The sequence below is a fragment of the Halovulum sp. GXIMD14794 genome (assembly GCF_054457455.1).
Window position 1 is genome coordinate 54,994 of record NZ_JBTLNF010000007.1, and the last position, 228,281, is coordinate 283,274.

Consider the following 228,281-nt stretch of genomic DNA (forward strand, 5'->3'; position numbering starts at 1 on the left):
ACTGGCGGAGAGCGGTCGGAACTGGGCGGCACCTGGTTCAAGCCGACGGTCCTGTCGGGCGTGACGCAGGAGATGAAGGTCGCACACGAGGAGACCTTCGCCCCGCTCGCCCCGGTGATCCCGTTCCGCGAGGAAGCCGACGCGATCGCCATGGCCAACGACACCGAGTTCGGCCTGGCGGCGTATTTCTACACGAAGGACCTGGCCCGCACCTTCCGCGTGGCCGAGGCGCTGGAGTCGGGCATGGTCGGCATCAACACCGGCCTGATCGCCTCGGAGGTCGCGCCCTTCGGCGGAGTGAAGCAGTCCGGCCTGGGCCGGGAAGGCTCCAAGTACGGCATCGACGAGTATGTCGAGGTCAAGTACCTGGCCGTCGCCGGTATGTGAACCGAACACCAAAGTATGGACTGGGCCGCGCCTTTGGGGCGCGGCCCATTTCGTTTAGATTATGAACTCCACCTTGCGGGACGAAGCAGACCGCCACTTCGTTAAGGTTTGGGTGATCTATGAGGTGCCTCCCCGAATTGACCGCTCAACCGGGCAGTCCATCAATCCTTTCGAGGGAGGCGAGATCATTGTCCCAATGCGCGCGACTCGAGAAGCAAATATGCGCTTGGGGCAGTATGCGGGTCGGACTATCGAGTGAACCTGCTGGCACGACAAGCACACCATCTTTCGCTTGCAAAAATGGCAGCGCGGACCCGCAGTTGGTGCAAAAACACTTCACGTGTCGTGTACCGGAAAGCCGAAATTCCTTGATATTATCCTCGCCTGACAACCAGGTAAGCTTCGCCGTCGAGGAAAACAGGTTGGCCGAATGGGCTGAGCCACTATCCTTGCGGCAGCGCCCGCAATGACAAAGGAAGAAGCACTCGAATTTTCCCGATATGCGGAACTTCACAGCACCGCACAGGCACTGTCCGGTCTTCATATTGTTCATTTACAGTCTCTTAAGATGCGACCACCAAGACGCCATTCAAATGTAGATTTCTCAGCGATCCATATCGCCGTGTAAGTTCAAGGTCAGAAAGGGCTCAAAAAGGCCAAACGCAATACTTTTCCCCCACCACATAGCATTCTAAGACAACGATACCGCGTAGACCTGATCCTCCGTTACGCAGTGCGAGCGACGTAGTTCCACGCAGCGGTCCAGAACGTCGATAGCCTGGCGCTCGACGCGGAGGACCGGGGCGCCGGCGGCGATCTCCAGTGCCTTGGCGACCGGGGCATTCGCCAGCGTGGCGCGGAGCGACTCTTCGGCGCGGGTGATGATGATGTGATAGGCCTGCTGGTAGAGCACGTAGAGCGTGTTTGGAAGCGGCGCGCGCTCGTAGAGGCCGGGGAACATCCGGGCCGGGACCACCGAGATCTCGTGCGCGACGCGCTGGCCGTTCAGGCTGCGAACGCGCTCGACCTCCACCACCTCGTCGGGCTCTCCGAACAGAGCGGCGGTCTCTTCGGGGGTGGCGGAACGGCGGGCGACGTGTTCCTCGACCAGTTCGGGACGGACCTGGGTACCGTCGGGGTTTCGCAGCCGAAAGAAGTTGAACAGCGAGGTCTCGGGCGTGCGCACGGTCACGAAGGTGCCGCGGCCTTGGATGCGCTGAACAAGCTGGCGATTTTCCAACTCGATCAACGCTTTGCGCGCGGTGCCCTGGCTGACGCCAAGTTCGGCGCCGAGCTGCGTTTCGCTGGGCAGCATCGCGCCCGGCGGCAGTTCTCCGGTGGCGATTCGGTCGACGATCGTGTCGATCACGACGCGGTAGAGTGGCCGTTCCATCGGCGCTCCCTCTGTTTTTCAAGCCTTTAGCACGCGGAAAGCCTGCCCGACAAGTCTTATATAAAACCACTTGTATAAGACTTGGGTTGCATGATAGCCAGTCGCCAACCATCGCACGAAACGGAGGAGACCGCCTTGGGCATTCCACAACTTCTGGTCCATGACCACGAGGACAACGTGGGCGTTGTCGTCGTCGAAGATCTGAAAGCCGGCACCGAGATGCTGTGCGTCGTCACCCACGACAACTCGGACTTCAAACTGACCGCGAAAGCCGACATCCCGATCGGCCACAAGGTCGCGCTGAAGGACCTGGCCGAGGGCGATACCGTCATCAAGTACGGCGAGGACATCGGTCGCATGATCGGTTCCGCCGAGAAGGGCGGACACGTGCACACTCACAATTGCAAAACGAAGCGGTGGTAAGAACGATGGCTCTTGATTTCAGCACTGCGACTGTCAACGCCTGGCGCCGCGAGAACGGCCGCGTCGGCGTCCGCAACCACGTCCTGATCCTGCCTGTGGACGACATCTCGAACGCCGCCTGCGAGGCGGTGTCGAACAACGTAAAGGGCACCATGGCGATCCCTCACGCCTATGGCCGCCTCCAGTTCGGCGAGGACCTGGATCTGCACTTCCGCACCATCATCGGCACCGGCGCGAACCCGAACGTCGCCGCCGTGGTCGTGATCGGCATCGAGCCGGAGTGGACCCAGATCATCGTCGACGGCATCGCCAAGACCGGCAAGCCGGTCGAGGGTTTCTCGATCGAGCAGAAGGGCGATTTCGAGACGATCCGCCAGGCCAGCTGGAAGGCGAAGGAATTCGTCCACTGGGCGACCGAGCTGCAGAAGGAAGAGTGCCCGGTGTCGGACCTGTGGGTCTCGACCAAGTGCGGCGAGAGCGACACGACCACCGGTCTCAGCTCGTGCCCGACCGTCGGCAACATGTACGACAAGCTGCTGCCCCACGGCATCTACGGCTGCTTCGGCGAGACCTCGGAGATCACCGGGGCCGAGCACATCTGCGAGAAGCGCGCCGCCACCCCCGAGGCTGCCGCCAAGTTCAAGAAGATCTGGCAGGCCTACACCGATGACGTGATCGAGGCGCACAAGACCAACGATCTGTCCGACAGCCAGCCCACCAAGGGCAACATCCTTGGCGGTCTGACCACGATCGAGGAAAAGGCGCTGGGCAACCTCGAGAAGATCGGCAAGACCTCGACCTACATCGACGCGATGGGTCCGGCCGAGGCGCCCGAGAAGGGCCCGGGCCTGTACTTCATGGACACTTCGTCGGCGGCTGCCGAGTGCGTCACGCTGATGGCGGCGGCAGGCTATGTCATCCACACCTTCCCCACCGGGCAGGGCAACGTGGTCGGCAACCCGATCGTTCCGGTCATCAAGATCTCGGGCAACCCGCGCACCCTGCGCACCATGTCCGAGCACATCGACGTGGACGTGACCGGCGTTCTGACCCGCGAGATGACCATCGACCAGGCCGGCGACGCCCTGATCGAGTCGATCGTCCGCACCGCCAACGGTCGCTACACCTGCGCTGAGGCGCTGGGCCATCGCGAGTTCTCGATGACGAAGCTGTATCGCTCTGCCTGATCGATGAAGATCGTCATCTCTGAATTCATGGACGAAACGGCGCTGGAAGCTTTCGGCGCCGGGGACCGGGTGCAGTACGCACCCGGTCTTGTCGATGATCGCCCCGCCCTTCTGGACGCGATCGCCGACGCGGATGCGCTGATCGTGCGCAACCGGACCCAGGTGAACAAGGAATTGCTGGAGGCCGCCCCCGGCCTGCGCGTCGTCGGTCGTCTGGGCGTAGGCCTCGACAATATCGACCTCGACGCCTGCAAGGGGCGCGGCATCGCGGTTTGTCCGGCAACCGGAGCGAACACGCTGTCGGTGGCCGAATACGTCATTTCCGTCACTCTTTCCCTGCTACGCGGGGCCTACGCCTCGAACGCGGCGATGATCGCGGGCGAGTGGCCGCGCAATGCGCTGATCGGTGGTGAGGCGTCGAGCAAGTGCATGGGCCTATGGGGTTACGGCGGGATTGCCCGTGCCGTGGCCGAGCGCGCCCGCGCAATGGGCATGAGCATCGCGGCGATGGACCCCTACCTGCCCGCCGACGATCCGGCGTGGCAGGGGATCGAGCGGTGCGAGAGTGCAGCCGAACTGTTGGCCCGTGCCGACGTGCTGTCGCTGCACGTGCCGCTGACCGACGAGACCCGGAACATGATCGACGCGGGTGCCATCGCGCAGATGCGGCCCGGCGCAATTCTGGTCAACACAGCGCGCGGCGGGATCGTGGACGAATCCGCGCTGGTCTCGGCGCTCAAATCGGGACAGCTTGGCGGTGCGGCGTTGGATGTCTTCGCCACAGAGCCGCTGACCGCCGAGGCGGGCAAGCTTTTCGAGGGCGCGCCGAACCTGATCCTGACGCCGCACATCGCGGGCGTGACGAACGAGGGGAACGTGCGCGTTTCGTCGGTCACGGTCGAGAACGTCAAACGGGAGCTTGCAGATGCCTGAGGCGTCACGCCTGCCCATCGCCGACGCGGAAGTGCTTGTCGCCCGCGCGCTGCTTGCGAACAATGTCTCCGACGCCAATGCCGAGACCGTGGCCCGCGCGCTGGTTGCGGCCGAAGTCGACGGCCAGGGCGGCCACGGCTTCAGCCGGGTGGCCTCCTATTCTGCGCAGGCCCGTGCTGGCAAGGTGGACGGCCGCGCGACTCCGGTCGTCGAGCGCGCCGCGGCAGCCCTGTTGACGGTGGACGCCTGCAACGGTTTCGCCTTCCCCGCCATTGATGCGGCGATCGAGGAACTGGTGCGCCTGACGCCCGAGACCGGCATCGCCGGAGCCACGATCCGGCGCTCGCACCATTGCGGGCAGTTGGGCGCGCATGTCGAGCGGCTGGCCGAAAAGGGCCTTGCCGCGCTGATGGTCGGCAATGCCCCCAAGGCCATGGCGCCCTGGGGCGGCTCGGCGCCGCTGTTCGGCACCAACCCCATCGCCTTCGCCGCCCCGCGCGGTGCGGGCGAGGCACCGCTGGTGATCGACCTGTCCCTGTCCAAGGTAGCGCGTGGCAAGGTCATGGCCGCCACCAAGGCCGGAAAACCGATCCCCGAGGGCTGGGCTTTGGACGTGGATGGGAACCCGACGACCGATCCGCAGGCGGCGCTGAAGGGCACGATGATCCCAGCGGGCGATGCCAAGGGCGCCGCTTTGGCGCTGGTGGTCGAGATCCTGTCGGCGACGCTAACCGGCGCGAACCACTCGTACGAGGCCAGCTCTTTCTTTGACGCCGAGGGTGATCCGCCGGGCGTCGGCCAGTTCATCATCGCCTTCGATGTCGCACGGGCCAGCGGCGGAACCTTCGCCGCCCGGATCGAGCAGCTTCTGGGCGAGATCACCGCGCAGGACGGCGCACGCATCCCCGGCACCCGCCGGCTGGCCGCGCGCGAGGACTGCCGCCAGAACGGCGTCATCGTGCCACCGCATCTCGTCGACGAGATTAACGCTCTCGCCGACGCCTGAGACCCAAACCCGCCCCGTTCGGCAGGACGAGGGCGGGTTCACATCAAGAACCTGCCGGCAACAATATTCTAGTGGAGGACACCATGCTCAGATCGACATTCGCAGCGCTGGCCATCGCCGTTTCAGCCGTTGCCGCACAGGCTCAGGACTTCCCCTCAGGGGCGGTCGACTATGTGATCCCGTTCGGCCCGGGTGGCGAGTCGGACATCACCGCGCGCTTCCAGCAGCCCTTCTTCAAGGACAAGTTCGGTCAGGACCTGGTCGTGTCCTACAAGCCCGGCGGCGGCGGCGCGGTCGGCTGGTCGCAGCTGAACGCGATGCCCGGTGACGGCTCCGCGATCATGGGCGTGAACCTGCCGCACATCATCGTCAAGCCGAAGCAGGGCAATGTCGGCTTCGAGACCGAGGACATCGTCACCGTCCACATGTTCCACTACACGCCCGACGCCATCGTGGTGAAGGCGGACAGCCCGTACCAGACGCTGGACGACCTGATCGCGGACGCCAAGGCGAACCCGCGTGCGGTGACCATGTCGGGCTCGGGCAAGGGCACGGCAAACCATCTGGCACAGGTGATCTTCGACGGGATGGCCGGGATCGAGACGACCTATGTTTCGTTCCAGGGCACGGGCGCCTCGACCACCGCGAACCTGGGCGGCCAGGTCAAGGCGCAGTGGGGCTATACCACCGTCGGCGCGGCGCAGGGCGACAAGGTCCGGATGCTGGCCGTCGCCATGGAAGAGCGTCACCCCGCCTTCCCCGACGTGCCGACCTTCCGCGAGCTGGGTTACGACATGGTTTCGGGCGCCTATCGCGGCGTTGCCGTGCCGAAGTCGACCCCCGAAGAACTCCGCCAGCAGGTCGCGAACTCCATCGCCGAGATCAACGCCGATCCCGAGTTCCAGAAGAAGATGCTCGACGGCGGTTTCGCCCTTGTGAACCTGCCCTACGGGCCGGAACTGGACGCATTCATGGCCGAGAAGGCCGAGGAATACCTGTCGGCGGCCGAGTCTGCCGGCGTGCTGAACTGATCACGGGCCTGGGGCCGGCGCCTTGCGGCGCCGGTCCTTTTTTGTGCCCGGACGCAACACCGGGCCTGACCGATTGAGGCAAGGAATTTCGGGATGCTCGAGTATCTGATTTCGGCGTTCTCGCCGCTCAACATCGTACTGGCGCTGCTGGGGGTGGCGGCAGGTACCATCATCGGCTCGATCCCCGGCCTGACGGCAACGATGGCCGTCGCGGTTCTGGTGCCGATCACGTTTTCCATGGCGCCCGAAAGCGCGCTGATCCTGCTGGGCGCGATCTATACCGGTGCGATCTACGGCGGCGCCTATGCTGCGATCCTTTTGAATACGCCGGGAACGCCCTCGGCCATCGGCACGACCTTCGACGGCTATCCCATGGCCAAGCGGGGCGACGGAGACCTGGCCGTGTCCGTCGCCTGCCTGTCCTCGGTTGCGGGCGGCCTCGTCGGCGCACTCGCGCTGCTGCTGCTGGCCCCGCCCCTCGCCGAGGCCGCGCTGGCTTTCGGGCCGGTAGAATACTTCTGGCTAGCCATCTTCGGCCTTTCATTGATCGCGGCCCTCTCCACGGGCGACTTCCTGAAGGGCATGATCGGCGCCGCCTTCGGCCTGCTACTGGCGACCATCGGCATCTCGGAAACAAGCGCCGAGGTCCGCTTCACCTTCGGGTCGAACACGCTTCTGGGCGGGATCGAGATCGTTTCGGCGCTGATCGGCCTTTACTGCGTGCCGGTGCTGATCAACCTTGTCGCGACGCCAGACCGGCATCTCGACGCCCCGGCCGAGACCAAGGGCTTCCGCCTGCCAGAGGCGTTCGGCGCGGTGGTCCGAAACAAGTTCAATCTGCTCCGCAGCTCGGTGATCGGCACGCTGGTCGGCGCGCTGCCCGGCGCGGGCGGCTCCATCGCCGGGCTGGTCGCCTATTCCGAGGCACGTAGGACGGGCCGAGACGAGCCTCCCTACGGCGAGGGCAACCCGGGCGGGATCGTTGCTACCGAGTCGGCCAACAACGCGACGGTCGGCGGCGGCTTCATCCCGACGCTGGTGCTCGGCATTCCAGGCACGCCGCCCGACGCGGTGATCCTGGGCGCGCTGTTGGTGCAGGGCGTCCGCACGGGCCCGGCGCTCTTTTCGGACGGCTCGAACATCGTCTACACGTTCATCTTCGGCCTGTTCCTGGCGACGATCCTGATGCTGCCAGTGGGCCTGCTGATTGGGCGCTTCGCCTACGGCGCGATCTCGCGTGCGCCCAAGGCCGCGCTGGTACCTGTCGTGGCTTTCATGACGGTGATCGGCGCCTTCGCGATCCGCAACTCGCTGGCGGACGTGGGCATCATGATCGTGCTGGGCGTGATCGGCTGGCTGGCGACGCGCCGGGGTTTCTCGGTCTCGCCCATCGTGCTGGGGCTGATCCTGGGTCGCATCGCCGAACAGGGCTTCGTGCAGAGCTGGACCATCGGCTCGGCCATCGGCAACGTCTGGGCGCAGTTCTTCGGGCGGCCGCTGTCGATGGTGATCATCGCGCTGACGCTGCTGAGCTTCCTCTACCCGTTCGCGCCGCAGCTGAAGGCTTATCTTGCGCGCCGAAACGGCTCGGCACCCGCAAAAGAGGCCGCGCCTCGCGCCTCCGCCCACGCCATCGGGCTGGAGATGGTCTCGCTGGCGATCTTTGCCGGAATAGCGCTGCTGGTGATCGTCCAGTCCGCCGCGCTGAACCCCGAGGCCGCCGTTTTCCCGCGCACCGTCGCGATCGGTATGCTGGCTCTCTGCGTTCTGGCCATTGGTTTGACGCTGAAAACCGGACATGCGACGCCGCCGGGAGGCATGCAGGGCATGGTCCGGCGCGCCGCCGTGCCGTTGGCCATGCTGGGCGCGGTCGCGCTGATCCCGGTGCTGGGCTTCATGACCGGCGGCCTGCTGATGGCCGCCGTGCTGACGCTCGCGGCACAGCACGAACGCATATCCGCCGCCGGCTGGGCGGCGCTGGCCGCAGGCGTCGGCCTGACGGTGGCGCTTTTCACCATCGGCTTCCGCTCCGCCCTCAGCGTCCCGCTCCCGACCGGAGCCCTGTTCTGACCCAAGGAAAGACCCGATGACGACCCCGAAAACCGCCGCAGCCGCCAGCACGATCTCGCGGCTGTGGCCCGGCCTGCTGGTCTGCGGGCTGATCGCCCTGGCCGCGCAATTCCTGTCGGATCACTACGGCGCCCCGGCGATGCTGATGGCGCTGCTGCTGGGCCTGTCGATGCACTTCCTTGTCGAGGACGGCCAGCGCAGCGCGCCGGGCGTCACCTTCGCCTCGAAAACGGTGCTGAGGTTAGGCGTCGCCTTGCTGGGCGCCCGGATCAGCTTCGAGGTCTTCGCGGAACTGGGCTGGGGCGTCATCGCGCTTGTCGTCGGTGCGCTGATGGCAACCGTGGTAGTCGGGTTCATCGGCGCGCGCTCGCTGGGCCGTGGATGGCGGCTGGCGGTCCTGACCAGCGGCTCGGTGGCGATCTGCGGCGCCTCGGCGGCCATGGCCATCGCCGCCGTGCTGCCGCGCAACGAGTTCTCCGAGCGCAACCTCAGCTTCACGGTCTTCGGTGTCACGCTGCTGTCCACCGTGGCAATGGTCGCCTACCCGATCGTCGCGCAGGCACTGGGCTTGTCGGATATCGCGGCGGGGGTCTTCCTGGGCGGCACGATCCACGACGTGGCGCAGGTGGTCGGCGCAGGCTTCTCGGTCTCGGACACTGTGGGCGAGACCTCGACCACGGTAAAGCTGATCCGCGTCTCGATGCTGGCGCCCTTCGTGCTGATCCTGACGCTGGTCATGCGCCGCGCCGGGCTGGCCGAGGCGGCTGGGGGCAAGGCCCCGCCCATCGTGCCGGGCTTCGTTCTGGCCTTCCTGGTACTGGCAGTTGCGAACTCGGTCGGGCTGGTGCCCACTTCCGTTCAGGCCGTTCTGTGGTCGCTGTCGAAATGGGCGATGCTTACCGCCATCGCCGCCGTCGGCGTGAAGACGGAACTGAGACGCATTGTCGAGATCCCGCCCCAGTCGGTGATCCTGATCTTTGCCGAGACGCTGTTCATTGCCGGTTTCGTCCTGCTGGGCGCGCTCTGGCTGTTCTGAGCCAGCCGCACATCCCTGAACGACAAAGGCGCCCTGCGGGGCGCCTTCTGCGTAATGGTCGGAGTGAGAGGATTCGAACCTCCGGCCCCTGCCTCCCGAAGACAGTGCTCTACCAGGCTGAGCTACACTCCGACCGTGGCAGGTCGATTATACGTCCGGCGGGCGGTTTGCAAGAGGAGACTCGTTCGACCTGCGGCGACGCAAGATGACCCCGATCCGCGGCAGGGTTCCGGTGTCCAGCCTGACGTGCAGTGTCCGCGAAACCGGCCGCGTGGGCGATGCCTGCGCCCGGCGTTCCCGCCACAGGATATAGATCCCGCTGAGGATGATAATCGCCGCGCCCACGACCACGTTCAACTGGGGTTGTTCGTCGAAAAACATCGCGCCATAGGCGGTGGCCCACAGGATCTGACTGTACTGCATCGGGGCGACGACACCTGCCTCGCTGCGGCGGTAGGCCTGTATAATCAGCATGGTCGCGCACGCGCCCATGGTGGCGATGGCGGCAACCATACCGAGATGAAGGATCGGCATCGGCTTGTAGACGAACGGCAGCGCGGCCCCCATGACGACGAAGTTGGCCGCCATCGGGTAGAGCAGCAGAACGATGCCGCGCTCTCCGCTGCCAAGCTTGCGTACGATGATCGATGCTATCGCGCTGCCCGTCGCCGCCGCAAGCGCCGCCAGATGGCCCAGGGACAAGGGATTGGCGCCCGGCTGAAGCACCACCATAACGCCGATGAACCCAAAAATGACCGCAACGATGCGGCGCAGGCGGATTGTCTCGCCCAGGATCGGGACCGCCAGGATCGTGATGATGAGCGGGGTCGCGAACAGGATCGCGTAGGTCTGCGCCAGCGGCAGTACCGAGAATGCATAGAACGCGCAGAGGCCAGTGATAACCGTCGCAACGGTCCGCAGGATGGTCCAGCCCGGATGCCGGGGCCGCAGGTTGCCGTCCGTGCGATCCCCCAGCAGCGCCATCGTGACGACCGGAAAGCCGAACAGCACCGAGAAGAAGATGATCTGAATCGGCGAATAGGTCGCGCCCAGCGTCTTTACCAGCACGTCGTGCGTGGCAAAGACACCGAACGCGGCAAGGGCGAAAACCGCGCCGAAGTGGCCGCCGCCCATACCGGTCAATCAGCCATTCAGGGCGGCGATGATCGCGTCGCCCATTTCCGAGGTCGAGACCGGGGCGCGGCCTTCCTCGCCGATCAGATCGGCGGTCCGCAGGCCTTGTGCCAGTACGGTGTTGATCGCGGATTCCAGCTTGTCGGCCTCGGCCCCCATGTCGAAGGAATATCGCAGCGCCATCGCGAAGCTCAGGATGCAGGCGATCGGGTTCGCCTTGCCCTGACCGGCGATGTCCGGCGCCGAACCGTGTACCGGCTCGTAGAGCGCCTTGGGCCGGCCGTTCGCCATCGGTGCGCCGAGGCTGGCCGAGGGCAACATGCCCAGGCTGCCGGTCAGCATCGCGGCAAGGTCGGACAGCAGGTCGCCGAACAGGTTGTCGGTCACGATCACGTCGAACTGCTTCGGCCAGCGCGTCAGCTGCATGGCACCGGCGTCGGCGTACATGTGGCTCAGCTCGACATCCGGGTACTCGGTATCGCCGATCTTCTGCACCACTTCGCGCCACAGGACGCCGGATTCCATGACGTTGGCCTTTTCCATCGAGCAGAGCTTGTTGTTCCGCTTGCGGGCCATTTCGAAGCCGGAGCGCGCGACGCGCTCGATCTCGCTTTCGGTGTAGCGCTGGGTGTTGATGCCCACACGCTCGTTGCCTTCCTGGATGATGCCGCGCGGCTCGCCAAAATAGACGCCCGAGGTCAGCTCTCGGATGATCATGATGTCGAGGCCCGACACCACGTCCTTCTTCAGAGACGAGAAATCGGCCAGCGCGTCGAAGCACTGGGCCGGGCGCAGGTTGGCATAAAGGTCCATTTCCTTGCGCAGACGCAGCAGGCCGCGCTCGGGCTTCACGCTGAAGTCGAGAGTGTCGTATTTCGGGCCGCCCACCGCGCCCAGAAGGACCGCGTCGACGTCCTGCGCCTTGGCCATCGTCTCGTCGGTCAGCGGGGTGCCGTGCTTGTCGTAGGCGCAGCCGCCCACGAGATCCTCGGACACTTCGAAATCCTGGCCCTGGGCGTTGAACCAGTCGATCACCTTGCGAACCTCGGTCATCACCTCGGGGCCGATGCCGTCGCCGGGCAGGATGAGAAGGGTCTTGGACATGAAGGGGCTCCAGCTGAGTAAGGTCAGCTTCGCCTAGCCATTTGCGGAGGTGTGGTCAAGGAAGCGCCCCTACGTCAACCTTTCTTGCAAAGCGGTGTGATATCCCGCTCCAACCGGGACCAGACGAAACGCACGCGCGGCGTGTCGCGCAACGCCGCCGGAACCGTCAGCCAGACCGGCAACCGCGGCAGGGGAATGTCCGGAAGAATCCGCACCGGTTCGGGGAACTGCGCGGCGATGCTGTCCTGAATGATGCCGGCGCCGGACCCAACTCGCACCAAGTGGACATAGACCGCCTGGTCGTCGCAGCGCAGCGGGAAATCGTCACGCCGAACGTCCATGCCCATCTCGCGCATGCCGCGCAACAGCAGTTCGGATCGGTCGTAGCCGATCATCTCGACCTGGCCGAAGTTTTCGGGCCCGTCCGGAAGGCCGATCCGCGCGAGGTAATTCCGCGCCGCGTAAATCCCCAACGTGACATCGCCCAGATGCCGCGTCACCACGTCGAGCTGCGTTGGGCGGTACATGCGCAGGGCGATATCGGCCTCGCGAAACAGCAGGTTCTCGCTGCTGTCGCTGGGCACCAGTTCGATCTGGATTTGCGGCGCATCCACGCGCAACCCCGCGAGAATGGGCGGCATATGGAAATGCGCGAAGGCAACGCTGGTGGTCAGGCGGACTGTACCGGCCAGCCGGTCGGTCTGTCCGGCTGCGGCAAGCGCGACACGGGCGGCCGCCTGGTCCATGTCCTGCGCTGCGGGAAGCAGTGCGCGCCCGGCGTCGGTTAACGCCAGGCCAGAGCGGTGCCGGGTGAAAGCCGGCGTTCCCAGACGATCCTCGAGCCGTCGGATGTGGCGCCCGAGCGTCGGCTGGCTGATGCCTGTTTTCCTGGCTGCCGCCGACAGCGAGCCCGCCTCGGCCACCGCAGCGAAGGCTTCCAGCAAGGTCCAGTCGAGACGGTCCATGGTATTCACTTTTGAATGCCCAATCCGAAATCTTCGCGAATATCCATTCATAGAAAGATATCCGATTGTCGGTGCAGTCAACAGACCTCAGACCGGAAAGGACAAGACAATGACCGGGACTGCCCTGATCCTAGGCGCGAACGGCAGGTTCGGCCGCAACGCTGGCAAAGCCTTCGAAACCGCCGGCTGGACGGTACGCCGCTTCGACCGAAAGACCGACAGCCTGCCCGAAGCCGCCCTTGGCGCGGACGTGATCGTGAACGGCTGGAACCCGCCGGGGTACCGTGACTGGAAGACCGAGGTGCCGCGCATCACCGCACAGGCGGTGGCGGCAGCCGAGGCAAGCGGCGCGACCCTGATCGTGCCCGGCAGTGTCTACAATTTCGGCAAGGCCCCTGCGCCCTGGTCGCATACGACCCCGCAGCGGCCCATCACCGGCAAGGGCCGGATCCGCGCCGAGATGGAGCAGACCTATCGCGCCGCCGCCGAGGCCGGTCGAATACGCGTTATCCTGCTGCGGGCAGGGGATTTCATCGACCCTGACCCGGCGGGCACCTGGCCCGAACAGATCCTGAAGCCCCTGGCCAAGGGGCGGATGACCTACCCCGGCAAGCGCGACATCCCGCACGCATGGGCCTGGCTGCCGGACCTTGGACGCGCCGCCGTGGCGCTGGCCGAGCTCCGGGACCATCTGCCTCCCTATGCCGACATCCCATACGAGGGCTACACGCTCTCGGGCCGCACGCTTGCGCGGATGATCGGCGGGCTGGCTGGCATGGACCTGCGGATCACGCGAATGCCGTGGTGGGCGCTGGTCCCGCTGGCGCCGTTCTCGCCGATGTTCCGGGGATTACTGGAAATGAGCTATCTCTGGGATACGCCGCACAGCCTCGATGGCAGGCGCTTTCGGGCGCTGGTTCCAGGCTTCCGTACGACGCCGCCCGAGGACGCCTTGGGCTATCTGGTTGCGAAAAGGATGGATAGTCAGGGCAGGCTGATATCGACCCAGACCAGCCGGTGGTCCGAGGCCAGCGCCGCCGGTTCGTGACCCGGCGCGCCCGGTTCGGGCCAGTGGACCCCCGCGCCCTCTACCGTCAGCGAGGCGGCAGGCAAGACGTAGTCCACCCGCAGGTTGCCCGGCCCGCCCTCGTCCCGCCAGTCGGCGGTGTCGAGGGCGGCGCGGCCTGCGTGGAGGGCATTGTCGCCCCCCTGCAAGGCACCTGCAGCCTCGGCCCCGCGGCTTTCCGGTACCGGGTCTTGTACCGCCGGGTGCGCCAGCAGTCGCGCCACGACGTCTTTCAGGCCGTCCCCATCCGCTGGATCGGCGTTGAGATCCCCCAGCAGCACGAAGGGTGCATTGGCAATGTGAGCCGCGCGGTCTTGGTCATCCGTCGGTGCCCAACCGTCCAGGTAGTCGATCCAGAACCGGATTTCGTCATGGTTCCGGCGTCCATTGTGATCCTCGGGCCCATCGAATACCGGAGGCGTCGGATGCGAGGCGAGCAGGTGCAGCGCACCATCCGGCGCCTCGATCGCCACATCCCAGTGGGACTTGGAAGAGAGCCGCATCGCTTCGTGCGCGGCCTCGGACGGAAAAGGCTCGCCGTCAGCACCTACCGGCAGCAGCGCGCCTTCCAGATCCGCCCACCGGAAGGTCCGGAAGGTCCGCGTCGCCGCGACATCGATCGGGTAGCGCGAAAGAACGGCCATGCCGTACTGCCCCGGAAAATTCCCATATCCCCAGGCGTCGCCCGGACCGGTCGCCTTGCCGTCGCCGTCGAGGTCCAACCCGCTCGGCTCCCCGGTATTCGACGGCGCGGCGAAGATGTGCGGGTAGTCCACCCCCGCCCCGCCGTCGCGCAGCAGGTCGCGCAGGGCGGTCAGTGCCATCAGGCCGCCGTCATAGTCGATCTCGTTGAGCAGAAGGGTGTCGGGGCGCACGGTGCGTATCACCTCGACAACAGCGGCGATTTGCGGGTCACCTCCAGCGCGGAGGTCCTTCAGCAGCACGCCCGGCCCCGCACGGTTGAGAGAGGCGTTGTAGGTGGCCACCCGCAAGGTCTCGGCGCTAACCGAAGATGCCAGCAGGAGCAGGATCGCAGCGAGCAGCCTCATGCAGCGCGGGTGCGGCGCACGAGGTAGGCAACCTTGAGAACAGCGGCGCCGCGGATCACGAGGGATCCCGCACCAAACGCCCAGAAGGTCAAACCCCAGACCATCGGCTGGTAGTTCGACAGCACCGACGGGTTGAACCAGCCACCGGCACGCGACAGCGCCACCGGGAGGAGGTAGAGGAACGCGAGGCCAATGAGGACGTTGATCATGCCGTCGCGGTGCAGGCGACGCTCCACATCCCGGCCGTAGCCGGGCTCGAACGTGGGCAGGTTGATCCACAGGTTGAAATCGCGTCGACCCACCGGCCAGTGGAACAGCCACAGAAGCGCCGCGAAGAACAGCATCGACGTGAAGGTGACGAGGAAACTCACGGCCGCCCCGCGGGTTATCATCAACTCGAATTCCGGCCCTTCGCCCGCGGCAATCGTGCTGCGCGCCATGCGGACCGGACTCAGGGGGAAATCGAGCGCCACGACGGCGCGGTCGGCCAGTTCCAGTACAGCCGGCGAGAAACTGTCCTGCCCCTCCATCGCGCGGGCGAGGAAGACCAGCGAGAGGACCGTAGCAGAGAACGTGATATACCGGATGCGGTTATAGGGCGGAGCAAAGCGGAAATCGACAAGCCCGGGGTGCGTCGAGGCATACTCGAATACGGTGAACGCCGCGGCGAGGCCCGCGACGATCAACGAAATTTCCTGGCTTGCCACGCTGACGCCCGGCAGAAGGAACGCGGGCGCCGCAATGATGAGAACCAGAAGCGCCGCGCGGATGCTGGCGCCAAGTAGGCGCCCTAGCATCCTGCCGCCCCTTCAAATGCGAGGGCCGGTGTGCGGATAGCGTCAGGCCCAGGGCCGCTCCGCCGAATAAGTGTCCTCGAACCGACCAATGGCAGTCTCGTTCTTCAGTGTCAGCCCGATGTCGTCGAGACCGTTGAGCAGACATTCCTTCTTGAAGGCGTCCACCTCGAACGGGATCTTTCCGCCATCGGGGCCGGAAATGGTTTGATTTTCAAGATCCACAGTAAGAACCGCATTGGCCCCACGTTGCGCATCGTCCATCAACTTGTCCACGTCTTCTTGTGGCAGAGTGATGGGAAGAATGCCGTTCTTGAAACAGTTGTTGTAAAAAATGTCGGCGAATGAGGGCGCTATGACACAGCGGATGCCGAAGTCGAGCAGCGCCCAGGGGGCATGCTCGCGGCTGGAGCCGCAGCCGAAGTTGTCGCCGGTGACCAGGATCTGCGCGTCGCGATAGGCCGGCTTGTTCAGCACGAAGTCCGGATTTTCCTCGCCGTTGTCGTCGTAGCGCATCTCGTCGAAGAGGTTCACGCCAAGGCCGGTGCGCTTGATCGTCTTCAGGAACTGCTTGGGAATGATCATGTCGGTGTCGACGTTGACCATTGGCAGGGGCGCCGCGACGCCGGTGAGGGTGGTGAACTTGTCCATCTCGCGTTCCGTCCTTCGATCGGGGGCCCTCGGGTCAGGGTGCATCACCTGCGAATGCCGGATCGTGGAGACCGGGCCGGGCAGGTGCGCGCGGGCCAACTCGGGCGGTTCTAAACGCCGCGTGCGCCGCGCGCAAGGCGGCTACTCGGCCGCGCGGCCAAGTGCCCGGGGCGCGCCAGTGGCGAACGCCGTCTCCGCCGAGGTCAGCAGACGTTCGATCACCTCCGATTCACGGGCGCGATAGCGGGCCTCGGCCTCGGCGATGTAATCGCGGGTGATCGGTACAGCGTCGCGGCTGCGGCCCAGCTGCATCTGGTAGACGAGGTTTCGCCCATGCGAGAACGTATACTGACAGGCGGTCAGGTAGAAATCCCACATCCGAACGAAGCGTTCGCCGTATTCCTGCGCAACCTCGTCGCGGACAAGGTCGAAGTTCTGCGCCCAGGCCTCCAGCGTCTTGGCGTAGTGAATCCGCAGCAATTCCGTATCCAGCGGCCACAGGCCCGACTTCTCGACCGCCGCCGCCGAGTCGGATATCGCCGGGATACTGCCGCCCGGAAAGATGTACTTCCGCAGAAACGGCGAGGTCGTACGCGGCGCGAACCGGGCCGAGATCGAATGGATCAGCGCCGCCCCGTCCGGCGCCAGCCGGTCATGCACCACCTGATAGTAGCGGTCCAGCGAGCCGGGGCCGACGTGCTCCAACATGCCGACCGACACGACGCGGTCGAAGGTCTCCTTCACATCCCGGTAGTCCCGAAGCTCGAAGCGCACGCGATCTGACAGCCCCGCCGCCTGCGCTCGGGCCTGCGCGATGGCGAGTTGCTCCTCTGCCAGGGTAATTCCCGTGACCTCGACATCGCAGACAGCCGCAAGGTAAAGCGCCATTCCGCCCCAGCCGCAGCCGATGTCCAGCACCCGCTGCCCCGGTTTCAGGTTCAGCTTGGCCGCGATATGGCGCTTCTTGGCGGTCTGTGCCTCTTCCAGCGTGGCGGTGTCGCTTTCGAAATAGGCGCAAGAGTACTGCATGTCCCGGTCCAGCCAGCGCCGGTAGAAGGCGTTGCCCAGATCGTAATGGCGCGATGCGTTCTGCTTCGCCTGCCAGGGCGCATTGACCTCCATCATCTTGCGCATACCCCACAGGGCGCGCCGAGCGATGGGACCCGGCCGTTTCTCGAAGACATCCTGGTTGGCATGGTAGACTTCGAAAAGGTCCGGGAGCGTGCCCTCCTCAAGCTGGAGGCTGCCATCCATATAGGCCTCGGCAACCGCAAGCTCGGGGTTGCGGGCCATCTTCCGGTCGAAGGATCTGTCGGAGATTCGGATGGTGATCGAAGGGCCCGGGCTGGCCCCTTCGAAGGTCTCGGCCCCGCCATCAGGGCCTATCAGTCTCACGGTGCCGACGGTCACCGCCCTGCGCAGCAGGATCGCGAAGAATCCCATGGGCTACTCATTCAGGTACTCTGACAAACACCCGAGTGTAGCAATTTTGCTGGAAATTTGAAGCCCCGGAAGGGGTTACCCGACCGGGGCTTCAAATCAACCGATCAGCCGAACTCGCGCACGTCGGTCAGACGGCCGGTGATCGCGGCGGCAGCGGCCATCGCGGGGCTCAGCAGGTGGGTGCGCCCGCCGCGGCCTTGACGGCCTTCGAAGTTCCGGTTCGAGGTCGAGGCGCAGCGCTCGCCCGGGGACAGTTGGTCCGGGTTCATGCCCAGGCACATCGAGCAGCCAGCCATGCGCCATTCGAAGCCCGCTTCGATCAGCTTCTGGGCGATGCCCTCTTCCTCGGCCTGAGCGCGCACGAGGCCCGAGCCCGGCACGATCATCGCGCGCAGGCCGTCCTTGACCCTGTGGCCTTCCATGATCCGAGCGACCTCGCGCAGATCCTCGATCCGGCCGTTGGTGCACGAGCCGATGAAGACGGTGTCGATGGTCACGTCCTGCAGGCGTTGACCCGGCTCGAGCCCCATGTACTCCAGCGAGCGCTTGGCCGCCTGGACCTTGCCGCCCTGGAAATCCTCGGGGCTCGGCACGACGCCGGTGATCGGCAGCACGTCCTCGGGGCTGGTGCCCCAGGTGACGACGGGCGCGATCTCGTTCGCGTCGATGATGACTTCCTTGTCCCAGTGCGCGCCGGGATCGGACTTCAGCGTCTTCCAGTACTCGACGGCCATTTCCCACTGGCCGCCCTTCGGCGCGTGGGTCCGGCCCTTCACATACTCGAAGGTCTTCTCGTCCGGGGCGATCAGACCGGCGCGGGCGCCGCCCTCGATGGCCATGTTGCAGACGGTCATGCGGCCTTCCATGGACAGGTCGCGAATCGCGTCGCCCATGTACTCGATCACGTGGCCATTGCCGCCGGCGGTACCGGTCTTGCCGATGACGGTCAGGGTGATGTCCTTGGCGGTCACGCCCGGAGGCAGGCTGCCGCGGACCTCGACCTTCATGTTCTTGGACTTCTTCTGGATCAGTGTCTGGGTTGCCAGCACGTGCTCGACCTCGGAGGTGCCGATCCCGTGCGCCAGCGCACCGAAAGCGCCGTGCGTCGCGGTGTGGCTGTCACCGCAGACGATGGTGAAACCCGGCTGGGTCCAGCCCTGCTCGGGGCCGACGATGTGCACGATGCCCTGACGAACGTCGTCGACATCGTACATCTCGACGCCGAAGTCCTTGGCGTTCTTGCGCAGCGCCTCGACCTGAATCCGGCTCTGCTCGTCACGGATGCCCTGGATCCGGGTCGGATCGGTCGGAACGTTGTGGTCGGGAACGGCGATGGTCTTTTCCGGGTGGCGGACACCGCGACCGGCCATGCGCAGACCCTCGAAGGCCTGCGGGCTGGTCACTTCGTGGACCAGGTGCCGGTCGATATAGAGCAGGCCAGTGCCGTCGGCCTCCTCGTGGACCAGGTGGGCGTCCCAGATCTTGTCGTAAAGGGTCTTCGGCTCGGTCATGGCTTATCTCGCTGAGTGGGTTCGGCTGGAAACGGGAACGGGTTCGGGGACCGGCGAACGCCGGCGCGGTCAGCGCGCGCGAAGCGGCCTGACGGTGAGCCCGTGAAACCGCCACGGAAGGCGGGCCCGGTCATCCATGTCGAAATACCGATGCATCAGCGACCACATACTCCCCGCGCGTCGGCGGGGCAAGGCCGCAACACGGGCCTGTCTTTGACTTCCCCCTGCTTGGGGGCTAGCTCTCCGCCGCAACTGCCCCTCGTTACCGGAGATCGCATGATCCGCCTTCTCGCACTGCTCGCCACGCTTGCGTTCCTTTTCCCCGCGCTGGTGCTGGCCCAGGTTCCCGGCCTCTCCCAGGCAACGGGAACGGGCAGTGCAGAGGGCGAGGCAGCCGCGGACGCCTCCGGCGAGGCAGACCCTGCGGCATCGACTCAGGCGCTGATCGACCTTCTGCGCGACGACGCCGCCCGAGAGGCGCTGATCCAGCAGCTCGAGAACGCCGCCGCAGCCACAGGTGACGAAGCGGCACCAGCCGAGGAAGAGCCGGTCCAGCCGCTTGCCACCTCGTTCGGCCGCCAGATCGCCGAAATCACACAGCGGGGCCTGGCCCGCGCCACCGAAGTGACATCGGATCTTGCGGTGGAACTGAGCGATCTACCGGACAAACTGACAAGCCTGAGCGAGGCCATCGACCCTTCGGTGACGATACAGGCGCTCCAGGATCTTGCGGTGGTCATCGCCATCACCGTCGCGGCCTTCATCTTTCTCCGCCTGCTGGCCCGCCGTCCGATGCGGGCGCTGGCGACCCGGGCCCAAGGGGCGGGATGGTTCGAGACCGCCACCTACCAGATCGGCTTCAGCCTGTTGGGCGCCGGGGTGGTGATACTGGCCTGGGCCTCGGGCTATGCGCTGACTGCCACACTTTTCGAGGGGTTCGGAAGCATCCAGTTCCGGCAGTCGCTCTATCTCAACGCCTTCCTGACTGTCGGCATCGCCAAGGTGGTCGGCAAGGCGCTGCTGTCACCGCGCTACAGTTCGCTTCGCCTGATCTCGCTGCCTGACGCGGCGGCGGACTCGATCTGGCGCTGGCTGAACTCCGTGATCATGCTGCTGGGCTACGGCATCTTGCTGGCGGTTCCCATAGCCTCCACGTCGGCGGGCTTCTTCGCAGGCGCGGCGCTCGAAATGGCGATCGGGACGATTGCCGTTGTCTACACGCTTCTGAGGGTCTGGCGTGCGCGGCGCCCGGTCGCCGAATGGCTGCACAAGGGTGCGCAGGTCGAAACGGCAGAGGGCGCCGAGCCAGCGGATGCCTCGCATCGGCCCGCGCTCGCGCGCCTTGCTGCATTGTGGCACTGGCCGGTGACGCTTTACTTGCTGGTGCTGCTGGTGCTGGTGCTCGCCCGTCCCGGCAACGTACTCGTGCCTGTCCTGATGTCGTCGGGCAAGGTGCTCGGAACGGTCGTTCTGGGGATGATGGCGATCGACCTGATGACCAAGTCGGCCCGTCGCGGCGTGCGGCTGTCTCCGGCGTTGAAACACCGCCTTCCACTGCTCGAGAACCGCCTCAACGGACTGCTGCCCACGGTTCTTCTGGTGCTACGCTTCGCAGTTGCCGCGATCGTCACCGGGACCTCGCTGGAACTGATCGGCGTGCTGGATGTTTCGGGCTCGCTCACCGGGCAGCGAGGCGTGGCCCTGGTGTCCACCATCATCTCGGTCGTGCTGATCCTTGCCGTAGCGTCGATCTTGTGGCTGGCGCTGGCATCGTGGGTCGAGTACCGGCTGAACCCGCTGGTCGGCCGCGTGCCTTCGGCGCGCGAGACGACACTGCTGACACTGCTGCGGAACGCTTCGGCGATCGCGCTCCTGATCCTAACGCTGATGATCACCCTCAGCCAGATCGGCATCAACATTGCCCCGCTGCTGGCCTCCGCCGGTGTCCTGGGTCTGGCCATCGGTTTCGGCGCACAGCGGATGGTTCAGGACATCATTACAGGCGTCTTCATCCAGTTCGAGAACGCTATGAACGTGGGCGACGTGGTCAGCGTCGGCGGCACCATCGGCACGGTCGAGAAGCTGACCGTGCGCTCGGTCAGCCTGCGTGATGTGAACGGCGTGTTCCACATCATTCCTTTCTCGTCCGTCGACGCCGTGTCGAACTACATGAAGGACTTCTCCTACTTCGTTGCGGACATGGGCATCGCCTATCGAGAGGACATCGAGGAAGCCAAGCAGGCCATGCTGGACGCCTTCGAGGAACTCCGCGCGGACGAGGATCATCGCCTGAACATCCTCGGCGATCTGGAGTGGTTCGGGCTGAACTCCTTCGGCGACAGCGCGATCGTGCTGCGGGCACGGATAAAGACCCTGCCCGGCAAACAGTGGGAGATCGGCCGCGCCTACAACGGGATCATCAAGCGCATCTTCGACGATCGCGGGATCGAGATCCCGTTCCCGCACCAGACGATCTATTTCGGCGAAGACCGACAAGGCAACGCGCCGCCGCTCCACATCAAGACCGAAGCGGCGAACCCGCCGAAACTTCCGGAACCCGAACCAGAGGCGGGCTCAGCCGCGACCTACGAAGGCGAGCCGGCCAAGCCAACGCAGGACGAGCCGCCCAACAGCTGATCAGTAGAGGTGATCGGCGGCCCTCAGATGGCCGGTCAGCAGCTTCCGGCGGTTGTACTGCGGCGCGTTGGCGGAAGCCTGAATCGCCGGATGCTCCTGCGGCAGCACGCCCCGGCGGACCAGCAGGGCGGCTATGGCAGCAGCCGCTGCCCGATCGGCCCCGTCTGAGATCTTCAGCACGATGCCCAACCGCTGCTGCGGCAACATAGCCGCATAAACACCCTCGGCACCGTTCTTGATCGCGGCGGCGCCGGACGCGGCTGCCGTGATCTCGGTCGCCGGTTCTCCGTGCCCGGCCAACATCTCGGGGTGCGCGGACATCGCCGCGACCAGCCGCTCGGCCGCCCCGCGGCGCGTCCCCTCCAGTCGATGCGGCGCCGCCAGCCGCGCGATCGCCCGGCCGAAGCCATGCAGCGTGCAGGCGAAGTTCGGGGCCGAGCAGCCGTCGATGCCGAAACCGGGACTATCCTCGCCGGTCATGTCCTCGAACGCCGCACGCGCGGCGCGCTGCACCGGGTGATCCGGATCAATATACTCCGTGCCACCGCCCAATTCGCGCCCGAGGGTCAGGAATCCCGCATGCTTGCCGGAACAGTTGTTGTGCAGCTGGCAAGGCCGCTCCCCCGCCGCGCGCAAGCCGTGACGCTCGTCCCGGTCGCGCGGGGTCTGCGGACCGCAGCGCAAGTCAGCCTCCGACAGACCGAGATCGTCCAGCCACTTGCCGACCCGCCCCGCGTGCATCGCCGCCCCCGCGTGCGAGGCGCAGGCCAGCGCCAATGCCTCGGGGCCCAGCGACGCGCGGTCGGCGGCGCCGCTTTCCACCAGTGGCAGCGCCTGCAAAGGTTTCGCGGAGGAACGGGGATAGATCACCTGCTCCGGATCGCCCCAGGCCTCGACGATCTCGCCTGCCTCGTCAACGATGACGGCATGGCCGAGATGGATGCTTTCCAGGATCTCGCCTCGCCAGAGCTCGGCCAGCACGGCTGGTTGTGTCACGTCGGGACCTTCTTCGGCTGATTGAAACCGCGTCAGCGATAACAGGGCGACCCGGTGCGGCCAAGATGCGCGGCGGATTGCCCCGAAATGCCGCAAATCCGCTTACAGGGGCTGGAAACGCGAGGCGAGTTGCGGATAATACCCGGTCACAGGCAAACAGGATGTCCGGCCGGCAGGCAGCTGCCGGGCCGAAGCACAAGGAGGCACCGGCAGATGATCCGAACGCTCGTACTGTCCGCAGCGCTGTTCGCGGCAGCCATCGCCGCCCCCGTCGCGGCTCAGGAAAACGAGAGCGTCGCCGCTTTCCGCGACTGGAGCGTGTTCAACCCCTCCAACCCGCGAGAATGCTACATCGTGACCCCGCCCACGGCCACCGAGGCCCGGCGCGGCGGCGAAGTCGTTTCGGTCCGCCGGGGCGACATCCTGCTGTTCGTCACGATCCGCCCCGAGGCCGGCGTGAACAAGGAAATCAGCTTCACCGGCGGTTATCCGTTCCGCGAGGGCTCGACCGTCGAAGTCGAGATCGGTGGCCAGAAGTTCGCGATGGCCCCCGGTTCGGGCGACAGCGCCGAATGGGCCTGGCCGCCCTCCCCCGAGCGCGACGCCGAGCTGATCGCGGCAATGGCCGGCGGCACCACCGCCAAGATCACCGCGGTCTCGTCGCGTGGCACCACGACCATCGACAGCTTCTCGCTGCTGGGCTTCACCGCCGCGCTGGAAGAGGCCGAGAAGCGCTGCCAGTAAGCCTCTCGTGAAGGGCGCCGACGACGACATGTACGTCAGCCCGGCGCCCTATCTGCCGTTCACAGATCCCCATAGGTCCCGGCCGCCGGGACTGTTCCCGCTTGCGCCGGGCGACTGGACCGAGCAGGACGATGCCTTCGCCGCCCAGATGACCCGGCGCGACCGGCTGATCGCCGAGTGCCCTTCGCTGGTCGCGCTTACGCTGGCCGAAGCCGGAGACGCATTGGCCGAGTTCGCGGCGCTGCTGATCGCCCATCTCTCGACGCGCCCCGGATACCGGCGCGAGGGCGATGCGATGCGCCGCCCCGACGGCGAAACGGTGCCGCTGGCGCCGAAACCCGAAGTACTCGGACGACTCGCGCAGGAGGACTGGCTGCTCCTTCAGGCCCCTGCACCGGACGACGAGGCCGTGCTGGTCGCCGGCTGCCTCTGCTTCCCTGCTCACTGGAACCTGCCCGACAAGATCGGCAAGCCGCTGACCCGCGTGCACGACCCGGTGCCCGGCTATGCCGAGACGCTCGCGCCGAGGGTGAACCGGATCTTCGCGGCCCTGCACGCCGACCGCGCGCTGCAACGGCTGAACTGGTCGCTGGCGACCGAGGCGCGGCTGCACTGCCCTACCCCGCACGAGCGGCGCGTGGACGACACACCGCGCTTCCTGCGCGTCGAGCGTCAGACGCTCCGCCGCCTGCCAAAAACCGGAGCCATCGTGTTCGGCGTGAAGACCTACCTTACACCGCTGGCAGATCTGCCATCAGACGCCCGCGCGGCGTTGGCCGAACGCATCGCCGCCCTGCCCGCGGACATGGCGAACTACAAGGGCGGCGCGGATTACCTGTCTCAGGTCGGCTAGACGCCGGGCGCAGGTCCGATCACATGGGCGAACGACCCGCTGACGTTGCCGGACACAAGGCCCATCGCCGGGAGCGCCGCCCCGTCGGCATCGGTCGCCTCGAACAGACGCGCCGGGGCCTCTGGCTCCTCGAAGATCGTCGCGTAGTGGAACTCATGCCCCACCAGAAAGCCTGACCACGGCGCACCCGCCTGAGGTCGGAGCACGCGGTAGCCCAATGTCAGCTTACGCCGCCCGAAGCTGGTCGCATGCGGCAAAAGACCAAGCATTTCATGGCGCTTGCCCTCTGCATCCACCAGCCCGCCTCCGAGCACCATGTAGCCACCGCACTCACCATAGATCCGCGCGCCGCGATCCCCCGCTGCGATCATGCCCGCGCGGAAACGCTCGGCCCGTGCCAGCACCGCGGCATGCAACTCAGGGTATCCGCCGGGCAGGTAGACGGCATCGGCACCCATCGCTGGAGCCTCATCGGCGAGGGGTGAGAACGGCAGCACCTCTGCCCCCGCCGCTTGCCAATCCGCCAGCAGGTGGGGATAGGCGAACGCGAACGCCACGTCGCGGGCGATGGCGATACGCTGCCCCGGTGGCGGCAATGTCGGTGCAGGTTCCGTCGCAGGGGCAAGTGGCCGCGCGGCTTCAATCAAAGCGTCCAGGTCGATCCCCGCTGTCACCGCATCGGCAGCCGCATCGATCAGCGCTTCGAGCTCCGGATGCTCTCCCGCCTGCACGAGGCCCAGATGCCGCTCTGGCAACGCCAGCCCCGCATCCCTGCGCAGGTGCCCGATGGCAGGCACCCCTGCCCGCTCCAGCCCCCCGATGGCGAGCCGCGCATGCCGATCCGAGCCGACACGGTTCAGGATCACCCCCGCCAGCGGAACGTCGGGCCGCAAGGTGCGGAAACCGGCCGGGACCAGCGCCACCGAAGCCCCGGCCCGACCCGCATCCAGCACCAGCACCATCGGCAGGCCCAGCGTGGCGGCCAGATCCGCCGCCGATCCGCGCGCCGCCTGCCCGGCGCCATCGAGCGCGCCGACCGCGCCCTCGACCAGAAGCAGTTCGGCATCGCACCTCGCGCGGGCGCGCAAGGCCACCGGGCCCATCGCCCAGGCATCGAGGTTCATCGAGTCCCGCCCGCAGGCCGCCTTGTGAAATGCCGGATCGATGTAGTCGGGTCCGCTCTTGGCCCCCGCAACGGCCACCCCGCGCCGCGCCAGCGCGCGCAGCAACCCAAGTGTCACGGTGGTCTTGCCCGCGCCCGAGCCCGGTGCGGCGATCACCAATCCGCGAACCGCCATCAGGCGCTGTCCGCGTCCTGCCCGCGCACCCCGAGCGGATCCAGATCGCGCGGCGGCACGCCCTGAAGCTGCGCCGCCCAGTCCAGGCATTGCCGCATCAGCGCGACCCGCCCGATCACCACGACCGCCGGGGGCTCCAGCCCTTCCGCAGCGACATCCTCGGCGGCATGGCCAAGCGTGGTCTCAAGCACGCGCTGGTCTGGAAGCGTGGCGCTTGTAATGACAGCCACCGGCTCCTCCGCAGCGCGCCCGCCGTCGATCAGCTGGGCCGTGATATGGCCGAGATGCTTGATCGCCATGTAGAGCACCATCACCTGCGCGCCCTTCGCCAGCGCCGCCCAGTCCAGCGCCGAGGGCGCCAACCCGGACCGGTCATGCCCGGTGATGAACGTGACGGACTGGTTCACGTCCCGATGCGTCGCCGGAATACCGGCGTAGGCCAGACCGCCGATCCCGGCGGTGATGCCCGGCGTCACCCGGAACGGGATACCCGCCTCGGCCAGCGTCTGTGCCTCTTCGCCGCCACGCCCGAAGACGAACGGATCGCCGCCCTTCAGCCGCAAGACCCGCTTGCCCTCACGCGCCAGTTCGATCAGCCGAAGCGAGATCGCCCGCTGCTGTGGCGAGGGCTTGCCGCCGCGCTTGCCGGCATACTCGATAACCGCATCCGGGCGGCGCCAATCCAGAATCCTTGGCTCGACCAGTGCGTCGTAAATGATGACGTCCGCCTGCCGGATTGCGTTCAGCCCATGAAGCGTCATCAACCCGGGATCGCCCGGACCGGCGCCGACCATCCAGACGAGGCCCGGCGCGAACTCGGGCCAGGCGGTATCGGACGGCAGCGGAGGCAGGTCGTAGGTCATGCCCTCTTCTAGACCGGCCCGCCCGCATGTGCGAGCGCCCTTTGCGCCGCTTCAGGCGATCTGTACGACGCGGGCGCGCTCAAGCAGCGGGTATTCGGCGACGAAACCGGCTATCGCGTCGCGCATGCCTGCGAAACTTTCGCCGTAGAAATAGATCGCCGTCTCGCGCGAGCCCTCCCAGTGGCCGCGCTTGGCGCCGACGCCACCCATCAACCGCTCGCACTCGGCGATGACATGATTGATGTCGCTGCTCGCATAGACCTCTGCCGGAAGATCGGTGCCATTGACGAACAGGCCCAACCCCTCCTGCCGGCCAAAACTGACGTCCTCCTGTCCCTCGGCCATCAGGCGCGAACCCTTGGGCACGCCGATACCGTCCAGGATCTGCGCGATCTGTTCGAGGGTCGAGGGGGTGTCATCCACGGCCAGGATCTCGACGTCGCAGAAGGCGATGCCGTCGGGCTCGTCCGCAAGCTGGGTGCCGCCGCCGGTCACCTGCCCCAGGCCGCGCTGGCGCAGTTCGACATCCAGCGGGTCCTCGTAGAAATCGCCCCGGTCCAGCGGCTGTACCCGGGCATTGAGCCGGGCGACGACCATCACCCCCTGACCGGGCTCGCGTTCCGGCTCCTGGCCGGTGCCGAACAATCCGAACATCGTGTTCCCCCAAATCAAGCGTCCCGTCGTTTCGGTTCTAGCATGGCAGGCGCGAATCCGCATGGCCTCCCCGAACATCCCGCCCTAGTCTGCGGCCATGAACCGCCCGCCCGCCTCCGACCTGCGCACCGGTTTCACCACCGGGGCCTGCGCCACCGCCGCCGCCAAGGCCGCGGCGACTGCGCTTTTGGGCGGCGGCTTTCCCAATCCGGTGCAGATCACCCTGCCCCGCGGCCAGACCCCGGCCTTCGAACTGGTCGAGGCCGAACAAGCCGCGGGGTGGGCCAGCGCCGCGGTGCGCAAGGACGCGGGCGACGATCCGGACGTGACCCACGGCGCGCTGATCCGCGCGACGGTGCGCCCCGGTCCGCCGGGCGTCAGCTTCCGCGCCGGCCCGGGCGTCGGGATGGTGACACGCCCCGGTCTGCCGATCCCGCCCGGCGAGCCCGCGATCAACCCGGTGCCGCGACAGATGATGCGGGAGACGCTGGCCGAGGTCGCGGCGTCCCACGGCGCCGCTCTGGCCTTCGAGGTCGAAATCTCGGTTCCTGGCGGTGAGTCGCTGGCGCTGAAGACCTGGAACCCAAGGCTGGGGATCGAGGGCGGGATTTCGATCCTGGGGACTACGGGCATCGTGCGACCCTTCTCCTGCGCCGCCTGGATTGCCTCGATCCACCGAGGCATCGACGTGGCCCGCGCCGCCGGGCTGGAACATGCGGTCGGCGCGACCGGGGCCACATCCGAGAAGGTGGCGCAGGCACACTTCGGCCTGCCGGACCACGCGATGCTCGACATGGGCGATTTCGCGGGTGGGATGCTGAAATACCTCGCCCGCCACCCGCTGCCACGCATCACCATCGCCGGGGGCTTCGGCAAGCTGACCAAGCTGGCGCAGGGCGCGCTGGACCTGCACTCGGGCCGAAGCCAGGTGGATTTCGTCCGCCTCGCGCAGACCGCCTCGCAGATCGGAGCGGATGCCGAGGCGATCGCCGCCGCGAACACCGCGCAGCAGGCGCTGGAGATTGCCGGCCCGGCGCTGGCCGAGGCCATCGCTGGCAACGCTCAAGCCCGGGCGCGGGAAGCACTGCGCGGCGCCGACACCCGCCTCGGCGTGCTGATCGTCGACCGGCACGGCCGGATCGTCGCAGAGGTCCCTGCGTGAGCCATGTCCTGCTGCTGGGCGGCACCGCCGAGGCGCGGACTCTGTCGCATCTTCTGGACGCGCGCACCGGCCTGCGGCTGACCTGCTCGCTGGCGGGGGTGACCCGCACGCCCGAGCGCTACGGTGGCACGCTACGCACCGGCGGTTTCGGTGGTGCCGAAGGTCTGGCAAGCTACCTGCAGGACAACGACGTGCAGGCGCTGATCGACGCGACGCACCCCTTCGCCGCCACCATGCACGCCAACGCGGCCCACGCGGCGCACTTGACCCATGTTCCGCTGCTGCGGCTCGAACGACCCGAATGGCCGCTGGAGCCCGGCTGGATTGATACACCGGACTTACCCCGTGCCATCGCCGCGCTGCCAACCGGCGCAACAGCGTTCCTCGCCACGGGACGCTTCTCGGCCACCGAACTGCCCGAGCGGCGCGACGTGCGGCTGATTCTCCGCGCACTGGAGCCGCCCGAGACCCTGCCTGAAGGCGTCGAACTGATCCTCGGTCCCCCCGCTCGCGACGCGGACACCGAGGCCGCGCTGTTCCGCCAGCACGGGATCACGCACCTCGTCACCAAGAACTCCGGTGGCGGCCGGGCCAAGCTGGACGCCGCAGGGGCGTTGAACGTCAGCGTCGTGATGATACGACGCCCCTCCCCTCCCTCGGGCGCCCCGACCGTGGCCGATCCGCACGCGGCACTGCGCTGGCTGGACCGGCTGCTCGGCAGCGCTTGACACCCGCAGGCCCCCGGCGGAAACTGCTGGCCGAGGTTCCCGACGCGTCCGCCCAAGCGTACCTAGGGATCAAAAGGGAATGCCGACCGGACCGACCCACCCAGGGGGCCCGGGAACGCAGCCGCCCCCGCGACTGTCAGCGGAGAGCGGGCATCCACCAAAGCCACTGGCCCAAGGGCCGGGAAGGCGGATGCCGGCAAAGACCCGCGAGCCAGGAGACCTGCCTCGGAGACGCAACGACTGACCGTCGGTGGGACGGTGAAGGAGCAAAGACATGACGACCCAGACCAGCGCCGCCGCGCGCCCGCTTTCCCAGGTACTTCCGATCGTGGCCATCATTGCACTCGGCTTCGGACTGCTGTTCGTTGCAGGCCACGCGCAGTCGACCGTGCTGCACGATGCGGCTCACGACATGCGCCACGCCAACGGCTTTCCCTGCCACTAAGCCATGTTCCAGAAATTGCTGACCAGCGGCCTGTTCGCTGGGTTTGCGGCGGGCCTGATTTCGGGCGCGCTGCAATTCGTGTTCGTGCAGCCGGTTCTGTTGCACGCGGAACTGTATGAATCGGGGCAGCTGACCCATTTCGGGGCCAGCGCGCAGGCCGAGGCGCTGCTGCCGACGGTGGAATGGACGCGCAACCTGCTGACGGTGCTGTTCACAGCGCTGATTTTCAGCGCCTACGGGCTGCTGTTGGTCGCGGCCTTCGCGCTGGCAGAAGGGCGCGGCGCGCAGATAGACGCTTCGACAGGCGCGCTCTGGGGTCTGGCGGGCTTCGCCGCGTTCCAGTTCGCCCCCGCAGTCGGCCTGCCTCCCGAACTGCCGGGCATGGCCGCCGCCGATCTTCAGGCTCGGCAGATATGGTGGCTGTCCTGCGTGGTGGCGACCGGTGCCGGCCTCTGGCTGCTGGCGGTCGAGCGGGGCCTGGCAGCCTCGGTCGCGGGCATCATCTTGCTGGCCGCGCCGCATGTCATCGGCGCACCGCACCCGCAGGAGTTCACCGGCCCGACCCCGCCCGAGCTTGCCAGCCTGTTTGCCGGGCGCACGCTGGGCGTCGGCTTGGCCTCCTGGGCTCTGCTTGGCCTGCTGGCCGGGTATTTCTGGGTCCGCGAGGGCGAGGCCGAGGCGACGGCACACGCCTGAGCCGATGCCGCGGGCGCAACCCGTCCCCGGCGCATCGAGGGAGCACTCCACATGCCCAAAGCCCTGATCATGCTGGTCATCGGCCTGTTCTTCGGCACTGGCCTCGGCTTCGTTCTGTCCGCCAGCACCGGGGCCGAGATCTCCGGCCACGACCACGGCGCGGGCGACCCGGCGGGCCATGACCACGCGTCCCACGGTGACGAGGCTCACGACCACAGCGAGCTATACGACAGCCCCGAGGGCGTGCCCGCACCGACGGTCAGCGCCACGCTCGAGCCCGATCCCGTATCGGGCTGGAACCTGCACCTCACGACGACGAATTTCGCCTATGCGCCACAGGCCGCCGGGGCGGAAGCGGTGCCCGGAGAAGGCCACGCACACGTCTATTCCGCCGGCATCAAGCTGGCGCGCGTCTACGGCAACTGGTTTCACATCGACCGCCTCCCCGAAGGCGCCGACAGCGTGACCGTCACGCTCAATGCAAACGATCACCGGCAGTACGCGGTGGAGGGCAATCCGCTTTCCGTCACCGTGCCCCTGCCTACACAGGACAACTGACATGCCCGCAAAGATCCCAGCCACCGTCATCACGGGCTTCCTCGGCGCCGGAAAGACCACGCTGATTCGCCACATGCTGTCCAACGCGGGCGGCCGGCGCATCGCGCTCATCATCAACGAGTTCGGCGATCTGGGCGTCGACGGCGGCATCCTGAAGGGCTGCGGCATCGAAAGCTGTTCGGACGACGACGTCGTAGAACTGTCGAACGGCTGCATCTGCTGCACCGTAGCCGAGGATTTCGTGCCAACGCTGCAATCCCTTCTGGCCCGCGACGAGCCGCCCGAGCATATCGTGATCGAAACCTCCGGCCTTGCCCTGCCGCAACCGCTGGTCCGCGCCTTTGGCTGGCCCGAGATCCGCACCCGCGTCACTGTCGACGGCGTGGTGACGGTCGTCGACGGCCCCGCCGTGGCCGAGGGCCGGTTCGCCGCCGACACGCAGGCCGTGGACCGTCAGCGCGCGTCGGATGACAACATCGACCACGAAACGCCGCTGTCGGAACTGTTCGAGGATCAGATCGCCTGCGCCGACATGATCCTGGTGAACAAGTCCGACCTGCTGGGCGAGGACGCCGCGCAGGCGTTGGCCGACAGGCTGGCGGCCGAGGCGCGCGGCGGCGTCCGCGTCCTGCGCGCGGCTCACGGCGCGATCGACCCCGCAATCCTGTTGGGCCTCGGCATCGGTGCCGAGAACGATCTGGAGGCCCGCGTGGAAGTACATCACCACCATCACCACGACGATGATGACGAACACGATCACGACCATCACCACCATCATGACCACGACGATTTCGAAAGCTTCGTGGTCGAACTTCCCGAGTTGACCGACCCGGCGGCGTTTTCGACCCTGGTCTCGAAGGTGATCGCGCACCATGACATCCTGCGCCTCAAGGGCTTTGCCGCCGTGCAGGGCAAGCCCATGCGGCAGGTGATCCAGGCGGTCGGCCCGCGCATCGACATGCATTTCGACCGGCCCTTCGCCACGGGAGAGCCCCGCGTCACTCGACTTGTGGTGATCGGCGAGGCCGGTCTTGATCGCGATGCCATCACCAAGGCGCTTGCCGCCGCGCCCGCACCGGCGGCCTGATGCATCTGCTCGCCGCCCAGCCCGGCGCGATCTCGGACGGGTCCGAGCCGGTCGATCCGGGTCAGACCCCGGCGGACGTGCTGTTCATCTCGGCCGCCGACACCGAGCTTGCGGCGCTGTCCGAGGCTCGCGCCCTGCTGGGTGACGAGGCCCCGAGCCTGCGGCTGACGCAGCTGGGCTGGCTGGCGCATCCCTTCTCGGTAGATCTGTACCTGGACCAGACGGCGACCAAGTCGCGGCTGGTGGTCGCCCGCATCCTGGGTGGCGCGGCCTACTGGCAATACGGCGTCGAGCAGTTCGCCATCCGGCTTGCCGAGGCGGGGGTGCAGTTCGCCGCCCTGCCCGGCGACGACAAGCCGGACGAAGAGCTCTTCTCGCTCTCCACCGTCTCGCGCGCCGATTGGGAGGCGCTGCTGGCCTATTGCGTCGAGGGCGGCCCGCCCAACGCCGCGAACCTGCTGCGCCTGACCCGGCACATGCTGGACGGCACTGAGCGCCCGCCCGAGGCCGCGCCGCTGCTGCGCGCCGGGCTCTACTGGCCGGGTGAGACGATGGCGAGCCTCGAGACGATCCGCGCACACTGGACCGACGGCGCGCCGGTCGCCGCGATCACCTTCTACCGCGCGCTGCTTCAGGGCGCGGGGCTGCACCCGATCAACCGGCTGGTGCAGGCGCTGCTGCGGCGCGGACTGAACCCGCTGCCGGTCTTTGTCGCCTCGCTCAAGGACCCGGTGTCGGCGGCGACGCTCGAGAACCTGTTCGAACAGGCCCCGCCCGACGTGGTGCTGAACGCGACCAGCTTTGCCGTCGGCAGCCCCGACGGCGCGCGCGCGCCAACGCCGCTGGACAAGCCGGGCCGCCCGGTGATTCAGACGGTGCTCTCGGCCAGCGCCGAGGAAGCGTGGGAGGACTCCGTCCGCGGCCTGAACGCCCGCGACATCGCGATGAACGTCGCCCTGCCCGAGGTCGACGGCCGGATTCTGTCGCGCGCGATCAGCTTTAAGGCGCAAGCCTACCGCGACGAGGCCACCGAATGCGCCATCGCCAGCTACCGCGCGCGGGGCGACCGGGTAGCCTTTGTCGCGGACCTCGCCGCGAACTGGGCTGCGCTAGGCCGCACCGCCCCAGCCCAGCGCAAGGTGGCGCTTGTGCTGGCGAACTACCCGAACAAGGACGGGCGGCTGGCGAACGGTGTCGGCCTCGACACCCCCGCCGCGACGGTCGAGGCCCTGACGGCGCTGGCGCGGGAGGGCTATGACGTGCAGGGCGCCCCCACGGACCCGCAGGCGCTGATGCAGGCGATCCTCGCCGGACCGACGAACTGGCTGACCGACCGCGCCGCACGCGGCGGTGGCATGCGACTGCCACTGGCCGACTACCGCGCCTTCTACGATCGCCTGCCGTGGGAGTTGCGCCAGACGATCGAGGATCGCTGGGGCGCGCCCGAGGCCGATCCGTTCCTCGACAACCACAGCTTCGCGCTGTCGATCCTGACCTTCGGCAATGCCGTCGTCTGCGTGCAGCCCGCGCGCGGCTATAATATCGACCCGGAGGAGACGTACCACTCCCCCGACCTGCCGCCGCCGCACAACTACCTGGCCTTCTATGCCTGGCTGCGGCAGACGTTCGGCGCCCACGCGATCGTGCACATGGGCAAGCACGGCAACCTGGAATGGCTGCCCGGCAAGGCGGTGGCCCTGTCCGAGGAATGCTTCCCCGAGGCGGTGCTGGGCCCGATGCCGCACATCTATCCGTTCATCGTCAATGATCCGGGCGAAGGCACGCAGGCCAAGCGTCGCGCGCAGGCGGTGATCGTGGACCACCTGACGCCACCGCTGACCCGCGCCGAAAGCTATGGCCCGCTGCGGGATCTCGAGGCGCTGGTGGACGAATATTACGAGGCTTCAGGCGTCGATCCACGGCGCATCGGTCACCTGCGCGACCAGATCCTCGACCTGATGGCGGCGACGGGTCTGGACGCAGACGCCGGGGTGCGCGAGGGCGACGATTCCGACAGCCGCTTGCAGAAGCTGGACGCCTATCTGTGCGAGTTGAAGGAAAGCCAGATCCGCGACGGTCTGCACATCTTTGGCCGCGCGCCCGAGGGCCGGTTGGCCCGCGATCTGATCGTGGCGCTGACCCGCATCCCGCGCGGCGATGGCAAGGGCGGCGACGCCTCGCTGCCCCGCGCGCTGGTGGCGGACCTGGGCCTGGGCAAGTTCGACCCGCTGGACTGCGACCTCGGGGCGCCGTGGACCGGCCCCCGCCCCGAGGTGCTGGCGGGGCTGACGGACGAGCCCTGGCGCAGCAACGGCGATACCGTCGAGCGGCTGGAACTGCTGGCCTCGGCACTGGTCGAGGGCAGCAAGGCCCCCGGCCCTGCCTCAGAAGCCGTGCTGGAGCAGATCGAGACCACCATCCGCCCCGCCGTGACCGGTTCCGGTGCCGCCGAGATGGGCGGCCTGCTGACCGCTCTCGATGGCCGCTTCCTGCCGCCCGGCCCTTCGGGCGCGCCGACGCGCGGGCGGCTGGACGTGCTGCCAACAGGGCGCAACTTCTATAGCGTCGATAGCCGCGCGGTTCCGACCCGCGCCGCCTGGGCGCTGGGCTGGAAATCCGCCAGCATGCTGATCGACCGGCACCTGCAGGAACACGGTGACTGGCCGCGCGCCATGGCCCTGACTGCCTGGGGCACGTCGAACATGCGGAGCGGCGGCGACGACATCGCGCAAGCGCTGGCGCTGATGGGCGTGAAGCCGCAGTGGTACGACGCCAGCCGCCGGGTGACGGGGTTCGAGATCCTGCCGCTCTCGGTCCTTGGCCGCCCCCGCGTGGACGTGACGCTGCGCGTCTCGGGCTTCTTCCGCGACGCCTTCCCGGCGCAGGTGGATCTGGTCGCCAGCGCGGCCAAGGCGGTGCTGGAACTGGACGAGCCCGAGGCAGAGAATCCCGGCGCCGCCCGTTTCCGCGCCGAGGGCGCGACGGATCAGGCAGCCTTCCGCGTCTTCGGCTCGAAACCCGGTGCCTATGGCGCGGGGCTTCAGGCGATGATCGACGAACGGCTGTGGGCGAACCGGGGCGATCTGGCGGACGCCTACCTGACCTGGGGCAGCTATGCCTATGGCGCGGGCACCGACGGCGCGCCCGCGCGGCCCGCGCTGGAAACCCGCCTGACGCAGGCAGAGGCGGTGGTGCAGAACCAGGACAACCGCGAGCACGACCTGCTGGACAGCGACGACTATTATCAGTTCGAGGGCGGGCTGGCCGCCACGGTCGAGACCCTGCGCGGTCAGGCCCCGACGGTCTATCACAACGACCACTCCCGCCCCGAACGCCCGGTGATCCGCACACTGGACGAGGAAATCGGGCGGGTGGTGCGCTCCCGCGCAGCCAATCCCAAGTGGATCGAGGGGGTCAAGCGCCACGGCTACAAGGGCGCGTTCGAGATCGCCGCGACGGTGGATTACCTGTTCGCCTTCTCGGCCACGACCGGGGCAGTGAAGAACCACCATTTCGACCTGGTCTATGACGCCTACCTGGAAGACGAACCGACGCGGGACTTCCTGGCCGAGGCCAACGCCCCCGCCCTGCGCGAGATCGCCGAGCGCTTCCAGGAGGCCATCGATCGCGGCCTCTGGACCCCCCGCTCGAACTCCGCCCGCGCCCTGATCGGCGGATTGCTGTGAAACGGCGGGTTCACATCCTCGGTGGCAGCGGGTCGGGGACCACCACGCTCGGCGCACATCTCGCGCTAGCGCTGGATGTGCCGCACCACGATACCGACGACTACTACTGGCTGCCGACCTCGCCCCCCTACCGCGAGAAACGGCCCGCCGAAGCGCGACTCGCGTTGATGCAGCAGATGTTTCTCGACCGCGACGGCTGGGTGCTCTCCGGCAGCCTGATAAGCTGGGGCAACCCGCTGATACCCCGTTTCGACTTCGTCGTATTGCTGACCTTGCCGCCGGACGTCCGCATGGCGAGGTTGCGGAAGCGCGAAGCCGGGGCCTATGGGACAAGGATCGAGGCCGGTGGAGACATGGCCGAAACACACGCGGCATTCATGACCTGGGCCGAAGGATACGACGACCCGGACTTCGAAAGCAGAAGCCTTCGTGGCCACCGCGCCTGGTGTGCGGCGCTGCCCTGCAGGCATATGGAGCTGGACAGCCGCGCACCGGTAGGAACCCTGGTGGAGCGGCTCTGCAAGGAACTGTCCGGGTGACCGTGACACCGGTACACACGCACCTGAAAGACGCGCTCGCCACGACCGAGAGGAGGAGCAGAACATGACCGACGACACCGACCGCCACGCTGCCAAGATGGCCAAGAAAAAGGCCGCCCGCGACAAGATCATGGCCACCAAAACCGAAGAGAAAGGCCTGATCATCGTTCACACCGGCAAGGGCAAGGGGAAGTCCTCGGCCGCGTTCGGGATGATCTTCCGCTGCATCGCCCACCAGATGCCCTGCGCCGTAGTGCAGTTCATCAAGGGTGGAATGAGCACGGGCGAGCGGGACCTGATCCTGACGCGTTTCTCCGACGCGTGCCAGTTCCACACGATGGGCGAGGGATTCACCTGGGAAACGCAGGACAAGTCCCGCGACATGGAAATGGCCGCGGCCGCGTGGGAGAAGGCGAAGGAGCTGATCCGCGACCCCGAGATCCGCATGGTCCTGCTGGACGAGATCAACATCGCCTTGCGGTACGACTATCTGGACGTCGACGAGGTGGTCGCGTTCCTGCGGGCCGAAAAGCCGGAAATGACCCACGTCGTGCTGACCGGCCGCAACGCCAAGGAACCGCTGATCGAGGCGGCGGACCTGGTAACCGAGATGGAACTGGTCAAGCACCCATTCCGATCGGGCGTGAAGGCCCAGAAAGGCGTGGAATTCTGACCATGCCTTTGCGTTGCAGGGCAATCCAAGGCGCTCCGAGGGTGCGCGTGCGCACCCTCGCCTCTGGCCCCGCCGGGCCAGAGGGGCCGGGCCTGCCCGGCCGAGCGCGGCTGCGTCCGGTGGGGCAGTCGTGACAAAGGCCCTGATGTTGCACGGTGCCGGCTCGAATGTCGGCAAGTCATTGCTGGTCGCAGGATTGTGCCGCGCGGCACGCAACCGTGGGCTTTCGGTACGGCCATTCAAGCCGCAGAACATGTCGAACAATGCCGCCGTAACCTCGGATGGGGGCGAGATCGGGCGAGCGCAGGCGCTTCAGGCTCTGGCCTGCGGGGTCGAGTTGCATACCGACATGAACCCGGTCCTGCTCAAGCCCGAAACCGACACAGGCGCCCAGGTTGTCGTGAACGGCAAACGGCTGACCACGGTTCGGGCGCGGGACTATGCCGCGCTAAAGCCGCGGCTTTTGCAGGCCGTGACGGACAGCTTCACGCGCCTGCAAGCCGGGGCCGACCTCGTGGTCATCGAAGGCGCCGGCAGTCCGGCCGAGGTGAACCTGCGCAAAGGTGACATCGCCAACATGGGCTTTGCCCGCGCCACGGGAACGCCGGTCGTCCTTGTCGGTGATATCGACCGGGGCGGCGTAATCGCTCAGATCGTCGGCACACAGGCGGTTCTCGACCCCGAGGATGCCGCCATGATCCACGGCTTCGCGATCAACAAGTTCCGCGGCGATCCAGCGCTGTTCACGGATGGCTATGACTTCATCGCCTCGCGCACCGGCTGGCCCGGCTACGGGGTCGTTCCGTGGTTTCCGCAGGCGCACCTGCTGCCCGCCGAAGATGCGCTGGACGTTTCTGGCGGCGGCTCGGGCGCGCTGAAGGTCGCTTGCCCGCTCCTGTCGCGTATCGCCAATTTCGACGACCTCGACCCGCTGAAGCAGGAGCCCGGCGTCACCCTCGTCATGGTCCGCCCCGGCGAGCCGATTCCCGGCGATGCGGATGTCGTCATCCTGCCCGGCACCAAGTCGACGCGCGGGGACCTTGCGATGCTTCGGGCCGAGGGGTGGGACGTGGACCTGATCGCACACCGCCGGCGCGGCGGGCGGATCCTCGGGCTGTGCGGCGGCTACCAGATGCTCGGCCGCCGGATCGCAGACCCCGAGGGGATCGAGGGCCCGGCGGGCGAGACCGAGGGCCTCGGCCTTCTGGATGTCGAGACCGTGATGACCGGCGACAAGCGGCTGACCCGCGCCGAGGCGCACCATGCAGCCAGCGGGCTCGCGGTCTCGGGCTACGAGATCCACATCGGGCGCACGGACGGCCCGGACCGGTCGCGGCCGTTCGCCTTTCTGGATGGAGCTCCCGAGGGGGCAATTTCCGGTGATGGACGCGTGACCGGCACCTACCTGCACGGCCTGTTCTCCGAAGACGCCTTCCGTGCGGCCTGGCTGAGCGATCTTGGCGCCGAACCATCGGGTCAGTCCTATACCGCTTCGGTGGACCGGACGTTGGACAAGCTGGCCGCCCACCTCGAAGAACACATGGACGTGGACAGCCTTCTGGCGCTCGCCGCGCGTTAGCGCAATGCGGCCTCAAGCCGGTCCCACTCGCCAGGTTCACCGGGGAGCCCCAGCCGCAGCCATGTCGGGTGTGCCTCAAACGCCCGGCTCCAGATCCGGTGCGTGGCGAGCCTGCGCCGCGCCGCGATCCCGCCACCGGTCTCGTAGAGCCGGAACTGGGTGGTGCCGCCGATCACCTGCCAGCCCGCGCCGGTTGCCAGTGCGTCGAGCCGCGCGGCTCCTTCGGACAAGCGCCGGACAGCCTGCTGGCGCCAGCCAACATCCCGCAACGCGAGCGCTCCAAGATGCAATGCCGGGCCGCTGACCGCCCAAGGGCCAGCCAGTGTGCGGATCGTCGCGATATCCGTTCGGGAACCGAATGCGAAGCCCAGCCTCAGGCCCGCGAGCCCGTAGAACTTCCCGAATGACCTCATGACCAGCACACCCGCGGCAGGCATGTGTGGCAATAGCGACAGCTCCGGTTCGGGGTCAGCGAAGCTTTCGTCCACAACCAGAAGGTCGACGCGGTCCGCCAGAGCCAGCAAGTCCTCGGTTCGATGCCGTTGACCATCCGGATTGTTGGGGTTCACCACCACGGCCACGTCGGCACCCGCCAGATCAGCGAGCCGCTCCGGTTCTTCGACCGTCCAGCCTGCCGCCCGCAACGCGCCGGCGTGCTCGTTGTAGGTTGGCGACAGCACACGGGCCAAGCCGCGCGGCCTGAGCCAGGGCACCATCTGGATCGCCGCCTGCGCGCCCGCCAGCGCAAGGCCCGGAGCGGCCGTCGAATATGCCGCGCGCGCCGCGGTCATCGCGTCTTCGACCAGCGCCGACGTCGGCAAGGCCCGCACCACAGCGTCCGGCAACTCGGGCATCGGCCAGGGCACACGGTTGATCCCGGTCGATAGGTCGATCCAGTCACCCGGCGCGCCGCCGTACTCCCTGATCGCCGCGTCCAGATCGCCGCCGTGTTCGCGCATGTGGCCTCCTGTTTCGGGCGCAGCATAAAGCGTTGCGCAGCGGGCGCGAGCCTCAGATGAGCGCCATCAGCGCAAGACCGGCCGCCGCGACGCCAAGCATCCGCGTGTACAACCGCAACCCCTGCCGGATCGCCGCCGCATCCGGGTCAGGCGCAGCGGCGTTCACCCAGGGCTGGTCCTCCATCCCTGTGCTGTAGGCGCGCGGCCCCGACAGCCGGCAGCCGATGCCATGTGCCAGCGCCGCTTCGGGCCAGCCTGCGTTGGGCGAGCGGTGCAGCGGCGCGTCGGGCCTTGCGCCGCGCAGTACCTGCACGGGACGCCCCGAGGCCAGCGCGAACAGCAGCGCCGTCAACCGCGCAGGCACCCAGTTCACGGCATCGTCCAGCCGCGCCGCGACCCGCCCGAACGCTTGGTGCCGAGGCGTGCGGTAGCCGATCATGCTGTCGAGCGTATTAATCGCCTTGTAGCCGGCGATCCCCGGCAGTCCGAACAGCGCGCCCCAGAACAGCGGTGCGATCACCCCGTCCGAGGCATTCTCGCCCAGGCTCTCAAGCGCGGCGCGGGCGACGCCAGCCTCGTCCAGCCGCTCGGGATCGCGACCGACAATCTTCGCGACCGCCTGCCGGGCGCCGGGCAAATCGCCTTGTTCCAGCGGGCGCGCGACGTCGGCGACGTGGTCATGCAGGCTACGCGCGGCGACGAGAGGTGCGGCCAGCAGACCGGTCAGGACGATGCCAAGCCAGCCCCCGGGCAAGAGGCGCGCGACCAGAACGGCAGGAAGGACGGCCGCCGCCAGCACCACGGCCACGGCAAGAGCGCCCATCGCTATACGCCGCGCCTCGGTCGCGGTGTCGTCGTTCCACGCAAGATCCAGCCGTCGGATCAGCGCCCCGAGCCACGTCACCGGATGGCCGATACGGCGGAACAGCCAGTCCGGCCAGCCGACCAGCCCGTCGACGCCCAGCGCCAGCAGCATCGCAAGCGCGCTCATAGGGGCCCCGGTGTGCGGAAGGTGACGATGCCGCGCACTCCGGCTTCCGCCATCAGGCGGGCCGCACGTCTGCGGTCACCCTCCCCCGGCGCGAACAGCAGGCCGCGAGCCGAGCCCGTATGCGCCGCCGCCAGTCCCAGCGCGCCGCAATCGCGCGCTATTGCCATCAGGGGGGCAATATCCTTGCCGCCGCGCAGCGCTTGATTGCGGCGGGCGGACTCGGTCGCGAGTTCGGCCAGCCGAGCGCGATCCGGGCCCGCCGCCCGCCAGTCCGTCACGAGATCGGAAATACCGGCGAAACGCTCATCCCCGGCCCGCGTCTGGCACGGCGCTCCGTGGAACCCGCCCAAAACATCGAAAGAGGGCACCGGGTCCAGCCGCTCCCTGACTTCAGCCCTGCGCGACGCCCAAAGGACCTGCCCCGGCGCGGGCAACATCAGGGGATCGGTCGCCCCCTCCAACCCAAGGCAGAGCGGCGCCAGCCGTTCATCCAAGGACAATCCCACCGCACCAGCTACCGCCAGCAGCGCGGCGGTCGAGACCCCGGCCCCGCCACCGGGCGGCATGTCAGCGCTCAGGCGCAACGCACCACGCAGGGGGCGGCCGGCAGCAGAGAACAATGCACGCAAGGCAGGCCGGGTCAGCAGCCCGCCCGTCACCCGCAGCGGCTCTGGCCCAGCGCGCCAGCGCGCGGTGACCCCGAGGATCGGCGCGGGCAATGTGACGAGAACGACCTCGCCGTCCACGCGCCCCTGCAGGAACTCGCCCAAGTGCCCGGCCACGCGGGCCGTGCGCCAGCCGCGTGGCCCGAGCGCCACCTCAGGTCCCGCTGCTGACGCCCGCATCCTCGAAACTGGCCATGTCGTTGAGCATTGCCGCCGCCGCCTGCACCAGAGGCCAGGCCAGCAGCGCCCCGGTTCCCTCGCCAAGGCGCAGGCCAAGATCCAGCAGCGGACGCGCCTGCAGGTGATCCATCACCATCCGGTGCCCACCCTCCGCCGAGGCGTGGGCAAAGACCATCGCCCGGCGCAACTCTGGCGCTTCGGTCAACACCACCAGCGCGGCCGCCGAGGCGATGAAGCCGTCGACGATAACCAGCCGCCCGGCACGGGCCGCACCTTCCATCGCGCCAGTCATCATCGCAATCTCGAACCCGCCGTATTCCGCCAGCGCCTCGCCGGGGGTCAGCGCGCCGGTACGCGCGGCGGCCCGCTCCAGAACCTCTGTCTTGTGGCGCAGCCCTGCATCATCCAGCCCGGTGCCGCGCCCGGTCAACTCGGCCACCGATTTGCCGGTGATCTTGTGTGCGATCAGCGTCGCGGCGGTGGTGTTCGCGATCCCCATCTCACCGAAACAGACCGCATCGGCCTGCCCGTCAGCCCCAAGCACAGCGCCCTCAGCCCACGCCTTGGCGCATTGCTCGGCGGTCATAGCAGGCGCAACGGCGCTGTTCGCCGTCCCCGGCCCGATACGGCGTGAGATCAGATCGGGGTGCTCGATTGCCTCGACGACACCGGCGTCGACCACGCGCAGAGCCACGCCGGTCGTCCGCGCGAACACGTTCGCCGCCGCGCCGCCGCTCAGGAAGTTGAGCACCATTTGCGCCGTCACCGCCTGCGGAAAGGCCGAGACGCCTTCGGCCGCGATGCCGTGGTCGCCCGCGAAGATCGTCAGCTGCGCCCGCTCCATCCGCGGTGTCACCGTGCCCTGCAAAAGGGCGATCTGCTCGGCCAGATCCTCGATCCGGCCCAGCGAGCCTGGCGGCTTGGTCTTGGTATCGATGGCATGGCGGATGCGGGCGGGCAGGTCGTTGGTCTGGGTCATTCGCGCTCGCTGAATTATCGGGTGCCCCTGCCTAGCCGCTGGCATAGGTTGGGCGCAAGACACGTTGAAGGCAGGAGGCGACGGGTGCTGACACTGGTTCTGGGCGGGGCGCGCTCCGGCAAAACAGGCTTCGCCGAGCGGTTGACCGAAGAGGCCGCGCCGTCCCGTGTCTATATCGCAACCGGGCAGGCCTTCGACGCCGAGATGGTAGAGCGGATCGCGCTTCACAAGGCTGCACGCGGCGAGGGCTGGCGGACGGTCGAAACCCCACTCGACCCCACCGGGGCGCTGGATCAGGCCACGGGTAATGAGGCCGTCCTTCTCGACTGCCTGACGCTGTGGCTGTCGAACCTGATGCACCACGAGCGAGACATCGAGACCGAGACCGAACGGCTGCTGGATGCGGCGTCGCGCTGCTCCGCGCCTGTCGCCATGGTCTCGAACGAGGTCGGGCTTGGGCTGGTCCCCGAAACGCCCCTGGGTCGCACATTCCGGGACGCGCAGGGGCGCCTGAACCAGCAGGTCGCGGCGCGGGCCGACCGGGTCGCCTTCGTCGCCGCCGGCCTGCCGGTCTGGCTGAAGGATTAAAGCGCCGGCGGCATCGCGATCGGCGGAACGCGAGCGGTGAAATGGCCCTTCACGCCCTGCGGCCATTGGCGAAACGGGACCACGCCGCTCGGGCTTTCGGCATGTTGGGCGGCATAGTCCACCAGCGCCTCGGCGGCCTCGGCGCCGGGTGCGAAACGGCCCAGCACATAGGTCATCTTGCCCTCGGCCGAGATCGCGACATTGCAGCCGTGCTCGCACCCCATAAGGCAGGCGGTCCCCCGGACACTGACGCCCGTGACGCCCTCGGCAGCCTTCTGCACCTCGGCCAACATCGCCTCGCCACAGGGGGTGAGGGTCTTGTCCTCGCGCAGCGCGGGCTGGCGGCAAGTGGTGCAGACGGTGATCGTGGTCATCGGGGCCTCCGGGTTTCGGCCCCAACCCCTAACGCGGGCGGCACCGGGATGCCAGCACCGCACGGCCCTTTGCGATCACGAAAAAAGGCGCCGAGGAAACCCCGGCGCCCAGTTGTGCCGTATGGCACTGGCGGTCGTTTCGGACGTGTCAGCCGTTCATCTCGGCCCGGATCTGCTGGCGCAGCACGTCAATGGGAATGGCCTGGCCGTCGCGCTTGAACGACCAATAGGTCCAGCCATTGCACGAGGGCAGGCCCTCGAGCGCAGCGGCGACCTGGTGGATCGAGCCCTTGGTCTCGGCCGAGACCAGCGAGCCGTCGGCGCGGACCTTCGCGGTGCGTCGGCCGTTCATCGAGACCAGCACGTCGCCCGGCGCAAGCATGCCGCGCTCGACCAACTGGCCAAACGGCACGCGGGGCTCGGCCCGGCGGCTGGCGGTGGTGGTCAAAGACTCGGCGTCGGACTTCGGTACGGCGGCGATGCGTTTGCGGGCAAGACGGGCGTATTCCTCGTCCCGCTCGAGCCCGATCCAGCGGCGGCCGAGACGGCGCGCCACGGCGCCGGTGGTGCCGGTGCCGAAGAACGGGTCGAGCACGATGTCGCCCGGCTTGCTGGTCGAGACCAGCACGCGGTGCAGCAGCGCCTCGGGTTTCTGGGTCGGGTGTGCCTTCTCGCCCTTCTCGTTCTTCAGGCGCTCGCCGCCGTTGCAGATGGGCAACAGCCAGTCCGAGCGCATCTGAACGCCGTCGTTCAGCTGTTTCAGGGCTTCGTAGTTGAACGTGTACTTCGCGCTGTCGCTTTTCCCGGCCCAGATGAGAGTCTCGTGGGCGTTGGTCAGGCGCTTGCCGCGGAAGTTCGGCATCGGGTTGGTCTTGCGCCACACGACGTCATTCAGGATCCAGAACCCCGTGTCCTGGAGCGCAGATCCGACGCGAAAAATGTTGTGATATGAACCAATTACCCAGATCGCGCCGTCCGGCTTCAAGACCCGGCGAGCGGCCTTGAGCCACGCCTTGGTAAACTGGTCATAGGTCTCGAACGACGCGAAACGGTCCCAATCGTTGTCCACGCCATCGACACGCGAGTTGTCGGGCCGGTGCAGGTCGCCCTTGAGCTGCAGGTTATAGGGCGGGTCGGCGAACACCAGATCGACCGAGCCTTCGGGAAGGCTGTTCATCAGGTCGATGCAGTCGCCCGTCAGGACGGAATCGAGGGGAAGATCGGCTTGGGCCGTTTTGGTTTTCTGGGGCATATCGGTGATCCGGCTTGCGGCTGTCTTGTTGCACCCAAGATGGCCTCAATCGCGAATCACGTCAATTTTCAAATTGAATCAATGACTTACAAAATGATCTTGGCACAAGATGTTGTGGACCGGTTTGAACGAACGCCTATGGTGTGGGGTTACCCCTAGACGGTGCAGTGCCTCGGAATGCATTTTGACTCCGTATCCGGCGTTCGTCTCCCAGCCGTAGCCGGGGTACTGTTGCGAAAGCGCAACCATGATCCGATCCCTTGTGACCTTTGCGACAATAGACGCCGCCGAGATCGCCGGTTCGCTGCCGTCGCCGCCGACAATCGCCTCTCCGGGGCAGGGCAGATCGCGAGGCATCCCCTTGCCGTCGATCAGCGCATGCCCCGGCGCGACGGGCAGCGCGGCGACGGCTCGGCGCATCGCGAGGTACGAGGCCTGGAGAATGTTGATCCGGTCGATCTCGCGCACCGAGGCGGCGCCGATCCCGATCACCGCGCACTCCTTCAACTCGGCGAAGATCGCCGCGCGGCGTTTGGCTGAAAGCTTCTTTGAATCGTCGACGCCGACGGGCACCTTCTCCGGGTCCAGGATCACCGCGGCGGCAACGACAGGACCGGCCCACGGGCCCCGCCCGGCCTCGTCAATTCCGCAGATCGGGGCGCGCCTGAACAGGGTCACCGAGCCGAAACCTCAAAAAAGCCATGAATTCCGTGCAGGATTGCACCAAACTTGTTCGCGTTAAAGAGTAGTACGGGGGATGACGCCCCCGGAGGTTTCATCGAGTACGCCATGATACGGTTCCTGATTTCGTCTCTTCCCGCAGCGCTTCTGCTGCTTCTTCCTGCCGGTCCCGCTGCACCCTTCACCTTTGCCGAGCGCGATGCCGGCGCCGACGCGCATCCGGCGGTCCTGACCCGTCATGGCGGGGCGTACTACTTCCCCGCGCTGTCGGAGTATGTCAATCAGGTCGGCGCACGACTGGCCGCGCAGACCGAGGAGCCAGCCGAGAACTGGACCTTCACCATCCTCGACACCCCGACGCTGACCGCCTTCGCGCAGCCGGGTGGCTATGTCTATGTCAGCCGGGGCCTGCTGGCGCTGCTGAACTCCGAGGCGGAACTCGCCGCCGTGTTGGCGCACCAGATGGCGCATGTACTTGCGGACCATGTGCCACTGCAGCCACCGGCCCCTGCCACGCCGCATCGCGGATTGTCCGAGGGCGCGCTGCTCGACGGCCTGATCGGCGGACGGCCGGAAGGCGATGCGCCGAACCCTTTCTCGGGCCGCAACACCGGCGCTGCGCCGGACTTCGATTTGTCGATGGAACTCGCGGCAGCCCGGCCGGGCGTGGAGATGCTTGCGGCGGCCGGGTATCCGCCTAACTCCGCCATCGAACTGCTTCGCAGGTTGCAGACCCATGCGGGCCTCGCGAACAATCTCGACGGCGCGGGAACCGTCGCGCTTCTGGGGAGCACCGGCCCCGAGCGTGAGGAGATCGCGACCGCCATCCGCCTCGCCGCCGACGCGGTTCAGACAGGGTCGGGCCCGATCGACGACGGTCGCCGGGATTTCCTGCTTGCCTTGCAGGGGCTGCTCTACGGGGACAGCCCGGATCACGGCCTGATCCGCGACGGCAGCTTCATCCACCCGAACCTGCATTTCGCCTTCGATCTCCCCGAGGGCTATGTCGCCGAGATCACCGCCGCCGAGGTCATCGCCCGCGGCCCCGGCGGGGCGGTCATGGTTCTGGACACCACCGACCGGGCAGGCAGCCGGTTGCAGAGCTATCTTCGCGACAGCTGGGCGCCGAGCCTGACGCGCAACGTGTCCTCCGGATACCTTTATGACCTGCAGGCGCGCGAGATCGGCGGCTTCGACGCGGCCAGCGCCTTTCAGCCTTATGACGACGAAACCGGTCCGAAAGTCGCGCAACTGGTCGTGATCCGCACCGACGAGCGCATCTACCGGTTCCGCAACGTGGCCCCGGCCGAAGACATCGCCGCGAGCCTTGAGATGGAGGCGGCAGTGGACACGTTCCGCCAGCTGCCGCTGACCGCATCGACCCGCTACAATCCTTATTGGCTGCAAATCCACGAGGTGCGGCGCGGCGACAGCATGAACCTCTTCGCCGCCGCAATGCCGCTCCGCGACGGCGCCGAAAGCCGGTTCCGGGTGCTGAACGGCTATGACGGCGCGCAAGTGCCGGTGATCGGCGACCTGGTCAAACTGGTGATGGAAGAGTAGCGCCGGTCGCGCTCAGATCAGCTCGACCAGCGCCACGAGGCCCAGCGCACCCGCAGCGCCCGTCATCAGCCAGCCCCACCACGGCAACCCGCGCTCGTCCTTCGGCTGGGGCGGGTTGTTGGCATAGACCAGCGCACGCTCGGCCATGCCGGGCAGCAGCGGCCCGAAGCGGCTCAGCACCTTAACCGTATTCGCCAGATCGTTGAGCACCGCGCGCGGCCCGAGGTTGTCCCGGATATAGTCCTCGACCACGGGCTTTGCGGCCTCCCACATGTTCATCGCCGGATCCAGCGAACGCGCGACGCCTTCGACCACAACCATCGTCCGTTGCAGCAGGATCAGCTCGGTCCGGGTCTCCATCCCGAAACGCTCTGTCACGTCGAACAGGTGTGCCAGCAGGCGTGCCATCGAGATATGCGTGGCGTCCTGCCCGAAGATCGGCTCGCCGACCGAGCGCAGCGCCTGCGCGAACGCCTCGACATCCTGCGTGCGCGGGACGTAGCCGGCCTCGAAATGCACCTCGGCCACGCGGCGATAGTCGCGGCGCAGGAACCCGATGAGAATCTCGGCATAGACCCGGCGGGTGTAGGCGTCGATCCGGCCCATGATCCCGAAATCAAGTGCGACGATCTCGCCGTTGGGCGCCAGCTTGAGGTTCCCCTGGTGCATGTCACCGTGGAAGAACCCGTCGCGCAGCGCGACCTTGAGGAAGGTCTGGATCACCCGCCGCGACAGCTCCGTCAGGTCCGCGCCGCGCGCAGCCAGCGCAGGAACGTCGCCGAACTTGGTGCCCTCCACCCACTCCAGGGTCAGGACGCGGCGTCCGGAATGCGCCCAGATCACCTCGGGGACCGAGAACCCCTCGTCCTTCATGGTGTTCGCCCGAAACTCGTCGGCGGCCGAGGCTTCCATCCGCAAGTCCAACTCGCCCAACACGACGGACTGGAAATGCTCGATCACATCGGTGGGCTTGAGGCGGCGGGCCTTGGGCGCCAGCAGCTCGATCATCCTCGCCGCAAGATAGAAGGCGTCGACGTCGCGCATGAAGGCGCGCTCGATCCCGGGGCGCAGCACTTTCACCGCCACTTGCCGGCCATTGCTGCGCAGCCGCGCCCGATGCACCTGCGCCAGCGAGGCGGCAGCGACCGGGCCGGAGAAATCGTCGAACAGCTCATCCACCCGGAAGCCCAGCTCGCGCTCGACCGAGGCGCGGGCGACCTCGACCGGAAAGGCCGGCAGATCGTCCTGCAACTGCTTCAACTCGGCAGCGAGATCATCGCCGACCACGTCGGGGCGGGTCGACATCAGCTGCCCGAACTTGATGTAGGCCGGACCCAGCGCCGTCAGCGCGCGGCTGATCGGCGGCAGCGAGGCATCGCCCCTGTGGCCGAGCCAGGCAAAGGGCCAGCCCAGAACGCGCGCGGCGATCCGCAGATGGCGCGGCGCATCCAGCGCCTCCAGCGCTTCGCGCATCGCGCCGGTCCGCTCAAAGGTCGCGCCGGTCCGGATCAGGCGCCAGAGATTGTGAGGCCCGCGCACCTTACAGCTTCCATCCCGAGTGCAGCGCCGCGATGCCCAGCGAGAGGTTGCGCCAGCGCACCTGCCCGAACCCGGCGTCACGGATCATGTCGGCGAACGGCTCCTGCGCGGGGAACTTGCGGATCGACTCGACAAGGTACTGATAGCTGTCCCGGTCATTGGCGATCATCTGCCCCATCGGCGGGATCACGTTGAACGAGTAGCGGTCGTAGAGCCACTGCATCCCCGGATTGGGAAGCTGGCTGAACTCCAGCACCATCAGTCGCCCGCCGGGGCGCAGCACGCGGAACGCCTCTGACAGCGCGTCCTCGATCCGGGTCACGTTCCGGATCCCGAAGCTGATCGTATAGTAATCGAAGCTGTTGTCCGGCAGCGGCAGAGCCATCGCATCGCCGACCACCCAGTCCACATGGTCGGACAGCTGCTCCGCCTCGGCGCGCTGGCGGCCCGCGACCAGCATGCCCTCGGTCATGTCGAGCACCGTCGCATGGCCCGTGCCGTGCGTCCGGTCGAGATACCGGAACGAGATGTCGCCGGTACCGCCCGCCACGTCCAGCAGCCGCGTGTTCTTCCGCGGCGCCAGCCAGTCGAGCATGGCGTCCTTCCACACTCGGTGGATGCCCAGGCTCATCACGTCGTTCATCACGTCATAGCGCGATGCGACCGAGGTGAAGACGCCGTGCACGCGGCCGGCCTTCTCTTCCTCGGGGATGTCCTGGAACCCGAAATGCGTCGTCTTCTCGCCCATGCCCATATCCCGCGCCATTCGCGCGCCAGTTAATACGTCAGGGGCAGGTAGTACAATTCCGGCACTCTGTCGCGCCCTCGGAGGCAGATTGACAGCCTCGCCGCGCGGGCCTATCGCCGCAGCCAACGTCCGAAGCCCTGCCAAAGGAAGGCCAAATGCCCGAACTGCCCGAGGTAGAGACGGTCCGCCGCGGGCTGGAGCCGGCCATGAGCGGCGCGCGGATCCTGAAAGCCGACGTCCGCCGCCCGGATCTGCGCTGGCCCCTGCCCGAGCGCATGGCCGACCGGCTGACCGGCGCGCGAGTGCTGCGGCTGGGGCGGCGCTCCAAGTACATTCTGGCGGATCTCGACACGGGCGAGACGCTGATCGTCCACCTGGGCATGTCCGGCCGGATGCTGATCGAGGAGGCGGCGGCCGGCAGCTTCCACCATGACCGCGCGACGCCCGGCAAGCACGACCATGTCATCCTCGATATGGAGAACGGCAGCCGGATCACGTTCAACGATGCCCGCCGCTTTGGCGCGATGGACCTAACACCCACGGATAAGGTCGAGGCGCACTGGCTGATCGCCCCGCTCGGCCCCGAGCCCTTGGGCAACGCCTTCACCCCCGACTACCTGGCCGAACGGCTCAAGGGGCGGCGCACGCCGATGAAGGCCGCCCTTCTGGACCAGCGGATCGTCGCGGGACTGGGCAATATATATGTCTCGGAAGCGCTCTGGCAGGCCGGGATCCACCCGCGCCGATTGGCGGGCAAGGTGTCGCTCGCGCGGCTGAACGTGCTGGTCCCCGCGATCCGCGCCGTGCTGACCGCCGCGATCGAGGCGGGGGGCAGTTCGCTCCGCGACTATCGGCAAGCGGACGGGGAACTGGGCTACTTCCAGCACAGCTTCGCTGTCTACGACCGCGCGGACCAACCCTGCCGCCGTGAAGGCTGCACCGGCGCGATTCGCCGGATCGTCCAGTCGGGCCGGTCCACCTACTACTGCAACAGCTGCCAGAGATAGGGTTGCGCCGGACAGACTTCGTGGTACCTCTGGCGGGGTTGTCCGGGCGAAGGAGCCACCAATGGGATACGAGACCATCAAGGTCGAGGTCGAGGACCACGTCGGCGTCATCCGCCTGGATCGACCCGATGCAATGAACGCGCTCAACAGCCAGTTGCTCGGGGAACTCGGCAAGGCGCTGCAGTCGCTGGACGGGAACGACAGCGTGCGCGCGATCGTTCTGACCGGGTCCGAAAAGGCCTTCGCCGCGGGCGCGGACGTCAAGGAAATGGCCGAGAAGAGCTTCGTCGACATGTTCGGCGAGGATTTCTTCACCCCCGAAGCGGCCCGGATCCTACAAATCCGCAAGCCGATCATCGCCGCCGTCGCGGGCTACGCGCTGGGCGGCGGGTGTGAGCTGGCGATGATGTGCGACTTCATCATCTGCGCCGACAACGCCAAGTTCGGCCAGCCCGAGATCAACCTCGGGATCATCGCGGGAATCGGCGGCACCCAGCGCCTGACCCGCTCGGTCGGCAAGTCCAAGGCGATGGAGATGCACCTGACCGGGCGCATGATGGACGCGGCCGAGGCGGAACGCTCGGGCCTTGTCAGCCGCGTCGTGCCCGCCAAGGAGTTGATGGCCGAGGCTCTGAAAGCCGCCGCAAAGATCGCCGAAAAGTCGCCGCTGACCGTGATGGCAGTGAAAGAGGCGGTGAATCGGTCCTACGAGACCACCCTCTCGGAAGGCGTCCTGTTCGAGCGCCGTCTGTTCCACGCGCTCTTCGCCACCGAGGACCAGAAGGAAGGCATGGCCGCCTTCGCCGAGAAGCGCACGCCTCAGTTCCGGGGAAAGTAACTCCCGGTTGGGCGTTGACAGCCGGGGCGCATGTGGATATGTCCGCGCCCTGACCTACGAAACGTGAAATGTTGGAACCGATTCATGGCTAACTCGCCTGGAGCAAAAAAGCGCGTCCGCCAGCTGGCTCGGCGGACCATGATCAACAAGTCCCGCCGCTCGCGGATGCGGACGTTCATTCGTCGTGTCGAGGAAGCCATCGCTTCCGGCGACAGCGAAAAGGCGCGTGACGCGCTGAAGAACGCACAGCCCGAAATCATGCGCTCCGTGACCAAGGGCATCCTGCACAAGAACACCGCATCGCGGAAGATCAGCCGCCTGTCGGCCCGCGTGAAGGCCATCAGCGCCTGATATCAGCGACATTCTGATTCAACGCCCGCGTACCTCCGGTGCGCGGGCGTTTTTCATGAAATATTCACGTTTCGAAAACTGTCACGTCGACGTCATGTTCAGGTTTTGGTCCTGTTGCCCGAATCTGAGCCGCTGCCTAACTTGGCCCTGCACTCGGTGGCCCAACACTGAGCTTCAACGATAGTTCGTAATGATCGCGGAACCGGAAAGTATTCCGGCGCTGCGGTGTTGCGTTTTACTTGTTGAGCATAGTGTTGCATCGAATCTGTAGTGATCCGCCCAAAGCAACGTCAATGGATTTGTCGTGTTGAAAGGTGAACTGGGGCGCGTCTAGTGTCGCGCCACTATCAGCAGGGGACAAAAGACTTCATGAGCGATTCTCCGACCATCGCCGTCGACAACCTGAGCCCGGACGAAGTCTGGGCCGCGCTTGAAGCGGACAGCACTGCCCAGCTTGTCGATGTACGGACCCGGCCGGAGTGGAGCTTCGTCGGCGTTCCGGATCTGAGCGCGCTCGACCGCCAGGTGGTTCTGGCCGAGTGGCGCCGCTATCCGGACATGCAGGTGTCCCCGGATTTCGCCGAGCAGGTGCTGAGCGCCTTCGGCGAATCCACCCCGCGGCAGATCTTCTTCATCTGCCGCTCCGGCGCGCGCTCCCTCGAGGCGGCGCGTGAAGTCTCGGGCCTTTGCGCATCGCGGGGCCTCGAGGTGCGCTGCGTGAACGTGGCCGAGGGATTCGAGGGCGACCTCGATTCGGCCCGGCATCGCGGCGCCATGAACGGCTGGAAAGCGCGCGGCCTCGCCTGGCAGCAGAGCTGAGGACGTAGAATCGGCGGCCCCTGTCCGGGGGCGGTCATTTGCGGCGTGGGGGCGCCGTCGGGGACGAACGGAAAACGACGGGACGGCATGGAACAGGATATTTGGGGCCGCGTTCGCAACGGGCTTAACGACTCACTCGGTGAATCCGCCTTCACCACTTGGATCGAGCCGCTGGAATTCCAGGGCTGCAACAATGGCGTCGCCTATCTGACGGCCCCCACCAGCTTCATCGGAAACTGGGTCTCGCAGCACTACGGCGAGCGGATCCAGCGCCTGATTGCGGATACAGGCACGTCGGTGTCTCGCCTCGACTTCTCGGTTGCGAACCGTCCCGCTCGCACGCCGGAACCCGTCGGCGCCGAAGCCGCGAACGGCCAGTTGAGCGGTCACGCCAACGGCGCGGATGCCGCCCCGCAGCCTGCTGCCCGCCCAGCAGAACCCGTTCGCCCGGCGGATCACGGCGCCGAACTGCCCGGCTCGCCCCTTGACGCCCGCTATCGGTTCGACACTTTCGTCGTCGGCAAACCGAACGAGCTGGCCCATGCCGCCGCGCGCCGTGTCGCCGAGGGCGGAGCCGTGACCTTCAACCCGCTGTTCCTCTACGGCGGCGTTGGCCTCGGTAAGACGCACCTCATGCACGCCATCGCTTGGGAGCTGCAGAACCGGACCCCCGCCCCGCGCGTGCTCTACCTGTCGGCCGAGCAGTTCATGTACCGCTTCGTGCAGGCGCTGCGCTTCAAGGACACCTATTCCTTCAAGGAACTGTTCCGCTCGGTCGACGTGCTGATGGTGGACGACGTCCAGTTCATCGCTGGCAAGGAATCGACGCAGGAAGAGTTCTTCCACACGTTCAACGCGCTGGTGGACCAGAACAAGCAGATCGTGATCTCTGGCGACACTGCGCCGGGCGAGATCTCGGGCCTCGAGGACCGGATCAAGTCGCGCCTGCAGTGCGGCCTTGTCGTCGACCTGCACCCGACCGACTACGAACTGCGCCTTGGCATTCTCCAGACCAAGGCCGAGATCCAGTCCGAGCTTCACCCCGGCATCACCGTCGATCCGCGCGTGCTGGAGTTCCTGGCCCACCGCATCAGCTCGAACGTCCGCGTGCTGGAAGGCGCGCTGACCCGGCTCTACGCCTTCGCCTCGCTGGTCGGTCGGCCGATCGACATGGACATGGCGCAGGAATGCCTCGCAGACGTGCTGCGCGCATCCGAGCGCAAGGTCACTGTCGAAGAGATCATCCGAAAAGTCGCCGACCACTACAACGTGCGTATGGCCGACCTTCTGGGCCCGCGCCGCGCTCGCGCGGTGTCTCGGCCGCGCCAGGTGGCGATGTTCCTGTCGAAGCAGCTGACGACGAAATCGCTGCCCGAGATCGGCCGCCGATTCGGCGGACGCGACCACACCACGGTCATTCATGCGGTGAAAAAGATCGAGGAACTCAAGTCGGTCGACAGCCAGATCAGCGACGAGGTCGAGCTGCTCCGCCGCATGCTGGAGGCCTGACCGGCCTTGGAAACCGAGTCTTTTCGGCAACCTTTCGGCACAAAGTGAACGATTCGCGGCCCCGAATTGCCGCGATTTCGCCACTAAACTTGGGTTGTATGCTAGCTGAGCATGCGCCAAATCCCGTTGGCTGGTTTACCGAGTCTGGGTAACCTTGGGGCAGGGTTTGGCAAAAGCGTATAGGTGGAGCACGGTCTCCAGGGTGTGTGCAATGATCTCGGAACTGTTTGCAGAAGCTAGAAAGGTTTTTCGTCAGCGCTTGAGCGAGCTCAAGCAGGACGAGGACGGCGGTACGAACACCATCGAGTTCGTGCTGTGGCTTCCCATTTTCATCCTGATTCTCAGCATCGTCGTTGACGTCTGCTTCATGTTCCTGGCGCAGGCTGTGATGTACGACGTTGCCTCCGACACGGCGCGCCGCTTGGCGGTAAGCAGCGGCAGCCAAGCCGACATCATTGCTGACGCAAAAAGGAATGCAACTTTCGGGGGTGTCGAACCTGCAGTGGTGCCGACAATGAACCTTGATGGCACGGGGGTCATTCGGGTCGTCGTGACCCACAAGGTGCAGGACGTCGATGTTGTCGGCGTTTTCGGCAGCGTCGCAAGCACGTTTGCCTCTGATGAAATCAACGCCACGGTCTATCAGGTGAAAGAGCGTGAGGGCGTTTCGGCCAGCAACTAAGCCGGCACCGCAGAAGGCGCTGCCGGGGTTTGCGGCGCCTTGGATAACTCAAGGTTCGGTGTGGGTACCGCCGAACATCCTCTGCCGAGTACGGGCATAACCCTGAGAGGGGTTCTGTGATGTACAAGTCGATCGGCATGTACGCCGCATTCAAGAAAGACGCCGAAGGTGCATCGACCGCTTGGTCGATCTTCTGGATGATCTGCTTCCTGCTCCTCTCCGGGCTTATCATCGACACCGCCAACGCCTACAAATATCGGCAGGTGCTGACCGCCACGGCCGAGTCGGCATCGCTGGCGGCTATCATGAATTACCGTGAGGTGGAGTACTACGGGCTCTACGACCAGAAGAACGCGACATACTACACCGAAGACGGCAACGCCCCGCCGACAGGGTACTCCCGCGCGCGAAATGTTGCGACCAGCATCGCCAGCCAGATGATGAACACCAGCGGCAACGGCGAGGTGATCACAGATCAGGATGTCGAACTGGGCAACTGGAACGGTTCTACCTTCACGGTATGGGACGGAACGTCGAACCCGACTTTCACGATCAACGCCGCGCGCGCCACGGCCTACCGGTCCAGCCGCCGCGCGGATCCGGACGATGCAAACCCGCTCGATACGCTGCTGCTCGGCGCATTCGGCGGCATGCCCTGGTGGGACGTCGCCTCTGTTTCGATTGCCGAAGCCTTCATTCCGGCCTGCTATACCGATGGCTTGCTCGCTCAGGGCAAGGTGGACATGAGTTCGAACAACTCGTTCTACGGCGAGATCTGCGTCCACGGCGAAGGTCATGAAAACGATGGCAACAAGAATCCTCCAGTGGGAATCAGTCTTCAGCAGGGGAACTATTTCGACCCTGAAGTGATCGTATCGGCTCCGGGTTCGTTTGATACCATGGTCGACGGCTCAGGCGCGGGGTACGACGATCCGGTCTATGACGTCTACCGCCAAGAGCAACTCGACATCTTCGGCGTTACCATGTTCAACGAACTGCGCGACATGTTCTTCGATCCGACGCAGGTCACAGCCACGACCCTGTCCGATCACATGCCTGACTACATCCTAGACAACGTGAAAGATGCCAGCGGGAACTACATTGTCGGCGATGGGGATCTATCGACCCCCCTTAACAAGGACGATTTCTCGCAGACAGATATCAACGCCCTGGGAGACGACACCAACGACTGGCCGATTGTCACCACGACCCCGTCGGGCGATCCGCTCACCGGTGCCGCACTCGAGAGCCTGCTGGCAACTGCGACCGCAAACGACACGGTCGAGGAAACTTTCGCCGGCAAGATCTACAAGGTCACCTGCACCGGTGGGAACGGAAAGACCGTCGCGCTTAATCAAGCCGTTCTGATGGACAGGGTCGCCGTCGTCTCGCCGAACTGCGAATTCAACCTTTCATCCGATATCACCATCAGCGACGCATACCTGCTCACGGATGCGGTCAACCAGAACGGCAATGCTGTCATCCATGGCAGCAATGGTGTCACCATCGGTAACGGAAACTGCGAGACCGGCACGGGATCGCGTGTGATGGCGCGTGGTACGATCGACTTCGCGTCGGACATGAACATGATCCGCTCGCAGATCATCTCGGCCGAGCAGGACGTGTACTACGCCGCCAAGGCCGACGGCCTTGAGGGGACCTCTGTCCATGCCGGCGGCAACATCTGGCTGCGCTCACAGGCCCAGGCGGAACTCTGCCCGGACGCGATCGGCGACTTTACTGACCCGCCCCGCGATTACTATCGGCTGGTGCAGTAAGCTCTTTCGCGATTTCATTCACCGCGGGGCGGGGCGCAGCGGCGTCTCCGCCCCGTGACATTTCATACACATAAGTTTATGTGAATACATCCAGCACTATTTCCGTTTAGAATCATTAAGTTAAAAGTTCCAGCTTTCATTGTGCCCCAGTAGAAAGTTTGCTATTTAATTAATGATGTTCAAAATCCGGCTCAGGTTTGTCGGATTCGTGGGTTCCAGGTGGGGTGGCGTGATGAAAATGCCTACAGGCGCGATTTCGCGTTTTCACAACGACGTCGAAGGTGCATCGACCGCCTGGTCGATCTTCTGGACGCTGATCTTCCTTATCATGTCGGGTTTCGTGATCGACACGGCGAATGCCTACAAGTACCGGCAGGTGCTGACGGCGACAGCCGAATCCGCATCGCTTGCGGCGTTGATGAATTACAACGAACTTCAGTACTACGGTCTCTACGACCAAAAGGACGAAGAGTACTATGTCGACGGCGGTGCCACGCCTCCGACGGGCTACACCCGTGCGCGGACCGTGGCCAAGGACCTTGCGACCAAGATGATGAACACCGCCAACAACGGCAATGTCATCACGGATGCCGATGTCGAACTGGGCAACTGGAACGGCACCACGTTTACGGCTTGGGACGGGACGGGCACGCCCGCCTACAGCATCAACGCGGCGCGCGCTACTGCATATCGCTCCAGCCGTCGTGCCGATCCGAACGATGCGAACCCGCTCGACACGCTGCTGCTGGGCGCGTTTGGCGGACTGGAGTTCTGGGATGTCGCCGGCCAGTCGGTTGCGGCGATGTTCGTTCCCTGCCCATATGCTTACGGTCTGATTGCGACGGGTAAGGTGGACATGAGCTCGAACAACACTTTCTCGGGTCAGCTTTGCATCCACGGTCAGGGTGAAGAGAACAAGGGTAACAAGAACCCTGCTGTCGGTATCGATCTGCAGCAAAACAACAGCTTCGACGACACCGTCCACGTGTCTTCGAACGGAGAGTTCGAGACACAGGTCGCGGGCTCGGGCGCGGATGACGCGGATAGCAACCTGGAGAACCGGTATAACCCGGCCAGCCTGCAACCTACCGGGGTCACGGAATTCCCGAACATCCAAGCAATGCTGGAGACGCCGGAAGACGTCGATCTGCAAAAGATCAAGGATTACATGCCGGATTATATCATTGAGACGGCCGAGATTTCGTCGGTACCGATCGGTGATAACCTCATGGACACTCCGTTGACAGCGGCCGATATTGCCGAATTGGAAGCTGGTCATAACCCGAATAACTATACGGTAGATTGGCCAATCGTGAGCGAGGTCGAGACATCGCCGGGTGTCACCGAACCGCTGACAGCAACCAGGTTCGAGAATCTACTGGCCGACATCGCCGCCGGAACGATCTCCAGTTCGGATTTCGCCGGCAAGATCTACCACATCGACTGCTCGGGCGGTGGCGCCGACAAGACTGTCGACTTCAATCAGGAGATCACGCTCACCAATATCGCTGTGGTGTCGAACGAGTGCCGCTACTCGCTGTCGTCGAACATCACCATCGCGAGTTCGATCCTTCTGACCGACCACAACGGCCCGAACGCTTCGATCCAGGGCAGCAATGGCGTGACCATCGGCAGCGGCGCATGCGAAGACAGCGCCGGCTCCAAGATCATGGCCCGCGGCACGATCGATTTCGCCTCCGACATGACAATGATCAGCTCGCTGATCGTGTCGGAAGAGGAAGACGTCTACTATGCCGCCAAGGCGGATGGAATGGACGGGTCCTCGGTGCACGCTGGCGGCAACATCTACCTGCGCTCGCAGGCCGAGTTCCAGGACTGCCCCGGCGCGGTTCCGACGAAGAACTTCACGACTCAGTCTTGGTATCGCCTGGTCAACTGAGGACTGAACTTTCCGATCGAAGGGGCGCGGGAGACCGCGCCCCTTTTTCATTCCTGCCACACCTTCCGCCGCTTTCCCCTTTTTCCGTTTGAACAATCCGGCGATTTCGCTACCGTCGGCTTCCCGAATGCGAGCGAGACGAGGAACGGTTTCTATGAAGGTGAGCATCGAGCGATCCGCGCTGCTGAAAGCGATGAGCCGGGCGCAGTCGGTCGTGGAGCGGCGGAACACGATTCCGATCCTCGCCAATGTGCTCATCGAGGCCGACGGCGACACGCTGGCCTTCCGCGCGACCGACCTCGACATCGAGGTTCTGGACCGCGCCCCGGCGATGGTCCTGAGCGCGGGCGCCACCACCGTCGGCGCCCACACCCTGCACGAGATCGTGCGCAAGCTGCCCGACGGCGCAATGGTCGAGCTTGAGGCTGACAGCGCTGCCGGCCGCCTGTCGGTCCGCGCCGGACGCTCGAACTTCCAGCTGGCCACCCTGCCCCGCGAAGACTTCCCGGTGATGGCCAACGCCGAGTATGACTGCAACTTCGCCTGCGATGCGCCCATCCTGCGGCGCCTGTTCGACAAGGCGAAGTTCGCAATCTCGACCGAGGAAACCCGCTATTACCTGAACGGCGTTTACATGCACGCCGCCGACGGGCTGGACGGCCGCGTTCTTCGCTGCGTCGCCACCGACGGCCACCGGCTGGCGCGGATCGACGCGCCTCTGCCGCAGGGCGCCGACAACCTGCCCGGCGTGATCGTCCCCCGCAAGACCGTGGGCGAGCTGCGCAAGCTGCTCGACGATGATGAAACACAGATCGCCGTATCGGTCTCGGAAACCAAGATCCGCTTTGCCACCCCCGAGGTTACGCTGACCTCGAAGGTCATCGACGGCTCGTTCCCCGACTATTCCCGTGTGATCCCGACTGGCAACACCAAGCGGCTCGAAGTCGACGCGACCGAGTTCAGCAAGGCCGTCGACCGCGTCGCCACCGTGTCCTCCGAGCGCTCCCGCGCGGTCAAGCTGACGCTGGACGAGGATCGGCTGGTGCTGTCGGTCAACGCACCCGACAGCGGCAACGCCGAGGAAGAGCTGGCCGTGGCCTATGGCGACGACTCGCTGGAGATCGGTTTCAACGCGAAATACCTGCAGGAGATCGCCGACCAGGTGGACCGCGAGAATGCCGTCTTCCTGTTCAACGGCTCCGGCGACCCCACCCTGATGCGCGAGGGCGATGACGAGACGGCCGTCTACGTCGTGATGCCCATGCGCGTCTAGGCGGGGGCTCTCCGCCCCTGATGTCCCGCCTGGCCGTCACGGCCCTGGCGCTGTCGCACCTTCGCTCGCACCGCGCCGCCCGGATCGAGGGCGACGGACGCCCCGTCGCGATCTTCGGTCCCAACGGCGCGGGCAAGACCAATATTCTCGAGGCGCTCTCGCTGCTGTCGCCCGGCCGCGGCCTGCGCCGCTCGGCAACGGCGGACCTGTCGCGCAGCCCGGAGAACCTTGGCTGGAAGGTCCGCGCGACGCTCGATACCCCACACCACCTGCACGAGGTCGAGACCTGGGCCGAGCCCGGCCAGGGCTCGCGCCAGGTGACGATCGACGGCAAGGCGGCCTCGCAGACCGCGCTGGGCCGGATCGCCCGCGTGCTGTGGCTGGTGCCCTCGATGGACCGGCTGTGGATGGACGCCGCCGGGGAACGCCGCCGTTTCCTCGACCGGGTGACGATGAGCCTTGAACCGGGCCATGCCGACGTGGCGCTGGCCTATGAGAAGGCAATGCGCGAGCGGAACCGCCTGCTGAAGGACCAGATCCGTGACGAAGCCTGGTATGCTGGTCTCGAGGCCCAGATGGCCCGCCACGGCACAGCGCTGTCGACGAACCGCGCGATGGCGCTCGACCGGTTGAACGACGCCCAGCAGGGCGCCCAGACGGCCTTTCCGCAAGCCGATCTGAGCCTCGCCCCGCCCGAGGATGGCGCCGAAACGCCCCGCGACGAAACCGAGTTGCGCACCGCTCTGGCGCAGGGCCGCCGCCGGGATCTTGCCGCCGGACGCACGCTGACCGGGCCTCACCGGGACGATCTGCGCGCGATCTATACCGCCAAGCAGATGGAGGCGCGGCTCTGCTCGACCGGCGAACAGAAGGCGCTGCTGGTGTCGCTAATCCTTGCCAACGCCCGCGCGCTGGCGCAGGACATCGGCGCCGCCCCGATCCTACTGCTGGACGAAGTCGCAGCGCATCTGGACGCGGACCGCCGGGGCTCGCTATACGATGAGATCTGCACCCTGGGCGCCCAGGCGTGGATGACCGGAACCGATGCCGACCTGTTCGCCGCGATGGGCGAGCGCGCGCAATGGGTCGAGGTCACGGACGAGGGCGGCCAATCCCACGTGACCCAGTTGACGGACCCCGCCACATGACGCTGACACCTGCGCAGCTCGGCCTTTACGCCGGCGCGCTGTTCATCCTCTTCCTCACCCCGGGCCCGGTGTGGGTCGCGTTGATCGCCCGTGCATTGGCCTCGGGCTTTCACGGCGCCTGGCCGCTGGCTCTCGGCGTCGTGGTGGGCGATGTGCTCTGGCCGCTGCTGGCGGTGTTCGGCGTCAGCTTCATCGTCTCGGTCTACGGCGACGCGCTGAGCCTGCTGCGCATCGCAGGCGCCGTGGTTTTCGTCGTGATGGGTGCCCAGCTAATCCGCAAGCGACACAAGAATATCGGAGAAAACAGCGCCCTGACCGCGCCGGGCATGTGGGCCGGATTCACCGCCGGACTGCTGGTCATCCTCGGGAATCCGAAGGCGATCCTGTTCTACATGGGCGTGCTGCCGGGGTTCTTCGACCTCTCGGCGATCACCGGCTGGGACATCGCGGTGATCTGCCTGATCTCGGCCCTCGTGCCCTTCACGGGCAACCTTTTGCTGGCGGTTTTCCTCGACCGGGTACGAGCGATCCTGTCCTCTCCGGCGGCGCGCGCCCGGCTCAATCTGGGGGCTGGCGTCACCCTGATCCTTGTCGGTTTCGCGATCGCGCTGCTGTGATCTACAACACCCCGATTCGCATCTCATAACCAACTGTAATCGCTCATTTTTATCCGGCGAAAATCGGCCTGCGCGGCGTGACATTCCCGGCGCGAACCTATAGAATCAAGAAAAATCCGAATGGACAGGTGGCATGGCGGACAACGACAACGATCAGGCAGCCAATGACGAGTATGGCGCAGGCTCCATCAAGGTTCTCAAGGGCCTCGAGGCAGTGCGCAAACGTCCGGGCATGTACATCGGCGATACCGACGACGGTTCGGGCCTGCATCACATGGTCTACGAGGTCGTCGACAACGGCATCGACGAGGCGCTGGCGGGTCATGCCGACACGGTCTACGTGACGATCCACGCCGATGATTCCGTCTCGGTGCGCGACAACGGACGCGGCATCCCGGTCGACATCCACGAGGAGGAAGGCGTCTCGGCGGCCGAGGTCATCATGACCCAGCTGCACGCGGGCGGGAAGTTCGACAGCAACTCCTATAAGGTCTCCGGCGGTCTGCACGGCGTGGGCGTCTCGGTTGTGAACGCGCTGTCCGAATGGCTGGAGCTGCGGATCTGGCGCGACGGCAAGGAGCATGTCGCCCGGTTCGAGGGCGGCAACACCGTCGAGCATCTGAAGGTCGTGGGCGACGCAGACGGCAAGCGCGGCACCGAGGTCCGCTTCCTCGCCTCGGTCGAGACGTTCTCGAACCGCGATTTCAGCTTCAAGACGCTGGAGCACCGGCTGCGCGAGCTTGCCTTCCTGAACTCGGGCGTGCGGATCACCTTGCGCGATGAAAGACCGGCCGAGCCGCTGGAAGAGGTGATGATCTACGAGGGCGGGGTGAAGGAATTCGTCCGCTATCTCGATCGCTCCAAGCATCCGCTGATCGAAGAGCCGATCTTCATCACCGGCGAGCGTGACGACATCGGGATCGAGGTCGCGATGTGGTGGAACGACAGCTACCACGAAACGGTGCTGCCCTTCACCAACAACATCCCCCAGCGCGACGGCGGCACCCACCTGGCCGGGTTCCGCGGCGCGCTGACCCGGACGATCAACAACTACGTGGCGACTTCGGGGCTGGCGCGGAAGGAAAAGGTCTCGCTGTCCGGCGACGACGCGCGCGAGGGTCTGACCTGCGTGCTGTCGGTCAAGGTGCCTGATCCAAAGTTCAGCTCGCAGACCAAGGACAAGTTGGTCAGTTCGGAGGTGCGTCCAGCGGTCGAAGGCCTGATGAACGAGAAGCTGGCCGAGTGGTTCGAGGAAAACCCGAACGAGGCACGGCAGATCGTCGGCAAGATCGTCGAGGCCGCGCTGGCCCGCGAGGCGGCCCGCAAGGCGCGCGAGATGACCCGCAAGTCGGCGATGACCGTCGCCTCGCTGCCCGGCAAGCTGGCCGACTGCCAGGAGAAGGACCCGGCGAAGTCCGAGATCTTCCTGGTCGAGGGTGACTCGGCGGGCGGGTCCGCCAAGCAGGGCCGTAGCCGCGCCAACCAGGCCGTGCTGCCCTTGCGCGGCAAGATCCTGAACGTCGAGCGGGCGCGCTTCGACCGGATGCTGTCCAGCCAGGAGATCGGTACGTTGATCACCGCGCTCGGCACCGGGATCGGGCGGGACGAGTTCGACATCAACAAGCTGCGCTACCACAAGATCGTCATCATGACGGACGCCGACGTGGACGGCGCGCATATCCGGACGCTGCTGCTGACCTTCTTCTTCCGGCAGATGCCCGAGCTGATCGAGGGCGGGTACCTCTATATCGCGCAGCCGCCGCTCTATAAGGTGTCGCGCGGCAAGTCCGAGGTCTACCTGAAGGACCAGGGCGCGCTGGAGGACTACCTGATCCAGCAGGGCCTCGTGGATACCTCGCTGAAGCTGGGCGACGGCTCGGTGATCGCCGGGCCCGATCTGGAACGCGTTCTGACCGAGGCGCGGCAGGTCCGTACCATCCTGAACGCCTTCCCGACGCATTACCCGCGCCCGATCCTCGAACAGGCGACGATTGCCGGAGCGCTGGTTCCGGGCGCGCTGGACGACAACATCCAGTCGGTGGCCGACGCGGTGGCGGAGCGGCTCGACCTGATCGCCGTGGAATACGAGCGCGGCTGGCAGGGGCGTCCGACCCAGGATCACGGCCTGCGGCTGTTCCGCGTCCTCCGCGGCGTCGAGGAGGTTCGGGTGCTGGATGGCAACGTGCTCCGCTCGGGCGAGGCGCGGAAGCTGGGCGGCTTCACCAAGGGGCTGCAGGAAATCTATCGCCAGCCCGCCGTGCTGGAGCGTCGCGACAAGCGGATCAGCATCTACGGCCCGCTGGACCTGCTGGACGCGGTGATGAAGGAAGGCGAGCGGGGCCTGTCGATGCAGCGCTACAAGGGTCTGGGCGAGATGAACCCCGACCAGTTGTGGGAAACCACGCTGGACCCCGAGGCGCGCACCCTGCTTCAGGTCCGCGTCAACGAGGTGACCGAGGCCGACGAGGTCTTCACCCGCCTGATGGGCGACGTGGTCGAACCGCGCCGCGAGTTCATCCAGCAAAACGCCCTGAGCGTCGAGAACCTGGATTTCTGATCGCCGACCGGCGGCACGTTCGCGTGCCGCCGGGCCGGATCGGGACCAGGGGTTTCACCATGAAATCCGGGGATTTCATCGTGAAAACCCCCTTAAGCCCTTGATACTAAAAGCATGTTATTCATGAAAACTTCGTAAACGCCGTTTCGGGCACCTTTTCGGGCGTCCGCCCGAGGTCTGTAGGTGCGGCCTCGTATCCGCTGCGGTCAGAGGCATCCTCCAGCAGCAGACCCAGGATATCCGAGCGGGTCAGTACCCCGGCAAGCCGCCCTTGCCGCGTGACCGGAACCGTCTGGACGCCCTGCCGGGCGAGGCGGTTGAGAAGTTCTCCGACCGGCATGTCATGTGGCACCGCGTCGGCAGGCGGCTGCATGATATGGCGGGCGGTCAGCCGGCGGGGACGCGGCTTTGCGCCTTGGGGCAGAAGCGCCTCGACAAGGTCGGATTGCAGGATCAGGCCCCGGAAACGGCCACTGGCCGAGACCACGGGCAGGCTCTTGATCGGGTGGGCGCGAAACAAGGCAGCGACGCGGTCCAGCGGCATGTCGGGCGTGGCGGTGATCAGGTCCGTCGTCATCACGTCGCCGCAGGTCACGCCGCGAAACCGGTGGCGGGCGGCCTCGGCCTCGGCGGCGGCGAGCAGGCGGCCAAGGTCCGCGACACCGATGTTCGCACCCTGGTTGAAGCGCTCGATCAGCGCGGCAAGTTCACCGGTGCCAAGCCCGAGGCGTGGCTGTTCGGGGGCGGTGCCCGGCTGCCGGAAGGGATAGACCCGGCCGGTGGCGCGGTTGAACAGCGTCCCGGCAAGCACCAGCGCGGCGGTCGGCAGGCTGACCGCCAGCAGCGCGGCCGCCGGTCCCGAAGCACTGAGCGAAGGGTCGAGCGCGAGCAGCAGCGCGACCGCCCCGCCCGGAGGATGCAGCGCGCGGGCCAGCATCATCACCAGGATCGCCGCGCCGATCGCCAGCATCGGCGCAAGCGCTGGCGGCGCGACAGCGACGACAGCGAGCGCCGCGCCCGCCGCGACGGTATTGCCGACGATGGCCGACCAGGGCTGCGCCAGGGGCGCGTTCGGCACCGCGAAGATCAGGAAGGCGGTGGCTCCCAGCGGCGCGACCAGCTTCACGGGCAGTGCCAGCGCCAGAAGCGCGCAGACTCCGATGCCCAGCGCGGCGCCGAGCGGCGCGCGCAGGAACTCGGCTCGCGCGGGCGCCGGCATGGCGGGACCGAGGTGGTGCAGGTGGCGGGCAAATGGGTGGGTCATCGCAATACGTCCTGAAATTTCCCGCTGCATGCCATGCGGCACGGGGGCGGAAAAGACCGGACGGCAGGGCCCGCCGGACGACCGACGAAACACCGTTCCGGCAGGCGGTTATAGGGGGAAACACCGTTTGCCCTGCCATCCCGCGAACGGGACGGCGGTCGCGCCTTCGGACGCACGGGCCTGCGGATGTTCTTGTTTCGAAAAGCGGTTTCTGACCCGCGATGGGCACGGCAAAGCCCCGCAACGGAAACGTCACACAAGCTGTAAACGACTGTCATGAAGGACGGATAACCCCGCTCCACCGACATAACGGCGTAACCAACTTGGAGTACGGCACCATGATCCGTGGAGTCCTGACCAGCACCCTGGTGCTTGGCACCCTTTCCGCCCCCGCCTTCGCCCAGACCGAAATCACCTGGTGGCACGCCATGGGCGGCCAGCTGGGCGAGACCGTCAACGAGATCTCGAAGCGCTTCAACGAAGCCCAGTCCGACTATGTGCTGACCCCGGTCTACAAGGGCGGCTACGAGGACACGCTGACCGCGACCATCGCCGCCTTCCGCGCCGGTGAGCAGCCGAACATCGTGCAGGTCTTCGACGCCGGCGCCGCCACCATCATCGGTGCCCCGGGCGCCGTGATCCCCGCCGAGGACCTGATCCAGGAAGCCGGTATCGAGTTCGACGCCAACGACTACATCGACGGCGTGCGCTACTTCTACGCCGATGCCGCGGGCAAGATGGTCGGCATGCCGTTCAACTCGTCGACGCCGATCCTCTACTACAACACCGCCGCGCTGGAAGAGGCCGGTGTCGAGCCGCCGAAGACCTGGGAAGAGTTCGAGACGCTCGCCCCGAAGCTGGTCGAAGCGGGCTACATCCCGATGGCCCAGTCGCACACGCCGTGGATCTTCACCGAGAACTTCTTCTCGCGCCACAACCTGCCCTTCGCCACCAACGCGAACGGGTTTGAAGGCTCGGACGGAACGCAGATCCTAGTGAACTCGGACGAGATCAAGATGCACTTCACCAAGCTGAAAGAGTGGCTTGATGAAGGGTACTACGCCTATTACGGCGCGGGCTGGAACGACAACCAGGCGGCGTTCGAGAACGGCGAAGTGGCCATGTGGCTGGGCTCGTCGGGCTCGTTCGGCGGTCTGAAGAACTCGGCCGATTTCGAGTTCTCGGCCACCTACCTGCCCTACTGGGAAGCCATCACCACCGAGCCGACCGCGACCTTCATCGGCGGCGCCGCGCTGTTCGCCATGTCGGGCCAGCCGGAAGAGGAGAACAAGGGCGCTGCCGAGTTCTTCAAGTTCCTGTCGAGCCCCGAGATCCAGTACTTCTGGCACAAGGAAACCGGGTACGTTCCGATCACCAAGGCCGCCTACGAGATGGCCCAGGAAGACGGCTATTACGCCGAGACCCCTCAGGCCGAGGTTGGCATCCAGCAGCTGTCGCTGCCGCAGGGCGAGTGGTCGAAGGGCTACCGCATGGGCTTCTACGTGCAGATCCGCGACGTGATGAACCGCGAGTACGGCCGCATCTTCGCCGGCGAGACCACCGTGGACGGGGCCTTCGCCACGATCGAGGAAGAGGCCAACAAGCTGTTGTCGCGCTTCGGCAAGACCGCCGGCTGATCCAGTTCTGACCGAAACCGGCGGGGGCGCTTGCGTGGCGCCCCCGCCCGCGTTCGAGAGGCTTCTCCGTGAACAAGGCCCAATTCGGCAATCCCTGGATGCCCTACCTGCTGCTGGCGCCGCAGATGGTCATCATCGCGATCTTCTTCCTGTGGCCCGCGGCCGAGGCGATCCGGTCGTCCTTCTACCTCGAGGATCCGTTCTTCGGGAACGCGACCTTCGTGGGGCTGGACAACTATCGCGACGCGTTGAGCGGGTCCGACTATCGCCGCACCGCCATTTTCACCGCGATCTTCACCGTGCTGGTGGCGCTGCTGTCGCTGGCGATCGGCCTGTGGCTGGCAGTCTCGGCCGACCGGGTGCTCAAGGGCCAGGGCGCGTACAAGACGCTGCTGATGTGGGTCTATGCCATCGCGCCGCCCGTCGCCGGTCTGATCGGCGTGATGCTGTTCGACCAGCACATCGGCCCGCTGGTGGATTTCGCCGCCCTGTTCGGCTGGGACCTGCAGATCGGCGTCGACTACTGGGACACCGGGTTCGCGATGATCGTCGTGTCGACCTGGAAGCAGATCCCCTACTGTTTCATCTTCTTCCTGTCGGGCCTGCAGGCGATCCCGTCGAGCGTGAAGGAAGCGGCCTCGATCGATTGCCGCTCGGAAACGCGGCGGTTCTGGACCGTCACCTTCCCGCTGCTGGCGCCGACGACCTTCTTCCTGCTGATCCTCAACATCACCTACGCGATGTTCGAGACCTTCGGCACCATCGACCTGATCGTGAAGGACCAGCCGGGGAACAGCCCCGTGACGCTGGTCTACAAGGTCTATCGGGACGGCTTCCGGGGGAACGACCTGGGCGGCTCGTCCGCGCAGTCGGTGATCCTGATGATCCTGGTTCTGCTGCTGACCGTGGCGCAGTTCCGGCTGATCGAACGCCGCGTGCACTACAGCTGAGGAGCGGAGCATGGCGATAACCGAAACGACACCTGCCGCCGTATCGCCCAAGGCCCGCGTGGCCTCGGGTGGGCTGGGCAAGGCGCGGATCTATGACCACGTCGTGCTGCTGATCGGTGTGCTGGTGATGATGGGGCCGCTGGTGGTGGCCTTCACCACCTCGACCTATGACAACGTGACCATCCACCGCGAGGGGATGCAGCTGGGCTGGGGCGGAAATTTCATCGACACCTATTCGACGGTTCTGACCCGGCAGGGCGGCTTCACCGGCGATGTCACCGGCTGGCTGATGACGACGAACAGCCTGATCCTGGGGATCGGCTTTGCCGTGGGCAAGATCGTGGTGTCGATGCTGGCGGCCTATGCCATCGTCTATTTCCGCTTCCCGCTGGGCACGTTCTTCTTCTGGATCATCTTCCTGACGCTGCTGCTACCGCTGGAGGTGCGGATCCTGCCCTCGTACGAGGTGGTGCAGCAACTGGGGCTGCTGAACACCTATACCGGGCTGATCCTGCCGCTGATCGCCTCGGCCACGGGGACGTTCTTTTTCCGGCAGTTCTTCAAGTCGATCCCGAACGAGCTGCTGGAGGCCGCGCGCATCGACGGCGCCGGGCCGGTGCGGTTCTTCTTCGACATTCTGGTGCCGCTGAGCCGGACGATGATGGCCGCGATCTTCATCATCATGTTCGTGGTCGGCTGGAACCAGTACCTGTGGCCGACGCTGATGACGACCGAAGAGACCTATTTCACGCTGGTCCGCGGCATCAAACAGGTCATGCAGATCATGATCGGGGCAGACATCCCCGCCTACAACGAGGGGCTGGCCATGGCGATCCTCGCCATGCTGCCGCCCGCGCTGGTGATCCTCATTTTCCAGCGCATGTTCATCAAGGGACTGGTGGAGCAGGAAAAATGAACACACTCAGCATCCGCGACGTCTTCAAGCGCTATCCGAACGGGGCCGAGGCCGTCAAAGGCGTCTCGGTCGAAGTGGGAACCGGCGAATTGGTCGTCTTCGTCGGGCCCTCGGGCTGCGGCAAGTCCACGCTTCTGCGCATGGTGGCGGGCCTCGAAAGCGTCACAGCAGGCGAGATCGAGCTGGCCGGCCGCGTCGTGAACGACCTGGAGCCCGCCGACCGCAATATCGCGATGGTCTTCCAGAACTACGCGCTCTACCCGCACATGAGCGTGCGCAAGAACCTGGCCTACGGGCTGAAGAACCGGGGCGCCGCCAAGGACGAGATCGACCGCAAGGTCTCGGACGCGGCCGAACTGTTGCAGATCACGGATTTCCTGGATCGCAAGCCAAGCCAGCTTTCAGGGGGCCAGCGGCAGCGTGTGGCGATGGGCCGGGCCATCGTGCGCGATCCGGCGATCTTCCTGTTCGACGAGCCGCTGTCGAACCTCGACGCGAAGCTGCGCAATCACATGCGGCTTGAGATCCGCAAGCTGCAACGGCGGCTGGGCACGGCGGCGATCTATGTCACCCACGACCAGGTCGAGGCGATGACGTTGGCCGACCGGATCGTCGTTCTGAACGGCGGCAAGGTCGAGCAGATCGGCACGCCCTCCGAGATCTATCACCGTCCTGCTTCTACCTTCGTGGCCAGCTTCATGGGCGCGCCGCCGATGAACCTGCTCGAAGGGCGCTATTCGGGCAATGGCTCGGTTGAACTGGCGGGCGGCATCGGCCTACCGGTCGAGACCCGCGCCGCGGCGGGCGGCCCTGTCACCGTGGGCGTGCGCCCCGAGGATGTCGAGGTCACCGCCGGACCAGACGGCGTACCCTTCGATCTGGGGATCGTGGAAGAGCTGGGCGCGACCCGGTTGCTGCATGGCCGGATCGGGGTACAGGACTTCACTGTCTCGATCCCGAAGGGGGACGACAGCCTGCCGCAAAGCCTGCGGCTTGCAGTCCCGCGCCACGCGGTGCATCTGTTCGGGGGACAGGAGGGAACCCGAATTTGACGACAACGACATCCGCCCTGCCCCCGGTTACCGAGGCGCAGAAAGCCGAGATCCTGAACGCCCCGCGCACCACCGAGGCGCACAGGGCCTTGATGGAGGCGGTTCCGGCGATGTCGATGTTGCAGGTGGGCGGTCCGGGCGGCAACGCCCCCCTGCCTACCGGGTTCACCGTGGCGGCCTGGAACCTCGAGCGCTGCATCGACCCCGAGGCCAGCGCCGCGTTGCTGAAGGCGCAGGGCGTTAGCGTTGTGCTGCTGTCCGAAATGGACAACGGCATGGCCCGCACGGCGCAGCGCGACACCACCGCCGCGATGGCAGAGGCGCTGGGGATGCACTATGCCTTCGGCGTCGAGTTCTTCGAGATGGGCCTTGGCGGCGAGACCGAGCGGCCCTTCTGTACGGACGATTTCAACCGGCTTGGCTGGCATGGCAACGCGGTCCTGTGCTCGGCGCCGTTCCGGGCGCTGAAGCTGATCCGGCTGGACGATCACGGACATTGGTTCATCGGCGGCAGCGACAGCGATCCGGGTCAGCCGCGGATCGGCGGGCGCATGGCCATCGCCTGTGTGGTCGAGGCGGATTTCGGCCCGCTCTGCCTTGTCTCGACGCATCTGGAGAGCAATTCCGGTATCGGGATGCGGCACGCGCAATTCCAGGTGCTGCTCGATGCAGTCGAGGATTTCGCGCCCGGGATGCCGGTGCTGATCGGCGGCGATCTGAATACCGGCAACAAGCTGGCCCCGGACTGGGACTGGCGCAAGGAAACCCTGTTCGAGATGGCACGCGAGCGCGGCTATGACTGGTCGATGACGCCCGAGGGCATCACGACACGGTCGAGCCGGCTGACCCCGCATCGGACGCGGAAGATGAAACTGGACTGGTTCTGCACCCGTGGCCTGAGCGGCCAAGGGCGACTGCTGACCGCCGAAACGCCCGAAGGCGTTCCGCTGTCAGATCATGAGTGCATTGTTGCCGAGAGGGTCAGCCTCTCCGGCTGACCGGAACGCCTTGGATCAGGCGTGCGCCTCGTTACGGATCTTCTTGGCCTTGTTCTTGACCAGTAGGATCAGGAAGGCTGCGGGCCAGCTGAGCATGGCCAGTGGCATCACCTGGGCGAAGGTTGCCCCCTGCGCGCCGAGATACATCGTGATCAGAAGCGTCAGTCCCATCCCCCACAGATAGAACGCTGCGACCTGCCGAAACATCGGTTCGTCCTCCTTATCGCCTACCACCGTCATCGTAGTCCCCAACGGTTAATGTAAGCGAAAGGTTGCCGCATTTAAGCCATAATTCCGCCACTTCGGTGACAAAATGGTGATTTGCCTGCGGCCGGGCGCGAGACAGGACGACAACGCATAGCTGCCCTGCGGGGTTGCAACGACCCTGTATCGCATTGATTTCAAAGGAAAGGTGCATAAAGAAAAGGGCCGCCCTACGGCGGCCCTGGTGTCTTCCGGTCGTGTCCGGCGATCAGCCGTTGATCACGTCCTTCAGTGCCTTGGCGATGGTCACCTTGACCACCTTGTCGGCGTCCTTGTGCATCTGCTCGCCCGTGGCGGGGTTGCGGACCATGCGCGCGGGACGCTCGCGGCACGAGAACTTGCCCAGACCCGGCAGAGTGACCGCGCCGCCGTTGGCGACTTCGCTGGTAACGATTTCGGTCAGCGCTTCGAGCGTGCGGTTGGCGCTTGCCTTGTCGCTGTCGGTCTTCTCGGCCAGTGCAGCGACCAGCTGCGTCTTGGTCATGGGCTTCTGAGTCATCGTTGATGCTCCCCGATCCGTTTGTTGTGGGTGTCGCAAGTGAAGTGTCGGTCGAGATAAGCCAATCCCGGACCAAAAAACAATGGGGGATTCGCCACGAATCCCCTTTTTTGCTTGGTTCCGCGCATCGCAGTCACAAACGCTTTGCCGGTCAAAGGAAGGCCGTCTCCTCGAAGCTGCGCAGCTTGCGCGAGTGCAGACGCTCGAGCGGCATCTCGCGCAGGGACTCGACGGCGCGCAGCCCGATCAGCAGGTGCTGGGCGACCTGCTTCTTGTAGAAGGCGGTCGCCATGCCGGGCAATTTAAGCTCTCCGTGCAAGGGCTTATCGCTCACGCAGAGCAGGGTGCCGTAAGGGACGCGGAAGCGGAACCCGTTGGCCGCGATCGTGGCGCTTTCCATGTCGAGCGCGATGGCGCGGGACTGGGACAGGCGCTGCACCGGGCCGGACTGGTCCCGCAATTCCCAGTTGCGGTTGTCGATCGTCGCGACGGTGCCCGTGCGCATGATCTTTTTCAGCTCGTACCCCTCGAACTCCGTCACCTCGGCCACTGCCTGCTCCAGCGCGACCTGCACCTCGGCCAGCGCCGGGATCGGCACCCAGGTCGGCAGGTCGTCGTCCAGCACGTGATCCTCGCGCACATAGGCGTGCGCCAGCACGTAGTCGCCCAGGTTCTGCGAATTCCGCAGGCCGGCGCAGTGGCCCAGCATCAACCAGACATGTGGGCGCAGCACTGCGATGTGGTCGGTGATCGTCTTGGCGTTCGACGGGCCGACGCCGATGTTGACCATGGTGATGCCCGAGGTGTTCTCGCGCACGAGGTGATAGGTCGGCATCTGCGGCAGCTTGGCGGGTGAAACCCCGGTGGTGCCGTCTGCGGTGGTGATCACGTTGCCCGGCTCGACCAGCGCGGTGTAGCCGCTGGCGGGATCGGCGATCTGCGCCCGGGCCCAGGCGACGAACTCGTCGATGTAGAACTGGTAGTTGGTGAACAGGACGTGGTTCTGGAAATGCTCGGGTTCGGTCGCGGTGTAATGCGCGAGCCGTGCCAGCGAGTAGTCCACCCGCTGCGCCGTGAAGGGTGCCAGCGCCCGGCTGCCACCGGGGCCCATGCCATCGCCGTTCACGATGCTGTCGTCGGTCGTGTTCAGGTCCGGCACGTCGAACAGATCGCGAAGCGGGTGCGATGTGCGGTCCTCGATGCTGCCCTCGACATGGGCGCCGGGGCCCATCGCGAAATGCAGGGGGATCGGCGTCCGCGACGATCCCACGGTCACCGGCACACCGTGATTTTCGATCAGCAGACCGACCTGCTGGGTCAGGTAACCACGGAACAGGTCGGGCCGGGTGATGTTGGTCGAGTAGTGACCCGGCTCGGCGACATGGCCGAAGGACAGACGGCTGTCGACCTTGGCAAAGCTGGTCGTGGTGATCGACAGCTCGGGATAGTAGGCCCGATAGCGGCCCTCGATCGGCTTGCCGGCCATGACCTCCGAGAAGCGCTCGCGCAGGAAACGGGTCGCCTGCTCATAGAGCGCGATCAGCGCCTCCACGGCTTCGGCGGCATCGGTATAGCTGTGCGGCACGCCCGGCTCGGGCGAGAGGATGGGAAGTTCCGAGGTGGCGGGATTCAGTTCCACGAGGCGGCCCTTTCACGCGACGAAGAGATCGGTCTTCTCGAACCGTGTCACGTCTATGAGCCCGAGGTCCGAGATGCGCAAGGCCGGGATCACAACCAGCGCCAGCAGCGAATGCTGCATGTAGGCGTTGTTGAGCGCGCAGCCGCTGTCGGCCATCGCCTGCACCATCCGCGCGGCGGCATCCGCCACCTCGCGGGCGGGCGCGTCGGACATCAGCCCGGCGATAGGCAGCTCGACGAGGGCGAGCTCCTTCCCGTCCTTGAAGACGGTGACGCCGCCGCCGACCTCGGCCAGTCGGTTCGCAGCCAGCGCCATGTCGGCCTTCGAGGTGCCGACGACAATCATGTGATGGCTGTCATGCGCGACGGTCGAGGCGACGGCGCAATCGACGTCGTACCCGAAGCCCGAGACGAAACCGTTGGTGACACCGCCGGTGCCCCGGTGACGCTCGACCAGCGCGATCTGGCACACATCGTTCGGGCGGTCCATCGCGACCAGGCCGTTCTCGACGGGCAGTTCCGCCTCGAGCGCGCGGGTCGGGGCCTGGTTCTCGACCACGCCGATCACGCGGGCGTTGACGCGGGCGGCGCCTTCGGGCGCGGGAATGTCGAAATCGGCCGCTTGAAGCTGCTTGCCCATCTTCACCGTCTGCCGCGCATGCGCGGGCCATTCGAAGGCCGGTTCGGCGGCGAGAAGCGCACCGTTCTCGGCCACGACCTGACCGCGCGCGATCACGGTCTCGATCGGCAGGGTCTTGAGGTCCGAGGTCAGGATCGCATCGGCGCGGCGGCCGGGGGCGATCGAGCCAAGCTCACGCTCCAGTCCGAAATGGGTCGCGGTGTTGATCGTCGCCATCTGAAGCGCGATCAGCGGATCGAGCCCGCAGTCGATGGCGTGGCGCACGGCGCGGTCCATGTGGCCGTCGTGAACCAGCGTTCCGGAATGGCAGTCGTCGGTGCACAGGATGAAGCCGCGCGGGTCGAGGCCCTTTTCGGTCACCGCCGTGATCTGGCTTTCGACATCGTACCAAGCCGAGCCCAGCCGCAGCATCGCGCGCATCCCCTGACGGACGCGCATGATGGCGTCTTCCTCGCGGGTGCCTTCGTGATCGTCCGCCGGACCGCCTGCGGCATAGGCATGGAACCCGGAGAGGTCGGGACTGGCATAGTGCCCGCCCACGGTCTTGCCGGCAGCCTGTGTCGCCGCGATCTCGGCAAGCATCTTGGGGTCGGCGTTGATCACGCCGGGGAAGTTCATCATCTCGCCCAGGCCGATGATGTTCGGCCAGGCCATCGCCTCGGCCACGTCCTCGGGGGTGATCTCCTGCCCGGTGGTTTCCAGACCGGGGGCCGAGGGCGCGCAGGACGGCATCTGCACGAAGACGTTGATCGGCTGTTCCAGCGCCTCGTCATGCATCAGGCGCACGCCTTCGAGGCCGAGGACGTTGGCAACCTCGTGCGGGTCGATGAACATGGACGTGGTGCCGTGCGGCATGACCGCGCGCGAGAACTGGGTGACGGTCAGCATGCCGGATTCGACGTGCATGTGCGCATCGCACAGGCCCGGAATAAGATAGCGGCCATCGGCCTCGATCACCTGCGTGTCGGGGCCGATCATCGCCGAGGCATCGGGTCCGCAATAGGCGAAGCGGCCATCGGCGATGGCGATATCGCTGCCGGGGATGACCTCGCGGCTGTGGACATTCACCCAGGACGCGCCCCGGATCACCATGTCGGCGGGGGCGTCACCACGGGCGACGGCGATCAGGCGGGGGGCGCTTTCGGCCCATGTGTTCACGGAAACCATGCGCGGACGGTGCCACGCGGTTTCGGGCGGGGCAAGCGCGGTTGCGTGCATTCCGTGGCGCCGCGCGCGGTGCAGCCACCGGACGCCTCCGGCGGGAGTATTTGGCGGGATGAAGAAGGTGGGGGCTGCGCCCTAAAGGTGGCCGAACAGCTCGGCCATCAAGCCTTCGAGAAAGACGGCATCCGCCGGGGTGAACGCGTCGGGGCGGTCACTGTCGATGTCGAGCACGGCGATCACCTGGTCCGCCTTGTCGAAGACCGGAACGACGATTTCGGACCGGGTGGACGAGGCGCAGGCGATATGGCCGGGGAAGGCGTCGACGTCGGGCACCAGCTGGGTCTCGCGGGTGCGGGCGGCGGCACCGCAGACGCCGCGCGAGAACGGGATGCGCAGGCAGCCGTGGCCGCCCTGGTAGGGACCGATGGCCAGCATCTCGGGCGCGACGACGCGGTAGAAGCCGACCCAGTCGAACCGCTCGTCCGAGTGGAACAGCTCGCAGGCGGTGGTGGCCATGAGCGCGATCTCGTCAGTCTCGCCCTCTGCGAGGGACAGGATGCGGTCGCGGGTGGCGGAGAGGTGCTCTTCGGTCATGCGCGCCTTCTACGGCGTGGACGGGGAAGCTGCAAAAAGAAAAGCCGGGCCGCAATCGGGCCCGGCAGGTTCCCGGGCCTGGTGCGGCCCGGGTCTGGGGAGATCCCTCAGTTCGTGAACTCGGGGTAGGCCTCGATGCCCATCTCGGTCATGTCCAGGCCGTTCTCTTCGGCCTCGGCATCGACGCGGATGCCGCCGAACATGTTGAGCAGGGTCCAGATCACGAAGGAGACGACGAAGACGAACACGCCGACGATCACGATCGGGCCGAGCTGACCCATGAAGGTCGCGTCCGAGTTGGTCAGCAGCACGGCGAGCGTGCCCCAGATACCGGCGAACAGGTGCACCGGGATCGCGCCGACCACGTCGTCGATCTTCAGCTTGTCGAGGAACGGCACGCCGAAGACCACGATCACGCCGCCGATGCCGCCGATGATGGTCGCCATGCCCAGGCTCGGGGTCAGCGGCTCGGCGGTGATCGAGACCAGTCCCGCCAGGGCGCCGTTCAGGATCATCGTGAGGTCCGGCTTGCCGTACATCAGCTGGGTCAGGATCAGCGCGACCACCGCGCCGCCCGCGGCGGCGGTGTTGGTGTTGGCAAAGATCCGGCTGACGTCGGCCGCGTCACCGACGCTGCCCATTGCCAGCTGCGAACCGCCGTTGAAGCCGAACCAGCCCAGCCACAGGATGAACGTGCCCAGCGTCGCCAGCGGCATGTTCGAGCCGACGATCGGATGCACCACGCCGTCCTTGTACTTGCCGGTGCGCGCGCCGAGGATGATGGCGCCCGCCAGCGCGGCCCAGCCGCCGACCGAGTGCACGACCGTCGAGCCGGCGAAGTCCAGGAAGCCCCACTGGCTGTCCAGGAAGCCGCCGCCCCATTTCCACGACGCCTGGATCGGGTAGATCAGGCCGGTCAGGATGACGGTGAAGATCAGGAACGGCCACAGCTTGATGCGCTCGGCCAGGGTGCCCGAGACGATCGACGCGGTGGTGGCGCAGAACATCAGCTGGAAGAAGAAGTCCGATCCGGTCGAGGCGTAGGACAGATCGTCCGCATCGCCCGCGCCGATGCCCACGGCTTCGAGGACCGCGACGCCAAAGGCGCCCAGGTAGCCGCCGGTCTCGTCAGACCCGATCGACCAGTTTCCAAGCGGATACATGATGTTGTAGCCGATCAGGTAGTACATGATCGCCGCGATCGAGAACAACGAGATGTTCTTGGTCAGCTGCATGGTGACGTTCTTCGAGCGCACCAGCCCGGCCTCGAGCATGGCGAAGCCGGCGGCCATCCACATGACCAAGAAACCGCCGATCAGGAACAGCAGGGTGTTGAGGATGAAGACGGTGTGCTCGGCCGCCTCGCCGCCAGCCGCCGCCTCGGGGGCCGCGTCCTGGGCCAGCAGCGGGGCGGCCGCCAGCAGAGGCGCCCCCGCAAGAGCCGTGATTTTAAGAAGTTGCTTCATGGATACTCTCGTTCCGTTCGTTTGTGCTGGGGGTCAGAGCGCGTCGTCGCCGGCTTCGCCGGTGCGCACGCGCAGGGCCTGCTCGACGTCGAGCACGAACACCTTGCCGTCACCGATCTTTCCGGTCTTGGCGGTGTTGGCGAGCGTCTCGACGGTCTGCGCGACCAGGTCGTCGGCGACCACCAGCTCGAGCTTGATCTTGGGCACGAAGTTCACGACGTATTCGGCGCCGCGGTAGATCTCGGTATGGCCGGCCTGGCGGCCATAGCCCTTGACCTCGGAAACCATCAGACCCTGTACGCCCAGGCCGGTGAGGGCCTCGCGGACCTCCTCCAGCTTGAAGGGTTTGATGACGGCTATGATCAGTTTCATTGCTTCCCCTTGCTTTCGCTTGCAGGACCGCGGGCGGAGGGACCGCGGGATAACCCGGTGGGCTGAGCGGAGATGACGCGCAAAGGGGGAAGCATTTCCAGCGCGAGGCGCTTTCGCGCGGGCAGGAAAGAGGCAGATTTTCCCGATCAGGATCGATTCAATGCACGGAAATTGATCTCTGTCTAAAATTTGTGCATCACATTAATGCGGTTCCGCACTCCACAAATCACTTGGAGACGGGTAGTTTGAGTGCGGGCGAACGGACCCGAGGCAACGAACAAGGCCAGGCGACATGGCCAAGACAGGCAAGAAGACCCCGCGCAAGTCGGCACAGACCAAAACGGCGCGGAGCAGGAAGACGACTGGCACGACCAGGCGCACCCGCGCGCGCAGCACCGAGAAGCTCGGGCTGATCGAGCGGCTGTTGCGCTGGGTGCTGTTCGGCGTGCTGCGAACGGTGTGGTGGATCGGCATCCGCGTGGCGGTCGTCGTGGGCGTCATCGTGGGCGGCACCACCTGGTACTATTACGAGACCCTCCCCCCGATGGAGGAGCTGCTCGATGGGCGCGATCAGGGCTCGGTGACGCTGCTCGACCGCAACGACCGGGTCTTCGCCTGGCGCGGCGCGCAGTACCAGACTCTGCACGCGGACGACGCCAGCCCGCACCTTGTGAACGCGGTGCTCGCGACCGAGGACAAGCGGTTCTACGACCATTTCGGCCTCGATCCGCGCGGCATCTCGCGCGCGATTGTGGCGAACGCCCGCGCCGGGCGCGTCGTGCAGGGCGGCTCGACGATCACCCAGCAGGTCGCCAAGCTGCTGTTCTTCGAAAACACCCGCAGCCTGGAACGGCACATCAAGCAGGTGCCGATCGTCCTGGCGATGGAGCTGAAATACTCCAAGGACGACATTCTCTCGATCTATCTGAACCGGGCCTATCTCGGCGCCGGTGCGCAGGGGTTCGAGGCCGCCGCGAGACGCTATTTCAACAAGTCCGCGCGCAGTGTGACGCCTGCCGAGGCCGCGATGCTGGCCGGTCTGCTGAAGGCGCCCTCGCGCTATGCACCGACCAGCGACATCGAGGCGGCGCAGGGCCGCGCCGAGGTGATCGTCGGCCTGATGGAAGAGCAGGGCTACCTGACGCGGGTGGAGGCCGACCTTGCGCGCGCCCTGCCCGCGCAGCTGTCCTCGGCCGCCGCCGGGCGCAACGGCAGCGCCTTCGCCGACTGGGTGATGAGCGCCGGGCCCGACTTCCTGACCCGCGCCACGACCGAGGACGTGGTGATGTCCACGACCTTCGATCCGCAAACGCAGCGGGCGGCGGTGGCGGCGCTCGAGGATGTGTTCAAGACCAAGGTGCGCGAGGGTTCCAAGGCGCAGGCGGCGATCGTGGTGCTGTCCCCGGACGGGGCGGTGCGGGCGATGGTCGGCGGGCGCAGCATCGGCAAGGCGGGCCAGTTCAACCGGGCGACGCAGGCGCTGCGCCAGCCGGGCTCGGCCTTCAAGCCGATGGTCTACGCCGCCGGGCTGGAAGCGGGGCTCGATCCCTACACGATCATCCCCGACACGCCGGTGACGATCGACGTGCCCGGCTCGGGACCGTGGAGCCCGAAGAACTACACGCGCGAGTACCGGGGCGACATCCCGATGGTCGAGGCGTTCCGCGAGTCCATCAATACGGTGGCGGTGCGGGTCTCGGAATATGCGGGTCGCGGCAAGGTCCGGCAGATCGCCCGCGACCTGGGCATCCGCCAGGACCTTGCACAAGGCCCGGCGCTGGCGCTCGGCGTCTCCGAGGTTACGCTGCTGGAGCTGACCGGCGCTTATGCCGCGATCCTGAACGGCGGCCGCCGCTCGGAACCCTACGGGCTGCTGGACCTGCGGCTGAAACAGGACAACCAGCTTCTGATGGGAACCGACCGGGTGCCGCCGGTGCCGGTGGTGACGGAGCAGACCGCAGGCCAGCTGGTCTACATGATGGCCGAGGTGGTGGCGAACGGCACCGGGCGGCGCGCACAGCTGCCGGACCGACCCGCCGCGGGGAAGTCCGGGACAACGCAGGCCGCGCGCGACGCCTGGTTCATCGGTTTCACGGGCGACTACGTCACAGGAGTCTGGATGGGCTATGACGACAACACACCGCTGACCGGCGTGACCGGCGGCGGCCTGCCCGCCGATATCTGGCGCGAGGTGAACATCCGCATCCACGAGGGCCTGCCGCCCAGCCCGCTGCCGATGCTGGTCCCCGAGCCGCCGCGCTACGTCGCCTCGAACGACGCGCCGCAGCAGCAGGACCAGGTCGCCAACAGCATCCTGCACTCGGTGCTCGACTCGATATTCGGCCTCAGCAACTAGGCGCGCGCCCCGTCAACGGCGCCCGCCTTCCACTTTCCCCCAAATATCCCCGCCGGAGGCTCCGGCGCCGGAAACAAAAGGGGCGCCCGGAAAACCGGGCGCCCCTTCTGAATTCCGTAATCGTACCTCTCAGCCGCGGCGGCTGAGATCCTGGATCGTCGCGTCCATGTTCGAGCGGTTCGCCTCGTAGATCGCCCGGACCTCGCTACGCTCGGTGGTCAGCATCGAGACGCCCTCGATGATCAGGTTGATCAGCTTGGTGCTGCCGCCCCGGTCGCTGACCTGCCAGTCGACGATGAAGGGCTGCTGGCCCGGAAGCTTGACCTGGCTGCGCACCAGCACGCCGGCGTTGCCCTGGTCGCTGGCGCCGGTGACGGTCATGGTCGCGCCACGATACTCGCGGAACTCCTTGCCGTACTTGCGCGCAAGGTAGCCCTGGAACGCGCGCACGAACTGCTGCTGCTGGGCCGCGCTGGCGGTCCGCCACGGCGGGCCGAGCACGGCACGGGCCACCACGGGCATGTCACCGTAGCGGGCCAGGATCTGCTCGAACTGCGCGATCGCCTGTCCGGTCGAGGCGCCCGAGTTCACGATGGCCATGGTCTGGTCGACCACCTGCTGGATATAGGCAGTGGCCTGAGAAGTGCTCAGCGCGTGGGCGCCGCCCGCGACCAGCAGGGCGCCCGTGGCGGCGCCGCCGGCCAGCAGGGTGCGGCGGGTGATGTCACTCGGTTGCATAGGGATCCTCCAGATCGAATGCATAGGGGTCCTCCAGATCGCCGGGCGCGGGGGTTGCCCCGTCGCTGCCGTCGCTGCCGCCGATGGTTGCGGCCCGGTTCTGCAGGTAGGCGATCCGCGCAGCATTGTAGCTGTCCGCGCTTTCATAGAGCAGCGCCTCGATCAGGCGCGAGTATTCGTTCCGCTGTTGCAGCGCATCGGCGGCCTCCAGCGCAATGAACCAGCCGGTGTAGTCCCGCAGCAGGGTCAGGGCATAGGGGTCGGCCACGAAGTCCACCACAAGGCCTGTGGTGTCGCGCACGGTGCTGGGACCGAAGAAGGGCAGCTCGACATAGGGGCCGCTGTCGACGCCCCAGACCGCCAGCGTCTCGCCGAAGTCGGTCGGGCGGTCGTAGAGGCCCATCTGTGTCGCCGGATCGGCGATCCCGGCAAAGCCGACGAAGACGTTGGTGCCGAAGCGGAATGCGGTATGCACCGCGCCAAGGAAGTCGCCCTGCAGCACGTGGTTCGCGGCATAGATCGGCTGGCTGAGCGTATTGACGCCGTTGCTCACCCCGCCGCGCACCGGGCGCGGAACGACGCGGACGTAAGCCTCCGAGGCGGGCTTGACCACGGAGCGGTCCAGCCCCTTGTTGAAACTGTGGACGGCGCGGTTCGCGCCCTCGAACGGGTCCGGCGCGTTCGCGGTATCACCCGGCTGGGCACAGGCGCCCAAACTGAGGGCGAGCAGGGCGATGAAAACTCGCCCGGCGGATTTTCGCGAATCTGGCATGGCGCCTTTCCAAAAGTCCCGTTTCCATATACGTCCCCGGCGCGGCCATTAAAGCCCCTTGTCCGGGATCAGCGCGAATGTGATCTTTTGCGCCGAGTGTGTCATATAGTGTGAGCCTTCGCGGCACGCACCTGATTTGACAAGAAAACGGACAGGTGCCGCGTAACCAGCACAGTCGACTTGGAAGGTAGAATGGCTAGACCACAGACGCAGCTTGCCGCGGCCGATTCGGCCCGGACCGAGTTGGCCAACGCAATGGGCCGCGGGCGGGGCCTCTTCCTGGCCATCGGCCTCTTCAGCATTTTCGTGAACCTGCTGATGCTGACCGGCCCCCTGTTCATGCTCCAGGTCTACGACCGCGTGCTGGGCAGCCGCTCGGAGGCGACGCTGGTGGCACTCTTTCTGCTGGTCGCAGCGCTCTACCTGCTGATGGGTATCCTCGACTACGCCCGTGGCCGCGTGGCCGCGCGTATCGGCGCGCAGTTCCAGTCCGACCTCGACGGGCGCGTGTTCGACGCGGTGCTGCGCCGGGCCGTGGTGCCGGCAGAACGCGCCCGCCCGGCGACCGGGCTGAAGGATCTCGAGGCGATCCAGCGGTTCATGAGTGCCCCGGTGCTGTTCGCGATCTTCGACATTCCGTGGACGCCGATCTTCATCCTGGCGATCTTCGTCTTCCACCCGATGCTGGGCTGGCTGGCCGTCACCGGCGGGCTGATCCTGGTCGGCGTGACGCTGATCAACCAGCTGACCACGTCGAAACCGGTGCGCGAGGCGACGATCGCCCAGGCGCAGGCCGACGCCTTTGCCGAGGGCGTCCGCGAAGAGGCCGAGCTGATTCAGGGCCTCGGCATGCGCCCGGCCGTGCTGCGCCGGTGGAAGCAGACCCGCGACCGCGCGCTGGCCGAGCAGATCAGCTCGTCCGACAAGACCGGCACGTTCTCGTCGATCACCAAGACATTCCGCTTCTTCCTGCAGTCCGCGATGCTGGCGCTGGGCGCCTACCTGGTGCTGCAGGGCGAGATGACCGCCGGTGCGATGATCGCCGGCTCGATCCTGATGGGCCGCGCGCTGGCCCCGATCGAGCAGGCGATCGGCGGCTGGCCCCTGTTCCAACGCGCCCGCCAGGGCTGGGGCTCGCTGAAGGAATTGCTGGCCAAGACACCGGTAATCCCCGAGCCGACCAAGCTGCCCGAGCCGCGCGCCATTCTCGAGGCGCACCAGGTCACGGTCGTGCCCCCGGGCGAGCAGCTGGCGACGCTGCGGATGCTCAGCTTCCGGCTGGAAGAGGGCCAGGCGCTGGGCGTGATCGGCAACTCGGGCGCGGGCAAGTCGACGCTGGCGCGGGTGCTGACCGGCATCTGGCAACCGGCTTCGGGCAAGGTGCGGCTGGACGGTGCGACGCTGGATCACTACTCGCCCGAGGATCTGGGCAAGGCGATCGGCTATCTGCCGCAGGACGTGGCGCTGTTCGGCGCGACCATCGCCGAGAACATTGCCCGACTGGGCGAGCCGGACCCGGCCAAGGTCGTCGAAGCCGCCAAGAAGGCCGGCGCGCACGATCTGATCCTCAGCCTGCCCGACGGATATGACACCCGGATCAACCCGGGCGGCAGCCGCCTGTCCGGCGGTCAGAAGCAGCGCATCGGCCTGGCGCGCGCCATGTACGGCGACCCGGCGATCCTGATCCTCGACGAGCCCAACGCCAACCTCGACGCCGAGGGCCAGGCGGCGCTGAACAAGGCGATCCGCTCGATGAAGGAGAAGAAGAAGTCGGTGATCATCATGGCGCACCGGCCCTCGGGGATCGCGGAATGCGACCTGATCCTGGTGATGGACGGCGGCATGCGGAAGGCCTTCGGCCCGCGTGACGAAGTGCTGAAGAGCCAGGTGAAGAACTACAACCAGATCGCCGGCGCGATCGCGCCCGGCGGGGGGACCTCGCGATGAGCGATGACGACAAGAAGCCGATGAATCTGGGTGTGCCGGCCAAACGCGGCACCACCGCGCCGGTGAAGGCCAAGGAAACCGCGCCCGCCAAGCGCGAGGCGAAGCCAAAGATGCAGATGGCCGCGAAGCCGTCCACATCGGCCTGGAGCCCGGCGCGCCCGCTGCGCCTGGGCTTCCTGGCGCTGCTTGTCCTGGTCGTGGGCCTCGGCGGCTGGTCCGCCTTCGCCCGAATCCAGGGCGCCGTGATCTCGTCGGGCATGGTCCAGGTCGAGGGCAATCGCCAGCCGGTGCAGCACACCGAGGGCGGGCTGGTCGGCGAGATCCTGGTCCGCGACGGCGACCGGGTCGAGGCCGGCGACGTGGTGCTGCGCTTCGACGACAAGCTGATGCGCTCGGAGCTGGCGGTGGTCGAGGGGCAGCTTTTCGAACTGCTGGCCCGCAAGTCGCGCCTGATCGCCGAGCGCGACGCGGCCGAGCGGATCACCTTCTCGGAAGAGTTGATGGAGGCCGCCGCCGACAACCCGAGCCTCGATGAACTCATGGCCGGTCAGCGCCAGTTGTTCCGTGCGCGGCTCGAAACCATCGACAAGCAGACCAGCCAGCTGCGCGAGCGGATGATCCAGACCGAGAACCAGATCGAGGGGATCGAGGCGCAGATCACAGCGCTCGCCACGCAGCGGGACCTGATCGCCGAGGAACTGGAGGACCAGCAGTCGCTGCTCGACCGCGGCCTGACGCAGCAGAGCCGGGTTCTGGCCCTGCGCCGCGAGGAGGCCGAGTTGGAAGGCCAGCTGGGCGAGTTGGAAGCCCGCGTCGCCCAGAGCAAAGGCCAGATCTCGGAGACCGAGCTGGAGATCCTGCGCCTCGAGGCGGACATGCGCGAGGAGGCGATCACCCGGCTGCGCGACCTCGAGTACAACGAGATCGAGCTGCGCGAGAGCCGCCGCTCCACGCTGGAGCAGCTGAGCCGCCTGGAAGTGCGCGCGCCCTCGACCGGTCTGGTCTATGACCGGCAGGTGAATACGACCGGCGCCGTCGTGCGGGCCGCCGATGTGCTGATGTACATCGTCCCGCAGGAGCAGCCGCTGGTGATCACCTCGCGGATCCAGACGATCCACCGCGACCAGGTGAATGTCGGCCAGGCCGCGACCCTCCGCTTCCCGGCCTTCGACCAGCGCACGACGCCGGTGCTGAACGGCGTGGTGACCAAGGTTTCGGCAGACGCGTTTACCGACGAGAACACCGGCATGGCCTATTACACCGCCGAGGTTCTGCCGTTGGAGGGCGAGTTGCAGAAGATCGAGGGCCGCGAGATCGTGCCGGGCATGCCGGTCGAGGCCTATATCCAGACCGGCGAGCGGACGCCGCTGAACTACCTGATGAAACCGCTGACCGACTATCTGAACCGGGCGTTCCGCGAGACCTGACGCCGGAGCCTCCGGCGGGGATATTTGAAGAAAGTGGAAGGCGGGCGCTCGTGTTTACGGACGCCCGTTTTCTTTTCGGGCGTGCGGCAAAGCGCACATATTTATCTGGATGAATAGCTTACCCCTGAGATGCGGGCGGAGTTGCCCGCGTGTATTGGGGGAGGGTCTTATGACCCGCATGCGTTCCGAGTATCTCGTGTTCCCGAAACCCCGCCGCCTGGCGGCCGCCATTCGGGCGGTGCTCGCCGGGCTGGCGGTTCTGGCCCTTGCCGGCGCGTGTACGGCGCCCTCGGGGGACTGGCCGCAGCAGGGGATGGCGCTGCCTAGCTGAGCCGCGCCAGCGCCCAGCGCGCGGCGTCGGCCACCGCCTCGTCCGGGTCGTCGAGATTGGCGCGGGCCGCGCCCGCCAGCGCCGGATCGCCTGAGTTTCCGATAGCATAGAGCGCGTTGCGCACCATCCGGTCGCGACCGATGCGCTTGATCGGCGAGCCGCTGAACACCTGCCGGAAGCTGGCATCGTCCAGCGCCGCGAGGTCGCCGAGGCGCGGGGCCTGAAGCTCGGCGCGCGGCAGGTAGCCATGTTCGGAGGCCGCCTGCGCGAACTTGTTCCACGGGCAGACCGCGAGGCAGTCGTCGCAGCCGTAGATCCGGTTACCCAGTCCGGGCCGCAGGTCTTCCGAGACCGGGCCGCGATGTTCGATCGTCAGGTACGAGATGCAACGCCGCGCATCGAGCTGGAACGGGGCCGGGAAGGCATCGGTCGGGCAGATGTCGAGGCAGCGGCGGCAGGAGCCGCATCGCTCGGCTGCGGGCGGGTCCACGGGCAGTTCGGCGGTCGTGTAGATCGCGCCGATGAAGAACCAGTTGCCCAGATCCCGCCCCAGCAGGTTTGTGTGCTTGCCCTGCCAGCCAAGCCCGGCGGCGGCGGCAAGCGGTTTCTCCATCACCGGAGCGGTGTCGACGAAGACCTTGAGCTGTTCGCCGCTTTCCTCGGCGAGCCAGCGGCCCAGCCGCTTGAGGCGTTTCTTCACCAGGTCGTGGTAGTCCCGGCCCCGCGCATAGACCGAGATGTTGCCCCGGTCCTTGTGCTCCAGCCCTGCCAGCGGATCGCCGGGCGGCGTGTAGATCTCGGCCAGCATGATGATGGAGCGGACCTCGGGCCAGAGGGTGGAGGGGTCGGCGCGCTGATCCGAACGGGCCTCCATCCACGCCATCTGGCCGTGGCGGCCGTGGCGCAGGAAGCGTTGCAGGCGGGCGGGCGCGTCCGGGATCGCGTCGGGTCGGCAGATGCCGAGCGCAGCGAAGCCCTCGTCGCGGGCGCGGGTTTCCAGCGCGGCGCGGAGGGCGGCAGGGTCCATGGTGCTAGAAGTCCAGGTCGGCGTAATGCTCGGGCGGGGTGAACCCCGGCAGCAGGTCCGCAAGGAGCGAGCGGAAAGCGGGCCGCGACTTGACCTTGGCGTACCACTCCTTCAGCGGTTCGGAGCGGTTCCAGTCGACATCGCCGATATAGTCGAGACACGACAGCTGCGCGGCGGCAGCGAAATCGGCGATCGACATCTGGTCACCCGCCAGCCAGCGCCGGCCTTCCATCAGCCACCCGATGTAATCCAGGTGGTATTTGATGTTCTTCGCGCCTTCCTTGATCCTGGCGCTTTCCGGGTAGCCCGACTTCGACAGCCGCTTGTTGACCCGCTCGTAGAGCAGGTTGGCCGTCACCTCGTTGTGGAACTTGTCGTCGAACCAGCCTTCCAGCCGCCGGGCCTCGGCCCGTTCGGCGGGGGTCTGCGGCAGCAGGGGCGGGTCCGGGTAGACCTCTTCGAGATACTCGAAGATGGCCGAGCTTTCGGCCAGCACCAGGTCGTCCATGCGCAGCACGGGGACCTTGCCGGCGGGGTTCAGGCGCAGGAAGTCGATGCGCCGTTCCCAGGTCTTTTCCTCGACCAGTTCGACCTCGATCTTCTTCTCGGCAAGAACCAGGCGGATCTTGCGGCAGAAGGGCGAAAGGGGCTGATGATACAAGCGACGCATGAGCCGATATCTGCCCTGTCTGGAAGGAACTTGCAACGGATTGCGACGCGGCAAGGCGGATTGCCGCCCGCCGATCAGCGGATCATGCAGGCCCCGCGGCCGTCCGCGGCAAGGGTCTGCGCGCCCGAGACGATCACCCGCGTTCGGCGCTGGGTGAAGGCCGAGGGACGCACCGCCGAACGGCCCTTGGGGTCCGGCAGGACCGCCATGAGCCGCGCCGCCTGGGTCCGCGAAAGCTGCGCCGCCGGAACGCCGAAATGGTGACGGGCGGCGGCCTCGATGCCGAAGACACCGGTGTCGAACTCGGCGACGTTCAGATAGACCTCGACGATGCGGCGTTTGGGCCAGAGCGCCTCGATCAGCACGGTGAACCCGGCCTCGAGCCCCTTTCGGACCCAGGACCGGCCCTGCCAGAGAAACACGTTCTTGGCCGTCTGCTGCGAGATGGTCGAGCCGCCGCGCCGCGCGCCGCCCGCCCAGGCGTCGCGGATCGCCGAGAGGTCGAACCCCCAGTGGGCGCAGAAATCCGCATCTTCGGCGGCAGCAGCCGAGAGCGGGATGAAGGTGGGCAGATCGTCGATCGAGACCCACTCGCGCTCGATCCCGCCGAGCCTATGGGCCTCGGAGAACTGGTAGAGGTTGGTCGGCGGCGCGGCGAAGCGGAACAAAAGCACAATCAGGAGGACAAGGCCGAACAGCCCGCCGAGCGCGACGAGTCCACGCCGCGCCCAGCGCCGCCAGCGGAATTTCCGCTTTTTCCCTTTCTTCTTGCCTGCCACGTCGTCCCGCCTTTTTCCGCTGTCTTAGCAAGCTGCGGCATCCTCGTCATCGCAAGGAATCACCCTGCGGGTTACCTTTCCCGAAAATGAAGGGGAGAGACGACGATGCACCGAAGCCTGGCCGCAGCACTTGCCCTGCTGGCGATGACGCCTGCGACCGCGCAGGAAGCCGCTGACCGGATCTATTCCGGCGGGGCGATCCTGACCATGAACGATGCCGCGCCCAGGGCCGAGGCGGTGGCGATCCGCGACGGCCTGATCCTCGCGGTGGGCGATGCCGCCACGGTCGAGGCCCATCGGGGGCCGGATACCGAAGTGGTCGACCTCGCGGGCCGGGCAATGGTGCCGGGGTTCGTGGACAGCCACGGTCATGTCGTGCTTGGCGGTCTTCAGGCGCTGGCCGCGAACATGCTCGCCCCACCGGACGGTGAGGTGCGGGACATCCCCAGTCTTCAGCAGGTTCTCACCGATTGGGCCGAGGCGAACGCTGCCGCCGTCGAGAAAGGCGGGCTGATCCTCGGCTTCGGCTATGACAATGCGCAGCTGGCGGAGCTTCGCCACCCGACGCGGGACGAACTCGACGCGGTGTCCACGGAGCTGCCGGTCGTCATCGTGCACCAGTCGGGCCATCTGGGTGTCGCCAACTCAAAGGCGCTGGAGATCGCGGGCATAGATGCCAGTTCCGTGGCGCCTCCGGGCGGCGTGATCCAGCGCGATGCCGACGGAGAGCCGAACGGCGTGCTGGAGGAATACGCCTTCTTCGCCGTGCTGGTCCCGCTGCTGGGGGACATCGGCCCCGAGGGCTTCGCCGCGTTCGCCGAGGCCGGCGCCGATCTGTGGGCAAGCTTCGGCTATACCACCGGACAGGAAGGCCGCTCGTCGGGTCCGATCGTGCAGACGCTTCGGGCGATCGATGCGGAAGGAAAGCTGCCCATCGACGTGGTGGCCTACCCGGACGTGCTGGAGGCGCGGGAGTTCATCGGCGCGAATGCCTCGAAAGACTATGACGGCAACGTTCGCGTGGGGGGCTGCAAGCTGACCATCGACGGCTCGCCGCAGGGGTTCACCGCGCTTAGGGACCGCCCCTACTACGATCCGGTCGGGGACTATCCTCCGGGTTATCTCGGCTATTCCGCGATAACCATGGAGCAGACGCAGGAGGCGGTCGACTGGTGCTACGAGAACGGCATCCAGATCATCACTCATGCCAATGGTGAGGGCGCCTCGGACATGCTGATCGCCGCGATCGGCGCCGCACAGGAGAAGTACGGCGACCCCGGCAACCGCCCCGTGCTGATCCACGGCCAGTTCCTTCGCGAGGATCAGGTCGACAGCTTCAACCGTCTGGGCGTGTTCCCGTCGCTGTTCCCGATGCACACGTTCTATTGGGGCGACTGGCACCGCGATCATACGGTCGGCCCGGTGCGGGCGGACAACATCTCGCCCACGGGCTGGCTGGCGCAGCGGGGCATGATGTTCGGCTCTCACCATGACGCGCCGGTGGCCTTCCCGGATTCCATGCGGGTGCTCGATGCGACGGTGACGCGGCGGTCACGCTCGGGCGATATCATCGGCCCGGCGCAGCGGGTGGACGTGATGACGGCGCTGAAGTCGATGACGATCTGGCCCGCCTGGCAGCATTTCGAGGAGGACCGAAAGGGCAGCATCGAGCCCGGCAAACTTGCGGACCTGGTGATCCTCAGCGACGATCCGACAGCGGTCGATCCCGAGACGCTGGATCAGTTGAAGGTCGCGCAGACCATCAAGGACGGCGAGGTGATCTATGAGGCGGCGGAAGGCCAGCAGCGGGGCGACCTGCGCTCGCCGTTCTCGACCGACCCGGTGACCGCGCACCAGTTCCTGCACGCGATGTACCAGGGGATCGGGGTCGAGCGGCCTTGCCGGAGCGTCACCGTCCCCAAGCGCTGCGGACCGCCCGTCACGCGCTGACAGGCCCCTGAACGCAGATTGGCCGGCGTCACCGCCGGCCAATCTGATTCCTGTAGCGCGATTTACTGCGCCGGAATCGCCTCGTCCTCGTCCGAGAGCGGGTGGGTCAGGCGGCCCACCATCTCCTTCGGGCAGATCTGCACGAAACGGGGCAGTTCGTCCGCCCAGTTGCGCAGGATCTCGGCGGCGAGCTTCGAGCCGGTCTCTTCCGCATGGGCGGCGATCAGCGAGCGCAGTTCGGCCTCCCAGTGCGCGGAGCGGAGCGGAGTCGTGATGATCGATTCCTCGTTCATCCTTTCCTCGACCGAGCCTTCGGGGTCGTAGATGTAAGCCATGCCGCCGGTCATCCCGGCGCCGAAGTTGTCGCCGATCGATCCGAGGATCACGGCGACGCCGCCGGTCATGTACTCGCACCCGTTCGAGCCGCAGCCCTCGACCACCACCTTGGCGCCGGAGTTGCGGACGCAGAAGCGCTCACCCGCCCGGCCGTTGGCGTAGAGATAGCCGTCGGTCGCGCCGTAGAGCACCGTGTTGCCGATGATCGTGTTGTTCGCCGCATCGAGCGGGCTGCCGAGCATCGGCTTCACAACGACGGTGCCGCCCGAGAGACCCTTGCCGACATAATCGTTGGCGTCGCCCGAGACCTCGATCTTCAGGCCCGGCGCGGCAAAGGCACCCAGCGACTGCCCGGCGGAGCCCTGCAACTTCACGGTCAGGTGGTCCGGCTGCAGCGCGTTGCGCATGCCGAAGCGCTGCACGATGTGGCTGGAGACGCGGGTGCCCACCGTCCGGTGCGTGTTCTGCACCGTGTAGGACAGCTGCATCTTCTCGCCGTCCTTGAAGAAGGGCGAGGCGTCGGCGACGATCTGGGCGTCCAGCGTATCGTCCACCGCCTGACGCGGCTTGAGCCGGTCGTAGACGCGCTTTTGCTCGCCATCGACGGAGACCAGCAGCGGGTTCAGGTCCAGATCGTCCAGATGCGCCGAGCCACGGCTGACCTGTGCCAGCAGATCGGCACGGCCAATCACCTCGTCGAGCGACCGGGCACCGATCGAGGCCAGCACCTCGCGGACTTCCTGCGCGTAGAAGCTGATCAGGTTGACCACCTTGTCGGCGGACCCGGTGAACTTCTGGCGCAGATCCTCGCGCTGGGTGCAGACGCCCACCGGGCAGGTGTTCGATTGGCACTGGCGGACCATGATGCAGCCCATGGCGATCAGCGCGGCGGTACCGATACCGTATTCCTCAGCGCCCATCATCGCCGCGATGACGATGTCGCGGCCCGTGCGCAGGCCGCCATCGGTGCGCAGCGTGACGCGGTCGCGCAGGTTGTTCAGCGCCAGCACCTGATGCGCCTCGGTCAGGCCCATTTCCCACGGCAGGCCGGCGTACTTGATCGAGGTTTGCGGCGATGCGCCGGTGCCGCCGTTGTGGCCCGAGATCAGGATCACGTCGGCCTTGGCCTTGGCCACGCCCGCCGCGATCGTCCCAACGCCCGACTGGGCGACCAGCTTCACGCAGACCTTGGCGCGCGGGTTGATCTGCTTGAGATCGTAGATCAGCTGCGCGAGGTCCTCGATCGAGTAGATGTCGTGGTGCGGCGGCGGCGAGATCAGCGTCACGCCCGGCGTCGAATGCCGCAAGCGCGCGATCAGTTCCGTGACCTTCAGGCCCGGAAGCTGCCCGCCCTCGCCCGGCTTGGCACCCTGCGCGACCTTGATCTCAAGCTCTTCACACTGGTTCAGGTACTCGGCGGTGACGCCGAAGCGGCCCGACGCCACCTGCTTGATCTTGGCCGACGGGTTGTCGCCGTTCGGCTCGGGGTGGAAGTGCGCCGGATCTTCGCCGCCCTCGCCCGAGTCGGACTTGGCGCCGATCCGGTTCATCGCGATGTTCAGCGTCTTGTGCGCCTCGGGCGACAGTGCGCCGAGGCTCATGCCCGGCGTCACGAACCGCTTGCGGATCGAGGTGATGCTTTCGACCTCGTCGATGGGAACAGGGGTCAGGCCCGGCTTGAAGTCCAGCAGGTCGCGCAGGTGGATCGGCGGGGCCGACTGCATCAGCTTGGAGTACTGCTTCCAAAGATCGAAGCTGGCCCGGTCGCACGCCGACTGCAGGATGTGCATGGCCTGCGCGCCCCAGGCGTGGGTCTCGCCCGAGCGGCGCAGCTTGTAGAGGCCGCCGATGGGCAGCACCTCGACACCCTTGCGCCAGCCGCGGGCGTGGACCTTCTCGACCTGTTTCTTGATGCCGGTGATGCCGATCCCCGAGATCCGGCTGATCATGCCGGGGAAATACTCGGCGCACATGGCGCGGCTGAGGCCCACGGCCTCGAAGTTCATGCCGCCGCGATAGGAGGAGATCACGCTGATCCCCATCTTGGACATGATCTTCAGCAGGCCCTGGTTGACCGCCTCGCGGTAACGCATGACGGCGGTGCTCAGGTCCTGGTCCAACAGGCCGCGGCGAATGCGGTCGGCCAGGCTGTCCTGCGCCAGATAGGCGTTGACCGTGGTCGCGCCCATGCCGATCAGCACGGCGAAATAGTGCGGGTCCATGCACTCGGCGCTGCGCACGTTGAGCGAGCAGAACGTCCGCAGCCCCTTGCGCGTCAGCCAGGAATGCACGGCGCTGGTGGCCAGGATCATCGGCACCGGCACGCGGTCCGGACCCTGCGCCTCGTCGCTCATGATGATGTGCTGGCCGCCCGCGCGAACCGCTTCCTCGGCGCGGTTGCGGATGTCGTCGAGCGCATCGCTCAGCGCATGCTCGCCGCCGTCGACCGGGTAGGTGCAGTCGATCTCGACCGCGCCGTCGCCGAAATACTTGCGCATCGCGGCGAACTGGCCGTTCGAGACGAACGGGCTTTCCAGCGTCAGGATCTCGGTCTGGTTGCTGTCTTCATCCAGCACGTTCTTCAGGTTGCCGAACCGGGTCTTCAGGCTCATCACCCGGTGCTCGCGCAGGCTATCGATCGGCGGGTTCGTGACCTGGGAGAAGTTCTGCCGGAAATAGTGGCTGAGTGGCCGGTACTTTTCGGACAGCACCGCCGAGGGCGTGTCGTCGCCCATCGAGCCGATGGCTTCCTTGGCGTCCTCGGCCATCGGGGCGAGGATCGTCTCGAGGTCCTCGACCGAGTAGCCGGCGGCCACCTGGCGGCGGCGCAGCTCTTCGCCCTCGAACAGCGGATCCTCGGGCGAGCCGGCCAAGGTCTCGTCAAGGTCGGTGATCTTGCCGACCCACTCGCCGAACGGCTTGGAGTTCGCCAGCTTGTCCTTCAGCGCGACGTCATGCCAGAGCTTGCCCTCGGCCATGTCGACGGCCAGCATCTGGCCCGGGCCCAGCGCGCCCTTCTCGCGCACGGTCATCTCGTCCACGGGGACCATGCCCGCCTCGGAACCGGCGATCACCAGCCCGTCGCCGGTCACAACATAGCGCATCGGGCGCAGACCGTTCCGATCCAGACCCGCGCAGACCCAGCGGCCATCGGTCATCGCCAGCGCGGCGGGACCGTCCCACGGCTCCATCACGGCGTTGGAGTAGTTGTACATGTCGAGCCAGGCGTCCGGCATCTTGGTCGCGGTCTTGGACCAGGCCTCGGGCACCAGCATGGTCTTGGCCATCGGCGCCGAGCGCCCGGCGCGAACCATCACCTCGAAGACCGAATCCAGCGCCGCCGAGTCCGAGGACCCGCCCGCGATGATCGGCTTGATGTCGTCCTGGTACTCGCCGAACGCATCCGAGGCCATGCGGATCTCGTGGCTGCGCATCCAGTTGACGTTGCCCTTGAGCGTGTTGATCTCGCCGTTGTGGGCCAGCATGCGAAACGGCTGCGCCAGCCACCACTGCGGGAACGTGTTGGTCGAATAGCGCTGGTGATAGATCGCGAAGGCGCTCTCGAACCGCTCGTCCTTGAGGTCCGGGTAGAACTCGGCCACGTCCTGGGCCAGCATCATGCCCTTGTAGATAATCGACCGGCAGCTGAGCGAGCAGATGTAGAGCTGCCCGACCTGCGCGGCGGCGGCGGCCTTCTCGATCCGGCGGCGGATGACGTAAAGCTCGCGCTCGTAGGTCTCCTCGTCCACGCCCTTGGTGTTCGAGATCAGGATCTGTTCGATCTCGGGGCGCGTGGCGTTGGCCTTTTCGCCCAGAACCGAGGTGTTCACCGGCACGTGCCGCCAGCCGTAGATGCCGTAGCCCATGCGCAGGACCTCGGTCTCGACGATGGTACGGCAGCGCTCCTGCGCGCCGAAATCGGTGCGCGGCAGGAAGACCTGGCCGACGGCAAGCAACTCGTCGCCCGGTTCGTGGCCGGTACTGCGGACCTGGTCGTAGAAGAAGGGCACCGGAATCTGCACGTGGATGCCCGCGCCGTCACCGGTCTTGCCGTCCGCATCGACCGCGCCACGGTGCCAAACGGCCTTCAGCGCAGCGATACCGGCAGTCACCACGTCCCGGCGCCGCGCACCGTCGATCGAGACGACGAGGCCCACGCCGCACGCGGCTTTCTCGTCCTCCTCGCTGTACATGCCGGTCGCGGCGAGCTTCGCCCGTTCCTCGGCATGGGTTTCGGCCCAGCGGTCATCATACTTGGTCATGGGACTGGCCTTTCGATTGCGCACACGACAAGGCCGCGCGCAGGGGTCTGCACGCGGCTGTCTACGGCGATGTGGCGCACCGGGGCGGCCCCGGCGCGGACTATCAGGGAAGCGGAACCGGCAGCGCGCCCGCAATGCGGCGCGGCTTCGGATCCTCGTAGAGTTGAACGCCCTGCAGGTCGAACCGCACCTGCAAGGCTCCGGTACCCGGCTCCATCGCGGCGGAGATCGGACCCGAGGGGAAATACCCGGTCGCCGAGAATGCGCTGCCCGCGTCCCGCCCGGCGATCCGCCATTGGCCCGAGGCGAAGCGGGCCGTGTCCGCCCCCACGCACAGCGTGCCGGTCATCTGCACCTGCACCGTATCCAGCGAGTCGCGGATGTCCGTGATGTCCCGCAGTGGCGCGTTCGACACCACCCGGACCTCTTTCACATCCATTCCGCGCCGCACGCGGATCGTCCGCTCGCGTGGCTCTGGGAAGTCGGCGGCCTGCTCGCTGTCCGGCAGGCCGGTCGCGTAACAAACCCGCTCTGCCTCCAGCACGACGCTCAGCGCGGTTTCGCTGTCGAGGCATACGCTCGGCCCCGAGATCGGGGTGATCTGCCGCGCCGCCAGGTTGGGCGTCACGGCGGAGCAATCCTGGGACTGCGCCGGTGTGGCAATAGTCAGAAGGCTGAGGGCGGCGAATGTCGAGGCAATCTGGGTCTTCATCACGTCTACCGGGGTCTTGTTGCCCCCCGATAACGCGCGAAGCCGGGAAAAGGATGCAAACAGGGGTCACGCGACGGCTCATGAACCGGCCCCCTGCGTGAGCATTGCGTCGTAGAAGCTCCGCATAAGGCCGTTTGCCCCGCGGGTATTGCGGGCAAAGAAGTGTCCCACCAGATCTCTCAGGACACCTGCATCCTTAAGGTCCTTTGCGACACTGTGCTGAGACCCCGGCACTTTGTAGAGGCGCAAGTTCTCACGCTGATCCATGAGGCGTATGTGCTTGCGGTCCCGAATGTCGGCGCGCCCGAACACGACATAATAATAATACTGCGTACGATCCTGGAGACATTCCGCGAGGTTGCGCTCCAGAAGCGGCCCAAAGTGCTCCCGCGTGTTCCTCCAACGCGGCTCGGTGATCACTTCGTCATGCATCGAGACCTGGGGCGCGAAGGCGATCGCAACGTCCACCGGCACATGCTTCGGCAGAAGCAGCGCGCCGTACCCGCCCATGCTGTTGCCGATTGTCACGACCTTGGTAATCCCGTTCGCGGCAATGAAGTTCTGCACCAGCTCTACAAGTGGGGGCAGCACGTCCTCGCGGGAGAACCAGCTGCGCAGCTTGTCGCGCACGAACAGTACGTGGTTCCGTCCGCCGCCCGAAGCAGTCCCGGCGAACTCGTCGACCTGAACACCGCCAAGGCCGCCGTGAATGCCGCCTACGGCAATCACCAGCGTCGACTCGGAGCCCGGCATATGCCGGACCAGAAGCGTCTCGCTTTCGTGCAGGATCTCGGCCTGGGCCATGTTCGTGCGCCCTGCGCCTACTCCGCCGCCACGGCGGCAGAGGCATCGAACTGGGTCAGGATCTGCTCGGCCGCATCGCGTCCGTCGCGGATGGCCCAAACCACCAGCGAGGCGCCGCGGACGATATCGCCGACCGCGTAGACACCGGGAATCGAGGTCTGCTTGGTGCGGAAATCGGCACGGATCGTGCCCCAACGGGTCACTTCCAGCTCTGGCTCGTTCCAGAGCGTCGGAAGCTCCTCGGGCTCGAAGCCCAACGCCTTGATGACGATGTCCGCGTCCTCGGTGTAGTCCGCGCCCTCGATCTCTTCGGGGACCTGGCGGCCGCTGGCGTCGGGCGCGCCAAGGCGCATCTTGGCCACGCGCACGCCCGAGACGGCCTCGTCGCCGGTGAAGCCCTTGGGGGCCGCCAGCCAGACGAATTCGACGCCCTCTTCCTCGGCGTTCTCGACCTCGCGCTGCGAGCCGGGCATGTTCGCCCGGTCGCGGCGATACAGGCACTTCACGCTGCGCGCGCCCTGGCGGATCGCCGTGCGGACACAGTCCATCGCGGTGTCGCCGCCGCCGATCACGACGACGCTCTTGCCCTCGGCGTTCAGCTCGCCGCTGTCGTATTCCGGCACGCTGTCGCCGAAGCCGACCCGGTTCGAGGCGGTCAGGTAGTCGATCGCGCGCACGATCCCCTTCAGACCCGCGCCCGGCCCGCCCAGATCGCGGGACTTGTAGACGCCGGTGGCGATCAGCACGGCGTCATGCGCTTCGCGGATCTCCTGGAAGGTGATGTCCTCGCCGACATTGCAGTTCATCCGCAGTTCGATGCCGCCGTCCGACAACTGCTGATTGCGGCGCATGACGACGTCCTTCTCCAGCTTGAAGCCGGGGATGCCGTAGGTCAGCAAGCCGCCCGCGCGGTCGTAGCGGTCGTAGACGGTGACCTTGCAGCCGGCGCGGCGCAGCATGTCCGCCGCCGCCAGCCCGCCGGGGCCGGCGCCGATGATGCCGACGCTCTCGGGGCGTTCCTGCACGGGTGTGACCGGCTTGACCCAGCCTTCCTCCCAGGCGGTGTCGGTAATGTACTTCTCGACCGCGCCGATGGTGACGGTGCCGTGGCCCGACTGCTCGATCACGCAGTTGCCCTCGCACAGGCGGTCCTGGGGGCAGATGCGGCCGCAGATCTCGGGGAAGGTGTTGGTGGCCTGGCTGATCTCGTAGGCCTCCTGCAAACGCCCCTCGGCGGTCAGGCGCAGCCAGTCGGGGATGTTGTTGTGCAGCGGGCAATGCGTCTGGCAGTAGGGCACGCCGCACTGCGAACAGCGGCTGGCCTGCTCGGCCGCCTTCTCGGCGGCGAACTCGCGATAGATCTCGCCGAAGTCCTCGCGCCGGTCATCGGCGGTCCGCTTCTCGGGCATCGAACGCCCAACAGTCACGAATTTCAGCATGTCGCTCTGCGGCATGTCCGCGTTCCTCCCGAAAGTCCGGTGACCGGCCCCAAATCGGGCCGGAGCCGCTGGATACTCTTTTCTCCGGCGCTTATAAAGTCAGTAATGCTGACCTTCTAGAGGTTTTTCGCGTCTGGGCGCCAAATTCTCCGCCCCACAAGGCTGGAATTGGTAAACAAAACGGACCTATCTCGCGCCGTTGCCTTGGGGACGGGGCTTTGATAGCACATCTCCACGGTTCAAACGACAGGTCCGGGCGATGCCACTGTTCTCCCTCGTTGCGCTCGCCCTGATCCAGGGAATCACCGAGTTCCTGCCGGTCTCCTCCTCGGCGCATCTCGAGCTTTTCCATCGCTGGGCCGGGCAGACGCCCGACGACCTCAGTCTGGACATCGCGGTGCACGTGGGAACGCTGCTCGCGGTCATGCTCTACTTCCGGGCCGAGGTCGGGCGCGCCATCAAGGGCACGCTTCTTCTGCTCACCGGCAAGACCGAGCGCCCCGAGGCGCGGCTGGCCCTTTGCCTCATCGTCGCGACGATCCCCGTTGTGGTGGCGGGCGCCATCCTCAAGGTCACCGGCCTTGTCGAGGCGATGCGCTCGCTCGCCGTCATCGGCTGGGCGATGATCCTCTTCGGCCTGCTGCTCTGGTGGATGGACCGCCGCGGCGGGCGCGGTCGCACCGCCGCAGACTGGACCCTGCGCGACGCCTGGATCATGGGCCTCTGGCAGGCGCTGGCGCTGATCCCCGGCACCTCGCGCTCGGGCGCGGCGATCACCGGTGCGCTGGCCCAGGGCTACGAGCGGGGCGAGGGGGCGCGACTCGCGATGCTGATGTCGATCCCGACCATTGCCGGCTCAGGCGCTCTGCTTGGCGCGGACCTCGCAATTTCGGGCAACATGTCTCTCGGAGCAGACGTCATTGTTGCTGTGCTTCTCGCTTTCGGGGCAGGCCTCGGCGCCCTCGCCCTGATGATGCGCCTGCTGCGCAGCGTCAGCTTCACACCCTATGTCGTCTACCGGGTGCTGCTCGGCCTCGTCCTGCTGGCACTCGCCTACAGCTGACGCATCGGCCGAAACAGGACACGCCCCCGCCTTCCATGTTCTCCAAATATCCCCGCCGGAGGCATCCTCCGTCCACCAGAAGAACCGGCCTTCGTAGGTGAAGTCCGGCCATCACCCCATGGAATTCATGTTCGGGCGCCCTCGGAACTTCGCACGGTCGCGCCGCTCGGACCATAGGCCGATACTGCCCCAGACCAGGATGTAGAGCACCCCCGCGCCCAGCACGACCAGGCCAGAGAGCGGCCCGATGGCCGCCCTGTCGATAAACTCGGCGACGCTGGAGACGGCAGTCGGGTGCACCACCAGCTTGCCGATATAGGCCACGGTCTGGATCAGCAGGATCCAGAAATAATTGCGCCGGATCCGCCGCCCGATCGCGGTCATCAGCCCGACGTGGTAGCTGGGATAGAGGTAGTCGTCCGCCAGAACCTTCTGCCAGTTCTCCTCGGTATGCAGATCGCCGGTGTCCAGCATCGGCGCGTAGAAATGCGTCTCGAGCCAGCGGCAGCGTGCTCGCCAGACGTTGAAATAGCGATAACGCCGCGCCTCGAGCAGCAGGAAGAACAGGATCAGGATCCCAACGAGGATCAGCGGCAGGGGCGAGGCCTCGGGCGAGGCGAAGGCGATCGACAGCGCAATGCCCAGCGTGACCACCGACCAGTTCGTCGTCGTGTCCAGCCGCTGCCGCCACAGGGTCGAGCGGTAGACTTCACCGCGATAGAGGTGAGCCAGCGCACCCATCTCGGCCGCGGTGAACTCGCGCGGCTTGCGCTGCGGTTCGGCTTGGCTCATCGGCCCTCCCTTCATCCCGCGTCCTTGTGTCTGCGCGCGCGGGTTGCGACAGTGTGGCACGGTGCCCGGGTCCGGTCAAAGCCGACCGCCCGGGTTAGGGTTGATCCACATCAAGGCCGTGCCCCGGCCTCGCTGGCAGGTAATCTGGCGTGAACAGGACGAACCAAGACCCGAAAGGAGGCGCCAAGTGAGCGCCACTGATTCCCCGCCGAAGTTGTACGAGGCGCAGGAGCCCGTTTTCCCGCGTCGCGTCAAAGGCCATTTCCGAACGCTCAAGTGGTGGATCATGGCGATCACCCTTGGCATCTACTACTTCACCCCGTGGATCCGCTGGGACCGCGGCCCCAACCTGCCCGACCAGGCGGTGCTGGTGGACCTCGCGAACCGCCGGTTCTTCTTCTTCTGGATCGAGATATGGCCGCACGAGTTCTATTTCGTCGCCGGCCTGCTGATCATGGCGGGACTCGGCCTGTTTCTCTTCACGTCGGCGCTGGGCCGGGTCTGGTGCGGCTATTCCTGCCCGCAGACCGTCTGGACGGACCTGTTCGTCCTCGTCGAACGCTGGATCGAGGGCGACCGCAACGCCCGCATCCGCCTGTGGAACGCGCCGTGGAGCGCGCACAAGGCCCGGCTGCGCTTCACCAAGTGGACCGTCTGGCTGTTGATCGCCATAGCCACCGGCGGCGCCTGGGTATTCTATTTCGCCGATGCGCCGACGCTGCTGCGAGACCTTCTGACCTTCCAGGCGCCCTTCGTCGCCTACGGCTCCATCCTGCTGCTGACCGCGACGACCTTCGTCTTCGGCGGCTTCCTGCGTGAGCAGGTCTGTATCTACATGTGCCCATGGCCGCGGATCCAGGCTGCGATGATGGACGAGGACACGCTGACCGTCGGTTATCGCGACTGGCGGGGCGAGCCGCGCGGCAAGGGCAACGTCCGCCGCCGAAACGCCGAGGCCGCCGCAAAGGCCGAGGCGACGGCGCAGGCCGCCGGGCCCACCGCCGGGCGCCAGTACCCGCCGACACCGTTCCCGCGCAAGTCGCTCGCAACCGCGCTTCAGGCGGACGAACAGGCCGAGTTCGGCGACTGCATCGACTGCATGGCCTGCGTCAACGTCTGCCCCATGGGAATCGACATCCGCGACGGCCAGCAGCTGGAGTGCATCACCTGCGCGCTCTGCATCGACGCCTGCGACGACGTCATGGCCAAGATCGGCAAGCCGCGCGGGCTGATCGACTATCTCGCGCTTTCGGACGAGACGCGCGAACGGGCAGGCGAGACTCCGCGCCCCGCATGGAAACACGCGCTGCGCCCGCGCACGATCCTCTACACCACGCTGTGGAGCGGGGTCGGCCTTGCGCTGCTGGTGGCGCTGTTCATCCGCTCGGACGTGTCGCTGGGTGTCTCGCCGGTGCGCAACCCGGTCTATGTCACCATGTCCGACGGCGCTATCCGCAACGCCTACGAGGTGCGGCTGCGCAACCAGGGCGGCGACGAACGGACGTTCCTGTTCACGCTGGAAAGCGAGCGGGACCTCGTTCTGTCGCTTGAGGGCACGCCCTACACTTCGGTCACGGTACCGGCGGACGAGACCTTCCAGCAGCGGCTTTACATCACCGCGCCGGCGGGAAGCGAGGCCGCCGAGGCCGGGACCACCGACGTTCGGCTCTGGATCACCGCGCTGGGCAGCGAGACCCGCGCGTCCTCCGACACCGTCTTCAACGGAAAGGGCGAGTGATGGACAATATCGAGAACGGCCGTCCGCTGACCGGGCGCAAGGTGCTGCTGATCACCGTCACCGCGTTCGCCATCGTAATCGGCGCCAACCTCGCCCTGGTCTATGCCGCGCTGGGCAGTTTCCCGGGGCTCGAGGTCAAGAACAGCTATGTCGCCAGCCAGAGCTTCGACCGCGACCGCGCCGCGCAGGAGGCATTGGGCTGGGTCGCTCAGGTCTCTTACCGGGACGACCGCGTGACGCTCGCGCTGACCGACGCCGAGGGCAATCCCGTCACCCCGTCCGAGATCACCGGCCGGGTCGGCCGCGCGACCCATGTCGCCGATGACCAGGCGCTGGCATTTGCCCCGGGCTCGCAGGGGCTGGTGGCGCCGGCCCGGCTCGATACCGGACTGTGGCGCGTCTGGGTCGAGGCCCGCGCCGATGACGGTACCCTGTTCCGCCAGCGGCTGGACCTGCGGGTCGGGTCATGACGGTCTCCGCCTGCCCCGGTTGCGCGACGGTCGAACCGGCTGAACGCGCCCCCGCCGTTGCATCGGGCGAGACGCTGCTGTTCTCGGTGCCTTCCGTACATTGCGCCGGCTGTATCTCGTCCATCGAGCGCGGGCTCGCGGGCATGGACGGGCTCGCCGCCGCGCGGGTGAACCTGACGCAGAAACGGCTGGTCGTGACCGCCCGCCCGGGCGCCGAGATCGAGGACGCCGTGCTGGCAAAGCTGGAGTCGCTTGGCCACCCGGGCCAGGTGCTCGACGCCGCGACGCTGGGCCGGGTCGCCGATCCGACGGGCCGCGCGTTGCTGCTGCGCCTGGGCGTCGCCGGATTTGCGGCGATGAACGTCATGCTGCTGTCGGTCGCCGTCTGGTCCGGGGCCGAGGGCGTGACCCGCGACTTCCTGCACTGGGTCTCGGCGCTGATCGCCCTGCCCGCCGCGCTGTTCGCCGCGCAGCCGTTCTTCGTGAACGCCTGGAATGCGCTGCGCGTCGGGCGGCTGGTGATGGACACGCCGATTTCGCTGGCGATCCTGCTGGCGCTCGGGATGTCTCTCTACGAGACCTCGCTGGGCGGAGAGCATGCCTATTTCGACGCCGCGCTGTCGCTGACTTTCTTCCTGCTTCTGGGCCGCGTGCTGGATCACCGCAGCCGCGCCGCCGCGCGCTCGGCGGCTGCCGAACTGGCCGCGCTGGAGGTGCCGCGCGCCGAACGGCTTGAAGGAGGGACCGCGCACACCATCACCGTCGCCGAGCTTTCGGTCGGGGACATCGTGCTGGTCCGTCCGGGAATGCGGGTGCCTGCCGACGGCATCATCCAGACCGGCGCGACCGAGATCGACCGCAGCCTGCTGACCGGCGAAAGCGCCCCGGTCGCCGCCACGGCCGGAGAGCCGGTACATGCGGGCGAGGTAAACCTGACCGGTCGCCTGGAAGTGCGAGTCACCGCAGCCGGGGCCGACACCACGCTGCGCCGGATCGCCGATCTCGTCCGCGAGGCCGAAGGCGCGCGGAACAGGTATGTCTCGCTGGCCGACCGCGCTGCGCGGGTCTATGCGCCGGTGGTGCACCTGCTGGCACTGGTCTCGGGACTGGGGTGGTACTGGGCGACGGGCGATGCACGCCTGTCGATCAACATCGCCGTCGCGGTCCTGATCATCACCTGCCCCTGTGCGCTGGGCCTTGCCGTGCCTTCGGTCATGGTCGCCGCCAGCGGCGCGCTGTTCCGCAAGGGCGTGCTGCTCAAGGACGGCACCGCGCTGGAGCGTCTGGCGGGCGTCGATACGGTGATCCTCGACAAGACCGGCACCCTGACCGAAGGCGCGCCGGTGCTGGTCGACCCCGAGGCCGTACCGCCCGCCGCGCTTGCCATCGCCGGGGCGCTCGGCGCAGGCAGCGCGCACCCGCTGGCCCGTGCGCTGGCCGCCGCCGCGGATGCCGCGGGGCTGGAGCTGCCGCATTTCGCCGAGGTGCACGAGGTGCCCGGTCAGGGCGTCGAGGGCAAGCTGGACGGACAGACCGTGCGGCTGGGCCGGGCCTCGTGGATCGGGGCCGAGGATGTGGAAACCACCGCCACCTGGCTGCGCGTGGGCGATGAGGCCCCGGTCGCCTTCCGCTTCGCCGACCGTCCGCGTCCGGGCCTCGCGGAGATGCTCAAGGGCCTGCGTGGCAAGCGGATCATGTTGCTGTCGGGCGATGCACAGGCGCCGGTCGCACGGCTTGCCGCGCGCTTCGGCATCGACGAGGCCGAGGCCGGACTGACACCCGAGGACAAGGCGGACCGGGTGTCGTCGCTCAAGGCCAAAGGCGCGCAGGTGCTGATGGTCGGCGACGGGATGAACGACACGGCGGCGCTGGCGGCGGCGGATGTGTCGATCTCGCCCGCGTCGGGAATGGACGTGGCGCGGAACGCCGCGGATATCGTATTGTTGACGCCGGACCTGTCGGTCGTGCCGCGCGTGATCCGGCTGGCGGGCAGCGCCCGGTCGCGGATGCTGGAGAACTTCGCGCTGGCCGCAGCGTATAATGCCGTGGCGATCCCGCTGGCGGTGGCGGGCTATGCGACCCCGCTCGCCGCCGCGCTGGCGATGTCGGGCTCGTCGATCTGCGTCTCGCTGAACGCCTTGCGGGTGCGTCGCGGGATGAACGAAAGTGGGAAGACATGAACGTACTGCTGTACCTGATCCCGATTTCGCTGGTGCTGGGGGGTGCCGGGCTGGCCGCCTTCGTCTTCGCCCTGCGCTCGGGACAGTTCGACGACCCTGAGGGGAACGCGGCGCGGATCCTCGAGGACCGGGACCCGGATTAGGTCTTTACCAGAACGCCGAGGGTTTCCCGCAGGAGCGGCAGTCCGCCCGGCTGCCACCCCAACCCGATAAGTCGCCCGGTATCCATCTGGTTGACCTGCGCCACGTCGGCGGCCTCGGGCAGTTCGCCAGTCAGACCGGTGAGCCGCAGCAACTCCCGCCGATCCAGCAGCAGGTCCGAGACATTGTAGACCGCCGCGGGCGCCTTCAGCCCCGCGACCAGTTCGACGGCACGGGCCACGTCCTGCCCGTGCACCTCGGTCCCGGCGCGGGGCGCGACCGGGCGCCCCTCCCGGAAATCGCGGAAGAGCTCTGCCCACTTGTGCGGCACACCCTCAGGCGTCGGCCCGTAGACGCCGGTGACGCGCAGCGAAACGCCTGCGAAACCCGGGTCGGAAAGTTGCGCCAGCGCACGCTCGGCGGCCAGCTTTACCTCGCCGTACAAGGTGTCCGGATGGCAGGGCATATCCTCGACCAACCAGGTTCCCGGAGCGTGCGGGCCATAGACAGCGCGCGTCGACAGGAACACGACCCGCCGCACGCCCGCCGTCCGCGCGGCATGGAAGAGCGCCGTGGTCCCGTCCAGATTCGCGCGCCGGAATCCGGCCGGGTCGTCGCCCTCTCCGCCCCTATAGCGGCCCGGCAAATGAGCGAAGGCGCAGTGCACCAGCAGGTCAGCCCCGGCCAGCAGCGGGGCATGATCTGTATCCGGCGCAAGCGGCAGCTCGCGCCCGGTGGCGGTGACGTCCCAGCCCAGCGACCGGTAGTGCTGGGCGATGAACCAGCCGACGCGGCCGGTGCCGCCGGTTACGACGACGCGCATGGGTTCGGCAGGCTGTCCAGATCCGGGATCGGCCCACCGTCGTGAAACGCCTGCCACAGATCGATCAGCGGGCGCAGCTGGTCGGTCTTGGGATGGTCCGTCTCCCACGGCTTCTCGTACTGGAAATGCAGCACCCGGACCGAGGCCCAGTCCCATAGCTCGGGCATGGTGAACCAGACATATTGCAATGTGTTGTAGAACACAGGCAGCCCGTGCCAGTCGGGGAAGAACGCCTGCAGAAAGGTCTGGTCGGTGCGCCGCCAGAACGCCTCGGGCGCGTCGAGCCGCGCAAGCATCGCGTCGAACGTAGCCTCGGAAGGCCGCGCGGTGAACACGCCGGAGTTCATCCGATGGAAATCCCCCAGCCCTTCGTAGACATTCGGCGCGGCGCAAAACTCGGGGTAGTCGAACAGCTTGTCGATGTTTCGCAGCACCAACGCGTCGGCATCGATGAACACGCACGAGCGGTACTCGGTCATCTGCCAGAGCCGCAGCTTGGCGAAATTGTCGAGCGGAGTGTGAAACGCGGGCTTGCGCCCCTTGGTAAAAGGCGCGGCCCCGTGCAGCGCCTTGCGGGCATGGCGCACGTTGAATGCGTCCGAGGTCGGCAGCAACTCGGCCAGCACCGGCCGTGCGCCCAGCGCCTCCAGCGGTTCAATCGCATCGGAGGGCGCGCCGCCCGTGTGCAGCACGACGATATCGGCTTCCGTCCCCGTCAGGCGCAGAGAGCGCACGAGGGCGAGCGCCCCGGCAGCGTAGTCCGCATTGGTCACGAGGGTGACATAGGCGTGCGCCGCGCCCGCCTGGCGCGACGCCTGAAGGTCCGACATCAGCTGACGGACTTGAGCTTCTTGCCCTCGGGGTCGCGCTCGACCTTCGCGCCCAGCTCGCGGGTCCAAGCGGACACGGCGGGGATGCGGCTGCGGTCTACGCGGTGGGCGTACTTGCGCGAGACCTCGATGATCTCGTCCAGCAGCCCTTCCTCGAGCTTGATCGGGTTCAGGCCCAGCGCCAGGAACTGGTCGTTGCGCACGACCAAGTCGTTCTCGGGCGCTTCCTTCCGCGGGTTCGGCAAATAGGCGACCTCGGCCCCGGCCAACCGGGCGATCATCTCGGCCAGATCGCGGACGCGGTGCGTTTCGGTCATCTGGTTGAAGATTTTCACCCGGTCCCCGGCCTTGGGCGCGTCGCCCAGTGCCAGTTCGATGCAACGCACGCTGTCCTGGATGTGGATGAAGGCGCGGGTCTGGCCGCCGGTGCCGTGCACGGTCAGCGGATAGCCGATCGCCGCTTGGATCAGGAAGCGGTTCAGCACGGTGCCGTAATCGCCGTCGTAGTCGAACCGGTTGATCAGCTGCTCGTGCTTGCGGGTCTGTTCGGTATGCGTGCCCCAGACGATGCCCTGATGCAGGTCGGTGATCCGCAGCCCGTCGTTCTGAGCATAGAACTGAAACAGGATCTGATCGAGGCTCTTGGTCATGTGATAGACCGAGCCGGGGCGCGTCGGATAGAGGATCTCCTGCTCGGCCTTGTCGCCCGAGAGGGTTTCCACGTCCACCGGCAGATAGCCCTCGGGGATCGCCGCGCCGACGCTGGAATAACCGTAGACGCCCATCGTGCCGAGGTGCACGAGATGCGCGTCGATACCGGTCTCGACCAGCGCCGCCAGCAGGTTGTGCGTGGCCGAGACGTTGTTGTTGACCGTGTAGGTCTTGTGCCGGTCGGTCTTCATCGAATAGGGCGCGGCGCGCTGCTCAGCGAAGTGGATGACGGCGTCGGGCTTGTGCTCGGCCAGCCAGCCCTTGAGGATCTCGTAGTCCTTGGCGATGTCGATCAGGTGGAAATGAATCCGCCGCCCGGTCTCCTGATGCCAGATGCGGGTGCGTTCCTGGATCGAGTCCATCGGGGTCAGCGACTGCACCCCAAGCTCGGTGTCGATCCAGCGCCGCGACAGGTTGTCGAGGATATGCACCTCGTGCCCCTGGTCGGAAAGGTGCAGTGTCGTGGGCCAGCCAACGAAGCCGTCCCCCCCAAGAACCGCGATCTTCATGGCGTCCCCCATCAGGCCTGTTACCACTGCGCAAGCCTGTAGCACGCAAGGGCGCCATTGTGCAGCATTGTTTCGGTTATGACGCCTATGCGCGGCGCTGCGCCGCGGTCATTCATCCTGTGGTTGTTTTCCCAGTCTAAGCGTTGCCCGAGTATTGCCCCCGGCAGATCAACGCTAGCGATACGAGTGTATTTCCGGCGCGGTGTGCACCTTGGCTATGCGCTCTTCCAGCATCCGCGAGCGGATCTCCTGAAGAAGTACGCGGTTCGCGGCGACCAGATCCGCAATGACACCGCCGATCAGCATCACCACTCCGGCGGCGAAGAGACCGGTGCCCAGGATCAGCGACTGCAGGTTTCCGCCGCCGTGGCCCTGGAGATAGAACACCAGGAACCGCAGGATCGCGAGGATGCCGGGAAGGGCCACGATCAGCCCGGACCAGAAGAAGAATCGTAGCGGATAATAGAGAAAGCCGATGCGCAGGATCGTTAGTGTCGACCGAACGATATACCCGGACATCGAGCGCATCAGCCGCGAGGGGCGGGTCGGCGGGTTCACGGTGATCGGCACCGATTTCACCGGGATGTTCAGCCGTCCGGCCTGGATCAGCGTTTCGAGCGTGTAGGAGTAGGCGCTGAACGTGTAGAGCCGGATCGCGGCGCGCTTGCTGACGGCGCGGAACCCGCTTGTGGCGTCGGCGATGTCGATGCCGCCGCTCGCCTGCCGCACGACCCAGCTGCCAACCCGCTGCAGGATACGTTTCACCGGCGAGAAGTGCTCGATCTCCTCCATCGGGCGGGCACCGACGGTCAGATCGGCGCTGCCGTCGAGGATCGGCGCGACAAGATCCGGGATGTAGCGCGCCGGATACTGGTTGTCGGCGTCGAAATTGACGATCACGTCGGCGCCCAGCATCAGGGCGCGCTCCAGTCCGATCACGTAGCTCTTCGCCAGACCGAGGTTGTTCGGGTTTCGGTAAACGTGATCCGCGCCGGCCTCGCGGGCGACCTTCGCCGTGTCGTCGGTCGAGCCATCATCCAGTACCAGCGTCTCGACAATGTCGAAACCGGGAACCTCTTTCGGCAGGGTCGCGAGGGTCGCGGCCAACTGCTCGGCCTCGTTCAGGCAGGGAATGGTAATGACCAGTTTCATCGAATGTGCCTGCCTGCCCTCGTTGCGCGCGACCGTACACAGGGAATGCGGCGCCTTTCAACGCGCATTGCGGCGATAGGTGGCCCTTCCGCCTCAACCTGTTGCAAAGGCGTCGGCGTAGCGGTCGCGCAGCAGGTTCTTCTGCACCTTGCCCATGGTGTTGCGGGGCAGCGCGTCGACGATCTCGATCCGTTTGGGTTGCTTGTACTTCGCCAGGCTCTCGGCCAGCGCGGCGCGGATCGCGACGAGATCGGGCGCGGCGCCCTTCTCGGGCACCAGGACCGCCAGAACACCCTCGCCGAAATCCGGGTGCGGCACGCCGATCACCGCGCTTTCCAGCACGCCGGGCTGGGCGTCGAGCAGTTCCTCGACCTCCTTCGGGTAGACGTTGTAGCCGCCCGAAATCACCAGGTCCTTGCTCCGACCGACGATGTGGACATAGTCGCGGTCGTCCACCAGGCCGAGATCGCCGGTGATGAAGAACCCGTCTGCACGCAGCTCTTCGGCGGTCTTCTCGGGCATATTCCAGTAGCCCTTGAAGACGTTCAGGCCGCGTACCTCTATCATGCCTGTCTCGCCCTGCGGCAGAGGCTCGCCCGTGGCAGGGTCGGTGATCTTCAGCTCCACCCCCGGCAGCGGGAAACCGACGGTGCCCGCGCGCCGGTCGCCGTCATAGGGGTTGGAGGTGCTCATGTTCGTCTCGGTCATGCCGTAGCGTTCGAGGATCCGGTGGCCGGTGCGTTCGGCGAACCGGTCGTGGGTCTCGGCCAGCAGGGGCGCGCTTCCGCTGGTGAACACGCGCATGTGGCCGGTCAGTTCGCGGGTCAGGCGCGGATCGTCGAGCAGGCGGGTGTAGAAGGTCGGAACGCCCATCATCGCGGTGGCGCGGGGCAGCGCGTCGATCACGGCGTCCACGTTGAAGCCTGCGTGCAGGATCATCGCGCCGCTCGAGACCAGCACCGTGTTCGTCGCCACGAACAGCCCGTGCGTGTGGAAGATCGGCAGCGCATGCAGCAGGACGTCACGTTCGGTGAACCGCCAGAGGTCCGCCAGTGCGCGTGCGTTCGACAGCAGGTTGCCCTGGCTGAGCATCGCCCCCTTGGACCTTCCCGTGGTGCCCGACGTGTAGAGCAGCGCGGCCAGATCGTCCTCGCTCCGCTCGGCGGTGGGGAAGGTCTTTGGTTGGCCTTCGGCGGCGTCGCTCAGCGTGCCCTCGCCCGCCGCACCCAGCGTCATCAGCGTCGCGCCGTGGGCCTCGGACACCGGGGACAGGGCTTCGGCCTTGGCCGGATCGCAGAGGAACAGCGCGGCGCCGGAGTCACCGACGAAATAGTCGATCTCGGGCGGGGTATAGCCGGTGTTGAGCGGCAGAAACACCACGCCGGCCTGGGCGCAGGCGGCGTAGACCGCGAGCGCCTGCGGCGACTTCGGGACCTGCGCGGCCAGCCGGTCGCCGGGCTTGAGCCCGGCGCCGCTCAGGACATGGGCGTAGCGGGCGGCGCGGGCCAGGAAATCCGCGTAGCTCCACGTGCCGCCGTCGAGATGCAGGAAGGGCGCGTCGCTGCCCGCATGTGCCCCGAATAGCGCGTCATAAAGCGGATTGGCCATCTGGTCCCCCTTGGTGCCTTTCCCGCCGGATACACCGCGCGCCCGCCGGGGGCAAACCTCACCGCTTGTAGGGGTCTTTCGGGCTGCGGTCCTCCGAAAGCGAGCCTCGGCGGTCCAGTTCCAACGCCTCGATCGCGTCGGCGAGGTGCTTTTCCTGGATGTTGTAATCCCCGGCCGCCACACGGCGCTTGTGCGCCTCGAGCAGTACGTCGCCGTGCAAGAAGCCGACGGGCGGTTCGAACCTGTAGGACGCCAGTTCGATCAGCAGGCCCATCGGGTCGCGGAAATAGAAGCTGTCCATGAAGCCCCGGTCTTTATGGCCCGAGTGCGAGATCCCGCGTTCGTCCAGCCGCTCCTGGATCTGACGCGAGGTCGCCTGGCTCACGTTGAAGGCGATGTGATGCACCGCGCCAATGCCCTGCGGCACGGCCTCGGGGTCCGGCTTGCGGCTTTCGTCGCAGAAGACCGTGATCAGCCGCCCGTCCCCGGGATCGAAGTAGAGATGGCTCTCCGACGCCTTGTCGAGGTTCGGCTGGTCGAAGATGAAGGGCATGCCCAGCAGACCCTCCCAGAAATCGATGCTGGTCTGCCGGTCGGCGCCGACCAGCGTGATGTGGTGCACGCCCTGTACCTGGATCTTGCGCATGTCCTGTCCCTCCCGTTGCGGCGGACAGGATAGCGCGGAACGCCGGCGATCAAACGCTGACGTTCTGCAACAGTGTGTTGCGATCGATCTTCGCCCGGTCCCCTTCGAGGATCACCGACCCGCGCCGCAGCACGTGGAAGTGATCGGCAAGGTCGTAGGCGAAGTCGAAATACTGCTCGACCAGCACGATCGCCATCTGTCCCTGATCCTTCAGATAGCTGATGACCCGGCCGATCTGCTGGATGATGTTCGGCTGGATGCCCTCGGTCGGCTCGTCGAGCAGCAGGAGCTTGGGCTTCGTGACCAGCGCCCGGCCGATGGCCAGCTGCTGCTGCTGCCCGCCCGACAAGTCGCCGCCGCGGCGGCCCTCCATCTCGCGCAGGACGGGGAACAGCTCGAAGATCTCCTCGGGCACCATGCGTTCGGTGCGGGGCAGGCAGGCGAAGCCGGTCTCGAGGTTCTCGCGCACGGTCATCAGCGGGAAGATCTCGCGCCCCTGCGGGACCGAGGCGACGCCCTTTTTCGCCAGCACATGCGCGGGGCGGTTGGTGACTTCCTCGCCGTCCAGCCGGTACTGCCCGCCAGAGGCGCCGTGGCGGCCCGCGATGACCTTCAGCAGGCTGGTCTTGCCGACGCCGTTGGTGCCCATGACGCAGGTGATCTTGCCGGTCTCGGCAGCCAGGTCGATGCCGTAGAGGATCTGGCTGGCGCCGTAGTGCAGGGTGATGTCTTTCAGGTCCAGCATGTCAGCGCCCCAGGTAGACGTCGATGACGTCCTGATTTTTCGTCACATGGTCCAGCGTGCCCTCGGCGAGCACCGACCCTTCGTGCAGGACCGTCACCTTGCAGTCGAGCTTGCGGACGAAGTCCATGTCATGCTCGACCACGATGACGGCGCGGGTTTCGGCGGCGCGGCGCAACAGCTCGACCGTGCGGTCGCGCTCGGCCTTGGTCATACCGGCGGCGGGCTCGTCGACCAGCAGCAGGCGCGGCTCCTGCGCCAGCAGCATGCCGATCTCCAGCCACTGCTTCTGACCGTGGCTCAGGATGCCCGCCTGCGTGCTCAGCTGATCGGCCAGACCGATCTCGGTCGCCAGCTCGCGCACCCGACCCAGATCACCGTCGCTGCGGCGGTAGCGCAGCACCGAAAACGGCCCGCGGTCGTTGCGCAGCGCCATCACCAGGTTGTCGAGCACGCTCTGGTCCTCGAACACCGTCGGGCGCTGGAACTTTCGGCCCACGCCCTCGCGCGCGATGCGGCTTTCGGACATGCGCAGCAGCGAGACGTTGCGCTCGCCCCAGGTGACCTGGCCGCTGTCGGGCCGGGTCTTGCCGGTGACGATGTCCATGAACGTCGTCTTGCCCGCGCCGTTCGGCCCGATGATCGCCCGCAGTTCTGCCGGACCGATCGAGAAACTCAGGTTGTTGATCGCCTTGAACCCGTCGAAGGCGACCGAGATGCCCTGTACCTCCAGAAGCTGGCTCATTGCTGCTCCGCCTCCCTGAACGAGCCCTGGTCGGGGCCGAGGTCCGCGCCGTGGCGGTCCGGAGTGACCCTGTGCCGGATCACGTCCACCAGGCCGCCGATACCCTTGGGCGCGAAGAGCGTGACCAGGATGAAGCTGAAGCCCAGCAGAACCAGCCACCAGTCGGTCCAGCGAATGACGTAGAAGCCAAGGTCGATGTTCGGGGCCTGCCCGCCGGTGAACCAGCTGGACACGAGGCTCACGAAAGCCGCGCCAATCACCGCGCCGTACAGCCGTCCGCGCCCGCCGATGGCGACCCAGACCGCAAGATAGATCGAGGCGATGGGCGCGATCTCGGCCGGCGAGATGATCCCCGCCTGCGGGTAGTAGAGCGCCCCGGCGATGGCCGCGATGATCGCGGTCAGGGTGAAGATCACCAGCTTGTAGGCCTCGACGTTGTAGCCGAGGAAGCGCACCCGCGCCTCGTCGTCCCGAATGCCCCGGATCACCGAGCCGAACTTGCCCGCCACGACCCAGGCCGCCAGCACGTAGCCGATGGCCAGCGCCGCCGCCGAGGCCCAGAAGAAGCGGATCGAGATCTCGGACTGCGGCAGGTGAGTCATGCCGGGAATGTTCTGAAGCCCCGACAGGCCGTTGTTGCCGCGCAGCCCGCTTTCGTTCTGGAAAAGGTAGAGCGACAGCGCCAGCGTCATCGCCTGCGTCAGGATCGACAGGTAGACGCCTGTGACGCGGCTGCGGAAGGCGAGCCAGCCGAAGACCAGCGCCAGCACGCCGGGGACCAGCACGACCAGCGCGAGTTGTGCCGGAAGGCTGCCCGCGAAGGCCCAGATCGCCGGGATCTCGGACCCGCCGACGACGCCGAAAATCTGCTGGCCGACCGCTTCTCGCAATTCGTCGGGCGTTGGCGGCAGGGCCTGCGCAGCCGAGGCGGACAGGACGATGCCTTCGGTCCGCTCCCACATCAGCCACATGCCGATCATGTAGCCGCCCAGCCCGAAGAAGGCGAAGTGGCCAAGCGACAGGATCCCGCAATATCCCCAGACGAGGTCCATCGCGATGGCGACCAGGCACAGGCACAGCGTCCGGCCCAGCGTCTTGACGAAACTGGTCGACAGCGCCCCGGTGCCGGTGGCCTCGGCGCTGAGCGTCACGGCGAGCGTGAACAGTGCCAGGATACCGAGGAAGATAAGCACCGAGGGGTTGCGCATCACGAAGCTGCGGTGGGCTTTCGGCGCGCCGAGGCCCGGTGCGGCCTCTGGCGCGAAGCTGGAACGGATCATGGTCATGCCTCTGCCGCCCGTCCCTTGAGCGCGATGATCCCGCGCGGGCGGAACTGGATGAAGATGATTATGAAGACGATCATGTAGGTCTGCGCCGCCAGCGTGTTCGACGGGTTGAACCACTCGATCCCCTTCTGGAAGAATCCGATCAGCGCGGCGCCGGCCAGAGTTCCCCAGATGTTGCCGACGCCTCCGACGACGACGGTCATGAAGCTCTGGACGATGTAGTCCTGCCCCAGTTCCGAGGTGACCTTGGCGAACAGGCCGATGGCGACGCCGGCGATCCCGGCGATGCCTGAGCCAAGGCCGAAGGTCAGCATGTTGATCTTGTCGGGGTTGATGCCCATCGACGCGGCCATGCGCGGGTTCTGGGTCACGGCGCGGACCTCGAGGCCCAGCCGCGTCCGGTTCAGCGTGAACAGCAGCAGCACCAGGAAGATCAGGCCCAGCGCGAAGATCGCGATACGGATGTAGCTGATCGAGACCACGTCGTTGAAGACCAGCGCCCCGTCCAGCCAGCCCGGCGCGGTCAGCGGCCGTGCCTGCGTGCCGAAGATGTTCTTGGCCAGCTGCTGCAGCGCGATCGAGATGCCGAAGGTCGCCAGCAGGGTTTCCAGCGGCCGGTTGTAGAGCCAGCGGATCACCAGCCGCTCCATCGCGACGCCGGCGGCGAAGGTGACGGCGAAGGCCAGCGGCAGGGCGACGACCAGGCTCAGCGTGTAGTTCGGGACGAACTGCTGCACGACATAGCCGGTGTAGGCGCCCATCATGATGAACTCGCCATGCGCCATGTTGATGACCCGCATCACGCCGAAGGTGATGGCAAGGCCGATAGCGGCGAGGAAGTAGATCGAGGCAAGGCTCAGCGCATCCAGCGCAATGTCGATGCCCTGGTTCACCATCACGCCGGTCTCGATGCTGCCGAGCGTCCGACGGGCAGCGTCCGTGATCGCAGCCGAAGGCTCGGCATAGGCGAGGTAGTAGCTGTGCGTCTCGACCGCCTCCTGCTGCGCTTCGAGCGGCACATCCGGGGGCACGACGCCGCGTGCGGCCAGCTCGTCATAGGCCCGGTTACGCGCGGTCCAGGTGTCGAGCTCGGCGGTCGGGATGCCAGCGACCAACCCGTTCTCGGCATTCGCCTCAAGCGCGGCGCGCTTGGCCGCGCGATCCACGGCTGCCGGCGCGAGGTCCTTGCTCACCAGCAACTCGTAGGCGTCATCGAAGGGTAGCGCGTCGCCGCCAGGCCGCAGCTCGCGCGCGACGTTCATATCCTCGGGCGCGTCGCCCTCGACGACCACTGTGCGGGTTGCCAGCAGCGGGTTCAGCGCCGCCCGCACGTCGAGGCCCAGATCGCCGTCGAAACTGCGGATTGCCTCGACGCGGGCCTCTTCGGTGTCGCCGAACGCGATGGTCAGCAGGCGCTCCATCCGCTCTTTCGCAGCGCGGATCTCGGAATCCTGCTCGGTGTCGATCGCCCCGCGCAGGGCCTCGAGATGACTCGCCTCGGGGTCGCGGGCGATGGCGTCGAGCGCCGCGCGGCGGCTGGCCGGGTTCGGGTCCTGCAACTGGAACTGAACCAGCGCCGCGCCGATCAGGCCGCGGATGCCGCTGTTGGGCTTGAGCTGCTTCAGTTCGGATTTCTCGGCGGTGCCGACCGGCTCGCCGGAGGCGATGTCCAGCAGCGTGTAGGTGTCACCATCCTTTTCGACGAAGAAGAAGGCGCCGTCATCCTCGCGCAGCCAGAGTTCCTTTTCCTGCCAGCGCTCCATGACGGTCTGGGCCTGCGGCAGGCCGCTGTCGCGCAGCGCGTCGATGGCCGGCTGGATCGTCTTGCGGGAGCTCTTGGCGATCACCTCGCCATGTTCCTGCAACAGGTCCTGAATAGGCGAAGCCTGCCCCAGCGCCTGGACCGGCACCAGCAGGCAGGCCGCGAGCGCAATGGCTCGGATGAATCTCATGAATGTCCCCCGGAACGGATGAACGGCACGGAGCGCGAGGCCCCGTGCCGCCGATATCGGGCCCGCAGGCTCAGTAGTTCGACTTCTGCTGGACGCAGGTCTCGGTCTCGGTGTTGTACATGCCGCAGCCGAGGTCCTTCCAATCCGACTTCAGGATCGCCGATTCCGGCAGGAAGTCGGTCCAGGCGTCGCCCGGCACCGGGTCGGTCTGGCTGAGAATGTCGAACTGGCCGTCCTCGGTGATCTCCCCGATCAGCACCGGCTTGGTCAGGTGATGGTTCGGCAGCATCTCGGCCACGCCGCCGGTCAGGTTCGGGAAGGTCTGGCCGTACATCGCCTCGCGCACCGCGTCGACGTCGGTGGTGCCGGCCTGCTCGACCGCCTGTACCCACATGTTGAAGCCGATGACATGGGCTTCCATCGGGTCGTTGGTGACGCGGTCTTCGCCCATCTTCTCTTTCCAGGCGGCGACCCAGGCCTCGTTCTCCGGCGACTCGGCGGACTGGAAGTAGTTCCAGGCTGCGAGGTGACCGACGAGGTTGGTGGTGTCGAGGCCCGAGAGTTCTTCCTCGCCGACCGAGAAGGCGACGACCGGGATATCGTCAGCGGACACACCGGCGGCGGCCAGTTCCTTGTAGAAACCGACGTTCGCGTCACCGTTGATGGTCGAGATCACGCCGACCTTCTTGCCGTCGGCGCCCAGCGCCACGACGTCGGCCACGATCGTGGACCAGTCCGAGTGACCGAAGGGCGTGTAGTTGACGAAGATGTCCTCTTCGGCGATGCCCGCGTCCTTCAGGTACTGCTCGAGAATGCGGTTCGTGGTGCGCGGATAGACGTAGTCGGTGCCGAGCAGCGCGAACTTCTCGACGCCCAGCTCCTCCAGGAAGTAGTCGGTGGCCGGGATCGCCTGCTGGTTCGGCGCGGCGCCGGTGTAGAATACGTTCTTCGAGCTTTCCTCGCCCTCGTACTGGACGGGATAGAACATCAGGCCGTTGAGTTCCTCGATCACCGGCAGCACCGACTTGCGGCTCACCGAGGTCCATGCGCCGAAGATCACGTCGACTTCCTGCACGGTCAGCAGCTCGCGCGCCTTCTCGGCAAAGAGCGGCCAGTCCGAGGCGGGATCGACGACAACGGGGACGATTTCCTCGCCCAGCAGGCCGCCCTTGGCGTTCTGCTGTTCGATCAGCAGTTCCATCGTGTCCTTCAGGGTGGTTTCCGAGATCGCCATCGTGCCGGAAAGGCTGTGCAGAATGCCGACCTTGATCTCGGCGGCGGCGGACCCCGCCAGTGCGATTGCCAGACCCGTCGTCGCAAGCAGTGTGGCTTTCATCAGGTCTATTCCCTTTTGTTGTTGCTGACCCCCGGGGCGCGACTCTGATGGCGCGCCCTGTCACGGAAGTGTTACCGGCGCGCGTCTGTTGCTGTCTGCTGTTATATTTGCTCTGGTGTGTCCCGGATTCTGCAACAGGGGGTGCGATGCGGCACCTGGCGATATATGGCGCGGTGCAGGCCATCGTGCAGATGGGCTCGTTCCGCAAAGCGGCTGAAGTGCTGGCGATCTCGCCCTCGGCGCTCAACCGTCAGGTGCTGGCGCTTGAGGAGGAACTGGGCTCGCCGCTCTTCGACCGGCTGCCCGGCGGCGTGCGCCTGTCGACGGCGGGCGAGGTCTATTTTCAGCAGTTCCGCGATCACCTCGCCGGGATGGAGCGGGCGCGCACGCGAGTTGCCGACCTCTCCGGGCTGCGGATCGGGCGTGTCGCCATCGGGGTGGCGCCGGAGCTGTCGGGCGGCTTCCTCCCGCGAATGATCGCTGGCTATCGCGACGAGCACCCCGCGGTCAGCTTCGGGGTACAACCGGCAGACGATACCGCGCTCGGTCCGCTGCTGGCGAACGACCGTGTCGACCTGGTGCTGGCGGTTCAGACCGCGATGCCGGACGAGGCTGAGACGATTGCCGTGGCCGAGCTTCCCGTCGTCGCGGTGATGCGAGCGGCGGAAGACGAAAGCCCCTTGCCCCTGCACGCGCTGGTCGAGCACGACCTGATCCTGCCGCCGGCAGGCACCGGGCTGCGTGCGCACCTCTCGGCAATCTTCCGTCGCCGCCGGCTGATGCTGCGCCCCGCGATCGAGACCGCGACGCTGGACATGGCGACGCTGACCGGCGCCCGTTCGGCGCTGCAAATGTGCCTCGACGCGGATCTGGACGAAGGTCTGCTGAGGGTTCTTGGGCTGGACCTCCGCCGGTTCCGCAGCCGCGACATCGGCCCGGTCCGGGTGCAGCTGATGCAGCGCCGTGGCCGGACGCTGCCCGTCGCGGCGGCCAAGTTCGCGCAGATGCTGACCGCCGAGATGGAGCGCTGACTACTGCGTCGCGGCGGTGGACCGGCTGACCGTCTTGCGCAGCCAGAACTCGCCCATCAGCCCGATCACCAGTCCGATGACGCAGAACATGATCGGGTACTCGATGGTGGTCTTGTGCGGGAAATAGTTCACGAACATCGCCCCGCGCGCTTGATCGATCGAATGGAACAGCGGGTTCCAGGCGAAATAGGGAAGCGCTGCGTTGGGCAGCATGTTGGCCACGAAGAACTTGCCGCTCGTTATCATGTTGGCACGCTGGTAGACCGTCGAGAGGATCTTCATCCCGCGCGGTGCAAAGGGTTTGATCAGCAGGAACAGCAGTCCCATGACCACCCCACTGGCCCAGGCCAGGAAGAACGGCAGAGCGACACCTGCCGGATCGTGGATGTTGAGTTCACCATTCATCAGGAAAAGCCCGAGGAAGATGATGAGCGCCGCCAGCACGTGAAGGTAAAGCCCCGCAAGCGCCGACGAGATGATCATCAGGGTCGGCGTCATCGGCGCGTGCTGCATCATCGGCGAGACGACCGAGCCGGCGCTGATCGTTCGGCTTACGGCGTTGTTGTGCATGAAGAACAGCAGGATCCCCGCCACGAGGAACAGCAGCGTGTCGCCCCGGATCATGGACCCGCGCAGACCGATCATTTCGTACATGAAGTAGAAGATGATCACCATCATCAGCACCCGCGTGACGGCTGTGACGATGCCCAGCGCCGCATTGCCGCTTTCGCTGCGGATCTCGCGGACGACGGTGAAATACGTCAGCTCCATGAAGAAGAAGGCCTCCATGAACAAGGAGGTGCGTTTCTCGGCTCCGGAACTCATGCGCTCACCTGCGGCTGGGATCGGGCGGCAGGCTATCCGATCCGCAAGGGGGCTGCAAATCACGCCGGCACTCGCTAGAAGACCGTCGACTCATATGACGGGGAACGAATTCATGAACATGGACAAGCTGACGCCGGTACTGCGGACATTGGCGCTGGAGGCGGGCACGAAGATCATGGAGATCTACGACGCCGACGATTTCGATGTTCGCGCGAAATCCGACGACAGCCCGGTGACAGCAGCCGACGAGGCAGCCGACGCGCTGATCTCCGCCGGCCTGCGCGCCGCCTTCCCCGACACCGTCCTGATCACCGAGGAGCAGGCCGAAAGTCACAAGCTGGACGCGCCGAACTTCCTGATTGTCGATCCGCTCGACGGCACCAAGGAATTCGTGAAGCGGCGCGGCGATTTCACCGTGAACATCGCCTATGTCGAGAACGGCGTTCCGGTGCGCGGCGTGGTCTATGCCCCCGCCAAGCAACGCCTGTTCTACACACTGCCCACCGGCGAGACCGTCGAGGAAACCGGCCCGTTCGATCTGCAGACCCCCGGGCCGACCCGCCCGCTCAAGGTGCGCACCCCGGACGAGAGCGCGCTGATCGTCGTCGCCTCGAAATCGCACCGCGACCAGGCGACCGACGACTACATCAACCTCTACCAGGTCGCCGACTCCGCGTCCGCCGGATCTTCGCTGAAGTTCTGCCTCGTGGCGGCGGGCGAGGCCGACCTCTACCCGCGGCTGGGCCGCACGATGGAGTGGGACACCGCCGCCGGTCATGCCGTGCTGAACGGCGCCGGCGGCCGGGTTGTCCGTTTCGACGACCATACCCCGCTGACCTATGGCAAGCCGGGCTACGAGAACCCGTTTTTCATCGCCCACGCGCCGGGCGTGACCCTGAAGGCCTCCGAATGACCGCTACCATCGTCATCCCCGCCCGCTATGCCTCGACCCGCTACCCGGGCAAGCCGCTGGTCGAATTGACCGGGGCAACCGGCGCGACACGCAGCCTGCTGCGGCGCAGCTGGGACGCGGCGCTTCAGGTGCCGGACGTGGCACGCGTCGTGGTCGCGACCGATGACGACCGGATCGCCCGCCACGCCGAAGGCTTCGGCGCCGAGGTGGTGATGACCCCGGAAAGCTGCCGCAACGGGACCGAGCGCTGCGCCGCCGCGCTCGACGCGCTGTCCCCGGGCGCCGCCGAGGTGATCGTGAACCTGCAGGGCGATGCCCCGCTTACCCCGCCCTGGTTTGTGACCGCACTGATCGAGGCGATGGCGGTCTCGGCCAACCAGGTCGCGACCCCCGTGCTGCGACTGGAGCCAGAAGCGCTGGCCGGTTTTCTCGATGACCGCGCCGCCGGTCTGGTCGGCGGCACGACCGCGGTCTTCGACAATGCCGGGCGGGCGCTCTATTTCTCGAAGGAAGTAATCCCCTACACCGGGCGCCGCTTCGAAAGGGGCGAGGAGACCCCTGTCTTCCACCATGTCGGCGTCTATGCCTACCGGCCCGCGGCGCTGACCGCCTACGCCGACTGGCGCGAGGGCAAACTCGAGAAATGGGAAGGTCTGGAGCAGCTTCGCTTCATGGAGAACGGCGTGCCCGTCACCTGCGTCGAGGTCGAGGCCCGTGGCCGCGCCTTCTGGGAGCTGAACAACCCTGCCGACGTACCGCGCATCGAAGCCATCCTGAGGGAACAGGGCCTGGCATGAGCGACCGCCTCGCGGTCAGCGTCGTCGTCGTCAGCCACGGCCGGCCCGACTCGCTGGCCGTGACGCTCAAGGGGCTTGAGTACCAGCGCCACGACCGGTTCGAGCTGATCGTCGTTTCGGACCTCGCGCCCGAGGCGCGCCCCGCCTGCCGGCTGGAGCCGCGCTGGATCCGGTTCACCGAGCGCAACCTCTCGGCTGCTCGCAACCTTGGGATTTCGGCGTCGCGGGGCGAGATCGTCGCCTTCATAGACGATGATGCGGTGCCTGAGTTCGGCTGGCTGGACGCGCTGACCGCGCCGTTCGCGGATCCGTCCGTCGGCGCGGCGGGCGGTTACACAAGGGGACGCAACGGCGTCAGCTTCCAGTGGCGCTGCACGGTCTTCGATCGCACCGGTCTTGACCATGCCCATCCGGTCGAAGGCTCGGCGCCGGTACTCTTCCGACCCGCCCCGGACCGTTTCCTGAAGACCGTTGGGACAAACTGCGCGTTCCGCCGCGAGGCCCTCGCCGCCATCGGCGGCTTCGATGAGGCCTACCGGTTCTTCCTCGACGAGGCAGACGTTAACCTGCGGCTGTCCGAGGCGGGCTGGTCAGCCGCCATCGTGCCGCTGGCCGAAGTGCACCACGGCTTCGCTGCCGGCCCGCTCAGGACCGAACGCCGGGTTCCGACCTCGCTGTTCGAGATCGGCGCGAGCCTGCGGCACTTCCTGGCCCGCCACGCTCCGACCGAGACGATTGCGCCGCGGCTCGACGCGTTCCGCGCGGAACAGCGCCGCCGCCTGCTTGGACATTTCATGATCGGCCAGTTGGACAGCCGCGGCCTGAAGCGGCTGATGGGCGAACTCGAGGAAGGCATCGAGGAGGGCGCGCTGCGGGCGGCGCAGACCGCCCTCATCGCACCCGGCGCTGGGACGTTCCAGCCAGCGCCCTCTCCCGCATCGGGACGGCGGCGGATCTTCACCTGCGGCCTGCTGTCGCGTCCCGGCGTCGAAGACGACGCCCGTTCCGCCGCAGCCGCAGGGGACGAGGTGACACTGATCGCGGTCGAGCCCTCGCACCGCCCGCTCGTGGTCCGATTTGGGCCGGACGGGATATTCCGTCACCGCCTTGGGCTTTTGGGCAAATCGGAGCGTCACGACCCGAGGCGAATTGCCAAGCCCGCAACTCGAATCGAAGCCGAAAGGGTCCGGGTATCGGCGCAGCGCAGCACGGAATTCGGGTGACCGGCAAGTGGCAATCTGCCGAAGGTTGAACGGCAGTCTTGCCCCTCTTTCGCCGCACTGCGACTTTAGCCTGCGCGCGGCCTAAACCATGGTTTGGCAAGGGGCCGCCATAAACCGTCGCCGGTACCGGGACATGTGGCAAATGTGGTATACGGCAGGTGCGAAATATCGCAAAAGGTGCCGAACCGCCGAAACGGCGGATTGGGGATAATCAGGAGGCGTGAATGGCGCGCAAGGTTCGCAAGGCAGTCTTTCCGGTGGCGGGGCTCGGAACAAGGTTTTTGCCTGCGACGAAGTCGATCCCGAAAGAGATCCTGACGCTGGTCGACCGCCCGCTGATCCAGTACGCCATCGACGAGGCCCGCGAAGCCGGCATCACCGAGTTCATCTTCGTCACCTCGCGCGGCAAATCGGCGCTCGAGGACTATTTCGACCGCGCACCCGAGCTCGAGAAATCGCTCAAGGAGCGCAACAAGACCGACCTGCTGAAGAAGCTCGAACCGACCAACATGGGCAGCGGCGCCATCGCCTACGTCCGTCAGCATGAGGCGCTGGGTCTTGGCCACGCGGTCTGGTGCGCCCGTCGCCTGATTGCGAACGAGCCTTTCGCCGTTCTGCTTCCCGATGACGTGATCCAGTCGGACCGCGCGTGTCTTGCGCAGATGGTCGAGGCCTACGAGGACATCGGCGGCAACATGGTCGCCGCGATGGAAGTTCCGCCGGAGCAGACCTCGTCCTATGGCGTGCTCGACGTGAAGAAGGCCAAGGGCAGCGTCGTGCAGGTCGGCGGCATGGTCGAGAAGCCTGCCGCGGACGAGGCGCCGTCGAACCTTGCCGTGATCGGGCGTTACATCCTGACCCCGCAGGTGCTGCGCAACCTGAACAAGATGACCAAGGGGGCCGGCGGCGAGATCCAATTGACCGACGCCATCGCCTCGGAGATCAAGAATTCGGACAACGTGACCGGTTTCCGGTTCACCGGTCGCCGCTACGACTGCGGCTCAAAATCGGGCTTCCTGCAGGCGACGGTGGCCTTCGGCCTCCAGCACCCCGAATTGCGAGACGACTTCCGCAGTTTCCTGGACGGGCTGTCGACCACAGCGCACGCCGCCGAGTGACAACGCGTGGACGCGAATAACAAGACAAATACCCGAGGCTATTGATGCAGACCGTACTCGTGACCGGCGGCGCCGGTTATATCGGCAGCCACGCATGCAAGCGGCTGGCCGAAGCAGGCTACGTGCCCATCACCTACGACAACCTCGTCACCGGCTGGTCGCAGGCGGTGAAATTCGGCCCGTTCGAACAGGGCGACCTGCACGACCGCGCGCGCCTGGACGAGGTCCTGGCCAAGCACGAGCCGGTTGCCGTGATGCACTTCGCGGCGCTGTCCGACGTCGGCCAGTCGATGCGCGACCCCGCGCTCTATTGGCGCAACAACGTCGGCGGCTCGATGGTGCTGCTCGATGCCGTGACCGCCGCCGGGATCAAGGCGTTCGTCTTCTCGTCCACCTGCGCCACCTATGGAGAGCAGGACGGCGTGATGCTGGACGAGACCTGCGTGCAGCAGCCGATCAACGCCTATGGCGGCTCCAAGCGCGCGGTCGAGGACATGTTGCACGACTACGGCCGCCAGAGCGGCATGAAGCACGTCGCCTTCCGCTATTTCAACGTCGCCGGCGCCGACCCCGACCGGCAGATCGGCGAGTGCCACCGCCCGGAGACGCACCTGATCCCGCTGGCGCTGGACGCAATCCGCGGGCGGCGTGATCACCTGACGATCTTCGGCACCGACTACGCCACGCCCGACGGCACCTGCATCCGCGACTACGTCCATGTGCTGGACCTGGTCGACGCGCATATCAAGGGACTGGAGTACCTGCTGAACGGCGGCGACAGCGCCGTGTTCAACCTGGGCACCGGACGCGGTTTCTCGGTGCGCGAGGTGATCGACGCCGTCGGCGAGGTCTGCGAAACCCCCGTGCCCGTGGTCGAAGGCGCGCGCCGCCCCGGCGATTGCACCGCCCTTGTCTCGGGCAGCAGCCTGGCCAAGGAAGTGCTGGGCTGGACCCCGGAACGCTCGGACCTGCGGACGATGATCTCGGACGCCTGGGGCTGGCACCAAATGCCCGAGTACACCGCCTGATCATGAGCGCGGACCGCCCCGACCTTCTGCTGGATATCAGCCGCACCGTCTCGCGGATCGGGGCGGGCGGCGACAGCGGGGTCGACCGGGTGGAACGGGCCTATGTGCGGCATCTGCTGGACCGGGGCGACCGCGTTTACTTCGCGACTCGCGTGCTGGGCGGCATGGCGCTGCTCGACGCCCGCGGGATGGAGGCGCTGCTGGCAATGGCCGAGGCGCCCGAGACGCTGCCCTCGCCGGATGCGCTGGCCATCGCCGCCCGCCGGCAGACCCCGGCGCGGCGCCGCGCGGAAACAGCCGTGCGCAAGCTGGCGCTGGGCTGGGCGCGGCGCGGGCGGGTGCCGAAACTGCTGGCCGAGCATCTCCGCCCCGGCTTTCACGCGATCAACACCGGCCACACGCACCTTGAGCCGGCGGTCCTTCAGTCGATCCGCACCGGAGGCGCAGCCCGGATCGCGGTGATGATCCATGACGTGATCCCGCTCGATTTCCCCGAGTTCGCGCGTCCCGGCGTGCCCGAGAAATTCGCCACGATGCTCGAAGGCATCGCCGATCACGCCGACCTGCTGATCTTCAACTCGGCCGACACCGCGACGCGCACCCTGCGGCGACTCGCGCACCGCGACCGGGTGCCCGAGAGCGTCACCGCGCTGCTGGGCGTGGACCCGCTGTCGCCGGAACAGGTACCGGACCGGCGGACGGACGCGCATCCTTCGTTCGTCATCCTCGGCACCATCGAGCCGCGCAAGAACCACCTGCTGCTGCTGTCACTCTGGCGCCAGCTGGCCGAGGAACTGCCCGAGTCCGAGGTCCCGCACCTGCACGTCATCGGCCGACGCGGGTGGGAGAACCAGAATATCACCGCGATCCTGGACCGCGCGCCGTTCATGGGCCGCTGCGTGTTCGAGCACGGCTTTCTGCCCGACGCCGAGCTTGCCCGAAGACTAGGCGAGGCACGGGCGCTGCTGTTCCCCTCGTTCGCCGAGGGTTTCGGCTTTCCGCTGGTCGAGGCGCTGCAGATGGGAGTTCCAACGATCTGCGCCGACCTGCCGGTCTACCGTGAGATTGCGGGCAACACTCCGACCTATCTTGACCCGCTGGATGGACCCGGCTGGAAAGCTGCGATACTCTCGGCGGCTAAAAGCAGCGGGCGTAGTGAGGGCGTACAAGTATCGGTGCCGAAATGGGGGTCGCATTTCCAGTCGGTCTTCGACGGACTGTCCGGAAGCGGCGGTAAGCTGGGGCTTGGCGACTGAACGATGGGACTAGTAAGGCAATATAACCGGGCCGTGCTTCGCGCTGAGCGGACCCGGCTTCTGATGCGGGGGATGCGCAGCCAGGGCGTGTTGCAGCCGGTCGCGGACCAAACCCGGCAGATCCGCCCCCGTGATATCCTGCTGTTCGCCACGCTTCGGAACGAACGGGTCCGCCTACCCTTCTTCCTCGACTATTACCGCAAGCTGGGCATCGACCACTTCCTGTTCATCGACAACGACAGCACCGATGGCAGCCGCGAGTTTCTCGCTGCGCAGGACGACGCCAGCGTCTGGCGCACCAAGGCCAGCTACAAGCAGGCCCGGTTCGGCGTCGACTGGATCAACGCGCTGCTGACCCGGCACGGCCACGGGCACTGGGTACTGGTGGTCGATGTCGACGAGTTCCTCGTCTACCCGCACCACGACACCCGGCCGCTGCCGGCGCTGACCGAATGGCTGGACAGCTGCCGCCACCAGAGCTTCGGGACCATGCTGCTCGATATGTACGCGGACAAACCGGTGGCCGACACCGCCTATGCCGAGGGCGACGACCCGTTCGAGCAGCTGAACTGGTTCGACGCGGCCAACTACTCGTTCGACCGCAACGGCAAGTACCGCGACCTGTGGATCCAGGGCGGCCCGCGCCAGCGCGTGTTCTTCGCCGACGCGCCCGAGATGGGCCCCGCGCTCAACAAGGTGCCACTGGTGGCCTGGCAGCGGGGCATGGTGTACCGCTCGTCGACCCACACGCTGATGCCGCGCGGCCTGAACCAGGTCTATTCCGAGCGCGGCGGCGAGCGTGCCTGCGGCGTATTGCTGCACGCCAAGTTCCTTGAAACCTTCGGCCACAAGGCGAAGGAAGAACTTGAGCGCGGACAACATTATGCCGCCAGCCGCGAATACAGGGTCTACGACCAAAAGATGGACAAGGAACTGGCGATGTGGACGCCATGCTCCACCCGGTACGAGGGATGGCGCCAGCTCGAGGAGCTGGGCCTGATCTCGTCGGGGTGCTGGGCATGATCGGCGTCGTCCTTCTGGCGCACGAACAGGTGCGTCGGACGGCGCAGGTCGCCCTCCACATGGCGCGGGCCGGCTGCCGCGTGGCGCTGCACATCGACGCCCGCGTGAAGCGCGGCGACATGGAGATCCTGAACGGCCTGCTGGCCCGGCACCCGAACGTCGTGTTCGTGCCGCGCCGTAAGTGCCACTGGGGGACCTTCAGCCTTGTCGATGCCAGCCTTGACGCGGTCCGCCTGCTGTTCAAGGAGTGGCCGGACATCACCCATGTCTGCCAGCTCTCGGGCTCCTGCCTGCCGATCAAGCCGGTGGGGCAGCTGGTTGCGCATCTCGACCGACACCAGGACGTCGATTTCATCGAGGCCGTTCCCGTGGCCGAGGACAACTGGGTCGTCGACGGGCTGTCGATGGAGCGCTTCACGCTCTACCACCCGCTGCCTTGGCGCGACTACCGCTGGCTCTTCGACCGGGGCGTCGACCTGCAGCGGGCGCTGAGGATCAAACGGGCGATACCGCACGGGCTGGAGCCGCGGTTCGGCTCGCAATGGTGGTGCCTCAGCACGCGCACCCTGAAGGCCATTCTCGAAGATCCGCATCTGCCGGAGTACTGCCGCTTCTTCCGCACCAGCTGGATCCCCGACGAGAGCTTCTTCCAGTCGCTCGCCGCGCATCATTCGGACCGGATCACCAGCGCGCCGCTGACCTTCGTGCGTTTCGACGCGCAGGGCAAACCGCACGTCTTCTACGACGACCATCTCGACCTGCTGCTGCAGGCCGATGGTTTCTTCGCCCGCAAGATCTGGCGCGGGGCGAACAAGCTCTACCAGACCTTCCTCGGCCCGGACCTGGCGGACCGCCTGCCCGACCGGCCTGACAGCGACAAGCTGCTGCGCCGGTTCGACCGCGCGCGGCGGATGCACCACCAGGGGCGGCGCGGGCTGATCGGCCAGGGCCGCCATCCCGGCCGTCGCGCCGGCAGCCACTACGAGACCGCGCGCCCGTTTGTCGTCATCGACGGGATGCAGAAGGTCTTTCCTCACCTGCTGGACGAGTTGAACGCCCTGCCCGGGGTGATCGCCCACGGTCATCTCTTCGCTCCCGGCGCCATCGAGTTCGCAGGCGGCGCGACGGTCTTCACCGGCAATCTTACCGACAACGTGAAGATCCGCGACCACAAGCCCGCACATTTCCTGTCCAAGCTGATCTGGGTGGAACGGCGGCACACGCAGACCATGCTGCACGCCTTCGGCCGCACGCCCGTGGTCGACGACATCCTGCTGGCCGATCCGAATGCGAGCACGCTGCACCTCTCCGACGGCTGGCTGCTCGATCTCTGCGACGCCTGGCGCGACGCGCCGGGCGAGTTGTCGCAACTCCTGCCGGGGGCGCGCACCCGCGCCGAGGCGGTCGCGGCGCGTCTCGCGGATCCGGGCGCACGTGCGACGGTTGTCTCGGCAAGCCTGGCCGAGGTCTTGCGCGGCGGTGTCGACCTGTCGCGCTGGCTCACCGAGGCGATGCCTGCGGCGTTGCAACAGACGCCGGTCTTCTCCGGCGCGCGCCTGCCCGAGGATTTCCCGGATTTCCTGGGCGCACTTCAGGCGCAGCCGGACTGCCCCGTGGGTGTCGCCGAACTGGCAGGCGAGGTCACCCGCTACGAGCGCATGACGCGCGCCTTGCGCCGCAAGACCTGACGGCCACGCAAAGGCACCACAGCCAAAGCAAAAGGCGCGAGCCTGCGCCCGCGCCCTTTCGCACCCGCCTGACACTTGGTCAGGCGGCTTGAGACGCCTCGTCCGCCGTCATGATCGCAAAGATCGCCTGCGCGTCCGGCGTAGACCGCATCTTGGCGCAGGTCTGGTCGTCGCGCAGCAGGCGCGAGACGCGGGCAAGGGCTTTCAGGTGCTCCGCGCCCGAATCGATCGGCGCCAGCAGAACGAACACCAGATCGACAGGTTTGCGGTCGACCGCATCGAAGGGGATCGGGGTTTCGAGCTTGAAGAACAGCCCGATCACCTGGTCGATCCCGTCGACACGGCCATGCGGAATCGCGACGCCCCGGCCGACACCCGTCGGCCCGAGGCTTTCACGCTCCAGTAGGGTGGTCAGCACCGTGTTCTCGTCCAGGGACAGGCGCGCCGCCGCGGCTTGAGCGATCTCCTGAAAAAGCCGCTTCTTGCTTTGCACCCGAAGCGGTGAGATCACCGCGTCCGGATCGAGGATATCGGTAATGTCCATGTCCTCGGTTGTCTCCTCTCAAAGACGTCAGGCCGATGCCGCATTCCGCGGATCGACCCAGCCGATGTTCCCGTCTTCACGCCGGTACACGACGTTCACGCCGCCATGCGAGTCGTTGCGGAACACCAGAAGAGGCGCTCCAGCCAACTCCATCTGCATGACGGCCTCACCGACCGAGAGGGACTGAACCTTCGTCTCCATCTCGGCCACGATCACGGGCTGCAGAGTCTCCGGCTCGTCGTCTTCCTCGTACTCCTCTGCGCCAGGCTGGAGGATATAGGCCGAAGCTTCCATGAACTCAATGGGATTCTGCCGCTTCTGGTGGTGGTCCTTCAGCCGGCGCTTGTACCGACGCAGCTGCTTGTCGAGGCGTTCGGCAGCCCCTTCGAACGAGTCGTAGATCTCGTTCGCGCGCGAACGCGCCTGGGCAGTCATGCCGGTGGACAGGTGCACCGACGCATCGCAGACGAACTCGTGCGCCACCTTCGAGAAGGTTACCGCAGCCTCGACCGGCCGACCGGCGTATTTACCGACAACCTCCTCGAGGCGGTCGTTGACGTGCGTGGTCAGGGCCTCCCCTACATCCAGCTGCTTGCCGTGGACCTGTATCTGCATATCGGCTCCCTAGTTTCCTCCGGTCGGCGTCTTGTTCGGTGCGGGCTGCGGATCCTGGCGGAGCCGTCAGACCGCCCTGCCTGGCGCGGGAATGCGATGCCCGGCCCGGCCCATCATGCGAGCGGAAGTTGAAGAAGATATGGTGCGTATTCCGACCATAAGGGAAGGGTAAGCGCCCCTCAGGCAACGCGCAATGGTTTTAGGTAGGTCAGATGCGGAAGCCGTCGCCCAGGTAGACCCGGCGAACATTGTCGTCCTGCACAACCTGTTGTGGTGTTCCACTCATCATCACCGAGCCGTCATGCAATATGTAGGCTCGGTCGACGATCTCGAGAGTCTCGCGGACATTGTGGTCCGTGATCAGGACTCCCAGCCCGCGGGTCTTCAGCTGGCTGACAAGCGAGCGGATCTCGCCCACCGCGATCGGATCCACTCCGGCGAAAGGCTCGTCGAGAAGCACGAAGCTGGGCTTCGACGCAAGGCAGCGGGCGATCTCGACGCGCCGCCGCTCGCCGCCCGACAGCGCGATGGCAGGGGCATGGCGCAGGTGGGTGATCGAGAACTCGCCCAAAAGCTCATCCAGCTGTCGGCTCTGCTTCGAGCGCACCGGCTCGTGCAGTTCCAGCACGCTGCGGATGTTCTGCTCGACGGTCAGACCCCGGAAGATCGAGGCCTCCTGCGGCAGATAGCCGATCCCCTTGCGGGCACGGCGGAACATAGGTAGCGCGGTGACGTCCTCGCCATCCAGCAGCACGGTGCCCCGGTCCGGGGTGATCAGCCCGCCGATGGCGTAGAAACAGGTTGTCTTGCCTGCGCCGTTCGGGCCGAGCAGCGCCACCACCTCGCCGCGGTGGACGTTCAGCGTCACGTCGCGCAGCACCGGGCGCTTCTTGTAGCTTTTCCCGAGGTTGAAGACCTCGAGCCCCTCGCCGCCCTCGCGCAGTTCCAGTTTCGGGGTCATTCCACGGCCTCCGGCTGAAGGATGGTCTGCACCCGGCCCTTCATCCGCGCGGTGCCTGTGTCGAGGTCGATCTCAAGTTCCTGCCCCGACAGCGCGTTCGGCCCTTGGGTCAACAGCACGTCGCCGGTCATGGTGATCTGCCCGCCCGCCACGTCGTAGGACGCGTTCTGCGCCTCCGCCGCCTCTGCGCCATTGGTGAGGGTCACGTTGCCGGCGGCCTCCATCCGGGTCACGTCGCCGCGCCCTCCCTCGCCGCTGTAGAACACCGTCACCTGATCCGCGTTCAGGCGCAGCTCGCCCTGGCCGACCAGCACATCGCCATCGAATACTACCGAGCCAGTGCTCTGGTTCACGGTCAACGTCTCGGCGGTGATCTCGACCTGTTGCGAGGAATCGTGCGAGAAGCCGCCGAAGGGAACCGAGGACTGCGCAATGGCCGGGAAAGCGCCGGCCACCCAGGCGGCGGCGATGCAGGTCAGAAGTCTGGGCGTCATGGGCGCTATTGCTCCGGATCGGTTCCCGTACTCGGGATGTAGGTCACCTTCACCCCTCCGGTAAAGCGCATCAACACATCGTTAGCGAAATTGGCCGCTCCCGGCTCTTCCGCGGGAACGATGGTGAGGGCTGCGGATTCGATGTCTCCGGGTGGCCCGCTGGCCGTCACGGGGCCCGTCGCGTCGAGCCGGCTGGTGGCGATATTCACCTCCACCCGCTCGGCATGGGCGACGTATCCGTCCGAGCTGGTGATCTCGATCCCCGTCTCCAGCACGACGATCTGCTCGGGAATATCGACGCGCGCCCGCTCGGACCTCAGCTCGACCACCGGGCCGCCGCGATAGTCGACACGCCCGTTCAGCGTCTCGATATCCGCCGAGGTCATCTCGAGGTCGCGCGGCTCCACGGTTTCGGCGCGGAAATCGTAGACGTCGCCGGTCAGGCTGGTGCCCGAGAACTGCGGCTTGGTGATCTTGAGCCCGGTCCGCAGCGCCTCGAGATCGGCGTCGCTGAAGGTCAGGCCCACCGGCTCGTTGCGGTCGCCGTCCCACAGCAGCACCAGCCCGAGCAGCAACACGGCGACCGCAGGCAGCACGATCTTGAGCAGACCGACAATCCGCGTGCGCGTCGACGGCCGCTGCCGCGGCGGCGCTGTCCTAGCCAAGACCCGCCCGCAGGCAGTCGTGGATGTGCAGGATCCCCAGCGGCGTCCGCTCGTCATCCGCGACGACGAACAGCGTGGTGATCTTGTCGCGGTTCATCCGTGCCAGCGCCTCGGTCGCAAGAATGCCGGGAGCTATCGTCTTGGGATTCGCGTTCATCACCTGCGCGGCGGTGCGCGACATCAGGTCTGCCATGTTGCGCCGAAGGTCGCCGTCGGTGATCACGCCGATCAGCGCGCCGGAGTCGTCGACCACGCCGGCGACACCGAACCCGCGTGAGCTGATTACCAGCAGCGCCTCGGACATCGGCGCGTCCGGGGCGACCAGCGGAAGCTCGTCCCGCCCGTGCATCAGATCGGCGACGCTGGAGACCAGCGCACCCAGCTTGCCGCCGGGGTGGAACTCGCGGAAGTTTTCCGGCGTGAAGCTGCGCTGCTCCATCAGCGCAACGGCCAGGGCATCGCCCAGTGCCAGCGTCATCGTGGTCGAGGTGGTCGGCGCCAGCCCGTTCGGGCAGGCTTCGGCCGCGGGCGGCAGTACGATGCCCAGGTCGGACTTGCGGATCAGCGTGCTGCCTGCGGCCGAGGCCACACCGATAAGCGGAATGCCGCGCTGGCGCGTATAGGCAATCAGGTCCGCAAGCTCCGGCGTTTCGCCCGAGTTCGACAGAAGCACGACAAGATCGTGCCGGGTGATCATGCCCATGTCGCCGTGGCTGGCCTCGGCGGGATGCACGAACATCGAAGGCGTGCCGGTGGAAGCAAGGGTTGCCGCAATCTTGCGCGCGATGTGACCCGATTTGCCCATGCCGCTGACGATGATGCGACCATCGACTTGAAGCATCATAGTAATCGCGCGCGCGAAACTATCGTCCAGTGTCTCCGCGATACGTGCCAAAGCTTCCGCCTCAAGGCGTAGAACGCGGCGTCCAGAGTCGATAAAGGCTTCCGAGTCGATCAGCGGTTTGTCCACGGGCTCTCCCATTTTTCGGATCGTCAAATCAGTGCGCGAAGATGTCCGCGTCCGGCCATCCCGCAAGATCCAGCGCCGCACGGTGCGGCAGGAAGGCGAAACAGGCTTCGGCAATCTCGCTGCGGCCCTCGCGCGCGAGCCGCTCTGTCAGCTTATCGCGCAGCTTGTGAAGATGCAGCACATCCGATGCGGCATAGTCGATCTGGGCGCCGGTCAGCTCGGGGGCACCCCAGTCCGAGGATTGCTGCTGCTTCGAAAGGTCGACGTCCAGCATCTCCTGCACCAGGTTCTTCAGCCCGTGCCGATCGGTGTAGGTGCGCACCAGTTTCGAGGCGATCTTGGTGCAGAACACCGGCGCCGTCATCACGCCGAAGCGGTGCAGCAAGACGGCTATGTCGAAGCGGCCATAGTGAAACAGCTTCAGCACGTCCGGGTCGGTCAGCATCCGCACAAGGTTCGGCGCCTCGGTCTGCTCCTGGTCGATCTGCACGACATGGGCGTTGCCGTCGCCCGAGGACAGCTGCACCACGCACAACCGGTCACGGTGCGGGATCAAGCCCATCGTCTCGGTGTCGATCGCGACCACGGGGCCGAGGTCGAGCCCGTCGGGCAGGTCGTTCTTGTAGAGATGATTTGTCACCGGAAACCCTCCGCCCGCGCGTTTTCGGCGGCACTAGCACACATGGGTCATGCCCCGCCAGCGCGCAATGCCGACAATGCGCGGGCCTTTGCCGCCCGGAAAGGCCAGAATACTACTGAAGACATGACGCAGCGCGGCGGCGCCGTACAGCTCATACCGGCGCCCGTGAGACAGGATTACGCGCTCGAGTTCCATTCGAGCATGGTCCGGACGACCTTACTCAGCCATCTCCTGTCTCCCAAACAGATACCCCGCATGCCGTAGAAACAGGCGGAAGCCCGTCGACGATCCAAACGTGGCGGGCCATAGGCTAGAGTTGTAGCAGGGGTTCGTAGCCGGTCATCGCGTCTCCCGCGGGGGAGAGGATGGTGCCCAGGAGAAGACTCGAACTTCCACGACCGTAAGGCCACTGGCACCTGAAGCCAGCGCGTCTACCAATTCCGCCACCTGGGCAGGTGCCGTCTCTGTGAAGCCGGGATGTATCCCCGCTGTTCGGCGGTGTCAACGACCCTTTTGACGGGAAATGGGGGAAATTCCGCCGGTCACGCGCGGCTTGTCCCGAGGCGTTTGACGGGGACAGTTCCCGGGGGCATTGTCGCCGCGAAACGGGACGGCAATTTTATTGCGCGGCCCAAGGGGAACACCGTTTCGACATCGTCCTGCCCGATCACCGGTGCAACGAAGTCACATTGACTGCGGGGGTCGCGTCTGTCGGCCTACCGCAGGTTCGGGGTGTGACCTATATGCAGTGGGAATCGGTTGTGCCAACCGGACCCGGCGGGGTCAGATGGTGAGTCGATGCCCGGCGGCTTGGCGCCTCGTCGCGCCGTTGAGATTGAAGGAAGAGAGTACACGCATGATCCCGCAAAGCCCGATCGTGACGATCTTCGGAGGCTCCGGCTTCGTCGGACGCTATATCGCTCTGCGCATGGCGCGGGCCGGCTGGCGCGTGCGTGTCGCCGTGCGGCGGCCCAACGACGCCCTGTTCGTGCGGACCTATGGCGTGGTCGGACAGGTCGAGCCGGTACAGGCCAACGTGCGTGACGACGCTTCGGTCGCCGCGGCGCTGAGCGGCGCGGACGCTGTGGTCTACTCGGTCGGCGTGCTGACCCCGGCGGGCAAACAGACCTTCGATTCGCTTCACGTCGACGGCGCGGACCGGGTCGCGCGCCTGGCCGCAGAAGCCGGGATCGACCGGTTCGTGCATATCTCGGCAATCGGCGCCGACGCCGAGAGCGACAGTGCTTATGCCCGCTCCAAGGCCGAAGGCGAGGCCGCGGTGCTCGCGCACCAGCCCGATGCGGTGATCCTGCGCCCCTCGGTCGTGTTCGGCCCCGAAGACGAGTTCTTCAACCGCTTCGCCGGCATGGCCCGGATGAGCTTCGCGATCCCGGTGATCGGCGCCGAGACGCGGTTCCAGCCGGTCTATGTCGGCGATATCGCCAAGGCAGCCGAGAAGGCGCTGACCGATGGCGTGCACGCGGGCGTCTACGAACTGGGCGGCCCCGAGGTCGACACGTTCGCGGGCCTGATGGATCGCATGCTGAATGTGATTCGCCGTCGCCGGCTGGTGCTGTCGGTGCCGATGCCGATTGCGCGGCTGATGGGGCGGACCTTCGGGTTCTTCCACGGCATTTCGGGCGGGCTGCTGCCCGCGCCGGTCACCTATGACCAGGTGCTGCAACTGGGCCGCGACAACGTCGTGGCAGAAGACGCGATGGGTTTCGCGGATCTCGGCATCCAGCCGACGCCGATGGCGGCCGAACTGGAAGACTACCTGACCCCATATATGCCCTACGGGCAGTACGCGCGGCTGACGGCCTCGGCCAAGGACCTGCGCTCCTGAGGCCGGGCGCGGCGCCCATTGCGGGCGCCGGATGCCTCCGGCGGGGATATTTGAAGAAAGTGGAAGGCGGGCCGCGCTTGACTTGAGCGTGAACTCGCCCGATATGGACGACACCGCCTTCTGCCGCGTGAGCAGCGTGCGGCCGGATCTTCGGATCCCGTGCCGAGGCGATTCTGAACCGTTTCCCACATCACGCATGGGCAGCAGCGCCAGACCGGCGCGCGGGCAATCCGGCCCGAGCGCGAGGTTTTGGCGCGACCCCGTGCCGGGCCGATCGTGGCCTGCGACGGATGGACGGTTCTTGCCGTCCGCATGACTGGAAAGGTCCGCATGGACTCTGAAATCCGGGATTTCGAATCCCTGGGGCTCTCGCCCCGACTTGCCGCCCGCCTTGCCGATCAGGGCATCAACGAGCCGACGCCGATCCAGGCGCAGGCAATCCCCCACGCGCTGAAGGGCCGCGACGTTCTGGGCCTGGCGCAGACCGGCACCGGCAAGACTGCCGCCTTCGGCCTGCCGCTGGTGCATGGCCTGATGGGCGGCGGCGCGCGCCCCGACCCGAAATCCTGCTCGGGGCTGATCCTTGCCCCGACGCGGGAGCTGGCGCGGCAGATCGTCGACAACCTGCGCGCCATGACGCGCGGCAGCCATCTGAAGATCGAACTGGTCGTCGGCGGCGCCTCGATCAACAACCAGGTACGGGCCCTGCACAGGGGCGTCGACATCCTGGTGGCCACGCCGGGCCGCCTGATCGACCTGCTGGACCGCAAGGCGGTGCGGCTGGACCTGACCAGCCGCCTGGTGCTGGACGAGGCCGACCAGATGCTGGACATGGGCTTCATCCACGCGCTGCGCCGGATCGCGCCGCTGCTGCCGCGCGCCCGGCAGACCATGCTGTTCTCGGCCACGATGCCGAAGCAGATGGAAGAGCTGTCGCGCGCCTATCTGACCGACCCGGTGCGGGTCGAGGTGGCGCCTCCGGGGCAGGTCGCCGACCGGATCGAGCAGGAAGTGCATTTCGTCGACAAGGCCGGCAAGCTGCCGCTGCTGGTCTCGATGCTGCGCGAGCACGAGCGCGAGCGCTCGATCGTCTTCGCCCGCACCAAGCACGGCGCCGAACGCCTGATGAAGAAGCTGGTGGCCGACGGGTTCGCCGCCGCCTCGATTCACGGCAACAAGACGCAAGGTCAGCGTGACAAGGCGATCGCCGGGTTCAAGGGCGCTCAGGTGAAGGTGCTGGTGGCGACCGATGTCGCCGCGCGCGGCATCGACATCCCGGGCGTGGCGCATGTCTACAACTTCGACCTGCCGAACGTGCCCGAGAACTATGTCCACCGGATCGGACGCACCGCCCGCGCCGGGGCCGAAGGCCGCGCCGTGGCATTCTGCGCCGAGGACGAGGCGAGCGAGCTGCGCGCGATCCAGAAGATCCTGCCCGAGCCGCTGCGCGTTGCGGGCGGCACCCCCTGGAAGGGCGCAGAGCCCGCGAAGCCGCAGCGCGGCGGCAAGCCGGGTGAGAAGCCCGGTTCGGGCCGTCCGCGCCGCCGCCGGCGTCGCGGGCCGAAAACCGGCACCCGCGCGGCGGCTTGACCTATGACATGACGGCGGGCTCTCCAAGCACCGCCGTCATGGCCGTGGCCAGCCGGTCGGTGATCTCGTCGATCTGGCTGTCGTCCATGACGAAGGGCGGTGCCAGCAGGATATGATCGCCGCGCTGGCCGTCGATCGTGCCCGACATCGGGTAGCAGATCAGCCCCGCCTCGAAGGCGGCCTTCTTCAGCTTCGCCGCCGTTTTCAGCGACGGGTCCAGCGGAGCCTTTGTCTCGCGGTCGGCGACCAGTTCGATCCCGCGGAAGAGGCCGCGCCCGCGGATGTTCCCCACGTTCGGATGCTGTGCGAAGCGCCCGTGCAGCGCCGCATCGAGCTGCGCGCCGAGTCGCTGCACGCGTGGGATCAAAGCGCGGTCGAGCATCGCGTTGACCACCGCCAGCCCCGCTGCCGTGGCGACCGGGTGACCGATATAGGTGTGCCCGTGCTGGAAGAAGCCGGTGCCGCCCGCGATCGTGTCGTAGATCTCGCCCGAGCAGAGCATCGCCCCGATCGGCTGATACCCCGCCCCGAGCCCCTTGGCGATGCAGAGGATGTCGGGCGAGATGCCGTCATGCTCGCAGGCGAACAGGTGCCCGGTGCGGCCCATGCCACACATCACCTCGTCGAGGATCAGCAGGACGCCGTACTGGTCGCAGATCTCGCGGATGCGCTTGAAATAGCCGGGAACGGCAGGCACCGCACCGGATGTCGCGCCGACGACCGGTTCTGCCATGAAGGCCATGACGCTGTCCGGGCCAAGGCGCAGGATCTCGTCCTCGAGCTCCTGCGCGGCGCGGAGCCCGTAAGCCTCGGGGCTCTCGTCCTCGCGGCGCTCGCGGTACTCGTAGCAAGGGGCGATATGGCTGACCTCGATGAGCAGCGGGCCAAACTGGGCCCGGCGCCATTCGTTGCCGCCGGCGGCGAGCGCGCCGAGCGTGTTGCCGTGATAGCTCTGCCGCCGGGCGATGAGGTGGCGGCGCCGGGACTCGCCCTTTTCCACGAAATACTGGCGGGCGAGCTTGATCGCGGCCTCGGTCGCCTCGGAACCGCCGGAGGTGAAGTAGACCCGGTCGATCCCCTCGGGCGCGTGTTCGGCGAGCAGGTTGGCGAGGGCCTCGGCAGGTTCGGAGGTGAAGAACCCGGTATGGGCGAAGGCAAGCTTGTCGAGCTGGTCCTTGACCGCCTCGGTGATCGCCGGATCGCCATGCCCGAGGCAGGAGACCGCCGCGCCGCCGGAACCGTCGAAATACCGTTTGCCGTCCTGGTCGATCAGGTAGCAGCCCGCGCCCGCGACGGCGGTGGGCAGATGGGCATGGCAGTGACGGGGAAAGACATGGGACATGGGCGCGACTCCTTTCGCACCAGCGTAGCCGCTGCGCCCGGTCTGGCAAAGGGGGGCTCCCGCCCGGGGGCGCCGGATCTGGCGATCCGTTTGCCCCGGTTGGGCGTGGCCCGCGCTGACGCGCGGGTCCGGGCGCCTCTGTCAGGTCCAGTCCATCACGACCTTGCCTGCGGTCCCGTTCCGCATCGCATCGAAGCCTTCGCGGAAGCGGTCGATGGGCAGGCGGTGGGTGATGAGCGGCGCGAGGTCGAGGCCGCCTTGCACCAGCGCGATCATCTTGTACCAGGTTTCGTACATCTCGCGGCCGTAGATGCCCTTGATCGTCAGCATCTTGAAGATCACCGGGTGCCAGTCGATCGCGAAGCCCGCCGGCGCGATGCCCAGAAGCGCGACCTTACCGCCGTTGTTCATCGTGTCGATCATCTGCCGCATCGCCGGCGCGGCGCCGGACATTTCTAGCCCGACGTCGAAGCCCTCGGTCATGCCGATGTCGCGCATCACCTCGCGCAGATCCTGCTTCGAGGTGTCGATGGCATGCTCCAGCCCCATCGAGCGCGCCAGCTTCAACCGGCCGGGGTTGATATCGGTGATCACCACCTTCCGCGCGCCCGCCCGTTGCGCCACCAGCGCGCCCATGATGCCGATGGGCCCGGCGCCGGTGACCAGCACGTCCTCGCCCACGAGGTCGAAGCTGAGCGCGGTGTGCACAGCGTTACCCAGCGGATCGAAGATCGCCGCGATTTCCGACGGCACGTCGTCCGGGATCGGCACCACGTTCGACTCGGGCAGGCAGATGTACTCGGCGAAACTGCCGGGCCGGGTGACGCCGACGCCTTGCGTGTTGCGGCAAAGATGCCCGCGCCCCGCCCGGCAGTTACGGCAGATCCCGCAAACGATGTGCCCCTCACCCGAGACGCGCTGGCCCTTGGTGTATTTCCGCGCTGCCGCGCCCATGTCGACGATCTCGCCCATGAACTCGTGGCCGGTGACCAGCGGCACCGGCACCGTGGCCGAGGCCCATTCGTCCCATTCCCAGATGTGCACATCGGTGCCGCAGATGGCGGACTTGTGCACCTTGATCAGCACGTCGCCGGGGCCGGGCTCGGGCACCGGGACGTTCTCCATCCACAGGCCCTTTTCCGGCTTGGCCTTGACCAGGGCGCGCATCGTGTTGGTGGTCATTTCAGTACTCCAAGTTCGCGCCCGGCCAGTTCGAAGGCCGAGATCGCGGCGTCGAGATCCGCGATCTCGTGGGCGGCGGACATCTGCGTGCGGATCCGGTCCTGCGCGCGCGGGACGACGGGGAACGAAAAGGCGGTGACATAGACGCCCAGTTCCTGCAGGCGGGCGGCCATGCTCTGCGCCAGTTTCGGGTCGCGCAGCATGACCGGAATGATCGCATGCTCGCCGGGCAGCAGTTCGAAGCCGAGCTTCGTCATGGCCTCGCGGAAATGCGCGGTGTTGCGCGCCAGCCGGTCGCGCAGGTCGTGGCCGTTCTCGATCAGGTCCAACGCCCTGAGCGAGGTCGCGGTGATCACCGGCGCCAGCGCGTTCGAGAAGAGGTATGGCCGCGAGCGCTGCCGCAGCCACTCGACCAGCGGCTTCGGCCCGGCGACATAGCCACCAGAGGCCCCGCCCAGCGCCTTGCCAAGCGTGCCGGTCAGGATCTGCACCCGGTCCTGCGCGCCGAAATGCTCGGGCGTGCCGCGCCCGCCCTGGCCCATGAACCCGACGGCGTGACTGTCGTCGACCATCACCCAGGCGTCATACTTCTCGGCCAGGTCGCAGATCGCGGGCAGGTTCGCGATCACCCCGTCCATCGAGAACACGCCATCCGTCGCGATCAGCCGGTAGCGCGCGTCCTGCGCCGCCTTCAGCTGCTCTTCCAGCGCGGCCATGTCGTTATTCGCATACCGCAGCCGCTTCGCCTTGCACAGGCGAATGCCGTCGATGATCGAGGCATGGTTCAGCGCGTCCGAGATGATCGCGTCTTCCTCGCCGAGGATCGTCTCGAACAGGCCGGTGTTGGCATCGAAGCAGCTGGAATAGAGGATCGCGTCCTCGGTCCCCAGCCAGTCCGAAAGCCGCGCCTCGAGTTGTTGGTGGATATCCTGTGTGCCGCAGATGAACCGGACCGAGGCCATGCCGTAGCCATGCAGGTCGAGCGCGTCGCGAGCGGCCTCGACCAGCTCGGGCGCGTCGGCCAGCCCGAGGTAGTTGTTGGCGCACATGTTGATCAGCTTGCTGCCGTCGGCAAGCTGCACGCGGCCGCCCTGCGGCGTGGCCAGCGGGCGCTCGCGGCGCGTCAGCCCGGCCTCGTCAAGCTCGGCCAGTCGGGCGGTCAGATCCTGGATCATGCGGTAGGCGGTCATCGGGCGCTCCGGTGGTTCGCGGTCGCGCCATCTGACCCGTATCGACGCCGGAGTCCAACCCCCCGGCGCCGTCTTTCACGCCCGCGTCAGATCGCGCGGCTGTGGCGGGCCGTCCCGGTCCGCAGGTAGGCGTCGAAATGCCCCGCCACCAATCGCGCGATGGGCTTGCCTTCGGGCGCCAGCACCAACCGGTCGCCGTCGCGGGTCAGCCAGGGCCGGAACCGCTCCAGCGCATGCTCCACCTCGCCGTCCAGCAGTTCCGCGAAACTGCCGAACTCGAGGCCCAGTGCCGCGAGATCGACCGACAGATCGCACAGCAGACGCTCGATCAGCGCGCCGCGCAGCCGGTCCTCGATGCCCAGCGCATGACCGCGCGAGGTCGCCAGCGCATGCGCCCTGATACGCCCCGTGTAGGCCGCCGTGGCCGAGGCGTTCTGCGCGAACCCGCCCGGATAGAGCGAGATCGCCGAGGCCCCCAAACCGATCAGCGCATCCGCGCCGTCGTCCGTGTAGCCCTGGAAATTGCGCCGCATCCGGCCCTCGGCCGCCGCTTGCGCCAGCGCATCGGACGGTTTCGCATAGTGGTCGATGCCCAGCGCGTCATACCCCGCCTCCAGGAACATCGCCTCGGCGGTCTCCATCAGGGCAAGCCGGGTCGGCGCATCCGGCAGCGCGTTCGCATCGATCACCCGCTGCCGGCGTGCGGCCCAGGGCACGTGGGCATAGCCGAACAGCGCGACCCGGTCGGGCGCAAGCTCCAGCACCTTCGCCGTCGAGTCGGCGATTCCCGGCAAGGTCTGATTCGGAAGCCCGTAGACGATGTCGGTGTTCAGGCTCTCGATACCATGTGCGCGGAGATGCCGCACCGCCTCGGCCGTCTGCTCGAAGCTCTGGTGGCGGCCGATCGCCTTCTGGATCTCGGGGTCGAAATCCTGGATGCCGATGCTCGCCCGGGTCATGCCCGCGCGGGCCAACGCGGCGATCCGGTCGGGACCGGTAACGGTCGGGTCGATCTCGACCGCGAACTCGCGCTCAGCGTCCAGCGAGAAGGCCTGCGCCAGGTGCGCGGCCAACTCCTCGATCTGCGCCGGGGTCAGGATCGTCGGCGTGCCGCCGCCCCAATGTACATGGATCACGCGTGCACTTTCCGGCACCCGCGCGGCGACCATGTCGATCTCGGCCTTGAGCACCTCGAGGTAGGCCGCGACCGGCTCGGGCGAGCGCACGCCCTGGGTCCGGCAGGCGCAGAACCAGCACAGCCGCTCGCAGAACGGAATGTGCAGATAGAGCGACAACCGCGCCTCCTGCGGCAGCCCCCGGAGCCAGCGGTCCGTGGTCTCGGAATCCGTCGCCGACCCGAAATGCGGGGCGGTCGGATAGCTCGTGTAGCGCGGCACCATGACGTCGAACAGCCCGGTGCCGGCGAGTTGTTGCAATCTGTCCATTGTGCTACCGTCGCGGGAATTGGGCTGCAGTGCGTTGATCCAGATCAACGGGAGTAGTTTTAGCAGATGCAAGTTTCTCAGCGCGTGCCAACATCCGACGCCTGCGAGGACTGTCCGATCCGCCATCGCGCCGTTTGCGCCCACTGCCAGGGCGACGAGCTGCAGCTTCTCGAGTCGATGAAGTCCTACCGCACCTACAAGCCGGGCGATCCGATCGTATGGGCGGGGACCGAGTTCAATTTCGTCGCCTCGGTGGTGTCCGGGGTCGCATCGATGAGCCAGACGATGGAGGATGGCCGCCGCCAGATGGTCGGCCTTCTGCTGCCGTCGGATTTCCTGGGCCGCCCGGGCCGCGCCCGCGCCGCGTTCGACGTGACTGCCGCGACCGATGTGACGCTCTGCCGGTTCGAGCGCAAGCCCTTCGAAACGCTCCTGAAAAGTTCTCCGTCCATCGGCCAGCGCCTGCTGCAGATGACGCTCGACGAACTCGACGCCGCGCGGGAATGGATGCTGCTGCTCGGTCGCAAGACCGCGCGTGAGAAGATCGCCAGCCTTCTGGCCATTCTCGCCCGGCGCGAGGCGACGCTGGGCCAGAAGTCGCTCGAGGGCGAGATCACCTTCGATCTGCAGATCACCCGCGAAGCGATGGCAGACTACCTCGGCCTGACGATCGAGACCGTCAGCCGCCAGCTGACCGCGCTGCGCAAGGACGAGATCATCGTGCTGACCGGCAACCGCCACGTGACAGTTCCCGACTATGACGCGCTGGCCGCCGAGGCCGGGGACGACACCGACGGCACCCAGCTCAGCTGAGCCCTTGCACCCCGGGCGGCGACCGCCCATGCTCCGCCGCGAATTCAACCGTCAGCGGAGCACGCCATCATGACCGACCTGAACATCGACCTGCTGCGCGCCCTGTGCGAAACCCCCGGCGTGCCCGGCCACGAGGACCGCGTCCGCGACCTGATCCGCGCCGAGATCGAGGGTCTGTTCGACGAGGTGACGACCGACCCGATGGGCTCGCTGCTCTGCCGCCGCGACCCCAAGGGCGAACCGACCGAGCGGATCATGCTGCTCTGCCACATGGACGAGATCGGCTTCCTGGTCAGCCATGTCACCGACAAGGGCTTTCTCTATCTTCAGCCGGTCGGCGGGTTCGATCCGCGCAACCTGTTCTCGCGCCGGGTGCTGGTGTGCACCGATGACGGCGATCTGAAGGGCGTGATGAACCCCGGCGGCCGCCCGGTCCACATCGCCAGCCCCGAGGACCGCAAGAAGGTACCTGAGGTCTCCGAGTTCTTCGTCGACCTCGGCCTGGGCGAGGCCGCCAAGGACCGCGTCAAGGTCGGCGACATGGTGGTGATGGACGAGCCGTTCCTCGAAATGGGCGACAAGGTCGTCTCGAAGGCGCTCGACAACCGCATTGCCTGCTGGCTCGGGATCGAGGCGATCCGGGGCCTGAAGAAGACCCGCTCCAAGGCCGAGGTGCACGTCGCCTTCACCAGCCAGGAAGAGGTCGGCCTGCGCGGCGCCCGAACCGCCGCCTACCGGATCAAGCCGGACATCGGCATCGGCGTCGACACCACGCTGGCCTGCGACACCCCCGGCGTGCCGGAGCAGGACCGCACCACCGTTCAGGGCCAGGGCTTCGGCCTGCACGTCCGCGACAGCAGCTTCATCGCCGACAAGGCGTTGGTGCAGGAGTTCGAGGATCTCGCCGTGGCAAAGAAGATCCCCTTCCAGCGCACCATGCTGCGCGCCGGAGGCCAGGACGGCGCCGCCGCCCAGCAGGCCGCCGCCGGCGCCCGCGCGGTCGGCATCGTGGTCGGCACCCGCTACATCCACACCGTGACCGAGATGATCCACAAGACCGACCTCGCCGCCGCACGGGACGTCCTGACCGCCTTCCTCAAGGCGCACTGACCGACCACTGAGCGACGTTCTCTGTGGCAAAGCCTATGGGCCGGCACCTGAGGTGGCCGGCCTTTCGGCGTCTTTCGATTGTCGCTCGATGGCGTGAAGGACGTCAGCGAACTGCGCCGGATTGTGGTGCGAGTAGCGCTGGTCACTCTGCCGGCGAGGCGGCAGCGCCAGTACTCGTTGGCGACGCAATACTCGCGTGAACCCCATTCACATACCGGCAAGTCCAACTCGAAGTTGCGCAACTGAGAGTCGAAGAATCATACATATTCATGTTATACATTATGTTACTCGTATGCGGGATTATCCCGCAATAATAATGATTTAGGGAGTAATTTGTAATGGCTACCATAAAATACTTCGATCCTGTCATGTACGTGTACCGCTATAATAATCTCGAGGATTACAAGATCGCCTCTCGGTCCGAGAAGAAGATCACCCTCGAATGGGATGAAACCCAAAGCCCCTTCGACCCAGCGCAAGCATCGTACAGTGCCGTTATCAAGATCAGTGACGCCACAAGCTACGTTCCCGAGTTCGGACCACAGGCAGGCGAGCGCGTCTATACCGGTGGTGCGATCGAAAGCGTCCGGTACTTTTCGGAAGCCGGCGAGAAACAGCTTTCGATTACGTACATCGACCCGGAGCTAAACGTAGTTCAGTGGCTGCAGCATCAACTTAACTCCGAAAACCGTCCGTATGATCTATACGAATTGATGGTGAGCGGCGGCTCACGGTTCGTAAGTTCTGGCGTTATTACCGCGAGCGACGTCGAAACCGGGACCGGGGATGACCTCGTCAACAGCCGAACAAGCGACGGAACCTTCATCAAGGACAAGGGTGGTGCCGACGATTACATTGGTGGCTCCGGCTTCAACGGCCTGACCTATGACCAGTGGTTCTGGAACCCCGATTCTGTTGTCTCAGCAGTTTACGCCAACATGACCCGAGGCTTCGTGGATGGACCTGATGGTCACCGGGATCAAATTTCACGCATCGATTCAATTCGCGGTACGTTTCTCGATGATACGTTCATCGGCGATTCCGGATCGAATGAATTCTATGGTCTGGGCGGAGACGACCTGATTATCGGTCGTGACGGTGAAGATACGGCTTCTTACCGTCGCGACGACCAACACGGAGGCAACGACGGGATCCGCGCCGATCTTCGCAACCAGGAAGTTCGCGACGGCTTCGGCAATACTGACACCCTGCGCAGCATCGAGAACATCCGTGGATCGAACACGAACGACCTCATCATTGGCAACCGAAAGGATAACGATCTCAGAGGCGAAGCCGGAGATGATGTCTTCCGCATCTATCAGGGAAATGACTCGCTAGCCGGCCACGACGGTGCCGACAGGTTCGTGTTTGTCGGTGAAGCCTTCGGCTTCGACTATATCGACGACTTCGATATCGCCGGAGGGGACAGGTTGCGCATCCTCGCAGTCGATGACTTCTCGGAACTCGAGGTCTCCGACGCGGATGGCGGCGAGGACGCGATCATACGCATCATCGGCAACGACGAGTCCGAGGTGTACCTGAACGATGTCGCTGTCGCCGATGTCACCGCGGCGCTCTTCATTTTCTGATCCTCGGATCTGTCTACCCGGGCGCGCTCCGTGCGCCCGGCCCCGCCTTCCAAGCCGCGGCGTCGCCCACCCATTTTCAGAAGTTTCGACAGTCCCTTGATCCAAATCAAGGAGCCGCGCACCCTGTGAACGGCATACCGGCCATCAGGACGACAATCGGCGTGCGCAGGAACAGGTGTGTGCGTCGGCCATCCGAGGGACAAGAATGACCGATACGTTAAAGCTGATCGTGCTGGGCATGATCATGGTGGCGGCTGCAATCGCCGCCAATTTCGCGTTGGACGTCGCCTACATGGTGCACGCCCTTCTCATCATGTTCATTTCCGCAGGTCTTTTCCTGTGGGTGCTTCGCGGCATAGGCGAGCCGAACATCGCGCCGCCCGCACCGGCAACCGGCTACATGGACGACGTGGTCCGAGCGGGGGTGATCGCCACCGCCTTCTGGGGCGTGGTGGGCTTCCTGGCCGGAACCTATATCGCCTTCCAGCTGGCCTTCCCGGTGCTGAACCTGGACCTGCCCTGGACCAGCTTCGGCCGGCTGAGACCGCTGCACACCTCGGCGGTGATCTTCGCCTTCGGGGGCAACGCGCTGATCGCGACCTCGTTCTACGTCGTGCAGCGCACCTGCGCAGCGCGGCTCTGGGGTGGGAACCTGGCGTGGTTCGTGTTCTGGGGCTACCAGCTGTTCATCGTGATGGCCGCGACCGGCTACGTCCTGGGCGCCACCCAGTCCAAGGAATACGCCGAGCCGGAATGGTACGTGGACATCTGGCTGACGCTGGTCTGGGTCGCCTACCTGGCGGTGTTCCTCGGCACGATCCTGCGCCGCAAGGAACCGCACATCTACGTCGCAAACTGGTTCTACCTGTCCTTCATCGTCACCGTGGCGATGCTCCACATCGTCAACAACCTGTCCCTGCCGGTGTCGATCTGGGGCTCCAAGTCGGTGCAGGTCTTCGCCGGCGTTCAGGACGCGCTGACCCAGTGGTGGTACGGCCATAACGCGGTGGGCTTCTTCCTGACCGCGGGCTTCCTGGGGATGATGTACTACTTCATCCCGAAACAGGCCGAGCGTCCGGTCTATTCCTACAAGCTCAGCATCATCCACTTCTGGTCGCTGATCTTCCTCTACATCTGGGCCGGTCCGCACCACCTGCACTATACCGCGCTGCCCGACTGGGCGCAGACGCTGGGCATGGTGTTCTCGATCATGCTGTGGATGCCCAGCTGGGGCGGCATGATCAACGGGCTGATGACGCTCTCGGGGGCTTGGGACAAGCTGCGCACCGACCCGGTGATCCGCATGATGGTGGTCTCGGTCGGCTTCTACGGCATGGCGACCTTCGAGGGTCCGATGATGTCGATCCGCGCGGTCAACTCGCTGTCGCACTACACCGACTGGACGATCGGCCACGTGCACTCCGGCGCGCTGGGCTGGAACGGCATGATCACCTTCGGCGCGCTCTACTTCCTGGTGCCGAAACTCTGGAACCGCGAGCGGCTCTACAGCCTGAGCCTGGTCTCCTGGCACTTCTGGCTCGCGACCATCGGCATCGTGCTCTACGCCGCGTCGATGTGGGTGACCGGCATCATGGAAGGCCTGATGTGGCGCGAGGTCGACGCGCAGGGCTTCCTGGTGAACAGCTTCGCCGACACCGTGGACGCCAAGCTGCCGATGTACATCGTGCGCGGCCTGGGCGGGGTGCTCTACGTCGCCGGTGCGCTGCTGATGGTCTGGAACCTCTGGATGACGGCGAAGGGCGCCGGGCAGGAAGACACCTCTGCCCGCCCTGCCTCCGTCCCCGCTGAATAAGGAGAGGGACCGATGGGAATCCTCGACAAGCACAAGACCATCGAGAAGAACGCGACGCTCCTGCTCGCGCTCAGCTTCGCGGTGGTCACCGTCGGCGGCATCGTCGAAATCGCACCGCTCTTCTACCTCGAGAACACCATCGAAGAGGTGGAGGGCGTGCGCCCCTACGCGCCACTGGAGCTGACCGGGCGCGACGTCTACATCCGCGAGGGCTGCTACGTCTGCCACAGCCAGATGATCCGCCCGATGCGCGACGAGGTCGAGCGCTATGGCCACTACAGCCTCGCTGCGGAGTCGATGTACGACCACCCGTTCCAATGGGGATCGAAACGGACCGGGCCGGACCTGGCCCGCGTCGGCGGCCGCTACTCGGACGAGTGGCACGTCGATCACCTGCTGGACCCGCAGTCGCTGGTGCCGGAGAGCGTGATGCCCTCTTACGCGCATCTCGCCGACACGCGGATCGAAGCCGAGCACATCGCCGACCTGATGCTGACGCACCGGGCCGTGGGCGTGCCCTACACGGACGAGATGATCGAGAACGCCAAGTTGGACTTCGGCGTGCAGGCCAATCCCGACGGCGACTGGGACGGGCTGGTCGAACGCTACCCGGGCGCGCAGGTCCGCAACTTCGACGGCAACCCGGCGCTGACCGAGATGGACGCGCTGATCGCCTATCTGCAGGTGCTGGGCACGATGGTCGACTTCTCGACCTTCGAACCCGACGAAGCGCGGTAAGGAGGGCACGAGCATGGACCGTTACTCGCTACTGCGCGAACTGGCCGACAGCTGGGGCCTTCTGGCGCTGACGCTGATCTTCCTGGGCGTGATCCTCTGGACCCTGCGCCCGGGCTCCGCCGCGCTGCACCGCGACGCGGCGAACGTGCCGCTGCGCCATGACCGCCTGCCGGCGGACGACGAACCCGAGAAGGACCGCTGAGATGGCCCGGAAACTGGACAAGACCGAAGAGATGCCGACCACCGGCCACGAGTGGGACGGGATCCGCGAATACGACACGCCGATGCCGCGCTGGTGGCTATGGACCTTCTACGGGACCATCGTCTGGTCGGCGGTCATGGTGGTGCTCTACCCGGCGATCCCGCTGGTGAACGGCGCGACCCAGGGCATCCTGGGCTACGACTCGCGCGGCGAGGTGGCGCAGGACATCGCCGCCGTGAAAGAGATGAACGCCGCAATCGACCAGCGCCTTGTCGAGACCGAACTGACGGCGATCGCCGCCGATCAGGATCTCAACCGCTACGCCGTGGCGGGCGGTGAAGCGGTGTTCAAGACCTACTGCGCCCAGTGCCACGGGACCGAAGGGGCGGGCAACAAGGCCAGCGGCTATCCTCGGCTTTCCGACGACGCCTGGCTCTGGGGCGGCGACATCGAGGCGATCCACCAGACGATCAGCCACGGCATCCGCTGGGAAGACGACCCCGACACCCGCTTCAGCCAGATGCCGGTGTTCGGCGACAACTACCTCGCCGACGAGGAAATCGCGAACGTGGTCGAATACGTGCTGTCGATCTCCAACCAGGAGCACGACACGGCGATGGCCGAGGCCGGCGCCGAGACATTCCTGAACGAATGCTCAGCCTGCCACGGCGAGAACGGCGAGGGGATGCGCGACCTGGGCGCGCCGAACCTGACCGACGCGATCTGGCTCTACGGCGGGGATCGCGACACGCTGATCGAGACGGTGACCTATTCGCGCAACGGCGTCATGCCGCCCTGGACGGGTCGGCTGACCGAAGCGCAGATCCGGCAGGTGGCGGCCTATGTCCACCAGCTGGGCGGCGGCGAATAGGCCCTTGCGGACAACTCCATCGGGGAGTTGACCTGGGGCGGCGGCGGTTCCTGTTCACGCCATCCCGCCGTCGCCCCTTTTTTATTGCCGAACCCGGCCCCGCAACGGGCCGGGTTTTCTTTTGTATAAGATCCGACCCGGCAGGCACTGCATCAGGGTCTGCACGTCCACCACGCCCGATATGGCTTCGGGACTGCGGGATAGCATTGCCTGCACCCGATCAGGTGCTGCACGCGTATCCTACCGCCGCCTCGCGGTCCCTCGGTCAGCCGCTTTTTCGCCTCGGACCACACCGCGCTATTCATGCAAGCCCGCCCGGGCGCCATCCATGTTATCCTTGGCCCACTGCAAAGCTTGGAAAAAGGGGGACCGGGAATGTCTGACATGGACGACATTCACGCGCTCGATTCGGGCGTTGCCGATGCAATCAACTCCGGAAACGCGGCTGATGCCGCCGCCTGCTACAGCGAGGATGCGGTCATAATGCCGCCCGGTGCGCCGCGAATGGAAGGCAAGAAAGCGGCCGAGTCGTTCTGGCAAGGAGCGATCGACGCCGGTCTCGGTGGCGTGAAGATCACCGCCGACACCGTCGATATTCACGGAGACGCAGCCGTCACGGTCGGAACACTGTCCGGCACAATGGGCGGTCAGGGTCTGGCCGGGAAATACATCGTGGTCTCGCGCAAGACCGCCGACGGCTGGAGGATCCACCGGGACATCTGGAATTTCGACGCCTAAGCGGACGAACCGGGGCCGCAAAAGCGGCCCCGGTCGGTCTCGTGTCAGGCCGGCTGGCTGGCCTCGTCCGGGATCTTGCCGGTCCAGGCACTGCGATCAAGGTCCAGGTCCGGGAAGTTGTCCGGGTTCAGCACCGGTCGCTGCACGCCCGCGGCCAGCTGCTCCCGGAAGTCCTTCAGGATCCGCAGTGCCGTCGGCAGCAGCATCATGATCACCACCAGGTTGACCACCGCCAGCACGCCCATCAGCGGGTCCGAGAAGAAGAACACCGCCGTCGCCCCCGGCGCCACCGCGCCCAGGAAGACGATGCCGATGATGACGAACCGCAGCATGTTCAGCGCCACGGGGCTGGTGGTCATCGTCGTCAGCGCGTTCTCACCCAGGTAGTAGTTGTAGATGATCGAGCTGAACGCGAAGAGCAGGATCATGAACGACAGCAGGTACTGCACCCAGCCGCCCAGGTGCGAGACCAGCGACTGCTGGGTCAGCACGATCCCGTCGATGCCTTCCGCGCCCGGCACGTACACGTCGCTCAGCAGGATGATGAACGCGGTGCACGAGCAGATGAAGATCGTGTCGATGAAGACCGAGAAGCTCTGCGTGATGCCCTGGCTGATCGGATGCCGCACGTCGGCGGTCGCCGCCACGTTCGGGGCCGAGCCCAGCCCCGCCTCGTTCGAGAACAGCCCGCGCCGCAGACCCTGCGCCAGCGCCGCACCCATGCCGCCGCCGACAGCCTGCTCAAGTCCGAAGGCATTGGCGACGATCTGATAGATCGCGCCGGGCACCGAGCCGATGTTCAGCAGGATCACCACCAGCGCCATCACGATGTAGCCCACCGCCATGACCGGCACGACCACGTCCGCCGCCTTGGCGATGCGGTGGATGCCGCCGAACACGATGAAACCCGCGACCACGGCCAGCAGGATGCCGGTATACATCCGGTCGATGCCCATGCTGTCCTGCACCGCGCCCGCGACCGTGTTGCCCTGGAACGCGTTGAAGCCAAGGCCGAACGCCGCGATCAGGCAGATGGCGTAGATCACCGCCAGCCAGCGGAACTCCTCGCCCAGGCCGAACAGGATCGCCCGCGCCGGGCCGCCCCGGAAGTCGCCGTTCGCCTCGCGCCGCTTGTAAAGCTGCGCCAGCGAGCATTCCACAAGGCTCGTCGCCATGCCGACCAGTGCGATCGCCCACATCCAGAACACCGCGCCGGGTCCGCCCAGCGTGATCGCCACCGCGACGCCCGCGATGTTGCCGCCGCCGACGCGCCCGCCGACCGAAACCAGCAGCGCCTCGCGCGCCGAGATCGCGTTCGGATCGCCCGACTGGTTCTTGGACGACAGCACACGGAACATGCGCTTGAAGAACCGGAACTGCGCGAAGCCCGTCAGCGCCGTGATGAAAACGCCGAAGACGACCAGAAGCGGGACCAGCGCCCAGCCCCAGGTCAGGTCCCCGATGAGACCGAAGAATGATTCAAGAAAAGCCACCAGCTTTGCCCCCTGCGATGATGGTTGCCGTGGAAAACGGTTGCAGAATTCGGAGCCTAGGCGTATCCGCGCGGCGAAACAAACAGGTTTGCTCGCGCGTGAGGGGAAAAATACGATGAAGGACCTCAGGATCATCGTGACCGGCGGCACCATCGACAAGGTGCACGACCCCCGGACCGAGGGGCTGGCCTTCGCCCCCGACGGCGCCACGCACATCCCCGAAATGCTGCGCATCGGCCGCTGCCACTTCCCGGTGGTGCAACTGCTGATGCTGAAAGACAGCCTCTATTTCGACGATGCCGACCGCGAGGCGATCGCCGCTGCCGTCGCCGCCGCGCCCGAGCCTGCCGTCGTCGTGACCCACGGCACCGGCACCATGGGCGAGACCGCGCGTTTCCTGACCGGCCGTGTCGGCGACAAGACCGTGGTGCTGACCGGCGCGATGCGCCCGTTCTCGCTGTCGGCCTCGGACGGCGAGTTCAATCTCGGCGCCGCCGTCACCGCCGCCCAGCTGCTGGAGCCCGGCATCTGGGGAGCGATGAACGGCCGGGTCTTCGCCGCCGACAAGCTGAACAAGAACGTCGAGCAGGGCCGCTTCGACGCCTGAGCCTCAGGCGCTCAGCAATCCCGCCAGCGCCAGCGCGGCGGCCAGGAAACAGGCCCCGGTCCTCAGGCTGTTGAGCAGGGTCCAGCGCGGCAGATAGCGCTCCTGCCACATGGCCTGCGCCTCGGCACTGGCGGCGTCCATCCCCGCCAGCGCCTCGTTCAGGGGCACATTGCCCGCCGCCGTGACGCCGAAGACGCCCAGCAGGTAGACCACGCCCGCCAGCCCGATCAGCCCCGCCGCGCCGCCCTGCACCAGCAGGCCGTGCCCGGCCAGCAGCAGCGAGACGGGGACCATGCCCAGGAACAGGGCCATGAACACCCAGCGGAAGACCTCGCGGTTGATCGACTGCATGACGGTGATCCCGGCGGGCGCGCCGCTCAGCGCCAGCGCCCGCATGATGAAGTCCGAAAACGCCAGGAACACCCCGCCCAGCGCCGCATAGGCCAGGACCGAGACCTGCGCGCTCATCGCGAACCATGTCGGCATCGCATCCTCCCCCTCAGCCCCGGCGCCAGAGCGCCAGGGTGACAAGGCCCAGCGCCAGCTCGACCCCGGCGGCGGCGAGGATCGCGCCATCCGGCATCCCGTCGAGCGACACCCCCAGCACCCGCCCCAGACCGTAGCCCAGGTAGAGCACCGTGGCGGTCAGCGCCGCGGTATCGCTCAGCGCCGGTCGCACCGCGCCCGCCAGCATCAGCATGCCGAAGCCCAGAAGGGCGGTGGCCGGGGCGCGCAGTTCGCTCAGCAGGCTGGCCGAGTCCGGCAGGACGGTGCCATAGGCCGCGTGGAACCCGGGCGGATCGGCCAGGATCGCCGCGCCGATGACCAGCACCACGATCCCGTCGAGCGCCAGGATCAGCCGCAGTGCGGTGATCCGGCGCGGGGCGGTTGCACTCATCATGCTCATGCCGGCACCTCTTCGGCCCAGGCGCCCGAGGCCGCCGCGTCGCTTGCGTAGTCGCGGAAGTCCTTCGGCGCACGCCGCAGCGCCCGTTGCACGCCGTCGCCCAGCCACTCGTTGCGGCCATCCAGCGCCTCGCTGGCGACATGGGTGAAGACATCGGCGATAAAGGTGCCGCCGACCTCGGTGATCGCGTCGTGGAACTGCTCCAGCGTGATCGGCGTGTAGCGCACCGGCCGCCCGGAAGCGCGCGACAGCTCCTCGGCCATCTCGTCGAAATGCATCAGGCGTGGGCCGGTGATCTCGTAAAGCTCGCGCGAATGCCGGTCCTCGGTCATCGCGGCAACGGCCACGTCGGCGATGTCGTCCACGTCCACGATCGGCTCGCGCACATCGCCCGCCGGGACCGGGACCACGCCCTGCATCATCGGCTCGCGCAGATAGCCCTCGTCGAAGTTCTGGGCGAACCAGGCGCAGCGCACCAGCGTGAAGTCCAGACCCGAGGCGCGCACCACGTTCTCGCACTCCACCGCATGGGTCTCGCCCCGGCCCGAGAGCAGCACCAACCGGCCCAATCCGGCCTTGAGCGCCGCCTCGCACAGCGCGGCGATCTTGTCGGCGGCGCCGGGAAAGGCGAGGTCGGGAAAGAAGGTCACGTAGGCCGAGGTCACGCCCTCCAGCACCGGACCCCAGGTTGCGGGCGCATCCCAGTCGAAGGGAATGGGCGCGCTGCGGCTGCCGCGGCGCACGGTCAGCCCGCGCGCCTCCAGCCGTTCGGCGACACGGCGGCCGGTCTTGCCGCTTGCGCCGATCACGAGGTGAATCTGGTCCTGCATCGTCATCTCCTGTTGCTTGACTGTGATGCAGGGAATTTGCCCGGCGACGGGGGGCGCCGTATTGTCCGCTCCGGCCATGGTTTTGACCGGTTCGGACAGGCGAAACCGGGGCAGATTTCGCCGTTTACGAAGTTTTCACACTCTTTTCAGCATATATCTCATGGACTTAAGGGGGTTTTCACGATGAAATCCCCGATTTTCACCCTGCAAGCCGGGTCTCAGACCATGCGGATCGCGTCCCGGTCGATCGCCAGCCAATAGCCCTTCCGGGCGACGTTCCGCACCAGCAGTTCCGACACGATCTGGTTGCCCAGCGCGTCCCGCAGCCGCTTGATCCGGACCGCCCCGGCGGCCTCCTCGCAATCCGCCGGATCGCGCCCCGAGATCATCGCCTCGATCGCGGCGCCGGGCAGCACCTCGCCGTCCATCCGGGCCTCGCACAGGACGGCCAGCGTCTCGATCGCCGCCTCGGTCAGCTTGAACTCCATGCTGTTGAGGTAGACCAGCTGCGCCTCGCGGCTGACGATCAGGCTGTTGATCTGGATACCCGCCCGCTCGATCTCGGTCATCCGCCGGTTCAGCGCGACGATGGTCAGCAGGAAGACCAGCGCCACCACCAACAGCCCGGCGGCGAAGACCAGCAGCACGAACAGCAGGAACCGGTAGCTTTCCAGCGTGTCCGAGAACGCGGTCCCCGACGAGGCGAGGATCTCAAGCAGCTTGATCTCGGCATTCGAGGTCAGGTCCGCATTCTCGACGAAGATCCGCTCGACCCGCGCATCGAAAGCGTTGCCGTCGGGCAGGTTGGCGACCATGACCACGGCCACCGCCAGCAGGATGCCCACGACGGCGGCGATGCCCAGCCAGACCACCCGGCCCGCGCCGTTGCCCAGTGCAACCACGGGCCGCGGCGTCTCAGTATCTGAGGAAATTGTCCCCGGCATCCTGCTTCCTCTTGTCCAGCCCCTCGGCGCCGAAGGTCGACAGCACCGTCAGCAGCGTCCAGCCCTCCCGGTCCAGCCGCCGCGAGAGCACCCGCTCGGCCGCGGCGGCATCGCCGCAGGCACGCGGAGGCAATTCGGCGACACCGTAGTGCAGGCGCAAGGGGTTGTCCTTCTTGGCCTTGTAATCGGCATAACACGGCCCCTGCGCCAGCGCGGGCTGGCCCAGGGACAAGGCTGCGAGAGCGAGGGTGAGAAGCAGGCGTTTCATGATGCAACAACCCTGCCCCCGAAAACGCCGGTAATTCAATAACCGCCCTGCCGGGCAAGAGGTGCAAGGCGCTGAAATCGAATAACCGCGCGGCGAAATTGCCTGACATCCGGGGGTGCGGCCAGCGTCGGCTCACATGCCAATCGCAACACGAAGGACCCATCCCATGCGCAAGTTCATCATCACCGGCCTGACCTGCATCGCCGTCACCCTGGCGGGCACCTCCGCCGCATCGGCCCAGACCGCGGGACCGCGGCTCAGCACCGGCGCGATCATCGCCGGTCTGGCCGGCCTCGGCGTCGTTGGGGCGGTGCTCCACGACAAGCATATGGACCGCAAGCGCGAGCGCGCCGAAGACGAGCGGGAACGCGAGCGGAAGGAGGCCGAAGCCGAGGCCAACCGCCAGCAGGCCCACTGGCCCGGCCGCAGCTATCGCCCGGCGCCGGTCGTCCGCCCGGGCCGCGCGCAGACCCCGACCCACGCACCCTGCCTGCGCCGCAAGCTCGTCGACGGCCGCTGGATGACCTACCGCAGCGAGGGCTGCGTCGAGCGCCGCGAGGACCGGTGGGAGAACCGCAACCCGCCCCGCGCCCAGCCGCGTTACAACACGAAGCCGAAGAACAACCACGCCTACCGCGAGGAATGCCTGCGCAAGAAATGGACCCGCAACGGCTGGGAGACCTACACCGCCCCGTCCTGCCTCAAGCGCCGCTGAGGCGCGACCGCCCACCGGGCGGGATGGTCAGCGGCAGCGGCAGGGCGTAATCTGCGTCCTGCCGCTTACTCCGACAAGGCCAGCCATGCCCGCGACCCTTCTGATCCGGCGACCCGCCGGTGCCTGACGCGCGAAGACGCCTGACCCCCGCCGGCCTCGCCCTGCGGTTCGCTCTGCTTCTGGGCGTGCTCCTTCTTCTGAACATGACGCTCGGCGCCTGGATCCGGGGGCTCGAGGACTACATCCGGCCCGAGACGCTGGCCTCACTGCGGCGGGGAGTCTGGATCACCTGCCTGCTCTATGCCCTGCTGCTGGCGCTTCCCTTCGTGCCCGGCGTCGAGGTCGGTCTGGCGATGCTGTCGATGTTCGGGGCCGCAGTGGCACCTCATGTCTACATCGCCACGGTCGGCGGGCTGACCCTCGCCTTCGGCCTTGGGCGACTGATCCCGCTGCCCCGGCTGGCTAGGCTGGCCGGACGGCTGAGGATGCGCAAGCTGGCCGCCCTACTGCGGCGCATCGGGCCGATGACCCCGGCCGAAGTGCTCGAGACCCTGTCGGCGGACGCGCCCGGCCGCTGGGGACCGTTCCTGATCCGCAACCGGCACATCGCCCTTGCGTTGCTTTTCAACTTGCCAGGCAACGCGCTGATCGGCGGCGGCGGCGGCATCGCCATGGTCGCGGGGCTGAGCCGGCTTTACTCGGTGCCGGGGTTCCTGCTGACCGTCGCGCTCGCCGTGGCCCCGGTGCCACTGGCGGTGTGGCTGTTCGGCACACAGTTCCTGGGGACTCGCTGAGGACCGCCATCTCACGAGGCTTTGAAGTCCCTGCGGCCGCGCTGCACTAGGTTACCGGAAACGCTCAACCGTCGGAGAGGATCCATGCCCAAAGCACGCCCCCTCGCAACCCTGACTACCTCCATGCTGGCCGCCGCCCTGCTGACCGGGACCGCCGTGGTCGCACAGCCTGTGCAGCAAGGCCCGAAGAACGCCCCGCAGTTTGAACCGGCCTTCGAGAACCAGACCCGCGCCCCGGCCGAGAACAGCGGCGTTTCGCTGGCGGTCGAGGTGCTGGCCGACGGGCTGGGCCATCCCTGGGGCATCGCCGGGCTGCCCGGCGGCGGCTACCTGGTGACCGAGCGGGACGGCAACCTGCGCGTTCTGCGCGCGGACGGCAGCCTCTCGGGCCCGGTGTCCGGTCTGCCGGACATCGCGGTAAGCGGCCAGGGCGGTCTGCTCGACGTCGCTGTCGGGCCGAATTTCGCCAGCGACCGTATGATCTACTGGACCTACGCCAAGCCCAAGGACCGCGGCTATGTCACCGCTGCCGCGCGCGGCGTGCTCTCCGAGGACATGACCGCGCTTTCGCAGGTCGAGGATATCTTCGTGCAGGAGCCCGTCTCGCCGCAGGACAAGCACTACGGGTCGCGCATTGTGTTCGACGGGCAGGGGCATGCGTTCATCACCACGGGCGAGCACTCGGCCCCCGGCGAGCGAGAGAAGGCGCAGGACCTTGGCACAACTTTCGGCAAGGTGATCCGGGTGACGCTCGACGGCAGCGCGCCGCAGGACAATCCCTTCGTGGGGCAGGCTGACGCGATCGACACGATCTGGTCCTGGGGCCACCGGAACATTCAGGGGGCGGACCTGCACCCCGAGACCGGGCAGCTCTGGACCGTGGAGCACGGGCCGAGGGGCGGCGACGAGCTGAACATTCCCGAGGCAGGGGAAAACTACGGCTGGCCGGTGGTCAGCTACGGGATCAACTACGGCGGCTCGCCCATCGGCACCGGCAAGGCCCGCGCCGAGGGCATCGTCGAGCCGCGTTACTACTGGGATCCGGTGATCGCACCGGGCGGGATGGCGTTCTACGACGGCGGGATGTTCGCCGACTGGAAGGGCGATCTGCTGATCTCGTCGCTGAACCCCGGCGCTCTGGTACGGCTGAGCCTCGACGGCGACACGGTCATCGGCGAGGAGCGTCTGCTGACGAACCAGGGCCGCATCCGCGACGTCGAGATCGCGGACGATGGCGCGATCCTGGTGCTGGTCGATGCGAACAACGGAAAGGTGCTGCGGCTGACGCCAGAGGGGGTCGGAAACTAGGTCTCGCGCACGATGTTCGCGGCCAGCGCGTCCAGCTGCTCGCGATATCCGGTGACCTGTGACGGCAGCAGCGGGTTCGAAGTGATCGCGATGGTCAGGTCCTTGGACGGCAGTACGTAGATCATCTGCCCGCCATAGCCCCAGCCGAAATGCGTCGGCACCCCGGCCAGCGGGCGCAGGAACCAGCAATACCCGTAGTAGGCCCCCGACATGGGCGACTTGGTGCGGGGGGTCCAGGCCGCGTTGATCCAGTTGTCCGAGACCACGCAACTGCCGTCGAGGGCGCGGCCACCCCGGCGGTAGAGCTCTCCGAACGCCAGCAGCGACCGGGTCGTCATCGACATCTGGTTGCCGCCGAAATAGATGCCCTGCGGGTCGCGATCCCAGCCGAGGATCTCGAACCCCTCGACCGGGCCCAGCCAGTCAAGCGCCAGATCCAGCATCGATCGCCCGCTGGCACGGGTCAGGATCGCCGAAACCAGGTGCGTCGAGGCGCTGGAGTACAGCATCTCCTCGCCCGGCTCCGAGACGAACGGCGCGGCGAGCGCGGTTTCGACCCAGTTCCGGCTGGAGACCCAGCGCCCGTAGTTCTGGCCCGACATCGGCTCCAGCCCGGCGCGCATCGACAGCAGATCGCCCACTGTGATCCGCCAGAGGCGCGGATCGGGGTTCTCGGGGAACCGGTCCTCGAGGAACGGCGCGATCGGATGGTCGGGGCCGCTCAGGACGCCGCGGTCTATGGCGATGCCGGCAAGCGTGGCGATAACGGATTTCGAGGCTGACTTGATGTTGGTCCGGCTGCCCGAGTTGAACCCGTTGAAGCCCCGGTCCGCGACGATCCGCCCGCGATGCGCGACCAGTACCGCGCGCAGCTGGCGGGTTCCCGCGACGCTTTCCAGCACGGGGTCGATCGCGGCGGTGGCGGGAGACGCTGCCAGGGCCGTGGCGCCAGCCAGGAAACGTCTGCGGGACAGTGACTTCATGACTCGGGCACTAATAACGCGAACTGGGCAGGATTTTGCTCGGCTCATGGCGGTCTGGTCAAGCCGGGAGCCCGCATTTTGCTTTTCTTTTCTCACGATTCGGGTCATAAGCCCCGAATTGCGCGCGTGGGGCGTTCCCGCGCGCGTTCCCGATTCCGGACGCACCCTGCTGGACGACATCCCGGCCGCGGCCCGTTCCGGAACGAACGACAACGAAGGAGCATACGATGTCGATCACTCCCGAGCTCAAAGAGCAGCTCATCAAGGAATACGCCACCAAGGACGGCGACACCGGTTCGGCCGACGTTCAGATCGCGATCCTCACGACGCGCATCACGAACCTGACCGAGCACTTCAAGACCCACAAGAAGGACAACCACTCGCGTCGTGGCCTTCTGAAGCTGGTCGCCCAGCGCCGCAAGCTGCTGGACTATGTCCGCCGCAACGATGAAGAGCGTTACAAGTCGCTCATCACCAAGCTGGGCATTCGCCGCTAAGCCTTGCAGGACGGCGCCCTTCGGGGCGCCGTTCGCATTCATGGGGCGGTCGTGCCGCGCGCCCCGAGACCCCGCGGCACATGTCCGAACGGGCCGTCCGACCCGCCCCCGGCGGCACGGCCCAGGATGAGATGAAACGGGGGATGGCGGCCCGCTGCCAGGGGGCGGGGGCCGCGAGAGGATGACGAACATGTTCAACATCACCAGGAAATCCATCGAGTGGGGGCACGACACGCTCACCCTCGAAACCGGCAAGATCGCCCGTCAGGCCGACGGCGCCGTGGTCGCCACCTATGGCGAGACCAGCGTCCTGGCCGCGGTGGTCTTCGAGAAGCAGCCGAAGGTCGGCTTCGACTTCTTCCCGCTGACCGTCCACTACCAGGAAAAATACTACGCGGCCGGCAAGATCCCCGGCGGCTTCTTCAAGCGCGAGGCGCGTCCGACCGAGAAAGAGACGCTGACCAGCCGCCTGATCGACCGTCCGATCCGCCCGCTGTTCGCCGAAGGCTTCAAGCACGAGACGCAGGTGATCTGCACCGTGCTGAGCCACGACCTGGAAAACGACCCGGACGTGGTCGCGATGATCGCCGCCTCGGCCGCACTGACCATTTCCGGCGTGCCGTTCCGCGGCCCGATCGGCTGTGCCCGCGTCGGCTTCGTAGATGGCGACTACATCCTGAACCCGGCGGTCGAGGACATGGACGGCCTGCGCTCGAACCCCGAGCAGCGTCTGGACCTGGTCGTCGCCGGCACCAAGGAAGCCGTGATGATGGTCGAGTCGGAGGCTTACGAGCTGTCCGAGGCCGAGATGCTGGGCGCCGTGAAGTTCGGCCATGACCAGATGCAGCCGGTCATCGACATGATCACCGAGTTCGCCGGCGAGTGCGCCAAGGACCCCTTCGACTACCAGCCGCCCGAGTACGGCGCGCTCTACGACAAGGTGAAGGGCCTGGGCGAAGAGGCGATGCGCGCCGCCTTCGCGATCACCGACAAGCAGGAGCGTCAGGCCGCCATCAGCGCCGCGCGCGAAGCGATCCGCGAGGGTCTGTCGGAGGAAGAGCTCGAGGACAAGAACCTCGGTTCGGCCATCAAGAAGCTGGAAAGCTCGGTCCTGCGCGGCGATGTGATCTCGACCGGCCGCCGCATCGACGGCCGTGACCTGACCACCGTCCGCCCGATCGTTTCCGAGGTCGGCCTGCTGCCGCGGACCCACGGCTCGGCGCTGTTCACCCGTGGCGAGACTCAGGGCCTGGTCGTGACCACGCTGGGCACCGGCGACGATGAGCAGATCATCGACGCACTGCACGGCGAGTCGCGCTCGAACTTCCTGCTGCACTACAACTTCCCGCCGTACTCGGTCGGTGAAGCGGGCCGCATGGCTGGCCCCGGCCGCCGCGAGATCGGTCACGGCAAGCTGGCATGGCGTGCGCTGCAGGCGGTTCTGCCCGCCGCGACGGACTTCCCCTACACCATCCGCCTGGTCTCGGAGATCACCGAGTCGAACGGCTCGTCCTCGATGGCCTCGGTCTGCGGCGGTTCGCTGTCGATGATGGACGCGGGCGTTCCGCTGAAGGCGCCGGTCGCCGGTGTCGCCATGGGCCTGATCCTGGAAGAGGACGGGCAGTTCGCCGTTCTGACCGACATCCTGGGTGACGAGGATCACCTCGGCGACATGGACTTCAAGGTTGCCGGGACCGAAGCGGGCATCACCTCGCTGCAGATGGACATCAAGGTTGCCGGCATCACGCCCGCGATCATGGAGCAGGCCCTGGCGCAAGCCAAGGACGGCCGGATGCACATCCTGACCGAGATGGGCAAGGCGCTGACTGAAGGCCGGACCGAGTTCTCGGCCCACGCCCCGCGCATCGAGACGATGAACATCCCGACCGACAAGATCCGCGAAGTGATCGGCTCGGGCGGCAAGGTCATCCGCGAGATCGTGGAAACCTCGGGCGCCAAGGTCGACATCAACGACGATGGCGTGATCAAGATCGCCTCGCCGAACGCCGAAGCGATCGAGAAGGCCCGCGGCATGATCCACTCGATCGTCGCCGAGCCGGAAGTTGGCCAGGTCTACACCGGCAAGGTCGTGAAGATCATGGACTTCGGCGCCTTCGTGAACTTCTTCGGCAAGCGCGACGGCCTGGTGCACGTCAGCCAGATGGCTGCCGGCCGCATCGGCCATCCGAAGGACGTCGTCCAGGAAGGCCAGGAAGTGAAGGTCAAGCTGATGGGCTTCGACGACCGCGGCAAGGTCCGCCTGTCGATGAAGGTCGTCGACCAGGAGACCGGCGAGGAGATCAAGGAAGAGGCGTGATCGCCGCTTCCTGATGATCCAGCGCGGGCGCCCCTCGGGGCGCCCGTTTTCATTTGGGCAGGTGGTGCCCCGTCCGGCGATACCTGCTTTCAGGGCAGCGGCGCCGGGTCATCGCTCAGCGTGCGCATGTAGGCGATCAGGTCGATCCGGTCCTGCTCTAGAGGAATGCCGACGCCCCACATCGTCGTCCCAGGGACGAACGCGCCGGGGTTGGCAAGGAAGCTGTTAAGCTCGTCGTAGGACCACGTCCCGCCCAGTTCTGCGAGGGCGTCGGTGTATTTGACGCCGGGCTGGCTGGCCTTCGGCTTGCCGACGATGTCCCAGAGTTTCGGATTCTCGCTCGCTTCGAGATCACGGTCGGCAATGTCGCCATGGCAATACTGGCAGCGGCGCCGAAGCTCGCCGCCCCGCTCGATGTTGGCTTCGGCGAGGCGGGATTCTATCGAGGGCTGTGCGATCCGGTCGAGTGCGCCCGCCGCCATCAGCTGATCGACGACGGCCTGCCGCTTCAACATCGTCGCGAAGTGAAGCGCGGTTCCCGCCTCGGTCGTGAGGTTCGGATCCGCCCCAGCCCCGAGGAGGGTCGCGATGATCTCACCTCGCCCCGTTTTGGCCGCCGCCATGAGCGGAGTCTCAGACACCTGCTCGGCGTTCGCGACGGCGTTCGGGTTGGCACCGGATTCGAGAAGCAGCTCCACGGCCTCCAGCTTGCCCCATTTGACCGCGACGTAGAGCGCGGAAACCCCGGGCGAGGACGTTCCCTCGGTGCTCGGCTGATCGACTGGCGTGCCTTCGGCGAGTAAGCGCGACAACGCCTCGACGTCACCCTGCTTGGCCGCGAGGTGTATGGGTTCCGCGGTCGCGCTTGCGGCGCAAAGGAACGCCGCGACGAAGGTTTTCTTTTCGAACCCCATTCTCCCCTCCACAGATATTACTCCGGGATAGTACTTTCGCAGGGGAAGATTTTCCACTTGGCAGGGCGCGTACAGCCGTCGGCTGACTGGCTAGAAACTGAAGATCTCGCCGATGTTCTCGATGATCGCGACCAGAAGCAGGACACCAGCAATCAACAGGGCGAGCCACCAGAGGTACTGGAACAGGATCGCCGCGACGCCGAGGCATGCGCCATAGACCGAGTAACGCCAGTTCTCGCGCAGGACACCCGATACCAGCGACAGGACGACCGCGATGATGCCTAGGATCGGGGCCGCGAAGGCGAGATAGGTCCAGATCGCAACCGGTTCGGGTTCCGGCTTGGGATTTTCGAGACCGAAGAAGGACCGCCAAGCGGAGCGTTTGATTTCGCCCGCGATCTCGCCGACCTGGGTCGCGGCGGAGGGGCCGGGTTGCAGCGAGGGGCCCACCATCTGGGCAAACACGAGCGTCAGCGCCAGTGCGCCGGTCAGCACCGCCCAGGCCCCCCAGTTGCGGAACGGATGCTCCGTGACCTGTTCAGACATGAGTCTCTCTCCCCAATCCGCTACCACTATGCCCGAATCTGTGGCGAAAGTCTGTCAGGCGGCTCGGCTGTCCGCTGCCAGCAGCGCGGCCATGCGGCGGGCGGCGGCCAATGAAGCGTCGCCCATCGTGACCCAGCTTTGCGTCAGGCCTTCGAGGATCAGCGTCAGTTCCGGCTCACGGCCCTCCAGCCTGCATGCCGATGCGACGGCGCGGGCCATCTGCGACTTGTGGCGCGAGAGCATCTCGCGCAGGGCGGGATCGTCGGGGGCGGCGGCCACGGCGGCATGGAACAGGCAGCCCTGCGGCGCCTCGGTCCGCATCCAGTCGGCGACCCGCTCCAGCACGGCGTCGAGAGTGCCGCTTTCGGGCAGGTCCCGGGTCAGCCGGTCCATGTAGCGGGCGTGGCGATGCTCCAGCGCGATCAGCACCATCTGCCCGCGCGACGGCGCATGGCGATAGAGCGTGCGGAGCGACACGTCGCAGGCCGCGCGCAGGTCGTCCACGCTGGCCTGTGCGAAGCCGTGGCGGGCGAATGCGCGCTCCAGCCCGGCGGCGATACGGGTTTCGGTCGGTTCCATGCTTGACGAGGTAGAGTGAACGTTCTACCTGCGCAAGTAGAAGGATCGTTCTACCCGAAACGGAGACGAAGATGCAGGATATTCCGACCACCATGCGCGGCGTGATTCTGACCGGCCACGGCGGCCCCGAGAAACTGGAATGGCGCGAGGATCTGCCGGTGCCGCGCCCTGCGCCGGGGCAGGTGCTGATCCGGGTCGGGGCGTCGGCGGTCAACAACACTGATATCAACACGCGCATTGGTTGGTACTCGAAGTCCGTTCGTGGCGACACGGCCTCGGGAGCCTCGGGCTATGACGATGCGCCCGAAGATGGTGGGTGGTCCGGCGCACTGACCTTCCCGCGGATCCAGGGCGCCGACTGTTGCGGGCGGATCGTGTCCGTGGGCGACGGCGTCGACGCAGCGCGCGTGGGCGAGCGGGTCATGGTCCGCCCGATGCAGACGCCGAAGGACCCAGAGAGCACGCTGCCGCTGGTGACCTTCGGCTCGGAATACGACGGGGCCTTCGCGGAGTACACGGTGACCTGGGCGGTGGACGCGGTCCCGGTAAGCTCGGACCTGACCGATGCGGAACTGGCCAGCTTTCCCTGCGCCTTCTCGACTGCCGAGGGGATGATCCAGCGCGCCGCGCTCGGGGCCGAGCGGGTGCTGATTACCGGGGCCTCGGGCGGCGTCGGCTCGGCGGCGATCCAGCTGGCGAAGCGGCGCGGCGCGCATGTGACGGCGGTGACCACCCCGGCCAAGGCGGACACGCTGCACGAGCTGGGCGCGGACGCGGTTCTGGGGCGCGAGGATGCGCTGCCCGAGGAGGCGTTCGACGTGGTGCTGGACCTTGTCGGCGGACCGCGCTGGCCGCTGCTGCTGGACGCGCTGCGCTCGGGCGGGCGCTATGCGGTGGCGGGCGCAATCGCCGGGCCGATCGTCGAGCTGGATCTGCGGACGCTGTACCTCAAGGACCTGACCCTGTTCGGCAGCACAAGGCAGGAGGATTCGGTCTTCACCGATCTCGTGGGCTATATCGAGCGTGGCGAGATCCGCCCGCTGATCGCCGAGACTTACGCCCTGCGCGACATCCACGCTGCGCAGGCGGCCTTTCAGGACAAGGGCTATACCGGGAAGATCAGCCTGGTTCTGGACTAGCCCGGCAGGCGCGATCGGCCGCGAGTGAGTGTTAGCGCGAACATCCGCGCGCGGGCAGGCTTTGCGCCCCCGTGGCTTCGCGTTAAACAGGATCCACGGCAGGACGGCCCAGGGGAGCGGCATGCGCATCGGATTCGACTACGGCGGCACGAAGATCGCCGGCATCGCGCTGGACAGCGACGGCAAGACGCTGGCGACCGGCCGGGTGCCGACGCCGCGGCACGACTACGACGGCGGCATCCGCGCGATCCGAGGTTTGATGGAGGCGCTGGAGGCGGACGCCGGCCGCACCGCCGAGCGGATCGGCATCGGCGTGCCCGGCTCGGTCGACCGGGATACCGGGCATGTGTCGATGGGCAACTCGGTCTGGCTGCACGGGCGCGACCTGCGGGGCGATCTGCGCGCGGCTCTGGAACGGCCCGTCGCGGTGGCGAACGACGCCAACTGCTTCGCCCTGTCCGAGGCCGTGGATGGCGCGGGCGCCGGGGCGCAGGTGGTCTTCGGCACGATCCTCGGCACCGGGGTCGGGGGCGGTATCGCCGTGCATGGCCGGATCATCGAGGGTATCAACGCGATCGGCGGAGAATGGGGGCACATCCCCCTGCCTGATCCGACCGACGACGAGCGTCCCGGCCCGCTGTGCAGCTGCGAGCGGCCCGGGCATACCGAGGCCTGGCTTTCGGGCCCCAGCCTGAAAGCCGACCACGAGCGGGTTTGCGGCTTGCAGCAGGGTACGGGGCCCGATGCGCCGCAGATCGCCGAGATGGCGGCGGCGGGCGATCCGCAGGCCGAGGCGACGATGCGGCGCTACGAGGATCGCCTGGGGCGCTCGCTGGCGGTGATCGTCAACGTGCTGGACCCGGACGTGATCGTGCTGGGCGGCGGCGTGTCGAACATCGACCGGCTGTACGAGACCGTCCCCGACAAGATCCGCCCGCATGTCTTCGGCGACCGCTTCCGCACACGGCTGGTGAAGAACGTGCACGGGGATTCCTCGGGGGTGCGCGGGGCGGCCTGGCTTTAGGTTCGCAGGCGTTGCGCGGCCTGCTGGCGGGGGCCTCCGGCGGGGATATTTATCGGAAGGTGGAAGGCGAGACCGGGAACGGGTCCGGCGCGGTGTAGGTGACCGGGCGGTTCGTTTCGGGGTGGCGCAGGGTCAGAGATTCGGCGTGCAGTTGCAGCCGGTCGGCGGCGGCGAGCGCCGGGCCGGTGGCGTAGAACCGGTCGCCGGCGATGGGCAGGCCGAGGCTGAGAAGGTGGACGCGGATCTGGTGCGAGCGGCCGGTGAGCGGGCTGACGCGAAGCCGGGTCAGCGGGCCCTCGCGGGCGATCACCTGCCAGTCGGTGACCGAGGGCTTGCCGGTCTCGTGGCAGACCTTCTGCAGCGGGCGGCGCGGCCAGTCGCAGATCAGCGGCAGGTCCACGGTGCCGCTGTCAGCCTCGGGCGCGCCCCAGACCCGCGCGATATAGGTCTTGGAGACGCGGCGCTGCTCGAATTGGCGGGCGATCAGGCGCTGCGCCGGACGGTTGCGGGCGAAGATCATCAGCCCCGAGGTGTCCATGTCCAGCCGGTGCAGCAGCAGCGCATCGCGGAACCGGGCGCGAACGCGCGCCTCGAGGCAATCTGCCAGCCCCGGGTCCTTGCCCGGCACCGACAAAAGGCCCGAGGGCTTGTCGACCACAACGAGATGCGAGTCCGCGAACACCACCCGCAGCGGCGCGCGCGGCGGGTCGTAGGCAAGCCCCGAGGGCAGGAAGCCCGTGACCGCGTTCATCCCTCGGCCAGGAACACCTGGTAGGGCGGCAACGTCACCACGCGGCCCTGGCGCTGAGGGGTGAAGCCAAGGCCCTCGATCCAGGCCCACTCGCCCTCGGGCAGCGTCACCTGGTGGCTGCCGCCGGTGAAGTTGAAGGCGCAGAACATCGGGGCGTGCCCGTCGAGGCGCCGGGTGAAGGTGATGACGGAGTCGGTCGCCTCGATCACCTCGAGATCGCCCTTCATCAGCACCGGACGCATGCGGCGCAGAGCGATAACGTCTCGGTACCAGTTCAGCAGGCTCTCGGTATCATCGTCCTGGCGGGCGACGGACTTGGGCAAATGCTCCATCGCCATCGGCAGCCACGGCTTGTGGTCCGAGAAACCGCCCTGCGGGCCGTCGGCGGCCCAGGGCATCGGGGTGCGGCAGCCGTCGCGGCCCTTGAACTTCGGCCAGAACGCCTTGCCGTAGGGATCCTGAAGCTCTTCGTAGGGCACGTAGGCTTCGGTCAGGCCAAGTTCCTCGCCCTGGTAGAGGCAGATCGAGCCGCGCAGGCACATGAGGAACGCGACATGGGAGCGAATGCCCTTGTCCTCCAGGTTCCAGCGGCTGGGCATGCGCATGGTGTCGTGATTCGACAGCGCATAGCACTGCCAGCCGTCCGGTGCGACACGGTCGAAGTCGCGCAGCACCTTGGCGGCGCGGGTTCCTGTAACCTTCTCGGGGCCCAGGAAATCGAAGGCGTAGCACATGTGCACCCGGTCGTCGCCGCGCGTGTAGTCGGCGACGATCTGAAGGCCGATCTGAGCTTCGCCCACCTCTCCGACCACGGCGATGTCGGTGTAGTCATCCATCAGCGCGCGGAACCGTTCGAGGAAGGCCAGGTTCTCGGGCTGGTTCTTGTCGAACAGGTGGTTCTGGTAGTTGTAAGGGTTCACATCCGGCGCGATCGAAGCGTTGCGGCTGTTGATGTCCAGCGCCGGGTTATCGCGCAACTCCTTGTCGTGGACATAGAAGTTGATCGTATCCAGCCGGAACCCGTCCACCCCGCGGTCCAGCCAGAAGCGGGCGACGTCGAGCACCTGCTCCTGCACCTCGGGCTCGTGGAAGTTCAGATCGGGCTGCTGGACGAGGAAGTTATGCAGGTAATACTGGCGACGCTCGCCATCCCACTGCCAGGCCGAGCCGCCGAAGATCGACAGCCAGTTGTTCGGCGGCGTCCCGTCCGGCTTGGCGTCGGCCCAGACGTACCAGTTGGACTTCGGGTTGTCGTGCGAAGAGCGGCTTTCCTGAAACCAGACATGCTCGGACGAGGTGTGGCTGAGCACCAGGTCGATCATCACCCGCAACCCGAGGTCATGCGCGCGGTCCACCAGAGCGTCGAAATCGCCCAGCGTGCCGAACATCGGATCGACGTTGCGGTAGTCCGAGACGTCATAGCCGAAGTCCAGCATCGGCGAGGTGAAGAAGGGCGAGATCCAGATCGCATCGACGCCGAGGCTCGCCACGTAGGGCAGCCGGTGGATGATGCCCGACAGGTCGCCGATCCCGTCGCCGTTCGAATCCTGGAATGAGCGCGGGTAGATCTGGTAGATCACCGCTCCGCGCCACCAGTCGGGGTCGGACTTCAGCTTGGCGTGCTGTTCCACGGGCATCGAGATGTTCATCGGTTACGTCCCTGTGCGTTTGTTCGGCCTGCCACCGCGCGGCGCCTCTCTACGCCATGCGCGGCGCGGGTCAAGGCGGATTGCTTGACCGGGCAATCTAAGGCCAATGGGCGCCTCGGGCGACCTTTGGCAGGGAAAGTTGACACGGTTGTGCGCGATTTGCGTCACTTTCGCGCGGATCCGGTCGACCGATGCCGACAAGGACGGCATTCTGCCAAGGAATTCAGCAGAGGCCTGCCCGTGCACCCGAACCCCGCTTTCCGCCCCGACGACGACGCCCGCAACCTTGCCTTCGCGCGGATGCGGGGATTCGGCGTGCTGACCGCAGCGGGGCCGGACGGCCCGCTGGCGGCGCATGTGCCCTTCGTGCTGAGCGACTCCGGACGATGGGAGGCGCATCTCGTCCGCTCGAACCCGGTGCTGAAGGCGTTGCCCGCGCCCGCTCTGGTCGTGGTCTCGGGGCCGGATGGCTATGTCTCGCCGGACTGGTACGGGGTCGCGGACCAAGTGCCGACCTGGAACTACGTCGCCGTGCACCTCCGCGGCCGGCTGGAAGCATTGCCCCCCGAGGATCTGCCGCCCCATGCCGCCCGGCTGGCCGCCGCTTTCGAGGAACGGCTGGCGCCGAAACCTCCCTGGACCGAGGCCAAGATGGACCCGGAGGCGTTGGCGCGGATGCGGCGGATGATCGTGCCGGTGGCGATGCAGGTCGAGACGGTCGAGGGGACCTGGAAGCTGAACCAGAACAAGCCCGACGCCGTGCGGCTGGCCGCAGCCAAGGCGATGCCGGGTGGAATCGGCGCCGAACTTGACGCGCTGGCGGCACTGATGCGCGAGCCGCCGGGGTCGGGACGCACGTGATTTGCTCGTGCGGCCTCGGCGCACTATCCTTATGCAAAACCCTTGGGAGGGAACGAGCATGCCTGCACCGATTGCCCCAATCGCCTGGACCGCGCTGCGCGTCGGCACCGTCGCCGCCGTGGCCTGGTATGTCCGCAGGCAATCCCGCCCCGAACCCAAGCACGCCTGGCGCGAGCGGGCGCTAGACGATCTGCCCGAGGGACTGGACGTGACCTCGGATCGCGGCGAGGCGGAGCACAATGCCCATGCATCGGCGCGGTTTCGGCGGGTGATCCGTCTGGGCACCGGCGGATTCGAGCTGGATATCTCCGGCATGGGGCGCGTCCGCCTGCGCCGGCACTGACTTCACCAAAAACAACAGGACATTCATGCTGACGCTTTATTACAACACCGCGTCCCCTTTCGTGCGCAAGACGCGGGTGGTGGCGATGGAATGCGGGTTGCACGACGATCTGGCGCTTGAACAGGCCGCGGGCCATCCAACCGAAACGGGCACCCTACCAGTGCAGCGCAATCCGCTGGGCAAGGTCCCTGTGCTGGAGCGGCCCGACGGTCCCGCGCTTTACGACAGCCGGGTGATTTGCCGCTATCTCGACCATCTGGGGGGCGGCCGGCTTTACCCGGAACCGCCGCGCCTTTGGGAGACGCTGACTCTGGAGGCGATGGCCGACGGGATCTGCGATGCCGCCGTGCTGATGGTCTACGAAACCCGCTCGCGCCCTGAAGGCCTCCAGTACGCCGACTGGGTCGAGGCGCAGTGGGCCAAGATCGCACGCGCACTCGATTCGCTTGAGACGCTTTGGATCCCCCGTTTGCGCGGCCCGATGGATGCCGGCGCGATCGCGCTAGGTTGCGCACTGGGATACCTCGACTTCCGGCACGAGGGGCGGGCCTGGCGCGACGGGCATCCCTCGCTGGCCGAGTGGTACGCGGAGTTCGCCCGGCGCGAGAGCATGGTCTCAACCGAGCCCATCGCCTATCCGGGGTGAAAGCAGCGCGGGGTCTGACATAGACCACAGTCCGGCCCCGCCCCCGCTGCGAAATGTCATGTTCTTCGCCTATCCTTTCGCCCGGACCGGACGACAAACGGGGGATCGGCCATGCCACGCAGCAACATGCGCGACCTGAGCTTCGCGACCTTCAACCTTCTGAACCTGCAGGTGCCCGGCGGGCTGACCTATTCGACCACGCCGCCCTTCGCGGACGACGTCGAAGGCCGGGCCGCCTATCAGCGCAAGGTCTCGTGGACCGCCGAGCAGGTGCGGCGGCTGGACGCCGAGGTGATCGGCTTTCAGGAACTGTGGTCGGCGCAGGCGCTAACTGATGTGTTCCAGGCGGCGGGGCTGGACCAGGACTACGACCTCGTGGCTCGCGATGCGCCCGGCATGGGCCGCCCGCAGGTGGCGCTGGCAGTGCGCAAGGACCGGCACGGGAACTCGCAGCTTCTGCCGGGAGCCGACTGGATCGCCGGTTTCCCGCAGGATTTCCGCTTTGACCAACTGCGCGAAACCGACGGTGCCGAGGAAGAGATCACAGTCACGATCAACGAGTTCTCGCGCCCGATCCTGCATGCGCGGATCCAGTCCGAAGGCACGTCTCCCAAACCGCCCCAGGTCTCGGTCTATGTCGCGCACCTGAAATCCAAGGGTCCGGCGCGGTTGAGCTTCGCGCATCCCCGGCCCGTCACGCTTCAAACCTATGCCGAGATCACCAAGTCCGCCGTCGCCCATATCCGGCGGGTGATGGAGGCGGGGGCGCTGCGCGCGCTGCTCGACGGGGTAATGAAATCCGAGGACGAGGACGCGCTGTCACCAACCGTGATCCTGGGCGATCTGAACGATGACACGCTGTCGGTGACGAACGAGCTGATCTCGGACCAGCCGACCTATCGCGTAATCGAGAAAAGCACTGCCGGGCGGACCTCGGACAAGGGGCTGTTCTCGGTCGAGCGGCTGCAGCAGTACCGCTCGATGCGGCACGTCTACTACACGCATATCTACAAGCATAAGCGCGAGAGCCTGGACCATATCCTTGTGTCAGAGGAGTTCTATGACCACTCGCGCAAGCGGCACTGGTCCTTCCGCGAGATGGAGGTGGTGAACGACCACCTCAACCGCGAGGCCTTCGAGGACGAGGGCGCCTCGGACCACGGTATCGTGCGGGCCTATTTCGACTGGAACCCGATGCCAGCGGAAATCGACGTCGCATAAACAACGGGGGTCTGAGAGGAACACGCGTTTCCGATGCGCGACGCAAACCTGCCCGCGTCGGTCGGTTCCCGCATTTAACTCCGGCCCCCGGCATGGTGTATTCTGCGCGACGAGAGCGCGGAGAAGACCCATGACCAAGATCACCTTCACCCTGGACGGACACGAGGTCACCGCCGCGCCGGGCGAGACGATCTGGCAGGTCGCCAAGCGCGAGGGGACGACGATCCCGCACCTGTGCCACAAGGATGCGCCCGGCTATCGCCCCGACGGCAACTGCCGCGCCTGCATGGTCGAGATCGACGGCGAGCGGACGCTGGCCGCGTCGTGCATCCGCCAGCCGACCGAAGGGATGGAGGTGCGCAGCGAAAGCACGCGTGCCGAAAAGGCCCGGCGCATGGTCATCGAGATGCTGATGGCGGATCAGCCCGCGCGGGAGGAGGCGCGCGACGCCAGCTCGCATTTCTGGGACATGGCCGATGCGACGCAGGTCTCGGCCAGCCGCTTCCCGGCGGTCGAGCCGGACCGGGTGCCGCTGCTGGACGACAGCCATGTCGCGATGCGGGTGAACCTTGATGCCTGCATACATTGCAATCTGTGCGTCCGCGCCTGCCGCGAGGTGCAGGTCAACGACGTGATCGGCATGGCGGGGCGCGGGCACGATGCGCAGATCGTCTTCGACATGGCCGATCCGATGGGCAACAGTTCCTGCGTGGCCTGTGGCGAGTGCGTGCAGGCCTGCCCCACCGGTGCACTGATGCCCGCAACGCAGATCGACGCGAAACAGCATGGCGACAAGGACGATTTCGACCGCGAGGTGCAATCTGTCTGCCCCTATTGCGGCGTCGGCTGCCAGATCTCGTTCAAGATCAAGGACGACCGGATCGTGCGCGTCGATGGCGCGAACGGCCCCGCGAACGAGAACCGGCTGTGTGTGAAGGGTCGCTTCGGCTTCGACTACATCCAGCACAAGCACCGCCTGACCGTGCCGCTGATCCGGCGCGAGGATGCGCCCGCCAAGGGACTCAATGTCGATCCCGCGAACCCGTGGACCCATTTCCGCGAGGCGACCTGGGACGAGGCGCTGGACGCCGCCGCCAACGGGCTGAAAAGCCTACGCGAGGCGCATGGCGGCGCCTCGGTCGCGGGGTTCGGCAGCGCGAAATGCTCGAACGAGGAAGCCTACCTCTTCCAGAAGTTGATCCGGCAAGGCTTTGGGCACAACAACGTCGACCACTGCACGCGGCTGTGCCATGCGTCCTCGGTCGCCGCGCTGATGGAGAACGTCGGCTCAGGCGCCGTCACCGCGACCTTCAACGAGATCGAGAACGCCGACATCGCGATCGTCATCGGCGCCAACCCGACCGAGAACCACCCGGTCGCCGCGACCTATTTCAAGCAGTTCGCCAAGCGCGGCGGGGAACTGGTCGTCATGGACCCGCGCGGTCAGGGGCTGAAGCGGCACGCGACGCATATGCTGCAGTTCCGCCCCGGCACCGACGTGGCGCTGCTGAACGCGATCATGCACGTGATCGTCGAGGAAAGGCTATACGACCGGCAGTACCTGGACGGGTTCACCGAGGGCTTCGATAAGTTCGCAGCCCACATCCGCGACTTCGCGCCCGAGAAAATGGCCGAGCTGTGCGGCATCGACGCCCAGACGATCCGCACCGTCGCCCGCAAGTTCGCGGGCGCGCGGGCGGGGATGATCTTCTGGGGCATGGGCGTCAGCCAGCACATCCACGGCACCGACAATTCGCGCTGCCTGATCTCGCTCGCGCTGCTCTGCGGGCATGTCGGGCGGCCGGGCACTGGTCTGCATCCGCTGCGCGGGCAGAACAACGTGCAGGGGGCTTCGGACGCCGGGTTGATCCCGATGTTCCTGCCGGACTACCAGTCCGTCTCGAACGTGCAGGTGCGCGACATGTTCTCGGAAATCTGGGGCAGCCCTGCAGTCGATCCCATGCCCGGCCTGACGGTGGTCGAGATCATCGACGCCATCGACCGGCGCGACATTCGCGGCATGTACATCCTCGGCGAGAACCCGGCCATGTCCGACCCGGACGTTGAGCACGCCCGCGCCGCGCTGGCCAAGCTGGATCACATGGTGGTGCAGGACATCTTCCTGACCGAGACCGCCAATTTCGCCGACGTGATCCTGCCCGCCTCGGCCTGGCCCGAGAAGACCGGCACCGTCACCAACACCAACCGGCAGGTGCAGATGGGCCGCCCGGCGCTGAAAGCTCCGGGGCAGGCGCGCGAGGATTGGGCGATCACCGTGTCGCTGGCGCAGCGGCTGGGGCTGGACTGGGCTTACGCGCACCCGCGCGAGGTCTTCGCCGAGATGAAACGGTCGATGAAGTCGCTCGACAACATCACCTGGGATCGGCTCGAGGCCGAGGACGCGGTGACCTATCCCTGCCCCGCCTCCGACCAGCCGGGACATGCGGTGGTCTTTGGCGACGGCTTCCCGCGCGAGGGCGGCCGGGCCAAGTTGACGCCCGCGCAGGTGACAGCCCCCGCCGAGGTGCCCGACCCCGACTACCCGATGATCCTGATCACCGGCCGCGTGCTGGAACACTGGCACACCGGCTCGATGACCCGCCGCTCGGGCGTGCTGGACGCGGTTGAGCCGCAGGCGTTCTGCACGCTGCACCCCCGCACGCTGCGCGCCAAGGGATTGCAGCCGGGGGATCTGGTGCGCCTGACCACCCGCCGGGGCAGCGTGGACGTGGCCGTCCGCGCTGACCGGGCAGTGAGCGAGGACACGGTGTTCCTGCCCTTCGCCTTCGTCGAAAGCGCCGCGAATGTCCTGACCAACCCGAAGCTGGACCCCTACGGCAAGATCCCAGAGTTCAAGTTCTCGGCGGTCCGGGTGGAGCCAGTGGCGGGAAGTGTGGCGGCGGAGTGAGTGCTTCTTCGCAGTTCTCGCGCGCGGTATTACTGTAGCTGTGGTAAACAATATCGTCTGGAAGACGTAATGCCGCAACCATACGAATTTAAGTACTCATATCTGTAAAACGGCATCCCTGATAGTAGCCGAGTGACGGCGTCAAAAGATCCGAACATATGGCTTCGTATCGGCTTTATCAATTATATGGATGGACGATTCCAGGGCATTCTAATACTGACCATTGGTGACCGACGTTTTGGGTTCCACTGCACAGTGAAACGAGATGAATCTGACGCTCAGCGACGTATAGTATCCACTTTAATTACAAAGTCGTGCGTGAATGTTTTTATGGGTCGGGGAGTTCTGCACGATTCAGTCAGGGCCGAGGCGACCAAATTTCATGACCGCGAAGGGCAGGAGAATGTCATAGATATTCTCAGAGACGCCGTAGATTCACTTATGTCAGAAAGTAAATGGTATCCGCGGAAACTTGAGTTTTCCGAGGAACTGCAGCGCATGCTAGATCGGGGCGACCTTATACGGAGTAACTAACCTGCGCACATTGCCATATGCGTCAAAACAAAGCCCGCAGCAACGGCAGCACAAGGGCCGCGATAACACCGACGGCGGCGCCGACCGCCAGGCGGGTGAAGAATCCTCCGATCTGAGGCGCGTAGCAGCCCAGCGCTCCGCAAACGATGGCGTAGTAGATGAGTGCAATCAGGTCCATCTCGCAAACATAGCACAGGCTCTTGCCCATGCTGAGGAAAAATGGCACAACTTACCTACTGGTAGGTAACAACGTTGCATGGACTTTCCGCCGCGCAACCGTGATATTCCGCGCCGAAGCCCCGTCCAGACCCTGGCGGATCAGTCCTGGCATCACACCGAAAGGAGCGCGCGCCGCATGAAGATCGGAGCCCCGAGAGAACGCTTGGAGGGAGAGGCCCGCGTTGCGCTGACACCGCAAAGCGCAACGCAGCTGAAGAAGCTGGGCTATGACGTCGTCATGGAGGCCGGCGCCGGCGAGAAGGCGCGCTTCGGCGACGACGCCTATCGCGAAGCGGGCGTCGAGGTGCTGGACAGCGCCGAGGCGTTCTACGCCGCCGCCGACATCGTCCTGAAGGTCCGCGCCCCCGAAGGCGACGAGATGGACCTTCTGCGCGAAGGGCAGACCCTGATCAGCTTCATCTGGCCGGCGCAGAACGAGGCGCTGCTGGAAACCCTTAAGGGCAAGGGCGTCAACGCCATCGCCATGGACATGATGCCCCGTATCTCTCGTGCCCAGAAGATGGACGCGCTGTCCTCGATGGCCAACATCGCCGGCTATCGCGCGGTGATCGAGGCGGGCAACAACTTCGGGCGGTTCTTCACCGGCCAGATCACCGCCGCGGGCAAGGTGCCCCCGGCCAAGGTGCTTGTCGTCGGCGCGGGCGTCGCGGGCCTTGCTGCCACCGGCACCTCGGTCTCGCTGGGTGCGATCACCTACGCGTTCGACGTGCGCCCCGAAGTGGCCGAGCAGATCGAATCCATGGGCGCCGAGTTCGTGTTCCTCGACTTCGAGGAAAGCAGCCAGGACAGCGCCGCGACGGGTGGCTATGCCGCGCCGTCCTCCCCCGAGTTCCGCGAGAAGCAGCTCGAGAAGTTTCGCGAGCTGGCCCCCGAGATCGACATCGTCATCACCACCGCCCTGATCCCCGGCCGGCCCGCGCCGAAGCTGTGGACCGAGGACATGGTCAAGATGATGAAGCCGGGTTCGGTCGTGGTCGACCTTGCCGCCGAGAGGGGCGGCAACTGCGACCTGACCGTTCCGGACGAGAAGATCGTCACCGAAAATGACGTGACGATCATCGGTTACACCGACTTCCCCAGCCGCATGGCGACGCAGAGCTCGACCCTGTACTCGACCAACCTGCGGCACATGATGGATGACCTGACGCCGGAAAAAGACGGCACCCCGGTCATGAACATGGAAGACGACGTGATCCGCGGCGCGACGGTCGTGAACGCGGGCGAGATCACCTTCCCGCCGCCGCCGCCCAAGACGCAGGCGATCGCCAAGGCTCCGCCCAAGAAGAAAGAGCCGACGGCTGAGGAGAAGGCCGCCGCAGAAGTCGCCGCCTTCAAGCAACAGACCCGGAACCAGGTCACGCTGATCGCCGTGGGCGCGGCGCTGCTGCTGGGCGTGGGCCTGGTGGCCCCGGCCAGCTTCATGCAGCACTTCATCGTCTTCGTGCTGGCGGTCTTCGTCGGCTTCCAGGTGATCTGGAACGTCAGCCACTCGCTGCACACGCCGCTGATGGCTGTGACCAACGCGATTTCATCGATCATCATCCTCGGCGCGCTGATGCAGATCGGATCGGGCTCGTTCCTGGTGATCCTGCTGGCGGCGCTGTCGGTCTTCATGACCGGGATCAACATCTTCGGCGGCTTCCTGGTGACGCGGCGCATGCTCGCCATGTTCCAGAAGTCGTAAGGGGGGACTGCACTCATGGAATTCGGATTCACCACGGCGGCCTACGTCGTCGCAGCGGTCCTCTTCATCCTGTCGCTTGGCGGGCTGTCGGGCCAGGAAAGCGCAAAGCGCGCGGTCTGGTACGGCATCGTCGGCATGGCGCTGGCGATCTTCGCCACGCTGATCGGGCCAGGCGCGGGCCTGTGGCTGCTGTCGCTGGTCCTGCTGGTCGCGGGCGGCGCCATCGGTACCTATGTCGCGCAAAAGGTCGAGATGACCGGCATGCCGCAGCTGGTCGCCGCGATGCACTCGCTGGTCGGTCTTGCGGCAGTTTTCGTCGGCTTCAATGCCCATTTCGAGCTGGGCCGCGTGCTGGCCATGGACCCCGCCGCGCGTGAGGGGCTGCACGGCTTCGCTGAGATCCTGGCCCACAAGACGGCGGTCGAGGTCAACATCCTGCGGGTCGAGCTGTTCCTGGGCGTGTTCATCGGCGCGGTGACCTTCACCGGCTCGGTGATCGCCTATGGCAAGCTGGCGGGCAAAGTCTCCAGCGCGGCGACCAAGCTGCCGGGCGGGCACATGCTGAACCTGGGCGCGGCCATCGTGTCCCTGCTGTGCCTGTTCTGGTACTTCAACACCGGCGGCTTCTTCCCGCTGTTCCTGATGACGCTGGCGGCGCTGTTCATCGGCTATCACCTGATCATGGGCATCGGCGGCGCCGACATGCCGGTCGTGGTGTCGATGCTGAACAGCTATTCGGGCTGGGCCGCGGCGGCGATCGGCTTCTCGCTCGGCAACGATCTGCTGATCGTGGTCGGCGCGCTGGTCGGCTCGTCCGGTGCAATCCTGTCGTACATCATGTGCAAGGCCATGAACCGGCACTTCGTCAGCGTGATCCTGGGCGGCTTCGGCAACACCGGCGGCCCCGCTGCCGAGATCGAGGGCGAGCAGATCGCCATCGACGCCGACGGCGTGGCCGAGGCGCTGGAAGACGCCGACAGCGTAATCATCGTGCCGGGCTACGGCATGGCGGTGGCGCAGGCCCAGCACGGCGTCAGCGAACTGACCAAGAAGCTGCGCGCCAAGGGCAAGGAGGTCCGCTTCGCCATCCACCCGGTCGCCGGGCGTCTGCCGGGCCACATGAACGTGCTGCTGGCCGAGGCCAAGGTGCCCTACGACATCGTGCTGGAGATGGACGAGATCAACGAGGACTTCCCCTCGACCGACGTCGCCATCGTCATCGGCTCGAACGACATCGTGAACCCGGCGGCGCAGGACGACCCGAACTCGCCCATCGCCGGGATGCCGGTGCTCGAGGTCTGGAAGGCCAAGAAGGTGTTCGTGTCCAAGCGCGGCCAAGGCACCGGTTATTCCGGCATCGAGAACCCGCTGTTCTTCAAGGAGAACACGCGGATGTTCTACGGTGACGCCAAGGCCAGTGTGGACACGCTGTTGCAAAAGCTGGGCTGAGATCCCGGCCCGCAGAGCTAGAGAAGGGGCGCCATCGCTGGCGCCCCTTCTGGTTTTTGATTGCTTGGTAGCCGTCCGCAGGCGAGCTAGTTGCTCGACGTCCCGCCGGTCTGCAATTTCTCCAGAACCGCGTCGATCGTGAAGCTGCCGGGCTCCTGCCGCGGCGGATAGTCCTGGAAAGTCGACAGGAACGCGCCCACGAAAGCCTGGGCCGGCGCCATGGCGTAGGCCCGTTCCAGACGCCATTGCGCGTAATTGATGCTCTCTTCGATGGCGCGTTCGAATGGGTCCGAGTACAGGTTCAGCAACTTGGGCAGGCGCAGGAACACGAACGGTTCCTCCCAGACCTCGAAGCCCTCTGCACGCTGTTCGGCAAAGACGACCTTCCACTGATCGTAGCGCAGGTTCAACAGATCGCCTGTGTCCGAGAAGTAGAAGAACTCTCGCCGCGGCCCCACTTCGCTTTCGCCCGAAAAGTACGGAAGGAAGTTATAGCCGTCGAGGTGCACAGGCTCGTTCTCTTCGCCGAAAGGCGCCTCGGTGAGCATCCGCTCCTTCATATCGGCGTCACCCAGGGACGCCATGATCGTCGGGAACCAGTCAAGATGGCTGATGATCTGGTTCGACCGGCTTCCGGGATCGATGACACCTGGCCACTTGACGATGAGCGGCACACGGAAGCCACCTTCCCAGTTGTCGTTCTTCTCGCCCTTGAAAGGCGTGGTGCCGCCATCCGGCCACGAGAATACCTCGGCGCCATTGTCGGTGGAGTACATCACCACCGTGTTGTCGGCGATCCCGAGCTCGTCGATCTTGTCGAGCACCTGACCCACCATGCTGTCGTGCTCGACCATGCCGTCAGGGTAGATTCCCAATCTGGTGACACCTTGGCTTTCCGTCTTGAGGCGGGTGAAGATGTGCATCCGCGTGGTGTTGTACCATAGGAAAAACGGCTGCTCCTGCTCCACAGCGCGCTCCATGAAGTCGATTGCGCCTGCGGTCACTTCCTCGTCGATGGTTTCCATGCGCTTGCGGGTCAGCGGCCCTGTATCCTCGACCTCGCCATCCGCCGAGGATCGGATCACACCGCGCGGTCCGAAGCGCTCGCGGAACTCGGTCGATTGCGGATAGTCGACATGCTCCGGCTCTTCCTCGGCGTTCAGGTGGTAAAGGTTTCCGAAGAACTCGTCGAAACCGTGGTTTGTCGGCAGATGCTCGTCGCGGTCGCCCAGATGGTTCTTGCCGAACTGGCCGGTCTTGTAGCCCTTGGACTTGAGATACTCGGCTATCGTGGGATCACGGGGATCCATGCCCTCGGGCGCACCGGGCAGCCCCACCTTCAGCAACCCTGTTCGAAACCCGGACTGGCCGGTGATGAAAGACGCCCGTCCGGCGGTGCAGGACTGTTCGCCGTAAGCATGGGTGAACAGCATCCCGTCGGCGGCGATCCGGTCGATGTTGGGCGTCTCGTAGCCCATCATGCCCTGGTTATAGGCCGATATGTTCCAGTACCCGACGTCGTCACCCCAGATCATGACGAAGTTTAGCGGCTGATCGCTTTCCTGGGCGAAGGATACGCCCGTTGATATTGCGAGTGCCGCCGCGAGTGCAGCGCCTCTGGTCAGCATTGAAGCCCCCCTGTGTTTTCGATGTCGTTGTTCCGCCATTGGGCGGGCGACTCCGATGCCATTTCCTTGACCGAGGTCAACGAAACCCCCGCTGGCGGCCGATTCTTTTCCTTGCCCTGTGCTGGACATGCTGCCGGACTACCTGAACACTGGTGCGGCAGGAGGTTGCGCCAATGCAGGATGTGATGGACCGGCTGGGCCCGTGGATCACGGAAGCCATGGCCTTCGTCGAGTCCTTCCAGAACCCGTGGCGGCTGTACCAGGGTCTCATCCTGCTCGCGCTGATCGCCGGCGCGCAGCTTCTGTCGCTCGTGGTCCACCCCCGGGCCGAGGCATGGATCCGCGCACGCGAAGGCTGGCGGACCTGGCAGCTGCGCCTTTCCGTGGTGCTCCTCCAGCGGACCCGGCTGATCGTGCTGACGGCGCTGCTGTGGATCACCTACTGGATCATGCGCGAGTTGACGTGGCCCAGCCGCTCCTACCTGATCGGCATCGTCGCGACGCTGGCACTGGCATGGCTGCTGATCGGCATCGCAACCCGGATGATCCGCAATCCGGCAATCCGCGGTCTGGTGCGTTGGGGTGCTTGGGCCTGGGTGACGCTAGAGGTTCTGGGTCTGCGCGCAGATGCCGAGGCGGCGCTTGACAGCATCGCGATCACACTGGGCGAAACGCGGATCTCGCTGTTCCTGCTGCTGAAGGCGGCGGTCACCCTTGGCATCCTGGTCGGCGGCGCCAGCATGCTCAGCCGCCTGGCCGAGCGGCGCATGGCGCGGAACGATGACCTGTCGCCGTCGCTGAGGGTGCTTGCGGGCAAGCTGCTGACGATCGCGCTATTCGCCATCGCTGTCATCATGGCTCTGCAGGTGATCGGGTTCGATCTGACCTCGCTGACCGTGCTTTCGGGCGCTATCGGCCTGGGTCTCGGCTTCGGTCTGCAGAAAGTGGTGTCGAACCTCGTGTCGGGGGTGATCGTCCTGCTCGACCGTTCCATCAAGCCGGGCGACGTGATTAGCCTCGGGAACACCTTCGGCTGGGTTACCGAACTCAATGCCCGCTTCGTCGCCGTCATCACGCGGGACGGCCGTGAATACCTGATCCCCAACGAAGACCTCATCACAACGCAGGTGGTGAATTGGACCCACTCCAGCAACCTTGTACGGCTGGATATCCATTTCGGCGTGTCCTACGACAGCGATCCGCATTTCGTGCGCAAGCTGGCGCGCGAGGCGGCGGCGACGGTGGACCGGGTGGTCGGGAACCCGGCGCCGGTCTGTCACATCGTCGGGTTCGGCGACAGTTCGGTCGATTTCATCCTCCGGTTCTGGATCGAAGACCCCGCGGCCGGGCTGACCAATGTGCGAGGCAACGTGTTCCTGGCCTTATGGGACGCGCTGAAACGCGAGGGGGTCGAGATACCGTTTCCGCGCCGCGATATCGAGATCCGCAATTCGGGTGCGACTCCGGTCACGCCTGCACCGGAATCGCCCCCAAACCCGTGACAGTTTCCTTGCGCGAAAGGCACGCCGCCGCTACCTAGCCACGGAGATTCATCATTGCCGGGACCACCGACACCATGACCGCACGCGCCAACTATCTCTTCACCTCCGAATCCGTTTCCGAAGGCCATCCGGACAAGGTCTGCGACCAGATCTCGGATGCCGTGATCGACATGATCCTGGCCCGCGAGCCCGAGGCCCGCGTCGCGGTCGAGACCGCCGCAACGACGAACAAGGTCGTGCTGCTGGGCGAGGTGAAGATCTCGGAGGACAACGCCGTCACCCCCGAAGAGATCAGCGCCAAGGCGCGCGAAGTGATCCAGCGTATCGGCTACCGGCAGAAGGGCTTCCACTTCCGCACCTGCTCGATCGATTGCTACGTGCACGAGCAGAGCCAGGATATCGCCATGGGCGTCGATGCCTCGGACAACAAGGACGAGGGCGCGGGCGATCAGGGCATCATGTTCGGCTTCGCCACCGACGAGACGCCCGAGCTGATGCCGGCGCCGATCCTCTACTCGCACAAGATCCTCAAGCGGCTGGCCGAGGTTCGGCACTCGGGCGAGGAACAGCGGCTTGGGCCCGATGCCAAGTCGCAGCTGACCCTCGAGTACCGAGACGGCAAGCCCGCCCGTGTGCACACGCTGGTCCTGTCGACCCAGCACCTCGACCCGAACATGACTTCGGACGACGTACGCGAGATGACTGAGCCCTATATCCGCGAGGTGCTGCCCGAGGCTTGGCTGGACAAGGACACGATCTGGCACATCAACCCGACCGGACGCTTCGTGATCGGCGGCCCCGACGGTGACGCCGGGCTGACCGGGCGCAAGATCATCGTCGACACCTACGGCGGCGCGGCCCCGCACGGCGGCGGCGCGTTCTCGGGCAAGGATCCGACCAAGGTGGACCGGTCGGCCGCCTATGCCGCACGGTATCTCGCGAAGAACGTCGTCGCGGCGGGTCTGGCCAGCAAGTGCACGATCCAGCTGAGCTATGCCATCGGCGTACCCGAGCCGCTGTCGATCTATGTCGACGGCCACGGCACCGAGCAGGTTGATCCTGCCAGGATCGAGGCCGCGATTCGCGACTCCATGTCCCTGACCCCGCGCGGCATCCGGACCAAGCTGGGCCTGAACCGACCGATCTACGAGCGCACCGCCGCCTACGGTCACTTCGGCCGCGAACCGGACGCCGACGGCGGTTTCAGCTGGGAGCGCACCGACCTGGTCGCCGATCTGAAGGCTGCGGTCGGGGGCTGACCCCAATGCGGCAATCGCGCCCCGCGCGGGCGCCGATTGCCGCATTTCGCTGAAACTCATGTTGACAGACAGCCCCTTCGGCGTAGGTTCCGTCTCGCAGGCTCGGGCATGGCCCTGACCGAGCCACTCGCCGGCCATGCCGGTTCGGACAACGGTGCCGCGGATGCCGCGGCCAACTGCACAAAGGGGCCTTCTGTCATGGTAGCCCGCACAATTCCGGTCGATCCGTTCGACCTCGTCATCTTCGGCGCCACCGGGGATCTTGCACGTCGCAAGATCCTGCCCAGCCTCTATCGCCGCCGCCAGGCCGGGCAGATGCCCGAGGATGCGCGCGTCATCGGTGCCGCGCGCTCGAAGATGTCGCGCAGCGCCTATCAGAAGACGATCCGCGAGGCGCTTGAAGAGTTCGTTCCGGAATCCGAACGCAGCGCCGCGGCGGTGAAGTCTTTCATTGATTGCGTCGACTATATTCCCGTGGACGTCACCGGAGAGGCCGGATGGCAGGAGCTCTGCGACAAGCTGCGCCCCGACGTCGTGCGCGCCTTCTACTTGTCGGTCGGTCCTTCGCTTTTCAGCACCATCGCCGAGAAACTGTCGGAAAGCGGTCTCGCGACCCCCGACAGCCGGATTGTCGTCGAGAAACCGCTCGGCCATGACCTCGCCTCGGCGCAGGAGCTGAACGCCAAGCTGAACCGGCACTTCGACGAACACCAGATCTACCGGATCGACCACTATCTAGGCAAAGAGACGGTGCAGAACCTGATGGCGTTGCGCTTCGCCAACGCCCTGTTCGAGCCGCTGTGGAACGCCCAGCACGTCGACCACGTACAGATCACCGTATCCGAATCCATCGGCGTCGAGGGACGCGGCGGTTATTACGACAAGTCCGGCGCGATGCGGGATATGGTGCAGAACCACATCATGCAGCTGCTGTGCCTGACCGCAATGGAGCCGCCCGCAAGGTTCGAGCCGGACGCTGTGCGCGACGAAAAGCTGAAGGTGATCCGCGCGCTCGACCCGATCCACATCGACGACACCGTACGCGGCCAGTACCGCGCCAACGGCGGACCGGGCTACCTCGAGCATGTCGAGAATCCCGACAGCAAGACCGAAAGCTTCGTCGCGCTGAAGGTGCAGATCTCGAACTGGCGCTGGGCAGGCACGCCCTTCTACCTGCGCACCGGAAAGAAGCTGCGCGCGCGGCTTTCGGAAATCGCTGTGATCTTCAAGGAAGTGCCGCATTCGATCTTCCCCGAGGTCTCGAACCGCAAGGGCAATGCGCTTATCATACGCTTGCAGCCGGATGAGGGCATCACCCTGCGGATGACCATCAAGGACCCCGGCCCGGGCGGAATGCGCCTGCGCGAGGTCCCGCTGGACATGACCTTTGCCGATGCGCTGGGGGATGAACTCGATATCCCCGACGCCTATGAGCGGCTGGTGATGGACGTGATCCGGGGCAACCAGACGCTGTTCATGCGCGGCGACGAGGTCGAGGCCGCGTGGGCCTGGACGGACGCCCTGCTGGCCGAATGGCAGGAGTCTTCGGACCGGCCGGAACCCTATGACGCCGGCGGCTCGGGACCCGACGATGCGCTGGCGCTGCTGCACCGCGACGGGCGGCGATGGAGAGATATCGCCGGCTGACGCGACGACCAATACGACCTCAAGGCCCTGATAACGCACCTAGAGGACGACATGACCCTGAACGACACGGTAGCCAGCGTAACGGCCGAGATCATCGAGCGTTCGCGCGACCGCCGCACCGCCTACATGGAGCGGATGGCCCGCGCCCGCGACGAGGGCCCGGCCCGCGCGCATCTGAGTTGCGGCAACCAGGCCCATGCCTACGCCGCCATGGGCGAGGACAAGGACCGGCTGGCCTCGGGCCATGCCGGGAACCTTGGCATCGTCACCGCCTATAACGACATGCTCTCGGCGCATCAGCCCTATGAGGACTATCCCAAGCTGCTGCGGAGTGCCGCGCGCGAGGTCGGCGGTACGGCGCAGGTCGCGGGCGGCGTTCCGGCGATGTGCGACGGCGTCACCCAAGGCCAACCGGGGATGGAACTGAGCCTGTTCTCGCGCGACGTTATCGCCATGGCCGCGGGCGTCGCGATGAGCCACAACTGTTTTGACGCCGCCGTTTACCTGGGGATTTGCGACAAGATCGTGCCCGGGCTGGTGATCGCCGCTGGCTGCTTCGGTCACGTGCCCTCGGTCTTCGTGCCCGCCGGGCCGATGCCCTCGGGGCTGCCGAACGACCAGAAAGCCAAGGTCCGCCAACAATTCGCCAGCGGCGAGGTCGGCCGCGACGCGCTGATGAAGGCCGAGATGGAAAGCTATCACGGCCCCGGCACATGCACGTTCTACGGCACCGCGAACACCAACCAGATGCTGATGGAGTTCATGGGCCTGCACCTGCCCGGCGCCAGCTTCGTGAACCCCGGCACGCCGCTGCGCGAGGCACTGACGACCGAGGCCGCCAAGCGTGCGCTGGCGATCAGCGATCTGGGCAATGACTACACGCCGGTCTGCGACATCCTCGACGAGCGCGCTTGGGTGAACGGCATCGTCGGGCTGATGGCGACCGGCGGCTCGACCAACCTGTTGATTCACATGGTCGCGATGGCTCGTGCCACTGGCATCGTGCTGGACTGGCAGGATTTCTCGCGCATCTCGGACGTCACGCCGCTGATGGCGCGGGTCTATCCGAACGGTCTGGCCGACGTGAACCATTTCCACGCGGCGGGCGGGCTCGGCTACATGATCGGCGAGTTGCTGGACGCGGGCCTGCTGCATCCCGACACCAAGACCGTCATGGGCGAAGGGCTGTCGCGCTACACTCAGGAACCGAAGCTGAAGAACGGCGAGCTGGTCTGGGAGGACGGCACCGCGGAAACGCTCAACGACAAGGTGCTGCGCCCGGCCTCGGATCCGTTCCAGAAGACCGGCGGGATGAAGCGGCTGTCGGGGAACCTTGGTACCGGGGTGATGAAGGTCTCGGCCGTCGCGCCCGAGCGCCACATCATCGAGGCCCCGGCCCGCATCTTCACTGACCAGGAGCAGGTGAAGGCCGCCTTCCGCGCCGGGCAACTGACCGGCGACATGGTCGTCGTCGTCCGCTACCAGGGTCCGAAGGCCAACGGGATGCCCGAGTTGCACTCGCTGACGCCGATCCTCGCGGTGCTGCAGGATCGCGGCCACAAGGTCGCGCTGGTCACGGATGGACGGATGAGCGGGGCCAGCGGCAAGGTGCCCTCGGCGATCCACGTCTGCCCGGAAGCGCTGGACGGCGGCCCGATCGCCCGCATCGCCGATGGCGACATGGTGCGCGTCGATGCGGTCGAAGGCACGCTGGACGTGCTGGACCCCGCGGCGTTGGAGCGCGAGGTCGAGGTGCCGGACCTGTCCGCCAACCAGTTCGGCATGGGCCGCGAGATGTTCCAGGCTTTCCGCGATCAGGCCAGCGGTGCCCAGGTCGGGGCCTGCGCCCTGCTATGACCGGCTGGATCGAGGATACGGCGGCGCTGGAGGCGCTCTACGGCACGCCCAAGCCGCCGTCCACGGTCAAGGTCGCGGACCACGTCACGCCCGAGTATCGCGAATGGATCGAGGCGTCGCCGTTCTGCGCGCTCTGCACCATCGGGCCGGAGGGGCTCGACGGCTCGCCGCGTGGCGACGACGGCCCCGTGGTCACGGTGCTGGACGAACGCACGCTCGCCCTGCCCGACCGGCGCGGCAACGACCGGATCGACAGCCTGCGCAATATCGTACGTGATCCGCGCGCCTCGCTGATGTTCCTTATCCCCGGATCGGGCACCGTGATCCGGGTGAACGGCACCGCCCGGATCACCGCCGATCCCGCGATGCTGGAACGGTTCACGATCTACGGCAAAGCGCCGCGCTCGGTGGTGGTGATCGCCGTGAAAGAGGTCTATTTCCAATGTGCCCGCGCCGTGATGCGCGCGCGCCTGTGGGAGGGCGGCATCGCCGACCCCGCGGGCCTGCCGACACCGGGGCGGATACTCGAGGCCATGAGTCGCGCCGATATCGATGGCGCGGACTACGACAAGAACTGGCCGGGGCGCGCTGCCCGGTCGATGTGTTAATGACGCAAGGGGACACGCCGCGATGACACGGATCACCGGAAAAGAGGCCAGCACGACGAACCGGGAGCTGGCGGCGCTGGCCCCGATCATTCCGGTGCTGGTCGTCAAGGACGCCGCCCACGCCCGCCCGCTGGCCGAGGCGCTGGTCGCCGGCGGCCTTCCGGCGCTTGAGGTCACGCTGCGCACCCCCGCCGCGCTGGACGCGATCCGCGCCATGGCCGGTGTGCCCGGCGGCGTCGTCGGCGCGGGCACGCTGGTCACCCCGCAGGACGTCGCCAACGCGGTCGAGGCGGGCGCCAAGTTCGGGGTTTCCCCGGGTGCCACGGATTCGCTGATCGCCGCCTGCGAGGAACACGGCCTGCCGCTGCTGGCGGGCGCGTCGACCGTGACCGAAGCGATGGCGATGCTGGAACGCGGCTATGACATGCTGAAGTTCTTCCCCGCCGAAAGTTCGGGCGGCGCTCCGGCGCTCAAGGCCATCGGCGCGCCGCTACCGCAGATCGCCTTCTGCCCGACCGGCGGCGTCAGCCCGAAGAACGCGAACGACTACCTGTCGCTGCCGAACGTGCTCTGCGCCGGGGGCAGCTGGGTCGCCCCCGCCGAAAAGGTGGAGTCCGGCGACTGGGCAGCCATCGAGGCACTGGCCCGCGAGGCCGCCAAACTGGAGCGTTGACCATGTTCGACAAGCTGCGCGCCCACCGCGAAGCCACCAGGGATCGCCGGATCGAGGACTTGTTCGACGGCGCCCGGTTCGACACGTTCTCGGCCCGCCTGAACGACATGCTGCTGGATTTCTCCAAGACTAGCATCGACGCGACCGCGCTGGAGCTCTTGCTGGACCTCGCGCGCTCTCGCGGGGTCGAGGCCCGGCGCGACGCGATGTTCGCGGGCGAGAAGATCAACGAGACCGAGGATCGCGCCGTGCTGCACACCGCACTGCGCAACCGCTCGGACGACCCGGTGCTGGTCGACGGCCAGGACGTGATGCCCGGCGTGCGCGAGACGCTGGGCCGCATGTCGGCCTTTGCCGACGGGATCCGCACTGGCCGCATCGCCGCGCCCTCGGGCAAGCCGTTCACCGACGTGGTGAACATCGGGATCGGCGGCTCGGATCTTGGCCCGGTCATGGCGGTGCTGGCGCTGGCGCCCTGGCATGACGGGCCGCGCACGCATTTCGTCTCGAACGTGGACGGCGCGCATATCCATGACGTGCTGAAGGGGTTGAACCCCGAAACCACGCTGGTGATCGTCGCCTCAAAGACCTTCACCACCATCGAGACGATGACCAATGCGGAGACCGCCCGCCGCTGGCTGACCGAGGCCGTGGGCGACAACGCGGGCGGCCATTTCGCCGCGCTTTCCTCGGCCGTCGACAAGACCGAGGCGTTCGGCATCGACCCCACCCGCGTCTTCGGCTTCGAGGATTGGGTCGGCGGGCGCTACTCGGTCTGGGGGCCCATCGGCCTGAGCCTGATGATCGCCATCGGCGCGGACAACTTCGCCGATTTCCTCGCAGGCGGCCACGCCATGGACCAGCACTTCCGCACCGCTCCGCTGGAACGGAACCTGCCGGTCGTGCTGGGCCTTGTCGGCATCTGGCACAACAACGTCTGCGGCTACCCGACCCGCGCCGTGCTGCCCTATGACCAGCGCCTGCTGCGCCTGCCCGCCTATCTGCAGCAGCTGGACATGGAATCGAACGGCAAGCGTGTGGCGCTGGACGGCTCGACGCTGACCGAAGCCTCTGGTCCCGTGGTCTGGGGCGAGCCCGGCACCAACGGCCAGCATGCTTTCTACCAGCTGATCCACCAGGGCACGCATGTGATCCCCTGCGAGTTCCTGGTCGCCGCCAACGGCCACGAGCCGGACCTGAAGCACCAGCATGACCTGCTGGTCGCGAACTGCTTCGCCCAGGCCGAGGCGCTGATGATCGGCCGGCCCACCGCTGACAACCCGCACCGCGTATTCCCGGGCAACCGGCCGTCGACCATGCTGCTCTATGACCGGCTGACGCCCGAGACCTTCGGCAGGATCGTCGCGCTCTACGAACACCGCGTTTTCGTCGAGGGGGCGATCTGGGGCCTCAACAGCTTCGATCAATGGGGCGTCGAGCTGGGCAAGGAACTGGCCAAGGAAATGCTGCCGCTGGTGGAAGGCGGGGACGCGTCGGCCAAGGACGGCTCCACCGCCGGGCTGCTCAAGGCACTGAAGGACCTGCGTACATGACCGACCGATTGGCCCCGCGCATGGCGCGGTTCTCGGCCTCGCCCACCGTCGCGGCGATGGCCCGCGCCAATGCCGCCAAGGCCGCGGGACGCCCGGTGATCTCGCTGACCACCGGCGAGCCGGATTTCGACACGCCGGGGCCGATCATCGAGGCCGCCATCCAGGCGATGCGCGACGGCCAGACGCGCTATACTGCGGTCGACGGGACACCGCGCCTGAAACAGGCGGTGATCGACAAGTTCGCGCGCGAGAACGGTCTCACGTACGGCATGGACCAGGTGATGGTTTCCACCGGCGCCAAGCAGGTGATCTTCAACGCGATCCTCGCGCTGATCGGCGCGGGCGACGAGGTGATCTGCCCGACGCCCTGCTGGGTCAGCTACCCGGACATGGTGAAGCTCGCCGGCGGCACCCCGGTCGAGATCGCCTGCGGCCCCAACACCGGCTTCAAACCCACGGCTCAGGCCCTTGCTGGTGTACTGACGCCGAAGACTCGCGCAATCATGCTGAACTCACCTTCGAACCCGACGGGGGCGGTGCTGTCCGCGGATGAGCTGCGCGCGCTGGGCTCGGTACTGAAGGACCGCCCGGATGTTATCGTGATCTGCGACGACATCTATGAACACCTGACCTATCCGGGCACCGAATTCGCGACCCTGGCCGCGGTCTGTCCCGAGCTGAAGGACCAGGTGCTGACGGTCAACGGCGTCTCCAAGGCCTACGCGATGACCGGCTGGCGCATCGGCTATGGCGGCGGACCTGCCTGGCTCATCAAGGCGATGCGGGTGCTGCAATCCCAATCGACGACCAACGCCTGCTCGATAGCGCAGGCGGCTGCGGTGGCGGCACTGGACGGCGGGCTGGAGACGGTGCATGCGCGCCGCGATGCATTCCTCGCCCGCCGCGACCGGCTGATCGCGCGCTTGCAAGCAATGCCGGGCCTCGAGGTGCAAGCCCCGGAAGGAGCGTTCTATCTCTGGGTCGGAATCGGCGACTGGATCGGCGCGACCCTTCCGGACGGCACGACCATCGCCGACGAAGCCGCGTTCGTCGACGCACTGCTCGACCGCCACGACCTAGCCGTGGTCGGCGGCGCAGGTTTCGGTGCCAGCCCCTACATGCGAATGACCTTCGCTGCCTCAGACGCCGAGCTTGACGAAGCAATGAACCGCCTGTCTGCCTTCCTCGAAAGCCTCGAACGCTGAACAGCCGCTTGCGCCCCCGCTCAGGGGGCGGAAGCTGATCGACCTATCGCGGCTTGCCGCGATTCCGCTGAATCACGGGCCGCGAAACGGGGCTCAAGCGCCTCCATCAAGGCCCGCGCATTGGCCTCCCACCGTCCCTCGGGGCCGGCGGCCTGCCCCGCCACGCGGGCGCGCAGGTCCGGCTCGGCCGCCAGCTGCCGCAGCAGTGCGGTCATGCGGGCGGCTACATCGTGGTATTCGACAAGAAAACCGGTCTCGCCGTCGCGGATCGCTTCGGCCACCGCGCCGACATCCGTCGCCACCGGGATCACGCCGACACGCTGCGCCTCCATAATCGTCAGCGGCAACCCTTCGTCGCGCGAGGGCATGAGCAGCACGTCGATCCGCGCAAAGGCCTCGACCAACTCGTCGATACCATAGGCCGCCGGGTGCCGCACGACACTGTCGGGGACGCGCAACCCGCCCTGCCGTTCGATCACCTCCTTGCCGGTGATCGAGAACTCGATCGGCAGGTCCGCGCAGGCACGCGCGATTTCCAGATACCGGTCCGCGCCCTTTTGCTCGTCCAGCCGCCCGAGGAAGCCGACGCGCAGCGGCGCACCTGCAGGCCGTGCGGCCCGCGCGTCAAGCGCCGCCTGCACAGCCTCGGGCGACATCGGGAAGCCGGGCCCGTTCGGGATGGGCAACAGCTTCGCGCTCGGCACGCCCTGCCCGTGCATCCAGTCCGCCAACCGGCGCGAGCAGGTCAGGATCATGTCCAGCCCGCCCTCGTAGGCCACGCCCAAGTAGGGCGTCCCGTAGGCGCGGCCGTAGCCGCCGGTCTCCAGCAGGTGTTCGTAGCTCAGCGTCAGTATGCCTTTCGCACGCAACGCGCCCAGCCCGTGGAACAGCGCCGCGCTGCCAGTCGTGATCACAGCATCCATTCCGGAAAGCGGCCCCAGCATGCTCTTGAGCAGCCACTCAGGCGGCGTGGCAGCCAGGTTGGTGCCCAAGTACTGCGCGCCGCGCCAATCTCTCAGCTTCGAGTCCGAGACTTGGTGGACCGTCGCGAACGGCGCAGTCAGCCACTCGTTCCCGGCCATCGGTGCATTGCCATAGACAAACAGGTGGCAGTGCACGCCCTGACGCTTCAGGGCATCCGCCAGCGCCACCACGCATTTCTCGACGCCGCCGAACTGGAAAATCGGCACGACAAAGCCGATATGCCGCCCCCGCGCGGGGACATGAGGCAGCGGCACGCCGCCCATTGAATGGTTCCGCAGCGCCCAATTCATGTTCGCGGGGCCGGTCACCGCGGGATCGGCGCGCCAGCTCCGCTGCGCCTCCCAATAGCCGGCGTTCTGGCGATCCTCCGAGCGCAGCTTGCGCATCAGGTTGAGCATCGAATCGAGCGGTGCGCCGCCGTCGCGCTCGGGGGCTTGTTCGAGTTCCACGGTGATCTCGGTCACCTTGGCTCCATCGATCGCGCGGCGGATGCTCTGCTGCGCCCGCTCCTCGCGCTTGAAGTTCGGGAAGGCGATGTCCGACATGCTCCGGACGCGGATCATCAGCAGGTCGGCTTCCTGCATCGCCTCGTACTGCCGCGCGCGAGCCGCGGCATAGTCCTCATCCGCCAACTGCCGCTCGCGCTTCTTCCAGGGGCGGTCCCGCTCCCGCTTCGAAGGCGGGATCGCTGGCTGACGTGTCGAGACCCTTCGCTGCCCGTCCGGATGCCGGCGTATGCGCAAAGCCGAAAGATCGGCACTTTCGAGACCGGCATGAAGGTGCCAGAAGGCCGATGTCGCCAACCCTGTCTCTCTCAAGGTCGCTAACGCGCCGGGGCGCGCGAATACCCACGCGATCTGCCTTGGCTCCTGCCCGGGACGCGCACGAGAGGCGAGGAACTCCCGGATCAGAGTGGTCTCCTCGAGCGGAACTGCCCGCTGGGGATCCGTGCAAAGCGCCATCCGCCGGGGGTCTTCGGTCTCGATCACGGCATAGAACGGGGCGTCTTCGGCCGCGGCCCGCACGACGCCGTCACGGTCATAGAGCCAGCCGTGCCGCCGCCGGATCTCGCCCCGCAAGGTGGCGTTCATGTCATGCGACCCCGAAAGCATGCTCTCGGGCCGCTTGCGGTACCGGAAAAAGGACTGCGCCACCGGCTTCCCCCGGAACCCGGCGCCGGCAGCCTTCAGCCAGAATTCCCAATCCTCGTAGCCCGATCGCATATCCTCGGAAAAGCGCAGCCCGGCATCCAGCATCCGTCGCCGGATCAGGCTGCCGGCCTCGCAATGGTTGGACTCGGCCATCCGGGCCAGCGAGAACGGCCCGCCGTTGTGGAAGCTGCCGGCCAACCCGAACATGTCGAAGTTCGGGTAGAACCAGTCGGCCTGCGGCTCGGTTTCGAGCAAATGAGCGAACAGGTCCATAGCATGCGGATCAAGCCGGTTGTCGGCGTCGAGCGGAAACACAGCCTCGAGATCCGGATAGCGCGACAGGGCGAAGTCGATCCCCGCATTCCGCGCGCCCGAAAGGCCCCGGTTCGCCTGGTGCAGCCGGTGAAAACGTTCGGGATGCGCGGCCTTCCAGCCTTCCAGCGTCAGCCGAGTCTCGGTGTTCGGGCATCCGTCATCGACCGCGATGACGGTTACCCGATCGTCCAGCGCCAGGGCGCTGGCGATGGCCTCGTCGGCTAACGCGCTGTGGCGGAAGACAGGAACGATGACCGCAACGCGCGGGCTCATACGGACGCGGCCCGCGTGGTCAGCCGATAGGCGTGGAACAGCGCCTGGGCGTTGCGATTAAACGGCATGTTCGGCATCGCGGTCGCGAGCAGCAGATCGACCTTACCACTGAGCGCCACCGGCGGCTCGTACCATACCTCGCCCCATTCCGCGGGCAGCAGGTGGACCCACTGGCCGAGGTGGCCAAGCGCCTCTTCGACAGAGCCGACCGAGCCCGCCGGAACCGCGCCGATCGCGAAGGCGATCTGCATCGTGTCGTGCCGCGAGATCTGCACCACCGCGCGCAGCTGTACCAGCTGCTCGACGGTCAGGCCTGGAACTTTCGCGACCACCGGGCGGCGGGTCGAAGGGTGCACCATATGGGCATCCTCGCGGTCCCAATAGGCAACTTCGGTGTGGTCCGGATAGGTTCTCAAGCTGCGGCGCACGCGGCCACGCCAGTAGGGCAACTGCACCGGCTTGCCCAGATCGCCCGGCTGAACCATCCGGGTCCGTCCATCTGCTGGAAGCACCTCACGCGGATCATGGAGCGGTGGCGCAGGCATGCGCGGTAGGGTCTGATAGACGCGCAGCGCCAGCGGACGAGCCAGCGGTCCATCCTCTGTGTGCGCAAGGCAATCGGCAAACGGGGTCTCGGGCGCGAGCGACAAATCAACGCTGTCGCCGCACAGAAGCTCCAGCTCCAGCTCCGCGTCCTCAGGCATTCCGCCGGGCGCTCGCGGCAGCGTCAGGCGCAGCCAACCCGCGTGCCCTTCGGCGACATCTATCTCGGCCACCGCCCCCTCGAATGCGGGACCGCCCGGTCGCACGAGGCGCAAGCCGATCCGCACGCCGGCCGGAGCCGAGGCCGCCAGATGCACGTCGATGGAGCCGATGCCCCGCGCAGGAACCGGCAGCGGTTGGCGCAGGACGGTGCCTTGATGCAGGGCTACAGTGTCGGAGGTGGCGGGCCAGTTGCGCGCCAGCTTGTGCTTGGGCGCAAGCGCGTCCCAGACCCAGCGCTCCAGCTCGGCATGATCGGTCTGCATCTGCATGTGCGCGGCGCGCAGCTCCGCCAGCGCGGCGCGGTCGGCGGCGCCCTGCAGAACCGTCGAACGGTAACGCTCCGTCAACAGTTCCAGCGCGACGGCAGCAAGCCCGCCTGCACCCTCCAGGCGCCGCACCGGGATTCCGGCGGCAGAAACCAGCGCCGACAGCGCCGGATCACCGTCCAGAGTCGCTGCGTCCTCGTCGGTCACGCACAGGCCCAGAACCGTCTGGTCGCCAAGCGCCAGCCCCGGAGCGCCACCGGCGCCGCCCAAGGGGATCAGAGTGGCGCGCCACGCGCCCAGCGGCAGCGCCACGACCCCCGGCAGCGGCGAGGACGGCAAAAGCGCGTCGCTGACCACCAGCACGGGTGCGTCCGGGGCAGGAGAATGCGGTGCGTTCATGCCTGCGAAGCCTCTTGCGGATCAGTGTCGCCGTGTCCTAGCAGGTCGGCCCGGGCGCGACCAGCCCAGGCCGGGCCGCTCAATCCCTCAGATAACTGGTAAGGATCATGAAATCCTCCATCGCGGTGCCGGGCTGCCCGACTTCCCGGTCGACCACGACGTGAATGTAGCCGGGTCCGTCCGGGTTCTCCGGGTCAGGGCGCCGCTCGGCGCTTTCCACCGCGACCTCAAGGAACCCGCCGTCGGCCAGCGCCAGCACCGGGCTCGAGCGCAGATAAATCCGGCTCAGGTCCCACAGGCGATCGCTCTGCGCATCCGGCAGGTCGACCCGCAAATTGCGTTCGCCCAGCGGCGTGAACTGCGCGTCCCGGCCGGCGGCGAACATCCGGCGTTCGGCACGGACCCGCTCATTCTCGCGGATATAAGGCTCGACCGTCACACCCTCGCCATGCGGGACGACAACCACGTCGGTCAGGTCCAGTGTGGCGATGTCGCTGACCGGCACACGGATGAAGAGGCTGATGTAGGAGGTCGGGCTGGTCTCGTCGAGCCGGTAGTTGGTCAGGTCGAAGCGGAGGTTTACACGCTTCCAGTCCTCGTTGATCCAGCTCTGGGTCTGCGGCCAGATGTCGACGAAATTTTCGGTACCATGCTCATAGGTCACACGCAGAAAGACGTTCAGCTGCCCCGGATAGCTGGTCCGCGCCAGCATCGAGAGGTCGACCTCGCTCTCCATCAGCCGGCCGATATCCGCCATCCGCTGAACCAGGAAACAATACCCCTCCGGATCCGGACGCGCACTGTAAAGGCGCATGTACTTCGCGCTGCGGCTGTGGGTCATCGGGAACAGCGCGTTGTCCTGCTCCTGGCTGACGACAAGCGCACCGCGACGCTTCGACGAGGGCACTAGCCAATCGTTGGCGACGTACTGATACGGGTCTATCCGCTCATGCCGCGTACCCAGCGCCCAGAACTCGAAAGCGCTGTTGGTTATGCCGTTGCGCTGGTAGCCCCGGTTTGACGCGCGGCGGTCGTGCCGGGCCAGAAGCGTATGCATCTCACGCAACATGGTGTCGTCAGGCGTGATGGTGTTGCGCTCCATGAAGCCCAGCGCCTCGCGGATGCGGCCATAGGCGGCGATCAGCTTGGCGATCAGCTCCCGTGCCTCAGTGCTGTTGGGCCGGTAGCGCAGGTTTGCAAGCTGCTTCTCGATGTCCGGGAAGCGGCGGCGTTCGAGGCTGCGCTCCGTCCAGTAGGCGTACTCGTCGTTCACGCCGTGGAAGAAGCCGACGCGGAATATCCCGCGCATCTGAGCCAGATCGACGGCGCGCCGGCTTTCGAAAAGGGGGCGAACGCCGCGCATCTGGTTGATGATGTATTTGCCGGAGTTCAGCTCGTCCATCATGCTGTTCTCTTCGGCGCGGTAGTCGAAGATCAGCTCCGGGACCAGCTGCATCTGCGCACCCGCAATGAAGGCGCGGTTGAAGAACTCATAGTCCTCGCAGCCCTGGGCGAATTCCTCGGTGAAGCCGCCGATCTTTTCGAATATCCGCCGGCTGACCAGTGCGTTGGCGTCACCGAATGTATTTCCGTAGAGCGCCAGCGGCAGTGACGGGCCCACCGGAAGATACAGGTCGTAGGCCAAACGGTCCTCGCCCGCCGAGCGGAACAGGCGCGAGACCGTGTTCAGCACGTCCGCCCCGGTCGCCACCGCGACTTTCACGAAGGTCTCGACCTCTTCGGGCAGGGCGAAATTGTCGTCGTCCATGAACAGGAAGTAATCGCCCTTCGCATGTGACACGCCGAAGTTCCGCGCAGCACCCAGGTAGCGGTTCTGCTGCCGCACGACACGGACCCGAGGATCGCCCGATTGCTCGACGAGCGCTTCGACCGCGCGGTAATTCGCCTGCCGGCTGCCATCGTCGACGATGACGACCTCGATATTTTCGTAGGTCTGCGCCAGAACGCTACTGAGCGCCCCGGCCAACGTCTTGGGCCGGTTGTGGTGCACAAGGATCACCGAGACCAGCGGTGCCGGGTCGGGCCGCAGCACATCCTTCGACGGCGGTCCGTCCAGCGACACCGTGCGGCCCCAGGAGTCCACCGCCGTCGGCGCGGCCGCCTGGTCGGCAAGCAGCCTGTCCCAGTCCTCTTCGGCTTTCAGGTGCATCGGGTCGATGGCGCCGATCACCATGCCTTGGTCCAGGGCGTCCGACATGCGCCGCGCTAGGTCGTTCGCGCGCGGTGGCACCAGGATCGCATCACGCTCGGGCATCGCCGGCAGCGTTGACAGGGCGCCACGATCCGAGAACAGAACCGGCACCCCGAAACTCAGGCATTCATAGGCAGTCAGACCGAAGGACTCGTCCGCCGAAGGCACGACGGTCAGAGGGCGGTTGCGCACCAGGTAGGTGATCGCCGACTCGTGGTCGTAGTTGTTCAGGAACTGGATCTCGCAATCCCAGTCCTGCGCATATTCCAGCACCGTACTGGCCGAATTCCGGTCCGAGTTGCTGCAGAACCCGCCAAGGAAGGTGATCTTCTTCGGTAGCCGCAGCTTGTGCTTGTGCATGTACTTGATGGCGTCGAGGAAGGTGAAGAACCCCTTCCGAATTTCGAGCCGGCCGAAATAGCAGATCTCGTCGATGCCGGTCACCAGATCGCCCTGATTCAGGCCGGTATGCAGTTCCACTCGTTCGGGCAGCAGGTTGCTGATCGGCCGCGTGTCTGCGGGCAGAGTCCAACCGGCCTCGGTGCACCAGTCGAGAATGTGCTGGCTGGGGGCGACGACGAAATCCGAGTACTCCGCCTGCTTGCGCTCCATCTCATAGAGCGTGATGTCGGTGGGCTGTGTCGTCACCATGTTCAGTGAGCGCGCCCAGTCCGACGGGCCGTGGATCACGGTCCCAAGGCGGGTGTTCGCGAACCCGAGGCCCAGCTGCCGCGCAAGGCAGGTGTAGTAGCCAAGACCCAGGTAATCGTGGAAGAAGATCACGTCGAACTCTTGGTCCCACGCCTCCAGAAACTCCTTAACGGCGAACGAGCGTTTCGGGATGTTGTCCTGCGGGTAGAACGTGTCGAAATCCGCGCGCACGAAGCGGATGTTCCGTTCCGCGTAATAGTCTTCCCACTTGGGGGCATCCTCGGCAGATAGGTTCGGATGAACATAAAGTACTGTGACGTCATGCTCGCGGGCATGATGCTCAGCCTGACCCGCAAGGGCCGTCGCGATCCCGCCTCCACTGAAGGGGCCGAGAACCTCAAGGGCGACGAAACAGATCCGCATGAACTCTCCCTCTCCACCCGATCGCGCATCGGGCGGTCAATCGTGCCGAAGCACCGGCGCAAACCGTATGCGACAGCACGTGACCGATTTCCAGCCCCGCATGGGGCTCGGACAAATTCCTTTGATTTCCGCCGGTGTTACCGGGTCACTCGAGGGTACGATAAAGCTCGTAGTCGGCCTTGAATGCCCGTTCTATACGCATTTGCGCATCGACCGAGATTACCACGTCCACCTTCGGCGATACGTTGAGCTGCTTGAACTCGAACTCCCGCCCGAAACGCTCCTCGAGGAATTGGTGAAACGCCGCGATGTCGTCGTACCGGAACAGGTGATCGATGCGAACTTCGCCATCCTCGTCACGCAGGAAGTCGTACTGGTTGCCGATGTAGTGCGTATAGGTCGGCTTCTCGTCCTGCAGGAACCCCTCGACAAAAGTCTCGAACTCGATGTCACGGGTCGAGAACTCGGGGTTTTCGTTTTCCCGCTGCCGATAACGGTACCAGGACCGGATCCAGTCCATCGGATGACGCATGACCGCGCAGAGCTCGATCGTCGGTGCATGGACATGATCCAGCAACGGCTGCACCAGCGACCGGTATTCCCTGACGTTCAGATGTTTCGTGTGCGCGTTGCCCTGCAGAATGATACTCGACACCGGACGCAACTGGTCCTCGATCGCCGTCGAGCCGGTCTTCGGTGCGGCGAGATACGCCAGCCCCGCCTGTAACGAAATCAACATACAAAATACCTGACATGGTCCCAGCGCCCGCGCCCCCCGGCGCGAACATTCCTCCACCATGCAGGCTAAGATTATTTCTCTATTAATCCAAGCAACTTGTCGGCGCCTTCCGCACCCCGCTCGGCTGCGGTCCGCGCCCAGGTCTGAGCCTCGTCGAGCCGACCGAGCTTTTGCAGCCACCAGCCAAGGCGAAGCGCGGGCTGCCCTTCAAGCGGCTTGACCCGTTCGGCAGCGAGGAAGGCATCGACAGCACCGGCCATGTCTCCGCGGCCCTCACGCAGCAGCCCGATCCGACGCCACGAGCCGTGATCCGGCCGCGCCCGCACCGCGCGCAGCAGCAGCGGCTCGATTTCATCCGCCTTGCCAGCCCGCTCCTTTGCGGTGGCGGCGAGGCGGAAGTAATGCCCCCACTCGCGCCCGGTCGTGTTCGCGGGCAGGTGCGGCAGGTCCGCGTCCACCAGCTTCTCGGCGCGGGCCACTTCGTGCCGCTTCAGACAACCCTCGACCACCGAGGCCGACATGCCGAGCGAAAACCGCGCTGCTGGATCAGTGGCATCGTAGCGGCGCACCGCAGTCTCATGTACGAGGCTCTGGCGCAGGAACTCGAGATAGAGCGTCCCGGTCAACAACATCGACTTCTCGACCAACGCGGTCTCGGATCCGGCATCGAGGATCCTCGAAGCAGCGGTGGCGTCGGTTAGCGAAATGTCAGACAGCACCGCCTCGAGCCGCGGCAGCCGCTCCGCGAGATCGGCACATTCCTGAAGGGCCACTTCATCGATCGCAGCAACACCGGTACGTTGCATCGGCGCGCCGGGGGCCGGGCTGATGGCGACGGCGTGGAATTCCCAGCGCCGGTGGGCGGGAACTTCGCGGTGCTCGAAGATCACGATGCCGGCGCCGCGCCGGACGGGCAGATATGGCCGCGCCAATGCATTCCTCGTACATTCTGCGCCGCTGACCGGCGCGTGATTTGGTGGTGACCCCGACAGGATTCGAACCTGTAACCTGCCCCTTAGGAGGGGGCTGCTCTATCCAATTGAGCCACGGGGCCGCCGCCTCTCGCATACCCCGAGGTCCTTGCCGTGAAAACCCTTTTGTCCGGTTTGCGTGCCCCTGGTGCAGCGGCGTCTCAGCCCCGCGCTTCCAGAACGACCTTCGCGGTGCGGCACAGAATCAGTAGATCTTTCCAGGCCGAGAGTTCCTGCACGTACTGCATGTCGAAAGCCGCGCGTTGCGCCATTGTGAGTTCGTTCCGCCCGCTGACCTGCCACAGCCCGGTAATGCCCGGCGTCACCTGCAGATAGGCGTGCCGGGCAGCGCCGTACTCCGAAAGCTCGTCCTCGGTCAGGGGGCGGGGCCCGACCAGGGACATCTCTCCACGCAGAACGTTCAGAAGTTGCGGCAACTCGTCGAGACTGGCGCGGCGCAGCCCTCGGCCGAACCGGGTGATGCGCGGATCGTGCGCGAGCTTGCGGTATCGCCGCCACTCGGCGGCCGCGGAAGGCTCGGTGGCCAGGTGCGCCTCGAGCACCGCATCCGCGTCCCGGGCCATGGTGCGCAGCTTCCAGCAGGTGAACCGTCGCCCGTCACGGCCGATCCGCGTATGGCCGTAGAACGGCTGGCCACCGTTCAACCCGGCAGGCAGCGCCAGAAGCAGCACGAACGGCAGCAGCAATGGCCCGGTCAGCAGCAGAACTACCAAGTCGAGTAGGCGCTTTAGCCTATGCCGGTACGGTCGCAGCGACGGACCCGGCAGGGCCGTTGAAACGCTAAAGGTTGTGAGGGGAATTTGTTGCATCACGATACCGCTCCTGCGGCACACGTTGCCGCTTTACTGAACTCGTCATCGTGAAAATTTTGGAAATTACTTAATAAAGTACGAACTTCATTTCTATTAATTCGATTATTGTTTGTTAACCTTCAATTTACCAAACTGCGCGAGCTTGCGCCCATGAAACGCGCGCAAGTCTTTCTACTTTGGGCCGGCCTCGCATGACGCGGCTCAGCCCCATCCCGGTGCCGGTCACGGTGCCCCAAGCGGCCGAAACGCCGCCGGGCCTTGCCGTACTCTGGCGCGGGCGCTGGCGCATCCTGGCCATTGCCTCGCTCGCCTTGCTGCTTGGCGCGGTCTATGCCTACCGGATCGCAGCACCCGTCTACCGGACCCATGCGACGCTGATGCTGCAGGCGCAGGATCCTCAGGTGATCGACCTGGGCCGCGTGGTGCCGGCGCTCGGGCGGGACGAGCCGGTGCTGAACACCCAAGCACAGGTGCTCCGCTCGCGGCTTCTGGTCGGGCAACTGGTGGAACGGCTGGCCCTGACGGCCGATCCTGAGTTCAACGCCGCCCTTCGGCCAGAACCTGTTTTCTCGCCCCGCAGGACGGCACGCGCCTGGCTCGAGAGCTACGGCCTGCTGCCGCCTCAACCCCGTTCGGCACCCCGGCCCGACGCGGCGCGAGACGCGACGATCAACGCGGTGATCCGCCGGTTGCAGATCGACGTCGCGCCGGACAGCCTGGTGTTCTCGGTCTCGATCGGCACCCGCAACGCCGAGAAAAGCGCGCGGATCGTGAACACGCTGGCAGAGCTTTATATCGACGACCAGGTGGCACAGAAATTGGCGGTGACGGACCGCGCAACCGAATGGCTGACCGAGCGGGTGATGACCCTGCAGCGGCAGCTTGAAGAGGCAGAAGCACTGGCCCGTTCAGCGCGCGCCGCGCGGGGCCTGCACAGCGCCGCCGACCTGGCCGAGATGGAGCGCCGCCTCGCCGCGCTGCGCGATATGCGCGACGACCGCCAGCCGGACGATCCACGGCGCGCGGCGCTCGAGGTCGATGCCCGTGTGCTCGAGGCGCAGGTTCAGCAGGCCTCCCGCGACCTGGTGACGGTGCGCCAGCTGGAGCGTGAGGCCGAGGCCAAGCGGCTGCTCTATGAAAGCTACCTGGCTCGCCTGCAGGAAACCTCGCTGCAGCCCGGTGCGCACGAACCCGACGCGCGGATCCTGTCTCCGGCGGTGGTGCCGCTCTGGCCCGCCGAGCCGAAACCGCTGCTGATCCTGGTGCTGGCGCTGATCCTCGGCAGCGGCGCGGGCGGGCTGCTGGTGCTGGCCCAGGAGGAATGGCGCGAGCGGCTGCGCGACGCCGAGGAAGCCCGTGCGCTGACAGGGCTGCCGGTGCTGGCCACCGTCCCCGAGACAGCGGGCGGGCGCGATCCGGTGGACGCGCTGACCCGGCAGCCGGACGGGCCGGTATCCGCATCGGTCCGCGACCTGCGCGCCTCGCTGATGCTGGCGGTGTCCGACCGGCCGCCGCAGGTGGTGCTGCTGACCGGCACACGCGGCGACGAGGGCTGCTCGACGCTGGCACTGATGCTGGCGCAGACCTTCTCGGCCTGGGATCGCAGCGTCCTGCTGATCGAGGCCGACACCGCCGGTCGCGCTCTTGCCAACCGATTCGGCGGTCCCGACCGGCACGGGATTTTGTCAGTATTGGCGGGGCTGACCCCGTTCGAGGACGCCTGCTGGCGGCTGCCGGGCACCGAGGTCGACGCACTCGCCGCCGAGCCGGTGACCGCAAACGGTGCGGACCTTTTCACCACCGGCCGCTTCGCCCGGCTGATCGAGGGGCTGCGCGACCGGTACGACCACATCCTGATCGACGCGCCCCCGGTCCTGGAGTCCGCCGACGCCCGGGCGTTGGCCCCCACCTGCGACGCGGTACTCTACGTCGTCGCGGCTCGTAAGACGCGGCGGACCCTGCTGCGGCGCGGGCTCGGCAAGCTCGCCGCTGTCGGTGTGCCCGTGGCCGGGCTGGTCCTGAGCCGACACCGCACTCGCGATGCGGCCTGACGCCACCGGCACTCGGCTGTCGCTGCTGATGGCGGCGGTGCAAGGGGCCGCGGCGCTGACGGGGGTTGCAGGGACGCTGCTGCTGTCACGGCTGATGGGCGACGAGGGCTTCGGGCGGGCGATGCTGATGGTCTCACTGGCCACGCTCGGCGCGGTTGCCGTCACCGGAAACCTCGACGCCGTCGCGATGCGCGCGCTGAACACCGGCACGACGGCCGCGCGCGCGGCTTTTCTGAGGTTGTGCCGCAGGACTATCGGAGCAGGCGGGGCGCTCTGCCTCCTGATATGCAGCCTGCTCTGGGCCTACGGGTTCCTGTCCTTGCAAACCCTGCTCGTCTTTCCCGCCGCCGTCGTCCTGCTGGGTCTGCTGCGCACGACCGCCCGACAGGGCGCCGCGCTGGGCCGGCCCGGCGTCGCTGTCACCGTGCGTCTGCTGGCCCGGCCGCTCAGCTTCCTCGCCTTCGGCTGCCTGTGTCTAGTCACCGGCGTGCATCCACCGGAATGGGCACCCACCGCCGTGCTAGCCGGAGCTTGCGCTGCCGGGGTCGGACTGCAGGTCCTCGCATTGTCACAGGTGCTGCGGCCCTTGGCACAATGCACCCCGGAGGCGGGCCACGCGGCGGGCTGGCTACGCGCCGGCGCGGCCCTTGCCCCGGCGCTGCTGATGCAGGAGTTGCTGCGCGACCTCGTACTGGTTTCCGCCGGGTGGACGCTGGACGGCGCATCCCTTGGGGTGCTCGCGCTGGCCCTGACGCTCGCCGCATTGCCCGGGCTTGCGGTGACTGCGGTGGAGATCGCGCTCGGTCCTCGTATCGGGCGCGCTGCGGCTTCGCTCGACCGCGGCCCGCTTAAAGAAGCCCTTGGCCAAAGCGCGCTGCTGCGGATCTTCGGGCTGGCAACGGCGCTTGTCGGCCTGGCGCTGGTCCTGCCTATCGCGCTCAGGTTGGCCGGTGCGCCATACACGCAGCCACTAGTCTGGACCCTCATCGCGATCCCTGTCACGCGCGCGCTGCTAGGCAATCCGACCATGCTGCTGGCGGCATCCGGCCACGTGGCCCCCGTCGGGCGAATTTCGGCCATTGGCGCGAGCCTGACAGCGCTGACGGTCGCCGTCGCAGGCCTTCACTGGGACGCCAAGGGCGCGGCGCTCGGCGCGATGCTCGGCAGCAGCGCGACAACCGCCTGGCTGTGGGCGACCGCACTCAGGATAACCGGCCAGGACTGCTCGGTTCTCTGCCTGCTCCGCACCACCAGCCGGGCAGCAGCGCGCTAGGCGACGAGCGCCAGCCCCTCGGCTGCGCGACCCGTCGCGATCGCATGCAGTTCCAGATCCGGAGCCAGAAGCACGTCGAGCCGGCGGGATTGCGTCTCGGTCAGGTCCAGTTCGGGCCCGGTCGCCCGGTTCAGCCGGGGCAGCCCCGGCCGCGCACCGAAGTCCCGCGCGAAGGCATCGAGGAACGGGCCGGGCCGTTCCAGCTCTCCGATCAGCGCGAAACGCGCCAGCCGCGCCTCGGCGATCCGCAGGGCCGTGGCGTCGTCCTCGATCCGCGCCGGGTCCGGGTAGCCCGGCAAGTACCGCAACATCTGCCGCGCCATCCGTACGGCGACCGGCCCCTCAAGCCAGGCGTCGAGATCGTCCGGGATCACGCCCGCGCGCACCGCCATGCGGTAGTTCGACAATGTCCTCGCGCGCGGCTCGCGGACCATCGTGACCAGTCCGTAGCCGTTCGCCTCGCAGGCGGTCAGCAGGGCGTCGCTCAGCAGCACATGGCCGTGCACCAGCGGCACGCGGCTGGCCAGTTGGGTCAGCGCCAACCCCTCGCGCAGGGCAAAGGTTCGCGCGCAGTACTCCAGCTCCTCGTGGCAGAGCATCAAGTCGTCGCGCCCGAAGTGCATCAGCGCCGCCGCCCGCCTTGTCGCCAACGCATCCACCGCGCCGATCTTGAGGTGCAGCGGCACAGTCGCGGAAAGACCGCGCGTCAGCGAGGTGCCGCCACACTTGGGCAAATGCACAAACAGGCAACGGCGACTGAGCCCCCGACCGGGCCGTGTGGCGTGAAGCCGCGCGGTCAGCAGACCGAGCCTGCGGCGGGACAGGATTTCACGCGGCATCGGCAAGTCTCCCTTCAGGCGCGGGCAGGTCCAGCATCCGCGCGACCTCGTTGGTGGTCAGGCAGAACGCATCATCGGGCCGGGCCAACAAACCGCGCCTGAGCTGGCCCAGCGCCGTGTGCCCGGCCTCGAGCACCGGCACCAGCATGTCGGCCCGCGCCTCGGGGATCACCAGCCCCAGCGCCCGCCCGCGCACCACGCACGCGGTCTCGGTCCCGGCGACGGCAATCGACGGGCAGCCGAAATAGCCAGCTTCGTAAAGCCGGTTCGGCAGCAGCCAGTCCGAGTTTCCACCGCGCTGCCAGAGATCCTGCGCCCAAACGCAATCCAGCCCCGCATATGCCTGCGCCAGCCCCTCGGGATAAGCGTAGGGGCCGTCGTAGTGCATATTCGGACGGGTCGAGATCACCTTGCCGAAATCCGGCAACTGGTGGCCGTGCACGACGCCGCGCAGCACGATTTGGACCCGTGGTCCCATGCGGTCGGCGGTCTCGGCCAGCAGCGCAAGCGTGCGCGGGCAGCGCAATGTCCCCACCCAGCCGACCCTGAGCGGCCCCGGGTTCCGCAGCGCTGCAGCCGGGCGCGGCGGCGGCGGTCCGGGCCAGAAGATCCGGTTCTCGATCACCTGCGTCTGATCCTGCCAGCCGTGGACCGGGCTGAAATGCGCCTCGAGAAAGCGCGGCGAGCTGAGCACCAGCCGGTGTGTCCGCCGCAATACCATCGCCTCGGCCCGCCGGGCCAGCGCGGCAAGCGGTCCGCGCCGGGCGAACAGGCCGTGGATGTCGAGGCATTGGTAGACCAATGGCGCGCGGCTGCCCGAGGCCCAGCGACCCAGCAACGCCAGCAGCGCCATGTCGAGGTTGCGCGCCAGGAGCACATCGGCCCGGCGCAGCGCACGTCGCCTGCGCAATACACGTACGGCGCCGCGCAGCAACGCGAGGATCCGCCGCGGACCGACCCCGTTCGGCGCGTGGCCCAGCGGCGTATCCTCCCAATCCGGCTGGAACCCGGCGTTCATGTTGTCCCGCCGGAACGAGAAACTCTCGACCTCGGCCCCGGCGGCGCGAATGGCGCGGATTGCCTTGATCTGGCTTGCCTCGGCGATGTCGAAGGCGAAGACGGCGACACGGGGCGCGCTCATGCCCGCACCGGCTTCCAGTGGGGTTGCGCCCGGCCCCGCATGGCGCGCAACACGCCCCATGTGGTGCCCAGAAAGCCCTCGCAGACCCGGCGCAGCGCCGTTACTCCCGGCAGTTCGGCCAGCATCGCAAGCCATCCGGCGGCGGCCAGCGCCAGCGCGAACAGGCCCGACCCGTGCCATGCAAGAAGTCCCAGTGCCGAGACCCCGGCCAGCACCAGCCACAGGCCGGCGAACCAGCGCACCAGCTTGTGAGAGACGTACTTGAACCGATCCAGCGGCCGCAGAGCCCCCAGCCGATGGCGGATCTGTCGGTGGGCATGCCAGGCGCCGCAGGCGATCCTCGCGGCCCGCTCAAAGCCGTGCCGGTCCGCCACCGCGTCCTCGTGAACCACGGCTAGCGGCTGCGAGACGACGCGATAGCCCGCCAACAGCGCCTCCATCGAGGGGCGGAAGTCGTCCGACGCAGCTTGGCCGAACCGGGGATAGAGCGACCGGCGGATCGCCCAAAGCGCACCATCGCACCCAATCGTCGAGCCGCTGCGGGTCTCGAGCCGCTTCACCGTCTCTTCCAGCCGCCAATAGGCCCGCCCGACAGCCGACCCGCTGCCCGACGGAATCAGCCGGCCGCCGACCGCACCGACCTCGGGGTCGGCGAATGGCGCGACGAGGTGGCGAAGCGTCTCGGGCGTGAACCGCACGTTGGCGTCCATCAGGATCAGGATGTCCGCATCGCTCGCGTCGATCAGCCGCCGCAAACCCTCGGCCTTGCCGACCGGCCTGTCCGCGTGGACGGTCGCAACCAGCGGGCGCGCGGCGCGCAGGATACGGCCGGTCTCGTCCCGGCTGCCGTCATCCCATGCGAGGATCCGCAGGCCCGGCCAGGTCATCTGCGCCCGTGCCAGCGCCCGCAACGTCATTGGCAGCGCCTGCGCCTCGTCCCGGGCCGCGAACAGAAGCGCCGCCCACTTTGGGAAAGAGTTGCCCAGCCGCGGCGGCGTGGCCTTCGGTAGCAGCGCCAGAAGCAGTGGATATAGGGTGAATGGATAGGCGAGCAGGAACGCCGACACCGCCAGCAGGCTCCAGAGCATCCAGTACAGCATCGGCTTACTCCCGGTTTCTTCGGCTCACCGACCTATCGGTAAGCAGGCGTTAACCCTGACGAGGAATGGTTAAGGAAACCTTTGCCCGCGAACGGGGATCCGATGAGCCTGCCGCAACCGCTGACCGTGCTGCTTGCCCTGCCGACCTTCCGGCGGCCCGATGGCCTTGCCCGGCTGCTGGAAGCGGTGGCGCACCTTGAGGTGCCGCCGGGGTGCCGCCTGCATGTCCGCGTCTTCGACAACAGCCCCGAGGGCGGCGCGCTCGACTTCGCGGAGCGGCTTGCCCGGGTCTATCCGGTGCCGCTCTCCGCGCTCCATGTGCCCGAACGCGGGCTGTCCACCGTGCGCAATGCAGCGCTGGAGGTGGGTCTTGGTGCCGGCTTCGACGGACTCGGGTTCATCGACGACGACGAAGCGCCAGAAACTGCGTGGTTGGTGGCCCATCTGCACGCGCTACAGAACACGGGCGCGCATGCAAGCCAAGGCGCAGTGCACGCCGCCTGGACACGGCCGCCACCGCGCTGGGTCGAGGCTGGCGGGTTCCTCGAACAGCGCGCGGGGTCCGGGGACCTGCGGGATGCCGCAACGTCGAACGTCCTGTTCGATCTTGCCCCGGTCCGCCGTCAGGGCCTGCGCTTCGATCCGCGCTACGACCTGACCGGGGGCGAGGACACGGCTTTCTTCGCCGATTACCTCGCCGCAGGGGGCCGAATTGTCTTCACCCCCGATGCTATCGTGCACGAAACGATCCCCCCGGAACGCACCCGCCTGCCCTGGCTCTGGCGGCGCTGGCGCCGGACTGGCGAGACCTCGGCGCGGGTTGCGATGGACCACGGCAGGTCGCGCTGGCGCGCGATCATGGACGGAGTAATTCGGCTTGTTGCGGGCACCGCACTGGCGGTCGCCGCCTCGCCGTTGAGCCTTGTGGGTCGCCCGGCGCTCTGGGCCAGAGGAGCGCGGATCGCGGCACGAGGCCTTGGCTATCTGAGCGCGGCTGGCGGCCGGTTCACCGCCGAATACGCGACACTGGGACGCTGAGGCGATGCGGTACCAGATATCCCTCGATCAGTTGCGCGGCCTCGCAGTGTTGATCGTCTTCGCCAGCCACGCGGCGAACGACGGGCTGCTGCCTGGCTGGCTTGGCGGCGGCGCGGGTCAAACCGGGGTGCAGCTGTTCTTCGCACTCAGTGGCTTCCTGATGATGCGGCTCTACGGTGCACGACCCTTCGATGGGGTCGAGGCGCGCCGCTTCGCCATCGCGCGGGCGGCGCGCATCCTGCCGCTCTACATTCTGGTCGTCGCCCTGTCCCTGCTGGCCGCCAGCCTATCGCATACGCCCCACTACCGGTTCGAGACATGGACCGAAGCACTGGCCGCGCTGGCGCTGCTTTCGGCCCCGCAGGAGCTTTGGTCGATCCCTGTCGAAGCACAATTCTACGGGCTGTTCCTTCTCATCTGGGCACGGGTCGGCGCGCGTCCGATGATGCTCGCCGCCTTGGTTCCCGCAGCATTCGTATTGGCCATCGGCTGGCGCGGGTGGGTCAGCGAAGCGGCGGTCCTGATCCCCTATCTGCCAGTCTTCCTGCTGGGCTGCTGGCTGGGTGCCCTGCCGCAAGCGCGGCTCGGCCGACTCTCGAACCCGGCGCTGAAATGGCTGGCATTGGCCGCTGTGCTCCTGACGCTGCCAGGCCTGCGCGGCCCCTGGCTGCCCGAACTTTGGAACGGCTTCTACCCCCGTTTCTGGCTGGACCCGTTCCGCCTTGGCGCGGCACTCGGGCTGGCCGCGACCGCAATGGCCTGCACCGGCACCTGGCTGGGCGGCGCGCCGCTGGCAGCCTTGGGGCGGGTGTCCTTCGCGGTCTACCTGTTCCACCGCCCGATCCTGCGCTGGATCGGCGAGGATGTCGGGGTACTTCCGGCTTTTATCCTGACGCTGGCGCTGGCCTGGCTTTCATGGCGGCTCATCGAGCGTCCGGCGGGCGGGGCAGTTCGCGCGTTTCTGACGCCGCCGCCGCGCCCAGCGCCACGATCAGGAATAGGCTGATCTCATGCGCGCGATACAGCGACGAGCCCAGCAGCGACAGCGCCACCAGCACCGCAAACACGGTCAGGGCCCACAGCCGCACCGGCCCCGGCGGTACACGCCGCAGGCTGGCCCAAACATGCCCAAGCAGCACAGCCATCGCCGCCAGGCCGAGCGGCCCGGTCGCGACCAGAATCTCCAGCACGAAGTTGTGGAAACTCGCGACCGTATCGCCATAGAGCGCCGCCAGCAGACGCGCCTCCCGGGCGTGATCCGGCGCGGTCCAGAACGCCTGATGACCTGCGCCCAGAAGCGGTCGCTCTGCGATCTGAGCCAGCGCCGCCTGCCAGACTTCGGTGCGCCCGGTCAGCGTGGAACTTTTGCCGAGCGCCGCCAGAAGCCCCTGCATTGGGTCTATTTGCAGGATCAGCAGGCTGGCAGCCAAGGCAAGCACGCCAGTCAAAGCGACCACCGCCAAACCAACGCGCGCCCGCGCCGCGCGGATCAGCAGGAACGCCATCGCGCCGCCCGCCGCAAGAACAACCACCCAGGAGGTGGCCGAGCGCGACAGCAGCAGCAACGCGCCCGTCGCCGCGAGCGCCAGCGCATAGATCCAGCGTGCTCGGCCCCGCGCCTCTGTCATGAAAAGCAGAAGCGTCAGGCTCAGCAATACCGCCCGCTGCCCCAGAGCGTTCTTGTTGGTGTAAATCCCAAGGAAACCGCCCTCCCAGGACCAGGCGGGCGGCAGCGCTCCGCCGAGATTCAGCGCCGATGCGGCCATCGTCAGTCCCAATCCCGTCAGCACCAGCCCAGCCAGCCCCGCAAGGCCGAACGCAGTCCCGACATAGATCCCGGCAAGCACCGTGACCGCCAGTTGCAGTGCCGCGATCAGGCTTTCCTGCGGTACCGGAGACCAGAGCACCGAGACAGCGCAGACTGCCGGGTACAGCAACATTGGCCAACCATGCAGGACGGCGGGGATCCACAGCCGCGAGGTCAGCAGCAGCCGCGCGACAAGGGCGGCGTAGACCACCGCCGTCAGCAACGATCCTCCCGGCAGCCGCACCGTCGCCTCGGCGGTCCAGACCACCAGCAGCAAGCCCAGTCCCAGATCCAGATCCAGCGGCAAACCGCGCCGCACCTGTCCCGGGATCTCGCCTGCCGTCATTACCAACCTCTCTCTATGGTTGAGTATCTAGCAATAATACACCTGAAAGGGAATGCCGATGCGTGAGCGTCATGCCATCGGGATCGGCGCGCAGAAATGCGCCTCGAGCTGGGTGCACGCGGCACTCGCCGCTCACCCGGATATCAACGCCGCCGCCGAGAAAGAGCTGGATTTCTTCAGCTATCACCATGACCGGGGCCACGACTGGTACCGCACGCGCTGGACCGGAAAAGGCATCCGCTTCGAGAACTCTCCGTCCTACCTGCATGATCCGCGCGCCCCGCGTCGACTGGCGTCGTTCGACCCGGAGGCCCGGGTGATCCTGACGCTCCGCGACCCGGTCGAGCGCGCCTATTCCCACCATCTGCACGAGATCACGAAAGGCCACATACCGCCGAAACCCTTCGCAGAGGCCCTTCGCGACAATCCCGACTACCTGGAGCAGGGCCACTATGCCCGGCACCTCGAGCGCTGGCGCGAAGCCTTCCCACCGGCGCAGATATGCATCCTGCTGGCTGAAGACATCGCCGCCGCGCCCGAGGCGTCCCGCCAAGGGATGCTGCGATTTCTGGATCTCGAGCCTGGACCGCCTCCGGCGATGCTGGACGAGGCACGGAATGTTTCGGACCGGGCACGCAGCCCGGTATTGCGCCGGGCACTCAGGACCGGTGGCGCGACATTGAGAGCCGCTGGCCTCGCAGGCACGCTGGCGAAGGCCAAGCGGCTTGGCCCGGTTGCGAAGCTTCGCGCCTGGAACGATCGGCCGGTGCGATCGCTGATCCCGCCGCTTTCACAGCAGGAGCGCGCCGCTCTGGCGCAGGTCTTCGCCGAGGACATGGCCCGGCTTGCAGTCCTGCTGTCACGCGACACGCTGCCCTGGAGAAGCTGGCAGGCCGTCCAGCGGCCCGCCAGCGTCATGGCTCACAGGTAACCCTCGGCAATGAAACGCTCTGCCGCGAGGCGGCCTGCGATGCGGTTCCCCTCGGGTTCGGGATGGGTACCGTCATCCGACAGATGCCCTGCGGGCCGCGCGACATAGTGAACTCCCGGCGTCGCGGTCGGCTGGCCGCTGTCCTGATCCAGCGCCGCCTGCATTTGCAGGAAGATCCCCTGGTGCGGATTGGTATCGTCCGGCATCGGTCCCAGCAGCACCACCGGTAGATCCGGTTCGCCCAAATCGCCTCGCAGGCTCGAGAGCATCGCCTGGAAAGCCGGAGGATAGCTGCTGCCCATGGTTGCGGCCCGGTCGCTCTCGCCCTGCCCCCACAGCAATCCGCGCACCCGGCTGCCAGGCACTCTTGCAGCGGCGGCCTGCGCCATCTGCACCATGCGGGAATAAAGCGTCCCGCCCGCGCCGGTGTCGCCCGCCGGGTTCCACTCGGCATCATTGCCCACCAACCGGGTGCCGCCCTTCGCGCAGGCGACGATCAGCACCGTTCGGCCCGGTGGCGTAGCCCCCTCGATGGTCCGCGCGAAACTCAACGCCGGGCTGACGCCTTGGCTGGCCTGAAGCATCTGCAACGGACCGGCGCAGGCCGCGACTACGCCGTCCACCGACCCGTAGGCATTGCTACTGTACCCCGGCATGTAAAGGCAGCGCGGCAGCCAATAGTCCTTGTCCGGATCGATAGGCGTGGACTTGGACTCCGCCGCGATCAGCGACTGTCCAGCGGCGATGTAGATGTCAGAGGGCTGCGCCAGAAGCGCGCTCATGTCGACGGCCTGCACATCCTCGATCGTGCCATCGAAGCTGGCGTCCGCCTTGAGGCGGACCCGTGTATGCCCTGCGGACGAAAACCGCGCCACCTGCTGGCCGGCCGCCCTACTGACGAAAGGCGCGCTGCGGAACGGCCCGCCCAGTTCGGCGCCGACAGTGCCCGCGGTAGCACCCGTGACCGTGTAGGCCACCCAAACATCGCCCGAAGGCAAGGCGGCATCGAAGGCGACCGTCCCCGCTGCGGCGTGCCCGGTCTTGGCAACTGCACCGGGAAGCGCCGTGAACCCGCCATCGAGCATCCACCCAGCATGATCGTCCAGCCGCGCCTGCGCCTCGGGGATGACCCCAGCCGGCACCACCCGGCCTGCGGCGGTCCGGCGCCGGCCCAGCGCCGGCGCCGCCGTGATCCCCAGCCCCGGACCGAACCTCACGAAACCACCACGGCGTGGATGCCGGTTGCGGTGGTGCCGGTGGCATGGACCCGAACCGCACCACAGACGATCCAGCCGTGGTCGGGTACCGTAACCGTGCGCACCGGGCCCTTCACCGTCGCGAATGTCACCGCACCGCCGCCCTCGACATAGAGCGAGGCGGCGACATCCTCGAGGTCGGTGGCGTCGTCCGGCGTGACGGGCACATAGTCGACACCAGGACCCGAAAGCGACGATGCGCGGCGGCTGAATGGATTGGACATGGCAAGCCTTCCCCTTCGGGGCCGCGCCCATGTCCGTGACAGGGCACACCGGCGGCGGCCCGATATGTGAAACTGTCTCGGATTGAGTGCGCCATGACGGGCACACTGTGCCCGCCGAGGCGCACCCGTTATGTCAGACGAGGGTAAAGGCCGCGTTAATCGCGCGACAGGCAGCTCAGGCCGAGGCCGCGCTCTGCTGATACTCGACGATCTTCGAAACGTCAGGGGCGTAGAGCGCACGTCCGCGCCGCTCGATCAGCTTCATCCGCTTCATCCGCCCGATCTCGCGCGCCACCGCCTCACGGTTGGTGAACACGAGCGAGGCCAGCGCAGCCTGCGTCGGCGGGTTCGGGAGCAGAGCGCTGCCATCCTCGCCCTCGGCAGCCTGGAACAGGCGCAGCACCTCGAGCCTGATCCGGTCGTCGGCGCGCATAGCGGTGAACTCGCTCACCCGGCGGGTCAGTACGCGCAACTTCTCGGTCAGGCGGCGAAGCATCGCCATGCTCAGATCCGAGTGCCGCTCCAGCATCATGCGGAACGCGCCGTCTGGGATCAGCGCAACCCGAGTGGGAGCGATCGCAAGCACACTAGCGGACCGCGGCTCGCCGTCGATCGCGGCGAACTCACCGAAACAGTCGCCCTCTTCGATGCCGGTAAACGAAACCTCACGCCCCCGTGCCGAGAAATTCGCCACGCGCACCGCCCCCTGAAGCAGGATCATCACGTCACCTGGCGCGTCCTCGACATCGAGGATCATCTGACCGGACTCGTAGGATCGCTCGGTCCAGCGCTCCTTCAGTTCGGCCTTCGTGGCCTCGGTCAGTTGCCCCAGCAATGTCTCCTCGGGGTATTGCACCTCGAGGTTCGCGTTGTATCTCAGCGCCATGTGTTTCCCCAAGAACCCAAGCGGTCGCTCACCGTCGACTGTGAGTGGATAATGGTGAAACGTCATGCTTGCAATCGCAAGCTTGCGCTGCAAACCAACGGATCCGGCGGCTATCCTGCCTCTTCACTCAACGGATCCACAGGAGGAGCGCTTCCGTCGCGCAGGTCCAGCCGCGGGTTGCACTTGCGGATCAACTCCCCCGCATGCGCCTCGATCTCGGCATTCAACTCAGCCCCCAGCAGCACCACGAAGGCGCTGACATAGAGCCACATCAGCAGCGCGATGACCGCCCCGAGCGGCCCGTAGACCTGGCTGTAGTTGGCGAATGTGCTGAGGTAGAGCGAGAACGCCACCGAGGCGAGCACCCACAGCAGCGTCGCCACGATGTTCCCCATCGACAGCACGCCCGCGCGCTTTGCTCGCCGCGCCGGGCCGAACCGGTAGAGCACTCCGACCGCCAATCCCACGGTCGTCATGGTGATGCCCCAGCGCAAGGTCTGGATCGTCGCCTGGCTGTCCACCAAAAGCGGGAACAGCGCCAGCACCGTCGGCACGACAACAAGCATCGTCAGTGCAACCAGCCCCACGAGGATCAGCATCAGCGTCAGCGAATAGGCCACCAGCATGTTCATGAAGAAATTGCGCATGCCCTTCGCATGGCCGATCAGGCTGAGCCCCATCATCAGCGCATTGACCCCCGCCCGCGTGCTGACCGTAGCCAGCACGATACTGACGATCGACGCGACCCCCAGCGTGCTGCGCCGCGCGCTGATCAGCTGGTCGACCTCGCGCTCGATCAGCACCAACACGTCGTCGGGCACCACGGTATCCAGCAGCATAAGGTTCTCGCGTACCGCCACCGGATCCGAGACATAGCCGAACAGGCCGATGAAAGCGGTCAGGGCTGGGAACAGCGCCAGCATCCCGAAGAAAGCGACGCCCGCCGACAACAGCGATAGGCGCTTCTCGCCGATACCTTGAAACATCAGAGCGATGACCCGCCACCAGTCACGCCAACCGAACCTTGGGCGGCGAAAGACCATCGTGTCCACATGAACCACGGGGTTCAGCACGCGAGAACCTCCCGCACCTTCATCGTCAGTAGTCGCGCTCGAAGAAGATCCCGATCGAGGTTTCGCCCTCGTTGTCCACGCTCGCCTTGGCCCGCACCGAGTCCGAGATATCCAGGTTGATCGTCGCGATCGACTCGCCTTCGGCATTGGCCTCGACATCGAGGTAGGTGCGATCGTTCAGATAGGCGCCGGCCCGGACGCCGACCTCGCCGTCATCCCCGGTGGTGAAGTCCAGGTTGGCAAGCCCGGTTCCGGACCTGAACCGGTCCACGAGGCTGTTTCCGCCCCGACCGGAGAGCGTCGCCGCGGCCCCGGCCAGCTGGGCGATCTGCACCGGTGAAAGGTCCGAAAGGTTGCGGTTGAAGATCAGCAGCGCCAGCACCTCGTCCTGCGGCAGATCCGGGCTCGACGAGAACGTGACTTCGGGATCCGTTGCCGGACCTTGGACCGTGACGTTGACCGTCGTGCCGTCGCTCGCCTCCGTCACCGCGACGAAGCGCAGCTGAGGATCGAGACTGCCGATCAACGTGACCGAGCCCTCGTCGAAATCGATGCGCTGGCCGAGGATGCTGAGGCGACCTCGGATCAACTCGATCTCGCCGACCGGCTGAATGTCGGCCAGCGTGCCCCGCAGACGGATCTCTCCACCCATTTCGGCGTCGAGCCCACGGCCCCGGATGAACAGCTGGTTCGGCACGCTGACCAGAAGATCGACGCGCAGCGGCAGCCCGCCACTGTCCTCTTCCTCGACAGATTGCCCCAACACACCCGCGCGTTCCAAAGTCAGCACCACGTCGCGCGGCGGGTCGCGGTGATCGATATCCAATAGAACGCCCTCGGCGATCCCGAAGCTGCGCGGGATCGCAATCTCGGTCCGCCCGAGGTCGATCCGGCCACTCAGAAGTCCGTCGCCCAGGATCGGCCCCTGAAGCGCCAGGTCGCCATTGATCACCGTGTTCACGATACGGCCATCGGTATAGCGCGCCTGGCTGATGTCCATTGAAAGGTCAGCCGGATACGGCGCGGTGATCCCGATGCTGCCGCCCGCCCTCACGGTGCCGCCACCGGCAAAAGTGCCAGAGAGGTTTTCAAGCAGCACACGGTCTCCGTCGAAGCGCGCGGCGGCGGTGATGCCATCGATCCGCAGATTGGCGGAACGCAGCGCAAAGGTCCCGTTACCGATGTTGGCGCTTCCCGACAGCGAGGGCGCCTGCAGGCTACCGCTTGCCGTCACGTTTGCATTCAGCGTCCCCTGCAATTGCGCGCCCGAACTGGCCAGCGCGATATTGGCTACAGACAGCGGCGCCTGTGCGGTCACATCGACACTCAGACCGTCGCCCTGAAGCGGTATTGCGCCACTTGCGTTCGCCTGCACTCCGCCGCCGGTGACCGCCGCGCGGTCGAGCTGCACGACCATGCCTGCGTAGCTGCCCGCAACATCCAGGGACAGCGCAGGCAGACCGTTCTCACGCAGTGCCGTTGCCGAGATGCCCGAGCCCGTCAGGTTGAACTGCACCGACGGATCCAGGGGCGCTCCATTCGCCACAACCGTCCCGGTCACAGAGCCGGTGGCGCCGGTCCCCGGCGCCGCGGCCTCGGCAAGCGCCAGCGAGAGACGCTGGATCGTCATCGTCAGGTCCATCGTCTCGGCCGCAGGGTCGACCGGCACCGAGCCATCGACCGTCAATTGAACCAGGTCACCGGCCTGAGCCGTACCCGACAAAGCGACCAGCCCGTTGTCCTCGGTCCCCTGAAGCGCGATCCGCGCCGGCGGCAAACCGGCCGCGACCAGCGGTGCGGCAGTCACATCTTCCGCGCCGATATCGAAGCTCGGCTTCGGGGCGGCGATCGACCCGGATACCTCCGCACGACCGCTGACCGTCCCCGACAGCTGCAGATCGGGCGCGGCAGCATTTGCCAGATCCAGCGCCAGCGAGCGCAGCACGATCTCGAGGTCCAGCCCCTCGGCCTCGGGGTCCATTGGCACCGATCCCGCCAGCGCCAGATCAAGCTTGTCACCGGCCTGCGCGGTCGCGTCGGCGGTCACCACCCGGTTTTCCACCCGGCCCGAACCGCTCAACGAGACAGGCGGTACGCCGAACTCGACCAGCGGCGCGGCACTCATGCCACGTGCGTCCACGCTAAAATCGGCGGTGGGATTGTCCGGCGTGCCGGTCACCGTCGCCTGTCCGCTGACACGTCCCTCGACCGCTAGGTCGGGCACCACGGCATTCGCCACGTCCAGCGGCAGCGACGTCAGCGCCAGCTGCAGGTCCAGCACTTCCCCGGCACTGCCAACGACCTCCAACCGGCCATCCCCGATCGCCAAGGCCAACGGCGTGACCGTCACGGTTCCGTCCCGAAGGGTCGCGGTGGCGGGATCGATCAGCCGCGCCGCTATGTCGTCGCGGGTCAGGTCAAGCGCCTCAAGTTCCAGCTCGATGCCCGGGCGCAGATTTGCGAGGCTCCCCGCCAGAGACGCACGGGTACCGTCCTGCATGGCCGCATCGGCGGTCAGGTTCATCCGGTCGCCGTCAGCCTCGGCGGCCAGCGACAGCGCGTTGAGGGTGAAGCCCGCCGCCTCGACGTCGCGCACCTCGGCCGTGCCCGAGGCCAGCGGCACACCCAGCACATCCGAAATCACCAGGTCCAGGTCCGCGTTCCCGACGCTGACCCCCTCGACCTCGATCCCCGAGACGCCGCCCGTCATCGAGACCCTCTGCGTGCCCTTGCTGCGCGAGAAGATCAGCGTCGCATCCGCTGCACCTTGCGCATCGAGCAGCGCCAGCGCGGCCACCTCCGAGATATCCGGCGACTCAAGATCCACGGTCCCGGCAACTAGGCCGTCGGTGCCGCGTGCTGCGGTGATGTCCAGTTGGGTCGCGCCGGCCGTGAAAGTGAATGCCTTTACCGCCTGAACGCCGTTGTTCAGCGAGAAGCCGCCATCCATCCGGACCGGCAAGTCGCCCACCTGCGCGCCGCCATTGATCGACCCGCTGACCTGCTGCGCATTGGCGCCCGAGACAACCAGGTCCAGAACCGCGTCGGACACCGGACGCCCTTCCAGCGTGCCCTCAGGCATCGCCAACTCGGCGGTCATCTGCAAACCGTCCACGCCGCCCGTTGCATTGGCCTCGAAACGGACCGCGCCGCTGGCTTGCTCGGTCACCAGACCAAGGTCCGACAGCGCGGCGGTGAACGAGAAATCAGACCCAAGCGCGGCATAGATCCCATCCGCGCGCAGCGAGAGCTCGGGGTTCTCGATCCGGAAGTCGCGGGCACGAATGCCCTCCTCGCTGCGCCCGAGGCCACCAGCCAGGACCGTCTCGCCCTGCAGAAGCGGATCGAGCTGCGGGACGCCCAGCGCCAGGTCCACGGCCTGACCGTCGAGCAGCAGATCGAAACTGCCGTTCAGAGGATCGACCTGGCCCTCTACCACGGCATTCAGGCTGCCGCCCAAATCCCGGTCGGCCAGCGCCGCGAAATGCGCCATGTCCTCGGCGTCGATCCGAAGGCGCCCGTTGAAGCCCGCCTCGCTGGCCTCGCCGTTCAACACCAGCTCGACCGTGCCGACCTGCACCGTCGTATCTTTCAGGACCACCGGCTCGCCGGCGTTCCAGGCTGCATCCACATGCAGGTTCAGCGCACCCTCCAGCGCTTGCGCCAGCGCCGGATCGTCGCCCGATATCCCTTCGACCGTGCCGTCGATCACCGCGGTCACCTGCCGGCGGTCCGGCTCGTCCAGCCGCATCGCAAGGCCGCCCATCGTCAGCGTTGTCGCGTCGATCGAAACATTGGGCGTCTCGACACCGGTCACCGCGATCTCGCCGCTCCACTCGCTGCCGTTGCCGTAGCGCAATCGGATCGTGCCACCCGCGACGGTTACGCCGGACTCGCCAGGTAGCACCAGAGGATCGCCGCTTTCCGGGTTCAGCGCCCCATCGATCTCCAGGTGTTCGGGAAATCCGTCGGCGGTGGTGCGAACATTGCCCGTCAACCGCAGCCCGCCGCTGTCCAGCGCGAAATCGTCTAGGTGGAACCCGCCACCGGCGGTCTGCTCACCCGAGGCAGTCAGCGTCGCCTCACCTGCGACAAGCTGGTGAAACTCGGGCGGCAGCAGCGACTGAAAGCGCCCCGCAAGGCTCGCGTCGAAGGAATAGAGCCCGTCCTGCTGTACGACCTCGACTTCGCCGTCGAACAGATCCTGCCCGTCCGCCTTGAAATCCAGCTCGACCCGAAGATCCTCAAGCGTGCCGGTCGCGTACACCGCCGCTTCGAGAGCGGGGCGCCCCTCGATATTCAGCAGGTTCACCACAACACCATTGCGCGGCTCCGAGGCAGCGAGGTTCACGTCAACCACGCCGTCGCCATCGACGGTCGCATCGAGCGAAAAACGTCCCCCCGGTCCGTCCAGCCGGTCGATGGTCAGCGAGCTTTCCAGTGTGCCATCCGCCAGTACCAGCGAGCCGTCGACCCGCAGCTGCGCGGCAGTCCCGGCCACGTCCTCGGACAGCTCTACCGAGGCAACCGTAAGCTCGTCGATCCGCACCGAGACCGGCAGTTCAGGGATCTGAAACGCGGGCCCTGCCGACGGGTCCGGCAGTTTGTCCGGCTCGGGCAACGGCTTGCGGCGCACGATGATCCGCTCGGCGGCGATGCTGTTCACCTGCACCCGGCCACGCAGCAGCGCCGTGCGGCTCCAGTCGAGGCGCGCATCCTCGATCCTCAGCCAGACGCCATCCTGATCCGAGATGGTGATGAGCCCCACTTCCGCCTCGGACGACAATAGCCCGTTGACCCCGGATAGGCGGATCTTGCGGCTGTCGGTGGACAGTTGACGCTCCAGCAGGTTGATGACGAACCCGTTGTCGTCCTCGCCCTCGGCGGTGTCCTGCGCGGTGGCGACGCCGGCGTTCAGCGTCAGAAGAAGCAGCAGCGGAAGAAGATAACGACGCATCAGAATGCCTGCCCAATACCGACATAGAAGGCAACGCTCGAATCTCCTTCGTCCCGGTCGAGCGGCGCCGCAATGTCGAGTCGAAGCGGCCCCAGCCCAGTATAGTAGCGCGCACCAAGACCGACGCCGACTTTCAGATCGGTTTCGTTCGACGGAAACTCATCGGCGCTGACCAGACCGGCATCGACGAAACCGACGACCCCGTAGGTGTCGAGGAATCGCTGTCGGATCTCCAGCGAACCCTCGAGCGCCGAGCGGCCCCCGACCTCGTTGCCGTCGACGTTGATGCCGTTGCTCTGGTACTCGTAGCCGCGGACCGAACCGCCGCCCCCGGTGAAGAACAGCTCGGATGGCGGCAGGTCCAGCAGATCGCCGCCCAGAACCGTCCCGTATCCCAGCCGCGTCGCCAAGACCGTCTTGCCCTCGTTGAAGGGGAAGTACTTCCGCCCCTCGATCGCGGTCCTCACCGCAACCGAGTCGAACTCCAGCTCGACGAATGGTTTGACCTGACCCGCGATATAGTAGCCCCGCGTCGGATCCAGCTCGTCGTTGCGGTAATCGTAGACCAGCGAAACCGGGGCGCCGATTGTGTAGAACTCACGCTCGCCCTGATCGTCGTCGACGAAAGAGTAGCGCAGTTCCAGGAAGGCGCTGCCGGTCAGCCGGTCGTTGAACCACCGGCTGAAACCGAACTGGCCGGTCACCGAGCGCTCAAGCCGGTCGCTGAAATTCTCCTGCTCCGCCGTCAGGCCAAGGATCATGTCGTTGTCCGGGCTGAAGACGCCGGGCTTGGTGAACGTCCCGCCCAGCAGGTAGTCCATATCCTCGAAATCGGATTCCTCGATCAGCCCGCCGATGCTGGCGTCGAACCGCAGCCGCTCGGCCCGGCCAAAGAGGTTGCGGTGCAGCCAGTAACCCTCCAGCCCGAGCCCGTCGATGGACGAGAAGGTCGCGCCGACGCCTACCCGGCGCGGCTTGCGCGGCGCAGTCTCGACGGTGATCGGCAGTGTTCCATCCGGAGACACCTGCTCGGCTTCGGTGATCCGAACGACGTTGAACACGCCCAGCTCGTTCAGCCGGTCCGAGGCCCGCTCGATATCGTCGGGCGAGAACGGCTCGCCCGGCCTGATGCCGCTCATATAGCGGATGAACTCGGCATCTACCGCACCACGGTTCTGCACCGTGACCTGGCCGAAATTCGCGCGCGGTCCCGGGTCCATGCGGATTGTCACGTCCAGAATATCCCGATCGTGATCGGCGACCACGGTCCGCTCGCCCACATCCGCAGTGGGATAGCCCGCCATCCGCCAGTCCTGGATGGCCCGATCGCCGGCATCGAGTGCGATCTCGGCATAGGCGATCTCGCCAGTCTGGAACCGCTCGCGGGCCAGGACCTCGTTCTCGGACAGGTCGATGTTCGCGGGGCGCGGTGGTTCGTTGATGAAATCGGTCCTGCCGAACCGGTATCGCGGGCCCGGATCGACCGAAACCTGAACCCGGATCGGATCGCTCAACTGGCTGCCGAGGGACAGTCCGGTGACCTCGCGGCCATTGATGCGGATGCCGATGGCGCCGGAATAGTAGCCTTCCGAATAGAGCGCAGCCAGGATCGCCCGGTAATCCTCCTGCGCGGTCGAGATCAGACCGGCAGCGCCAGAGGCGGGCAGATCGCGATTGACCCAAAGTGCCGAGGCCTGGCGCAGCGTGCTGTCGACGCCGCTCGCGGCCATGCCGACGCTGAAGTCCACCGAATAGGGCCGCGGATCCAGGATACCGATATCGTCGGGCTGCTCTTCCTTCGGCTCCCCCCACAGGCGGACGCCGAAGATCTCGAACGCGGAAGCGGGCATCGGAATGCCAGTCGCAGCGATCAGGATCAGCACAAGCGCTGAGCGCGTTCCCGCCCGATAGTTCATGTCTGACCCGTTGCCCCCGGTTCCGTGTTCCTCGGTGCAGAACCTTAGGGCAAATGCCGGAAAACAAAACCGGCAACCGCCGGATTTCCGGCGTCATGTTGCAAAATGCGACCGCCCCGCCACGGGTCAGTGGCGGGGCGGCAAAAGCGGTCCGTCAGCCCGCGATCAGGCCCAGGCTTTCCAGCTTCAGCAGGACCTGGTGCGCACAGTTGTCGACCTCGACATTGGTCGTATCGAGCACCAGTTCGGGGTTCTTAGGCTCTTCGTAGGGATCCGAGATGCCGGTGAACTCCTTGATCTTGCCGGCGCGCGCCATCGCGTAAAGACCCTTGCGGTCGCGGCGTTCGCACTCTTCCAGCGGCGTCGCGACGTGCACTTCGACGAACGAGCCGTAGGACTCGATCGCCTCGCGCACGGCGCGGCGGGTCGCCGTGTAGGGTGCGATCGGTGCGCAGATGGCGATACCACCGTTCTTGGTGATCTCGGAGGCGACATAGCCGATGCGGCGGATGTTCAGGTCGCGGTGTTCTTTCGAGAAGCCCAGCTCCGAGCTGAGGTTCTTGCGGACCACGTCCCCGTCCAGCAGCGTCACCGGGCGACCGCCCAGCTCCATCAGTTTGACCATCAGCGCGTTGGCGATCGTCGACTTGCCCGAGCCCGACAGGCCGGTGAAGAACACGGTGAAGCCCTGCTGCGCCTTCGGCGGCTTGGTGCGGCGCAGCTCCTTGACCACCTCGGGGAACGAGAACCACTCGGGGATCTCGAGGCCTTCGGACAGGCGGCGGCGCAGCTCGGTGCCCGAGATGTTGAGGACGGTCAGGCCTTCCTCGATCTCGTCGGCGGGCTCGTACTGGGCGCGCTCCTGCACGTAGACCATGTGCTTGAAGTCGACCATTTCCAGGCCGATTTCGTCCTCGTGCTTGCGGAACAGCTCCTGTGCGTCGTAGGGGCCGTAGAAATCCTCGCCTTGGCTGTTCTTGCCCGGACCGGCGTGGTCGCGGCCGACGATCATGTGCGTGCAGCCGTGGTTGCGGCGGATGATGCCGTGCCAGACAGCCTCACGCGGGCCGGCCATGCGCATCGCCAGGTTCAGCAGGCTCAGCGAGGTGGTCGAGCTGGGGTACTTGTCCAGCACCGCCTCGTAGCAGCGCACGCGGGTGAAGTGATCGATGTCGCCCGGCTTGGTCATGCCGACGACCGGGTGGATCAGCAGGTTGGCCTGCGCATCCTTCGCAGCGCGGAAGGTCAGCTCCTGGTGGGCACGGTGCAGCGGGTTGCGGGTCTGGAAAGCCACGACGCGGCGCCAGCCCATCTTGCGGAAATAGGCGCGCAGCTCGTTCGGCGTGTTGCGCAGGCCGCGATAGTCATAGTGCACCGGCTGCTGGATGCCCGTGATCGGGCCGCCCAGGTAGATCTTGCCGGCAGTGTTGTGCAGGTAGTTGACCGCCGGGTGTGCGTCGTCATCGGCACCGAAAACCTTCTCGGCCTCGCGCGCCTTGTCCGGCGTCCACTTGTCCGACACCGACAGGATCGCGAGGATCACGCCTTCCTGGTCCCGCAGGGCGATGTCCTGGCCCGGCTCGACGGTCTCGGCGAAGGCCTCGTTGACGTCCAGCGTGATCGGCATCGGCCAAAGCGAGCCGTCGGTCAGGCGCATGTTCTCAACAACGCTGTCGTAGTCGGCCTTGCCCAGGAAACCGTTCAGCGGAAAGAAGCCGCCATTCATCAGCAGCTCGAGATCGCAGATCTGGCGCGGGTTCAGATCCCACGATACCAGCTCGGCAGCCTCCTTCTTCAGCTTCTCGGCGCTGTCGTACGAGACATAGAGTTCCCGGATGGGCATCGTATTCGGAGAGGTCATGAATTTTTCCCGCGCGTGAATCGGCTAGATGCGGGGCCTCTAGCAGCACCCCCCCGGGTAGTCAAAGCCTCCGTCCGGAAACCACTGGAATCCGCACACAGCTGCAACAGTTACGGCAAAAATCCGGCGATGTGGAACTCGGTCGGACCGAAATTGGGCCCGGGTGGCCGATTTCGGGCACATTTTCAGGGGAACGGGCACGCGCGCGTTGAAACAGAATGCGGACTGGGTGAGAGTTTTCCGGTGGCCCGTCGCGGGCCGCGGGGAAACGCGTTAGGGGAATCAGATGTCACCAAGAACGACGGGCCGAAACGGGCTCGCCACGACGGCGCTCGCGCTGCTGCTCGCGGCGCCCGCGGCCTTCGCCCAGGACGCCGCCGAACCGGAAACGGCGGCAGAGGAACAGACCGACGGCGGCGACGACCTCCTGACAACCGAGGAAATCGAGACGCTCGTCGCGCCGGTCGCGCTCTACCCGGACACCCTGCTGATGCAAATCCTCGTCGCCGCGACAGTGCCTATCGACGTGGTCAAGGCCGAACGCTTCCTCGAAGATCATCCGGATCAGGAACCCGAGACTCTCAAGGCCGATATCGAGGATCAGGACTACGACCTCAGCGTCGAGGTACTCGCCACCGCCTTCCCCGACGTGCTGGGGGAAATGGCAGACAACATCGACTGGACCGAGACCGTCGGCCTCGCCATGCTTTCGCAGGAAGAGGACGTGCTCGACAGCATCCAGCGCCTGCGGACCGATGCGATGGACAGCGGCGCGCTCGCGTCCACCGAGCAGCAGACAGTAGAAGTCGAAGACGGGTCAGACACTGTCATCATCCAGCCCGCCGACCCCGAAATTGTCTATGTGCCCAGCTACCAGCCCGAACAGGTCTTCGGCGTGAACGATGCGCTGGTCGCCGGTGCCGTCGGCTTCGGGACGGCAATCATAATCGACGAGATCTTCGACGATGATGATGACTGGAACGATTACTGGGGCTGCCGGAACTGCGGCGGCTGGGACGATCGGCCGATCATCCGCGACCCGGACATCGACATCGACGTGGACGGCGACGTCATCATCGACCGCGACCGCGTGAACATCGATCGTGATCGGGTCGACATCGATCGTGACAGGATCGACGGTGACAGGATCGACCGCGACAACATCGGCTGGAAGCCGGACGACGCGAAGCGGAAAGAGGCCCGCGACAAGGTCTCGGACCGGTACAAGGGCGACCGGCCGAAGACCCTGCCCGCCAAACGTCCCTCGCAGACGGACGACCTGCGCAACCGGCTTCAGCAAGAGACCGGCACCCGCGACATCAGCCGTCCCGGGACGCGGGACGTCGGCCAGAACCGCAACCGCGACCTGCCTCAGATTTCGGGCGACCGCGCGCGGCCGAACGTGGATCGCGGCAGCGCCGCAGCGGCCAAGAAACAGGCGGTGAAGCGCAGTTCTGCCTCCAAGCCGCAGATCAAGCGACCGACGACGACAAAGAAGCCCGCGATCAAGCGTACGCCCTCGAAGTCGCACGCGATCAAGAAGAGCGCCGGCGGCTCGAAGGCCCGCAAGGCCTCGTCCCGCGGCAAGTCCAAATCCATCAAACGGAGACGCTGAGATGACCCGCACTCTACTGCACAGCGCGGCGCTCGGCGCGATCATCGCCGCCGCACCGATCATGGCAACGGCGCAGGACGCCGCCAGTTATGCCTCTCCGGACGAGGCGGTCGCGAGCCTCGCCTCTGCGCTCGAAACAGCCGAGGTCGGGCCGCTGCTCGAGGTTTTCGGTGCCGATGCCGAGGACATGGTGCAAAGCGGCGAAGGCCCCGAGGACCGGGAGGACTGGGCCGATCTTCTGAGCCTGATCCAAGGCGGCCATGCCTTCGAGGAGCAGGAGGACGGCAGCCTCGTTCTTTCACTCGGCGACGACGACTGGCCCTTCGCGGTACCGCTCGCGAAGAACGACGACGGAAGCTGGTCCTTCGACACCGAGGCCGGGCGCGACGAGGTCTTCGCCCGCCGGATCGGTATGAACGAGCTCGACACCATCGAGATTCTCGAGGGCTACGTGGACGTGCAGGCCGAGTTCCGGCTCGTCGACCACGACAGCGACGGGGTGATGGAGTTCGCCATGCACATTCTGTCTTCGAGCCCCGAGGCCCGTGACGGCCTCTATTGGCCCGGCGATGACAGCCCGATCGGCGATTTCGTCGCCAGCGCGGCGGCCGAGGGCTACGAGATCGACGGCGAGGCACAGGAACCGCAGCCCTACAACGGCTACCTGTTCCGCATGCTGCATGCGCAGGGTGCCTCGGCGCCGGGCGGCGCGTACGACTACGTTGTCAACGGCAACCAGGTCGCGGGTCACGCGCTGGTCGCCTACCCGGCGATCTATGGCGAAACCGGGGTCTCGACCTTCATCGTCTCGGAGGCCGGCGTGGTCTACGAGGCGGATCTCGGCGAGGAGACCGCGGATCTTGCGTTCGATATGACCAGCTTCGATCCCGGCGAGGGCTGGAGCCCCGTCGAGGAGTAGCCTCGCCCCGAAACACCAGCGGCCGCGCCTCACATGAGGCGCGGCCGCTTTCGCTGAGGACAACCGGATCAGGTCTCCGGCGCTTCGCCCATGTCCGCATCGCCGCCTTCGCCGGCCGCCGCCGAGGCGCCGCGGCTGGGCGGGGCCACCGGTATCGGTGCATTGCCCTGCTTCACGTGCAGATCCTGCTGCGGGTAGGGGATCGAGATACCCTCGGCGTCGAACCTCTCCTTCACCTGGCGCATCAGGTCCCAGTAGACGGTCCAATAGTCGTCGCCATTGACCCACGGACGGCAGATGAAGTTGACGGAACTGTCGGCCAGTTCGTGCACACGGATCACCGGCTCGGGGTCGGACAACACAAGCGGGTGCGCCTTGACGGTCTCTTCCAGCACTTGCTGCACCTTCTCGATCGAGTCGTCGTAGCCAACGCCGAATGTCAGATCGATGCGCCGCGTGGCCGAAGTGGTAACGTTCGTGATGACGTTGCCCCAGACCTTGCTGTTCGGGATCACGATCACCTGGTTGTCCGGCGTCGTCACGGTGGTCGAACTGATCGAGACGTTGTTCACCGTCCCGGCTACCCCGCCGACATCCACATAGTCGCCCTCATCGAAGGGCCGATTCACCATGATCATCAAGCCCGCCGCCAGGTTGCCCAGGGTATCCTGCATCGCGAAGGCAATGATGAACGAGGCACCACCGATCAGCGCGAAGAGCGGGGTAATGTCGACCCCCAGCGCCGAGAGCACGATCATCAGGCCGACCGCCACGGTCAGCCAGTAGATCACCACCAGCAGGAAGGCCTGCAGAAGCTTCGACAGGTTCGGCACCTTGTCGATCCAGCGAGAGGCCAGGTTGCGGACGAAACGGGCGACCATGAACAGGATGAACAGCGCGACGATGATGATCACGATGTTCTTCAGCAGCCCCAGTCCGCCGTCCCAACTGGTCAGCCAGTTTGTCGCCATCGTCAGCAGCGCGGTCGCATCGGCGTTGCGCGTTTCCTCGACCAGCACGGCCGAGCGGTAGGCGCGGAAGTCGGCAACAACCGCTTCGTCCCCGCCCTTCTTCTCGTAGCTGTTCACCACTGCGGTGAGGTTGTCGAACATGCGACCCCGTTCGGTCGTCAGCTCGGCCATCCTGTCGAGCGCCGCGCTCGCCGCGTCGCCCTCGGACTGCTGGGCCTCGATCTGCGCTTCGATCACCTGCTGGGTCTGCGCCTTGACGATGCCCAGCCAGGCCGTGGCGACCTCGACCAGCTCGTCCTTGGTCAGCGGCACCAGCCGCAGAACCAGTTCTTCGGTCTCGATACTGGGATCGAGGACGGCGTCCGGCGGTGCCGGTGCGGCCTCCTCTTCGGCAGCCTCTTCGGGCGCCGGCTGCGCTGCCGCGTCCTCTGCAGGGGCATCGGCGGGCGCCTCGGCATCCTGCGCGAAAGCGGTCCCCAGCATCAGGGCAAGGGCAAGGACCCCCGCAAGCAGCAGCTTGAATAGCGTGTCCGGCACGGAAGCTGCCAGATTCAACGTTCGAGAAGTCATGAATTAAGGTCCCCAGATCTGCAGTCGGTAGCAAGACGGCCCGGCCGCCGCGGGCACTATAGGGGAAACCCGTATCCCGGTCACCGCCGCAGGGCGGGGATCTCGGGATCGATCAGTGCGTTGCCGAGGTGGCAAGCCGGGTAGCCGTAGCCCCAGCGCCAGGGCAAGCCGGTGCAGGGCCCGCCGCCAGCACGCACCGCGACATACATCGCCTCGGCAAGCGCGGCCGCATCCCGGGTGCCGCGCTGCAATTCGTACTCACTGACGCACGCCCGCAAGGCCCGGTCCGCGCCCAGCCGAGAGTAGAAACTCTCTTCTGCGGTCCTTGCGCCGTCCGCGTTGTGATAAGCGCGGTCGTGGGCAATACAGCATCCCTCCCAGGGCGGACGCTCGCCCCAGCCCTCGGCCGCTGCCGGGAACCGCGCCGACAACTCCCGCCAGAGCGCCGACATGCCGCCGCTGCACCCGTCCGAGACAAACGGCGACAGTTCCACTCCTTCGGCAGCGCGGATCAGACGCTCGTGCGCCCACAGCTCGGCCTGTCGCTCGATCCTGTGGTCGCCCAGCCTGTCCGACAGGAACAGGACCGCGATCACCCCGGCCAGCACGGCCAAAGGCAGGACCAGCGCAAGCCACCAGGCGAGGCGATTTCTTCCGGTTCGGGGCGGTTTCTCCATCCCACAGTGATACCCGCGGCAACGCGATCCGCCTAGTCCGCCGAGAAATGTGTTAGCCTCCCCGGACGGCAAGGAGGCGAGAATGACCGGACCAATCAACGAGTTGTGGCGGGCACGCCGCCAGATCCTGGCGCTGCACATCGGGATGACCCTGCTTGCGGTGGCGGTGATCGGCCCCCTGTCCCAGCTTGTCCTCCGCCTTGCGATCCGCCTCTCCGGTTCGCCGGCGCTGACCGATCAGGACATCGCGCGCTTCCTGCTCTCGCCCGTAGGTTTCGCAGGGCTGCTGGTCGCAGGCGCGGTCGCGCTGACTGCCGCCGTGCTGGAAACTGCAGTGATCCTCTGGGCTCTGAGGTTGCGCGAACAGGGCCAGCCCGCGCCGCTGAAACACATCCTGCCAGCGGTGCTGAAGCGTCTGCCCAGCCTGATCCTGCTGGCCGGTCACTTGCTGCTGCGCCTGCTTGCGATCCTGCTGCCCGGGGCGATCCTGCTTCTGCTCATCGCCCGCTGGCAGCTGGGCGACTATGACATCAACTACTACCTGTCGAACCGCCCGCCGGAGTTCCTGCTCGCGGTCGGGCTGGCCGCACCAGTGGTCCTCGTTACTGCCCTCGTTCTGCTCAAGCAGGCTTCAGGCTGGATATACACGCTGCCGCTTGTCCTCTTTGGGGCCAAACTGCCCCGTCAGGCCTTCGCCGAGAGCGCCCGTCTCAGCGACGGGCAGCGCCGACGCATCGTGCTGCGCCTCGTACTCTGGGCAGCGATCGCGACAGCGCTCGCTTTCGCTGTCTCACTGATCTTCCGCGGCGCCGTCTGGTTGGCTTTGCCACCTCTCGACGCGTCCCTGCGCCTGATCGCGGCAGCGACCGTGGTGTTACTCCTGATCTGGGGCGCACTGATCACCGTGGCCGGTGCAGCCGCAGCCGGCCTGCTGGCTGCCGTCATATATGACTTGAGTCGGCAGCTGCCGTTTCCGCCGCTTCCGGAACCCAGCCCGGTATCGCCCCGGTTTGCGCGCATGGCGACCATCGGCGTCCTTCTCCTCCTTGGGGCATCAACCATCGCGACAGCCGCTGGCCTGCTGGGCCGCGCCGGAACCCCGGACGAAGTCGAGATCATCGCCCACCGGGGCGCGGCCGGCGCGCGCCCCGAGAACACGCTCGCCGCAATGGAAAAGGCGATCGAGGACGGCGCCGACTGGCTGGAACTCGACGTGCAGGAAGACGCCGAGGGCCGGGTCATCGTCGTCCACGACAGCGATTTCATGAAGATCGCAGGGGTGGACTTGAAAGTCTGGGATGCGACCGAGGCGGATCTCGCTGAAATTGACATCGGCAGCTGGTTCGACGGCGCCTATGCCGAAGAGCGGACCCCGACCCTGGCGCAGGTACTGGAAATGGCGAAGGACCGGGCGAACGTGCTGGTCGAACTGAAGTACTACGGCCATGACGAACGGCTCGCCGAGCGGGTCGCCGAGGTCGTCGAACAGACCGGAATGGTCGACCAGACTGCCTTCATGTCCCTCAAGCCGGAACAGGTGGCGGCCATGCAGCGCGTGCGCCAGGACTGGCGGACCGGACTACTGGCCGCGACCGCACTCGGCGATCTGGCACGGTACGATGCGGACTTCCTGGCGGTGAACACCGCAACAGCAAGCGCTGGGTTCATCGACCGGGCGCGGAAGGCCGGGCGCGACGTTTATGTCTGGACGGTCAACGATCCGCTGACGATGTCTCGAATGATCTCGCGGGGGGCGGCTGGGCTGATCACCGACGAACCGGCGATGGCCGGACAGGTGATCGAGGCGCGGGCGGACATGACGCTGGCAGAGCGCTTCATGCTGGAGCTCGCCGACCTCGTCGGCATCGAATCGCAAAGCGGGAGCTATCGGGACGAGTCGCCCTGATACGCGGTGCAGGATCTGCGCGCCGGATCGAAGTTCTGCATTCTCGGGCCGCGGCCTTGAGAAACCGGCATGTCCTGCCCGAAATCACGGCGTCCGCGGAACAATGGAAAAGGCGCCCTCACCCCCAGGATCGATCAAAGCCGGTCATCCGGCAGTCGGCCACAAATCGAGTTACCCCCAAAAAAAGAGCGGGCACGAGGCCCGCTCTTCCTTAAGTCATACGGTTGCCCGTTCGATCAGAACGAGAAGCCCAGGCCGAAGCCCATGCGGAAGATTTCCAGCTCTTCCGGGCCGTCCGGGTTCTGAACGTCCGACCACGAAGCGGCCGCAACGATCTCGGCGCCGCCACCCAGGTCGTAGGTGGTGTAGCCCTGAACCAGGTTACGCTCGATGTCCAGGTCGCTGAACTCGTAGCCCAGAGCGAATTCCCACGGACCGGCGAAGTACTGGCCGGAGATGCCGTAGATCTCGCCCGAGCCGCCGATGCCGACGATGTCGCCCGGATCGGTCAGGTCAGCAATGGTGCCGGTGGGCAGCGCGGTGGCCAGAACAACACCGTTGAAGTCGTCGGGACGATCGTAGCTTTCGATCACACCGATGACCTGGAAGTTGCCGAAGCCGACGGTTGCCGAAGCACCGTAGACCCAGTGGTCGCCGTCGCCGAGGCCGACGTAGTCAGCACCGGACTCGGGATCGTCGGTGCTGGTGTACTGAACACCAGCGCCGGCATCGAGGGTCCAACCACCGAAGTCGTTGGTGTAGGCAATACCGAAGCCCCAGACGTTGTCGACCGGGCCTTCTTCAAGCGCCAGCGAGCCCGACAGGGTCACCGGACCGAAGGCGTAGTCGTAACGCAGGATCTCGGTGTCGCCGAAGCCGTCGAGGCCCGGGGTGCCCGAAGCCAGGTCGGCTTCGTCGTTCAGACCACCGGCGGCGATGCCGTCCAGAGCCTGATCGTAGGCGCCGTCGACGTCACCCATCGACAGGGTGCCCCAGGCGCCCGAGATGAAGACCGAGTTCGAATCTTCGATGACCGAACCGCCATCCGACTCGTCGAGGTCGATCGACGCACCGAAGGTCAGACCGGTCTCGGTCGCACCCGACAGGGTGAAGGTGATGTCGATGTCGTTGTGCCACTCGACTTCGTCGCCATCTTGGGTTTCGAGGATCGAGTCATCCGGGAAGCCGGACGCGTTGGTGTCGATGTAGGTCACGCCCATTTCGGCCGAGCCCGAGAGGCTCACACCGGTATCCTGGGCGAACGCAACACCCGCGAAACCAACCAGGGCGGTGGTTGCGAAGAGAACGTTTTTCATCGTTTTCCCTCTATTGTGCAGTGTTTCGAGGTGCACCCTTATCCAGGTCCACCCGGACGAGTACGAAAGCTAAATGAACAGAACCGCCCCGTGGGTCAAGCAAATGCCCCTGCCACGGATTTTATGTGCCAAGTATTGATGCAGAAGCGCCACATATCTCGAAACCGCTGGAAACG

199 protein-coding genes, 3 tRNA genes and 1 riboswitch (1 of these 203 running past the window's edge) are annotated in these 228,281 nt (G+C 66.5%); of the genes, 101 read left to right on the forward strand and 101 right to left on the reverse strand.

Translation table 11 applies throughout. The annotated features are described in order from the left end of the window. A protein-coding gene (locus ACW9UR_RS17495; RefSeq protein WP_458918341.1) for an NAD-dependent succinate-semialdehyde dehydrogenase crosses the window boundary here: on the forward strand, nt 1-387 show its final stretch. Its footprint begins 1,092 nt before the window's first position; only the last 387 of its 1,479 coding nucleotides appear in the window; its start codon lies beyond the left edge, outside the window; its stop codon occupies nt 385-387. A gap of 145 nt (nt 388-532) precedes the next feature. Here ACW9UR_RS17495 and ACW9UR_RS17500 read toward each other — a convergent pair whose 3' ends face one another. Continuing rightward, complete coding sequence (locus ACW9UR_RS17500) at nt 533-940, reverse strand: GFA family protein (protein WP_458918342.1); 408 nt, start codon at nt 938-940, stop codon at nt 533-535. Nucleotides 941-1,078: 138 nt separating this feature from the next. Then, complete coding sequence (locus ACW9UR_RS17505) at nt 1,079-1,780, reverse strand: GntR family transcriptional regulator (RefSeq protein WP_458918343.1); 702 nt, start codon at nt 1,778-1,780, stop codon at nt 1,079-1,081. A 135-nt stretch (nt 1,781-1,915) separates the two neighbouring features. Between ACW9UR_RS17505 and ACW9UR_RS17510 the strand changes: the two genes are divergently transcribed. From ACW9UR_RS17510 to ACW9UR_RS17540, 7 genes are all read left to right on the forward strand, one after another. After that, nucleotides 1,916-2,203 carry a UxaA family hydrolase gene (locus ACW9UR_RS17510; RefSeq protein ID WP_458918344.1) on the forward strand — a complete coding sequence of 96 codons (288 nt, stop codon included), beginning with the start codon at nt 1,916-1,918 and terminating at the stop codon, nt 2,201-2,203. Between the two features lie 5 nt (nt 2,204-2,208). Beyond that, nucleotides 2,209-3,390: a UxaA family hydrolase gene (locus ACW9UR_RS17515; protein ID WP_458918345.1), complete on the forward strand. Its 1,182-nt coding sequence runs from the start codon at nt 2,209-2,211 to the stop codon at nt 3,388-3,390. Between the two features lie 3 nt (nt 3,391-3,393). Then, the gene (locus ACW9UR_RS17520) at nt 3,394-4,323 is read left to right on the forward strand and encodes a hydroxyacid dehydrogenase (protein WP_458918346.1); all 930 of its coding nucleotides are present in this window, start codon (nt 3,394-3,396) and stop codon (nt 4,321-4,323) included. Then, nucleotides 4,316-5,329, forward strand: a complete 1,014-nt coding sequence (locus tag ACW9UR_RS17525) for an Ldh family oxidoreductase (protein ID WP_458918347.1) — start codon at nt 4,316-4,318, stop codon at nt 5,327-5,329. The genes ACW9UR_RS17520 and ACW9UR_RS17525 overlap by 8 nt, the downstream gene beginning before the upstream one ends. 83 nt (nt 5,330-5,412) lie before the next feature. Then, complete coding sequence (locus ACW9UR_RS17530) at nt 5,413-6,360, forward strand: tripartite tricarboxylate transporter substrate binding protein (protein WP_458918348.1); 948 nt, start codon at nt 5,413-5,415, stop codon at nt 6,358-6,360. Nucleotides 6,361-6,453: 93 nt separating this feature from the next. Next, on the forward strand, nt 6,454-8,430 hold the full coding sequence (locus ACW9UR_RS17535) for a tripartite tricarboxylate transporter permease (RefSeq protein WP_458918349.1): 1,977 nt from the start codon (nt 6,454-6,456) through the stop codon (nt 8,428-8,430). A gap of 16 nt (nt 8,431-8,446) precedes the next feature. Beyond that, complete coding sequence (locus ACW9UR_RS17540; protein ID WP_458918350.1) at nt 8,447-9,466, forward strand: YeiH family protein; 1,020 nt, start codon at nt 8,447-8,449, stop codon at nt 9,464-9,466. A 55-nt stretch (nt 9,467-9,521) separates the two neighbouring features. Here ACW9UR_RS17540 and ACW9UR_RS17545 read toward each other — a convergent pair. From ACW9UR_RS17545 to ACW9UR_RS17560, 4 genes are all read right to left on the reverse strand, one after another. Further along, a tRNA-Pro gene (locus ACW9UR_RS17545) sits at nt 9,522-9,598 on the reverse strand. A gap of 15 nt (nt 9,599-9,613) precedes the next feature. Next, complete coding sequence (locus ACW9UR_RS17550) at nt 9,614-10,600, reverse strand: DMT family transporter (RefSeq protein WP_458918648.1); 987 nt, start codon at nt 10,598-10,600, stop codon at nt 9,614-9,616. Nucleotides 10,601-10,609: 9 nt separating this feature from the next. After that, nucleotides 10,610-11,704: a 3-isopropylmalate dehydrogenase gene (gene leuB, locus ACW9UR_RS17555; RefSeq protein ID WP_458918351.1), complete on the reverse strand. Its 1,095-nt coding sequence runs from the start codon at nt 11,702-11,704 to the stop codon at nt 10,610-10,612. Between the two features lie 74 nt (nt 11,705-11,778). Beyond that, nucleotides 11,779-12,669, reverse strand: a complete 891-nt coding sequence (locus ACW9UR_RS17560; RefSeq protein WP_458918352.1) for a LysR family transcriptional regulator — start codon at nt 12,667-12,669, stop codon at nt 11,779-11,781. Nucleotides 12,670-12,778: 109 nt separating this feature from the next. On the opposite strand from ACW9UR_RS17560, the gene ACW9UR_RS17565 reads away from it, so the two are divergent. Further along, a complete protein-coding gene (locus tag ACW9UR_RS17565) occupies nt 12,779-13,717 on the forward strand; it encodes a Rossmann-fold NAD(P)-binding domain-containing protein (protein WP_458918353.1) in 939 nt (312 codons plus the stop codon). Here the strand turns inward: ACW9UR_RS17565 and ACW9UR_RS17570 are convergent. The 5 genes from ACW9UR_RS17570 to leuC all read right to left on the reverse strand — a co-directional run bounded on the left by ACW9UR_RS17570 (nt 13,654) and on the right by leuC (nt 19,183). Beyond that, a complete protein-coding gene (locus ACW9UR_RS17570) occupies nt 13,654-14,784 on the reverse strand; it encodes an endonuclease/exonuclease/phosphatase family protein (RefSeq protein ID WP_458918354.1) in 1,131 nt (376 codons plus the stop codon). The genes ACW9UR_RS17565 and ACW9UR_RS17570 overlap by 64 nt on opposite strands. Next, nucleotides 14,781-15,581 carry a hypothetical protein gene (locus ACW9UR_RS17575; protein ID WP_458918355.1) on the reverse strand — a complete coding sequence of 267 codons (801 nt, stop codon included), beginning with the start codon at nt 15,579-15,581 and terminating at the stop codon, nt 14,781-14,783. The genes ACW9UR_RS17570 and ACW9UR_RS17575 overlap by 4 nt, the downstream gene beginning before the upstream one ends. A gap of 42 nt (nt 15,582-15,623) precedes the next feature. Further along, complete coding sequence (leuD, locus tag ACW9UR_RS17580; protein WP_458918356.1) at nt 15,624-16,229, reverse strand: 3-isopropylmalate dehydratase small subunit; 606 nt, start codon at nt 16,227-16,229, stop codon at nt 15,624-15,626. Nucleotides 16,230-16,370: 141 nt separating this feature from the next. Further along, on the reverse strand, nt 16,371-17,672 hold the full coding sequence (locus ACW9UR_RS17585) for a class I SAM-dependent methyltransferase (RefSeq protein ID WP_458918357.1): 1,302 nt from the start codon (nt 17,670-17,672) through the stop codon (nt 16,371-16,373). Between the two features lie 104 nt (nt 17,673-17,776). Further along, entirely contained in the window at nt 17,777-19,183 is a 1,407-nt protein-coding gene (leuC, locus tag ACW9UR_RS17590) for a 3-isopropylmalate dehydratase large subunit (protein ID WP_458918358.1), read from the reverse strand. A gap of 276 nt (nt 19,184-19,459) precedes the next feature. Between leuC and ACW9UR_RS17595 the strand changes: the two genes are divergently transcribed. Then, nucleotides 19,460-21,820, forward strand: coding sequence for a mechanosensitive ion channel domain-containing protein (locus ACW9UR_RS17595; RefSeq protein WP_458918359.1), 2,361 nt, complete (start codon nt 19,460-19,462; stop codon nt 21,818-21,820). On the opposite strand, the gene ACW9UR_RS17600 is transcribed toward ACW9UR_RS17595, so the two are convergent. Continuing rightward, nucleotides 21,821-22,816 carry an asparaginase gene (locus ACW9UR_RS17600; protein WP_458918360.1) on the reverse strand — a complete coding sequence of 332 codons (996 nt, stop codon included), beginning with the start codon at nt 22,814-22,816 and terminating at the stop codon, nt 21,821-21,823. Between the two features lie 213 nt (nt 22,817-23,029). On the opposite strand from ACW9UR_RS17600, the gene ACW9UR_RS17605 reads away from it, so the two are divergent. Both ACW9UR_RS17605 and ACW9UR_RS17610 read left to right on the forward strand, forming a co-directional pair. Then, nucleotides 23,030-23,560, forward strand: coding sequence for an invasion associated locus B family protein (locus ACW9UR_RS17605; RefSeq protein WP_458918361.1), 531 nt, complete (start codon nt 23,030-23,032; stop codon nt 23,558-23,560). A gap of 7 nt (nt 23,561-23,567) precedes the next feature. Further along, a complete protein-coding gene (locus ACW9UR_RS17610; RefSeq protein ID WP_458918362.1) occupies nt 23,568-24,413 on the forward strand; it encodes a heme-dependent oxidative N-demethylase family protein in 846 nt (281 codons plus the stop codon). On the opposite strand, the gene ACW9UR_RS17615 is transcribed toward ACW9UR_RS17610, so the two are convergent. From ACW9UR_RS17615 to ACW9UR_RS17625, 3 genes are read right to left on the reverse strand one after another with little or no spacing between them, the layout of a single operon-like run. Further along, the gene (locus ACW9UR_RS17615; protein WP_458918363.1) at nt 24,410-25,711 is read right to left on the reverse strand and encodes a cobyrinate a,c-diamide synthase; all 1,302 of its coding nucleotides are present in this window, start codon (nt 25,709-25,711) and stop codon (nt 24,410-24,412) included. The two genes, ACW9UR_RS17610 and ACW9UR_RS17615, sit on opposite strands and share 4 nt — an antisense overlap. Then, nucleotides 25,711-26,574 carry a uroporphyrinogen-III C-methyltransferase gene (cobA, locus tag ACW9UR_RS17620; RefSeq protein WP_458918364.1) on the reverse strand — a complete coding sequence of 288 codons (864 nt, stop codon included), beginning with the start codon at nt 26,572-26,574 and terminating at the stop codon, nt 25,711-25,713. The genes ACW9UR_RS17615 and cobA overlap by 1 nt, the downstream gene beginning before the upstream one ends. Nucleotides 26,575-26,625: 51 nt before the next feature. Continuing rightward, on the reverse strand, nt 26,626-27,228 hold the full coding sequence (locus ACW9UR_RS17625; RefSeq protein ID WP_458918365.1) for a hypothetical protein: 603 nt from the start codon (nt 27,226-27,228) through the stop codon (nt 26,626-26,628). A 97-nt stretch (nt 27,229-27,325) separates the two neighbouring features. Here ACW9UR_RS17625 and ACW9UR_RS17630 point away from each other — a divergent pair, with 97 nt between their 5' ends. From ACW9UR_RS17630 to ACW9UR_RS17675, 10 genes are all read left to right on the forward strand, one after another. After that, the gene (locus tag ACW9UR_RS17630; RefSeq protein ID WP_458918366.1) at nt 27,326-28,390 is read left to right on the forward strand and encodes a cobalt-precorrin-5B (C(1))-methyltransferase; all 1,065 of its coding nucleotides are present in this window, start codon (nt 27,326-27,328) and stop codon (nt 28,388-28,390) included. Further along, nucleotides 28,387-29,118 (forward strand): cobalt-precorrin-6A reductase, encoded by a 732-nt coding sequence (locus tag ACW9UR_RS17635; protein WP_458918367.1) that lies wholly within the window; start codon nt 28,387-28,389, stop codon nt 29,116-29,118. The genes ACW9UR_RS17630 and ACW9UR_RS17635 overlap by 4 nt, the downstream gene beginning before the upstream one ends. 16 nt (nt 29,119-29,134) lie before the next feature. Next, a riboswitch (cobalamin riboswitch) is annotated at nt 29,135-29,360 on the forward strand. Between the two features lie 32 nt (nt 29,361-29,392). Continuing rightward, nucleotides 29,393-29,563, forward strand: coding sequence for a CbtB domain-containing protein (locus tag ACW9UR_RS17640; RefSeq protein WP_458918368.1), 171 nt, complete (start codon nt 29,393-29,395; stop codon nt 29,561-29,563). Nucleotides 29,564-29,566: 3 nt separating this feature from the next. Then, nucleotides 29,567-30,259 (forward strand): CbtA family protein, encoded by a 693-nt coding sequence (locus tag ACW9UR_RS17645; protein ID WP_458918369.1) that lies wholly within the window; start codon nt 29,567-29,569, stop codon nt 30,257-30,259. Between the two features lie 51 nt (nt 30,260-30,310). After that, the gene (locus ACW9UR_RS17650; RefSeq protein ID WP_458918370.1) at nt 30,311-30,817 is read left to right on the forward strand and encodes a hypothetical protein; all 507 of its coding nucleotides are present in this window, start codon (nt 30,311-30,313) and stop codon (nt 30,815-30,817) included. Between the two features lies 1 nt (nt 30,818). After that, nucleotides 30,819-31,904: a cobalamin biosynthesis protein CobW gene (cobW, locus tag ACW9UR_RS17655; protein WP_458918371.1), complete on the forward strand. Its 1,086-nt coding sequence runs from the start codon at nt 30,819-30,821 to the stop codon at nt 31,902-31,904. After that, nucleotides 31,904-35,590, forward strand: a complete 3,687-nt coding sequence (gene cobN / locus ACW9UR_RS17660) for a cobaltochelatase subunit CobN (RefSeq protein ID WP_458918372.1) — start codon at nt 31,904-31,906, stop codon at nt 35,588-35,590. Before cobW ends, cobN begins: the two co-directional genes overlap by 1 nt. Further along, on the forward strand, nt 35,587-36,129 hold the full coding sequence (locus tag ACW9UR_RS17665) for a P-loop NTPase family protein (protein WP_458918373.1): 543 nt from the start codon (nt 35,587-35,589) through the stop codon (nt 36,127-36,129). Before cobN ends, ACW9UR_RS17665 begins: the two co-directional genes overlap by 4 nt. Before the next feature lie 64 nt (nt 36,130-36,193). After that, nucleotides 36,194-36,802, forward strand: coding sequence for a cob(I)yrinic acid a,c-diamide adenosyltransferase (gene cobO, locus ACW9UR_RS17670; RefSeq protein ID WP_458918374.1), 609 nt, complete (start codon nt 36,194-36,196; stop codon nt 36,800-36,802). Nucleotides 36,803-36,947: 145 nt separating this feature from the next. Continuing rightward, nucleotides 36,948-38,381: a cobyric acid synthase gene (locus tag ACW9UR_RS17675; protein WP_458918649.1), complete on the forward strand. Its 1,434-nt coding sequence runs from the start codon at nt 36,948-36,950 to the stop codon at nt 38,379-38,381. On the opposite strand, the gene cobD is transcribed toward ACW9UR_RS17675, so the two are convergent. Genes cobD through cobT form a run of 4 tightly spaced genes read right to left on the reverse strand, consistent with a single transcriptional unit; the run spans nt 38,378 to nt 42,155 of the window. Further along, nucleotides 38,378-39,340, reverse strand: coding sequence for a threonine-phosphate decarboxylase CobD (gene cobD, locus ACW9UR_RS17680; protein WP_458918375.1), 963 nt, complete (start codon nt 39,338-39,340; stop codon nt 38,378-38,380). The two genes, ACW9UR_RS17675 and cobD, sit on opposite strands and share 4 nt — an antisense overlap. A 52-nt stretch (nt 39,341-39,392) precedes the next feature. Continuing rightward, nucleotides 39,393-40,331: an adenosylcobinamide-phosphate synthase CbiB gene (gene cbiB, locus ACW9UR_RS17685; RefSeq protein WP_458918376.1), complete on the reverse strand. Its 939-nt coding sequence runs from the start codon at nt 40,329-40,331 to the stop codon at nt 39,393-39,395. Beyond that, a complete protein-coding gene (locus ACW9UR_RS17690) occupies nt 40,328-41,149 on the reverse strand; it encodes a propanediol utilization protein (RefSeq protein ID WP_458918377.1) in 822 nt (273 codons plus the stop codon). The genes cbiB and ACW9UR_RS17690 overlap by 4 nt, the downstream gene beginning before the upstream one ends. A 1-nt stretch (nt 41,150) precedes the next feature. After that, the gene (cobT, locus tag ACW9UR_RS17695) at nt 41,151-42,155 is read right to left on the reverse strand and encodes a nicotinate-nucleotide--dimethylbenzimidazole phosphoribosyltransferase (protein ID WP_458918378.1); all 1,005 of its coding nucleotides are present in this window, start codon (nt 42,153-42,155) and stop codon (nt 41,151-41,153) included. Nucleotides 42,156-42,239: 84 nt separating this feature from the next. On the opposite strand from cobT, the gene cobU reads away from it, so the two are divergent. Further along, complete coding sequence (gene cobU / locus ACW9UR_RS17700; protein ID WP_458918379.1) at nt 42,240-42,743, forward strand: bifunctional adenosylcobinamide kinase/adenosylcobinamide-phosphate guanylyltransferase; 504 nt, start codon at nt 42,240-42,242, stop codon at nt 42,741-42,743. Here the strand turns inward: cobU and ACW9UR_RS17705 are convergent. The 3 genes from ACW9UR_RS17705 to ACW9UR_RS17715 all read right to left on the reverse strand — a co-directional run bounded on the left by ACW9UR_RS17705 (nt 42,740) and on the right by ACW9UR_RS17715 (nt 45,047). Then, nucleotides 42,740-43,117: a DUF1636 family protein gene (locus ACW9UR_RS17705; protein ID WP_458918380.1), complete on the reverse strand. Its 378-nt coding sequence runs from the start codon at nt 43,115-43,117 to the stop codon at nt 42,740-42,742. The two genes, cobU and ACW9UR_RS17705, sit on opposite strands and share 4 nt — an antisense overlap. A gap of 148 nt (nt 43,118-43,265) precedes the next feature. Then, the gene (locus tag ACW9UR_RS17710) at nt 43,266-44,369 is read right to left on the reverse strand and encodes a DNA methyltransferase (protein ID WP_458918381.1); all 1,104 of its coding nucleotides are present in this window, start codon (nt 44,367-44,369) and stop codon (nt 43,266-43,268) included. A 78-nt stretch (nt 44,370-44,447) separates the two neighbouring features. Further along, the gene (locus ACW9UR_RS17715; RefSeq protein WP_458918382.1) at nt 44,448-45,047 is read right to left on the reverse strand and encodes a ribonuclease HII; all 600 of its coding nucleotides are present in this window, start codon (nt 45,045-45,047) and stop codon (nt 44,448-44,450) included. A 111-nt stretch (nt 45,048-45,158) separates the two neighbouring features. On the opposite strand from ACW9UR_RS17715, the gene ACW9UR_RS17720 reads away from it, so the two are divergent. Then, nucleotides 45,159-46,613, forward strand: coding sequence for a M48 family metalloprotease (locus ACW9UR_RS17720; protein ID WP_458918383.1), 1,455 nt, complete (start codon nt 45,159-45,161; stop codon nt 46,611-46,613). A 12-nt stretch (nt 46,614-46,625) separates the two neighbouring features. Here ACW9UR_RS17720 and ubiB read toward each other — a convergent pair whose 3' ends face one another. Both ubiB and ubiE read right to left on the reverse strand, forming a co-directional pair. After that, entirely contained in the window at nt 46,626-48,152 is a 1,527-nt protein-coding gene (ubiB, locus tag ACW9UR_RS17725) for a 2-polyprenylphenol 6-hydroxylase (RefSeq protein WP_458918384.1), read from the reverse strand. 1 nt (nt 48,153) lies between these two features. Next, on the reverse strand, nt 48,154-48,900 hold the full coding sequence (gene ubiE / locus ACW9UR_RS17730) for a bifunctional demethylmenaquinone methyltransferase/2-methoxy-6-polyprenyl-1,4-benzoquinol methylase UbiE (protein WP_458918385.1): 747 nt from the start codon (nt 48,898-48,900) through the stop codon (nt 48,154-48,156). A gap of 155 nt (nt 48,901-49,055) precedes the next feature. Here ubiE and mutM point away from each other — a divergent pair, with 155 nt between their 5' ends. The 12 genes from mutM to gyrB all read left to right on the forward strand — a co-directional run bounded on the left by mutM (nt 49,056) and on the right by gyrB (nt 63,379). Beyond that, the gene (gene mutM / locus ACW9UR_RS17735) at nt 49,056-49,907 is read left to right on the forward strand and encodes a bifunctional DNA-formamidopyrimidine glycosylase/DNA-(apurinic or apyrimidinic site) lyase (RefSeq protein WP_458918386.1); all 852 of its coding nucleotides are present in this window, start codon (nt 49,056-49,058) and stop codon (nt 49,905-49,907) included. A gap of 61 nt (nt 49,908-49,968) precedes the next feature. Continuing rightward, the gene (locus ACW9UR_RS17740; RefSeq protein ID WP_458918387.1) at nt 49,969-50,745 is read left to right on the forward strand and encodes an enoyl-CoA hydratase; all 777 of its coding nucleotides are present in this window, start codon (nt 49,969-49,971) and stop codon (nt 50,743-50,745) included. An 84-nt stretch (nt 50,746-50,829) separates the two neighbouring features. Next, complete coding sequence (rpsT, locus tag ACW9UR_RS17745; RefSeq protein ID WP_458918388.1) at nt 50,830-51,096, forward strand: 30S ribosomal protein S20; 267 nt, start codon at nt 50,830-50,832, stop codon at nt 51,094-51,096. A gap of 369 nt (nt 51,097-51,465) precedes the next feature. After that, the gene (locus ACW9UR_RS17750) at nt 51,466-51,915 is read left to right on the forward strand and encodes a rhodanese-like domain-containing protein (RefSeq protein ID WP_458918389.1); all 450 of its coding nucleotides are present in this window, start codon (nt 51,466-51,468) and stop codon (nt 51,913-51,915) included. A gap of 87 nt (nt 51,916-52,002) precedes the next feature. Next, nucleotides 52,003-53,424 carry a chromosomal replication initiator protein DnaA gene (gene dnaA, locus ACW9UR_RS17755; protein WP_458918390.1) on the forward strand — a complete coding sequence of 474 codons (1,422 nt, stop codon included), beginning with the start codon at nt 52,003-52,005 and terminating at the stop codon, nt 53,422-53,424. 211 nt (nt 53,425-53,635) lie between these two features. Continuing rightward, entirely contained in the window at nt 53,636-54,106 is a 471-nt protein-coding gene (locus ACW9UR_RS17760; RefSeq protein ID WP_458918391.1) for a TadE/TadG family type IV pilus assembly protein, read from the forward strand. A 119-nt stretch (nt 54,107-54,225) separates the two neighbouring features. Continuing rightward, the gene (locus ACW9UR_RS17765; protein ID WP_458918392.1) at nt 54,226-55,884 is read left to right on the forward strand and encodes a TadE/TadG family type IV pilus assembly protein; all 1,659 of its coding nucleotides are present in this window, start codon (nt 54,226-54,228) and stop codon (nt 55,882-55,884) included. Between the two features lie 232 nt (nt 55,885-56,116). Beyond that, a complete protein-coding gene (locus ACW9UR_RS17770; protein WP_458918650.1) occupies nt 56,117-57,784 on the forward strand; it encodes a TadE/TadG family type IV pilus assembly protein in 1,668 nt (555 codons plus the stop codon). A 154-nt stretch (nt 57,785-57,938) separates the two neighbouring features. After that, the gene (gene dnaN, locus ACW9UR_RS17775; protein WP_458918393.1) at nt 57,939-59,057 is read left to right on the forward strand and encodes a DNA polymerase III subunit beta; all 1,119 of its coding nucleotides are present in this window, start codon (nt 57,939-57,941) and stop codon (nt 59,055-59,057) included. A 20-nt stretch (nt 59,058-59,077) separates the two neighbouring features. Next, nucleotides 59,078-60,205, forward strand: coding sequence for a DNA replication/repair protein RecF (recF, locus tag ACW9UR_RS17780; RefSeq protein WP_458918394.1), 1,128 nt, complete (start codon nt 59,078-59,080; stop codon nt 60,203-60,205). Beyond that, nucleotides 60,202-60,822 carry a LysE family translocator gene (locus tag ACW9UR_RS17785; RefSeq protein ID WP_458918395.1) on the forward strand — a complete coding sequence of 207 codons (621 nt, stop codon included), beginning with the start codon at nt 60,202-60,204 and terminating at the stop codon, nt 60,820-60,822. Before recF ends, ACW9UR_RS17785 begins: the two co-directional genes overlap by 4 nt. Nucleotides 60,823-60,955: 133 nt before the next feature. After that, nucleotides 60,956-63,379 (forward strand): DNA topoisomerase (ATP-hydrolyzing) subunit B, encoded by a 2,424-nt coding sequence (gyrB, locus tag ACW9UR_RS17790; RefSeq protein ID WP_458918396.1) that lies wholly within the window; start codon nt 60,956-60,958, stop codon nt 63,377-63,379. Nucleotides 63,380-63,500: 121 nt separating this feature from the next. Here the strand turns inward: gyrB and ACW9UR_RS17795 are convergent, their stop codons facing one another. Continuing rightward, nucleotides 63,501-64,643, reverse strand: coding sequence for an HPP family protein (locus ACW9UR_RS17795; protein ID WP_458918397.1), 1,143 nt, complete (start codon nt 64,641-64,643; stop codon nt 63,501-63,503). Between the two features lie 338 nt (nt 64,644-64,981). Between ACW9UR_RS17795 and ACW9UR_RS17800 the strand changes: the two genes are divergently transcribed. The 5 genes from ACW9UR_RS17800 (at nt 64,982) to ACW9UR_RS17820 (ending at nt 70,196) form a co-directional block, all read left to right on the forward strand. Then, entirely contained in the window at nt 64,982-66,280 is a 1,299-nt protein-coding gene (locus ACW9UR_RS17800; RefSeq protein ID WP_458918398.1) for an extracellular solute-binding protein, read from the forward strand. A 68-nt stretch (nt 66,281-66,348) separates the two neighbouring features. Further along, nucleotides 66,349-67,230 carry an ABC transporter permease subunit gene (locus tag ACW9UR_RS17805; protein WP_458918399.1) on the forward strand — a complete coding sequence of 294 codons (882 nt, stop codon included), beginning with the start codon at nt 66,349-66,351 and terminating at the stop codon, nt 67,228-67,230. Between the two features lie 10 nt (nt 67,231-67,240). Continuing rightward, a complete protein-coding gene (gene ugpE / locus ACW9UR_RS17810; RefSeq protein WP_458918400.1) occupies nt 67,241-68,146 on the forward strand; it encodes a sn-glycerol-3-phosphate ABC transporter permease UgpE in 906 nt (301 codons plus the stop codon). Then, entirely contained in the window at nt 68,143-69,198 is a 1,056-nt protein-coding gene (gene ugpC / locus ACW9UR_RS17815; RefSeq protein ID WP_458918401.1) for a sn-glycerol-3-phosphate ABC transporter ATP-binding protein UgpC, read from the forward strand. The genes ugpE and ugpC overlap by 4 nt, the downstream gene beginning before the upstream one ends. After that, complete coding sequence (locus ACW9UR_RS17820) at nt 69,195-70,196, forward strand: endonuclease/exonuclease/phosphatase family protein (RefSeq protein ID WP_458918402.1); 1,002 nt, start codon at nt 69,195-69,197, stop codon at nt 70,194-70,196. The genes ugpC and ACW9UR_RS17820 overlap by 4 nt, the downstream gene beginning before the upstream one ends. Before the next feature lie 15 nt (nt 70,197-70,211). Here the strand turns inward: ACW9UR_RS17820 and ACW9UR_RS17825 are convergent, their stop codons facing one another. From ACW9UR_RS17825 to ACW9UR_RS17855, 7 genes are all read right to left on the reverse strand, one after another. Beyond that, nucleotides 70,212-70,403, reverse strand: coding sequence for a hypothetical protein (locus ACW9UR_RS17825; protein ID WP_458918403.1), 192 nt, complete (start codon nt 70,401-70,403; stop codon nt 70,212-70,214). A 265-nt stretch (nt 70,404-70,668) separates the two neighbouring features. Continuing rightward, the gene (locus tag ACW9UR_RS17830) at nt 70,669-70,959 is read right to left on the reverse strand and encodes an HU family DNA-binding protein (RefSeq protein WP_458918404.1); all 291 of its coding nucleotides are present in this window, start codon (nt 70,957-70,959) and stop codon (nt 70,669-70,671) included. Nucleotides 70,960-71,110: 151 nt separating this feature from the next. Further along, complete coding sequence (locus ACW9UR_RS17835; protein WP_458918651.1) at nt 71,111-72,592, reverse strand: AMP nucleosidase; 1,482 nt, start codon at nt 72,590-72,592, stop codon at nt 71,111-71,113. An 18-nt stretch (nt 72,593-72,610) separates the two neighbouring features. Then, a complete protein-coding gene (ade, locus tag ACW9UR_RS17840) occupies nt 72,611-74,404 on the reverse strand; it encodes an adenine deaminase (protein ID WP_458918652.1) in 1,794 nt (597 codons plus the stop codon). A gap of 132 nt (nt 74,405-74,536) precedes the next feature. Further along, the gene (locus ACW9UR_RS17845; protein WP_458918405.1) at nt 74,537-74,995 is read right to left on the reverse strand and encodes a GAF domain-containing protein; all 459 of its coding nucleotides are present in this window, start codon (nt 74,993-74,995) and stop codon (nt 74,537-74,539) included. Between the two features lie 107 nt (nt 74,996-75,102). After that, nucleotides 75,103-76,461: an ammonium transporter family protein gene (locus ACW9UR_RS17850; protein WP_458918406.1), complete on the reverse strand. Its 1,359-nt coding sequence runs from the start codon at nt 76,459-76,461 to the stop codon at nt 75,103-75,105. A gap of 33 nt (nt 76,462-76,494) precedes the next feature. Next, the gene (locus tag ACW9UR_RS17855) at nt 76,495-76,833 is read right to left on the reverse strand and encodes a P-II family nitrogen regulator (protein WP_458918407.1); all 339 of its coding nucleotides are present in this window, start codon (nt 76,831-76,833) and stop codon (nt 76,495-76,497) included. A 292-nt stretch (nt 76,834-77,125) separates the two neighbouring features. Between ACW9UR_RS17855 and ACW9UR_RS17860 the strand changes: the two genes are divergently transcribed. Next, nucleotides 77,126-79,189 carry a transglycosylase domain-containing protein gene (locus ACW9UR_RS17860; protein WP_458918408.1) on the forward strand — a complete coding sequence of 688 codons (2,064 nt, stop codon included), beginning with the start codon at nt 77,126-77,128 and terminating at the stop codon, nt 79,187-79,189. 129 nt (nt 79,190-79,318) lie between these two features. On the opposite strand, the gene ACW9UR_RS17865 is transcribed toward ACW9UR_RS17860, so the two are convergent. Next, the gene (locus tag ACW9UR_RS17865; protein ID WP_458918409.1) at nt 79,319-79,927 is read right to left on the reverse strand and encodes an MlaC/ttg2D family ABC transporter substrate-binding protein; all 609 of its coding nucleotides are present in this window, start codon (nt 79,925-79,927) and stop codon (nt 79,319-79,321) included. Continuing rightward, the gene (locus tag ACW9UR_RS17870) at nt 79,914-80,699 is read right to left on the reverse strand and encodes an MlaA family lipoprotein (protein WP_458918410.1); all 786 of its coding nucleotides are present in this window, start codon (nt 80,697-80,699) and stop codon (nt 79,914-79,916) included. The genes ACW9UR_RS17865 and ACW9UR_RS17870 overlap by 14 nt, the downstream gene beginning before the upstream one ends. Nucleotides 80,700-80,891: 192 nt before the next feature. On the opposite strand from ACW9UR_RS17870, the gene ACW9UR_RS17875 reads away from it, so the two are divergent. The 3 genes from ACW9UR_RS17875 to ACW9UR_RS17885 all read left to right on the forward strand — a co-directional run bounded on the left by ACW9UR_RS17875 (nt 80,892) and on the right by ACW9UR_RS17885 (nt 84,404). Further along, nucleotides 80,892-82,646, forward strand: a complete 1,755-nt coding sequence (locus ACW9UR_RS17875; protein ID WP_458918411.1) for a type I secretion system permease/ATPase — start codon at nt 80,892-80,894, stop codon at nt 82,644-82,646. Continuing rightward, nucleotides 82,643-84,073, forward strand: coding sequence for an HlyD family type I secretion periplasmic adaptor subunit (locus ACW9UR_RS17880; protein WP_458918412.1), 1,431 nt, complete (start codon nt 82,643-82,645; stop codon nt 84,071-84,073). Before ACW9UR_RS17875 ends, ACW9UR_RS17880 begins: the two co-directional genes overlap by 4 nt. A 169-nt stretch (nt 84,074-84,242) precedes the next feature. Next, nucleotides 84,243-84,404, forward strand: a complete 162-nt coding sequence (locus ACW9UR_RS17885) for a hypothetical protein (RefSeq protein WP_458918413.1) — start codon at nt 84,243-84,245, stop codon at nt 84,402-84,404. On the opposite strand, the gene queG is transcribed toward ACW9UR_RS17885, so the two are convergent. The 3 genes from queG to mtgA form a co-directional block, all read right to left on the reverse strand. Further along, the gene (gene queG / locus ACW9UR_RS17890; protein ID WP_458918414.1) at nt 84,397-85,431 is read right to left on the reverse strand and encodes a tRNA epoxyqueuosine(34) reductase QueG; all 1,035 of its coding nucleotides are present in this window, start codon (nt 85,429-85,431) and stop codon (nt 84,397-84,399) included. The genes ACW9UR_RS17885 and queG overlap by 8 nt on opposite strands. A gap of 4 nt (nt 85,432-85,435) precedes the next feature. Beyond that, on the reverse strand, nt 85,436-86,101 hold the full coding sequence (fzlA, locus tag ACW9UR_RS17895; protein WP_458918415.1) for an FtsZ-binding protein FzlA: 666 nt from the start codon (nt 86,099-86,101) through the stop codon (nt 85,436-85,438). Between the two features lie 74 nt (nt 86,102-86,175). Further along, the gene (gene mtgA, locus ACW9UR_RS17900; RefSeq protein ID WP_458918416.1) at nt 86,176-86,880 is read right to left on the reverse strand and encodes a monofunctional biosynthetic peptidoglycan transglycosylase; all 705 of its coding nucleotides are present in this window, start codon (nt 86,878-86,880) and stop codon (nt 86,176-86,178) included. 105 nt (nt 86,881-86,985) lie between these two features. Between mtgA and ACW9UR_RS17905 the strand changes: the two genes are divergently transcribed. Continuing rightward, nucleotides 86,986-88,830 (forward strand): amidohydrolase, encoded by a 1,845-nt coding sequence (locus ACW9UR_RS17905; RefSeq protein ID WP_458918417.1) that lies wholly within the window; start codon nt 86,986-86,988, stop codon nt 88,828-88,830. A gap of 62 nt (nt 88,831-88,892) precedes the next feature. On the opposite strand, the gene gltB is transcribed toward ACW9UR_RS17905, so the two are convergent. The 4 genes from gltB to ACW9UR_RS17925 all read right to left on the reverse strand — a co-directional run bounded on the left by gltB (nt 88,893) and on the right by ACW9UR_RS17925 (nt 96,398). Beyond that, the gene (gene gltB / locus ACW9UR_RS17910) at nt 88,893-93,428 is read right to left on the reverse strand and encodes a glutamate synthase large subunit (protein WP_458918418.1); all 4,536 of its coding nucleotides are present in this window, start codon (nt 93,426-93,428) and stop codon (nt 88,893-88,895) included. Nucleotides 93,429-93,531: 103 nt separating this feature from the next. Continuing rightward, nucleotides 93,532-94,140 carry a hypothetical protein gene (locus ACW9UR_RS17915; RefSeq protein ID WP_458918419.1) on the reverse strand — a complete coding sequence of 203 codons (609 nt, stop codon included), beginning with the start codon at nt 94,138-94,140 and terminating at the stop codon, nt 93,532-93,534. A gap of 78 nt (nt 94,141-94,218) precedes the next feature. Next, a complete protein-coding gene (locus ACW9UR_RS17920; protein WP_458918420.1) occupies nt 94,219-94,944 on the reverse strand; it encodes a hypothetical protein in 726 nt (241 codons plus the stop codon). A gap of 17 nt (nt 94,945-94,961) precedes the next feature. Further along, entirely contained in the window at nt 94,962-96,398 is a 1,437-nt protein-coding gene (locus ACW9UR_RS17925; protein ID WP_458918421.1) for an NAD(P)-dependent oxidoreductase, read from the reverse strand. Nucleotides 96,399-96,642: 244 nt separating this feature from the next. On the opposite strand from ACW9UR_RS17925, the gene ACW9UR_RS17930 reads away from it, so the two are divergent. Continuing rightward, nucleotides 96,643-97,446, forward strand: a complete 804-nt coding sequence (locus ACW9UR_RS17930) for an undecaprenyl-diphosphate phosphatase (RefSeq protein ID WP_458918422.1) — start codon at nt 96,643-96,645, stop codon at nt 97,444-97,446. 111 nt (nt 97,447-97,557) lie between these two features. Here ACW9UR_RS17930 and ACW9UR_RS17935 read toward each other — a convergent pair whose 3' ends face one another. Then, nucleotides 97,558-98,238 carry a DUF2270 domain-containing protein gene (locus tag ACW9UR_RS17935; RefSeq protein ID WP_458918423.1) on the reverse strand — a complete coding sequence of 227 codons (681 nt, stop codon included), beginning with the start codon at nt 98,236-98,238 and terminating at the stop codon, nt 97,558-97,560. Nucleotides 98,239-98,425: 187 nt separating this feature from the next. Here ACW9UR_RS17935 and ccoG point away from each other — a divergent pair, with 187 nt between their 5' ends. The 4 genes from ccoG to ccoS are packed head-to-tail and all read left to right on the forward strand — an operon-like array spanning nt 98,426 to nt 102,769. Continuing rightward, nucleotides 98,426-99,976 carry a cytochrome c oxidase accessory protein CcoG gene (ccoG, locus tag ACW9UR_RS17940; RefSeq protein WP_458918424.1) on the forward strand — a complete coding sequence of 517 codons (1,551 nt, stop codon included), beginning with the start codon at nt 98,426-98,428 and terminating at the stop codon, nt 99,974-99,976. Further along, nucleotides 99,976-100,446, forward strand: a complete 471-nt coding sequence (locus ACW9UR_RS17945; protein WP_458918653.1) for a FixH family protein — start codon at nt 99,976-99,978, stop codon at nt 100,444-100,446. The genes ccoG and ACW9UR_RS17945 overlap by 1 nt, the downstream gene beginning before the upstream one ends. Further along, nucleotides 100,443-102,626, forward strand: coding sequence for a heavy metal translocating P-type ATPase (locus tag ACW9UR_RS17950; RefSeq protein ID WP_458918425.1), 2,184 nt, complete (start codon nt 100,443-100,445; stop codon nt 102,624-102,626). Before ACW9UR_RS17945 ends, ACW9UR_RS17950 begins: the two co-directional genes overlap by 4 nt. Then, the gene (gene ccoS, locus ACW9UR_RS17955; RefSeq protein ID WP_458918426.1) at nt 102,623-102,769 is read left to right on the forward strand and encodes a cbb3-type cytochrome oxidase assembly protein CcoS; all 147 of its coding nucleotides are present in this window, start codon (nt 102,623-102,625) and stop codon (nt 102,767-102,769) included. Before ACW9UR_RS17950 ends, ccoS begins: the two co-directional genes overlap by 4 nt. On the opposite strand, the gene ACW9UR_RS17960 is transcribed toward ccoS, so the two are convergent. The 11 genes from ACW9UR_RS17960 to urtA form a co-directional block, all read right to left on the reverse strand. Then, a complete protein-coding gene (locus ACW9UR_RS17960; RefSeq protein WP_458918427.1) occupies nt 102,766-103,590 on the reverse strand; it encodes an NAD-dependent epimerase/dehydratase family protein in 825 nt (274 codons plus the stop codon). The two genes, ccoS and ACW9UR_RS17960, sit on opposite strands and share 4 nt — an antisense overlap. After that, nucleotides 103,575-104,420: a glycosyltransferase gene (locus tag ACW9UR_RS17965; RefSeq protein WP_458918428.1), complete on the reverse strand. Its 846-nt coding sequence runs from the start codon at nt 104,418-104,420 to the stop codon at nt 103,575-103,577. The genes ACW9UR_RS17960 and ACW9UR_RS17965 overlap by 16 nt, the downstream gene beginning before the upstream one ends. Next, entirely contained in the window at nt 104,420-105,640 is a 1,221-nt protein-coding gene (locus ACW9UR_RS17970; protein WP_458918429.1) for an NAD-dependent epimerase/dehydratase family protein, read from the reverse strand. The genes ACW9UR_RS17965 and ACW9UR_RS17970 overlap by 1 nt, the downstream gene beginning before the upstream one ends. 174 nt (nt 105,641-105,814) lie before the next feature. Then, nucleotides 105,815-106,792, reverse strand: coding sequence for a glycosyltransferase family 2 protein (locus ACW9UR_RS17975; protein ID WP_458918430.1), 978 nt, complete (start codon nt 106,790-106,792; stop codon nt 105,815-105,817). 93 nt (nt 106,793-106,885) lie between these two features. Beyond that, on the reverse strand, nt 106,886-108,400 hold the full coding sequence (locus ACW9UR_RS17980) for a malonate--CoA ligase (protein WP_458918431.1): 1,515 nt from the start codon (nt 108,398-108,400) through the stop codon (nt 106,886-106,888). 58 nt (nt 108,401-108,458) lie between these two features. Then, nucleotides 108,459-109,046, reverse strand: coding sequence for a VOC family protein (locus ACW9UR_RS17985; RefSeq protein ID WP_458918432.1), 588 nt, complete (start codon nt 109,044-109,046; stop codon nt 108,459-108,461). Nucleotides 109,047-109,095: 49 nt separating this feature from the next. Beyond that, entirely contained in the window at nt 109,096-109,791 is a 696-nt protein-coding gene (gene urtE / locus ACW9UR_RS17990; RefSeq protein WP_458918433.1) for an urea ABC transporter ATP-binding subunit UrtE, read from the reverse strand. 1 nt (nt 109,792) lies between these two features. Then, complete coding sequence (urtD, locus tag ACW9UR_RS17995; protein WP_458918434.1) at nt 109,793-110,533, reverse strand: urea ABC transporter ATP-binding protein UrtD; 741 nt, start codon at nt 110,531-110,533, stop codon at nt 109,793-109,795. Further along, nucleotides 110,530-111,813 (reverse strand): urea ABC transporter permease subunit UrtC, encoded by a 1,284-nt coding sequence (urtC, locus tag ACW9UR_RS18000; RefSeq protein WP_458918654.1) that lies wholly within the window; start codon nt 111,811-111,813, stop codon nt 110,530-110,532. Before urtC ends, urtD begins: the two co-directional genes overlap by 4 nt. A gap of 2 nt (nt 111,814-111,815) precedes the next feature. Continuing rightward, entirely contained in the window at nt 111,816-113,771 is a 1,956-nt protein-coding gene (gene urtB, locus ACW9UR_RS18005; RefSeq protein WP_458918435.1) for an urea ABC transporter permease subunit UrtB, read from the reverse strand. 70 nt (nt 113,772-113,841) lie between these two features. Next, nucleotides 113,842-115,107, reverse strand: a complete 1,266-nt coding sequence (gene urtA, locus ACW9UR_RS18010; protein WP_458918436.1) for an urea ABC transporter substrate-binding protein — start codon at nt 115,105-115,107, stop codon at nt 113,842-113,844. 146 nt (nt 115,108-115,253) lie between these two features. Between urtA and ACW9UR_RS18015 the strand changes: the two genes are divergently transcribed. Further along, on the forward strand, nt 115,254-116,138 hold the full coding sequence (locus ACW9UR_RS18015) for a LysR family transcriptional regulator (RefSeq protein WP_458918437.1): 885 nt from the start codon (nt 115,254-115,256) through the stop codon (nt 116,136-116,138). Here the strand turns inward: ACW9UR_RS18015 and ACW9UR_RS18020 are convergent, their stop codons facing one another. After that, the gene (locus ACW9UR_RS18020; protein WP_458918438.1) at nt 116,139-116,963 is read right to left on the reverse strand and encodes an ABC transporter permease; all 825 of its coding nucleotides are present in this window, start codon (nt 116,961-116,963) and stop codon (nt 116,139-116,141) included. A 112-nt stretch (nt 116,964-117,075) separates the two neighbouring features. On the opposite strand from ACW9UR_RS18020, the gene cysQ reads away from it, so the two are divergent. The 8 genes from cysQ to ACW9UR_RS18060 all read left to right on the forward strand — a co-directional run bounded on the left by cysQ (nt 117,076) and on the right by ACW9UR_RS18060 (nt 126,009). Continuing rightward, nucleotides 117,076-117,876 (forward strand): 3'(2'),5'-bisphosphate nucleotidase CysQ, encoded by an 801-nt coding sequence (cysQ, locus tag ACW9UR_RS18025; protein WP_458918439.1) that lies wholly within the window; start codon nt 117,076-117,078, stop codon nt 117,874-117,876. Further along, entirely contained in the window at nt 117,873-118,673 is an 801-nt protein-coding gene (locus ACW9UR_RS18030; protein ID WP_458918440.1) for a 3-deoxy-manno-octulosonate cytidylyltransferase, read from the forward strand. Before cysQ ends, ACW9UR_RS18030 begins: the two co-directional genes overlap by 4 nt. Continuing rightward, nucleotides 118,670-119,896, forward strand: a complete 1,227-nt coding sequence (locus tag ACW9UR_RS18035) for a glycosyltransferase family 2 protein (protein ID WP_458918441.1) — start codon at nt 118,670-118,672, stop codon at nt 119,894-119,896. Before ACW9UR_RS18030 ends, ACW9UR_RS18035 begins: the two co-directional genes overlap by 4 nt. Before the next feature lie 224 nt (nt 119,897-120,120). After that, on the forward strand, nt 120,121-121,014 hold the full coding sequence (gene galU / locus ACW9UR_RS18040) for a UTP--glucose-1-phosphate uridylyltransferase GalU (RefSeq protein WP_458918442.1): 894 nt from the start codon (nt 120,121-120,123) through the stop codon (nt 121,012-121,014). A 44-nt stretch (nt 121,015-121,058) separates the two neighbouring features. After that, complete coding sequence (galE, locus tag ACW9UR_RS18045) at nt 121,059-122,042, forward strand: UDP-glucose 4-epimerase GalE (RefSeq protein ID WP_458918443.1); 984 nt, start codon at nt 121,059-121,061, stop codon at nt 122,040-122,042. A gap of 2 nt (nt 122,043-122,044) precedes the next feature. Next, nucleotides 122,045-123,298, forward strand: a complete 1,254-nt coding sequence (locus tag ACW9UR_RS18050) for a glycosyltransferase family 4 protein (protein WP_458918444.1) — start codon at nt 122,045-122,047, stop codon at nt 123,296-123,298. Between the two features lie 63 nt (nt 123,299-123,361). Continuing rightward, on the forward strand, nt 123,362-124,321 hold the full coding sequence (locus ACW9UR_RS18055) for a glycosyltransferase family 2 protein (protein ID WP_458918445.1): 960 nt from the start codon (nt 123,362-123,364) through the stop codon (nt 124,319-124,321). Further along, complete coding sequence (locus tag ACW9UR_RS18060; protein WP_458918446.1) at nt 124,318-126,009, forward strand: DUF5927 domain-containing protein; 1,692 nt, start codon at nt 124,318-124,320, stop codon at nt 126,007-126,009. The genes ACW9UR_RS18055 and ACW9UR_RS18060 overlap by 4 nt, the downstream gene beginning before the upstream one ends. 79 nt (nt 126,010-126,088) lie before the next feature. Here ACW9UR_RS18060 and ptsN read toward each other — a convergent pair whose 3' ends face one another. From ptsN to ACW9UR_RS18100, 8 genes are all read right to left on the reverse strand, one after another. Further along, a complete protein-coding gene (ptsN, locus tag ACW9UR_RS18065; RefSeq protein WP_458918447.1) occupies nt 126,089-126,553 on the reverse strand; it encodes a PTS IIA-like nitrogen regulatory protein PtsN in 465 nt (154 codons plus the stop codon). A 27-nt stretch (nt 126,554-126,580) separates the two neighbouring features. Then, nucleotides 126,581-127,168, reverse strand: coding sequence for a ribosome hibernation-promoting factor, HPF/YfiA family (gene hpf, locus ACW9UR_RS18070; protein WP_458918448.1), 588 nt, complete (start codon nt 127,166-127,168; stop codon nt 126,581-126,583). A 208-nt stretch (nt 127,169-127,376) separates the two neighbouring features. After that, complete coding sequence (gene lptB, locus ACW9UR_RS18075; RefSeq protein ID WP_458918449.1) at nt 127,377-128,129, reverse strand: LPS export ABC transporter ATP-binding protein; 753 nt, start codon at nt 128,127-128,129, stop codon at nt 127,377-127,379. Further along, complete coding sequence (gene lptA / locus ACW9UR_RS18080; protein ID WP_458918450.1) at nt 128,126-128,623, reverse strand: lipopolysaccharide transport periplasmic protein LptA; 498 nt, start codon at nt 128,621-128,623, stop codon at nt 128,126-128,128. Before lptA ends, lptB begins: the two co-directional genes overlap by 4 nt. Nucleotides 128,624-128,628: 5 nt before the next feature. Next, entirely contained in the window at nt 128,629-129,288 is a 660-nt protein-coding gene (locus ACW9UR_RS18085; RefSeq protein WP_458918451.1) for a hypothetical protein, read from the reverse strand. After that, nucleotides 129,281-130,258: a KpsF/GutQ family sugar-phosphate isomerase gene (locus tag ACW9UR_RS18090; protein ID WP_458918452.1), complete on the reverse strand. Its 978-nt coding sequence runs from the start codon at nt 130,256-130,258 to the stop codon at nt 129,281-129,283. The genes ACW9UR_RS18085 and ACW9UR_RS18090 overlap by 8 nt, the downstream gene beginning before the upstream one ends. A 28-nt stretch (nt 130,259-130,286) precedes the next feature. Next, nucleotides 130,287-130,898 (reverse strand): ribonuclease D, encoded by a 612-nt coding sequence (locus ACW9UR_RS18095; protein WP_458918453.1) that lies wholly within the window; start codon nt 130,896-130,898, stop codon nt 130,287-130,289. A 366-nt stretch (nt 130,899-131,264) separates the two neighbouring features. After that, nucleotides 131,265-131,351: transfer RNA gene (locus ACW9UR_RS18100), tRNA-Leu, on the reverse strand. A gap of 403 nt (nt 131,352-131,754) precedes the next feature. Here ACW9UR_RS18100 and ACW9UR_RS18105 point away from each other — a divergent pair. Both ACW9UR_RS18105 and ACW9UR_RS18110 read left to right on the forward strand, forming a co-directional pair. Continuing rightward, the gene (locus ACW9UR_RS18105; RefSeq protein WP_458918454.1) at nt 131,755-132,744 is read left to right on the forward strand and encodes a complex I NDUFA9 subunit family protein; all 990 of its coding nucleotides are present in this window, start codon (nt 131,755-131,757) and stop codon (nt 132,742-132,744) included. Nucleotides 132,745-133,074: 330 nt separating this feature from the next. Then, nucleotides 133,075-134,334 (forward strand): DEAD/DEAH box helicase, encoded by a 1,260-nt coding sequence (locus ACW9UR_RS18110; protein WP_458918455.1) that lies wholly within the window; start codon nt 133,075-133,077, stop codon nt 134,332-134,334. Between the two features lies 1 nt (nt 134,335). Here ACW9UR_RS18110 and ACW9UR_RS18115 read toward each other — a convergent pair whose 3' ends face one another. The 4 genes from ACW9UR_RS18115 to hemN all read right to left on the reverse strand — a co-directional run bounded on the left by ACW9UR_RS18115 (nt 134,336) and on the right by hemN (nt 139,493). Beyond that, nucleotides 134,336-135,676 carry an aspartate aminotransferase family protein gene (locus ACW9UR_RS18115; protein WP_458918456.1) on the reverse strand — a complete coding sequence of 447 codons (1,341 nt, stop codon included), beginning with the start codon at nt 135,674-135,676 and terminating at the stop codon, nt 134,336-134,338. A gap of 141 nt (nt 135,677-135,817) precedes the next feature. Next, nucleotides 135,818-136,858, reverse strand: a complete 1,041-nt coding sequence (gene tdh / locus ACW9UR_RS18120; protein ID WP_458918457.1) for an L-threonine 3-dehydrogenase — start codon at nt 136,856-136,858, stop codon at nt 135,818-135,820. Continuing rightward, on the reverse strand, nt 136,855-138,048 hold the full coding sequence (locus ACW9UR_RS18125) for a glycine C-acetyltransferase (protein ID WP_458918458.1): 1,194 nt from the start codon (nt 138,046-138,048) through the stop codon (nt 136,855-136,857). Before ACW9UR_RS18125 ends, tdh begins: the two co-directional genes overlap by 4 nt. 86 nt (nt 138,049-138,134) lie before the next feature. After that, nucleotides 138,135-139,493 (reverse strand): oxygen-independent coproporphyrinogen III oxidase, encoded by a 1,359-nt coding sequence (gene hemN / locus ACW9UR_RS18130; RefSeq protein ID WP_458918459.1) that lies wholly within the window; start codon nt 139,491-139,493, stop codon nt 138,135-138,137. A 66-nt stretch (nt 139,494-139,559) separates the two neighbouring features. Here hemN and fnrL point away from each other — a divergent pair, with 66 nt between their 5' ends. The 8 genes from fnrL (at nt 139,560) to ACW9UR_RS18170 (ending at nt 147,367) form a co-directional block, all read left to right on the forward strand. After that, a complete protein-coding gene (gene fnrL, locus ACW9UR_RS18135; protein WP_458918460.1) occupies nt 139,560-140,306 on the forward strand; it encodes a transcriptional regulator FnrL in 747 nt (248 codons plus the stop codon). Between the two features lie 78 nt (nt 140,307-140,384). Then, nucleotides 140,385-141,416: a M42 family metallopeptidase gene (locus ACW9UR_RS18140; protein WP_458918655.1), complete on the forward strand. Its 1,032-nt coding sequence runs from the start codon at nt 140,385-140,387 to the stop codon at nt 141,414-141,416. A gap of 338 nt (nt 141,417-141,754) precedes the next feature. Next, nucleotides 141,755-143,005, forward strand: coding sequence for a calcium-binding protein (locus ACW9UR_RS18145; RefSeq protein ID WP_458918461.1), 1,251 nt, complete (start codon nt 141,755-141,757; stop codon nt 143,003-143,005). A 205-nt stretch (nt 143,006-143,210) separates the two neighbouring features. After that, complete coding sequence (gene ccoN / locus ACW9UR_RS18150) at nt 143,211-144,818, forward strand: cytochrome-c oxidase, cbb3-type subunit I (RefSeq protein WP_458918462.1); 1,608 nt, start codon at nt 143,211-143,213, stop codon at nt 144,816-144,818. Nucleotides 144,819-144,830: 12 nt separating this feature from the next. Then, nucleotides 144,831-145,556: a cytochrome-c oxidase, cbb3-type subunit II gene (gene ccoO, locus ACW9UR_RS18155; protein WP_458918463.1), complete on the forward strand. Its 726-nt coding sequence runs from the start codon at nt 144,831-144,833 to the stop codon at nt 145,554-145,556. A gap of 13 nt (nt 145,557-145,569) precedes the next feature. After that, on the forward strand, nt 145,570-145,758 hold the full coding sequence (locus ACW9UR_RS18160; protein WP_458918464.1) for a cbb3-type cytochrome c oxidase subunit 3: 189 nt from the start codon (nt 145,570-145,572) through the stop codon (nt 145,756-145,758). 1 nt (nt 145,759) lies between these two features. Continuing rightward, complete coding sequence (gene ccoP / locus ACW9UR_RS18165) at nt 145,760-146,629, forward strand: cytochrome-c oxidase, cbb3-type subunit III (RefSeq protein ID WP_458918465.1); 870 nt, start codon at nt 145,760-145,762, stop codon at nt 146,627-146,629. Nucleotides 146,630-147,004: 375 nt separating this feature from the next. Next, nucleotides 147,005-147,367: a YybH family protein gene (locus tag ACW9UR_RS18170; RefSeq protein ID WP_458918466.1), complete on the forward strand. Its 363-nt coding sequence runs from the start codon at nt 147,005-147,007 to the stop codon at nt 147,365-147,367. A gap of 44 nt (nt 147,368-147,411) precedes the next feature. On the opposite strand, the gene ACW9UR_RS18175 is transcribed toward ACW9UR_RS18170, so the two are convergent. Further along, nucleotides 147,412-148,860, reverse strand: coding sequence for an alanine/glycine:cation symporter family protein (locus ACW9UR_RS18175; RefSeq protein WP_458918467.1), 1,449 nt, complete (start codon nt 148,858-148,860; stop codon nt 147,412-147,414). A 115-nt stretch (nt 148,861-148,975) separates the two neighbouring features. On the opposite strand from ACW9UR_RS18175, the gene ACW9UR_RS18180 reads away from it, so the two are divergent. Then, nucleotides 148,976-149,467 (forward strand): asparaginase domain-containing protein, encoded by a 492-nt coding sequence (locus ACW9UR_RS18180; protein ID WP_458918468.1) that lies wholly within the window; start codon nt 148,976-148,978, stop codon nt 149,465-149,467. A gap of 3 nt (nt 149,468-149,470) precedes the next feature. Here ACW9UR_RS18180 and ACW9UR_RS18185 read toward each other — a convergent pair whose 3' ends face one another. The 5 genes from ACW9UR_RS18185 to ACW9UR_RS18205 form a co-directional block, all read right to left on the reverse strand. Beyond that, on the reverse strand, nt 149,471-149,953 hold the full coding sequence (locus ACW9UR_RS18185; protein WP_458918469.1) for an anthrone oxygenase family protein: 483 nt from the start codon (nt 149,951-149,953) through the stop codon (nt 149,471-149,473). 13 nt (nt 149,954-149,966) lie between these two features. Then, nucleotides 149,967-150,374 (reverse strand): DUF4345 domain-containing protein, encoded by a 408-nt coding sequence (locus ACW9UR_RS18190; RefSeq protein ID WP_458918470.1) that lies wholly within the window; start codon nt 150,372-150,374, stop codon nt 149,967-149,969. Continuing rightward, nucleotides 150,371-151,204, reverse strand: coding sequence for an SDR family oxidoreductase (locus tag ACW9UR_RS18195; RefSeq protein ID WP_458918471.1), 834 nt, complete (start codon nt 151,202-151,204; stop codon nt 150,371-150,373). Before ACW9UR_RS18195 ends, ACW9UR_RS18190 begins: the two co-directional genes overlap by 4 nt. Nucleotides 151,205-151,422: 218 nt before the next feature. Beyond that, on the reverse strand, nt 151,423-152,148 hold the full coding sequence (locus ACW9UR_RS18200) for a winged helix-turn-helix domain-containing protein (protein ID WP_458918472.1): 726 nt from the start codon (nt 152,146-152,148) through the stop codon (nt 151,423-151,425). Beyond that, on the reverse strand, nt 152,120-152,416 hold the full coding sequence (locus ACW9UR_RS18205; protein ID WP_458918473.1) for a hypothetical protein: 297 nt from the start codon (nt 152,414-152,416) through the stop codon (nt 152,120-152,122). Before ACW9UR_RS18205 ends, ACW9UR_RS18200 begins: the two co-directional genes overlap by 29 nt. Nucleotides 152,417-152,582: 166 nt before the next feature. Between ACW9UR_RS18205 and ACW9UR_RS18210 the strand changes: the two genes are divergently transcribed. From ACW9UR_RS18210 to ACW9UR_RS18220, 3 genes are all read left to right on the forward strand, one after another. After that, entirely contained in the window at nt 152,583-153,131 is a 549-nt protein-coding gene (locus tag ACW9UR_RS18210) for a hypothetical protein (protein WP_458918474.1), read from the forward strand. A 119-nt stretch (nt 153,132-153,250) separates the two neighbouring features. After that, on the forward strand, nt 153,251-153,925 hold the full coding sequence (locus tag ACW9UR_RS18215) for a hypothetical protein (RefSeq protein WP_458918475.1): 675 nt from the start codon (nt 153,251-153,253) through the stop codon (nt 153,923-153,925). 84 nt (nt 153,926-154,009) lie between these two features. After that, nucleotides 154,010-155,233, forward strand: a complete 1,224-nt coding sequence (locus tag ACW9UR_RS18220) for a PQQ-dependent sugar dehydrogenase (protein ID WP_458918476.1) — start codon at nt 154,010-154,012, stop codon at nt 155,231-155,233. On the opposite strand, the gene ACW9UR_RS18225 is transcribed toward ACW9UR_RS18220, so the two are convergent. Continuing rightward, complete coding sequence (locus tag ACW9UR_RS18225) at nt 155,230-156,216, reverse strand: serine hydrolase domain-containing protein (protein ID WP_458918477.1); 987 nt, start codon at nt 156,214-156,216, stop codon at nt 155,230-155,232. The two genes, ACW9UR_RS18220 and ACW9UR_RS18225, sit on opposite strands and share 4 nt — an antisense overlap. A gap of 227 nt (nt 156,217-156,443) precedes the next feature. Here ACW9UR_RS18225 and rpsO point away from each other — a divergent pair, with 227 nt between their 5' ends. Both rpsO and pnp read left to right on the forward strand, forming a co-directional pair. Then, complete coding sequence (gene rpsO / locus ACW9UR_RS18230) at nt 156,444-156,713, forward strand: 30S ribosomal protein S15 (RefSeq protein WP_458918478.1); 270 nt, start codon at nt 156,444-156,446, stop codon at nt 156,711-156,713. 190 nt (nt 156,714-156,903) lie between these two features. Then, nucleotides 156,904-159,030: a polyribonucleotide nucleotidyltransferase gene (gene pnp / locus ACW9UR_RS18235; RefSeq protein ID WP_458918479.1), complete on the forward strand. Its 2,127-nt coding sequence runs from the start codon at nt 156,904-156,906 to the stop codon at nt 159,028-159,030. Between the two features lie 89 nt (nt 159,031-159,119). On the opposite strand, the gene ACW9UR_RS18240 is transcribed toward pnp, so the two are convergent. The 3 genes from ACW9UR_RS18240 to ACW9UR_RS18250 form a co-directional block, all read right to left on the reverse strand. Beyond that, entirely contained in the window at nt 159,120-159,944 is an 825-nt protein-coding gene (locus ACW9UR_RS18240) for an ankyrin repeat domain-containing protein (RefSeq protein ID WP_458918480.1), read from the reverse strand. 90 nt (nt 159,945-160,034) lie between these two features. Continuing rightward, nucleotides 160,035-160,490, reverse strand: a complete 456-nt coding sequence (locus ACW9UR_RS18245) for a hypothetical protein (RefSeq protein WP_458918481.1) — start codon at nt 160,488-160,490, stop codon at nt 160,035-160,037. 54 nt (nt 160,491-160,544) lie between these two features. Further along, entirely contained in the window at nt 160,545-161,069 is a 525-nt protein-coding gene (locus ACW9UR_RS18250; RefSeq protein WP_458918482.1) for a TetR/AcrR family transcriptional regulator, read from the reverse strand. A 71-nt stretch (nt 161,070-161,140) separates the two neighbouring features. On the opposite strand from ACW9UR_RS18250, the gene ACW9UR_RS18255 reads away from it, so the two are divergent. After that, the gene (locus tag ACW9UR_RS18255; protein WP_458918483.1) at nt 161,141-162,208 is read left to right on the forward strand and encodes an alcohol dehydrogenase family protein; all 1,068 of its coding nucleotides are present in this window, start codon (nt 161,141-161,143) and stop codon (nt 162,206-162,208) included. A gap of 121 nt (nt 162,209-162,329) precedes the next feature. Further along, nucleotides 162,330-163,232 (forward strand): ROK family protein, encoded by a 903-nt coding sequence (locus ACW9UR_RS18260; RefSeq protein ID WP_458918484.1) that lies wholly within the window; start codon nt 162,330-162,332, stop codon nt 163,230-163,232. A gap of 49 nt (nt 163,233-163,281) precedes the next feature. On the opposite strand, the gene ACW9UR_RS18265 is transcribed toward ACW9UR_RS18260, so the two are convergent. Both ACW9UR_RS18265 and ACW9UR_RS18270 read right to left on the reverse strand, forming a co-directional pair. Beyond that, nucleotides 163,282-163,983 (reverse strand): pseudouridine synthase, encoded by a 702-nt coding sequence (locus tag ACW9UR_RS18265; RefSeq protein WP_458918485.1) that lies wholly within the window; start codon nt 163,981-163,983, stop codon nt 163,282-163,284. Continuing rightward, nucleotides 163,980-165,632, reverse strand: coding sequence for an alpha-glucosidase (locus tag ACW9UR_RS18270; protein WP_458918486.1), 1,653 nt, complete (start codon nt 165,630-165,632; stop codon nt 163,980-163,982). The genes ACW9UR_RS18265 and ACW9UR_RS18270 overlap by 4 nt, the downstream gene beginning before the upstream one ends. Nucleotides 165,633-165,872: 240 nt before the next feature. On the opposite strand from ACW9UR_RS18270, the gene ACW9UR_RS18275 reads away from it, so the two are divergent. The 5 genes from ACW9UR_RS18275 (at nt 165,873) to fdhF (ending at nt 171,611) form a co-directional block, all read left to right on the forward strand. Continuing rightward, nucleotides 165,873-166,493 (forward strand): FMN-binding negative transcriptional regulator, encoded by a 621-nt coding sequence (locus tag ACW9UR_RS18275; RefSeq protein ID WP_458918487.1) that lies wholly within the window; start codon nt 165,873-165,875, stop codon nt 166,491-166,493. Nucleotides 166,494-166,551: 58 nt separating this feature from the next. Next, nucleotides 166,552-166,836: a hypothetical protein gene (locus ACW9UR_RS18280; protein WP_458918488.1), complete on the forward strand. Its 285-nt coding sequence runs from the start codon at nt 166,552-166,554 to the stop codon at nt 166,834-166,836. A gap of 28 nt (nt 166,837-166,864) precedes the next feature. Next, entirely contained in the window at nt 166,865-167,482 is a 618-nt protein-coding gene (locus ACW9UR_RS18285) for a glutathione S-transferase (protein ID WP_458918656.1), read from the forward strand. A 111-nt stretch (nt 167,483-167,593) separates the two neighbouring features. After that, complete coding sequence (locus ACW9UR_RS18290; protein ID WP_458918489.1) at nt 167,594-168,703, forward strand: endonuclease/exonuclease/phosphatase family protein; 1,110 nt, start codon at nt 167,594-167,596, stop codon at nt 168,701-168,703. Between the two features lie 130 nt (nt 168,704-168,833). Next, complete coding sequence (gene fdhF / locus ACW9UR_RS18295; RefSeq protein ID WP_458918490.1) at nt 168,834-171,611, forward strand: formate dehydrogenase subunit alpha; 2,778 nt, start codon at nt 168,834-168,836, stop codon at nt 171,609-171,611. Between the two features lie 556 nt (nt 171,612-172,167). Here the strand turns inward: fdhF and ACW9UR_RS18300 are convergent. Next, complete coding sequence (locus ACW9UR_RS18300) at nt 172,168-172,371, reverse strand: hypothetical protein (RefSeq protein WP_458918491.1); 204 nt, start codon at nt 172,369-172,371, stop codon at nt 172,168-172,170. A gap of 129 nt (nt 172,372-172,500) precedes the next feature. Between ACW9UR_RS18300 and ACW9UR_RS18305 the strand changes: the two genes are divergently transcribed. Beyond that, the gene (locus tag ACW9UR_RS18305) at nt 172,501-174,069 is read left to right on the forward strand and encodes a Re/Si-specific NAD(P)(+) transhydrogenase subunit alpha (protein WP_458918492.1); all 1,569 of its coding nucleotides are present in this window, start codon (nt 172,501-172,503) and stop codon (nt 174,067-174,069) included. 15 nt (nt 174,070-174,084) lie between these two features. After that, nucleotides 174,085-175,518 carry an NAD(P)(+) transhydrogenase (Re/Si-specific) subunit beta gene (locus ACW9UR_RS18310; RefSeq protein ID WP_458918493.1) on the forward strand — a complete coding sequence of 478 codons (1,434 nt, stop codon included), beginning with the start codon at nt 174,085-174,087 and terminating at the stop codon, nt 175,516-175,518. 86 nt (nt 175,519-175,604) lie between these two features. On the opposite strand, the gene ACW9UR_RS18315 is transcribed toward ACW9UR_RS18310, so the two are convergent. Beyond that, nucleotides 175,605-177,146 carry an arylsulfatase gene (locus tag ACW9UR_RS18315; RefSeq protein WP_458918494.1) on the reverse strand — a complete coding sequence of 514 codons (1,542 nt, stop codon included), beginning with the start codon at nt 177,144-177,146 and terminating at the stop codon, nt 175,605-175,607. Nucleotides 177,147-177,319: 173 nt separating this feature from the next. Here ACW9UR_RS18315 and ACW9UR_RS18320 point away from each other — a divergent pair, with 173 nt between their 5' ends. The 8 genes from ACW9UR_RS18320 to ACW9UR_RS18355 all read left to right on the forward strand — a co-directional run bounded on the left by ACW9UR_RS18320 (nt 177,320) and on the right by ACW9UR_RS18355 (nt 187,450). Continuing rightward, the gene (locus ACW9UR_RS18320; protein WP_458918495.1) at nt 177,320-178,648 is read left to right on the forward strand and encodes a mechanosensitive ion channel family protein; all 1,329 of its coding nucleotides are present in this window, start codon (nt 177,320-177,322) and stop codon (nt 178,646-178,648) included. A 74-nt stretch (nt 178,649-178,722) separates the two neighbouring features. Then, nucleotides 178,723-179,907 (forward strand): methionine adenosyltransferase, encoded by a 1,185-nt coding sequence (gene metK, locus ACW9UR_RS18325; protein WP_458918496.1) that lies wholly within the window; start codon nt 178,723-178,725, stop codon nt 179,905-179,907. Nucleotides 179,908-180,105: 198 nt separating this feature from the next. Then, the gene (gene zwf, locus ACW9UR_RS18330; protein ID WP_458918497.1) at nt 180,106-181,554 is read left to right on the forward strand and encodes a glucose-6-phosphate dehydrogenase; all 1,449 of its coding nucleotides are present in this window, start codon (nt 180,106-180,108) and stop codon (nt 181,552-181,554) included. Nucleotides 181,555-181,605: 51 nt separating this feature from the next. Then, on the forward strand, nt 181,606-183,411 hold the full coding sequence (gene edd / locus ACW9UR_RS18335) for a phosphogluconate dehydratase (RefSeq protein ID WP_458918498.1): 1,806 nt from the start codon (nt 181,606-181,608) through the stop codon (nt 183,409-183,411). Beyond that, nucleotides 183,408-184,019, forward strand: coding sequence for a pyridoxamine 5'-phosphate oxidase family protein (locus tag ACW9UR_RS18340; RefSeq protein WP_458918499.1), 612 nt, complete (start codon nt 183,408-183,410; stop codon nt 184,017-184,019). Before edd ends, ACW9UR_RS18340 begins: the two co-directional genes overlap by 4 nt. Before the next feature lie 22 nt (nt 184,020-184,041). Beyond that, complete coding sequence (gene eda, locus ACW9UR_RS18345) at nt 184,042-184,692, forward strand: bifunctional 4-hydroxy-2-oxoglutarate aldolase/2-dehydro-3-deoxy-phosphogluconate aldolase (protein WP_458918500.1); 651 nt, start codon at nt 184,042-184,044, stop codon at nt 184,690-184,692. 2 nt (nt 184,693-184,694) lie between these two features. Beyond that, nucleotides 184,695-186,245: a glucose-6-phosphate isomerase gene (gene pgi, locus ACW9UR_RS18350; RefSeq protein ID WP_458918501.1), complete on the forward strand. Its 1,551-nt coding sequence runs from the start codon at nt 184,695-184,697 to the stop codon at nt 186,243-186,245. Then, on the forward strand, nt 186,242-187,450 hold the full coding sequence (locus tag ACW9UR_RS18355; protein ID WP_458918502.1) for a pyridoxal phosphate-dependent aminotransferase: 1,209 nt from the start codon (nt 186,242-186,244) through the stop codon (nt 187,448-187,450). The genes pgi and ACW9UR_RS18355 overlap by 4 nt, the downstream gene beginning before the upstream one ends. Before the next feature lie 20 nt (nt 187,451-187,470). On the opposite strand, the gene ACW9UR_RS18360 is transcribed toward ACW9UR_RS18355, so the two are convergent. The 7 genes from ACW9UR_RS18360 to ACW9UR_RS18390 all read right to left on the reverse strand — a co-directional run bounded on the left by ACW9UR_RS18360 (nt 187,471) and on the right by ACW9UR_RS18390 (nt 197,429). Continuing rightward, nucleotides 187,471-190,173 carry a glycosyltransferase gene (locus ACW9UR_RS18360; RefSeq protein WP_458918503.1) on the reverse strand — a complete coding sequence of 901 codons (2,703 nt, stop codon included), beginning with the start codon at nt 190,171-190,173 and terminating at the stop codon, nt 187,471-187,473. Next, a complete protein-coding gene (locus ACW9UR_RS18365; RefSeq protein ID WP_458918504.1) occupies nt 190,170-191,603 on the reverse strand; it encodes a DUF6212 domain-containing protein in 1,434 nt (477 codons plus the stop codon). The genes ACW9UR_RS18360 and ACW9UR_RS18365 overlap by 4 nt, the downstream gene beginning before the upstream one ends. A gap of 79 nt (nt 191,604-191,682) precedes the next feature. Then, nucleotides 191,683-194,889 (reverse strand): glycosyltransferase, encoded by a 3,207-nt coding sequence (locus ACW9UR_RS18370; RefSeq protein WP_458918505.1) that lies wholly within the window; start codon nt 194,887-194,889, stop codon nt 191,683-191,685. 145 nt (nt 194,890-195,034) lie between these two features. Continuing rightward, nucleotides 195,035-195,628, reverse strand: a complete 594-nt coding sequence (locus ACW9UR_RS18375; RefSeq protein WP_458918506.1) for a hypothetical protein — start codon at nt 195,626-195,628, stop codon at nt 195,035-195,037. A gap of 71 nt (nt 195,629-195,699) precedes the next feature. Further along, entirely contained in the window at nt 195,700-196,560 is an 861-nt protein-coding gene (locus ACW9UR_RS18380; RefSeq protein WP_458918507.1) for a tetratricopeptide repeat protein, read from the reverse strand. Between the two features lie 45 nt (nt 196,561-196,605). Beyond that, nucleotides 196,606-196,682, reverse strand: a tRNA-Arg gene (locus tag ACW9UR_RS18385). A gap of 78 nt (nt 196,683-196,760) precedes the next feature. Beyond that, on the reverse strand, nt 196,761-197,429 hold the full coding sequence (locus ACW9UR_RS18390) for a sugar transferase (RefSeq protein WP_458918508.1): 669 nt from the start codon (nt 197,427-197,429) through the stop codon (nt 196,761-196,763). A gap of 194 nt (nt 197,430-197,623) precedes the next feature. Between ACW9UR_RS18390 and ACW9UR_RS18395 the strand changes: the two genes are divergently transcribed. Further along, nucleotides 197,624-199,483, forward strand: a complete 1,860-nt coding sequence (locus ACW9UR_RS18395; protein ID WP_458918509.1) for a polysaccharide biosynthesis tyrosine autokinase — start codon at nt 197,624-197,626, stop codon at nt 199,481-199,483. Continuing rightward, nucleotides 199,473-200,756: a polysaccharide biosynthesis protein gene (locus tag ACW9UR_RS18400; RefSeq protein WP_458918510.1), complete on the forward strand. Its 1,284-nt coding sequence runs from the start codon at nt 199,473-199,475 to the stop codon at nt 200,754-200,756. Before ACW9UR_RS18395 ends, ACW9UR_RS18400 begins: the two co-directional genes overlap by 11 nt. Here ACW9UR_RS18400 and ACW9UR_RS18405 read toward each other — a convergent pair. Genes ACW9UR_RS18405 through ACW9UR_RS18415 form a run of 3 tightly spaced genes read right to left on the reverse strand, consistent with a single transcriptional unit; the run spans nt 200,753 to nt 203,836 of the window. Then, nucleotides 200,753-201,595, reverse strand: a complete 843-nt coding sequence (locus ACW9UR_RS18405) for a hypothetical protein (protein WP_458918511.1) — start codon at nt 201,593-201,595, stop codon at nt 200,753-200,755. The genes ACW9UR_RS18400 and ACW9UR_RS18405 overlap by 4 nt on opposite strands. Then, nucleotides 201,585-202,736, reverse strand: coding sequence for a glycosyltransferase family protein (locus ACW9UR_RS18410; protein WP_458918512.1), 1,152 nt, complete (start codon nt 202,734-202,736; stop codon nt 201,585-201,587). The genes ACW9UR_RS18405 and ACW9UR_RS18410 overlap by 11 nt, the downstream gene beginning before the upstream one ends. Then, nucleotides 202,733-203,836 carry a glycosyltransferase gene (locus ACW9UR_RS18415; protein WP_458918513.1) on the reverse strand — a complete coding sequence of 368 codons (1,104 nt, stop codon included), beginning with the start codon at nt 203,834-203,836 and terminating at the stop codon, nt 202,733-202,735. The genes ACW9UR_RS18410 and ACW9UR_RS18415 overlap by 4 nt, the downstream gene beginning before the upstream one ends. A gap of 102 nt (nt 203,837-203,938) precedes the next feature. On the opposite strand from ACW9UR_RS18415, the gene ACW9UR_RS18420 reads away from it, so the two are divergent. Both ACW9UR_RS18420 and ACW9UR_RS18425 read left to right on the forward strand, forming a co-directional pair. Continuing rightward, nucleotides 203,939-204,874 (forward strand): glycosyltransferase family 2 protein, encoded by a 936-nt coding sequence (locus ACW9UR_RS18420; protein WP_458918514.1) that lies wholly within the window; start codon nt 203,939-203,941, stop codon nt 204,872-204,874. Nucleotides 204,875-204,878: 4 nt separating this feature from the next. Continuing rightward, nucleotides 204,879-205,880: an acyltransferase family protein gene (locus ACW9UR_RS18425; RefSeq protein ID WP_458918515.1), complete on the forward strand. Its 1,002-nt coding sequence runs from the start codon at nt 204,879-204,881 to the stop codon at nt 205,878-205,880. On the opposite strand, the gene ACW9UR_RS18430 is transcribed toward ACW9UR_RS18425, so the two are convergent. Next, nucleotides 205,798-207,027: an O-antigen ligase family protein gene (locus tag ACW9UR_RS18430; protein WP_458918516.1), complete on the reverse strand. Its 1,230-nt coding sequence runs from the start codon at nt 207,025-207,027 to the stop codon at nt 205,798-205,800. The genes ACW9UR_RS18425 and ACW9UR_RS18430 overlap by 83 nt on opposite strands. Before the next feature lie 58 nt (nt 207,028-207,085). Here ACW9UR_RS18430 and ACW9UR_RS18435 point away from each other — a divergent pair, with 58 nt between their 5' ends. Further along, nucleotides 207,086-207,958 (forward strand): sulfotransferase family protein, encoded by an 873-nt coding sequence (locus tag ACW9UR_RS18435; protein WP_458918517.1) that lies wholly within the window; start codon nt 207,086-207,088, stop codon nt 207,956-207,958. Here ACW9UR_RS18435 and ACW9UR_RS18440 read toward each other — a convergent pair. The 7 genes from ACW9UR_RS18440 to ACW9UR_RS18470 all read right to left on the reverse strand — a co-directional run bounded on the left by ACW9UR_RS18440 (nt 207,949) and on the right by ACW9UR_RS18470 (nt 220,131). Next, entirely contained in the window at nt 207,949-209,175 is a 1,227-nt protein-coding gene (locus tag ACW9UR_RS18440) for a sialate O-acetylesterase (protein WP_458918518.1), read from the reverse strand. The genes ACW9UR_RS18435 and ACW9UR_RS18440 overlap by 10 nt on opposite strands. Further along, entirely contained in the window at nt 209,172-209,438 is a 267-nt protein-coding gene (locus ACW9UR_RS18445) for a spike base protein, RCAP_Rcc01079 family (RefSeq protein WP_458918519.1), read from the reverse strand. Before ACW9UR_RS18445 ends, ACW9UR_RS18440 begins: the two co-directional genes overlap by 4 nt. Before the next feature lie 175 nt (nt 209,439-209,613). Further along, nucleotides 209,614-210,324 carry a Crp/Fnr family transcriptional regulator gene (locus ACW9UR_RS18450; RefSeq protein WP_458918520.1) on the reverse strand — a complete coding sequence of 237 codons (711 nt, stop codon included), beginning with the start codon at nt 210,322-210,324 and terminating at the stop codon, nt 209,614-209,616. A gap of 110 nt (nt 210,325-210,434) precedes the next feature. Continuing rightward, nucleotides 210,435-211,397, reverse strand: coding sequence for a YihY/virulence factor BrkB family protein (locus tag ACW9UR_RS18455; protein ID WP_458918521.1), 963 nt, complete (start codon nt 211,395-211,397; stop codon nt 210,435-210,437). A gap of 25 nt (nt 211,398-211,422) precedes the next feature. Next, the gene (locus ACW9UR_RS18460; RefSeq protein WP_458918522.1) at nt 211,423-216,354 is read right to left on the reverse strand and encodes a translocation/assembly module TamB domain-containing protein; all 4,932 of its coding nucleotides are present in this window, start codon (nt 216,352-216,354) and stop codon (nt 211,423-211,425) included. Continuing rightward, nucleotides 216,354-218,270 carry an autotransporter assembly complex protein TamA gene (locus ACW9UR_RS18465; RefSeq protein WP_458918523.1) on the reverse strand — a complete coding sequence of 639 codons (1,917 nt, stop codon included), beginning with the start codon at nt 218,268-218,270 and terminating at the stop codon, nt 216,354-216,356. Before ACW9UR_RS18465 ends, ACW9UR_RS18460 begins: the two co-directional genes overlap by 1 nt. A 154-nt stretch (nt 218,271-218,424) precedes the next feature. Beyond that, nucleotides 218,425-220,131: a bifunctional sulfate adenylyltransferase/adenylylsulfate kinase gene (locus ACW9UR_RS18470; protein ID WP_458918524.1), complete on the reverse strand. Its 1,707-nt coding sequence runs from the start codon at nt 220,129-220,131 to the stop codon at nt 218,425-218,427. A 286-nt stretch (nt 220,132-220,417) separates the two neighbouring features. On the opposite strand from ACW9UR_RS18470, the gene ACW9UR_RS18475 reads away from it, so the two are divergent. Together ACW9UR_RS18475 and ACW9UR_RS18480 are read left to right on the forward strand one after the other, a co-directional pair. Next, nucleotides 220,418-221,746 (forward strand): DUF3300 domain-containing protein, encoded by a 1,329-nt coding sequence (locus ACW9UR_RS18475; RefSeq protein WP_458918525.1) that lies wholly within the window; start codon nt 220,418-220,420, stop codon nt 221,744-221,746. Between the two features lies 1 nt (nt 221,747). Beyond that, nucleotides 221,748-222,665, forward strand: coding sequence for a DUF2950 domain-containing protein (locus tag ACW9UR_RS18480; protein WP_458918526.1), 918 nt, complete (start codon nt 221,748-221,750; stop codon nt 222,663-222,665). 68 nt (nt 222,666-222,733) lie between these two features. On the opposite strand, the gene ACW9UR_RS18485 is transcribed toward ACW9UR_RS18480, so the two are convergent. Both ACW9UR_RS18485 and ACW9UR_RS18490 read right to left on the reverse strand, forming a co-directional pair. Further along, nucleotides 222,734-224,173 (reverse strand): mechanosensitive ion channel family protein, encoded by a 1,440-nt coding sequence (locus tag ACW9UR_RS18485; protein WP_458918527.1) that lies wholly within the window; start codon nt 224,171-224,173, stop codon nt 222,734-222,736. A gap of 113 nt (nt 224,174-224,286) precedes the next feature. Then, nucleotides 224,287-224,883: a hypothetical protein gene (locus tag ACW9UR_RS18490; RefSeq protein WP_458918528.1), complete on the reverse strand. Its 597-nt coding sequence runs from the start codon at nt 224,881-224,883 to the stop codon at nt 224,287-224,289. Between the two features lie 82 nt (nt 224,884-224,965). Between ACW9UR_RS18490 and ACW9UR_RS18495 the strand changes: the two genes are divergently transcribed. Continuing rightward, a complete protein-coding gene (locus ACW9UR_RS18495) occupies nt 224,966-226,789 on the forward strand; it encodes a glycerophosphodiester phosphodiesterase family protein (protein ID WP_458918529.1) in 1,824 nt (607 codons plus the stop codon). A gap of 236 nt (nt 226,790-227,025) precedes the next feature. Here ACW9UR_RS18495 and ACW9UR_RS18500 read toward each other — a convergent pair whose 3' ends face one another. After that, complete coding sequence (locus ACW9UR_RS18500) at nt 227,026-228,105, reverse strand: porin (protein ID WP_458918530.1); 1,080 nt, start codon at nt 228,103-228,105, stop codon at nt 227,026-227,028. Between the last annotated feature and the right edge of the window lie 176 nt (nt 228,106-228,281).

Bases quoted from the DNA above. Each gene is read 5' to 3' on its own strand.
- ACW9UR_RS17500 (WP_458918342.1), bottom strand. From the start codon at position 940: ATGAACAATATGAAGACCGGACAGTGCCTGTGCGGTGCTGTGAAGTTC.
- ACW9UR_RS17505 (WP_458918343.1), bottom strand. From the start codon at position 1,780: ATGGAACGGCCACTCTACCGCGTCGTGATCGACACGATCGTCGACCGA.
- ACW9UR_RS17515 (WP_458918345.1), top strand. From the start codon at position 2,209: ATGGCTCTTGATTTCAGCACTGCGACTGTCAACGCCTGGCGCCGCGAG.
- ACW9UR_RS17520 (WP_458918346.1), top strand. From the start codon at position 3,394: ATGAAGATCGTCATCTCTGAATTCATGGACGAAACGGCGCTGGAAGCT.
- ACW9UR_RS17525 (WP_458918347.1), top strand. From the start codon at position 4,316: ATGCCTGAGGCGTCACGCCTGCCCATCGCCGACGCGGAAGTGCTTGTC.
- ACW9UR_RS17530 (WP_458918348.1), top strand. From the start codon at position 5,413: ATGCTCAGATCGACATTCGCAGCGCTGGCCATCGCCGTTTCAGCCGTT.
- ACW9UR_RS17535 (WP_458918349.1), top strand. From the start codon at position 6,454: ATGCTCGAGTATCTGATTTCGGCGTTCTCGCCGCTCAACATCGTACTG.
- ACW9UR_RS17540 (WP_458918350.1), top strand. From the start codon at position 8,447: ATGACGACCCCGAAAACCGCCGCAGCCGCCAGCACGATCTCGCGGCTG.
- ACW9UR_RS17550 (WP_458918648.1), bottom strand. From the start codon at position 10,600: ATGGGCGGCGGCCACTTCGGCGCGGTTTTCGCCCTTGCCGCGTTCGGT.
- leuB (WP_458918351.1), bottom strand. From the start codon at position 11,704: ATGTCCAAGACCCTTCTCATCCTGCCCGGCGACGGCATCGGCCCCGAG.
- ACW9UR_RS17560 (WP_458918352.1), bottom strand. From the start codon at position 12,669: ATGGACCGTCTCGACTGGACCTTGCTGGAAGCCTTCGCTGCGGTGGCC.
- ACW9UR_RS17565 (WP_458918353.1), top strand. From the start codon at position 12,779: ATGACCGGGACTGCCCTGATCCTAGGCGCGAACGGCAGGTTCGGCCGC.
- ACW9UR_RS17570 (WP_458918354.1), bottom strand. From the start codon at position 14,784: ATGAGGCTGCTCGCTGCGATCCTGCTCCTGCTGGCATCTTCGGTTAGC.
- ACW9UR_RS17575 (WP_458918355.1), bottom strand. From the start codon at position 15,581: ATGCTAGGGCGCCTACTTGGCGCCAGCATCCGCGCGGCGCTTCTGGTT.
- leuD (WP_458918356.1), bottom strand. From the start codon at position 16,229: ATGGACAAGTTCACCACCCTCACCGGCGTCGCGGCGCCCCTGCCAATG.
- ACW9UR_RS17585 (WP_458918357.1), bottom strand. From the start codon at position 17,672: ATGGGATTCTTCGCGATCCTGCTGCGCAGGGCGGTGACCGTCGGCACC.
- leuC (WP_458918358.1), bottom strand. From the start codon at position 19,183: ATGACCGAGCCGAAGACCCTTTACGACAAGATCTGGGACGCCCACCTG.
- ACW9UR_RS17595 (WP_458918359.1), top strand. From the start codon at position 19,460: ATGATCCGCCTTCTCGCACTGCTCGCCACGCTTGCGTTCCTTTTCCCC.
- ACW9UR_RS17605 (WP_458918361.1), top strand. From the start codon at position 23,030: ATGATCCGAACGCTCGTACTGTCCGCAGCGCTGTTCGCGGCAGCCATC.
- ACW9UR_RS17615 (WP_458918363.1), bottom strand. From the start codon at position 25,711: ATGGCGGTTCGCGGATTGGTGATCGCCGCACCGGGCTCGGGCGCGGGC.
- cobA (WP_458918364.1), bottom strand. From the start codon at position 26,574: ATGACCTACGACCTGCCTCCGCTGCCGTCCGATACCGCCTGGCCCGAG.
- ACW9UR_RS17625 (WP_458918365.1), bottom strand. From the start codon at position 27,228: ATGTTCGGATTGTTCGGCACCGGCCAGGAGCCGGAACGCGAGCCCGGT.
- ACW9UR_RS17630 (WP_458918366.1), top strand. From the start codon at position 27,326: ATGAACCGCCCGCCCGCCTCCGACCTGCGCACCGGTTTCACCACCGGG.
- ACW9UR_RS17640 (WP_458918368.1), top strand. From the start codon at position 29,393: ATGACGACCCAGACCAGCGCCGCCGCGCGCCCGCTTTCCCAGGTACTT.
- ACW9UR_RS17645 (WP_458918369.1), top strand. From the start codon at position 29,567: ATGTTCCAGAAATTGCTGACCAGCGGCCTGTTCGCTGGGTTTGCGGCG.
- ACW9UR_RS17650 (WP_458918370.1), top strand. From the start codon at position 30,311: ATGCCCAAAGCCCTGATCATGCTGGTCATCGGCCTGTTCTTCGGCACT.
- cobW (WP_458918371.1), top strand. From the start codon at position 30,819: ATGCCCGCAAAGATCCCAGCCACCGTCATCACGGGCTTCCTCGGCGCC.
- cobN (WP_458918372.1), top strand. From the start codon at position 31,904: ATGCATCTGCTCGCCGCCCAGCCCGGCGCGATCTCGGACGGGTCCGAG.
- cobO (WP_458918374.1), top strand. From the start codon at position 36,194: ATGACCGACGACACCGACCGCCACGCTGCCAAGATGGCCAAGAAAAAG.
- ACW9UR_RS17675 (WP_458918649.1), top strand. From the start codon at position 36,948: ATGTTGCACGGTGCCGGCTCGAATGTCGGCAAGTCATTGCTGGTCGCA.
- cobD (WP_458918375.1), bottom strand. From the start codon at position 39,340: ATGCGCGAACACGGCGGCGATCTGGACGCGGCGATCAGGGAGTACGGC.
- cbiB (WP_458918376.1), bottom strand. From the start codon at position 40,331: ATGAGCGCGCTTGCGATGCTGCTGGCGCTGGGCGTCGACGGGCTGGTC.
- cobT (WP_458918378.1), bottom strand. From the start codon at position 42,155: ATGACCCAGACCAACGACCTGCCCGCCCGCATCCGCCATGCCATCGAT.
- ACW9UR_RS17705 (WP_458918380.1), bottom strand. From the start codon at position 43,117: ATGACCACGATCACCGTCTGCACCACTTGCCGCCAGCCCGCGCTGCGC.
- ACW9UR_RS17710 (WP_458918381.1), bottom strand. From the start codon at position 44,369: ATGCCCCAGAAAACCAAAACGGCCCAAGCCGATCTTCCCCTCGATTCC.
- ACW9UR_RS17720 (WP_458918383.1), top strand. From the start codon at position 45,159: ATGATACGGTTCCTGATTTCGTCTCTTCCCGCAGCGCTTCTGCTGCTT.
- ubiE (WP_458918385.1), bottom strand. From the start codon at position 48,900: ATGGGCGAGAAGACGACGCATTTCGGGTTCCAGGACATCCCCGAGGAA.
- mutM (WP_458918386.1), top strand. From the start codon at position 49,056: ATGCCCGAACTGCCCGAGGTAGAGACGGTCCGCCGCGGGCTGGAGCCG.
- ACW9UR_RS17740 (WP_458918387.1), top strand. From the start codon at position 49,969: ATGGGATACGAGACCATCAAGGTCGAGGTCGAGGACCACGTCGGCGTC.
- rpsT (WP_458918388.1), top strand. From the start codon at position 50,830: ATGGCTAACTCGCCTGGAGCAAAAAAGCGCGTCCGCCAGCTGGCTCGG.
- ACW9UR_RS17750 (WP_458918389.1), top strand. From the start codon at position 51,466: ATGAGCGATTCTCCGACCATCGCCGTCGACAACCTGAGCCCGGACGAA.
- dnaA (WP_458918390.1), top strand. From the start codon at position 52,003: ATGGAACAGGATATTTGGGGCCGCGTTCGCAACGGGCTTAACGACTCA.
- ACW9UR_RS17760 (WP_458918391.1), top strand. From the start codon at position 53,636: ATGATCTCGGAACTGTTTGCAGAAGCTAGAAAGGTTTTTCGTCAGCGC.
- ACW9UR_RS17765 (WP_458918392.1), top strand. From the start codon at position 54,226: ATGTACAAGTCGATCGGCATGTACGCCGCATTCAAGAAAGACGCCGAA.
- ACW9UR_RS17770 (WP_458918650.1), top strand. From the start codon at position 56,117: ATGAAAATGCCTACAGGCGCGATTTCGCGTTTTCACAACGACGTCGAA.
- dnaN (WP_458918393.1), top strand. From the start codon at position 57,939: ATGAAGGTGAGCATCGAGCGATCCGCGCTGCTGAAAGCGATGAGCCGG.
- recF (WP_458918394.1), top strand. From the start codon at position 59,078: ATGTCCCGCCTGGCCGTCACGGCCCTGGCGCTGTCGCACCTTCGCTCG.
- ACW9UR_RS17785 (WP_458918395.1), top strand. From the start codon at position 60,202: ATGACGCTGACACCTGCGCAGCTCGGCCTTTACGCCGGCGCGCTGTTC.
- gyrB (WP_458918396.1), top strand. From the start codon at position 60,956: ATGGCGGACAACGACAACGATCAGGCAGCCAATGACGAGTATGGCGCA.
- ACW9UR_RS17795 (WP_458918397.1), bottom strand. From the start codon at position 64,643: ATGACCCACCCATTTGCCCGCCACCTGCACCACCTCGGTCCCGCCATG.
- ACW9UR_RS17800 (WP_458918398.1), top strand. From the start codon at position 64,982: ATGATCCGTGGAGTCCTGACCAGCACCCTGGTGCTTGGCACCCTTTCC.
- ugpE (WP_458918400.1), top strand. From the start codon at position 67,241: ATGGCGATAACCGAAACGACACCTGCCGCCGTATCGCCCAAGGCCCGC.
- ugpC (WP_458918401.1), top strand. From the start codon at position 68,143: ATGAACACACTCAGCATCCGCGACGTCTTCAAGCGCTATCCGAACGGG.
- ACW9UR_RS17825 (WP_458918403.1), bottom strand. From the start codon at position 70,403: ATGTTTCGGCAGGTCGCAGCGTTCTATCTGTGGGGGATGGGACTGACG.
- ACW9UR_RS17830 (WP_458918404.1), bottom strand. From the start codon at position 70,959: ATGACTCAGAAGCCCATGACCAAGACGCAGCTGGTCGCTGCACTGGCC.
- ade (WP_458918652.1), bottom strand. From the start codon at position 74,404: ATGGTTTCCGTGAACACATGGGCCGAAAGCGCCCCCCGCCTGATCGCC.
- ACW9UR_RS17845 (WP_458918405.1), bottom strand. From the start codon at position 74,995: ATGACCGAAGAGCACCTCTCCGCCACCCGCGACCGCATCCTGTCCCTC.
- ACW9UR_RS17850 (WP_458918406.1), bottom strand. From the start codon at position 76,461: ATGAAGCAACTTCTTAAAATCACGGCTCTTGCGGGGGCGCCTCTGCTG.
- ACW9UR_RS17855 (WP_458918407.1), bottom strand. From the start codon at position 76,833: ATGAAACTGATCATAGCCGTCATCAAACCCTTCAAGCTGGAGGAGGTC.
- ACW9UR_RS17860 (WP_458918408.1), top strand. From the start codon at position 77,126: ATGGCCAAGACAGGCAAGAAGACCCCGCGCAAGTCGGCACAGACCAAA.
- ACW9UR_RS17865 (WP_458918409.1), bottom strand. From the start codon at position 79,927: ATGCAACCGAGTGACATCACCCGCCGCACCCTGCTGGCCGGCGGCGCC.
- ACW9UR_RS17870 (WP_458918410.1), bottom strand. From the start codon at position 80,699: ATGCCAGATTCGCGAAAATCCGCCGGGCGAGTTTTCATCGCCCTGCTC.
- ACW9UR_RS17875 (WP_458918411.1), top strand. From the start codon at position 80,892: ATGGCTAGACCACAGACGCAGCTTGCCGCGGCCGATTCGGCCCGGACC.
- ACW9UR_RS17880 (WP_458918412.1), top strand. From the start codon at position 82,643: ATGAGCGATGACGACAAGAAGCCGATGAATCTGGGTGTGCCGGCCAAA.
- ACW9UR_RS17885 (WP_458918413.1), top strand. From the start codon at position 84,243: ATGACCCGCATGCGTTCCGAGTATCTCGTGTTCCCGAAACCCCGCCGC.
- queG (WP_458918414.1), bottom strand. From the start codon at position 85,431: ATGGACCCTGCCGCCCTCCGCGCCGCGCTGGAAACCCGCGCCCGCGAC.
- fzlA (WP_458918415.1), bottom strand. From the start codon at position 86,101: ATGCGTCGCTTGTATCATCAGCCCCTTTCGCCCTTCTGCCGCAAGATC.
- ACW9UR_RS17905 (WP_458918417.1), top strand. From the start codon at position 86,986: ATGCACCGAAGCCTGGCCGCAGCACTTGCCCTGCTGGCGATGACGCCT.
- gltB (WP_458918418.1), bottom strand. From the start codon at position 93,428: ATGACCAAGTATGATGACCGCTGGGCCGAAACCCATGCCGAGGAACGG.
- ACW9UR_RS17915 (WP_458918419.1), bottom strand. From the start codon at position 94,140: ATGAAGACCCAGATTGCCTCGACATTCGCCGCCCTCAGCCTTCTGACT.
- ACW9UR_RS17920 (WP_458918420.1), bottom strand. From the start codon at position 94,944: ATGGCCCAGGCCGAGATCCTGCACGAAAGCGAGACGCTTCTGGTCCGG.
- ACW9UR_RS17925 (WP_458918421.1), bottom strand. From the start codon at position 96,398: ATGCCGCAGAGCGACATGCTGAAATTCGTGACTGTTGGGCGTTCGATG.
- ACW9UR_RS17930 (WP_458918422.1), top strand. From the start codon at position 96,643: ATGCCACTGTTCTCCCTCGTTGCGCTCGCCCTGATCCAGGGAATCACC.
- ACW9UR_RS17935 (WP_458918423.1), bottom strand. From the start codon at position 98,238: ATGAGCCAAGCCGAACCGCAGCGCAAGCCGCGCGAGTTCACCGCGGCC.
- ACW9UR_RS17945 (WP_458918653.1), top strand. From the start codon at position 99,976: ATGGACAATATCGAGAACGGCCGTCCGCTGACCGGGCGCAAGGTGCTG.
- ACW9UR_RS17950 (WP_458918425.1), top strand. From the start codon at position 100,443: ATGACGGTCTCCGCCTGCCCCGGTTGCGCGACGGTCGAACCGGCTGAA.
- ccoS (WP_458918426.1), top strand. From the start codon at position 102,623: ATGAACGTACTGCTGTACCTGATCCCGATTTCGCTGGTGCTGGGGGGT.
- ACW9UR_RS17960 (WP_458918427.1), bottom strand. From the start codon at position 103,590: ATGCGCGTCGTCGTAACCGGCGGCACCGGCCGCGTCGGCTGGTTCATC.
- ACW9UR_RS17965 (WP_458918428.1), bottom strand. From the start codon at position 104,420: ATGTCGGACCTTCAGGCGTCGCGCCAGGCGGGCGCGGCGCACGCCTAT.
- ACW9UR_RS17970 (WP_458918429.1), bottom strand. From the start codon at position 105,640: ATGAAGATCGCGGTTCTTGGGGGGGACGGCTTCGTTGGCTGGCCCACG.
- ACW9UR_RS17975 (WP_458918430.1), bottom strand. From the start codon at position 106,792: ATGAAACTGGTCATTACCATTCCCTGCCTGAACGAGGCCGAGCAGTTG.
- ACW9UR_RS17980 (WP_458918431.1), bottom strand. From the start codon at position 108,400: ATGGCCAATCCGCTTTATGACGCGCTATTCGGGGCACATGCGGGCAGC.
- ACW9UR_RS17985 (WP_458918432.1), bottom strand. From the start codon at position 109,046: ATGCGCAAGATCCAGGTACAGGGCGTGCACCACATCACGCTGGTCGGC.
- urtE (WP_458918433.1), bottom strand. From the start codon at position 109,791: ATGCTGGACCTGAAAGACATCACCCTGCACTACGGCGCCAGCCAGATC.
- urtD (WP_458918434.1), bottom strand. From the start codon at position 110,533: ATGAGCCAGCTTCTGGAGGTACAGGGCATCTCGGTCGCCTTCGACGGG.
- urtC (WP_458918654.1), bottom strand. From the start codon at position 111,813: ATGATCCGTTCCAGCTTCGCGCCAGAGGCCGCACCGGGCCTCGGCGCG.
- urtB (WP_458918435.1), bottom strand. From the start codon at position 113,771: ATGAGATTCATCCGAGCCATTGCGCTCGCGGCCTGCCTGCTGGTGCCG.
- urtA (WP_458918436.1), bottom strand. From the start codon at position 115,107: ATGAAAGCCACACTGCTTGCGACGACGGGTCTGGCAATCGCACTGGCG.
- ACW9UR_RS18015 (WP_458918437.1), top strand. From the start codon at position 115,254: ATGCGGCACCTGGCGATATATGGCGCGGTGCAGGCCATCGTGCAGATG.
- ACW9UR_RS18020 (WP_458918438.1), bottom strand. From the start codon at position 116,963: ATGAGTTCCGGAGCCGAGAAACGCACCTCCTTGTTCATGGAGGCCTTC.
- cysQ (WP_458918439.1), top strand. From the start codon at position 117,076: ATGAACATGGACAAGCTGACGCCGGTACTGCGGACATTGGCGCTGGAG.
- ACW9UR_RS18030 (WP_458918440.1), top strand. From the start codon at position 117,873: ATGACCGCTACCATCGTCATCCCCGCCCGCTATGCCTCGACCCGCTAC.
- ACW9UR_RS18035 (WP_458918441.1), top strand. From the start codon at position 118,670: ATGAGCGACCGCCTCGCGGTCAGCGTCGTCGTCGTCAGCCACGGCCGG.
- galU (WP_458918442.1), top strand. From the start codon at position 120,121: ATGGCGCGCAAGGTTCGCAAGGCAGTCTTTCCGGTGGCGGGGCTCGGA.
- galE (WP_458918443.1), top strand. From the start codon at position 121,059: ATGCAGACCGTACTCGTGACCGGCGGCGCCGGTTATATCGGCAGCCAC.
- ACW9UR_RS18050 (WP_458918444.1), top strand. From the start codon at position 122,045: ATGAGCGCGGACCGCCCCGACCTTCTGCTGGATATCAGCCGCACCGTC.
- ACW9UR_RS18055 (WP_458918445.1), top strand. From the start codon at position 123,362: ATGCGGGGGATGCGCAGCCAGGGCGTGTTGCAGCCGGTCGCGGACCAA.
- ACW9UR_RS18060 (WP_458918446.1), top strand. From the start codon at position 124,318: ATGATCGGCGTCGTCCTTCTGGCGCACGAACAGGTGCGTCGGACGGCG.
- ptsN (WP_458918447.1), bottom strand. From the start codon at position 126,553: ATGGACATTACCGATATCCTCGATCCGGACGCGGTGATCTCACCGCTT.
- hpf (WP_458918448.1), bottom strand. From the start codon at position 127,168: ATGCAGATACAGGTCCACGGCAAGCAGCTGGATGTAGGGGAGGCCCTG.
- lptB (WP_458918449.1), bottom strand. From the start codon at position 128,129: ATGACCCCGAAACTGGAACTGCGCGAGGGCGGCGAGGGGCTCGAGGTC.
- lptA (WP_458918450.1), bottom strand. From the start codon at position 128,623: ATGACGCCCAGACTTCTGACCTGCATCGCCGCCGCCTGGGTGGCCGGC.
- ACW9UR_RS18105 (WP_458918454.1), top strand. From the start codon at position 131,755: ATGATCCCGCAAAGCCCGATCGTGACGATCTTCGGAGGCTCCGGCTTC.
- ACW9UR_RS18110 (WP_458918455.1), top strand. From the start codon at position 133,075: ATGGACTCTGAAATCCGGGATTTCGAATCCCTGGGGCTCTCGCCCCGA.
- ACW9UR_RS18115 (WP_458918456.1), bottom strand. From the start codon at position 135,676: ATGTCCCATGTCTTTCCCCGTCACTGCCATGCCCATCTGCCCACCGCC.
- tdh (WP_458918457.1), bottom strand. From the start codon at position 136,858: ATGACCACCAACACGATGCGCGCCCTGGTCAAGGCCAAGCCGGAAAAG.
- ACW9UR_RS18125 (WP_458918458.1), bottom strand. From the start codon at position 138,048: ATGACCGCCTACCGCATGATCCAGGATCTGACCGCCCGACTGGCCGAG.
- hemN (WP_458918459.1), bottom strand. From the start codon at position 139,493: ATGGACAGATTGCAACAACTCGCCGGCACCGGGCTGTTCGACGTCATG.
- fnrL (WP_458918460.1), top strand. From the start codon at position 139,560: ATGCAAGTTTCTCAGCGCGTGCCAACATCCGACGCCTGCGAGGACTGT.
- ACW9UR_RS18145 (WP_458918461.1), top strand. From the start codon at position 141,755: ATGGCTACCATAAAATACTTCGATCCTGTCATGTACGTGTACCGCTAT.
- ccoN (WP_458918462.1), top strand. From the start codon at position 143,211: ATGACCGATACGTTAAAGCTGATCGTGCTGGGCATGATCATGGTGGCG.
- ccoO (WP_458918463.1), top strand. From the start codon at position 144,831: ATGGGAATCCTCGACAAGCACAAGACCATCGAGAAGAACGCGACGCTC.
- ACW9UR_RS18160 (WP_458918464.1), top strand. From the start codon at position 145,570: ATGGACCGTTACTCGCTACTGCGCGAACTGGCCGACAGCTGGGGCCTT.
- ccoP (WP_458918465.1), top strand. From the start codon at position 145,760: ATGGCCCGGAAACTGGACAAGACCGAAGAGATGCCGACCACCGGCCAC.
- ACW9UR_RS18170 (WP_458918466.1), top strand. From the start codon at position 147,005: ATGTCTGACATGGACGACATTCACGCGCTCGATTCGGGCGTTGCCGAT.
- ACW9UR_RS18180 (WP_458918468.1), top strand. From the start codon at position 148,976: ATGAAGGACCTCAGGATCATCGTGACCGGCGGCACCATCGACAAGGTG.
- ACW9UR_RS18185 (WP_458918469.1), bottom strand. From the start codon at position 149,953: ATGCCGACATGGTTCGCGATGAGCGCGCAGGTCTCGGTCCTGGCCTAT.
- ACW9UR_RS18190 (WP_458918470.1), bottom strand. From the start codon at position 150,374: ATGAGCATGATGAGTGCAACCGCCCCGCGCCGGATCACCGCACTGCGG.
- ACW9UR_RS18195 (WP_458918471.1), bottom strand. From the start codon at position 151,204: ATGCAGGACCAGATTCACCTCGTGATCGGCGCAAGCGGCAAGACCGGC.
- ACW9UR_RS18200 (WP_458918472.1), bottom strand. From the start codon at position 152,148: ATGCCGGGGACAATTTCCTCAGATACTGAGACGCCGCGGCCCGTGGTT.
- ACW9UR_RS18205 (WP_458918473.1), bottom strand. From the start codon at position 152,416: ATGAAACGCCTGCTTCTCACCCTCGCTCTCGCAGCCTTGTCCCTGGGC.
- ACW9UR_RS18210 (WP_458918474.1), top strand. From the start codon at position 152,583: ATGCGCAAGTTCATCATCACCGGCCTGACCTGCATCGCCGTCACCCTG.
- ACW9UR_RS18220 (WP_458918476.1), top strand. From the start codon at position 154,010: ATGCCCAAAGCACGCCCCCTCGCAACCCTGACTACCTCCATGCTGGCC.
- ACW9UR_RS18225 (WP_458918477.1), bottom strand. From the start codon at position 156,216: ATGAAGTCACTGTCCCGCAGACGTTTCCTGGCTGGCGCCACGGCCCTG.
- rpsO (WP_458918478.1), top strand. From the start codon at position 156,444: ATGTCGATCACTCCCGAGCTCAAAGAGCAGCTCATCAAGGAATACGCC.
- pnp (WP_458918479.1), top strand. From the start codon at position 156,904: ATGTTCAACATCACCAGGAAATCCATCGAGTGGGGGCACGACACGCTC.
- ACW9UR_RS18240 (WP_458918480.1), bottom strand. From the start codon at position 159,944: ATGGGGTTCGAAAAGAAAACCTTCGTCGCGGCGTTCCTTTGCGCCGCA.
- ACW9UR_RS18245 (WP_458918481.1), bottom strand. From the start codon at position 160,490: ATGTCTGAACAGGTCACGGAGCATCCGTTCCGCAACTGGGGGGCCTGG.
- ACW9UR_RS18250 (WP_458918482.1), bottom strand. From the start codon at position 161,069: ATGGAACCGACCGAAACCCGTATCGCCGCCGGGCTGGAGCGCGCATTC.
- ACW9UR_RS18255 (WP_458918483.1), top strand. From the start codon at position 161,141: ATGCAGGATATTCCGACCACCATGCGCGGCGTGATTCTGACCGGCCAC.
- ACW9UR_RS18260 (WP_458918484.1), top strand. From the start codon at position 162,330: ATGCGCATCGGATTCGACTACGGCGGCACGAAGATCGCCGGCATCGCG.
- ACW9UR_RS18265 (WP_458918485.1), bottom strand. From the start codon at position 163,983: ATGAACGCGGTCACGGGCTTCCTGCCCTCGGGGCTTGCCTACGACCCG.
- ACW9UR_RS18270 (WP_458918486.1), bottom strand. From the start codon at position 165,632: ATGAACATCTCGATGCCCGTGGAACAGCACGCCAAGCTGAAGTCCGAC.
- ACW9UR_RS18280 (WP_458918488.1), top strand. From the start codon at position 166,552: ATGCCTGCACCGATTGCCCCAATCGCCTGGACCGCGCTGCGCGTCGGC.
- ACW9UR_RS18290 (WP_458918489.1), top strand. From the start codon at position 167,594: ATGCCACGCAGCAACATGCGCGACCTGAGCTTCGCGACCTTCAACCTT.
- fdhF (WP_458918490.1), top strand. From the start codon at position 168,834: ATGACCAAGATCACCTTCACCCTGGACGGACACGAGGTCACCGCCGCG.
- ACW9UR_RS18305 (WP_458918492.1), top strand. From the start codon at position 172,501: ATGAAGATCGGAGCCCCGAGAGAACGCTTGGAGGGAGAGGCCCGCGTT.
- ACW9UR_RS18310 (WP_458918493.1), top strand. From the start codon at position 174,085: ATGGAATTCGGATTCACCACGGCGGCCTACGTCGTCGCAGCGGTCCTC.
- ACW9UR_RS18315 (WP_458918494.1), bottom strand. From the start codon at position 177,146: ATGCTGACCAGAGGCGCTGCACTCGCGGCGGCACTCGCAATATCAACG.
- ACW9UR_RS18320 (WP_458918495.1), top strand. From the start codon at position 177,320: ATGCAGGATGTGATGGACCGGCTGGGCCCGTGGATCACGGAAGCCATG.
- metK (WP_458918496.1), top strand. From the start codon at position 178,723: ATGACCGCACGCGCCAACTATCTCTTCACCTCCGAATCCGTTTCCGAA.
- zwf (WP_458918497.1), top strand. From the start codon at position 180,106: ATGGTAGCCCGCACAATTCCGGTCGATCCGTTCGACCTCGTCATCTTC.
- edd (WP_458918498.1), top strand. From the start codon at position 181,606: ATGACCCTGAACGACACGGTAGCCAGCGTAACGGCCGAGATCATCGAG.
- ACW9UR_RS18340 (WP_458918499.1), top strand. From the start codon at position 183,408: ATGACCGGCTGGATCGAGGATACGGCGGCGCTGGAGGCGCTCTACGGC.
- eda (WP_458918500.1), top strand. From the start codon at position 184,042: ATGACACGGATCACCGGAAAAGAGGCCAGCACGACGAACCGGGAGCTG.
- pgi (WP_458918501.1), top strand. From the start codon at position 184,695: ATGTTCGACAAGCTGCGCGCCCACCGCGAAGCCACCAGGGATCGCCGG.
- ACW9UR_RS18355 (WP_458918502.1), top strand. From the start codon at position 186,242: ATGACCGACCGATTGGCCCCGCGCATGGCGCGGTTCTCGGCCTCGCCC.
- ACW9UR_RS18360 (WP_458918503.1), bottom strand. From the start codon at position 190,173: ATGAGCCCGCGCGTTGCGGTCATCGTTCCTGTCTTCCGCCACAGCGCG.
- ACW9UR_RS18365 (WP_458918504.1), bottom strand. From the start codon at position 191,603: ATGAACGCACCGCATTCTCCTGCCCCGGACGCACCCGTGCTGGTGGTC.
- ACW9UR_RS18370 (WP_458918505.1), bottom strand. From the start codon at position 194,889: ATGCGGATCTGTTTCGTCGCCCTTGAGGTTCTCGGCCCCTTCAGTGGA.
- ACW9UR_RS18375 (WP_458918506.1), bottom strand. From the start codon at position 195,628: ATGTTGATTTCGTTACAGGCGGGGCTGGCGTATCTCGCCGCACCGAAG.
- ACW9UR_RS18390 (WP_458918508.1), bottom strand. From the start codon at position 197,429: ATGCAACAAATTCCCCTCACAACCTTTAGCGTTTCAACGGCCCTGCCG.
- ACW9UR_RS18395 (WP_458918509.1), top strand. From the start codon at position 197,624: ATGACGCGGCTCAGCCCCATCCCGGTGCCGGTCACGGTGCCCCAAGCG.
- ACW9UR_RS18400 (WP_458918510.1), top strand. From the start codon at position 199,473: ATGCGGCCTGACGCCACCGGCACTCGGCTGTCGCTGCTGATGGCGGCG.
- ACW9UR_RS18405 (WP_458918511.1), bottom strand. From the start codon at position 201,595: ATGCCGCGTGAAATCCTGTCCCGCCGCAGGCTCGGTCTGCTGACCGCG.
- ACW9UR_RS18410 (WP_458918512.1), bottom strand. From the start codon at position 202,736: ATGAGCGCGCCCCGTGTCGCCGTCTTCGCCTTCGACATCGCCGAGGCA.
- ACW9UR_RS18415 (WP_458918513.1), bottom strand. From the start codon at position 203,836: ATGCTGTACTGGATGCTCTGGAGCCTGCTGGCGGTGTCGGCGTTCCTG.
- ACW9UR_RS18420 (WP_458918514.1), top strand. From the start codon at position 203,939: ATGAGCCTGCCGCAACCGCTGACCGTGCTGCTTGCCCTGCCGACCTTC.
- ACW9UR_RS18425 (WP_458918515.1), top strand. From the start codon at position 204,879: ATGCGGTACCAGATATCCCTCGATCAGTTGCGCGGCCTCGCAGTGTTG.
- ACW9UR_RS18430 (WP_458918516.1), bottom strand. From the start codon at position 207,027: ATGACGGCAGGCGAGATCCCGGGACAGGTGCGGCGCGGTTTGCCGCTG.
- ACW9UR_RS18435 (WP_458918517.1), top strand. From the start codon at position 207,086: ATGCGTGAGCGTCATGCCATCGGGATCGGCGCGCAGAAATGCGCCTCG.
- ACW9UR_RS18445 (WP_458918519.1), bottom strand. From the start codon at position 209,438: ATGTCCAATCCATTCAGCCGCCGCGCATCGTCGCTTTCGGGTCCTGGT.
- ACW9UR_RS18450 (WP_458918520.1), bottom strand. From the start codon at position 210,324: ATGGCGCTGAGATACAACGCGAACCTCGAGGTGCAATACCCCGAGGAG.
- ACW9UR_RS18460 (WP_458918522.1), bottom strand. From the start codon at position 216,354: ATGCGTCGTTATCTTCTTCCGCTGCTGCTTCTTCTGACGCTGAACGCC.
- ACW9UR_RS18465 (WP_458918523.1), bottom strand. From the start codon at position 218,270: ATGAACTATCGGGCGGGAACGCGCTCAGCGCTTGTGCTGATCCTGATC.
- ACW9UR_RS18470 (WP_458918524.1), bottom strand. From the start codon at position 220,131: ATGACCTCTCCGAATACGATGCCCATCCGGGAACTCTATGTCTCGTAC.
- ACW9UR_RS18475 (WP_458918525.1), top strand. From the start codon at position 220,418: ATGTCACCAAGAACGACGGGCCGAAACGGGCTCGCCACGACGGCGCTC.
- ACW9UR_RS18480 (WP_458918526.1), top strand. From the start codon at position 221,748: ATGACCCGCACTCTACTGCACAGCGCGGCGCTCGGCGCGATCATCGCC.
- ACW9UR_RS18490 (WP_458918528.1), bottom strand. From the start codon at position 224,883: ATGGAGAAACCGCCCCGAACCGGAAGAAATCGCCTCGCCTGGTGGCTT.
- ACW9UR_RS18495 (WP_458918529.1), top strand. From the start codon at position 224,966: ATGACCGGACCAATCAACGAGTTGTGGCGGGCACGCCGCCAGATCCTG.
- ACW9UR_RS18500 (WP_458918530.1), bottom strand. From the start codon at position 228,105: ATGAAAAACGTTCTCTTCGCAACCACCGCCCTGGTTGGTTTCGCGGGT.